The 222,535-nt window shown below is 67.5% G+C and carries 232 protein-coding genes, 1 tRNA gene and 5 pseudogenes (1 of these 238 cut by a window edge); 127 read left to right on the top strand and 111 right to left on the bottom strand.

All coding sequences use genetic code 11. The features are described 5' to 3' along the window. Together MKL11_RS30865 and MKL11_RS30860 are read left to right on the top strand one after the other, a co-directional pair. Window positions 1-974, top strand: partial view of a radical SAM protein gene (locus MKL11_RS30865; protein WP_243950799.1) — the 3' portion only. 94 nt of this gene lie to the left of the window's left edge; 974 of the gene's 1,068 nt are visible here — the last part of the coding sequence; its start codon lies beyond the left edge, outside the window; the stop codon is at window positions 972-974. Then, complete coding sequence (locus MKL11_RS30860; protein ID WP_243950797.1) at window positions 971-1,693, top strand: glycosyltransferase family 2 protein; 723 nt, start codon at window positions 971-973, stop codon at window positions 1,691-1,693. Before MKL11_RS30865 ends, MKL11_RS30860 begins: the two co-directional genes overlap by 4 nt. Before the next feature lie 30 nt (window positions 1,694-1,723). On the opposite strand, the gene MKL11_RS30855 is transcribed toward MKL11_RS30860, so the two are convergent. Genes MKL11_RS30855 through MKL11_RS30840 form a run of 4 tightly spaced genes read right to left on the bottom strand, consistent with a single transcriptional unit; the run spans window position 1,724 to window position 5,559 of the window. Next, window positions 1,724-2,386, bottom strand: coding sequence for a DoxX family protein (locus MKL11_RS30855; protein WP_243950794.1), 663 nt, complete (start codon window positions 2,384-2,386; stop codon window positions 1,724-1,726). A gap of 33 nt (window positions 2,387-2,419) precedes the next feature. Then, entirely contained in the window at window positions 2,420-3,979 is a 1,560-nt protein-coding gene (locus MKL11_RS30850) for a PhnE/PtxC family ABC transporter permease (protein ID WP_243950791.1), read from the bottom strand. Further along, complete coding sequence (locus tag MKL11_RS30845) at window positions 3,976-4,671, bottom strand: ATP-binding cassette domain-containing protein (protein WP_243950789.1); 696 nt, start codon at window positions 4,669-4,671, stop codon at window positions 3,976-3,978. The genes MKL11_RS30850 and MKL11_RS30845 overlap by 4 nt, the downstream gene beginning before the upstream one ends. Then, complete coding sequence (locus MKL11_RS30840; RefSeq protein ID WP_243950787.1) at window positions 4,672-5,559, bottom strand: putative selenate ABC transporter substrate-binding protein; 888 nt, start codon at window positions 5,557-5,559, stop codon at window positions 4,672-4,674. 273 nt (window positions 5,560-5,832) lie between these two features. On the opposite strand from MKL11_RS30840, the gene MKL11_RS30835 reads away from it, so the two are divergent. From MKL11_RS30835 to MKL11_RS30820, 4 genes are read left to right on the top strand one after another with little or no spacing between them, the layout of a single operon-like run. Continuing rightward, window positions 5,833-6,909, top strand: coding sequence for a radical SAM/SPASM domain-containing protein (locus tag MKL11_RS30835; RefSeq protein ID WP_243950785.1), 1,077 nt, complete (start codon window positions 5,833-5,835; stop codon window positions 6,907-6,909). Continuing rightward, a complete protein-coding gene (locus MKL11_RS30830; protein WP_243950783.1) occupies window positions 6,902-7,705 on the top strand; it encodes a TIGR01459 family HAD-type hydrolase in 804 nt (267 codons plus the stop codon). Before MKL11_RS30835 ends, MKL11_RS30830 begins: the two co-directional genes overlap by 8 nt. A gap of 49 nt (window positions 7,706-7,754) precedes the next feature. Then, window positions 7,755-8,804 carry a selenide, water dikinase SelD gene (gene selD, locus MKL11_RS30825; protein WP_243950781.1) on the top strand — a complete coding sequence of 350 codons (1,050 nt, stop codon included), beginning with the start codon at window positions 7,755-7,757 and terminating at the stop codon, window positions 8,802-8,804. Between the two features lie 11 nt (window positions 8,805-8,815). Beyond that, window positions 8,816-9,619, top strand: a complete 804-nt coding sequence (locus tag MKL11_RS30820; RefSeq protein WP_243950779.1) for a nucleoside phosphorylase — start codon at window positions 8,816-8,818, stop codon at window positions 9,617-9,619. On the opposite strand, the gene senA is transcribed toward MKL11_RS30820, so the two are convergent. Then, complete coding sequence (senA, locus tag MKL11_RS30815) at window positions 9,616-10,920, bottom strand: selenoneine synthase SenA (protein WP_243950777.1); 1,305 nt, start codon at window positions 10,918-10,920, stop codon at window positions 9,616-9,618. The two genes, MKL11_RS30820 and senA, sit on opposite strands and share 4 nt — an antisense overlap. Before the next feature lie 27 nt (window positions 10,921-10,947). Here senA and senB point away from each other — a divergent pair, with 27 nt between their 5' ends. The 5 genes from senB to MKL11_RS30795 all read left to right on the top strand — a co-directional run bounded on the left by senB (window position 10,948) and on the right by MKL11_RS30795 (window position 18,336). Further along, on the top strand, window positions 10,948-11,994 hold the full coding sequence (gene senB / locus MKL11_RS30810) for a selenoneine biosynthesis selenosugar synthase SenB (RefSeq protein WP_243950775.1): 1,047 nt from the start codon (window positions 10,948-10,950) through the stop codon (window positions 11,992-11,994). A gap of 976 nt (window positions 11,995-12,970) precedes the next feature. Further along, window positions 12,971-14,047 carry a catalase family protein gene (locus MKL11_RS30805; protein WP_243950773.1) on the top strand — a complete coding sequence of 359 codons (1,077 nt, stop codon included), beginning with the start codon at window positions 12,971-12,973 and terminating at the stop codon, window positions 14,045-14,047. A 12-nt stretch (window positions 14,048-14,059) separates the two neighbouring features. Beyond that, on the top strand, window positions 14,060-14,182 hold the full coding sequence (locus MKL11_RS33300) for a hypothetical protein (protein WP_279600813.1): 123 nt from the start codon (window positions 14,060-14,062) through the stop codon (window positions 14,180-14,182). 123 nt (window positions 14,183-14,305) lie between these two features. Then, complete coding sequence (msrA, locus tag MKL11_RS30800) at window positions 14,306-14,824, top strand: peptide-methionine (S)-S-oxide reductase MsrA (RefSeq protein ID WP_243950770.1); 519 nt, start codon at window positions 14,306-14,308, stop codon at window positions 14,822-14,824. A 506-nt stretch (window positions 14,825-15,330) separates the two neighbouring features. Next, entirely contained in the window at window positions 15,331-18,336 is a 3,006-nt protein-coding gene (locus MKL11_RS30795; RefSeq protein WP_243950768.1) for a PAS domain S-box protein, read from the top strand. A 317-nt stretch (window positions 18,337-18,653) separates the two neighbouring features. On the opposite strand, the gene MKL11_RS30790 is transcribed toward MKL11_RS30795, so the two are convergent. Together MKL11_RS30790 and MKL11_RS30785 are read right to left on the bottom strand one after the other, a co-directional pair. Continuing rightward, window positions 18,654-20,030 carry an NAD(P)H-dependent oxidoreductase gene (locus tag MKL11_RS30790; protein WP_243950766.1) on the bottom strand — a complete coding sequence of 459 codons (1,377 nt, stop codon included), beginning with the start codon at window positions 20,028-20,030 and terminating at the stop codon, window positions 18,654-18,656. 146 nt (window positions 20,031-20,176) lie between these two features. Continuing rightward, a complete protein-coding gene (locus tag MKL11_RS30785) occupies window positions 20,177-21,082 on the bottom strand; it encodes a LysR substrate-binding domain-containing protein (RefSeq protein WP_243950764.1) in 906 nt (301 codons plus the stop codon). Window positions 21,083-21,214: 132 nt separating this feature from the next. Between MKL11_RS30785 and MKL11_RS30780 the strand changes: the two genes are divergently transcribed. The 5 genes from MKL11_RS30780 to MKL11_RS30760 all read left to right on the top strand — a co-directional run bounded on the left by MKL11_RS30780 (window position 21,215) and on the right by MKL11_RS30760 (window position 24,253). Next, window positions 21,215-22,519, top strand: coding sequence for an MFS transporter (locus MKL11_RS30780; RefSeq protein ID WP_243950762.1), 1,305 nt, complete (start codon window positions 21,215-21,217; stop codon window positions 22,517-22,519). A 41-nt stretch (window positions 22,520-22,560) separates the two neighbouring features. Further along, window positions 22,561-23,424 (top strand): class II aldolase/adducin family protein, encoded by an 864-nt coding sequence (locus tag MKL11_RS30775; RefSeq protein ID WP_243950760.1) that lies wholly within the window; start codon window positions 22,561-22,563, stop codon window positions 23,422-23,424. 130 nt (window positions 23,425-23,554) lie between these two features. Continuing rightward, window positions 23,555-23,758, top strand: coding sequence for a hypothetical protein (locus MKL11_RS30770; RefSeq protein ID WP_243950756.1), 204 nt, complete (start codon window positions 23,555-23,557; stop codon window positions 23,756-23,758). Between the two features lie 121 nt (window positions 23,759-23,879). Next, entirely contained in the window at window positions 23,880-24,113 is a 234-nt protein-coding gene (locus MKL11_RS30765; protein ID WP_243950754.1) for a hypothetical protein, read from the top strand. Continuing rightward, window positions 24,113-24,253, top strand: a complete 141-nt coding sequence (locus MKL11_RS30760) for a hypothetical protein (RefSeq protein ID WP_201025736.1) — start codon at window positions 24,113-24,115, stop codon at window positions 24,251-24,253. The genes MKL11_RS30765 and MKL11_RS30760 overlap by 1 nt, the downstream gene beginning before the upstream one ends. Before the next feature lie 136 nt (window positions 24,254-24,389). Here MKL11_RS30760 and MKL11_RS30755 read toward each other — a convergent pair whose 3' ends face one another. From MKL11_RS30755 to MKL11_RS30730, 6 genes are all read right to left on the bottom strand, one after another. After that, a complete protein-coding gene (locus MKL11_RS30755; RefSeq protein ID WP_243950752.1) occupies window positions 24,390-24,626 on the bottom strand; it encodes a hypothetical protein in 237 nt (78 codons plus the stop codon). 46 nt (window positions 24,627-24,672) lie between these two features. Continuing rightward, window positions 24,673-24,921, bottom strand: coding sequence for a hypothetical protein (locus MKL11_RS30750; protein WP_243950750.1), 249 nt, complete (start codon window positions 24,919-24,921; stop codon window positions 24,673-24,675). Between the two features lie 131 nt (window positions 24,922-25,052). After that, window positions 25,053-26,015 carry a transaldolase gene (gene tal, locus MKL11_RS30745; RefSeq protein WP_243950748.1) on the bottom strand — a complete coding sequence of 321 codons (963 nt, stop codon included), beginning with the start codon at window positions 26,013-26,015 and terminating at the stop codon, window positions 25,053-25,055. A 161-nt stretch (window positions 26,016-26,176) separates the two neighbouring features. Then, entirely contained in the window at window positions 26,177-26,407 is a 231-nt protein-coding gene (locus tag MKL11_RS30740; RefSeq protein ID WP_243950746.1) for a hypothetical protein, read from the bottom strand. Beyond that, entirely contained in the window at window positions 26,404-26,688 is a 285-nt protein-coding gene (locus tag MKL11_RS30735) for a hypothetical protein (RefSeq protein ID WP_243950744.1), read from the bottom strand. Before MKL11_RS30735 ends, MKL11_RS30740 begins: the two co-directional genes overlap by 4 nt. Window positions 26,689-26,820: 132 nt before the next feature. After that, entirely contained in the window at window positions 26,821-27,003 is a 183-nt protein-coding gene (locus MKL11_RS30730) for a hypothetical protein (RefSeq protein WP_243950742.1), read from the bottom strand. A 627-nt stretch (window positions 27,004-27,630) separates the two neighbouring features. Here MKL11_RS30730 and MKL11_RS30725 point away from each other — a divergent pair. From MKL11_RS30725 to MKL11_RS30705, 5 genes are all read left to right on the top strand, one after another. Next, window positions 27,631-27,789 carry a CsbD family protein gene (locus MKL11_RS30725; RefSeq protein ID WP_243950740.1) on the top strand — a complete coding sequence of 53 codons (159 nt, stop codon included), beginning with the start codon at window positions 27,631-27,633 and terminating at the stop codon, window positions 27,787-27,789. Window positions 27,790-27,860: 71 nt separating this feature from the next. Then, complete coding sequence (locus MKL11_RS30720) at window positions 27,861-28,208, top strand: CsbD family protein (protein WP_092038124.1); 348 nt, start codon at window positions 27,861-27,863, stop codon at window positions 28,206-28,208. A 45-nt stretch (window positions 28,209-28,253) separates the two neighbouring features. Then, a complete protein-coding gene (locus MKL11_RS30715; protein WP_243950738.1) occupies window positions 28,254-29,177 on the top strand; it encodes a PhnA-like protein in 924 nt (307 codons plus the stop codon). An 84-nt stretch (window positions 29,178-29,261) separates the two neighbouring features. Beyond that, complete coding sequence (locus MKL11_RS30710; protein WP_243950736.1) at window positions 29,262-29,465, top strand: CsbD family protein; 204 nt, start codon at window positions 29,262-29,264, stop codon at window positions 29,463-29,465. 64 nt (window positions 29,466-29,529) lie between these two features. Continuing rightward, the gene (locus tag MKL11_RS30705) at window positions 29,530-29,913 is read left to right on the top strand and encodes a CsbD family protein (protein WP_243950734.1); all 384 of its coding nucleotides are present in this window, start codon (window positions 29,530-29,532) and stop codon (window positions 29,911-29,913) included. A 143-nt stretch (window positions 29,914-30,056) separates the two neighbouring features. Here the strand turns inward: MKL11_RS30705 and MKL11_RS30700 are convergent, their stop codons facing one another. The 21 genes from MKL11_RS30700 to MKL11_RS30600 all read right to left on the bottom strand — a co-directional run bounded on the left by MKL11_RS30700 (window position 30,057) and on the right by MKL11_RS30600 (window position 46,150). Then, the gene (locus MKL11_RS30700; RefSeq protein ID WP_243950732.1) at window positions 30,057-30,500 is read right to left on the bottom strand and encodes a hypothetical protein; all 444 of its coding nucleotides are present in this window, start codon (window positions 30,498-30,500) and stop codon (window positions 30,057-30,059) included. A gap of 75 nt (window positions 30,501-30,575) precedes the next feature. Further along, on the bottom strand, window positions 30,576-30,797 hold the full coding sequence (locus MKL11_RS30695; protein ID WP_092038138.1) for a hypothetical protein: 222 nt from the start codon (window positions 30,795-30,797) through the stop codon (window positions 30,576-30,578). 100 nt (window positions 30,798-30,897) lie between these two features. Then, the gene (locus MKL11_RS30690; RefSeq protein ID WP_409565937.1) at window positions 30,898-31,092 is read right to left on the bottom strand and encodes a hypothetical protein; all 195 of its coding nucleotides are present in this window, start codon (window positions 31,090-31,092) and stop codon (window positions 30,898-30,900) included. A 199-nt stretch (window positions 31,093-31,291) separates the two neighbouring features. After that, window positions 31,292-32,296, bottom strand: coding sequence for a sensor histidine kinase (locus MKL11_RS30685; protein WP_243950729.1), 1,005 nt, complete (start codon window positions 32,294-32,296; stop codon window positions 31,292-31,294). Between the two features lie 6 nt (window positions 32,297-32,302). Next, window positions 32,303-32,902: a SpoIIE family protein phosphatase gene (locus MKL11_RS30680; RefSeq protein ID WP_243950727.1), complete on the bottom strand. Its 600-nt coding sequence runs from the start codon at window positions 32,900-32,902 to the stop codon at window positions 32,303-32,305. Continuing rightward, window positions 32,899-33,327 carry an anti-sigma regulatory factor gene (locus tag MKL11_RS30675; RefSeq protein ID WP_243950725.1) on the bottom strand — a complete coding sequence of 143 codons (429 nt, stop codon included), beginning with the start codon at window positions 33,325-33,327 and terminating at the stop codon, window positions 32,899-32,901. The genes MKL11_RS30680 and MKL11_RS30675 overlap by 4 nt, the downstream gene beginning before the upstream one ends. Beyond that, window positions 33,324-33,776, bottom strand: coding sequence for an ATP-binding protein (locus MKL11_RS30670; protein WP_243950723.1), 453 nt, complete (start codon window positions 33,774-33,776; stop codon window positions 33,324-33,326). Before MKL11_RS30670 ends, MKL11_RS30675 begins: the two co-directional genes overlap by 4 nt. Further along, window positions 33,754-34,143, bottom strand: coding sequence for an STAS domain-containing protein (locus MKL11_RS30665; protein WP_243950721.1), 390 nt, complete (start codon window positions 34,141-34,143; stop codon window positions 33,754-33,756). The genes MKL11_RS30670 and MKL11_RS30665 overlap by 23 nt, the downstream gene beginning before the upstream one ends. Continuing rightward, a complete protein-coding gene (locus MKL11_RS30660; protein ID WP_279600812.1) occupies window positions 34,143-34,994 on the bottom strand; it encodes an STAS domain-containing protein in 852 nt (283 codons plus the stop codon). The genes MKL11_RS30665 and MKL11_RS30660 overlap by 1 nt, the downstream gene beginning before the upstream one ends. A gap of 8 nt (window positions 34,995-35,002) precedes the next feature. Continuing rightward, window positions 35,003-35,386, bottom strand: a complete 384-nt coding sequence (locus MKL11_RS30655) for a response regulator (RefSeq protein ID WP_243950717.1) — start codon at window positions 35,384-35,386, stop codon at window positions 35,003-35,005. An 83-nt stretch (window positions 35,387-35,469) separates the two neighbouring features. After that, window positions 35,470-36,705 carry a methyl-accepting chemotaxis protein gene (locus MKL11_RS33465; protein ID WP_243950715.1) on the bottom strand — a complete coding sequence of 412 codons (1,236 nt, stop codon included), beginning with the start codon at window positions 36,703-36,705 and terminating at the stop codon, window positions 35,470-35,472. A gap of 2 nt (window positions 36,706-36,707) precedes the next feature. Continuing rightward, the gene (locus tag MKL11_RS30645; protein ID WP_243950713.1) at window positions 36,708-37,082 is read right to left on the bottom strand and encodes a response regulator; all 375 of its coding nucleotides are present in this window, start codon (window positions 37,080-37,082) and stop codon (window positions 36,708-36,710) included. 9 nt (window positions 37,083-37,091) lie between these two features. Continuing rightward, window positions 37,092-37,886, bottom strand: coding sequence for a ParA family protein (locus MKL11_RS30640; protein WP_243950711.1), 795 nt, complete (start codon window positions 37,884-37,886; stop codon window positions 37,092-37,094). Next, entirely contained in the window at window positions 37,883-38,158 is a 276-nt protein-coding gene (locus tag MKL11_RS30635) for a hypothetical protein (RefSeq protein WP_243950708.1), read from the bottom strand. Before MKL11_RS30635 ends, MKL11_RS30640 begins: the two co-directional genes overlap by 4 nt. Beyond that, on the bottom strand, window positions 38,158-40,791 hold the full coding sequence (locus tag MKL11_RS30630; protein WP_243950706.1) for a chemotaxis protein CheA: 2,634 nt from the start codon (window positions 40,789-40,791) through the stop codon (window positions 38,158-38,160). Before MKL11_RS30630 ends, MKL11_RS30635 begins: the two co-directional genes overlap by 1 nt. Next, window positions 40,788-41,165: a response regulator gene (locus MKL11_RS30625; protein WP_243950704.1), complete on the bottom strand. Its 378-nt coding sequence runs from the start codon at window positions 41,163-41,165 to the stop codon at window positions 40,788-40,790. The genes MKL11_RS30630 and MKL11_RS30625 overlap by 4 nt, the downstream gene beginning before the upstream one ends. Window positions 41,166-41,172: 7 nt before the next feature. Next, window positions 41,173-42,048: a CheR family methyltransferase gene (locus MKL11_RS30620; RefSeq protein WP_243950701.1), complete on the bottom strand. Its 876-nt coding sequence runs from the start codon at window positions 42,046-42,048 to the stop codon at window positions 41,173-41,175. Further along, on the bottom strand, window positions 42,048-42,665 hold the full coding sequence (locus MKL11_RS33460) for a HEAT repeat domain-containing protein (protein WP_243950699.1): 618 nt from the start codon (window positions 42,663-42,665) through the stop codon (window positions 42,048-42,050). The genes MKL11_RS30620 and MKL11_RS33460 overlap by 1 nt, the downstream gene beginning before the upstream one ends. After that, window positions 42,655-43,761, bottom strand: a complete 1,107-nt coding sequence (cheB, locus tag MKL11_RS30610) for a chemotaxis-specific protein-glutamate methyltransferase CheB (protein WP_243950697.1) — start codon at window positions 43,759-43,761, stop codon at window positions 42,655-42,657. The genes MKL11_RS33460 and cheB overlap by 11 nt, the downstream gene beginning before the upstream one ends. Before the next feature lie 51 nt (window positions 43,762-43,812). Further along, complete coding sequence (locus tag MKL11_RS30605) at window positions 43,813-45,408, bottom strand: chemotaxis protein CheW (protein WP_243950695.1); 1,596 nt, start codon at window positions 45,406-45,408, stop codon at window positions 43,813-43,815. A gap of 31 nt (window positions 45,409-45,439) precedes the next feature. After that, window positions 45,440-46,150, bottom strand: coding sequence for a methyl-accepting chemotaxis protein (locus tag MKL11_RS30600; RefSeq protein ID WP_243950692.1), 711 nt, complete (start codon window positions 46,148-46,150; stop codon window positions 45,440-45,442). 315 nt (window positions 46,151-46,465) lie between these two features. Between MKL11_RS30600 and MKL11_RS30595 the strand changes: the two genes are divergently transcribed. The 8 genes from MKL11_RS30595 (at window position 46,466) to MKL11_RS30560 (ending at window position 52,343) form a co-directional block, all read left to right on the top strand. Beyond that, a complete protein-coding gene (locus MKL11_RS30595; RefSeq protein WP_243950824.1) occupies window positions 46,466-47,659 on the top strand; it encodes a tyrosine-type recombinase/integrase in 1,194 nt (397 codons plus the stop codon). Further along, window positions 47,656-48,333 (top strand): hypothetical protein, encoded by a 678-nt coding sequence (locus tag MKL11_RS30590; protein ID WP_243950690.1) that lies wholly within the window; start codon window positions 47,656-47,658, stop codon window positions 48,331-48,333. Before MKL11_RS30595 ends, MKL11_RS30590 begins: the two co-directional genes overlap by 4 nt. A gap of 69 nt (window positions 48,334-48,402) precedes the next feature. Continuing rightward, window positions 48,403-48,627 carry a helix-turn-helix domain-containing protein gene (locus MKL11_RS30585; protein ID WP_243950688.1) on the top strand — a complete coding sequence of 75 codons (225 nt, stop codon included), beginning with the start codon at window positions 48,403-48,405 and terminating at the stop codon, window positions 48,625-48,627. A 210-nt stretch (window positions 48,628-48,837) separates the two neighbouring features. Further along, window positions 48,838-49,536 carry a hypothetical protein gene (locus MKL11_RS30580; RefSeq protein WP_243950685.1) on the top strand — a complete coding sequence of 233 codons (699 nt, stop codon included), beginning with the start codon at window positions 48,838-48,840 and terminating at the stop codon, window positions 49,534-49,536. Next, the gene (locus MKL11_RS30575; RefSeq protein ID WP_243950683.1) at window positions 49,533-50,450 is read left to right on the top strand and encodes a hypothetical protein; all 918 of its coding nucleotides are present in this window, start codon (window positions 49,533-49,535) and stop codon (window positions 50,448-50,450) included. Before MKL11_RS30580 ends, MKL11_RS30575 begins: the two co-directional genes overlap by 4 nt. After that, window positions 50,447-50,941: a hypothetical protein gene (locus tag MKL11_RS30570; protein WP_243950681.1), complete on the top strand. Its 495-nt coding sequence runs from the start codon at window positions 50,447-50,449 to the stop codon at window positions 50,939-50,941. The genes MKL11_RS30575 and MKL11_RS30570 overlap by 4 nt, the downstream gene beginning before the upstream one ends. Continuing rightward, window positions 50,938-51,171 (top strand): hypothetical protein, encoded by a 234-nt coding sequence (locus MKL11_RS30565; protein ID WP_243950679.1) that lies wholly within the window; start codon window positions 50,938-50,940, stop codon window positions 51,169-51,171. The genes MKL11_RS30570 and MKL11_RS30565 overlap by 4 nt, the downstream gene beginning before the upstream one ends. Then, window positions 51,171-52,343 (top strand): AAA family ATPase, encoded by a 1,173-nt coding sequence (locus MKL11_RS30560; RefSeq protein ID WP_243950677.1) that lies wholly within the window; start codon window positions 51,171-51,173, stop codon window positions 52,341-52,343. Before MKL11_RS30565 ends, MKL11_RS30560 begins: the two co-directional genes overlap by 1 nt. A 424-nt stretch (window positions 52,344-52,767) precedes the next feature. On the opposite strand, the gene MKL11_RS30555 is transcribed toward MKL11_RS30560, so the two are convergent. Further along, window positions 52,768-52,989 (bottom strand): hypothetical protein, encoded by a 222-nt coding sequence (locus MKL11_RS30555; protein ID WP_243950675.1) that lies wholly within the window; start codon window positions 52,987-52,989, stop codon window positions 52,768-52,770. A 211-nt stretch (window positions 52,990-53,200) separates the two neighbouring features. On the opposite strand from MKL11_RS30555, the gene MKL11_RS30550 reads away from it, so the two are divergent. The 8 genes from MKL11_RS30550 (at window position 53,201) to MKL11_RS30515 (ending at window position 60,789) form a co-directional block, all read left to right on the top strand. Further along, window positions 53,201-53,584: a hypothetical protein gene (locus MKL11_RS30550; RefSeq protein WP_243950673.1), complete on the top strand. Its 384-nt coding sequence runs from the start codon at window positions 53,201-53,203 to the stop codon at window positions 53,582-53,584. After that, a complete protein-coding gene (locus MKL11_RS30545) occupies window positions 53,581-55,023 on the top strand; it encodes a hypothetical protein (RefSeq protein ID WP_243950671.1) in 1,443 nt (480 codons plus the stop codon). Before MKL11_RS30550 ends, MKL11_RS30545 begins: the two co-directional genes overlap by 4 nt. Before the next feature lie 175 nt (window positions 55,024-55,198). After that, on the top strand, window positions 55,199-55,528 hold the full coding sequence (locus tag MKL11_RS30540; RefSeq protein ID WP_243950669.1) for a hypothetical protein: 330 nt from the start codon (window positions 55,199-55,201) through the stop codon (window positions 55,526-55,528). Beyond that, complete coding sequence (locus MKL11_RS30535) at window positions 55,525-56,565, top strand: hypothetical protein (protein WP_243950667.1); 1,041 nt, start codon at window positions 55,525-55,527, stop codon at window positions 56,563-56,565. The genes MKL11_RS30540 and MKL11_RS30535 overlap by 4 nt, the downstream gene beginning before the upstream one ends. A 219-nt stretch (window positions 56,566-56,784) precedes the next feature. Continuing rightward, the gene (locus MKL11_RS30530) at window positions 56,785-57,213 is read left to right on the top strand and encodes a hypothetical protein (protein WP_243950665.1); all 429 of its coding nucleotides are present in this window, start codon (window positions 56,785-56,787) and stop codon (window positions 57,211-57,213) included. After that, a complete protein-coding gene (locus MKL11_RS30525; protein WP_243950663.1) occupies window positions 57,210-58,148 on the top strand; it encodes a phage protein in 939 nt (312 codons plus the stop codon). The genes MKL11_RS30530 and MKL11_RS30525 overlap by 4 nt, the downstream gene beginning before the upstream one ends. 10 nt (window positions 58,149-58,158) lie before the next feature. Continuing rightward, window positions 58,159-60,450: a phage tail tip lysozyme gene (locus tag MKL11_RS30520; protein WP_243950662.1), complete on the top strand. Its 2,292-nt coding sequence runs from the start codon at window positions 58,159-58,161 to the stop codon at window positions 60,448-60,450. Between the two features lie 6 nt (window positions 60,451-60,456). Further along, a complete protein-coding gene (locus MKL11_RS30515) occupies window positions 60,457-60,789 on the top strand; it encodes a hypothetical protein (RefSeq protein WP_243950660.1) in 333 nt (110 codons plus the stop codon). Between the two features lie 33 nt (window positions 60,790-60,822). On the opposite strand, the gene MKL11_RS30510 is transcribed toward MKL11_RS30515, so the two are convergent. The 3 genes and pseudogenes from MKL11_RS30510 to MKL11_RS30500 all read right to left on the bottom strand — a co-directional run. Beyond that, window positions 60,823-62,364 (bottom strand): protein kinase domain-containing protein, encoded by a 1,542-nt coding sequence (locus MKL11_RS30510; protein WP_243950658.1) that lies wholly within the window; start codon window positions 62,362-62,364, stop codon window positions 60,823-60,825. A gap of 14 nt (window positions 62,365-62,378) precedes the next feature. Then, window positions 62,379-62,756: a DUF2513 domain-containing protein gene (locus MKL11_RS30505; protein ID WP_243950656.1), complete on the bottom strand. Its 378-nt coding sequence runs from the start codon at window positions 62,754-62,756 to the stop codon at window positions 62,379-62,381. A gap of 12 nt (window positions 62,757-62,768) precedes the next feature. After that, window positions 62,769-62,843 (bottom strand): annotated as a pseudogene (locus tag MKL11_RS30500) (transcriptional regulator); the annotation flags it as partial. 469 nt (window positions 62,844-63,312) lie between these two features. Between MKL11_RS30500 and MKL11_RS30495 the strand changes: the two are divergent. Beyond that, a complete protein-coding gene (locus MKL11_RS30495; RefSeq protein ID WP_243950653.1) occupies window positions 63,313-63,498 on the top strand; it encodes a hypothetical protein in 186 nt (61 codons plus the stop codon). Window positions 63,499-64,208: 710 nt separating this feature from the next. After that, entirely contained in the window at window positions 64,209-65,309 is a 1,101-nt protein-coding gene (locus tag MKL11_RS30490) for an SMP-30/gluconolactonase/LRE family protein (protein ID WP_409565939.1), read from the top strand. A 21-nt stretch (window positions 65,310-65,330) separates the two neighbouring features. Here the strand turns inward: MKL11_RS30490 and MKL11_RS30485 are convergent, their stop codons facing one another. The 3 genes from MKL11_RS30485 to MKL11_RS30475 all read right to left on the bottom strand — a co-directional run bounded on the left by MKL11_RS30485 (window position 65,331) and on the right by MKL11_RS30475 (window position 67,456). Then, entirely contained in the window at window positions 65,331-66,659 is a 1,329-nt protein-coding gene (locus MKL11_RS30485; RefSeq protein WP_243950647.1) for a Y-family DNA polymerase, read from the bottom strand. Continuing rightward, window positions 66,656-67,108: a LexA family protein gene (locus tag MKL11_RS30480; RefSeq protein ID WP_243950645.1), complete on the bottom strand. Its 453-nt coding sequence runs from the start codon at window positions 67,106-67,108 to the stop codon at window positions 66,656-66,658. Before MKL11_RS30480 ends, MKL11_RS30485 begins: the two co-directional genes overlap by 4 nt. A gap of 180 nt (window positions 67,109-67,288) precedes the next feature. Beyond that, entirely contained in the window at window positions 67,289-67,456 is a 168-nt protein-coding gene (locus MKL11_RS30475) for a hypothetical protein (protein ID WP_243950643.1), read from the bottom strand. A 768-nt stretch (window positions 67,457-68,224) separates the two neighbouring features. Here MKL11_RS30475 and MKL11_RS30470 point away from each other — a divergent pair. From MKL11_RS30470 to MKL11_RS30460, 3 genes are all read left to right on the top strand, one after another. Further along, on the top strand, window positions 68,225-68,401 hold the full coding sequence (locus MKL11_RS30470; protein ID WP_243950641.1) for a hypothetical protein: 177 nt from the start codon (window positions 68,225-68,227) through the stop codon (window positions 68,399-68,401). A gap of 20 nt (window positions 68,402-68,421) precedes the next feature. Then, the gene (locus tag MKL11_RS30465; RefSeq protein WP_243950638.1) at window positions 68,422-68,673 is read left to right on the top strand and encodes a hypothetical protein; all 252 of its coding nucleotides are present in this window, start codon (window positions 68,422-68,424) and stop codon (window positions 68,671-68,673) included. 92 nt (window positions 68,674-68,765) lie between these two features. After that, entirely contained in the window at window positions 68,766-69,161 is a 396-nt protein-coding gene (locus MKL11_RS30460) for a response regulator (protein WP_243950636.1), read from the top strand. A gap of 647 nt (window positions 69,162-69,808) precedes the next feature. Here MKL11_RS30460 and MKL11_RS30455 read toward each other — a convergent pair. Both MKL11_RS30455 and MKL11_RS30450 read right to left on the bottom strand, forming a co-directional pair. Then, complete coding sequence (locus MKL11_RS30455; protein ID WP_243950634.1) at window positions 69,809-70,246, bottom strand: hypothetical protein; 438 nt, start codon at window positions 70,244-70,246, stop codon at window positions 69,809-69,811. Between the two features lie 1,001 nt (window positions 70,247-71,247). Further along, window positions 71,248-71,628, bottom strand: a complete 381-nt coding sequence (locus MKL11_RS30450) for a hypothetical protein (RefSeq protein WP_243950822.1) — start codon at window positions 71,626-71,628, stop codon at window positions 71,248-71,250. Window positions 71,629-72,356: 728 nt separating this feature from the next. Here MKL11_RS30450 and MKL11_RS30445 point away from each other — a divergent pair. The 3 genes from MKL11_RS30445 (at window position 72,357) to MKL11_RS30435 (ending at window position 74,516) form a co-directional block, all read left to right on the top strand. Continuing rightward, the gene (locus MKL11_RS30445) at window positions 72,357-72,635 is read left to right on the top strand and encodes a hypothetical protein (RefSeq protein ID WP_243950632.1); all 279 of its coding nucleotides are present in this window, start codon (window positions 72,357-72,359) and stop codon (window positions 72,633-72,635) included. 428 nt (window positions 72,636-73,063) lie between these two features. Beyond that, complete coding sequence (locus MKL11_RS30440; RefSeq protein ID WP_243950630.1) at window positions 73,064-73,294, top strand: hypothetical protein; 231 nt, start codon at window positions 73,064-73,066, stop codon at window positions 73,292-73,294. A gap of 961 nt (window positions 73,295-74,255) precedes the next feature. Continuing rightward, a complete protein-coding gene (locus MKL11_RS30435) occupies window positions 74,256-74,516 on the top strand; it encodes a hypothetical protein (protein ID WP_243950628.1) in 261 nt (86 codons plus the stop codon). Between the two features lie 558 nt (window positions 74,517-75,074). On the opposite strand, the gene MKL11_RS30430 is transcribed toward MKL11_RS30435, so the two are convergent. Then, complete coding sequence (locus MKL11_RS30430; protein ID WP_243950625.1) at window positions 75,075-75,314, bottom strand: hypothetical protein; 240 nt, start codon at window positions 75,312-75,314, stop codon at window positions 75,075-75,077. Between the two features lie 165 nt (window positions 75,315-75,479). Further along, the gene (locus tag MKL11_RS30425) at window positions 75,480-77,045 is read right to left on the bottom strand and encodes a hypothetical protein (RefSeq protein ID WP_243950623.1); all 1,566 of its coding nucleotides are present in this window, start codon (window positions 77,043-77,045) and stop codon (window positions 75,480-75,482) included. Between the two features lie 430 nt (window positions 77,046-77,475). Between MKL11_RS30425 and MKL11_RS30420 the strand changes: the two genes are divergently transcribed. Genes MKL11_RS30420 through MKL11_RS30400 form a run of 5 tightly spaced genes read left to right on the top strand, consistent with a single transcriptional unit; the run spans window position 77,476 to window position 78,890 of the window. Next, complete coding sequence (locus tag MKL11_RS30420; protein WP_243950621.1) at window positions 77,476-77,850, top strand: hypothetical protein; 375 nt, start codon at window positions 77,476-77,478, stop codon at window positions 77,848-77,850. Continuing rightward, the gene (locus tag MKL11_RS30415) at window positions 77,847-78,086 is read left to right on the top strand and encodes a hypothetical protein (RefSeq protein ID WP_243950619.1); all 240 of its coding nucleotides are present in this window, start codon (window positions 77,847-77,849) and stop codon (window positions 78,084-78,086) included. The genes MKL11_RS30420 and MKL11_RS30415 overlap by 4 nt, the downstream gene beginning before the upstream one ends. Then, window positions 78,083-78,286, top strand: coding sequence for a hypothetical protein (locus MKL11_RS30410; RefSeq protein ID WP_243950617.1), 204 nt, complete (start codon window positions 78,083-78,085; stop codon window positions 78,284-78,286). The genes MKL11_RS30415 and MKL11_RS30410 overlap by 4 nt, the downstream gene beginning before the upstream one ends. After that, complete coding sequence (locus tag MKL11_RS30405; protein WP_243950615.1) at window positions 78,283-78,699, top strand: hypothetical protein; 417 nt, start codon at window positions 78,283-78,285, stop codon at window positions 78,697-78,699. Before MKL11_RS30410 ends, MKL11_RS30405 begins: the two co-directional genes overlap by 4 nt. Beyond that, window positions 78,690-78,890, top strand: a complete 201-nt coding sequence (locus MKL11_RS30400; RefSeq protein ID WP_243950613.1) for a hypothetical protein — start codon at window positions 78,690-78,692, stop codon at window positions 78,888-78,890. The genes MKL11_RS30405 and MKL11_RS30400 overlap by 10 nt, the downstream gene beginning before the upstream one ends. 553 nt (window positions 78,891-79,443) lie before the next feature. Here the strand turns inward: MKL11_RS30400 and MKL11_RS30395 are convergent. Continuing rightward, window positions 79,444-80,523, bottom strand: a complete 1,080-nt coding sequence (locus tag MKL11_RS30395) for a methyl-accepting chemotaxis protein (RefSeq protein WP_243950611.1) — start codon at window positions 80,521-80,523, stop codon at window positions 79,444-79,446. Between the two features lie 741 nt (window positions 80,524-81,264). Between MKL11_RS30395 and MKL11_RS30390 the strand changes: the two genes are divergently transcribed. From MKL11_RS30390 to MKL11_RS30355, 8 genes and pseudogenes are all read left to right on the top strand, one after another. Further along, window positions 81,265-82,245, top strand: a complete 981-nt coding sequence (locus MKL11_RS30390; protein WP_243950609.1) for a PAS domain-containing protein — start codon at window positions 81,265-81,267, stop codon at window positions 82,243-82,245. Between the two features lie 180 nt (window positions 82,246-82,425). Further along, complete coding sequence (locus tag MKL11_RS30385; RefSeq protein WP_167367670.1) at window positions 82,426-82,584, top strand: hypothetical protein; 159 nt, start codon at window positions 82,426-82,428, stop codon at window positions 82,582-82,584. A 303-nt stretch (window positions 82,585-82,887) separates the two neighbouring features. Then, entirely contained in the window at window positions 82,888-83,100 is a 213-nt protein-coding gene (gene hemP / locus MKL11_RS30380) for a hemin uptake protein HemP (RefSeq protein WP_243950607.1), read from the top strand. Beyond that, on the top strand, window positions 83,097-83,978 hold the full coding sequence (locus MKL11_RS30375) for a hemin ABC transporter substrate-binding protein (protein WP_243950605.1): 882 nt from the start codon (window positions 83,097-83,099) through the stop codon (window positions 83,976-83,978). The genes hemP and MKL11_RS30375 overlap by 4 nt, the downstream gene beginning before the upstream one ends. Before the next feature lie 264 nt (window positions 83,979-84,242). After that, the gene (locus MKL11_RS30370) at window positions 84,243-85,298 is read left to right on the top strand and encodes a FecCD family ABC transporter permease (RefSeq protein WP_243950603.1); all 1,056 of its coding nucleotides are present in this window, start codon (window positions 84,243-84,245) and stop codon (window positions 85,296-85,298) included. Beyond that, window positions 85,291-86,115, top strand: a complete 825-nt coding sequence (locus tag MKL11_RS30365) for a heme ABC transporter ATP-binding protein (protein ID WP_243950601.1) — start codon at window positions 85,291-85,293, stop codon at window positions 86,113-86,115. Before MKL11_RS30370 ends, MKL11_RS30365 begins: the two co-directional genes overlap by 8 nt. 124 nt (window positions 86,116-86,239) lie before the next feature. Further along, window positions 86,240-86,665: pseudogene (locus MKL11_RS30360) on the top strand (TonB-dependent receptor domain-containing protein); the annotation flags it as partial. Window positions 86,666-86,821: 156 nt separating this feature from the next. Further along, the gene (locus MKL11_RS30355) at window positions 86,822-87,298 is read left to right on the top strand and encodes a BLUF domain-containing protein (protein WP_243950599.1); all 477 of its coding nucleotides are present in this window, start codon (window positions 86,822-86,824) and stop codon (window positions 87,296-87,298) included. Between the two features lie 163 nt (window positions 87,299-87,461). Here the strand turns inward: MKL11_RS30355 and MKL11_RS30350 are convergent, their stop codons facing one another. Beyond that, complete coding sequence (locus MKL11_RS30350; protein ID WP_243950596.1) at window positions 87,462-88,394, bottom strand: glycosyltransferase family 2 protein; 933 nt, start codon at window positions 88,392-88,394, stop codon at window positions 87,462-87,464. Between the two features lie 5 nt (window positions 88,395-88,399). Then, the gene (locus tag MKL11_RS30345; protein ID WP_243950594.1) at window positions 88,400-89,431 is read right to left on the bottom strand and encodes a glycosyltransferase family 2 protein; all 1,032 of its coding nucleotides are present in this window, start codon (window positions 89,429-89,431) and stop codon (window positions 88,400-88,402) included. Window positions 89,432-89,884: 453 nt separating this feature from the next. On the opposite strand from MKL11_RS30345, the gene MKL11_RS30340 reads away from it, so the two are divergent. After that, window positions 89,885-90,106, top strand: a complete 222-nt coding sequence (locus MKL11_RS30340) for a DUF6894 family protein (RefSeq protein WP_243950591.1) — start codon at window positions 89,885-89,887, stop codon at window positions 90,104-90,106. On the opposite strand, the gene MKL11_RS30335 is transcribed toward MKL11_RS30340, so the two are convergent. Further along, the gene (locus MKL11_RS30335; protein ID WP_243950590.1) at window positions 90,096-90,842 is read right to left on the bottom strand and encodes a hypothetical protein; all 747 of its coding nucleotides are present in this window, start codon (window positions 90,840-90,842) and stop codon (window positions 90,096-90,098) included. The genes MKL11_RS30340 and MKL11_RS30335 overlap by 11 nt on opposite strands. 831 nt (window positions 90,843-91,673) lie before the next feature. On the opposite strand from MKL11_RS30335, the gene MKL11_RS30330 reads away from it, so the two are divergent. Next, entirely contained in the window at window positions 91,674-92,921 is a 1,248-nt protein-coding gene (locus tag MKL11_RS30330; RefSeq protein ID WP_243950588.1) for an acyltransferase family protein, read from the top strand. 3 nt (window positions 92,922-92,924) lie between these two features. On the opposite strand, the gene MKL11_RS30325 is transcribed toward MKL11_RS30330, so the two are convergent. Then, a complete protein-coding gene (locus tag MKL11_RS30325; protein WP_243950586.1) occupies window positions 92,925-94,112 on the bottom strand; it encodes an acyltransferase family protein in 1,188 nt (395 codons plus the stop codon). 386 nt (window positions 94,113-94,498) lie between these two features. Further along, complete coding sequence (locus tag MKL11_RS30320; protein ID WP_243950584.1) at window positions 94,499-94,651, bottom strand: hypothetical protein; 153 nt, start codon at window positions 94,649-94,651, stop codon at window positions 94,499-94,501. 202 nt (window positions 94,652-94,853) lie between these two features. Here MKL11_RS30320 and MKL11_RS30315 point away from each other — a divergent pair, with 202 nt between their 5' ends. Next, on the top strand, window positions 94,854-95,591 hold the full coding sequence (locus MKL11_RS30315; RefSeq protein ID WP_243950582.1) for a sugar transferase: 738 nt from the start codon (window positions 94,854-94,856) through the stop codon (window positions 95,589-95,591). Between the two features lie 228 nt (window positions 95,592-95,819). Here the strand turns inward: MKL11_RS30315 and MKL11_RS30310 are convergent, their stop codons facing one another. Then, window positions 95,820-96,656, bottom strand: coding sequence for a family 16 glycosylhydrolase (locus tag MKL11_RS30310; protein WP_243950580.1), 837 nt, complete (start codon window positions 96,654-96,656; stop codon window positions 95,820-95,822). 203 nt (window positions 96,657-96,859) lie between these two features. On the opposite strand from MKL11_RS30310, the gene MKL11_RS30305 reads away from it, so the two are divergent. Beyond that, on the top strand, window positions 96,860-97,885 hold the full coding sequence (locus MKL11_RS30305; RefSeq protein ID WP_243950578.1) for a glycosyltransferase family 2 protein: 1,026 nt from the start codon (window positions 96,860-96,862) through the stop codon (window positions 97,883-97,885). A gap of 23 nt (window positions 97,886-97,908) precedes the next feature. Here MKL11_RS30305 and MKL11_RS30300 read toward each other — a convergent pair whose 3' ends face one another. Next, window positions 97,909-98,154: a hypothetical protein gene (locus MKL11_RS30300; RefSeq protein ID WP_243950576.1), complete on the bottom strand. Its 246-nt coding sequence runs from the start codon at window positions 98,152-98,154 to the stop codon at window positions 97,909-97,911. A 237-nt stretch (window positions 98,155-98,391) separates the two neighbouring features. After that, window positions 98,392-98,697: a hypothetical protein gene (locus MKL11_RS30295; protein ID WP_243950574.1), complete on the bottom strand. Its 306-nt coding sequence runs from the start codon at window positions 98,695-98,697 to the stop codon at window positions 98,392-98,394. 1,123 nt (window positions 98,698-99,820) lie between these two features. Here MKL11_RS30295 and MKL11_RS30290 point away from each other — a divergent pair. Beyond that, complete coding sequence (locus MKL11_RS30290) at window positions 99,821-100,171, top strand: hypothetical protein (RefSeq protein ID WP_243950572.1); 351 nt, start codon at window positions 99,821-99,823, stop codon at window positions 100,169-100,171. A 575-nt stretch (window positions 100,172-100,746) separates the two neighbouring features. Here the strand turns inward: MKL11_RS30290 and MKL11_RS30285 are convergent. Both MKL11_RS30285 and MKL11_RS30280 read right to left on the bottom strand, forming a co-directional pair. Continuing rightward, window positions 100,747-100,974, bottom strand: coding sequence for a hypothetical protein (locus tag MKL11_RS30285; protein WP_243950570.1), 228 nt, complete (start codon window positions 100,972-100,974; stop codon window positions 100,747-100,749). A gap of 70 nt (window positions 100,975-101,044) precedes the next feature. Beyond that, window positions 101,045-101,266: a DUF6894 family protein gene (locus MKL11_RS30280; RefSeq protein WP_243950568.1), complete on the bottom strand. Its 222-nt coding sequence runs from the start codon at window positions 101,264-101,266 to the stop codon at window positions 101,045-101,047. Between the two features lie 345 nt (window positions 101,267-101,611). On the opposite strand from MKL11_RS30280, the gene MKL11_RS30275 reads away from it, so the two are divergent. After that, window positions 101,612-102,979 carry a UDP-glucose dehydrogenase family protein gene (locus MKL11_RS30275; protein WP_243950566.1) on the top strand — a complete coding sequence of 456 codons (1,368 nt, stop codon included), beginning with the start codon at window positions 101,612-101,614 and terminating at the stop codon, window positions 102,977-102,979. Between the two features lie 110 nt (window positions 102,980-103,089). Here the strand turns inward: MKL11_RS30275 and MKL11_RS30270 are convergent, their stop codons facing one another. The 5 genes from MKL11_RS30270 to MKL11_RS30250 form a co-directional block, all read right to left on the bottom strand. Beyond that, a complete protein-coding gene (locus MKL11_RS30270; protein WP_243950564.1) occupies window positions 103,090-103,917 on the bottom strand; it encodes a LuxR C-terminal-related transcriptional regulator in 828 nt (275 codons plus the stop codon). A gap of 900 nt (window positions 103,918-104,817) precedes the next feature. Then, window positions 104,818-105,981: a glucosyl transferase gene (locus tag MKL11_RS30265; RefSeq protein WP_243950562.1), complete on the bottom strand. Its 1,164-nt coding sequence runs from the start codon at window positions 105,979-105,981 to the stop codon at window positions 104,818-104,820. Continuing rightward, complete coding sequence (locus MKL11_RS30260) at window positions 105,978-106,226, bottom strand: hypothetical protein (RefSeq protein WP_243950560.1); 249 nt, start codon at window positions 106,224-106,226, stop codon at window positions 105,978-105,980. Before MKL11_RS30260 ends, MKL11_RS30265 begins: the two co-directional genes overlap by 4 nt. After that, window positions 106,223-108,613 carry a GumC family protein gene (locus tag MKL11_RS30255; protein WP_243950558.1) on the bottom strand — a complete coding sequence of 797 codons (2,391 nt, stop codon included), beginning with the start codon at window positions 108,611-108,613 and terminating at the stop codon, window positions 106,223-106,225. Before MKL11_RS30255 ends, MKL11_RS30260 begins: the two co-directional genes overlap by 4 nt. A 40-nt stretch (window positions 108,614-108,653) precedes the next feature. After that, window positions 108,654-109,889, bottom strand: coding sequence for a polysaccharide biosynthesis/export family protein (locus MKL11_RS30250; protein WP_243950555.1), 1,236 nt, complete (start codon window positions 109,887-109,889; stop codon window positions 108,654-108,656). 363 nt (window positions 109,890-110,252) lie between these two features. Here MKL11_RS30250 and MKL11_RS30245 point away from each other — a divergent pair, with 363 nt between their 5' ends. From MKL11_RS30245 to MKL11_RS30215, 7 genes are read left to right on the top strand one after another with little or no spacing between them, the layout of a single operon-like run. Then, window positions 110,253-110,774: an acyltransferase gene (locus tag MKL11_RS30245; RefSeq protein WP_243950818.1), complete on the top strand. Its 522-nt coding sequence runs from the start codon at window positions 110,253-110,255 to the stop codon at window positions 110,772-110,774. A gap of 14 nt (window positions 110,775-110,788) precedes the next feature. Continuing rightward, window positions 110,789-111,817, top strand: coding sequence for a Gfo/Idh/MocA family protein (locus MKL11_RS30240; RefSeq protein WP_243950553.1), 1,029 nt, complete (start codon window positions 110,789-110,791; stop codon window positions 111,815-111,817). Then, the gene (locus MKL11_RS30235) at window positions 111,814-112,929 is read left to right on the top strand and encodes a DegT/DnrJ/EryC1/StrS family aminotransferase (protein WP_243950551.1); all 1,116 of its coding nucleotides are present in this window, start codon (window positions 111,814-111,816) and stop codon (window positions 112,927-112,929) included. Before MKL11_RS30240 ends, MKL11_RS30235 begins: the two co-directional genes overlap by 4 nt. Then, complete coding sequence (locus MKL11_RS30230; RefSeq protein ID WP_243950549.1) at window positions 112,913-113,944, top strand: SDR family NAD(P)-dependent oxidoreductase; 1,032 nt, start codon at window positions 112,913-112,915, stop codon at window positions 113,942-113,944. Before MKL11_RS30235 ends, MKL11_RS30230 begins: the two co-directional genes overlap by 17 nt. Next, window positions 113,941-115,077, top strand: coding sequence for a DegT/DnrJ/EryC1/StrS family aminotransferase (locus MKL11_RS30225; protein WP_243950547.1), 1,137 nt, complete (start codon window positions 113,941-113,943; stop codon window positions 115,075-115,077). Before MKL11_RS30230 ends, MKL11_RS30225 begins: the two co-directional genes overlap by 4 nt. An 11-nt stretch (window positions 115,078-115,088) precedes the next feature. Then, window positions 115,089-115,925, top strand: a complete 837-nt coding sequence (locus MKL11_RS30220; RefSeq protein WP_243950545.1) for a polysaccharide deacetylase family protein — start codon at window positions 115,089-115,091, stop codon at window positions 115,923-115,925. A 55-nt stretch (window positions 115,926-115,980) separates the two neighbouring features. Continuing rightward, window positions 115,981-117,063 carry a glycosyltransferase family 2 protein gene (locus MKL11_RS30215; protein WP_243950543.1) on the top strand — a complete coding sequence of 361 codons (1,083 nt, stop codon included), beginning with the start codon at window positions 115,981-115,983 and terminating at the stop codon, window positions 117,061-117,063. Window positions 117,064-117,088: 25 nt separating this feature from the next. On the opposite strand, the gene MKL11_RS30210 is transcribed toward MKL11_RS30215, so the two are convergent. From MKL11_RS30210 to MKL11_RS30200, 3 genes are read right to left on the bottom strand one after another with little or no spacing between them, the layout of a single operon-like run. Further along, entirely contained in the window at window positions 117,089-118,057 is a 969-nt protein-coding gene (locus MKL11_RS30210; protein ID WP_243950541.1) for a glycosyltransferase family 2 protein, read from the bottom strand. A 25-nt stretch (window positions 118,058-118,082) separates the two neighbouring features. After that, window positions 118,083-119,321 (bottom strand): ABC transporter ATP-binding protein, encoded by a 1,239-nt coding sequence (locus MKL11_RS30205; RefSeq protein ID WP_243950539.1) that lies wholly within the window; start codon window positions 119,319-119,321, stop codon window positions 118,083-118,085. Further along, on the bottom strand, window positions 119,321-120,139 hold the full coding sequence (locus tag MKL11_RS30200) for an ABC transporter permease (protein WP_243950536.1): 819 nt from the start codon (window positions 120,137-120,139) through the stop codon (window positions 119,321-119,323). The genes MKL11_RS30205 and MKL11_RS30200 overlap by 1 nt, the downstream gene beginning before the upstream one ends. 434 nt (window positions 120,140-120,573) lie before the next feature. On the opposite strand from MKL11_RS30200, the gene MKL11_RS30195 reads away from it, so the two are divergent. The 4 genes from MKL11_RS30195 to MKL11_RS30180 all read left to right on the top strand — a co-directional run bounded on the left by MKL11_RS30195 (window position 120,574) and on the right by MKL11_RS30180 (window position 126,114). After that, entirely contained in the window at window positions 120,574-121,653 is a 1,080-nt protein-coding gene (locus MKL11_RS30195) for a glycosyltransferase family 2 protein (RefSeq protein ID WP_243950534.1), read from the top strand. Window positions 121,654-121,882: 229 nt separating this feature from the next. Then, window positions 121,883-123,382: a 2,3-bisphosphoglycerate-independent phosphoglycerate mutase gene (gene gpmI / locus MKL11_RS30190; RefSeq protein WP_243950816.1), complete on the top strand. Its 1,500-nt coding sequence runs from the start codon at window positions 121,883-121,885 to the stop codon at window positions 123,380-123,382. Between the two features lie 142 nt (window positions 123,383-123,524). Then, window positions 123,525-124,940, top strand: coding sequence for a lipopolysaccharide biosynthesis protein (locus MKL11_RS30185; RefSeq protein ID WP_243950532.1), 1,416 nt, complete (start codon window positions 123,525-123,527; stop codon window positions 124,938-124,940). 10 nt (window positions 124,941-124,950) lie between these two features. Next, the gene (locus tag MKL11_RS30180) at window positions 124,951-126,114 is read left to right on the top strand and encodes a GNAT family N-acetyltransferase (protein ID WP_243950529.1); all 1,164 of its coding nucleotides are present in this window, start codon (window positions 124,951-124,953) and stop codon (window positions 126,112-126,114) included. On the opposite strand, the gene MKL11_RS30175 is transcribed toward MKL11_RS30180, so the two are convergent. Both MKL11_RS30175 and MKL11_RS30170 read right to left on the bottom strand, forming a co-directional pair. Continuing rightward, window positions 126,086-126,442, bottom strand: a complete 357-nt coding sequence (locus MKL11_RS30175) for a hypothetical protein (protein ID WP_243950527.1) — start codon at window positions 126,440-126,442, stop codon at window positions 126,086-126,088. The two genes, MKL11_RS30180 and MKL11_RS30175, sit on opposite strands and share 29 nt — an antisense overlap. Window positions 126,443-126,449: 7 nt before the next feature. After that, complete coding sequence (locus tag MKL11_RS30170; protein WP_058191603.1) at window positions 126,450-126,677, bottom strand: hypothetical protein; 228 nt, start codon at window positions 126,675-126,677, stop codon at window positions 126,450-126,452. A 166-nt stretch (window positions 126,678-126,843) separates the two neighbouring features. Here MKL11_RS30170 and MKL11_RS30165 point away from each other — a divergent pair, with 166 nt between their 5' ends. Beyond that, window positions 126,844-127,113 carry a hypothetical protein gene (locus MKL11_RS30165; protein ID WP_243950525.1) on the top strand — a complete coding sequence of 90 codons (270 nt, stop codon included), beginning with the start codon at window positions 126,844-126,846 and terminating at the stop codon, window positions 127,111-127,113. A 44-nt stretch (window positions 127,114-127,157) separates the two neighbouring features. Here the strand turns inward: MKL11_RS30165 and MKL11_RS30160 are convergent, their stop codons facing one another. Further along, window positions 127,158-127,637 carry a tRNA (cytidine(34)-2'-O)-methyltransferase gene (locus MKL11_RS30160; RefSeq protein WP_243950524.1) on the bottom strand — a complete coding sequence of 160 codons (480 nt, stop codon included), beginning with the start codon at window positions 127,635-127,637 and terminating at the stop codon, window positions 127,158-127,160. Between the two features lie 60 nt (window positions 127,638-127,697). Next, on the bottom strand, window positions 127,698-128,324 hold the full coding sequence (locus MKL11_RS30155; RefSeq protein WP_243950522.1) for a LysE family translocator: 627 nt from the start codon (window positions 128,322-128,324) through the stop codon (window positions 127,698-127,700). Between the two features lie 183 nt (window positions 128,325-128,507). On the opposite strand from MKL11_RS30155, the gene MKL11_RS30150 reads away from it, so the two are divergent. From MKL11_RS30150 to MKL11_RS30140, 3 genes are all read left to right on the top strand, one after another. Next, window positions 128,508-129,485, top strand: coding sequence for a LysR family transcriptional regulator (locus MKL11_RS30150; protein ID WP_243950520.1), 978 nt, complete (start codon window positions 128,508-128,510; stop codon window positions 129,483-129,485). 83 nt (window positions 129,486-129,568) lie between these two features. Then, the gene (locus MKL11_RS30145; protein WP_243950519.1) at window positions 129,569-130,072 is read left to right on the top strand and encodes a PRC-barrel domain-containing protein; all 504 of its coding nucleotides are present in this window, start codon (window positions 129,569-129,571) and stop codon (window positions 130,070-130,072) included. An 84-nt stretch (window positions 130,073-130,156) separates the two neighbouring features. After that, on the top strand, window positions 130,157-130,738 hold the full coding sequence (locus MKL11_RS30140) for an SCO family protein (protein WP_243950516.1): 582 nt from the start codon (window positions 130,157-130,159) through the stop codon (window positions 130,736-130,738). An 18-nt stretch (window positions 130,739-130,756) separates the two neighbouring features. On the opposite strand, the gene MKL11_RS30135 is transcribed toward MKL11_RS30140, so the two are convergent. Together MKL11_RS30135 and MKL11_RS30130 are read right to left on the bottom strand one after the other, a co-directional pair. After that, on the bottom strand, window positions 130,757-131,395 hold the full coding sequence (locus tag MKL11_RS30135) for a PilZ domain-containing protein (RefSeq protein WP_243950514.1): 639 nt from the start codon (window positions 131,393-131,395) through the stop codon (window positions 130,757-130,759). 231 nt (window positions 131,396-131,626) lie between these two features. Beyond that, entirely contained in the window at window positions 131,627-132,226 is a 600-nt protein-coding gene (locus tag MKL11_RS30130; RefSeq protein WP_243950512.1) for a PAS domain-containing protein, read from the bottom strand. A 303-nt stretch (window positions 132,227-132,529) separates the two neighbouring features. On the opposite strand from MKL11_RS30130, the gene MKL11_RS30125 reads away from it, so the two are divergent. Together MKL11_RS30125 and MKL11_RS30120 are read left to right on the top strand one after the other, a co-directional pair. Beyond that, a complete protein-coding gene (locus MKL11_RS30125; protein ID WP_243950510.1) occupies window positions 132,530-133,351 on the top strand; it encodes a rhomboid family intramembrane serine protease in 822 nt (273 codons plus the stop codon). Window positions 133,352-133,584: 233 nt separating this feature from the next. Then, on the top strand, window positions 133,585-134,016 hold the full coding sequence (locus MKL11_RS30120; protein WP_243950508.1) for a CBS domain-containing protein: 432 nt from the start codon (window positions 133,585-133,587) through the stop codon (window positions 134,014-134,016). 46 nt (window positions 134,017-134,062) lie between these two features. Here the strand turns inward: MKL11_RS30120 and MKL11_RS30115 are convergent, their stop codons facing one another. The 6 genes from MKL11_RS30115 to folE form a co-directional block, all read right to left on the bottom strand. Beyond that, window positions 134,063-135,634, bottom strand: a complete 1,572-nt coding sequence (locus tag MKL11_RS30115; protein WP_243950506.1) for an alkaline phosphatase D family protein — start codon at window positions 135,632-135,634, stop codon at window positions 134,063-134,065. Window positions 135,635-135,644: 10 nt separating this feature from the next. Next, complete coding sequence (locus tag MKL11_RS30110; RefSeq protein ID WP_243950503.1) at window positions 135,645-135,971, bottom strand: hypothetical protein; 327 nt, start codon at window positions 135,969-135,971, stop codon at window positions 135,645-135,647. After that, a complete protein-coding gene (locus tag MKL11_RS30105; RefSeq protein ID WP_243950501.1) occupies window positions 135,968-137,065 on the bottom strand; it encodes an IS5 family transposase in 1,098 nt (365 codons plus the stop codon). Before MKL11_RS30105 ends, MKL11_RS30110 begins: the two co-directional genes overlap by 4 nt. Window positions 137,066-137,220: 155 nt before the next feature. Continuing rightward, window positions 137,221-138,207 (bottom strand): patatin-like phospholipase family protein, encoded by a 987-nt coding sequence (locus MKL11_RS30100; protein ID WP_243950499.1) that lies wholly within the window; start codon window positions 138,205-138,207, stop codon window positions 137,221-137,223. After that, complete coding sequence (gene hisI, locus MKL11_RS30095) at window positions 138,204-138,626, bottom strand: phosphoribosyl-AMP cyclohydrolase (protein WP_243950497.1); 423 nt, start codon at window positions 138,624-138,626, stop codon at window positions 138,204-138,206. The genes MKL11_RS30100 and hisI overlap by 4 nt, the downstream gene beginning before the upstream one ends. A 25-nt stretch (window positions 138,627-138,651) precedes the next feature. Next, the gene (folE, locus tag MKL11_RS30090; protein WP_409565935.1) at window positions 138,652-139,488 is read right to left on the bottom strand and encodes a GTP cyclohydrolase I FolE; all 837 of its coding nucleotides are present in this window, start codon (window positions 139,486-139,488) and stop codon (window positions 138,652-138,654) included. Between the two features lie 249 nt (window positions 139,489-139,737). Between folE and MKL11_RS30085 the strand changes: the two genes are divergently transcribed. From MKL11_RS30085 to MKL11_RS33280, 4 genes are all read left to right on the top strand, one after another. Beyond that, a complete protein-coding gene (locus MKL11_RS30085) occupies window positions 139,738-140,199 on the top strand; it encodes an iron-sulfur cluster assembly scaffold protein (protein ID WP_243950495.1) in 462 nt (153 codons plus the stop codon). 6 nt (window positions 140,200-140,205) lie between these two features. Then, on the top strand, window positions 140,206-140,604 hold the full coding sequence (gene yidD / locus MKL11_RS30080) for a membrane protein insertion efficiency factor YidD (RefSeq protein WP_243950493.1): 399 nt from the start codon (window positions 140,206-140,208) through the stop codon (window positions 140,602-140,604). A 132-nt stretch (window positions 140,605-140,736) separates the two neighbouring features. Further along, window positions 140,737-140,907 (top strand): DUF3606 domain-containing protein, encoded by a 171-nt coding sequence (locus tag MKL11_RS30075; RefSeq protein ID WP_007567347.1) that lies wholly within the window; start codon window positions 140,737-140,739, stop codon window positions 140,905-140,907. Continuing rightward, entirely contained in the window at window positions 140,907-141,203 is a 297-nt protein-coding gene (locus tag MKL11_RS33280; protein ID WP_279600809.1) for a DUF2934 domain-containing protein, read from the top strand. The genes MKL11_RS30075 and MKL11_RS33280 overlap by 1 nt, the downstream gene beginning before the upstream one ends. 171 nt (window positions 141,204-141,374) lie before the next feature. Here the strand turns inward: MKL11_RS33280 and MKL11_RS30065 are convergent, their stop codons facing one another. The 7 genes from MKL11_RS30065 to MKL11_RS30035 all read right to left on the bottom strand — a co-directional run bounded on the left by MKL11_RS30065 (window position 141,375) and on the right by MKL11_RS30035 (window position 152,235). Next, window positions 141,375-142,616, bottom strand: a complete 1,242-nt coding sequence (locus tag MKL11_RS30065) for a methyl-accepting chemotaxis protein (protein ID WP_243950491.1) — start codon at window positions 142,614-142,616, stop codon at window positions 141,375-141,377. 154 nt (window positions 142,617-142,770) lie between these two features. Next, entirely contained in the window at window positions 142,771-145,848 is a 3,078-nt protein-coding gene (locus tag MKL11_RS30060) for a ribonuclease E/G (protein ID WP_243950489.1), read from the bottom strand. 1,004 nt (window positions 145,849-146,852) lie between these two features. After that, window positions 146,853-148,181, bottom strand: coding sequence for a glycolate oxidase subunit GlcF (gene glcF / locus MKL11_RS30055; protein ID WP_243950487.1), 1,329 nt, complete (start codon window positions 148,179-148,181; stop codon window positions 146,853-146,855). A gap of 2 nt (window positions 148,182-148,183) precedes the next feature. Further along, window positions 148,184-148,858: a hypothetical protein gene (locus MKL11_RS30050; RefSeq protein ID WP_243950485.1), complete on the bottom strand. Its 675-nt coding sequence runs from the start codon at window positions 148,856-148,858 to the stop codon at window positions 148,184-148,186. Window positions 148,859-148,868: 10 nt separating this feature from the next. After that, on the bottom strand, window positions 148,869-150,056 hold the full coding sequence (locus tag MKL11_RS30045; RefSeq protein WP_243950483.1) for an FAD-binding protein: 1,188 nt from the start codon (window positions 150,054-150,056) through the stop codon (window positions 148,869-148,871). A gap of 121 nt (window positions 150,057-150,177) precedes the next feature. Beyond that, complete coding sequence (locus MKL11_RS30040; protein ID WP_243950481.1) at window positions 150,178-151,620, bottom strand: lipopolysaccharide biosynthesis protein; 1,443 nt, start codon at window positions 151,618-151,620, stop codon at window positions 150,178-150,180. A 108-nt stretch (window positions 151,621-151,728) separates the two neighbouring features. Then, window positions 151,729-152,235: a GNAT family N-acetyltransferase gene (locus MKL11_RS30035; protein WP_243950479.1), complete on the bottom strand. Its 507-nt coding sequence runs from the start codon at window positions 152,233-152,235 to the stop codon at window positions 151,729-151,731. Between the two features lie 805 nt (window positions 152,236-153,040). On the opposite strand from MKL11_RS30035, the gene MKL11_RS30030 reads away from it, so the two are divergent. Together MKL11_RS30030 and MKL11_RS30025 are read left to right on the top strand one after the other, a co-directional pair. Beyond that, window positions 153,041-154,207, top strand: a complete 1,167-nt coding sequence (locus tag MKL11_RS30030) for a type III PLP-dependent enzyme (protein WP_243950477.1) — start codon at window positions 153,041-153,043, stop codon at window positions 154,205-154,207. 130 nt (window positions 154,208-154,337) lie between these two features. Further along, on the top strand, window positions 154,338-154,889 hold the full coding sequence (locus tag MKL11_RS30025; protein WP_243950475.1) for a GNAT family N-acetyltransferase: 552 nt from the start codon (window positions 154,338-154,340) through the stop codon (window positions 154,887-154,889). Window positions 154,890-154,931: 42 nt separating this feature from the next. Here the strand turns inward: MKL11_RS30025 and MKL11_RS30020 are convergent, their stop codons facing one another. Beyond that, a complete protein-coding gene (locus MKL11_RS30020) occupies window positions 154,932-155,501 on the bottom strand; it encodes a PAS domain-containing protein (RefSeq protein ID WP_243950473.1) in 570 nt (189 codons plus the stop codon). Window positions 155,502-155,779: 278 nt separating this feature from the next. On the opposite strand from MKL11_RS30020, the gene dgcN reads away from it, so the two are divergent. Both dgcN and dgcA read left to right on the top strand, forming a co-directional pair. Continuing rightward, window positions 155,780-156,793, top strand: coding sequence for an N-acetyltransferase DgcN (gene dgcN / locus MKL11_RS30015; protein WP_243950471.1), 1,014 nt, complete (start codon window positions 155,780-155,782; stop codon window positions 156,791-156,793). Window position 156,794: 1 nt separating this feature from the next. Next, a complete protein-coding gene (gene dgcA, locus MKL11_RS30010) occupies window positions 156,795-157,778 on the top strand; it encodes an N-acetyl-D-Glu racemase DgcA (protein ID WP_243950469.1) in 984 nt (327 codons plus the stop codon). A gap of 129 nt (window positions 157,779-157,907) precedes the next feature. Here the strand turns inward: dgcA and MKL11_RS30005 are convergent, their stop codons facing one another. The 3 genes from MKL11_RS30005 to MKL11_RS29995 form a co-directional block, all read right to left on the bottom strand. Then, complete coding sequence (locus MKL11_RS30005; RefSeq protein WP_243950467.1) at window positions 157,908-158,246, bottom strand: DUF1491 family protein; 339 nt, start codon at window positions 158,244-158,246, stop codon at window positions 157,908-157,910. A 142-nt stretch (window positions 158,247-158,388) separates the two neighbouring features. Continuing rightward, a complete protein-coding gene (locus MKL11_RS30000; protein ID WP_243950465.1) occupies window positions 158,389-159,093 on the bottom strand; it encodes a peptidoglycan-binding domain-containing protein in 705 nt (234 codons plus the stop codon). A gap of 27 nt (window positions 159,094-159,120) precedes the next feature. Continuing rightward, entirely contained in the window at window positions 159,121-160,995 is a 1,875-nt protein-coding gene (locus MKL11_RS29995; RefSeq protein ID WP_243950463.1) for a PAS domain-containing sensor histidine kinase, read from the bottom strand. A gap of 263 nt (window positions 160,996-161,258) precedes the next feature. Here MKL11_RS29995 and MKL11_RS29990 point away from each other — a divergent pair, with 263 nt between their 5' ends. Continuing rightward, on the top strand, window positions 161,259-161,579 hold the full coding sequence (locus MKL11_RS29990; RefSeq protein ID WP_243950461.1) for a hypothetical protein: 321 nt from the start codon (window positions 161,259-161,261) through the stop codon (window positions 161,577-161,579). Between the two features lie 132 nt (window positions 161,580-161,711). Here MKL11_RS29990 and MKL11_RS29985 read toward each other — a convergent pair whose 3' ends face one another. The 4 genes from MKL11_RS29985 to MKL11_RS29970 all read right to left on the bottom strand — a co-directional run bounded on the left by MKL11_RS29985 (window position 161,712) and on the right by MKL11_RS29970 (window position 164,451). Further along, on the bottom strand, window positions 161,712-162,842 hold the full coding sequence (locus MKL11_RS29985; RefSeq protein WP_243950460.1) for a DUF2336 domain-containing protein: 1,131 nt from the start codon (window positions 162,840-162,842) through the stop codon (window positions 161,712-161,714). 120 nt (window positions 162,843-162,962) lie between these two features. Beyond that, window positions 162,963-163,316, bottom strand: a complete 354-nt coding sequence (locus MKL11_RS29980; RefSeq protein ID WP_243950458.1) for a hypothetical protein — start codon at window positions 163,314-163,316, stop codon at window positions 162,963-162,965. A gap of 71 nt (window positions 163,317-163,387) precedes the next feature. Further along, window positions 163,388-163,849 carry a GNAT family N-acetyltransferase gene (locus tag MKL11_RS29975; RefSeq protein WP_243950456.1) on the bottom strand — a complete coding sequence of 154 codons (462 nt, stop codon included), beginning with the start codon at window positions 163,847-163,849 and terminating at the stop codon, window positions 163,388-163,390. 74 nt (window positions 163,850-163,923) lie between these two features. Next, window positions 163,924-164,451: a hypothetical protein gene (locus MKL11_RS29970; RefSeq protein WP_243950454.1), complete on the bottom strand. Its 528-nt coding sequence runs from the start codon at window positions 164,449-164,451 to the stop codon at window positions 163,924-163,926. Window positions 164,452-164,648: 197 nt separating this feature from the next. Between MKL11_RS29970 and MKL11_RS29965 the strand changes: the two genes are divergently transcribed. Then, window positions 164,649-164,834: a hypothetical protein gene (locus tag MKL11_RS29965; protein ID WP_243950452.1), complete on the top strand. Its 186-nt coding sequence runs from the start codon at window positions 164,649-164,651 to the stop codon at window positions 164,832-164,834. 153 nt (window positions 164,835-164,987) lie between these two features. Here MKL11_RS29965 and MKL11_RS29960 read toward each other — a convergent pair whose 3' ends face one another. Continuing rightward, window positions 164,988-165,494 (bottom strand): MucR family transcriptional regulator, encoded by a 507-nt coding sequence (locus tag MKL11_RS29960; RefSeq protein WP_243950450.1) that lies wholly within the window; start codon window positions 165,492-165,494, stop codon window positions 164,988-164,990. A 369-nt stretch (window positions 165,495-165,863) separates the two neighbouring features. Here MKL11_RS29960 and MKL11_RS29955 point away from each other — a divergent pair, with 369 nt between their 5' ends. After that, window positions 165,864-166,274, top strand: a complete 411-nt coding sequence (locus MKL11_RS29955) for a PaaI family thioesterase (RefSeq protein WP_243950448.1) — start codon at window positions 165,864-165,866, stop codon at window positions 166,272-166,274. A gap of 56 nt (window positions 166,275-166,330) precedes the next feature. Here MKL11_RS29955 and MKL11_RS29950 read toward each other — a convergent pair whose 3' ends face one another. Next, window positions 166,331-167,035, bottom strand: coding sequence for a glutathione S-transferase family protein (locus MKL11_RS29950; RefSeq protein WP_243950446.1), 705 nt, complete (start codon window positions 167,033-167,035; stop codon window positions 166,331-166,333). A 170-nt stretch (window positions 167,036-167,205) separates the two neighbouring features. Between MKL11_RS29950 and hemF the strand changes: the two genes are divergently transcribed. The 9 genes from hemF (at window position 167,206) to MKL11_RS29905 (ending at window position 173,654) form a co-directional block, all read left to right on the top strand. Further along, window positions 167,206-168,138 (top strand): oxygen-dependent coproporphyrinogen oxidase, encoded by a 933-nt coding sequence (gene hemF / locus MKL11_RS29945; protein ID WP_243950444.1) that lies wholly within the window; start codon window positions 167,206-167,208, stop codon window positions 168,136-168,138. Continuing rightward, a complete protein-coding gene (locus MKL11_RS29940) occupies window positions 168,135-169,253 on the top strand; it encodes an ATP-dependent RecD-like DNA helicase (RefSeq protein ID WP_243950442.1) in 1,119 nt (372 codons plus the stop codon). Before hemF ends, MKL11_RS29940 begins: the two co-directional genes overlap by 4 nt. Before the next feature lie 72 nt (window positions 169,254-169,325). Next, window positions 169,326-169,415 (top strand) — tRNA-Ser (locus tag MKL11_RS29935). Window positions 169,416-169,542: 127 nt separating this feature from the next. After that, complete coding sequence (locus tag MKL11_RS29930; protein WP_243950439.1) at window positions 169,543-170,736, top strand: tyrosine-type recombinase/integrase; 1,194 nt, start codon at window positions 169,543-169,545, stop codon at window positions 170,734-170,736. Window positions 170,737-170,749: 13 nt separating this feature from the next. After that, window positions 170,750-171,403: a hypothetical protein gene (locus MKL11_RS29925; protein WP_243950437.1), complete on the top strand. Its 654-nt coding sequence runs from the start codon at window positions 170,750-170,752 to the stop codon at window positions 171,401-171,403. Between the two features lie 63 nt (window positions 171,404-171,466). Next, complete coding sequence (locus tag MKL11_RS29920; RefSeq protein ID WP_243950435.1) at window positions 171,467-171,691, top strand: helix-turn-helix transcriptional regulator; 225 nt, start codon at window positions 171,467-171,469, stop codon at window positions 171,689-171,691. Window positions 171,692-171,901: 210 nt separating this feature from the next. Beyond that, complete coding sequence (locus tag MKL11_RS29915; RefSeq protein WP_243950433.1) at window positions 171,902-172,258, top strand: hypothetical protein; 357 nt, start codon at window positions 171,902-171,904, stop codon at window positions 172,256-172,258. After that, complete coding sequence (locus MKL11_RS29910; RefSeq protein WP_243950431.1) at window positions 172,255-172,488, top strand: hypothetical protein; 234 nt, start codon at window positions 172,255-172,257, stop codon at window positions 172,486-172,488. Before MKL11_RS29915 ends, MKL11_RS29910 begins: the two co-directional genes overlap by 4 nt. Beyond that, entirely contained in the window at window positions 172,488-173,654 is a 1,167-nt protein-coding gene (locus tag MKL11_RS29905) for an AAA family ATPase (RefSeq protein WP_243950429.1), read from the top strand. The genes MKL11_RS29910 and MKL11_RS29905 overlap by 1 nt, the downstream gene beginning before the upstream one ends. 54 nt (window positions 173,655-173,708) lie before the next feature. Here MKL11_RS29905 and MKL11_RS29900 read toward each other — a convergent pair whose 3' ends face one another. Then, on the bottom strand, window positions 173,709-173,912 hold the full coding sequence (locus MKL11_RS29900; protein ID WP_243950427.1) for a hypothetical protein: 204 nt from the start codon (window positions 173,910-173,912) through the stop codon (window positions 173,709-173,711). A gap of 720 nt (window positions 173,913-174,632) precedes the next feature. Here MKL11_RS29900 and MKL11_RS29895 point away from each other — a divergent pair. The 8 genes from MKL11_RS29895 to MKL11_RS29860 all read left to right on the top strand — a co-directional run bounded on the left by MKL11_RS29895 (window position 174,633) and on the right by MKL11_RS29860 (window position 181,210). Next, window positions 174,633-175,016, top strand: a complete 384-nt coding sequence (locus MKL11_RS29895; RefSeq protein WP_243950425.1) for an NAD(P)/FAD-dependent oxidoreductase — start codon at window positions 174,633-174,635, stop codon at window positions 175,014-175,016. Further along, window positions 175,013-176,521 carry a hypothetical protein gene (locus tag MKL11_RS29890; protein WP_243950423.1) on the top strand — a complete coding sequence of 503 codons (1,509 nt, stop codon included), beginning with the start codon at window positions 175,013-175,015 and terminating at the stop codon, window positions 176,519-176,521. The genes MKL11_RS29895 and MKL11_RS29890 overlap by 4 nt, the downstream gene beginning before the upstream one ends. Before the next feature lie 2 nt (window positions 176,522-176,523). Continuing rightward, window positions 176,524-176,772 carry a hypothetical protein gene (locus MKL11_RS29885; protein ID WP_243950421.1) on the top strand — a complete coding sequence of 83 codons (249 nt, stop codon included), beginning with the start codon at window positions 176,524-176,526 and terminating at the stop codon, window positions 176,770-176,772. Window positions 176,773-176,805: 33 nt separating this feature from the next. Next, window positions 176,806-177,324 (top strand): hypothetical protein, encoded by a 519-nt coding sequence (locus MKL11_RS29880; RefSeq protein WP_243950419.1) that lies wholly within the window; start codon window positions 176,806-176,808, stop codon window positions 177,322-177,324. Further along, the gene (locus MKL11_RS29875) at window positions 177,324-178,094 is read left to right on the top strand and encodes a hypothetical protein (protein ID WP_243950417.1); all 771 of its coding nucleotides are present in this window, start codon (window positions 177,324-177,326) and stop codon (window positions 178,092-178,094) included. The genes MKL11_RS29880 and MKL11_RS29875 overlap by 1 nt, the downstream gene beginning before the upstream one ends. 219 nt (window positions 178,095-178,313) lie before the next feature. Next, window positions 178,314-178,541 carry a hypothetical protein gene (locus MKL11_RS29870; RefSeq protein WP_243950415.1) on the top strand — a complete coding sequence of 76 codons (228 nt, stop codon included), beginning with the start codon at window positions 178,314-178,316 and terminating at the stop codon, window positions 178,539-178,541. A 3-nt stretch (window positions 178,542-178,544) separates the two neighbouring features. Beyond that, on the top strand, window positions 178,545-178,991 hold the full coding sequence (locus MKL11_RS29865) for a hypothetical protein (RefSeq protein ID WP_243950413.1): 447 nt from the start codon (window positions 178,545-178,547) through the stop codon (window positions 178,989-178,991). 5 nt (window positions 178,992-178,996) lie between these two features. Then, a complete protein-coding gene (locus MKL11_RS29860) occupies window positions 178,997-181,210 on the top strand; it encodes a hypothetical protein (RefSeq protein ID WP_243950411.1) in 2,214 nt (737 codons plus the stop codon). Window positions 181,211-181,223: 13 nt separating this feature from the next. Here MKL11_RS29860 and MKL11_RS29855 read toward each other — a convergent pair whose 3' ends face one another. Continuing rightward, window positions 181,224-181,442, bottom strand: coding sequence for a hypothetical protein (locus tag MKL11_RS29855; protein WP_243950409.1), 219 nt, complete (start codon window positions 181,440-181,442; stop codon window positions 181,224-181,226). 348 nt (window positions 181,443-181,790) lie between these two features. On the opposite strand from MKL11_RS29855, the gene MKL11_RS29850 reads away from it, so the two are divergent. After that, window positions 181,791-182,993, top strand: a complete 1,203-nt coding sequence (locus MKL11_RS29850; RefSeq protein WP_243950407.1) for a flagellin — start codon at window positions 181,791-181,793, stop codon at window positions 182,991-182,993. A 245-nt stretch (window positions 182,994-183,238) separates the two neighbouring features. Here MKL11_RS29850 and MKL11_RS29845 read toward each other — a convergent pair whose 3' ends face one another. From MKL11_RS29845 to MKL11_RS29835, 3 genes are all read right to left on the bottom strand, one after another. Further along, on the bottom strand, window positions 183,239-183,928 hold the full coding sequence (locus MKL11_RS29845; RefSeq protein ID WP_243950405.1) for a Fic family protein: 690 nt from the start codon (window positions 183,926-183,928) through the stop codon (window positions 183,239-183,241). A 410-nt stretch (window positions 183,929-184,338) separates the two neighbouring features. Continuing rightward, entirely contained in the window at window positions 184,339-184,602 is a 264-nt protein-coding gene (locus tag MKL11_RS29840) for a hypothetical protein (protein WP_243950403.1), read from the bottom strand. A gap of 11 nt (window positions 184,603-184,613) precedes the next feature. Continuing rightward, entirely contained in the window at window positions 184,614-184,781 is a 168-nt protein-coding gene (locus tag MKL11_RS29835; RefSeq protein WP_243950401.1) for a hypothetical protein, read from the bottom strand. Between the two features lie 295 nt (window positions 184,782-185,076). On the opposite strand from MKL11_RS29835, the gene MKL11_RS29830 reads away from it, so the two are divergent. Genes MKL11_RS29830 through MKL11_RS29815 form a run of 4 tightly spaced genes read left to right on the top strand, consistent with a single transcriptional unit; the run spans window position 185,077 to window position 186,573 of the window. Continuing rightward, window positions 185,077-185,478 carry a hypothetical protein gene (locus MKL11_RS29830; RefSeq protein ID WP_243950399.1) on the top strand — a complete coding sequence of 134 codons (402 nt, stop codon included), beginning with the start codon at window positions 185,077-185,079 and terminating at the stop codon, window positions 185,476-185,478. Next, window positions 185,475-185,861, top strand: coding sequence for a hypothetical protein (locus MKL11_RS29825; RefSeq protein WP_243950397.1), 387 nt, complete (start codon window positions 185,475-185,477; stop codon window positions 185,859-185,861). The genes MKL11_RS29830 and MKL11_RS29825 overlap by 4 nt, the downstream gene beginning before the upstream one ends. Beyond that, window positions 185,858-186,352, top strand: a complete 495-nt coding sequence (locus tag MKL11_RS29820) for a hypothetical protein (protein WP_243950394.1) — start codon at window positions 185,858-185,860, stop codon at window positions 186,350-186,352. The genes MKL11_RS29825 and MKL11_RS29820 overlap by 4 nt, the downstream gene beginning before the upstream one ends. Continuing rightward, a complete protein-coding gene (locus tag MKL11_RS29815; protein WP_243950392.1) occupies window positions 186,343-186,573 on the top strand; it encodes a hypothetical protein in 231 nt (76 codons plus the stop codon). Before MKL11_RS29820 ends, MKL11_RS29815 begins: the two co-directional genes overlap by 10 nt. On the opposite strand, the gene MKL11_RS29810 is transcribed toward MKL11_RS29815, so the two are convergent. Continuing rightward, a complete protein-coding gene (locus MKL11_RS29810; RefSeq protein ID WP_243950390.1) occupies window positions 186,554-186,712 on the bottom strand; it encodes a hypothetical protein in 159 nt (52 codons plus the stop codon). The two genes, MKL11_RS29815 and MKL11_RS29810, sit on opposite strands and share 20 nt — an antisense overlap. Before the next feature lie 775 nt (window positions 186,713-187,487). On the opposite strand from MKL11_RS29810, the gene MKL11_RS29805 reads away from it, so the two are divergent. Further along, window positions 187,488-189,176, top strand: coding sequence for a site-specific integrase (locus tag MKL11_RS29805; RefSeq protein ID WP_243950389.1), 1,689 nt, complete (start codon window positions 187,488-187,490; stop codon window positions 189,174-189,176). 178 nt (window positions 189,177-189,354) lie between these two features. Then, window positions 189,355-190,321: pseudogene (locus tag MKL11_RS29800) on the top strand (IS630 family transposase). A gap of 337 nt (window positions 190,322-190,658) precedes the next feature. On the opposite strand, the gene MKL11_RS29795 reads toward MKL11_RS29800, so the two are convergent. Next, window positions 190,659-192,044, bottom strand: coding sequence for a hypothetical protein (locus MKL11_RS29795; protein ID WP_243950387.1), 1,386 nt, complete (start codon window positions 192,042-192,044; stop codon window positions 190,659-190,661). Then, window positions 192,037-193,047 carry a nucleoid-associated protein gene (locus tag MKL11_RS29790; protein WP_243950385.1) on the bottom strand — a complete coding sequence of 337 codons (1,011 nt, stop codon included), beginning with the start codon at window positions 193,045-193,047 and terminating at the stop codon, window positions 192,037-192,039. Before MKL11_RS29790 ends, MKL11_RS29795 begins: the two co-directional genes overlap by 8 nt. An 872-nt stretch (window positions 193,048-193,919) precedes the next feature. Between MKL11_RS29790 and MKL11_RS29785 the strand changes: the two genes are divergently transcribed. After that, a complete protein-coding gene (locus tag MKL11_RS29785) occupies window positions 193,920-194,606 on the top strand; it encodes a zinc metallopeptidase (RefSeq protein ID WP_243950383.1) in 687 nt (228 codons plus the stop codon). 244 nt (window positions 194,607-194,850) lie between these two features. Here the strand turns inward: MKL11_RS29785 and MKL11_RS29780 are convergent, their stop codons facing one another. From MKL11_RS29780 to MKL11_RS29770, 3 genes are all read right to left on the bottom strand, one after another. Continuing rightward, on the bottom strand, window positions 194,851-196,257 hold the full coding sequence (locus tag MKL11_RS29780; protein WP_243950381.1) for an argonaute/piwi family protein: 1,407 nt from the start codon (window positions 196,255-196,257) through the stop codon (window positions 194,851-194,853). Continuing rightward, the gene (locus tag MKL11_RS29775; RefSeq protein WP_243950378.1) at window positions 196,254-197,672 is read right to left on the bottom strand and encodes an SMEK domain-containing protein; all 1,419 of its coding nucleotides are present in this window, start codon (window positions 197,670-197,672) and stop codon (window positions 196,254-196,256) included. Before MKL11_RS29775 ends, MKL11_RS29780 begins: the two co-directional genes overlap by 4 nt. Window positions 197,673-198,441: 769 nt before the next feature. Further along, window positions 198,442-199,353, bottom strand: a complete 912-nt coding sequence (locus tag MKL11_RS29770) for a LysR family transcriptional regulator (protein WP_243950376.1) — start codon at window positions 199,351-199,353, stop codon at window positions 198,442-198,444. Between the two features lie 149 nt (window positions 199,354-199,502). On the opposite strand from MKL11_RS29770, the gene MKL11_RS29765 reads away from it, so the two are divergent. From MKL11_RS29765 to MKL11_RS29740, 6 genes are read left to right on the top strand one after another with little or no spacing between them, the layout of a single operon-like run. Then, window positions 199,503-200,714, top strand: coding sequence for an ABC transporter substrate-binding protein (locus MKL11_RS29765; RefSeq protein ID WP_243950374.1), 1,212 nt, complete (start codon window positions 199,503-199,505; stop codon window positions 200,712-200,714). A 19-nt stretch (window positions 200,715-200,733) separates the two neighbouring features. Then, the gene (gene mmsB / locus MKL11_RS29760) at window positions 200,734-201,639 is read left to right on the top strand and encodes a 3-hydroxyisobutyrate dehydrogenase (protein ID WP_243950372.1); all 906 of its coding nucleotides are present in this window, start codon (window positions 200,734-200,736) and stop codon (window positions 201,637-201,639) included. 26 nt (window positions 201,640-201,665) lie between these two features. Beyond that, window positions 201,666-203,177 (top strand): aldehyde dehydrogenase family protein, encoded by a 1,512-nt coding sequence (locus MKL11_RS29755; RefSeq protein ID WP_243950370.1) that lies wholly within the window; start codon window positions 201,666-201,668, stop codon window positions 203,175-203,177. 22 nt (window positions 203,178-203,199) lie between these two features. After that, window positions 203,200-204,555: an NAD(P)H-dependent oxidoreductase gene (locus MKL11_RS29750; RefSeq protein WP_243950368.1), complete on the top strand. Its 1,356-nt coding sequence runs from the start codon at window positions 203,200-203,202 to the stop codon at window positions 204,553-204,555. Window positions 204,556-204,608: 53 nt separating this feature from the next. After that, a complete protein-coding gene (gene dctP / locus MKL11_RS29745) occupies window positions 204,609-205,628 on the top strand; it encodes a TRAP transporter substrate-binding protein DctP (RefSeq protein WP_243950366.1) in 1,020 nt (339 codons plus the stop codon). Window positions 205,629-205,649: 21 nt separating this feature from the next. Continuing rightward, entirely contained in the window at window positions 205,650-206,432 is a 783-nt protein-coding gene (locus MKL11_RS29740; RefSeq protein WP_243950364.1) for an enoyl-CoA hydratase/isomerase family protein, read from the top strand. Window positions 206,433-206,743: 311 nt separating this feature from the next. Here the strand turns inward: MKL11_RS29740 and MKL11_RS29735 are convergent, their stop codons facing one another. The 7 genes from MKL11_RS29735 to MKL11_RS29705 all read right to left on the bottom strand — a co-directional run bounded on the left by MKL11_RS29735 (window position 206,744) and on the right by MKL11_RS29705 (window position 216,639). After that, window positions 206,744-207,937, bottom strand: coding sequence for an iron-containing alcohol dehydrogenase (locus tag MKL11_RS29735; RefSeq protein ID WP_243950361.1), 1,194 nt, complete (start codon window positions 207,935-207,937; stop codon window positions 206,744-206,746). Window positions 207,938-207,944: 7 nt separating this feature from the next. Next, window positions 207,945-209,564: a flavin-containing monooxygenase gene (locus tag MKL11_RS29730; RefSeq protein ID WP_243950359.1), complete on the bottom strand. Its 1,620-nt coding sequence runs from the start codon at window positions 209,562-209,564 to the stop codon at window positions 207,945-207,947. Further along, window positions 209,561-210,520 carry an alpha/beta hydrolase gene (locus MKL11_RS29725; protein WP_243950357.1) on the bottom strand — a complete coding sequence of 320 codons (960 nt, stop codon included), beginning with the start codon at window positions 210,518-210,520 and terminating at the stop codon, window positions 209,561-209,563. Before MKL11_RS29725 ends, MKL11_RS29730 begins: the two co-directional genes overlap by 4 nt. Before the next feature lie 44 nt (window positions 210,521-210,564). Beyond that, window positions 210,565-211,776: an ABC transporter substrate-binding protein gene (locus MKL11_RS29720; protein ID WP_243950354.1), complete on the bottom strand. Its 1,212-nt coding sequence runs from the start codon at window positions 211,774-211,776 to the stop codon at window positions 210,565-210,567. An 88-nt stretch (window positions 211,777-211,864) separates the two neighbouring features. Then, window positions 211,865-212,611, bottom strand: coding sequence for a GntR family transcriptional regulator (locus MKL11_RS29715; protein ID WP_243950353.1), 747 nt, complete (start codon window positions 212,609-212,611; stop codon window positions 211,865-211,867). Window positions 212,612-213,903: 1,292 nt separating this feature from the next. Continuing rightward, on the bottom strand, window positions 213,904-216,147 hold the full coding sequence (locus tag MKL11_RS29710; protein ID WP_279600816.1) for a PAS domain-containing protein: 2,244 nt from the start codon (window positions 216,145-216,147) through the stop codon (window positions 213,904-213,906). Window positions 216,148-216,165: 18 nt separating this feature from the next. Further along, window positions 216,166-216,639, bottom strand: coding sequence for a GAF domain-containing protein (locus MKL11_RS29705; RefSeq protein WP_243950351.1), 474 nt, complete (start codon window positions 216,637-216,639; stop codon window positions 216,166-216,168). A gap of 471 nt (window positions 216,640-217,110) precedes the next feature. On the opposite strand from MKL11_RS29705, the gene MKL11_RS29700 reads away from it, so the two are divergent. From MKL11_RS29700 to MKL11_RS29685, 4 genes and pseudogenes are all read left to right on the top strand, one after another. Next, window positions 217,111-219,534 (top strand): PAS domain S-box protein, encoded by a 2,424-nt coding sequence (locus MKL11_RS29700; RefSeq protein WP_243950349.1) that lies wholly within the window; start codon window positions 217,111-217,113, stop codon window positions 219,532-219,534. A gap of 141 nt (window positions 219,535-219,675) precedes the next feature. Further along, complete coding sequence (locus tag MKL11_RS29695; protein WP_243950347.1) at window positions 219,676-221,466, top strand: sensor histidine kinase; 1,791 nt, start codon at window positions 219,676-219,678, stop codon at window positions 221,464-221,466. Between the two features lie 235 nt (window positions 221,467-221,701). Continuing rightward, window positions 221,702-222,226 (top strand): annotated as a pseudogene (locus MKL11_RS29690) (thioredoxin domain-containing protein). 150 nt (window positions 222,227-222,376) lie between these two features. Then, window positions 222,377-222,535: pseudogene (locus tag MKL11_RS29685) on the top strand (IS630 family transposase); the annotation flags it as partial.

Here is a 222,535-nt window from a genome sequence, read left to right as displayed (position 1 = left end):
TCTGCCTCTACCTGGAGGTGACGAACCGCTGCAACCTGCTCTGCACAACCTGCCCGCGCACTTACGTCGAGCTCGAGCCGCCAGCCGACATGAGCTGGGAGCTGTTCACGACGATCGTCGATCAGGTGCCCCATCTCAGCCGGGCCGTGCTCCACGGGGTCGGCGAGCCGATGCTGGTGAAGGACCTGCCGCGCATGGTCCGCTACCTCAAGGATCGCGGCACCTACGTCCTGTTCAACACCAACGGCACGGTGCTGTCGGAGAAGAACGGCCGCGCCCTGATCGAGGCGGGGCTCGACGAGCTGCGCGTTTCTCTCGACGCTTCGACGCGGGCCTCCTACATCGCCGTGCGCGGCAAGGACTACTTCGAGCGCATCCTGAAGAACGTCCGCGCCTTCCGGGCCCTGCAGGAGCGCGAGGGGCACGCGAGGCCCCGGGTCTCCGCCTGGCTCACTGGCCTCAAGGAGACCCTGCCCGAACTCGCCGCCTTCGTGCGGGTGGCCGCCGAGGCCGGGGTGAAGGAGGTCTACCTGCAACGCCTGGTCTATTTCGAGGACGGCGCCATCGGCATGGCCCGACCCGATCAGGCCCTCTACGAGCGCATGGAGGCGGACGAGGCCCATTACCTCGCCGAGGCCGAGGCGGTCGCGGCCGAGCTCGGCCTCACCTTCTCGGCCTCGGGCGCAGCGAGCGAGCCCGGCATGAGCCTCAGGCGCGACGACGACGGCTCGCCCTGGTCGCTGTGCCGCCGGCCGTGGAACGTCATGTACGTCACCGCCAACGGCCGGGCGCTTCCCTGCTGCATCGCCCCGTTCTCGCAGCGCGGCTACGAGAACTACACCCTCGGTGACGCCACGCAGGACAGCCTGCGGGCCATCTGGAACGGCGCCGCCTACACCGATTTCCGCGCGGCGCTGCTCTCCGACACGCCGCCGCAGGCCTGCGGCAATTGCGGGCTGCGCTGGAGCCTGTGACCGCTTTCCCCTCCGTCACGGCCATCGTCCCCTGCCTGGACGAGGAGACCGCGATCGCCGACGTCGTCGCCGGGTTGCTGGCGAACGGCGCCGATGCGGTCGTCGTGGTCGATGGCGGCTCGCGGGACGCGACCGCCGCGCGGGCGACGAGCGCCGGCGCCCACGTCATCGTCGAGCCGCGCCGCGGCTACGGCCGGGCGATCCAGACGGGCATCACCGCGCTGCCGCCCGAGACCCACATCGTCCTGTTCGTGGACGGCGACGGCAGCGACCGGCTCGACCGTCTCCCGGGCCTGCTCGATCCGATCCGAACGGGCCGCGCCGACTTCGTGCACGGCTCCCGGATCCGGGGGAGCCGGGAGCCGGGTGCCATGAGCCCGCAGCAGATCGTCGCCGGGCACCTGGCGGGCGGGCTCCTGCGCCTCGTCTACGGGGCCCGTTTCACCGACATGTCGCCGTTCCGCGCCATCCGCCGCGACGCGTTGGCACGCCTCGGCATGGCGGACGAAACCTATGGCTGGAACCTCGAGATGCTGATGCGCGCCTCCGCGGCGGGCCTGCGCTGCGAGGAGATCGCCGTGGGCCAGCGGCCGCGCCGGGGCGGGGCCTCCAAAGTCTCCGGCGACTGGCGCGCGGGAATCCACGCCGCCTGGATCATCGCCACCACCTTCCTGCGCCTCGCCCGCACCCTCTCCCGAGAGGGGCGCCCCGCCGGCTGACGGGGGGGGCCAGCGCCGCAGCCCACGCCCTCAGGTGGCGATGCGGACGAGGCTGGCGGCCCACCCGTAGGTCAGGCCCGGGGGGAAGCGCCGGCGCAGCTCCGCGTCGAGGCCGAGGCTGCGCCCGGCGCCGAAGACGCTGAACAGGGCCATGAGGCCACCGAGGAAGACGTAGGTAAAGGGCCATTCCTGCGGATGCTGGTACAGGCCGAGCCAGAGCTGGGCGACGAAGGCCACGCCGATGGCCGCGGTGATCCGCACGCCGAGACCCAGGAGCAGCGAGACCGCGAAGGCCAGCTCGGTGAAGAAGACCAGCAGATCGAGGACGTAGAAGTTCGGCACCGGCAGCAGCACGGTTTTCACCAGATCGCGGTGGATCTGGAAGGCGGCGTTCGACACCTCTTCACCCGTCCAGAAATACAGGCCGTTCTCGGTTGAGAAGAACGGCAGCTTCCAGAGCATCCCCTGGAACCACATGGCCCCGACCAGGACGCGCAGAGCCCACAGGGTCAAATCCCGTCCGGTGCGCTGCACCGGATCTTCGACCCATTCGCGGAGCGCGATGGCGATGCTCCCCAGGAGCAGCAGAAGGAAGCCGCCGACCACGAGCCAGCGCCCGTAGCCCAGGGCGAGTTGATCACTCTGCTGCCCGATCAGGAACAGCCAGGTGTCGGTGAAGGGATCCGTTCGCATGGCATCGATCCTCGGTGGTGGGGCGCAGGCCGGTCAGGAGCAGGCCGTCTGGAGGGTCGGGGTCGCCGCGGATCCGGGCCGCGGCTCGGAGAGGCGGATCGGCAAGTCTGCGAGGCGCAGGGACCGCCGAAGGGTCCTGGACAGCGCATCCACCAGCATGGTCAGGATGGCGGTCGCCGCGATCAGCGTCACGGCGACGTCGAGGCGCAGTTCCGAGATCGCCGCGTCCACGTAGAAGCCGAGCGTCGCCACCCCGAGGATGCCGAAGATCGCGCTCTCGCGCAGGATCAGCTCCCAGCGGTACAGCAGATAGGCCAGAAACTGCCCGTAGAGCCGCGGCACCGTCTCGTAGCTGTAGAGATTCAGGCCCGTCGGGGCGTCGGCACGGTAGGGGAGATCGTCGGCGTGGCGGCCCATCAGGTAGCCGACGATGCCGGCGTTGTGGATGGTCAGCGCCAGGATCGCCGGCAGCATCGACGGGCCGAGCAGTTGCAGCAGCACGTAGGCGAGCATGTATTCCGGCGTCGAGCGCACGACCACGAGGAGAACGCGGCCGAAGTGCCGGCCGACCGGCCCCGCGAACCGGCGCGAGGCCAGGGGGAACAGGAGCAGCGCGCCCAGCGCGGTGGCGACGAGCGCGACCTGCGCCAGCACCAGGGTCTGGAACGCGCCCGGCAGGATCTGCTGGGTGAGGATCGGCCGGAACCAGTGCCCCAGCCGAGTCCAGGTCCCGGGATCGAGGAGCGCGCCGGTGCGGAGCGGGCTCGGGACGATGTCGTGCGTCACGAAGCGTCCGAGGTTCGCGAGCCAGTCCGTCGTCCCGATCGTCCCCGGGAGGACGAGGACGCTCACCCCCAGAAGGATGGGCAGGGTCGAGAGCCGCATCCAGAGGCGGCGCGAGCCGATCAGGGCGTAGAACACCAGGAGCAATGCCCCGGCCTCGGCGTAGCGGCCCTGCCGGAAGGCGGATTCGAGGTAGAATCCCATGGTCGGCAGGCCGATGAAGCCGAGCACCAGGGTTGAGCGCATGGCGCATTCGAACCGGTAGAGCGTGTAGTGCCGGAAGGCGGCGGCGACGTCTGGCAGCCGGCCGTAGGCGAAGGCCGAGAGGGCACCGGTTCCCTCGGGCAGCACCCGCAGGGCCGCGAGGTCCGCCTCCTCGATGATCTCGGAATAGACCTTGGCGCAGATGCCCGCGTAGGGCAGCGCGATGGCGAGGATGCCGGTGGTGGCCGACAGGCCGAACACCTGCATCAGCAGCAGTGCCCAGAACAGCTCGTGCACGGAGCGGAGGGCGGCGCAGACGAGGCGCACGCTCCGGACCCTGGCGAAGGGAATGGCGAGGACGAACCCGGCCCCGGCCCCCAGCGTCACGCCGAGGATCGCGAACGCGACCGTGTAGACGACGCTCCAGATTTCCACCGACGGGAAGTCGGGGTGGATCAGGCCGCCGAGCAGGCGCTTGAGGTCGGCCCAGGGATGGAGGCTCGTGATCGCGAGGTCGGCCGCCAGGAGCGCGGCCAGCGCCCCGCCGACGAACCAGCGCGTCACCGCCGCGTAGCCCCAGCCGGGGATCCGGCGGAGGGCGCTCACGCGGCCTGCCCGTAGAACGGGACGAGGGCCGCTTCGTCGAGGTCGCGGGCGGGCGCGTCGAGCACGATGCGCCCGGCGTCGAGGACCACGATCCGGTCGGTATGCGCGAGTGCCAGAGCGATGTCGTGGAGCGCCAGCACCAGGGTCCGGTGGCGCGCTGCCAGCCGCTCCAGGACGAGGCCGCCCTGGGTGCGGTCCAGGGCCGAGACCGGCTCGTCCCCGATCAGGATCGGGCGTCCGTTGTAGAGGGCGCGCGCCACGGACACGCGCTGCTGCTGGCCGCCGGACAGGGCGCCAGCCTTGGCGCGGAGCTCGCCGGACAGGCCGACCTCCCCGAGGATGTCCCGGATCTCGGACAGGTCGGCGCGGGCCGGAAACGCCAGGGTGCGCAGGTTGTGCAGGGTCGAGCGCCGGTCGAGCCGGCCCATGTAGACGTTGTGGAAGACCGACAGGGTCCGCACCAGGGCCGCCGCCTGCGGGATCAGCGCGACGCGGGCGCGCGCCTGGGCGTGGATGAGCCCGAGCAGGGTGGACTTCCCCGCCCCCGAGCGTCCCATCAGGGCGATGCGCTCCCCGGCTCGGATGGTCAGGTCGACCCCGAACAGGACGGGCTTGCCGTCATAGGCCGCCCGGGCGCCCGACAGCACGATCTCCGCTTCGGGCGGGGTGAGGAGCACGGCGCCGCGGGCCACCTAGTCCAGCAAGCCCGTGGCTTTCGCCACGCGCTCCACCGGCTCATAGGCGGCGTTGGTCACCGGGATGAATTTCGAGCGGGCGAAGGGCGCCAGGATAGCCGGATCGGTTATGCCGATCAGGGCCGACTTCAGCTTCTCCGTGAAGCCGGCGCCGTAGATCGCGTCGACGTCGCCCCGCACGGTCCACTGGTAGTCGGGGAAGGGCGGGCTCTCCCAGATGACCCCGACGTCCTTCTGATCGACCTTGCCGGCCTTGCTGTCGAGATCCCAGACCGAGTAGTCGACCGCCCCGACCTCGAAGGCCCCGGACTGGACCAGCTGGATCGTGCGGCTGTGGTCCCCGGAGAACCCGACCCGGGCGAACACCTCGTCGGGCGTCTTACCCGGGAACGCCTCGCGGATGAAGTATTCCGGCATCAGGCGGCCCGAGGTCGAGGCGCGGGAGCCGAACGTGAATGTCTTGCCGGCGATCGCTTTCGGGAAGTCGGCCGATTTCGCCAGGCCGGTCTTCGTGTTGGCGATGAGGTAGGTCTTGAAGGCGGCGTCCTCCGCGCCTTGCGCGATCGCTTGCGCGCCGGGCGCGGCCTTGCGCGCCTGCACCCCGGTGAAGCCGCCGAACCAGGCGAGCTGGACCTGGCCGTTGGTGAAGGCCGTCACCGCCGCCGGATAGTTCTTCACGGGGATGTATTTCACGGGCACGCCGAGCTTGCCCTCGAGATAGGTCGCCACCTTGCCGAAGCGCTCCACGAGGCGGCTCTCGTCCTGGTCGGGAATGCCGGTGAAGACGAAGGTCGGCTTGGCGCTCTCCTGCGCGCCCGCGGGTCCGGACGCGACGAGGCATCCCAGTCCCACCAGCAGCGCCCCGCTCAACGTCCGTCTCAGCATCGTCGCCCCCAGCACACTGTTCCGACACTCTACACCCCCAAGCGGAGGCGGATGTCCAATCAATTGACGGCTGTCGTCGGCGCGGGGTCACCGGGCCGGGCGAACCCCTTGCTAACGGTGGGAGTTCGCGGGCCGGTGCCGGGCGGTTACGAGCCGGGCCGCCGAAGATGTGATGTTACCGCGACGCGTCTCCGTGCGAAGGGGAGGGGAACGCCGCGCGGCACGATGCCGATCATCGTGAGACGTCACGCCGGATCGCGTCAGAGGATCTCCATGGCTTCGACGTCGCTGACGCCCGCGCTTCCGATGCCGGCCCCCGCCGACCCGGCCCGGTCTTTCTCGCTCGGGATCGGGCTGACCAACGAGTGCAACCTCGCCTGCAGCTTCTGCTACCGCGATCCGGACCGGCTGGACCGGCTCGGGCCCGATCAGGTTCGGGCCGTCCTCGACAGCTTGCCGGTGCGCTCGGTCAACCTGGGCACCGGCGAAAACGGGATGCATCCGCAATTCCCGCGGCTCCTCGACATGCTGCGGGCCGAGCCGATCAAGCTCACGATCACGTCGAACGGGCATTCGATCGCGGTGATCGACGACGCGGCGGTGCAGGCCTTCGCCGACGTGGAATTCTCCATCGACTATCCGACCCGGGACGAGCAGGACGCGCAGCGCGGCGCCGGCAACTGGGACTTGGTGATGGCGCAGGCCGCCCGCTGCAGGGCCCTCGGCGTCGGCGTCACATTCATCGCGGTGATGATGCGGACCAACTTCGACCGGCTGCACGAGATCGCCGCCATCGCCCACAGCTTTGCGGCGCCCCTGCGCATCAACGTCTACCAGGCGGTGCGTACCGACGCCTTCGCGCTCACCTACGAGGAATACTGGGGCGGGTTCGCGCGGCTGTTCGCCGAGACCGACGTGGTCGCCATCGGCGAGCCGCTGGTCCGGGCCATGGCCGGCCTGCCGGCGCGCAAGGGCGGATGCGGGGTCGGCACGGTGCGGGTGACGCCTCGTGCCACGGTACAACCCTGTGTCTACTGGAGCGGCGCCGGCCAGAGTCTCGACACCCTGCGCGAGGCCGGAAGCGGGATCGTCGAGACGGCCCCCTTCGCGGCGGTCCGCGCCCTGCCGGAGCCCTGCCGGGGCTGCGCGCACGAGGCGTCCTGCCATGGCGGCTGCGCCGGGCGTCGGCGGCTGATGGATCGGCTCGACCAGGTGGATCCGTACTGTCCGATAGTGCGTGGGGAGTCCCGCCCCCTGGCGATCACCATGGCGCCGGCCCGCGACCTGCCGAAGCTCGAGAGCGCGTGCACGACCATCGTCCAGGCGCGCGTCCGGGACGTCCGTGGCTGACGGACCCGAGGCCATCGCCGGGCTGGGCCGGGTCGCGGACGCCTTCGCGGTCGTCCTGTGCGACGTATTCGGCGTCCTCCACGACGCGACGCGTGTGCTTCCGGCCGCCACCGGCGCGCTGGGCGCCTTCCGGGCGGCCGGCGGCACGGTGGTGCTCGTCTCGAACACCGCCGAACCCGGACGCCGCCTCGCGGACGCGCTCCGGGACCGCGGCATCCCTGCCGCGTGGGACGACCTCGTCACCGCGGCCGACGTCGCCCGAATCCTCTTGTGTGAGGGGGCGTCGGCGCGAGCGCACCATATCGGGCCGGCGCGCGACCGCGTCCTGTTCGCGGGCTTGCCGATCGCGCTGACCGGGGTCGAGGACGCCGATCTCACCGTCTGCACGGGCTATCCGGACGGCGATGACGACCTCGATGCGATCCTGGCCGTCGCGCACCGGCGCGGCCACAGCCTGCTCTGCACCAATCCGGACACATGCCTCACGGTGGGCACGACGCGCCTGCGCTTCGCCGGCCTCGTGGCCGAGCGCTACCGGACGCTCGGCGGCCGCGTGGTCGAGACCGGGAAGCCCGGTGCGCTGATCTATCGTCACGCCCTGGAACGCGCCGGTCGGGCACGCGGCCGGCTGGTCCCCCCCGAGCGGGTCCTCGGGATTGGCGACACCGCCGCGCTCGACGTCCTGGGCGCACTCAGGGCCGGCTTCAGCGCCCTTCAGGTCGGCGACGCGCCACCGCTCCCGCGGCCGGCATGCTCCCCCGGCCGATTGTACCGGATGCCCGCCCTTGTCTGGTAGGACCAGGCCGAGACCTCTTTCGTCGCCCTCGATGCCCCAGGATTCGGCCATGGATACCCCCCCGGTTCGCCTCACCAGCCTCGCCCATGGCGGAGGCTGCGGCTGCAAGCTCGACCCCGAGGTACTGCGCACGCTGCTGGCCGACCAACCGGTGGCCGGCCCGTTCGAGCGCCTGCTCGTAGGCAACGAGACCGCCGACGATGCCGCGGTCTGGGCGCTGGATGACGGGACCTGCCTCATCGCCACCACGGACTTCTTCACGCCGATGGTGGACGACCCCCACGATTTCGGCCGGATCGCCGCGACCAACGCGATCTCCGACGTCTACGCCATGGGCGGCAAGCCGATCCTAGCGCTCGCCATCCTGGGCATGCCGGTGGGCAAGATCCCGCCCGAGATCGTCGCCCGGATCCTGAAGGGCGGGGCCGCCACCTGCGCCGAGGCGGGCATCCCCATCGCGGGCGGCCACTCGATCGATACGCCGGAGCCGATCTACGGCCTCGCCGTGATCGGCCTGTGCGACCGCGCCCGGATCCGGCGCAACGCCGACGCGCAGGCCGGCGACGTCGCCATCCTGACAAAGCCCCTCGGCGTCGGCATCTACTCCGCTGCGATCAAGCGCGAGGCCCTCGACGCCGAGGGCTATGCCGACTTCGTCGCCACCACGACGCGCCTCAACAAGGTCGGGGCGGATCTGGCGGGCGATGCGGAGGTCCATGCCATCACCGACATCACCGGCTTCGGCCTGCTCGGCCACGGCCTCGAACTCGCGCGCGGCGCCGGCCTGACCTTCGTCATCGCGGGCGGCGCGATCCCGCTCCTGCCCCGGGCCGAAGCGCTCGCGCGGGAGGGCTTCGTCACTGGAGCCTCTCACCGCAACTGGGCGAGCTTCGGCAGCCAGGTGACCCTGCCCGAGGGCCTGCCCGACTGGCGGCGCCACCTCCTCACCGATCCCCAGACCTCCGGCGGCTTGCTCGTGACCTGCACGCCGGGGCATGCCGAGGCGATCCTGGCCCAGGTCCGGACCGCGGGCTTCGCGCAGGCCGCCGTCGTCGGGCGGTTCGAGGCCGGCGATCCCGGAATCCGGGTCGAGGCCTGACGGGAGGCCCCGTGCCGCCGCGCGACCCGCCAGTCGCCCCGATCCTGTGCGACAAGGCGTACGGGGCGGCTTCGGAATTCACACCCGATAGCCTGCTTCGCGAGGCGCGCCGGCAGCGTGGCCTCGGCGCCGGCCGGGTGCCCGCGCTGTGTGTGCTGGACCCAGACGGCGACATCGTCCGCCACCTGCGCGCGACCGGCGTGGCGCGGCCCGATCCGGACTGGGCCTGCTATCACACCGACCTCTTCCGCTTCGAACGCGACGGGCGGGAGGTCGGGATCGTCGGCTGCGCGGTCGGCGCCCCCTTCGCGGTGCTGGTGGCCGAGCAGATGTTCGCCGCGGGCTGCGAACTGCTGATCAGCGTCACCTCCTCGGGCCAGATCACGCCCTCGCGGGCGCCGCCCTACTTCATCCTGATCGAGGCGGCGCTCCGCGACGAGGGCACGAGCTACCATTACCTGGCGCCGGCCGACTTCGCACAGGCTCCGGCCGACCTCGTCGCGGCCATCGCCCCCGCACTGTCGGGAATCGGGGAACCGGTGGAGCGAGGCATGACCTGGACGACCGATGCGCCTTACCGCGAGACCCGACAGGCCATCGAGGCGGCGTCCGCGCGGGGCATCCTCGCGGTCGAGATGGAGGCGGCGGCGCTCTACGCCTTCGCGCAGGCTCGCGGCAAGGCGGTGCTGTGTTTCGCTCACGTCACCAACCAGATGGGCCAGGCTGGAGATTTCGAGAAGGGCGAAGCCAACGGTGCGACGGCCGCGCTCCGCCTCGTCGCGGCCGCCGCGGCGGCCCAATTCGCGCGGCGCTAAAGAGCCACCGTGCGGAACCCGGCGAACACGTCGCGGCGATCCGGGCCGAAGAAGTTGCGATAAGCGGCGTCGACCATGCGCGAGCGGGTCGCCCAGGCGCCGCCGCGCAGGACCTTGCGGGTCCCGAAGGCGGGCTCCGAATACTCCCTGTAGGCGTCGGGCGCGAAGCCGGGGAAGGGTAGGAACGGACTCGCCGTCCATTCCCAGACATTGCCGAGCATCTGCCGGCAGCCCCAGGCGCTGTCGCCCTCCGGGTAAGCGCCAACCTCGACGCAGCCGAGGTGGCCGCCGTCGAGGTTGGCGCGCTCCGGCGTGGGCGCGGTCTGCCCCCAGGGATAGGGACGCTTGGCCGCGCCGAGCGTGCCGTCCGGTTCCGGGCCGCCGGCGGCGGCAGCCTCCCACTCCGCTTCCGTGGGCAGGCGCCGGCCCGCCCAGCGGCAATAGGCGTTCGCCTCGTGCCAGCTGACGTGGATGACCGGCTGATCGGGCGCCAGCGGTTCGTCCCGGTCGAACCTTCGGACGGTCCAGTCGTGCGTCCCATCACGCGTCCAGTAGATTGGATGCTCGGCACCGCAGCCGTCGCGCCAGCGCACGCCCTCCGCGTCCCAATAGGCTGACACCCGGTAGCCGCTATCCGCGACGAAGACAGCGAACTCGGCGTTGGTCACCGGCGCGCGGGCGATGCGGAACGGCGCGATGGGCACGGGGTGTGCCCATTTCTCATTGTCGAAGACGAAGCCGCCGCCGGGCTCGGATCCGAGCCGCCAGGTTCCGCCGCCGACGGCGACGTCGCCGGGCCAGGGGCCGGCTCCCGTGTCTCGCGCGCAGGCCGACGCGGCGAAGGTCGGCACCGGGTAACCGAGGGTCTGGCGGGTGTAGGTGAAGGCCTCGTCATGCATGTCCTCGTGGAAGGTGACGAGTTGGTAGAGTTCGGCCTCGCGCGGCGTGGGCTCGCGACCGGCGAGGCGCCGGACCAGCGCCTCGTGGACGCTGGCCATGTAGCCGAGCGTTTCGGGTAGCGGCGGCAGCGGGATCGACCAGCGCGTCGCGTGGGCCACCCGCGCGGAATCGTAGAGTGCGTCGGCCCCTTCCATCAGGGGCGGACGACCGTCGAGTCCGCACAGGATGAAATGCTCGTGAAACCAGGCGAGATGCCCGATTTCCCACAGCAGGGGGTTCACGATATCGCTCCGTGGCCCCATGAGCCGGTCGCGATCAAGGCCTGCCACGAGTTCAAGCGTTCGCGCCCGGGAATCCTGCAGCATCGCCACGAGATCGGCAGCGGAGACCTGTGCGCTCATCAATCGTCCTGGAAGCTCGTCGCAATCATGAAGATCAGCCTCATCACGCCGGCGGCGAAGAGGTCGCGCGCCGGGAACCGGACGACGGCGATGCGCTGGGCGCGCATTCTCGGCGATCTCGGGCACCGAGTCGACGTGGCGACGATCTATGACGCGGCGGCCGATGCCGACCTGGTGCTGGCGCTGCACGCCTGGCGCAGCGCCGCATCCATTGCGCGCTTTAAGGCGCGCCACCCGGAGCGGCCGCTCATCGTCGCCCTGACCGGCACGGACGTCTATCACTATCTCGCGGCCGACCCAGAGCCGACGCTGTGCTCGCTCGACCTGGCCGACCGCCTGATCGGCCTCCACGACCTGATCCCCGCCGCTCTTCCGGAGCGTCACCGCACCAAGGTCGATGTCGTGTTCCAGTCCGCCCTGCCGCGTCGCCAGCGCTGGCCGGCCTCCGAGGAGGCCTTCGAGGTCCTCGTCGTCGGGCACCTGCGCGCCGAGAAAGACCCGTTCTGCGCCGCCCGCGCCGCCCGGCGGCTTCCGGCCCGGTCCCGTATCCGCATCGTCCATCTCGGAGGTGCCCACGAGGCGGTCTGGGCGGCCCGGGCCCGCGCCGAGATGGCCGACAATCCGCGCTACCTGTGGCTGGGGGACCGGCCCGGATCCCTGGTACGGCGCTGGCTGACACGGGGGCGCGTCATGGTCCTCAGTTCGCTCCAGGAGGGCGGCGCCAACGTGGTGTCCGAGGCCGTCGTGTCCGGACTTCCGGTGATCGCCTCCGACATTCCCGGCACCCGCGGCCTGCTGGGGTCAGGCTATCCGGGCTACTTCCCGGTCGGCGACGATGCGGCCCTAGCCGCCCTGCTCCTGCGCGCCGAGGAGGAGCCCGAGTTTCTGAGTACCTTGGCCGCGGGCGCCGCGGGGCGCGCCGAGCTCTTCGCACCGGCACAGGAGTGCGAATCCCTTCGGCGGGTCGTCGCGCGTTGTACTGACGATCGTTCTGGTCCAACAGCTCCGCTATCCCCGGCGAGGCTCACGGGAAATCCCGACAGACGCCGAAGCGGAGGCGGCGACGCGTCATGACCGACGCCCTGGATTGATGCCGCCTGCAGCCTGAGCCTGGCACTCGTCGGTGCGCTCGCGGCCGGCGGTAAAAATCGCTTGGCACTGTCCTCGCCCGCTCAGAATTTACTGCAAATCGGCGCCCGCATCCTGCAGGATTCGGAGTAAAAACGATGATCCTCGCTCGACGTTGGCACCCGAGATCCGGGATTGATCCGCTCTTAGTTGTCTGTCGCGCCGACCAGACCTTGCTTAACCAGCGGCCGGGCAATGATCGGACGGAAGCCCATGTCTGCTTGCGGGAGCCGCTCAAGGCGGCCGGAACGACCGGTATGGTCGCGAAGCAGAAGGCCTGGTTTCAAGGGGCGGGTTGCGGCTCAGTGAGGGCGCACAGCGGTTGCGAGTTACCGGGTGATAGCACAGCCTCCAAAATTACCTCGTCCATTCAATGACATAGGTGTGCGCATTTCTGTTCGGGCTGGCCCGCCGACACTGACCTATCACGTCACACTTCGCAGCATCGGCGCGGATAACGCTGTGGGCAGCAGCGCAACCGGCCGGTGACAGTTGCCGCCAGCGCGCTGGGTCGGTGGGCCGCGTGATGTCGACGACGTTCGGATTATTCCAGGGCTTGGCGAAGGCGCCGAAGGTCGTCGCGTCGTACCAGCCGGGCGGCCTTCAATTTTCACATGCTGCGGCCGAACCTCTTGGGATTATCGGCCCGCACGGATGCCTGGCCACGCCTGGTCGCCTGGAACCAGTGGCGCCACTGGCGCTGGCACTGCCGGAACGGCGGCGTTCGAGCCCCCATGGTGGCCGGCGACCATGACGGTCCCGAGGCCCCGCGCCCATCAGGTCGATGACGTCGTGGGCAATCACCGGCGGGTCCCTGAATTCCCGTCAAGTTGTTCACGGACACGTGAATGGGGCGCAATTCGGAACGGCGGACGACCAGCGTTGTTCATCTCGAAACCGAACTGCGCCGGAGCCCCTGACCTTGCAAGCACCTGTCCGCTACAGCCCCGATGTCGAGCACGCGCAGCCCGATGAGGGTAAGACCATCGAGGGACTGAACGAGACCTTCGACACCATTCTCAAGACGGTCGCCGACGATTCCGGCCATGCCGTCCGCTCAGTCCACGCCAAGGCGCACGGCATCCTGGAAGGCGTCCTCAGGATCGATCCGAACCTGCCGCCGGAACTCGCCCAGGGGCTGTTCGCCAAGACCGGCGAGCACAAGGTCTACATGCGGCTGTCGACCAACGCCGGCGACATCCTGCCCGATGCCGTCTCCCTGCCGCGCGGCCTCGCCCTCAAGGTGCTCGATGTCGCGGGCGAGCGCCTGCCTGATGCCGAGGGCACCACCCAGAACTTCATCATGGTCAACGGCAAGGTCTTCCAGGCGCCGAACGCCCAGAAGTTCCTGGGCAGCCTCAAGCTGCTCGCCGGCACCACCGATCGGGTGGAGGGCCTGAAGGTCGCGGCCTCCACGGTGCTGCGCGGCGTCAACAAGGCCCTGACGGCCGTGGGCATCGAGAGCCCGACCATCGGCTCGCTCGGCGGCGCGCCCAATGTCGATCCGCTCGGCGAGACCTATTACAGCGTCACCCCGTTCCGGTACGGCGATTATATCGCCAAGTTCTCGATCGCCCCCGTCGCCCCGGGCCTGACCGCGCTCACCGGCACAGAGATCGATGCCTCCGGCCGGCCGAACGCGATCCGCGAGACGGTCCGCTCCGAGATGGAGGGGATCGAGGGCGTGTGGGAATTCCGGGTCCAGCTCTGCCGCGACCTCGCGCGCCAGCCCGTCGAGGACCCGACCGTGGAATGGAACGAGGACGAGGCGCCGTTCCAGCGGGTCGGCCTGATCACCGTCCGCCCGCAGGACAGCTGGGACGACGCCCGCGTCCAGGCGGTCGACGAGGCGATGCGCTTCAGCGTCTGGACGGGGCTCGCCGCCCACCGGCCGCTCGGCAACATCAACCGCGCCCGCAACGCCCCCTACCGGCATTCGGCGGAGTTCCGCCAGCGCTTCAACGGCTGCCCGATCCACGAGCCCGGCGCCGGGCGCTGAAGGAAATCCGGCATGCGCCATCCGATCGTGGCGGCGGCCGTCGCCGTCCTCTTGCTCGGCGCGCGCAGGTTCAGGCGGACGGCGGCAAGACGCCCGCCCAACGCCTTCATCGGCGTGACGGGCGGCGCCCGCTGAAGGGCGCCGATCGGGGGGACGTGAAATCCGGCGGGCTATGTCGCTCCCGGGCGGGGCGAAGTGCGATCGGCGTTCCCATCTATGGGACAGGATGGGACGCTTCGGTCCTGCGGAGGAACCACGATGAGCGAAGAGAGAGCGGTGCTGGCGGGCGGCTGTTTCTGGGGCATGCAGGATCTGATCCGGCGCCAGGACGGCGTGATCGCCACCCGCGTCGGCTACACCGGCGGCGATGTGCCGAACGCGACCTATCGCAACCACGGCACCCATGCCGAGGCCATCGAGATCATCTATGACCCGGCCAAGACGAGCTTCCGGCGCATCCTGGAGTTTTTCTTCCAGATCCACGACCCCACGACGCCGAACCGTCAGGGCAACGACCGGGGCCTGAGCTATCGCTCGGCCATCTACTATCGCGACGACGCGCAGCGGCAGGTCGCGAAGGATACCATCGCCGACGTCGATGCGTCGGGGCTCTGGCCGGGCAAGGTGGTCACCGAGGTGGCGCCAGCGGGTCCGTTCTGGGAGGCCGAGCCGGAGCATCAGGACTACCTGGAGCGTCGGCCGGATGGCTACACCTGCCACTTCGTCCGGCCGAACTGGACGCTCCCGGTCCGATCCCCGGCTTCTCAGGACGCCTGAGGGTCCGATCCGGCAGACTGGCCGCGGAGCACGGCGCGTCGCGGGCAGACCCGACCTCGCCGCCCGGCCAGGAAACCTTTCGAAGGTTCCTCCGAGGCGCCGCTCTGCCCGGCCCTCGTCGCGGCGGCACGGCTTGGCGACCGCCCGGACGTGCTCGCACGCTCGGCACGTCCCGAACGGCGATGTGGCCGGATGCGTCGGGCCGCATCGTCGGCACGCGCGACGTGGTGCGAGCGGCGGCTCGCATGAACGGCGTCGACATGGCCCGGGAGATCAGGCCGCGCCACGGCGACCTACCCGTGGTGCCGCCTTGCGGCTACAGCGATGTCCTGGCCTGGGATGTCCCGGCCTGGGCGGCACGCACACGAGCAGCTCTCCGGTATCCTTCGACGGGTGACGACCCGGCGTCGCGAGGAATAGAGCGGGGCGACGTCTCCGAGGCCTTCGGGCCTTCCGACGTAACCGTGCGCGATGGACTGATCCGCCAGCCCCGAGTGTGACTCACAATGAGTTCGACCCCAACGCGCGAGACCGCTCGCCTCCGGGCACTGGAGAGCTACCGTCTGCTCGATACCCCGCGCGAGAGCGATTTCGACGAGATCGCGGAGGCCGCGGCCGAGCTCTGCGACGCCCCGATCGGCGTGGTCAACCTCATCGGAGACGGCCGCCAGTTCTTCAAGGCGGAGGTGGGCCTGGGCGTGCGTGAGACGCCCCTCGAATCGTCCTTCTGCCGCCAGGCCTTGCTGCAGGAAGATTTCCTCTACGTTCAGGATGCCGCGCGCGACCCGCGCTTCATCGGGAACCCGCTCGTCGTCGGAGACCCCGGCCTGCGCTTCTACGCCGGGGCGCTGTTGAAGACGCCGGACGGCCACCCCCTCGGCACGGTCTGCGTCCTCGACACCAAGCCCCACGAACTGACCGAGCGGCAACGCAAGGGGCTGCTGCGCCTCGCGCGTCAGACCATGGCGCAGATGGAGCTGCGCCGCTCGCTGCGGGAGCAGGCCGAGCAACGCCTGCTCCACGAGCGCATCCTGGACAGCGCGACCGACTACGCGATCATCGCGACCGACGCCCGGGGCCACGTCACCCGCTGGAATGCGGGCGCCGAGAACGTGCTCGGCTGGAGCGAGGCCGAGATGCTGGGCCACGCGGCGGCCGTGTTCTTCACGCCCGAGGACCGAGCCGAGGGCCGGCCGGAAACCGAGATGGCGCTCGCGCTGCAGAACGGCAGCGCCCCCGACGAGCGCTGGCATCTGCGCAAGGACGGCAGCCGCTTCTGGGCCTCGGGAGAGCTGATGCCCCTGAAGTCGGATGGGGGGGCCATCATCGGCTTCCTCAAGATCCTGCGCGACCGCACCGAGCAGCGCGCGACCGACGCGGCCCTGCAGGCGAGCGAGATGCGCTACCGCTCGCTGGTGGAGGTCAGCCCCCAGGTCGTGTGGTTCGGCGATCCCGAGGGCAACGTCACCTACTGCAACGCCTACTGGTACGACTACACGGGCTTGCCGTCCGGCGTGACCGGAGAGGCCAGCTGGATGTCCGCGATCCATCCCGATTACCGCGAGACCACCCGGCAGGCCTGGCTGGCGGCGGCGACCTCGGGACAATCCTACGAGATCGAGTTCCCGCTTCGGCGCGCGGACGGCGAATACCGCTGGTTCCTGTCCCGAGCGAAGCCGATCCACGATCCGGACGGGACCCTCCGGAGCTGGATCGGGACCTCGCTCGACATCCACGAGCGCAAGGTCGCCGAGCGCCGCTTCAAGGCCCTGACCGAACTCGCCCCGGCCATCATCTGGTTCGGGACTCCCGACGGCGGCGTCAGCTACCTGAACGACCGCTGGTTCGCCTATACCGGGCAGACGCCGGAGCAGGCGCTGCCGACCGGCTGGGCCGAGGTCATCCACCCGGACGACCTGGACGGCCTGCTGAGCGTCTGGGACGAGGCCCGCGCCCGGGAGATCGTCTACGACACCGAGGCCCGCCTGCGCCGCTATGACGGGCATTATCGGTGGTACCTGATCCGCGCCGAGCCGATGCGCGATGCCGGCGGGGCCATCACCGGCTGGCTCGGCAGCAACACCGATATCCATGACCGGAGGCAGGTGGAAGAGGACCTGCGCAAGGCACGCGAGCAGCTGCGCCTCGCCGTCGAGGCGACTGGGACCGGCATCTTCGACTACGACCTCGTCGCGGACGTGCTGGAATGGGACCTGCGCACCCGCGCCTTCTTCGGCCTCGGACCGGACGCGCCCGTCAACCTCGAGATCTACCTGGCCCGCCTGCACCCGGACGACCGCGCCAGGGCGGACGAGGCGGTGCAGGCCGCCCTCGATCCGGCCGGCAACGGCATCTACGACATCACGTACCGAACCCTCACCCCCGAGGACGGAGTCGAGCGCTGGGTATCGGCCAAGGGCCAGACCCTGTTAGAGGGCGGCCGACCCGTGCGCCTCATCGGCACGGCGCGCGACGTCACCGAAAGCCGGAAGGCGGAGCAGATCCTGCGCGAGACCGAGGAGCGCTACCGGCTGGCCTCGCGCGCGACCAACGACGCGATCTGGGACTGGAGCCTCGCCACGAACCACCTCCTGTGGAACGAGGCTCTCCAGACCGCCCACGGCTACGTCCCGGACGCGGTCGAACCCACCGGCGACTGGTGGATCGCCCACATCCACCCCGACGACCGGGCGCGCGTCGACGCCTCGATCCATGCGGTCATCGACGGCACCGGCCTCGTCTGGAGCAACGAGTACCGTTTCCAGCGGGCGGACGGCTCCTACGCCAGCATCCTCGATCGCGGCTACGTCATCCGTGACGGGAACGGCCGGGCCATCCGCATGATCGGAGCCATGCTCGACATCACGGCGCGCAAGCGGGCCGAGGAGCACCAGCGCCTGCTCACCGGCGAGCTCCAGCATCGGGTCAAGAACACCCTCGCCCTCGTCCAGGCCATCGCCAGCCAGACCCTGCGCGGCGCCACCGACGTCGATTCCATGCGCGAGGCGTTCTCGTCCCGGCTGATCTCGCTGGGACGCGCCCACGACATCCTCACCGCCTCGAGCTGGACCGAGGCGCCGATTCAGGAAGTGGTGGACGGGGCGCTGGCGGTGCATCGCGGCGTCGCCCCGCACCGCATCCGGGCGCGCGGCCCGAACGTCCCCCTGGCCGCCAAACCCGCGCTGTCGCTGGCGCTCGCCCTGCACGAGCTCGCCACCAACGCGACCAAGTACGGGGCGCTCGCCAACGAATCCGGCGCCGTAGACCTGTGCTGGCACGTCGTGCACGCGGACGGGATCGCACGCTTCTGCCTGACCTGGTCGGAGCAGGGCGGCCCGCCGATCCTCTCGCCGCCGACGCGCCGGGGCTTCGGCTCGCGCCTGATCGAGCGCAGCTTCGCCGCTGAGGTGGGCGGCCAAGTCCTGCTCACCTACGCGCCGACCGGCCTTGTCTGCCACTTGGAGGCCCCGCTTGCCGCCATGCAGGACCACCGCGATGGGGCCGCGGCCTGAACCCCCGGTGTTCCGCGTTCCGTCGCCGCTATCCGGAGCGCCTCGGCCTGATCCGACCCGAGCGCGCCCTCGAACCCGGCACGCGGGCCGAGCGGAGCTGCGCATAGCCCTCGTATCCCACCGCCCGGGCGAGGCGGTTGGCCGTGGCAACCAAGACGCCGGCAGGATCCGCCGACGCGTCCACCGTCGGGGTGGCGGCCCTGAGCGGATGGTCGCGTACGGACCGCGCGACTTCGCGATGCGCTTGGCCGAGCACCGGGAAGGTCCGCGCATTGCGCGCTCACAACACGGGTGAGCGGCTAATGCGGACCCGTCGGTCAGGCGCCCCTCGATGCGGGTGAATCGAGGCCCAGCTCGGCACGGAACAGCGTCTCCATCTCGCGCCGGATGCGGATCGCCTGGTGATTTGCGTCGTACGCCACATCGCTCCAGCGGACCGCGCGGCCGGCGGGGACATCGTTGGTCAGGACCAGGTTGTGCGCCAGCCCGATCGGCAGGGCGTCCTGCTGCAGGGAATCGACCGTCGGCATCAGCTTGCCGTAGACCGTGAAGCCGCCTTCGCCGTCGAGGCGCTCGCCGGCTTTCAGGACGCGCTTGGCGGTGGCTGCCACGTCGCCGCGCCATGCGCCGGTGGCGCCCGTCGCCTCGCCTCGGACCGCGATGGAGGCGACCGAGATCCCGAGCTCGAGACCGATCAGGTGGTAGGGCTTGTAGGTTGCGGCATAGCGGCCGGTGTCGTCGGTCTTCAGCCCGTATTGCGCGAAGCATTCCTGCACGTAGCGGCTCGGCGCCTCGAACACCGCGAAGACGCCCCAGCGCAGGTCCCGGAAGACCGGGCGCCCGTCCCGCTCCAGGGAAGACACCACCTCGACGGTGCCGCGCTCGGTCAGGATGCCGCCGTCCGCCACCGGCCGCAGGACCGTCGGCAGGTCGTCGACGCCGCAGGCCGGGAAGGCGAGGCCGTCGCGCGGGGGCGTCAGCCCGCAGGCATTGGCCACGGCGGCCATCTCCAGGGCCGACTTGGTGCCGTCCAGGAAGGAGTTGAACATCTGCGGGTTGAAATCGCCGCCCGCTACCTGCTCGGCGCTGAAGCCGTAATGGCCCCAGACCGTGTCGGGCGTGGAGGCGTGATAGGCCGGCAGGTACTTCGTGCCCTTTCCGGCGCAGATCACCTCCAGCCCGATCGTGCGCGCCCAGTCGACCAGTTCCGCGATGAGCGCCGGCTGGTCCCCCGAGGCCATGGAATAGATCACCCCGGCCTCGGCGGCGCGGCGGGCGAGCAGGGGGCCGGCCAGCACGTCGGCCTCGACGTTGACCATCACGATGTGCTTGCCCTGCTCGCAGGCCTTGAGCGCGTGGTGGATGCCGGCGGCCGGGCTGCCGGTCGCGTCGATCACGATGTCCACGAACGGGCTGGCGATCATGGCGTCGGCATCGTCGGTGACGCAGGTCGCCCCGGTCCGCGCGGCCTCTTCCAGGTCGGGCGCCGTGAAGCGGGCCTCGTCCCAGCCCACCCGCCGCAGCGCCTGACGCGCCCGGTCGGGCGAGAGGTCGGCCACGGCGGTGAGGTGGATGCCCGGCGTCCGGGGCGCCTGCGACAGGTACATCGAGCCGAACTTGCCGGCGCCGATCAGGCCCACGCGGACCGGGCGCCCCTCGTCGGCGCGACGCTGCAGCTTGGCGAACATGGACATGGCGCTCTCCCGGCGTGGTGCGCGATCGGTCGGGCCTCGGCGCCCGTCCCCGCCGCGTTTGCATGGCCTTGCCGGCTGGGAATTATCATGCGTTTCGGCGTCTGCCCATGCAACGACGGACGCGCCCTGCTTCGGCCCGGTAACGCTTAGCCGGCAAATCGGCTTTCCTGCTCGCGATTCAGAAGCCAGCGGCGGAAGGCTCGGATCTTCTCCAGGTCCCGGTCCCGTTCGCGGTAGCAGATGAAGTGGAGGTCCCGGTACAGGCTCGCGAGGCGGCCGTCGCCGAGCCGCACGAGCTGCCCGGCGCCGAGTTCGTCCTGCGCGAACCGCAGGCTCTCCAGGGCGACCCCAAGCCCCTGAACGGCCGCCGCGATCACCAGGGAGCCGCGGTCGAAGGCCGGCCCGGACACGGCGGCCGGGGCGGACAAACCGTTCTGCGCGAACCAGTCCGGCCAGCGCACGGGGCTGAACGACGAATCCAGCCGGGTGAAGCCCTGGATGGTGGCGGGCTCGATCGGCCCGATGGAGCGGGCGAGGTTCGGCGTGCACAGGGCCGCGATCTCCTCGGGCCCCAGGGACTCGACCGCCAGGCCGGGGCCGCGCGGCGGACGGCCGTAGGCGATCAGGATGTCGATCTCCTCGTGCCGGCCGAGGTCGATCGGATCGGCATTGCTGGAGAGGCGAATGCCGATCTCGGGATGCGCCTCCACGAAGGCATGCAGCCGCGGACCGAGCCACTTGGCGGCGAAGCTCGGGGTGCAATGCACGGCGAGCGCCGAGGACGGCGGTGGGCTGAGCTCGGCGCAGAGAGCTTCGATCGCGTCGAAGGCCTGCCCGAGGCCTGCGCACAGGCGCTCGCCGTCCGCGGTGAGGGTCGCCTGACGGTTGGCACGCCGGAACAGGAGCCGCCCAAGGGTGCGTTCGAGCGCGCGGATCTGGTGGCTCACCGCTGAGGGCGTGAGATGCAACTCCTCGCTCGCCCGCGCGAAGCTGCCGAGGCGCGCGGCGGCCTCGAAGGCCCGCAGGGCGGGGAAGCTCGGGATCCGGCGCATGCAACAATCCGTGAATTGAATTCACGAAAACGGTGAAAAATCGTCGTTTGTCAACGCCGTGACAGAGCACGATAGTGCCGCCCGCACCGCATAGACGGTTGCGGTACCAATAAAGTCTAGGGAGTCAACGCCATGGCACAGGGGGTCATGACCCTCGTCGAGCCCAGTATCGACGAGACGACGCGGGTCTACCGCAAGGTCACATGGCGCCTCGTGCCGGTCCTGTTCGCCTGTTACGTGGCGGCCTATCTCGACCGTGTCAATGTCGGCTTCGCCAAGCTGCAGATGCTCAGCGATCTACAGTTCAGCGAGACGGTGTACGGCCTCGGCGCCGGGATCTTTTTCGTCGGCTACTTCCTGTTCGAGGTGCCGAGCAACATGATCCTGCACAAGGTCGGCGCCCGGATCTGGATCGCGCGGGTGATGCTGAGCTGGGCGGTCATCTCGGCGGCGATGATGTTCGTGACGTCGCCGATGCTGTTCTACGTGCTGCGGTTTCTTCTCGGCCTCGCCGAGGCTGGCCTATTTCCGGGCGTGATCCTGTACCTGACCTATTGGTACCCGTCCGAGCGGCGCGGCGGCATCATCGCGATGTTCATGACGGGCATTCCGATCGCCGGCCTGATCGGCGGACCCGTCTCCGGCTGGATCATGAACGCCTTCGCCGGAACCGCGGGCCTCGCGGGATGGCAGTGGCTGTTCCTGATCGAGGCGCTGCCCTCGGTGGTGATGGGCATCTGCGTGCTCGCCTATCTCGACGACGGCATCCAGAAGGCGAAGTGGCTGAGCCCGGACGAGAAGGCCTTGCTCGCCCGCAACGTCGCCGCCGACGGCGCCTCCGTGGCCGCGCACCGCTTCCGCGACGGCTTCACCAGCGGCTGGGTCTGGCTGCTCAGCGGGATCTACTTCTTCTTCATCATGGGCCTCTACGGCGTCGGATTCTGGCTGCCGACCCTGATCAAGGGCGCGGGCGTCGCCGACCCCCTGCGGATCGGTCTCCTGACAATGCTGCCCTACGGCGCCGCCGCAGTGGCGATGATCACGGTCGGGCGCCTGTCCGATGCGTCCCGGGAGCGGCGCTGGCACATCGTGGTGCCGGGCCTCGTCGGGGCGGTGGGCTGGCTGGTCAGCATCCGCTTCAGCACGGATCTGGTCGTCGCCGAAGCCGCGCTCACCGTGGCGACCATCGGCGTGCTCGTGACGCTCGCGCAGTTCTGGTGCCTGCCGACCGCCATCCTGGCGGGAGCGGCCGCCGCCACCGGCATCGCGGTGATCAACTCGGTCGGCAACCTCGCCGGCTTCGTGAGCCCCTACCTGATCGGCTGGATCATCGACACGACCAAGTCCACGAGCCTCGGCGTCTACACGCTGGCCGGCTGTCTCGCGATCGGCAGCCTCCTCGCGCTCACCATGCCCAGGTGCCTGGTCAACCGCTGAACCCTCTCACCCCCTCCCTCACCCTGACGAAAGGACACGCCATGCTCGACGACCATTCCCACGACGGCGACATCGCCATCGACCTGCCCAACGACAGCGCCGGCCGCAAGCGGACCTCGATCTACCAGCCCGAGCAGGCGGGCCTGATCTTCCCGGAGATCCCCCAGTTCGCCAGCCACGCCGAGGAGCGGGAATACCGCAAGCAGCACCTCGTGGCCGCCTGCCGCGCCTTCGCGATGCACGGCTTCGATTACGGCTTCGCCGGACACCTGACGATCCGCGATCCCGAGCGTCCAGAGCTGTACTGGACCAACCCGATGTGCGTGCACTTCTCGCAGGTGCGGATGTCGAACCTGATCCTCGCCGACCACAAGGGCGACGTGGTCGAGGGGCGCTACGCGATCAACCGCGCCGGCTTCGTGCTCCACGCCGCCGTGCACGACGAACATCCCGACGTCATGGCGATGTGCCACGCGCACACGACCTACGGCACCGCCTGGTGCGCCACCGGCCGGCCCCTCGACATGATCAGCCAGGATGCCGCCGCCTTCTACAACAGCCACGCGGTGATCGGCGCCTCGGCCGGGGCGGTCGCGGTCGAGAAGGCCAGCGGCCTCTCCGTGGCCCAGCAGATCGGCCGCAACCGCGGCGTGCTGCACCAGAACCACGGCCTGCTCACCTGCAGCCGCCACAGCATCGACGACGCGGCGTTCTGGTTCATCGCCCTGGAGCGGGCCTGCCAGCAGCAGCTCCTGGTTGAGGCGACCGGCATCAAGCCGCAGCTCCTGTCGGTGAAGACCGCCCGCTACAGCCGCGAGCATGTCGGGAGCGACTACATCGGCTGGCTGCACTTCCAGACGCTCTACAGCCACATCGCCGCGACCCAGCCCGACATGTTCGCCTGAGGTCGGCGCCGGCCCGTGCCGGTCGCGAACGCATCGCCTCTGTCCGAAGGGCCGGCCGCAAGGTCGGCCCTTCTGCTGTCGACGGCCGATTTTCCTGTCGACAACCCGCGAGGTCGGCAACCTTTCGGGCTTGAAACGTGTCGTTCTCGTGGCGCGGGGCGACGCGGAGGCCGTCATGATGGGGTTGGGCGTGTTCTGTGTGGTGGCCGGTATCAGCCTGGCGTCCGCATCCCTGTGGGCGCCCCGGTACCGCGCCCTGCTCGAAGGGATGGGTGGGTGCCTGTTCCTGGTCGGGCTGGGCTGCGCCGGCGCGGATCTCGCGCTGGCATCCTGATCCGCAGCGATGGGCCGGAACGATCCAGCGGGTTTTCGAGGCGTGGGGTTGCCAAGCTTGACCATATAGGCCAGCCTGTACGTAAGTAATGCGTCCCGATTGGAGCTGCCTAGGAGTGCCAATGCTGGTCAATCACGCGCGCCGCTTGCTCAATAAAGCCGCCGAATCAGGCGATTATCGGATTTCCATCCAGCGGAAGCCGAATGCATCCTGGCCCGCCGATCACAGCCGGCTCACGGCCCTCGAGAGCGTCGGCCATCTGGAGCGGATCGACCACTGCGACGAACGCGCGATCTGGCAGATCACCTCCGCCGGCCTGACGCAGCTTCAAACCTTCGCGGGTGGAGACGCGTGATGGCGTCGATCAAGATCCGCGCGACCGACGATGGCACCTTCGTGGTCTATCGCAACGGTGCGGCCGTCGCCTCCGGGCTGACCCGCCACCAAGCCGAGCGTTGCGCGACGGTCCTGGGCTGGATCGCTCCGCATTCCTGAACGGGCGCCGGTAAGCGATCGTTAACCCTGTCGACGTACCCAGGATGCACCAGCCGATCGCTGGCCTTCCACGCCCATCCGATTTCGCCCCTCAACACGGATGGGCGTGGAAGCCTGATCCGCGACGCGATCCGGCTCAGAGAGCTCGGGCGTAGCCGGGACGAAGGTCGATGGCCTGAGCCGTGGCCTGCGACAGGCGCACCTCGGTCAGCGTGACCTCGGCTCCGTCCTTGACGGCTTCCTTGACGATCTGCACGCCGCTGTCGGGATTGTCCGCGATCACCGCGTAGAACACCGTCAGCAGGCAATCCGGGGCGTCCTCGTCCTGGCGCGCGACCTTCACGATGAAGGCGGTTTGGTTCGGTTCGATCATGGCAGGCGTCGCATTCCGTTCCCGGCATCGGAGCGATGACCGGGCGTCAGGCCGCGGTCAGGCGCTTCGTATTGAACGCCACATGCTCACGATAGCGGGCGATGACCGTCTCGGGCGAGCCGCCGGTCATCAGCGTCGTCATGGCCTCGCCGGCGGCCTGCATCTTCTCGGTAACCATGGAGTGCGCTTCGGCCAGCCCCTCGCTGCCGCCCCAGGCGAGGCGGACCAGACGCAGCTCGACGACGCGCTGGGCCTCGATCGCCAGCATCATCCAGGAGAAGAAGGGATTGTACACGGCACACTCCGAACCGCGGCAGATGCGGCGGGGACTCAACTCGGCGGTCGTCTGGAACGATCCACCAGCGACACGCGGGTCCGACCCGCGCTCCGGGCTGGCCCGCCCCTCGGTGTAGGGGCTCTCTCAGGTCACCCGCGCGCGAGCCGGTCGCGAATGAGCGTGTGGAGCGCACGCAGGTCGCTGCCGAACTGCCGGATGCCCTCGGCGAGCTTCTCCGTGGCCATGGCGCTCTCGTTCATCTCCCAGCGGAACGAGAACTCGTCCGTCGCCGGCACTTCGGGGGGCTCGCCGTAGGAGTCCGGTGACAGGGCGCGGGGGAGGGGGCCCTCCGTCGCCGCCAGTTCCTCCAGCAGCTTCGGCGAGATGGTCAGCCGGTCGCAGCCGGCGAGCGCCTGGATCTGGCCGATGTTGCGGAACGAGGCGCCCATCACGACGGTCTTGATCCCGCGCGCCTTGTAGGCGGCATAGATCGCCCGGACCGACTGAACACCCGGATCCTCAGCGCCCGAAAACGTCTTGCCCTCGGCCTTGGCGTACCAGTCGGTGATCCGCCCGACGAAGGGCGAGATCAGGAACACGCCGGCATCGGCGCAGGCCATGGCCTGGACCAGGGAGAACAGCAGGGTCAGGTTGCAGTCGACGCCCTCGCGCTGGAGCACGCGGGCCGCCTGGATGCCCTCCCAGGTCGAGGCGATCTTGATCAGCACCCGGTCGCGCGACACGCCGCGCTCGTCGTAGGCGCGGACGATCGCCCGGGCCTTCTCCAGCGTCCGATCGGTGTTGAACGACAGGTTGGCGTCGACCTCGGTGGAGACGCGGCCCGGCACCAGCTTGGTCAGCTCGTAGCCCACCGACACGGCGAGCCGGTCGGCCACCGCCTGGACGACATCCTCGGTCTCGCCGCCCTGCGCCTTGCCCCAGGCCACCGCCTCGTCGACGATCGGGGCGAGCCCCGCCATGCCGGCGGCCTTCAGGAGCAGCGACGGGTTGGTGGTGCAATCGACCGGCTTGAGCTTCTCGATGGCGCCGATGTCGCCGGTATCGGCGACCACCACGGTCATGGTGCGGAGTTGATCGAGCAGCGACGTCATAGCCTACCTCGTGGATTCGCGCCCGGCCGACGAGGCCGTCGGACCGCCGCCCCGGTGCTCCCGGACATATAAGACGCGCCCCGGTGACTTCGACGCCGCGCGGTACGGCCGAATCGTCCTGCGAATGCGCCCGGGCGGCTCCGTACCACGATGGTGCGAGATCAGCCGACCGATCGCCAGTCGCGCAGCGACAGGGACCACGCCTGGGCCTCGTTGTAGGCCACGGCCACGCGGCCGTGGCTGAGAATCTTGGCGAGCATGACCCGGTCGCCCAAAGCGGTGATCTGGATCACGGTCGGGCCGTAGCCGGCATCACCGACGAGGCAGGTCCCGATACGCCAGCCCTGCTCGCGGCAGATTTCCGCCGCGCACCGGTGATCGTGCCGGGTCACGGATTGGCGCTGCGGGCGGCCGGCTGCGGATTGGACGGATTGCCCCCCGGGACCGCGCCGCCGTTTGCCGGTGCCGTCGTGCCGCTCTCGCTGCCGGTGATCTGCTTGCGCGAGGCCGCCTGGCTCTGGCTGGCGTAATCCGGCGGCGAACTCGCGCCCTGCCAGGTCATCAACACGGCCAGGGCGGCGACCATGAGGCCGACGCTGGCGATCAGGACGATGAGTGCGGGCCGGCCGCGCTTGCCCTGCCGGCCGTCCTGACCGGAGAGTTGTTCTGCCATGATGGGAACCTCGTTGATCCGCCGATGCGGGTGCTGAGGAGGAACAGGCCACCCAACGGATAGGTCCGCCCCTGTGGCCTTATGCACCGACCGGACTGCGCGATCCGGTCGGGCGTCTCAGGCTTCGAGCGATCAGGTGGTGAAGACCAGCAGCAGCGCGCCGAGGCCGCCGAGGGCGGTGACGCTGATGCCGCTGACGAAGGCGACGTCCCAGCCCGCGAACTTGTTCGTGATCGGCGCGAACCGATAGGCGGAATTCGTGACCAGCGCGCCGAGCACCGCGAGTGCCAGCGCGACCGACATCAAGATTGTCATGGGGTGGATCCTTGTCCGCCAGTGGCGGGACTGACCGACCCTCCGCGGATACAGGCAACGGACCAGCGGGCTCAGATATCCGCCGGTTGGGAAACCATACGTGCCGCCGGTGACGCAGGCACCGGCCGGCTGTGAGCCCGGTTGGCGCGCGCGTTCCGCCGTTCGCTCGGAACCGCTCGTCCAGGCTCGCCCGGGCGGCGCGCGGATCCGGTGGGAAGGCCCGAGCTTGGCCGCCGATACACTCGATCTCCCGGATAGCGATCACTTCTGATCGATAACAACTGCGTCAGTGATGCAGGCATACCAGTGAAAAGAACGTAGGTGAGGGAACCTGCTTGTGCGCAACCCGTTTGAGCCCCGCTGTCGATAGGGCAGGGGCCAGCACGCGGGAGCCGGGCGGATCGTGACGGCAGGTTTCGAGCAGACGCGTTTCGGCCCTCCGGCAGGGACTGACGCGCCCGGCTACCGCAAGAGGGCAAGAGATTTCGTTGGCGGATGCGAGCGGTTTTCTACAGCGGATCCAATCTTTGTCGCATGAAAGAATAGTACTTTCGTACCATTGATGGCGCGAATGCGGTACACATCTGATGTCCGGTCCAGGGTCTTCTCAAGCACACCGAGGTGCCCATGACCGAACGCACGAAAGTACCTTCCGCCGAGCACCTCAAGGCGTCGGTGAAAGAGGCCATCGGCAAGCTCACCGGCGACGCCCGGATCGAGGCCGAGGGCCGGCGTCAGAAACGCGGGGCGCAGCCGTCCAGGCCGACCGATCCCCGCACCGACTGATCTGCAAGTTTCCGAGCGGCGCCCCGACCCGGGCGCCATCCCCACCGAACCCATCACAACCGGAGAATGACATGGTCGACATCGACAGGATCACGGGCGCCGCCAAGGAACTCGGCGGCAAGGTTCAGGGCGCCGTCGGCGACCTCACCGGCTCGCGGAGCGACACGGTCGAGGGCCGCTTCCGCGAGGCGAGCGGGCAGGCCGAGAACCTCTACGGCCAGGCCAAGGACACGGTCCGGCACGCGGCCGACGAGGCCGCCGACTACGCCGAGGACGCCTACGAGCGCGGCGGCCACTACCTGCGCCGGGGCACCCGCGAGGTGAGCCATCAGGTCGCCGAATACCCGCTGGCTTCCCTGCTCGTCGCGGGCCTTGCCGGCTTCGGCCTCGGCCTTTTGGTCAGCGCCAGCCGCGACTGAGCCCAGATCCCTCTTCCACGACGACCGACGACCCGGAGTTACAGCGTGACCACCATCCAGACCACTGCGTCCCCCCTGGCGACAGGCGCATCCGCCGATACGCGCGCCGTCCTGCTCAACCAGGTCTCCTGGGGCGCGATCTTCGCCGGTGCCGCCACGGCCCTGGTCACCCAGGTAATCCTGAACCTGATCGGGGCCGGCGTGGGCTTGGCGTCCTTCGGCCCCGTGGCCACCGACAATCCGGCCGCCTCGACCGCTTCCATGGGCGCCGGGATCTGGTTCGTGGCCTCGGGCATCGTGGCGGCGCTGATCGGTGGCGCCATCGCCGGGCGCCTGTCCGGCAAGCCGGTGGGCGGCTCGGCCGGTCTTCACGGCCTGGTGTCCTGGGCGGTGACGACCCTGGTGGTGCTCTACCTGTTGACCTCCGCGGTCGGTGGCCTGATCGGCGGCGCCTTCAGCGGCGTGACCAGCACCCTCGGCGGCGCCGGCTCGCTGGTCGGCGGCACCGTGCAGACGGCGGCCCAGGCCGCCGCTCCCTCGCTCGCCAAGATCACCAACCCCCTCGACGGCATCGAGAGCACGGTCCGCCAGCAGGCCGCCGGCCAGGACCCGCAGGCCGCCCGCGATGCCGCCGTGGCGGCCGTGAAGGCCCTGTTCACCGGTGATCCGGCCCAGAAGCAGCAGGCCGAGACCCGCGCCGCGGACGCGCTGGCCAAGGCGCAGAACATCCCGGTCGAGCAGGCCCGCCAGCAGGTCCAGGATTACGAGAAGCAGTACGACCAGGCGGTCGCCACCGCCAAGCAGAAGGCCGAGGCCGCGGCCGTCGCCACGAAGTCCGCGGCCACGCAGGGCGCCTTCTACGCCGCCCTGGCGCTGGTGCTCGGTGCGCTCGCCGGCTTCCTGGGCGGCCGCTTCGGCGCCCCCAAGCCCGTCACCCTGCTCGGCGCCTACGAGACCCGGCGCGCCTGAACCCCATCGGTCGCCGCCCTCCGGCGGGGACCTCTTCCGACCGGCACAAGCCGGCCATCCCGAGACGCCACAGGAGATGTTTCGATGAGCAGCACCACCGACAAGATCAAGGGCCTGGCCAACGAGGCCGTGGGCAACGTCAAGCAGGCCGCCGGCAACGTGACCGGCAACGACAAGCTCGTGGCCGAGGGCAAGGCGCAGGAGCTCAAGGGCGAGACGCAGAAGACCGTGGGCGACGCCAAGGACGGCGTCAAGAACCTGGCCGACAAGGTCACCGGCCGGAGCTGAGCCGGTCTGGCGGGGCCGGCAGGGCCGGTCCCGTCCCGAGCAACTGCACAACCAGGAGAGCAGCATGAACCGCGACCAGATCCAGGGCGCGTCCCGCCACGTCAAGGGCCGGGCCCAGACCACCCTCGGCGGCCTCACCGGCGATCCGGGCCGGCAGGTCCGCGGCGCCGTGAACCAGGTGGCCGGCGGCGCGCAATACGTCTACGGCCGCGCCCGCGACCGGGCCGAGGATCTCGCCGAGGATGGCCGCCACCTGGCGCACGCCGCCTCCGAGCGGGCCGACGACCTGATCGACGACGGCCGCCGCTACGCCCGCGAAGCGCGCCGCCGGGGTGAGACCTACGGCCGTCAGGCGATCCGCTACGCCGACACCAACCGTACAAGCACCCTCCTCGGCATCGCGGCGCTCGCCTTCGCGGCCGGCTGGCTCACCCGCCGCGGCCGCTGACATCGACATCCGCCCGACGCCCGGCCCTCTCGCGAGGGGCCGGGCGGGTTCCGGCGCAAGCGCGGCCCGCGCCACGCCCCAAGCGCACTCTCGCGGCCGGCCCAGACGGCCCTCTCCTGACCCGATACCTCCGCACCCGGACCTCAGGGGTCCTTGCGGCGCGCCTGGGCGGCGGCCCATTCCCGGTCGCGCTCGGCCTGAGCGGCGCGCTGCTCGGCGGCATAGGCCTCCTGCTCGGCCCGTTCCCGCTTCCGCCTGCGCTCGGCCGAGGCGGCGGCCCGCTTCTTCCACGCCTCCGTCTCGGCCTTCTGGCGCCGCAGCTCTTCGACGGTGATCGGCGTCACCGGCTCCTTCGGCTGCGCCCACACGAAGGGCCGCCGCGGGGAAGGCGGCGGCCGGCGCGGCGGTTCCGGATCCGCCGCAGGCCGGGAACCGCGCAGCCCGGCGATGGCCGCGTCGAGCGTCAGCCCGAGGCCGGCCGCGATGCGCTCGGCGGCGGCTCGGGCCGCGTCGCGCTCGCCCAAGGTCGCACCCCGCGCCGCCAGGGCGAGGCACTTCTCGAGGCGGTCACGCTCGGCCGGCGTCATGGCGGATCCCGAATGGGTAGGGTCGTCGGGGTCTTATACGGTTTCGGCTTCGGGGACCCTGCCGGTGGCGTCGCGTCACCGGTTGTTCAGGAGCGCCCGAGCCAGGAGGTGCAGGGTCGCGCCGAGGCCGAGCGCGCAGGTCGAGACGACCAGGACCTGAAGCCCGCTGATGCCCGGCCGCGGGCCGAAGCTGTAGGCCAGCAGCGAGCCGCACGAGCCGGCGGAGACCACGCCGGACGCGATGGTGTTGAGCCACGTCGCCGAGAGGCGGCGGCGTTCATCGTTGATATCGCCCATGGCCGGCTCCCGTCGCGGGCGAATGCAAGTTTATTTTCACGAATAAGGAATTATTGCCAGATTTCGCCGCCACCTGCAAGACGCCGGTGCCGAGCCGGCCTCAATTCGTCCCTGTACGGCAGCGGGCATAGCCCCGGGAGATCAGACGGCCCTGCTGCGCGGCGCGCCGCTCCACCTCGCCGAGGTCGATGAGCGCATCGGTGATCGCCGCGACCAGGGCGCTCCAGGCGTCGCCCCGGGCTGCCCGATGGTAGGCCAGCGCGATCGCCTCGGCCTCGGTGAGCCGAATCTCCAAGGGTGGTTCGTGCGGGTGAGCTTGCATCGCCAGTCCGTCCTTTTGAGAACATATAGCGAACAAAGCGCAGGCGCCGTCCCGGTTCAACCCATCTTGCGCCGCGAGACCGGATTCCGGTGGAGGGCTGTTGATCGCGTCGGGAAAATTAAGTGGTGGCAAGGCTTTGTCGCGCCCGCCGACGTGGCTGGTCCGGTTCGCATCAGCCGGCGGCGACGGGCAGCAGCAGGCTGATGGTGGTTCCGCGCCCGGGCTCCGACTGGAGCTGCAGGTCGCCCGACCAGCCGAGCACGATGCTTCGGACGATGGCGAGCCCCAGGCCGGTGCCCTGGCCGCTCTCCTTGGTGGTGAAATACGGGTCGAGGGCCCGTGCCGCGACGGCCGCGGACATGCCCTGGCCGTCGTCGGTCACCCGCAGCCGCATCCGCGCCGGCGCTCCGCCGACCGCCCAGTCGCCGCCGATCCGATCGACCTCGACCCGCATGCGCGTCGCCCCGGCCTGCACGGCGTTCTGGAGCAGGTTCAGCAGGATCTGGGTCAGCTCGCCCTGGAGGGCCAGGATCCTGGTGTCGTGATCCCGGATCGCGACCTCGAACGGCTCGCGCAGCATCGGGCGGATGAAGGTGCAGGCGGTCGCCACGGCGGCGCCGAAGGCGAGGCTCTGGGGCGCGATCGTCTCGCGCCGGACATAGGCCAGGATGCCCTGGATGACGGAGACCGCCTGGATCGCGCAGGCTTCCACGGTTTCGAGGTCGGCGCGCTCGGGGGGCTTCCCGGGCAAGTCGGCCAGCATGAGCTCGGTCATCCCGCGCACGGGCTGGAGCAGGTTGTTGAGCTCGTGCGCCACCGAGCCCACGAACTGGCCGAGCGTCTCCAGGCGCTGCCGGTCCCGCTCGGTCCGGTCGCGCTCCTGTTGCCGATGCTGCTCGAGCAGGTCGATCTTGGTGCGGTAGGCCACCGCCGCCGAGACCATCAGGGCGCTCAGGCAGGCCGACATGCGCCGGATGATCTCCGGCTGGTTGATCGGCACGCCCCGGTCTGACAGGGCCAGCGCCGCACCCTCATGCAGCCCGGCGATCTCGTCGAGGGAGATGTCGTCGGTGATCGCCAGGCGGCCGAGCTCCTCGATGTCGAGGAGCGGCGCCTCGGCCGCCGTGGCGACGTAGGTCGCCATCCCGGCGGTGTAGCGCTGCAGGAGACTCCGCATGCGGCCTCACGCCCGGAAGGCGACGCACAGGACGGCGCAATCGTCGCTCTGGCGTCCATGGCTGGCCATCAGGTCCGCGGCGAGGCGCTCCGGATCGCCGCGCGCCGCCAGCGGGTCCGCCTCCAGATCCACCGGTCGCAGACCGTCGGTCCACAGGACCAGGATATCGGCGGCGGTGAACGGGAGGATCAGCGGCTTGAGCGGGCGCAGGCCCGCGCCCACGATCCCCGGCATGCCGTCGAAGCGCAGGGTTCGCGTGGAGAACAGCGCGCCCTGGATGTTGCCGACCGCCGCGGTCGTGATGAGGCTCGCGGCGGGATCGATCCGCACGAGCGCCGCCGCGGCGCCGCGGGTGCGGCGCATGGCCTTGTCGGCGGTGGCGAGCCGCTGCGTCGGCTCGATCCCCGGCTGTCCCTCGACCAGGGCGAGCAGGCTCCGGGCGGCCTGGTGGGCGTCCGGCCCGTGCCCGAGGCCGTCGACGATGCAGGCGAGGGTGGCATCCCCCTCCCGCCACCAGGCGACCATGTCGCCGCACGCGGTCTCGCCGGGATAGGTCCGGGTCGCCGCCGCGATCCGGGGAATCGGCATCACCGGGCCCGAGCTCATGGCCGCCGCACCAGGCAGACGATGCGGGTCCCTTCCCCGACCCGGGAGGTGATCGCGAAGGTGTCGACCAGGCGGCGCGTCCCCGCAAGGCCGCAGCCCAGGCCGCCGCGGGTCGAGAACCCGTCCTCCATGGCGCGGGCGAGATCGGGGATCCCCGGGCCGTCATCCTCGGCGACGAGCTCGATCACCGCCGCCTCGGCCGCATCCTGCGCGGTCAGGCGGATCTGGCCGCCGCGCGCGGTGTGGAGGACGAGGTTCATGGCGAGTTCGGAGACCGCCGTCGCCAGGCCGTGCGCCCGCACGGTGCCGAAGCCGTGGCGCAGGGCGAGCCGGCGCGCCTCCTGGCGCGCCTCGGCGACGTCGATCTCGGTCGTCACCGTGACGGTCACTGCGTCCGGCTGCACCACGTCCGGTTCCCGGCTCATCGGCGCCTCGTCATGCCGGTTCGGACCAGGGTGCGGCCCGGACGGGTCTCGATGGTCATGTCGTCCATCAGCTTGTGCACGGCGGCAAGCCCGAGGCCGACGCCGCCCCCGGTGGAGTATCCGCGCGCCAGCGCGCCCGTGACGTCGGCGATCCCGGGGCCCTGATCCTCGACCTCGATCACGATGCACCGCTCCTGCGCCGTCAGCCGGGTCAGCACGCGGCACGCGCCGCCGCCGGCATAGGTCAGGGCGTTGCGGGTCAGTTCGGAGACGATCGTGGCCAGGCGGGTCTGGTCGACGGTCCCGAACCCGAGCGCCGCGGCGGCTTTGCGGCTCGCCTGACGGGCCAGGAGGATGTCGTTCTGGACCCGGATCTCGACGACGGCGTGGGTCTCGGTGCCGACGGCCGGTTCCGATGCGGAGCGATCAGGCGATCGGGACTTCGTCATGGCGACCTCCGCGGGACGCCACCAGCCGAGCGACCTTGGCCACGCCGCCTTCGAGATCGAAGGCGGTCTCCATGTCGATCATGCCCCGGCCCATCTCCACGAGGGTCAGGGCCACGGCGGGCTGCATGCCGGCCAGGACCGCGACCCCGCCCATGATCGTCACCATCTTGGCCGTCTCCGAGAGGATCCGGGCCATATACGAGTCGACGACGTCGGCGGCCGTGATGTCGATCACGAGCCCGTCGGCCTTTCCGGCCTGGATCAGCGCGAGGGCGTCAATCTGGAGGTCCATCACCTGCTGGTCGGTCAGGTCGGCGGGCAGGGAGGTCAGGAGGACGCGGCCGAGCCGGAGGATGGGGACGCGCATCAGAGGCTCGTCTCGATCGGATCCTTGGGATGCCGGCCGAGGAGCCGGAAGGCCTCGGCCAAGCCGGCGCGCAGGGTTCCCCGGGTGATCATGCTCGACAGGTCCACGTCGAGCTTCACCAGGGTCTGGGCCGCGTCCGGACTGATACCGGTCACGATCACCCGGGAGCCGAGCAGGCGTGCGGCCTCGACGGTCTTGGTCAGGTGCAGGGCGACGCGGCTGTCGATCAGCGGCACGCCGGTCACGTCGAGGATCGCGATATGCGCCTCCTCGCGGGCGAGCGCCTCCAGCAGCCATTCCATCACCTGCCGGGCCCGCTGCGTGTCGATGACCCCGACGAGCGGCATCAGGATGATGTGGCGCCAGATCGGCAGGGCCGGGGTCGCCAGGTCGAGGAGCGCCCGGCCCTGGCGCTTGATGATCTCCTCGCGGGTCTCCACGAAGGCCGCGAAGGTGATCAGCGCCAGCCTGTCCACCCCCGCGTCGAGGGCGGTGCGCATCCTGTAGAGTTCGGTCGCCTTGGCGCTGGTCTCGCGATCGAGCAGCTCGCCCGCGATCGTCTTCAGGGACAGGATCAGCGTGGCGGTCTCCATCGGCGTCAGGCCGTCGCGGGCGCAGGCCGCGCTGATCGTGGCGGCCTGCTCCTCGACGGATTTGAAGGCCGGCCCGGCGCCGTCGCCATCGCCGGCGAGGAAGTAGGCCGTCAGCTTCTCGACCAGCGTGCCCAGTTCGAGCTTGAGCAGCTGCAGCGAGGCCGGTTGCGCCCCCGGCGCGGTGTCGCGCAGGCGTGCGAGCCAGGCGTCCAGCACGCCCGACCGATTCTGCAGAAGGATTTGTCCGAGGCCGTGCATCAGTTCGGTCACTCCGTGGCGGCCGATGGGGCGAGGGCCGAGACGGCGGACAGGAGTTCCTGCATGCCGACCGGTTTCATGAGCACGCGGTCGGCCCCGACGCGGGCGGCCTCCTCCATCGAGAAGAGCTGCGGCGCCCGCGGGGCGCCCCCGGTGATCGCGATGATCGGCAGGCCGGGCCTGTGTGCCTTCACCCAGCCGATCAGCGTCAGGCCGTCCCGTCCGGGCATCCACAGGTCGGTGACCAGGATGTCGAACGGCCGGCCGCTCAGCAGCGCCTCTGCCTCGGCGGCGGAGCCGCATTCCTGGACCGTGTGCTGACCGCGTTCGAGAAACCGCCGGACCGTCATCCGCACGACCGGCACGTCATCCGTCAGGAGAACCGATGCCATGGATCAATCCTCCTGTCGCACGTACCGGAACGGTACATGCACGGCCCGGTTTCGGGAATTATATGGAAGAATATCTATAATATCTAAAACAATTCTATATCGTTATTGTGATTCATGCCGCTTCTCGGAGGGGATGGACCTTCCGATAGTGCGAATTCTGCAAATTGTTTAGGGTCCGGAAAAGATTTCGTCAAGGGATTTGATAAGTCCAGTGCGTGAAGATGCGTACGCGCCACGGCAAAAATACCTTCGAGATGCTGAAGACGTTGGCGCGTGACATCCTGAAACTGGATCGAGCCGATGAGCCGGACGATCGGCTGCGCGATCCGGGCGCTCTCTTCCTGGACCTTTACCAGCGTGTCCCGCTGGTGAGCGACCAAGCGCTCCATGTTCTCGGTCAGGCTGGCGATCGCCGCGGCGATCTTCATGAGTTCGCCGCGCTCGCTCTCGACCCGGTCGGTCACCAGGGTAGAAAAATTCTCCCGGATGGATTCGCGCAGGCTGGCGAGATCCGCAGCGATCCGGGTCGCGGTGCCGGCCGAGGCACCCGAGAGGTCCTTGACCTCCTTGGCCACCACGGCGAATCCCGCACCGGCCTTCTCGGCCCGGGCCGCCTCGATGGTGGCGTTGAGGGCGAGCAGGTTGGTCTGGCGGGCGATGGTCTGCACGCCCTCGGTGGCCCGCGTCAGCTGCGCGGTCGCGACGTCGAGCTCGTCGAGGCGCTGCCGGCATTCCACCACGTCCTGGTCGCGCCGGACCAGGAAGTCGCCGATCAGCTGGCGGTTCTCGCTGAGCTGCTGGTCGGTCTGGTCGACGATCTCGATCACCCGCGCGTTGGAGCCGGACAGGTCGAGGAAGGCCAGGAGTTCGGTCATGGCGGCATCGACCTCCCGGAGGCTGGTCATGATGTCGTAGGCGGCGGCCTCGGTCTCCGCGGTGACCGAGGCCGTGTCGGTGGCGGCGCGCGCGAACAGCTGGTCGTAGACCGCGAGATGGTCGGCCAGGGCGGCGTGGATCTCGGCCCGTCCCGCCGCGTCCCCTGCACGGACCTCCTCCGGCCGATCCCCCGGGGGCGCCGCCGCCTCCGCCGGTGCGATCTCCTGGGGAGGCGGCGCCTTCAGCGCCGGCGACCGGCGGATCAGCATAGCCGAGGCCCAGCTCGCCCCCCAGGCGGCCGCGAATCCCACCGCCGCCATGGCGGCGACGCCCGGTACGGGGCCGAACGCGACCGCGCCGACGGCGGCGAGCGCCAGGGCGGTGAGGACCGCGCAGAACGGGCCGAACCATCGGATCGCGTATGGCGGAGGCACCCAGGCCACGATCAGGCTCCGGGGACCAGCTGGCGGATCACCTTGAGCAGGGCTTCCGGGTCTACCGGCTTGACGATCCAGCCCGTGGCGCCGGCCGACTTCGCCTCGTTGCGCTTGTCCTGCTGGGACTCGGTGGTCAGCATCAGGATCGGGATGAACTGCAGCCCCGGGAGCTTGCGCACGCGGCGGATGAGGTCGATGCCGCTCATCGCGCCCATGTTGAGGTCGGTGATCAGCAGGTTGGGCTTGGTGCCCGCCTGCAGCGTCGTGACCGCCGCCTCGCCGCTCGCCGCCTTGACGACCCCGAGGCCGGCCTTGGTCAGGATACCCTCGATGCTCATCAGCATGGTCGGTGAATCGTCGACAATCATGATCGTCGTGGCCAATTGCGTCTCCTAGGATGCTGCGTGGGGGGCGGGTGCCGCATCGGCCTGCCAGAATGCGGTCAGTTCATCGGTCAGCAGGCCGTAATCGGTGGTGCCGCGGCTCGACGGGGCGTAGTCCCGGATCGGCTTGCGGACGGCGAACGCCTCCGCCAGGCGGATATCGGTGCGGATCCCGGTGAGCACGCGCTCGATCCCGAATTCCCGGGCGATGTCCTGCATCGTCTCGCGGTGATGGTTGGTGTGCACGTTCAGCATCACCGGCAGCAATCCGACCACTCGCAGGTCGCTGTTCACCGTGGTGGCGATGCGGAAGAACAGGCGTGCCAGCTGCCGCACCCCCTCGGCCGACAGGGCGTGGGGGATCATCGGCACGAGGACGCCGTCGGCCGCCGCCAGCGCGTTGACCAGGATCATGTCGAGGGAGGGCGGCGTGTCGAGGATCACGAGGTCGAACCGCGCCGCGATCTCCGGGCTGCGCAGGCAGCGCTGCAGGGCCGAGACGCTGCGGTCCAAAGCCGTGCTGCCGTCGAACAGCTGGTCGGCGGGGGCGACCGACACGCCCGCGAAGGCGGTCGGCCGGATCGCCGCCTGCAGGTCGAAATCCGGGCTCGTAAAGACGTGATGGGCGGTCGGCGCGTCGCGCTTCGGCACGATGCCGAAGCCGAGCCCGGCATGCCCCTGGGTGTCCAGGTCGACCAGCAGCGTGCGCCGGCCGCGGGCGCCGCATTCCGCGGCCAGGTTGACCGAGGTCGTCGACTTGCCGCTGCCGCCCTTCCGGTTCGAGATGGCCAGGATCGTGGTCAAGCGGCCGCTCCGGGCGCCTCTGGGGCGGCCTGCCGAGAGGCCTCGAGGAACGGCATGACCAAGCCGGCCAGAGCCGGATCGGCCGGCGGCGTGAGGGTAGCCGGCCGCGCGGCGGCCAGGACCTGCAGGATCGCGGTGTGCAGCCCCTGGCACTGGGTCAGCACGACCTTGTGGGCGCCCGGCCTGCGCAGGGCCTCCAGCAGCGGCAGCGCCTCCTCGACGGTGCAGTGGCCTTCGAGATGGACGGTCTTGCGGACGATCCGGATGGCCATCACAGCAACTCCCTGAGGTCGAGGACCAGGAGGACGCGGCCATCCCCCAGGAGGGTCGTGCCGGCATAGCCGCCGATGCCGGTCAGGACGCCCTCCAGGGGCTTCAGGATCACGTCCATCCCCTCCCGGAAATTGTCGATGATCAGCCCGGCCCGCCGGCCGTTGACGTGGCAGACCAGCACGGCGGCGTCGGCCTCGCCCCGCGGCGACTCGGGCAGGTGCAGCAGGCGCGACAGCCGCAGCAGCGGGATGATCGTCTCGCGCAGCACGAAGGTCTCGGACGTCTTGATCATCCGGATGCGCTCCCGCGGCACCCGCACGGTCTCGACGATCATGTCCATCGGCACGCCGTAGAGGCTGCCGGCCGCCTCCACGATCATGATCCGGGTGACCGCCATGCTGAGCGGCAGGGCGAGGCGCGTCGTCGTTCCCTCGCCGAGGCGGGAGCTCACCGAGACCTGGCCGCCGAGCTTCTCCACGGTGGTCAGCACCACGTCCATCCCGACCCCGCGGCCGGACAGGTCGGAGATCTCCGCCGCCGTCGAGAAGCCCGGGCGGTAGATCAGGTTGATCGCCTCCTGGTCGGAGAGGCGGTCCGCTTCTTCCTGGGCGACCACGCCCTTGGCGATGGCGGCGGCGCGGATCCGGGCCGGGTCGATCCCGCGGCCGTTGTCCTGGACCTCGATGACGACGCTGTCGGCCTCCTGGCGGGCCTTGAGCAGGATGCGCGCCGTCGCCGCCTTGCCGGCCGCCCGGCGCTCGTCCGGCGACTCGATGCCGTGATCCAGCGAATTGCGGACGATGTGCAGCAGCGGATCGCCCAGCGCCTCGATGATGGTCTTGTCGGCGGCCGTGTCCTCGCCTTCGAGGGCGAGGTCGATCCGCTTGCCGAGCTTGCGCGCGAGGTCGCGCACCAACCGGGGGAACCGGTCGAAGATCTCGGAGACCGGCAGCATGCGGACCTGCATGATCGCGCCCTGCATCTCCTGGGCGAGCCGGTCGATGACCGCGTATTGCTCCTTGATCTCGCGGGACATCTCGCGCGAGCCGTAGGTCTCCTCCGCGCGCTTGGCGAGGAACGGCAGGGCGTTCTTGGAGACGACCAGCTCGCCGATCAGGTTCATCAGCAGGTCGATCTTCGCCTGATCGACCTTCAGGGATTTCGGGGCGATGCGCCCCTCGGGCTCCTTCGCGCCCGCCGCCGGCGCGGCCTCCTCGAAGGCCTGGGGCAGCGCGTCCGGGAGCGCGGGCGCGGTCTCCGGGCGCTGGAGCGGGGCACCGTCCATCACGGCGGACAGGGCGCTCAGAACCGGCGCGACCGATTGCGCCTCCCGGGCCGCCTCGAACGCCGCCTGGATCGCGGCGCGGTCGGCGGCGCGGCCGAGGCTGAGGAGCACGTTCCCCACCACGGTGCCGACCGAGGCGAGACGGTCCGCATCGTAGCCGGTGCGCTCCAGAGCCCGGTGCTGGCTCGCCAGGACGGTGCGGGCGAGGTCCTGCCGGGGATCGGTGGCCTGTGGTGCCGGCTGAGGCGCCGGAGCCGGGGCGGCGGTGAGCGCGGACGCGGCCGGGACCGGATCGAGCCGGCCCGAGCCGGCGGCCGCTACGAGGGCCGCCACGAGCGCCGGATCGGGCTCCCCGGCCGACAGGGCCGCGTCCAGCCAGTCCAGCGCCTGCCGGCGCCAGAGCGTCGCCCCGGCGACGCTGCGCAGGGCTGAGACGGCTTGGCGCAACTCGTCGTGGCGCCCGGCGGCGAGGAACCCCGAGGCCGCCTCGCGAAAATCGTCCCAGATCGGCCCGTCGCTGGCCTCGCCCGCGATCCGCACGAGGTCCCGGGGCCGCACGGGGGCGATGGTGACCTGGTCCAGCTCGTAGCGCATCGCCTGCTCGATCTCGGGCCGGGGCGCCGCGCTCAGCAAGGCGAAGTGCAGGTTGCACTGGTAGGGGTCGAACGCCTCCAGCGGTCCCCAGGGCTCGGCCGCCGCGATGTCGAGGGCGAGCGCGCCGGGCACCTGCCGGATCGCCTGGAGGGGATCGGTGCCGCTGAAGAAGCAGCCCGGCTCCGGGGCATAGCGGACCAGGTGAACGACCTCGCCGCCGCAGGCGCGGCGGAACGCGTCCAGACAGGCGGGGGCCGACAGGCGGGCGAGGAGCGCCGGCGGTAGCGTCGCGACGTCCGCGAGAGGTGCCGGATCGGCCCCTTGCTGCGGGCCGTCCGCCGGGGCGCGGTCGGGCCCATCGTCCTGCGCGCCCAGCCGCTCGCGCAGGAGCGTGGCCATCCGGTGCGCGACCCCGTCGGCATCCGCAGGCAGCGCGCCGCGCCGCTCCAACGCGTCGATCCACTGGCCGACCTGATCGAGACTGTCGAGCAGCATGTCGACCAGGGCGGAATCGATCTGGAGCGCGTCGGACCGGACCTCCCCGAGGAGATCCTCGGCGGCGTGGACCAGCCGGGTCAGGGCGAGCGCGTCGAACAGGCCGGACGAGCCCTTGATGGTGTGGACCGCCCGGAACACCGCATTGATCGCGGTCTCGTCCGTCGGATTCCGCTCCAGCTTCAGCAACCCGCTGGCCGAGACCTGCAGCAGCTCGCGCGCCTCCGGGATGAACCGGGCCAGCAGGGGGTTGGTCATGCCTGTGCACCCGTCAGCAGGCGCGCCGTCTCGACCAGGAGCACGGGATCGGCCGGTTTGACGATGTAGAAATTGGCGCCCGCCTCGTAGGCCCGGGTCGCGTCCGCGTCCTGCGCCTCGGTGCTGATCGTGACCACGGGGGTCGCCTGGAGCGACGGCTCGCGGCGGATGCGGGACACCAGCTCGTAGCCGTCCATCTTGGGCATGTTGATGTCGACGATCATCAGGTCGAAGCCGCCGAGCAGGGCCTTCTCCAGGCCCTCGACCCCGTTGGCGGCTTCCTCGACGACGAACCCGGCCCGGCCGAGCACGTCCTGATAGAACATCCGCATCGTGATGCCGTCCTCGACGACAAGGATTCGCTTTCCGGACATGCCCGTCTCAATCCTGTTCGACCGGTCTTTGATAGACGATCGTGTCGCCGAACTTGCGCGGCAGGAACATCGACGACATGCGGCTCATGCTCTCGGAATGGCCCAGGCAGATGAACCCACCGGGGGTCAGGCATTCGTAGAGCGCTTCGACCGCGGAGCGTCGGGACGTATCGTCGAAATAGATCAACAGATTGCGGCAGAAGATCACGTCCATCGCGCGGTAGCGATGCATGTGGATCGGATCGGACAGGTTGGCGATCGAGAACTCGATGGAGCCGCGCAGCTCCTCGTGGATCTCGAACTGATCGTCGCCGAGCCGGCGGAAATACTTCTTGCGCAGTTCCGGCGACAGCCGCTGCAAAGAACGGTTGCCGTAGATCCCCTTGCGGGCATCGGCCAGCACCCGGGAATCGATGTCCGACCCGGTGATCTCGATCGCGAACTCGTCCGCCCGCGACCAGTATTCGAGGATCTGGATCGCGATCGAGTACGGCTCCTCCCCGGTCGAGCACGGCATCGACCAGATCCGCAAGGTGCCGCCGGGCCGGCGCGTCCGGGTGATCTCGGGCAGGATGCCGCGCACCAGGGCGTCGAACTGGTAATCCTCGCGGAAGAAGTAGGTCTCGTTGACCGTCATCAGGTTGACGAGATGCTGCAGCTCCTCGCCCGAGGGCTGGAAGCGCAGCAGGGTGAAATACGCCTTGAAGCTGTCGCTGCCGGTCTTGGCGATCCGCTCCAGGAGGCGCTTCTCGACGAAATATTCCTTGCGGCCGCTGAACGAGATGCCGGTGCGACGGTAGAAATACTCGTAGAACTTCTCGTACTCGTCCTCGGTGATCTGGATCGCCGGGGCGGTCTGCGCGAAGGCATGGTTGGGCTGCATCACGACCCTCCGATCCGGCGGATCGCCGCGGCGGCCGCGAAGCGGATGAACGGCACCTCGGGGAAGCGCGCGGCCAGGGCCTGGAGCGGCGCGATGGCGCTCTCGTTGCCGATCTCGGCGAGGCCGTCGACCGCCGCCGCGCAGACATTCACGTGGGGATCGCGCGCCACGACCTCGGCCAGCCAGTCCGGCGCCTTCGGGTGCGGCAGCAGGCTCAGCATGTTGACCGTCAGGATCCGGACGTCGCTGTCGGGATCGGCCAGCAGGTCGGCGACATGCGGCTCGACCTCGGCGGGCATCTCCTGCAGCACCTCGATCGCGGCGTTGCGCAGGGCGCTGTCCTCGCTGCGCAGCAGGGGCAGCAGGCCCTCCACCACCGCGGGGGATTTGATGCGGATCAGCGTCGTCAGGATCACGGCCCGGACGCTGGCCGCCGGCTCGCTTCCGAGATGCGCGCACAGGCGCGGCCCGGCCTCCGGGAAAGCGCCGAGTTCCCGCGCGGCCCGGCGCCGCTCGCCCGCCTCCGGGGAGGCGAGGGCGAGGGTGAGCGCGGCGAGATCCGCGTGCGGCACGTCCTCGGCGCCCTTCGGCGCGTGGTTCGGCTTCTTAAGAGCCACGGCGGCGTTCCCCGGCTCGAGCCCCGGCTTCGGGGGCACGGAGCCACCCGATCAGCTGCTCTGCGATCGTGTCGCTCGGCAGGACCACGCTGGCCCCGCCGCGCTTGATGAGTTCCTGCGGCATCCCGAAGACGATGCTGGTCTCCTCGTCCTGCGCGATGGTCAGGCCGCCGCCGGCGTGCAGCCGGGCCATGGCCTCGGCGCCGTCGTCGCCCATCCCGGTGAGCTGCACGGCGATCAGCCGGTTGGCCGAGAGCAGGGCGAGCGCGCTCTCGACCATGCGGGCGACGCTGGGATGCCAGATATGCGCGTCGCTCTGCGGCAGCGGCGTCGCGGAATAGCCGGTGCCGCGGCGGGTGACGACGAGGTCGGCATCCCCCTTGGCGATGTAGACCGTGCCCGGCTCGATCGGCATCTGCCGGGCGACCTCCACCACCGAGACGGCGCAGAGGTCGTTCAGGCGCCGGGCGAAGACCCCGGTGAAGCTGCTCGGCATGTGCTGGGCGACCAGGACCGGCCAGGGGAAGTCCGCCGGCAGGCGCGGCAGGATCTCCTCCAGCACCCCGGGGCCGCCCGTGGACACGCCGACCAGCACCAGCCCGGGGCGCCCCCCGCTCGCGAAGGCGACCCGGGGCGGCGGCTCCGGCGCCGGGCGCCGGCGCTGGGCGGCCAAGCGCCCGCGCAGCCCGGTGCTGCGGCGGACCCGGGTGACCGCGGCGCTGCGGACCTTCGTCAGCAGCTCGCGGTGGATCCGGTCGATCGACAGGGAGATCGTGCCGCCGGGCTTCTGGACGAAGTCGACCGCCCCGAGGCTCAGGGCCTGCAGCGTCGTCTCGGCGCCTTCCTCGGTCAGCGACGAGACCATCACCACCGGCCGCGGATCCTCGGCCATGATCCGCGACAGGCAGGTGATCCCGTCCATCTCCGGCATGTTGACGTCGAGGGTGATCACGTGCGGATCGAAGCTCTGGAGCGCCTCCAGAACCTCGACGCCGTTGCGGGCCGTCTGAACCGTGAAGCCGCCCGCCGCCTCGAGGAGCTGCGTGAGGTGCCTGCGCATCAACGCGGAATCATCGGCCACGAGGGCGCGGATCATGCTGGGTCTTTCCGGGGTGACATGTCGGGACGAGGGGTGGTGGACCCTCGCTCAGTGGGCCGTGAGCTGGACGGCGGCGGCTTCCTGCGTGTCCAGCAGCTGCATCGTGTCGAGCAGAAGGACCATGCGCTTCTGGCTCTCCAGGTTGGCGACCCGGCGGATCAGGCGCTGCTGTGCGTCCGAAAGGTTGGGCGCCGCACCGATCGCCTTGGCCGAGATCCGCATCACCTCCGACACCGAATCGACGATGAAGCCGGTCCGGACGCCGCGGACGGTGAAGACCATGATCCGCTGGCGGTCGTTGCGCTCCGCCTCGGCGAGGTTGAAGCGGCGGCGCTGGTCGACCACCGGCAGGACGACCCCGCGCAGGTTGATCACCCCCTCCACGAAGGACGGCGCCTTCGGGATCCGGGTCAGCTCGTCCGGCACCCGGACGATCTCCTGCACCGCCTCGATCGGCACGCCGTATTCCTCGCCCATCAGGCGGAACACCACGAACTGCTCCTCGTCGGCGGCGTCCTGGCGCTCGTCCCCGTCCTGTCGTCCGTCGGTACGCATGCCCTCGTTCCCCGCTGTGGCCAGCTTGCGCAGCTCGGTGGTGTCGAACATCTTCTCGACCGACAGGACGGAGACCAGCCGACGCCCCTCCTGCAGCCGGCAGATCGCCTGGATCTCGTCCATGCCGCCGTCCTGCGACAGCAGGGCGGGCATCGCCTCGACCAGGCTGCGGCTGACCCGCAGCACCTCCTTGACGCTGTCCATCACGACGCCGACCGAGACGGTCCCGCCCGCGCCGAGCGACACCACCACGACCTTGTTGGTCTCGGTGAATTCCTTGGCCTGGAGGCCGAACATCTCGCGCAGGGACACGAGCGGCAGCAGGCGGTTGCGCAGGGTGATCACCCCGAGCACGTGGGCCGGCGCGTTCGGGACGTGGGTGAGGTGCTCGGGCAGCTGGACGATCTCCTGCACCCGCTCGATCGGGAAGGCGTATTCCTGCCCCGCCACCTCGAAGCTCACGAGCTGGTCCTCGTCGGCCTCGACCTCGGCCCGGGCGGACGAGGCCGCGTCGGCGGCCTGCACCTGGCCGGCGGCCCGGCGGGCCTTCGTGGAGAACTGGCTGAACTCGCGGCTGACGAGCTGGGCCGCGTCGAGGATCATCACCATCGACCGGCCGTCATCGCCCTTGATCATCCCGGTCAGGAGGGCGGTGTCGACGCTGCCCTCGATCGCCGAGGTCGGCTCGATCCGGTCGGGATCGACGGTCACGACGTTGGCCATCCGGTCGACCACGAGGCCGATCGGATTGCCCTGGTCGAGCACCACCACCCGGGTGGAATCGTCGTTCAGCACCGGCGGGAAGGCGAACACGTCCCGCAGGTTCAGGACCGGCAGGACCGTGCCCCGGAGGTTGGCCAGCCCCAGCAGCGAGGCGGGGCTGAACGGCACCCGCACCACCTCGGGGATCCGGATGATCTCCTGCACGTCGGCCAGCGCGACGGCGAACATCTCCGTTTCGACGTGGAAGATCACGAACTGACGGGCCTCGCTGCGTCCGTCCTCCGGGTCGGGCCGTGCGGCGGCGGCCAGATCGGGCGCGAACCCGGAATCCAGCGCCTGCACCGCCTGAGCTGCTGCGTTTGCCATGGTCGGTCTTTCGCTCTCCGGACGGTTCGGCTCAGGCGGCCTGGAGCTCGTCGGCGAGCGAGGCGATCTCCTCGATCGCGGCGGCGAGCTGCTCGGCGCCCTTGCCCTGCTCGGCAGCGGCGATGCCGGCCTCGGCGGAGGTCCGCGCCGCCTGCTGGGCCGCGGCGGCGACCTGCTCGATCGCGGTCTGGACCTCCCGGACCATGCGGGTGATGCCGTCGGCGCCGGTCAGGACCTCCTGGTTGCCCGTCAGCACCTCGGCCATGTCCTTGACCACCGCGTCGAGGTTGCGCGAGATCGCGCCGCTCTTCTCGACCTCGGTGGCGGCGCTCTCGGCGATCTCCTGAAGATCGCCGCGCACGAACACGATCGTGTCCTGGATGGTCTTGACCGTGTCCTTGATCCGCTCGGCGTTCTCGGCGGAATCCCGGGCGAGGTTGCGGATATCCGTCGAGACCACGGCGAAGCCCTTGCCGAACTCGCCGGCGCGCGCCGCCTCCACCGAGCCGTTGACCGCGAGCATGTTGGTCTGGATCGAGACCGTGGTGATGGCGTCCACGATCTTGTCGATGCGCCGGCTGACCTGCTCCAGGGACGCGATCTGGTCGCGGCTGACGCGGCCGGCCTCGACGGATTGCTCGAGGCCCTCGATCATCCCATCGACCAGGCCCTTGTTCTCGATCAGCAGCCCCGAGATCGCCTGCGCCTTCTCCACGGCGGTGCCGGCCAGCGTCTGGGTCACCTGGGCGCGCCGCTCGATCTGCGCGATCGCGGCCGAGGATTGCTGGGTCGCGGCCGATTGCTGCTGCGCCCCCTTGGTGATCTGGTCGAGGGCGATCGTGACCTGCGCGGCGGCCCGGTTGATCTCCTCGACGGCGCTGGAGAGCTCCTCCGCCGCGGAGGCGACCTCCTCGGTAACGCCGTCCCTCGACGTCCCAGGCAGTCTCGCAAGCAGCTGCTAGAAAAGAATATTTTTGTGCCCGAAGTGCCCAGCGGCTCGCTGGCGTTCCCGCAAATCCGTGTTTACGGTGTGGGTAACAGAGCGGGTGTAGATCCTATGCAGGGTAAGCTCACAGCCCTCGGTGTGGCTCGATTGAAGACACCGGGGATGTACGGCGACGGGCACGGTCTTTGGCTCCAAGTCGCTGGCAAGGGCGGCAAGAGCTGGATCTTCCGTTTTAAGATTGCCGGCAGGGCTCGGGAGATGGGGCTCGGTTCCGCACACACGTTCAGCCTGGCCGAGGCGCGAGAGCGCGCCCGCGAGTGCCGCAAGCTGACGGCCGACGGTATCGACCCAGTTGAGGTCCGAAAGGAGAAGCGTCAGGAGGCAGCAATCGCGGCTGCCAAATCCGTCACCTTCCGCACCTGCGCCGAGAAGTACGTTGCTGCCCACAAAGCCGGGTGGCGCAATGCCATCCATGCAGCGCAGTGGCCGTCATCTCTGGAAAACCACGCCTATCCTGTGCTGGGTGACCTACCTGTGCAGGCGATCGACACCGTGCTTATCATGAAGGTGCTGGAGCCGATCTGGACCACGAAGGCCGAGACGGCGACCCGGGTGAGGGGGCGCATCGAATCCGTCCTCGATTGGGCGACGACCAATAGCTACCGGCGCGGCGAGAACCCTGCGCGTTGGAAGGGCCACCTCGCCAACCTGCTGCCGAAGCGGTCCAAGGTGAAGCGGGTCGTCCATCATGCGGCGGTCCCATTCAAGCAGATGCCCGACTTCATGGCCGATCTCAGGAAGCGGCACTCGATCCCGGCGAGCGCGCTCGAATTCACGATCCTGACGGCCGCCCGTTCCGGTGAAGTACTCGGCGCCCGATGGTCCGAGATCGACATGGAGTCCGGCATCTGGACCGTGCCGGCCGAGCGGATGAAGGCTGGCATCGAACACCGTGTGCCATTGTCGGCGGCGGCGCTAGCGGTCCTAGACCGAATGCAGGGCGTCGATGATACCTTCGTCTTCTCTGGCGCCCGGAGCCGTCGCCCTCTCACCGACAAGGCTCTGCGGAACGCCCTCGCCGATATCAGGGACACTGGCGTGACCGTTCACGGCTTCAGGTCGTCGTTCCGAGACTGGGCCGGTGAGTGCACCTCATACCAGCGCGAACTCGCCGAGATGGCGCTGGCGCACATGGTCGGCGATGCAACCGAACGGGCCTACCGGCGCGGCGACTTGTTCGAGAAGCGGCGCGAGTTGATGGACGCTTGGGCTTCGTGGTGCGATCAGAACGGAGTGGCCCTATGACTTGGGAGCCAGGCCACGATCCTGATCGTAAAGCACGACTTGAGGACTTAGCTGAGCAAATCTTTACTGTGATGACTGGCCTTCCTGCTGATCCCAGCAATCCAAGAAGCGAGTCAGACATCCGCCGCTGGTCTGCGAAGGTAGCTCAGTCCTCGCCATGGCCTATGCCATTTCACAACGGCATGACTAAAGCCAAGCGATCCGTCGTCAAAAGCGAGATTGAAAGCTTTAAGCGCGCGATGGAAAAAGCCGAGCAGTCACTTCTAGCCTTTCACAGCCCAACGTTCGGTAAAGCAATCGAAATTGGAACAAGCGTTTGGGACGTTCGAGCTTCTATGCAGAATGCGATAGATTTTGCGAAAAATATGTCAAATGTTTCCCTCGCAGATATACCGGAGAAAAATCAAAAATCCGGCAAGGGTAGCGAACGACATAGAGCAGAGGCAATCGCAAGCCATTGTGCAAATTATTATTACTGGATCACTGGGGAGAATCCATCCAGAAATTTTAGGGAAGACATCGCCACTATAAGCAAGTTTGAGTTATTTCTTGAAAATATATTCCATATCTTGAAGGTCGACGCATCCGTTGACGGCGTCGCGAAGGTGGTGATCCGCTCGTTCAAAGCTACGCGGACGAATTGGTCCCGAAAGCAGACCAAACCGTCCATATGACTTTGTAGATCCGCGTCCTTAGCTTTCGATCGTACCCGGAAGTTCCGAGGGCTACCAAGGATAACCGCCATGAACGCAGTAGTTCAGGGCGCCGCAGTCGACCTGCGCGCGCCAACGGGAAAGCTTTTGCATCGCCGCCTCGACGCTCAGCACACCCTCAGCGTCAGCAACACCACGTTCCACCGGCTGGTCGAGCAGGGGAAGCTGAAGGTCGTCCACATCGGCCGATCGAGCTTCGTCACGGACGAGAGCCTGCGCGCCTACGTGGCGTCTCTGGTGCAGGAGGCCGCGTAGCCGCATGGCCCAGAAACAAGTTGAGGGACGGAGCGCCGGCCAGCGCTCACGTCCCTCGGAATGTCTATCTCGCCAGATTGACCGTTCCGAAATAGCACCCGCCCCCTTCCGCGTCCATAGGCTCACCAGCCGCTTCGGCCTCCCTCCCGCCACCGCGGCGGCGCTCGCCGAACTCGCGTACCCGTCCCTCGACACATGGAGGGCGACGCGATGAACGCATCCAAGCCCTACGGCACCTTCCCCACGCCCTACGGCGTCACCGTGCCGGTCTACCTGCCCAACCAGATCAATCCGGCCGACCCGGAGCAGGTCCTGTTCAGCATGGATGGCACTGCGATCTTCGCCGGCATCCACGACGTGGCGGAGCGCAAGCGTTTCGCGGCAGATGCGCAGCGCCTCGGGCGCATGCCCGACTTCGAGGACTACGGTGGTGGCCTCATCCCCAAGGTGCCGCTCTCGAAACCGCGCGAGCCCGCCTATCCGCGGGTCAGCGGCATGGAAGCCGACGTGCCGATCGAGGCGTGGACCACTGGCATGCTCGACCGCTTCCGGTGGTGCGACCGGGCCGACTTCCTCATCGATCTTATCGGCGAAAACCAGGAGCAGGCGACCTGGAGCCGCGATGCGATCGTCGAGGAGATCTACCCGCTCGGCCTCTCGATCGTGCTCACGGCCGCCCTCGAACATCTCTGCGAAACCGAAATCGACTGCATCGAGGCAGCCGCGCTCTACGCCCTGACCGAGCATGAGGAGTGGCGCGAGGCTGGGATCGCATGGCTTCGGCCATTCCGCGAGACGTGGTTCCGCGACTGGCGGGACGGCCACCCCCGCTACAGGGCGTTCGCCAACCGGATGGTGAAGGTCTTCGCCCTCCCGCGGTGGCTTGGTGAAGCGGGAGGCGCCGCATGAGCGCCTCGCCCCTCAACTCAGTTTATCCAGCTAGCTCGATAAAGCGTCAGCGCCGCTCCAAAATGGAGTTGGCGGTCATGCGTCGCGCCATGGTGAACACCGTGGCGTTGCAGAAGCCGATGACTCTCCGTCAGCTGTTCTACGCCCTGACGGTCCAGGGCATCGTCGACAAGACCGAACAGTCCTACGCCATGGTCGGCCACCAGCTGCTGAAGCTGCGCCGCGAGGGCGTGATCCCATGGGCCGACATCTCCGACAACACCCGGTGGGTGCGCCGCCCGCGTACTTATCATGGAGTCGAGCACGCGCTGCACCTGACCGCCGAGACCTACCGGCGATCCGTCTTCTCTCAGGTCGAGGAGCGGGTGGAGGTCTGGTGCGAGAAGGACGCGCTGGCCGGCATCATCATGGACGTGACGCAGGTGTACGACGTGCCGTTGTACGTCTCCCGGGGCTTCGCATCCGACTCCTACCTCCACGAGGCTGCCGAGGGCATCTGTGCCGACGGACGCCCGTGCGTGATCTATGAGTTCGGTGATCATGACCCGAGCGGAGTAGCCGCTAGTGCCGCTACGCAGCGGAAGCTGTTCACCTACATCGACGAGATCGCGGCGGACTCAGGCTACGACGAGAACGTGACCTTCACCCGTATGGCGGTCACGCCGGATCAGATCCGCATCCTTGGCTTGCCGAGCCGGCCGACCAAGCGCGAGGGCAACTCGCACGCGATCGGGTTCGAGGGCGACAGCGTCGAGTTGGATGCCCTGCCGCCGGATGACCTTCGCTATCTCGTCGAGGCGTCGATCAAGCGGCACATCCCGGACTCTATGCTGATGGCGCTTCAAGTCGCCGAGGCATCGGAGCGCGACGCGTTGCGTGCTTTTGCCCGAACCTTCGATGGAGGCCGGGCATGAGCACCGCTCCCGAGATCTGCATCGTGGCGATCGACCCCGGGCTGACCGGCGCCGTCGCCTTCTACTTCCCGGCCTACCCGGAGCGGGTATCCGTCGACGACATGCCGGTGGTGAACGGCGAGGTCGATGCGCACGCTCTGGAGCGGCGGATCCGACAGCTCGGCCCGGCGCTCGCCGCGGTCGAGCGGCAGGGACCGCAGCCGCGCGACGGGTGCAAGCAGGCGTTCGGCATCGGCGCGGCCTACGCCACCGCCAAGACCGTCGCCACGCTGTGCCACCTCCCGGTGCACTTGGTGACGCCGTCGGTCTGGAAGCGGCATCACGGCATTCTTGGTGCCGCCGATCCGAAGGAGGCCGGTCGGGCGCTAGCCCAGCGGCTGTTCCCGGCCTCAGCCGAGAGCTTCAGCCGGAAGAAAGACCACGGGCGCAGCGACGCTGCTCTCTTGGCTCGCTTCGCTGCAGATACGATCAGCCGGGGAGGCGCAGAATGAACGCGCCCTTCCATAGCCCCGAACGGGCGGCGATGGCCGTTCACACCTACGACGCCGTCGCCGAGGCCGCGTCGATCGCCGAAGCCTATTCACGGATGGCGTCGGAGATGGCGGCGATAGGGGACGCACGCGCTCTTCGGTACGCGCTGCGCCAGGCCGCCGTCGCGCTTAGCAGCGCGGCGGACGCCGCGGCGTTGCTCAGTCCCTCCGGCTCGCGCGGAGGCGCCTAGTGTCAGAACGCGCCTACAATAGCCCCGCTTCGGATTGGTCGCACGCCGCCGACGACTTGGATGCTCGATTCGGCGACGAGCCTCATCAGCAAAAGGAGCGCCCCGCCGTGGGGCGCTTCCCCCTCATCGCCTTCGACCAGATCCGACTGAGCACCAGCCCGCGGTTCCGTGTCCGTGGCTTGCTACCGATCCGTGGCCTCACTGTGGTGTGGGGCCCACCCAAGTGCGGCAAGAGCTTCTTGGCCTTCGACATGCTGATGCACGTCGCGCTCGGGTGGCCGTACCAGGGCCACCGGGTCGAGCCCGGCACCATCGTCTACTGCGCGCTGGAGGGGCAGCAGGGCTTTGAGGCCCGAAAGGTCGCCTTCGAGCAGGCGCACCTGGATTCATTCGAGGGCGAGGTGCCGTTCTACCTGATGCCGGCGACGCTCGCGCTCGTCGCGGACGCCGCCGAGCTGATCGCCGCGATCCGCGCGCAGTTGCCCAACGGCAAGCCGCCCGCCGTTGTCTGCCTCGACACACTCAACCGCAGCTTCACCGGCTCGGAGAGCGACGACCGGGACATGACCGCCTACGTGCGCGCCGCAGACTCTATCCGCGACGCCTTCGGCTGCCTGGTGGTCATCGTCCACCACTGCGGGCTCGAAGGCACCCGCCCCCGGGGCCACTCTGCCTTGGCCGGCGCGGTCGACGCCCAGCTTGCGGTGAAGAAGCTCGGCGACGGCTTCCTGAGCTGCACCGTCGAGCTGATGAAGGACGGGCCTGACGGCGAGACGGTCACCTGCCGGTTGGAGCGCGTCGAGGTCGGCGTCGACGATGCGGGCGAGCCGATTACGTCGTGCATCGTTAGGCCGGAAGAGGCTACCGGCGGTTCGCCTGTCGTCGAGCGGCCGCGTAAACCATTGCGGCCAGAGCAACGCGTTGCTTTGGAAGCTTTATCCGAAGCGCTGATCAGCCACGGGAAGCCAGCGCCACATTCCTGTGGGGCTCCGACCAAAACCAATGCGGTTCACAGGGACGCTTGGCGCGAGGAGCTCTACCGCCGCGGTGTGCTGGACCGGGCTCACTCCAACCCGAGTGTAGCGTTCAGCCGCATCCGCACTGGATTGGCCGCCGTAGGGGCCATTGCAGAGCGCGATGAGCTGATCTGGAGACCTAACCTCGTGCCCTAACACCTAACACCCTCTTAGAGGGGGTGTTAGGTTAGGTTAGGTCCGGCACACGCCTAACATGTTAGCCAGATGTTAGGTTGGCGTTAGATGTTAGGGCACGGCAGGGTGCGGTGGTGGGTATGTCGCCCGTCAGAACCGAGCAAGCACCGACACTGAACGGGACTCGAGCCGAGTAGAATCAGCGACGCGATCGAGCCGACTTAGGCGGCGTGCGCTGTACGGGATCGGTCGAATCGGGGTTGTGAGACGGCGCTCACACGCGAGCCGCACCCCTCTAAAAATCTAGCGCGGGCAACTCGCCCCCTCGGAAACCCTAGCGGCGGATGGGCCTTCCGCCGCCGAGACCGAAAAATATAGCAACGTCAGTGATTTAGATTTTCGCTCTGAGCGCTACCCACATCGCGCCCCACGATCACGGGCATTTCTAACCGGATTGCTCACCGTTCACGGCGCTGCCGATCTCAGCCTGCGCCGCGGCCTCAAGCTGGTCAGCGGTCAGTTGGTCCCGAGCCGGATTGAAGATGTGCACCTTCCAGCCCTGCCGGACCAGGCGATTGTGCTGCTCGAAGGCTATCCACGCTGAGGCGCACCGGAAGTCTTTCTTCGCTCGGCCCAGGGCCGCTCGGATCATGTAGTCGTCCGCCACGTCCACCTCCCGTTGGCGTTCAGCTCATGCACGGCACAGACCACCGTCCAATGCCTGGCTATTGGCCCTCCGAATTCTGATACCGCGCGGTCTGACAAGAGAACAGGCGAACGCCAGGGAACGACTGCGAACGTCCAGGAACGGGAAATATCAATATTGGACAAATCATTGGACCGAGACTATATTTAACGAAACATAATCGGTCGGTCGAATGTCGCTCCAAGCTCAACCTGCCACTACCCGCTCGCCCAAGCAGCGCTCGGCGCTCGCCAACGGCAGCCGGCCGTTCCTCGTGACCGTGCCGGGTAGCACCGAGGCGGCGAGGCACTACAAGTCCGTGCTGGACGAGGTGGAGGCCGAGCGCGGCGGTAAGGCCAGCATGTCGGTCACCCAGCGCGAGGCTGCCCGGGCCTATGCCGGCCTAGCCGTGGAGCTAGCCAAGCTGCACGCGGCCATGGCGAGTGGCCAGAACGTCGATCTGGAGGCCCTGGGCCAGATCGGCGACCGCATGGACCGACAGGCCCGCAGGATGGGGCCTCCGAAGGCTCCTGAGCGTCCTGGGCTGCGTGAGCGCTATGCGAGGCGCCCGGCATGAACCCAGCCTGCCGCCCCCTCTGTACCATGCGCGAGGCCCTGGCCGATCCCGCCATCTTCGGAGAGATCCTGCCCGGCGAGACCTGGACGCCGTGGCGTGCCATCCTGATCGCCTCCCGGGGCGAGCCGCTGACCGACGATGAGCGGGTGATCTTCACGGCCCTGACCGGCCGCGAGCGTGAGCCCGAGCGTCCCGTCGACGAGCTATGGGGCATCGTGGGCCGTCGCGGCGGCAAATCCCGCGCCTTCAGCGTGCTCGGCTCCTACCTCGCTGGGCTGGTGGACTACGGCGCCCTGGCAGCCCCCGGCGAGCGGGTAAAGCTGCCGATTATGGCCTCGACCACGGTCCAGGCCGCGAAGGTGTTCAGCTACGTGCTGGGCGTGTTCACGCACTCGGATGAGATGCGGGACATGGTCGAGGGCGAGCCCACAGTCGACACCATCCGGCTGCGGGCCGGCGTCGACATCGAGGTCCGCCCCGCGAACTACAAGACGATCCGCGGCGAGACCCTGGCGGCGGCGCTCTGCGATGAGGTGGCGTTCTGGCACTTGGAGAACAGCGCCAATCCGGACACCGAGATCCTCGACGCCATCCGCCCTGGGTTAGCGACGACCGGGGGCCCGCTGTGTGTCCTGTCCAGCCCTTATGCTCGGAAGGGCGAGCTGTACCGCACCTACCAGCGCGACTACGGGGCAACGGGTGATGCGACGGTGCTGGTGCTGCGGGCCCCCTCGCAGACCATGAACCCGGGACTGGATCCTGCGGTGGTGAAGCGGGCCTACACCCGCGACCCGGCTGCCGCCTCGGCCGAGTATGGCGCCGAGTTCCGCCGGGATGTCGAGGCCTTCGTCAGCCTTGAGGCGGTGCAGGCCTGCGTGCCGGGCGATCTGCGCGAGATCGGCCCGATCGGGGGCACCACCTACAGCGCCTTCGTGGATCTGGCTGGTGGAGGCGCCGATGCGATGACGCTGGCCATCGGGCACAGCGAGGGCGAACTGGCGATCCTCGATGCGGTTCGCGAGATCCGCTCGGTCTCGCCCGACAGCATCGTGGAGGAGTTCGCGGGCCTCTGCAAAGCCTACGGCATCGATCGGGTCGTCGGCGACCGCTATGCCGGCGAGTGGCCGCGGGAGCGGTTCCAGACCCGTGGGATCACCTACGAGGTCTCGGAGCGGTCGAAGTCCGACATCTACCGCGAATTCCTGCCCCTGCTGAACAGTCAGCGGTGTCGGCTGCTCAACGTGCCGAACCTCCAGCAGCAGCTCGTCTCGCTGGAGCGCCGCACCACCCGTGGCAGCGGCAAGGACATCATCGACCACCCGCAGATGAAGGGCGCGCACGACGACGTGGCGAACGCCGCTGCCGGTGTGCTGGTAAGCCTGCAGAAGCAGCCCGGAGACTACGACCCCGGCATGTGGGCGAGGCTGCTCGATGACTAGCGCGACCACCAGCCCTGTTGCGGTCAACCTCATTCGCCGGATCGAACGACGGTCTCCCTGTCCTGTCGTTCGGTGCGAAGCCCGGCAGTCGAGCATGGGGTTCTCCGACCCGTTGCTCCTGCCGGGCGAGCCCATCCCGCCCATCACTCCACCTACCGCTTGAGGAGCATCTGAGATGCGGAGCAGCACCATCGACATCGCGATCCCGACACGAGACGCAGCGCCCAGACGTAGGCAGCCATCGGGTACTCAGAAGCTCCAGCGCGTGCTCGACAGAATCCATAGCAGCCTCGACACGCTGAAGGCTGCCACGGATCGGGTCGCTGAACGCAAGGCGCTCGCCGACGCCCGCGCGTACCTCACCAATCCGCCGCCCGAAGTGCAGGCCGTCCGTGATCGCGCCGCCTTCGACCAGGCGTGGCGCGACCGTGCTCAGCGCCAGCGCCAGCAGAACAAAGACCGGCAGGAAGCGGCCGACAAGTTTTTCGGAAGGACCACCCGATGAGCAGCCCCGTCCACGATTTCGCCCCGCAGGTTCCGCGCTTCAACAGCGCCGCCCCGGCTGCCGACGTTGACCGTCGTGACCATTCTCGGGCTGCAGTCCCCGTGCCGGCCGCTGCCCCTGCGCCTGCCGTGGATCGGACGCTCTACCAGCCGTCCGACGCTCGGGTGACGGTGTTGCCGACGCGGAGCAGCGCCGCCCCAGCCTTGCGCGAGGCTCCGCGCAACCATGCCGAACTCAACGCCTTCCTGGCCGAGCGGGCCCTGTTGGATGTGTCCCGCCCGCCCGCCGAGCTTTCGCTTGCGGCTCAGACTGGATCGGCGCTGGCGGTGCTCGACGCCCATCAGCAGTCCGCCCGCCCGGTGCCCGAAATGCCGGCACTAGAGGCCGAGGCGCGCGCCAAGCTCCGAGATGCCCTCGACCGCCGCGCAGGCGCCCGTGAGGCTGTTGTGGCGAAGGAAGGGGCATTGGCGAACGCCAAGGCGGTCGAGCACGAGGCCATCCTCGCGGAGAGCCGTGGTCGCCTTGCCGAACTGGACGGCGGTGACGAACTGGCCCGCAAGATTACAGAGTGGTCGGAGAAGGGCGGCGAGCAGCCCGACCTCGCCCCCGATCCGGCGAGCCTCGATGCTCGTCACGAGCGTGATCGTGCCCGGGTGAAGGCTGCCGCCGCCCGGCAGGCCGTGGCTGCGATCGGCGAGGTGCTGGACGCCAAGCGCCACGCCCTTGCCGAGGCCGAGGCTCAGGTTCAGGCCGCAGCCCGGGGCGTGATCGAGGCGGTGGCCGAGGACATTGCCGCCGAGGGTCGGAAGGCCGGCGCAATCCATCGCCGTGCCGAGCTGGCAGCCCATGCGCTTCAGCGGATGCACGGTGGCGCCGGGGTCTCGGTCTACCGGCTGAAGCCTGAGACGGCCGAACTCGCCAAGACCTTCACTGGCTTCCGTACCAACGAGCCGACCGACCTCCTGTCGCGTGCCACGACGACGTGGCTCGGCTTCCAGCGGGCGCTGGAGACGGATGCAGACGCTGCGCTCGGGTGAGTCCTCCCCGGTGCGGTTCCCGGCTTCCATGGGTCGGGCACGACAAGGCAGCGAGTGTCGTGAACCAACAACCCTGCCAGCCGGCGCGGTCCCGTCTCGGAGCCGGCGCCGGCAACCACCATCACGGCGCTCTAGGCGCATGCAGGCCAGATCAAGCCGGTAACTGTCATCAAGAAGTTTGAGATACCGGCCGCGTTCAACGACCTGCTGACGCGCGAGGTGTTGGTCGGCATCCCCGGCGGCAGTCAGCGCTCCGCAGAGCCGGGGCAGCCAAACCCACCGGACAATGCCACGCTGGGTTATCTCAACGAGTTTGGCGTGCCGGAAAAGAACATCCCGGCTCGCCCCTTTTTGCTGCCCGGCGTCGAGAGCGTGAAAGAGGCGGTGGCCGCCCGTCTCAAGAAGGCGATCCCACTCGCCATGGCTGGGGATCGGGGCGCTGTAGATGCCACCCTCAATGCCGTTGGGCTGATCGCAGTCGATGCGGTTCAACAAAAGCTCTTGGACGGGCCCTTCCCGCCACTGAGCCCGCGCACGCTGAAAGCTCGCAAGGCCCGCGGCCGCACGGGCGAGAAGCCCCTCATCGACAAGGGGCTCCTCCGCCGCAGCATCACCTATTCGATCCGCGAGAAGGGGCCCGGCCGGTGACGCTGCAGTACCTCCGCAAGATCAACTTGACCGTTCAGGGTAGCTCAGGATCCCGAGATTTCTCGACCCTGCGCGTCGCTTTTCGTGTCGACCAGCAGACCCGCCAAACTCCGAACACGGCCGAGATTTCAATCTACAATGTCTCACGGTCCACAGCACAGCAGTTCATCAACAAAGAATATACCCGTGTTAGCCTGTCGGCAGGGTATGAACAGAATGCCGGCATCATCTTCCAAGGCAACATCAAATTCAGCCGGTTCGGCCAGGAAACGCCCGTCGACAAGCGATTAGATATCTTCTGCGGCGACGGCGACGAAGCGTACAACTATGCGGTGACCAGCAAGGCGTTGCCGCCCGGCTGGACGCACGCCGACGTGGTCAATGCCGCACTCGATCCGATGAAGGCCTACGACGTGGCTCGCGGCTACATCGCCGGCCTGCCGCCGACCAAATTCAACGGCCCTCGCATTCTGTTTGGTCCCTCGAAAGACATCCTGCGGGACACAGCCAAGGCCACCGGCACAGAATGGTCGATCCAGAACGGCCAGCTTCAAATCCTGCCGAAGGACGGCACGTTGCCCGGCGGCGATGTGGTGCTGAATTCTGATACCGGCCTCATCGGGCTACCAACGCAGACGCCCGGTGGGATTGTCGTAAGGTCGCTGATCAACCCTCGCGTGACGCCAGGGTGTGTACTTCGCATTAACAACAGCTCAATCCAGCAGGCGTCGCCAGACCTTAGCTACACAGGCGAACTGAATAACGCCAAGATACCGTCGCTCGATGCAGATGGCCGATACAAGATTTATGTCATCAATCGCATCGGCGACACTCACGGCGGCCCGGGCGGCCCTTGGTTCAACGAGATGACGTGTTTGGCGGCGGACAAGAGCGGCTACACCCCGCAGAACCTCCGCCAGTATCTGACAGATTGAGAATTGGCCCATGGCAGGCGATGTTCTTTCCTCATTCATGCTTGCGATCGGCTGGAAGGCTGATGAAGCCTCGCTAGCGGCCACGAAGAAGTCGGTCGCAGATTATGAGCAGGCCGTCATCAAGGCCGAAAAGGCGATTGAGGACGCCCGCTGGGCCGGAGCCAAGACCGAGGAGGAGGTCGCCCGCCTATCCCGCGAGACAAACCTGAAGCTCGCCAAGGAGGCGCTTCAGCACGCCAAAGACGAGGATGCGCGCCGCGGTGAGGCGGACAAGAAGCAGGCCGAGGCAATTAAGGCCGCGAAAGCGCGCCTCGCCGACTTCGCTAAGGTGGCTGTTGGAATTGGCGCTGCGATTGAAGGGGCCGCCTTGGCGGTTCACGCGGGCGTAGTCAAAGTGGCTGAGTCCTTCGACACGCTGAACTTCACCAGTCAGCGCACCGGCTCGACCGTGCGAAGCATCCAGGCCATCGGTTATGCGGCCTCACAGATGGGGTCCAGCGTCGGCGCAGGGGTGTCGTCCTTGGAGAACTTCGCGCGGACCCTGCGGCAGTCGCCCGGCACCTACTCAATGCTAGAACGCCTTGGGATCAAGACCACCGACGCCAACGGTGTGAAGCGTACCGCAGACGCTCTGTTTCAGGACTTCGGCAAAGCTCTGAAGAATAAGCCCGGCTATCTTCAGGATGCCTACCTTCAGGATCTAGGCATCGATGAAAAGACCGGCCGCGCTCTCATTCAGGGCTTGGACAAATATACTGAGGAGTACAACGAAAAGCTGCGGCGCACGGGTCTAGATCCGGACAAGGCCGCTAAGGATGCGGCCGCGCTTCAGCGCACGTTCGGCTCGCTCGGCGCTAGCCTCGATATCATCGGGCAGAAGGTGGCGTCCAAGCTATTTGAGGGCGAGAACAACGGCTTCCAGAAGTTCGTGGATTGGCTCGACGCGCACGGTGATCAGATCGCGGAAGTGATCGCGCACATCGCGCAGGTGGTGCTGGAACTGGCGAAGGCCTTGCTGGAACTAGTCACCAGCCCAGAGGCGAAAAAGTGGTTTGACCAGCTGATGCTGGCGTTCGGAGACTTCAACAAGGAAACGGGGAAATTTGAGGCCAACGTCGACAAGATGAAGCTGGCGTTGGGCTTATTCGGCACGTTCGTGGCGACAACCTGGCTTGCGAAGATCCTCGGGGCGTTCGGCGGCCTCGGCGCCGGTTGGGCGACATTGCTCCGCATCCTCGGCATCGGGGCTGGCACGGCGGGAGCTGTCGCTGTCGGCACGGCGGTCGGCGCCGATCTCGCCACGCCGAATGCCCTCAAGCCGGGCTTGTCGGACCAGTGGGATGAAGATCACGCCGGCGCCTCGCCGGGTGGGGCAGTGGGTGCCGCCAAGCGTCTTGCTCGGCGAGCCTACGGTGCCGTTAAACGCGCACTCGGTGGTGGCAGCGCGGAAGCGCATGCCAACGGAGGCGAGGCCGCGGCGCTCGACGGAAGCTACACAGGCAACGACGGTCGACGGGCGGCTCGCGGCCGTATGTCGGCGGTCGGCGCCCAGCGCGTGGCCTCATGGATGGACTTCTTGCAACGGCCGGTCGCCGAGGGTGGCGAAGGCATGCCGAAGGGCAAAGCGCAGGCGATGATCGCCACGATGCAGGGCGAAAGCGGCTTGAACCTCGATCCAGGCGGCCCCGATGGCGACAGTGGGCACGCCCACGGCACGGCTCAGTGGAGCGATGCCAACGGCAACCCACGGTTCCCTCTTCTGAAGAAATTCGCCGTGTCGCAGGGCAAGGATTGGAGGGATATGCAGATACAGCAACAGTATCACCGGATGGAGATGCTGGGGCTTCCTGGCGCGGTGAGCCACAACCACGCGTATCGGGCAATCATGAATGCGCAGACTGACGGCCAAGCACTTTACGAAGCCATCGCCAAATTCGAGAACCCGCAGAAGCACGCGCTGGCCTACCAGATCCGTAAGCCGTTCCTTGATCGGCTGCAGCGGGCGGATAGCGCGCCGCCGGCACCAGCAGCGCCGAAGCCGCCGGCCATGACCGTGAAGGACGTGTTCCCGAAGGGCGTCCCGCCGGTATTCCAGAGCGGCAGCCTTCCGTCGTTCGCTCGACCGGTGGCGCCGAACGTATCAAGCTCCGACTACAGCAAGACGAACCACATCACGGTCAAGCAGGGCGACGTGAACGTCAGTGGTGTGGACGACCCGAAACGCGCGGCCGAGCATGTCGGAACCGCGCAGGGCTACCACACCTCGGATCTGATCCGGAACCTGCGCCCCGTTCTCGCCTGAGGCCCCATGTCCAACGTCATCGAGTTCCGGAAGAAGGTCGAGCCCGATCGCTTTCCGACCTACGAGCTGAACCCCGCCGTCGTGTACGACGAAGTTCGGTGCATCTATGAGGCTCCCGGCATTCGTCTCGGACTGTTGGTGGAGAAGGGCGACGGCCCGACGCCGTTCTACCTTGCCCTCCACGACGGCGCGGGCGGGAAAGCCATGTGCCTACGGATCTGGGAGCCCCTGGAGGCGCACGACATTGGGAATGATGCACTCGTAAATCACTGCATCATCGTGGGCCGCGCCCTGGTGCACGCGCACGAGGTGCTGGGCCTGCGCATCCCAGCAGGGTAGCCGCCGAGATGGAGGTGATGAAGTGCAGCTCGCTCAAGTCAAGTCAGAAAAGGTCTGCTCAATAAAAACACCAATGACAGAGTCGATGTGACTGATGACGTCACCTTGTTTTTCGGGCCAATCGGATAATTTAAATTCTAGCATAGCTACTTCAATCCTTTGATTTTGGGATGGCGGCTGTCGTTGCCACCCGAACAAGCTCCTAGTGTCGACGGACAGGCTATGATTTTGTATTTCCATCGGAATTCTGGGATGATCGATCCCGAAGGCAGCATAGGACTTTTGAGGCGCGCCTTTGTAGGTCGTTAGCGTCAGCGGAATAAGCAAAAACTCTTCGTCAGTGGGCTCGGCGTTGGTTGATGGGCGAGCTGTATTCATTTGTACGGTTACTCTAACGACCCTTTTAGAACACAGCCAAAATTGAAGTTCACTGATCTTGTGTTGACGCTGCGCGCGGGAGACGGTCAGGCAGACTGACAAAAATGGATTGGCGCGCAGTGTGCCGAAGGCGATATTAAAACCGGCCGGACTGGTTTCTGTGACTCTCACCGCAAGTTCCCCGCCCTCCGCAATCAGGTCAGCGGCAGCCTTCATAGGCCCATTTATTGTGTCTTTGATACTTTCGACCACCCGCTTGCGCATTGCGTCATAAAGTTCGCGCCTGCGCTGCAAATCATGATGGGCTTTATCGAAGTCCTGCACTTTGCGCTTCGCCGCCAGTATGGCGCCTCGAACATCCCCCGAGATCCCGTGAGTTTTCGCCTCGCCAGTCCACGACAGAACCCGCTCTAGGCGCACGATTACGTCGCCCATATCGGTGATACGACGTTCTTGTAGCGCGACCATGTTCGAGAACAGCGCTCGTAAAAGCTCGCTCTGCTCTCCCGGTGGAAACGACTGGTCGTAGGTCGTCGCGTTGACTTCCTCACGATGGAAAGTTCGCCCGCCACTAAGCAGATAAAACAAGGTCTGACCTAGTGAGTAAATGTCTACCTCGGGAGGCACTTCCTCGGCACGCCCAGCTTCGATCTCCGGCGCAGCGAAACGCCTAGGCCCCATCACATCTCCAAACGGAGTGTCATTTTCGGCCTTTTCGAGGTGGCAGATCCCGAAATCGCTGAGCCAGACGTTGAACGACTGATCCGGAAACAAAATATTTGCCGGCTTGACGTCGCGATGCGTGACCTTTTGTTGATGCGCTGCTTGTAAGGCTTTGGCCACTTGCAGGCCGACTCTCACGGTGTTCTCGATACTGCCGGTGAAGATAGGGAGGCGCCGCTCCGCATCACGCTCAGCGGCGATCGGCATCACGAGGTAATGCCTCTCGTTGTCGCCTTCGGCCATCAGGTCTGAATTGTCGATCAGCTGAATAATGTTCGGGTGCTGAAGCCTCTTCAGGGCCTCGACTTCGTTCCTGAACCTATCGAGACGCCGCAGATCTCGGAGACGCTTAAGCGCGTACTCCCCCGAAAGCGCGCCGGTGGTGTCGACGACGCGGTAAACATCGCCCTGACCTCCGCCGCCCAAATTGCCCACAGCCTTCCAGCGATCGCCGTATAGACCTGATTTTGCCATGCCAAACTCACGGATCAGCTTAATGGTAGCCCGAGTTTCTGCAGCTCAGCCTTAGCGTAGCCTTTCGCCAGTTCGACAATGAAGCCGAAACCTGCGCCGGCTGCCTTCGAGGCGCCAGATTTAGTTTTTCGCCAAACATCATCATCGCGGATCGTGTCTACGAAATCGCAGCCCAACCATGTTAAATCGATCGGCACTTGGCCCAGCGACAAATCCTTGATGCAAGTTACAAATCCGGCATCAGCAATAAGCTTGTAATGATAGCGGAGCTTGTCGAGTTCTAGTCCGTTTTCCTCATCCGTCTTGCCTATCAGCTCCTCATATCGCGTCTGCATTTTCCCTGCTTCGACGTCGAGTAGGATGTTTCGGATGAAATCCATATCGCGCTTCATGAGGGTTTGACCTTACGCCTTCCGCAGCCGCACCCCCGGCCCCTCGCCGTTCTCCTCGACGAAGATGACGCCAGCGGCTTCGAGGGCGCCTTAAGCACCTTGCCTCGCCTACGGCCATCCTATTCTGCGGCTAGGCGCGCATCGGCCTCACGCTGGACGAACCCGCGAGCGGCGAGCAAGAGGCCCTGCCGATTTTCAGGGTCTCGGATGGCTTGCCAGAGGCGCAGCAGTTCGGTCGCATCAGCAGCATCAGACTTGAAAGCTGCTACCCCAAAGAAGGCCTCAACCGGCACTTCGAGTGCCTGGGCCACTCGTTGCAGCTGCGGCCCGCCCTTTCCCGCATAGACCGTTGGCCGAGGGTCGTTTGGCATTCCCATGCTCTCCATCAGCCACGCAACCGGACAGGACTATTGCACGCTTGAATTGCAGGCCAGATAATGGCCTGCAACCGTGCTATGCAATAATTCAACCGCATGGCACCCCCGTAAAACTACCGGTTGCACCAACGTCGCACGCCGACAATAGGCAGGTAATAGATTTACTGACGACGGAACCGATGACCGAGGATACGGGCCCCGAGGCGATGCTGGACGCCTGTATCGCTGCCTATGACGCAGTGAAGAAGCATGGCACGAGTGAGATGCAGTTGGCTGCTCGCATTCTCCTGCAGTTGGTCGGCGAGCAGATAGCCCAAGAGATCTCGCCTCTAGCTACTGACGCGAGCAACGAGAACGTCGGCTAGCGCTCGCAACGATCGGGGTCGCTTCGCCCTCGGCGCCTATTCCACTAGACGGTGGAATAGGATCAGAGCGAAGGATCTAGTCCTCATCGTCCGGGCGCCGATCGCGACGGCGACGGACACGTCGCTCATCCTCATAGCCCTCTGCTGCTCTCGGCGGAACGCCAACAGCCTCACCGTCTTCAATCCCTTCAATCACATTGCGCCTTCCGTCCCGTCCTTCGGTGCCCCCAGGTTCTGTGACCGCTGGCTCGCCGCCGGGCGCTATGAAGGACTGTGCTGGCGCCAAGGTCGTGCCGCCCAGGAGAACGGCGAAGGAAGCGACGAGGGTAAGTTTCGCCATGGGGCGATCCTCCGTTCGATCACGGCCGATGGGGCATCGCTGATCAGAACAGGATGTAGGGCCGTGATTCGAAGGGTCGAGCAATCGCCAGTTCAGCTAGCCTTTCGCCTTCAGGTGCTCGGTGTGGGGCTTCACGGAACGCTTTCAGTCATATCGCGCCGTCGGATCTCGATGCCGAGCGCTTAATCTGCTCGCTTTGGCTGTACGGATCAACGCTGATCGGGTGCGCAAGGCCGGGCGAGCCGTGATGGAATGGCGCGCCAGCGTGGGTTAGAGCCAACGCACTTGTCAAAAATCGCCCGGGAACACCGGTGGTCTTTCGTGCCTTCAGCAGGGTACCCCGCAACGACGACACTCATGGTCGCGCATGATCCGCTCTTCGATCCTCGCCTTCCTGCTCGTTGGGTTTTCAGCGTTACCCAGTCACGCTGCTGATGCTCAGGTCGGTCCCGACGCGCTCAAGCCGATGCTGCAATCGGACAGCTTGGTGTTCAACGGCTTCACGAAGGCGAAAGATGGCCGGCTGTTCTCGCCATTCCAGCGCCAGACGAAGGGTAAGGGCATCGAACTCGGCGAATGGCGCAACGGCAAGCCTGTCGCATTCCCGGACGAGGCGTGGAACGCCTGGAAACAGGGTGACGACCCGGCCAAGGCCTTCGTGGCGGTCAATGCTATCCGCATCGGCCCGGACGGCGATCTTTGGGTGGTCGACAAAGGCGCACCCGGTATGGGTGAAGCACCGCTTCCAGGTGGCCCCAAACTCGTGCAGATCGACCTCGCGACCAACGCCGTTCGCCGGGTCTACCCGCTGCAGGCGGGGACGACCGATCGGAGCTTCATCGACGATTTCCGGTTCAACGGCCGCAACGTCTACCTGACGGATGCCGGTCAGCCCGGGCTGATCGTGCTCGATCTCGACACGGGAACCCTGAGGCGCGCGCTCGACGGGCACTGGTCGACCATTGCGCAGCGTCCGCTCACCGGCCAGGGCCGCACCTTGCGGGACGACAAGGGCAAGCTCCTGTTCATCCACGCCGATCAGCTCGAAGTCTCCCCCGACGGTAAGACGTTCTACTACCAAGCCTGCACCGGCCCGCTCTACAGCATCGAGACACGCTATCTCGACGATGCCGGCATGAGCGACGCCGAGCGAGCCAAGCACGTGAAACTGTTCGCAGCCACCGTGGCGACGGGTGGGACCGCGATCGACGCAGACGGGACGATCTACGCGAGCGACACGGACGGGCTGCGCATCCTCAAGATCGCCCCGGACGGGAGCATGAGCACGCTATTGGAGGATCCGCGCTTGGTCTGGGTCGACGCCATGTGGATCGACGAGCAGGGCGGCCTGTGGATCCCTGCGGCGCAGATGAATCGGACGCCGACGATGAACGGCGGCGAGGCGTCGGCGGTGAAATTCCCAACGACGATCTATCGGCTGGACATCGGCGCGAAGCCGTTGCGCAACTGATCACAGCTCGGACCAACGCGCTCAGGCGTGGGCGACCGGCAACTCGGTGACCTGTGTCGTGTAGCGCGGCGTGCGCATCTCGAACTTGGTGTTCCATTCACGCCGGGTCACGAGCCCGGATCGGGCCGGTACTACCGCGCCGCGCCCCCACCGGGCGTTGCAGGCGTCCATGGCCGCCATGAGCGGTCCTGATCGTTCGCGGTCCATCTGCCCGATCAGCGCCCGGGGGCTGTGCGACAGCGGCACTAGGTCGTTGGTGATGATGCCCGCCTTCGAGTACCGCCAAGGCCGCTCCCCGGGCTCGCGCCACGTCTTGGCTACCCCGTGCCGGGCGGCTTTGATCAGCACCAGCGTGTCGTTCGTGTGCTCAGGCAGACTGACCGTTGTTGAGACCGATCGCATCGGGGCGTCCCGGTCATGCTCGCTGGTATGGTAGAAGATGGACACGTGGTTGGTGGCCAGCCCCTCGCGCCGCAGCTTTTCGCCCAGCCTGGTGGCGTGCGCGGCCACGGCCTCTTCGAGGACCGCCCGTTCGGTGATGCGGCTGCTGAACGACCGCGTGACCGCGCAGCCCTTCCGCCGCGCCGGGACCATCTCCAGCGGCAGGCAGGCGAGCCCGCGCAGCTCATGGATGATGCGCTCGCCCACCACCGTCAGGCCCTTGCGCACCGGCCGAGGATCGAGGTCACGCAAATCCGCCACGCTCTCGACGCCCATGGCCTCCAACTTCGCCAGCGAGGCTCGGCCGATGCCCCAGACCTCGGCCACGTCGATCCGGCAGAGCCAGTGCGCGTAGGCAGTCGGGTCAGTTAGATCGCACACGCCCTGCAGCTCAGGCACGGTCTTGGCGATGTGGTTGGCCAGCTTCGCCAGCGTCTTGGTGGGGCCGATCCCGACGCACGTAGGGATCCCCGTCCAGGCCCGCACGGTGGCGCGCAGATCCCGCGCGAGTTCCACCCGTAGGCCTGGCGCCACGTCCGAGAGGTTCAGGAAGCTCTCGTCGATGGAGTAGATCTCCACCCGCGGGCTGAACTGCCGGTAGACCGCGTTGGTGCGGCCGCTCATGTCGCCGTAGAGCGTGTAGTTCGAGGAGAACACCCGCACGCCCTGTCGCCGGCACATCTCGCGGATCTTGAAGTAGGGATCGCCCATCTTGATGCCGAGTGCCTTGGCCTCACTGCTCCGGGCGATGGCACAGCCGTCGTTGTTCGACAGCACGATCACCGGTACCGCGGCGAGCTTCGGATCGAACACCCGCTCGCACGAGCAGTAGAAACTGTTGCCGTCGATCAGCGCCACCGCCCCGCCGCCGCCGATCCGATCGCGCAGACGCGGCGCCTGCACGCTCACGACAGTCGGCCCCGGGCGACGTGCCAGCGGATCGAGAACCGCACCACCCCCCAGATCAGGCCCTCTCCCAGCTCGTCGACTGCGAAGGCGGGCAGCTCCGGGCTACAGAACGCCAACCGGGCGACGTTGCCGTCGATCACCAGGCGCTTGCAGCTCATCTGGCCATCGATCGCTGCTACCACGACGCTGCCGTGGCTGGGCTTGAGGCTGCGGTCCACGCAGGCGAGGTCGCGGTCATAGATGCCGGCTCCCTCCATCGAGGAGCCGGAGATCCGCCACAGGAAAGTGGCGGGTGGGTTTGGCACGAGCCAGCGCGGCAACTCCAGCGCGCCTTCCAGGAAGTCGTCGGCCGGCGATGGGAAGCCAGCACACAGGGCGTGTCCGATTAGCGGAACCCGCACGGCATCCGAACCCTGGATCAACAACTCGTCGACCCGATTGAGATGCACCTGCCCCTCCGTCGCATGAGAACAAATGCGAACAGACCCGATGCGAGGCCTTGGTTCAACGGATGATCACAGAGGGCGCGATTTGGCGGTGAAGTGCTGTGGATCGTGTCGAAGAACCAGAGCGCCGTCAGTTACTTACGGCGACCGACCGCTGCGAACGCGCCCATCTCAGGGCCTGCCTCAGGGCGTCGGTGGCCGTATCACCACGACCGCGGGAGGGCTGACGATCCACTTCGGCGCGGTCGTCTGGCGCGATGTATCTAGATCCGGGAGCGTGTGGTGCATCGCATAGGCGACATCAGGGCCGAACCGAACCAGCACGATCAGGGCGATGAGGGCTGTGCGCATGCAGGGGCAACGATCGGCACCGGCGAGCGCTCCCATCAGTCACTCCTCTTGCCGAACCCCTACGCCGGCGCCCTGCGTGAGCCACCGCAATCTGATGGCTTGAGCCAGATTGTCCAATTACGCTCACTGGATGAATAACGTCGTCACCTTTCCGAGGGGTCGCGCTCCAGGCCGCGGCACTGAGCAAACCGTTGTCGTCACGATAACCGACCGGGATGGCTCGACGCTCGTCTCGATCCCGGTTGTCCCGCCGGAGGGGGGGGCGTTCTGATTATGCCCACCGATCCAGTCGAGATCGCATTCGCCCGGGCGGCGCTTCAGCACGCACTTCGGCAGATCGATGCTTCCGGTACCGATCCCGACATGGGGGCGGGCTACACGGCCGCCTAACCGCGGGCCCTGAAAGCTGCCCTGCTGCGCGTGATCTTGTAGCTGGATTCGAACAAATTACCGGGTGTCCCGCAGCACATCGATCCGCGGAGCTTGGGCATAAACCTCTCTCTACGACGGCAGCCGCCGCCCTTCCAGTGGAGATTGTCATGTCCCTCTCATCCCGCGTCGTCCTGCTCAGCGGTGTCGTTGTCCCGGCTGGCGCCTTCCTCGTCGGCGCGTATGTCGCCCTCGTCGGCCTCGCACTGCCGATGCACTTCGCCTGAGCCATCCTCAAAGGAGCGCCACCCATGCGGCATGCTGACCGATTGAGGTAGCGCTGGAACGTCGCGGACGCCGCTACGCTTGATCGCTCAACATATGTGGGAGGGTGTAGTGATGAAGGTGTTCCAAATCCGCCAGGCGACGACAGGCACGATCCTCTGGACTGGCTCAGCCGCAGACCCGATCGCTGCCCTCGACGCCATGGCCCACGAAGCCGGGTACTACGACCATGCAGACATCCCGGATCACCTGCGGGCCGGTGGCCTACACGCAGAAGAGATCCGGGTCTGAAGTCATCGAGCGTAGTGCCGGTGGCCGATCAGCAGACGTGCGAGGTGGAGGTTGACGGTGCATGGAGCGCCGTCAGTCTTCTGGACGCGCGTTCCATCTACAGGATGGTTCCGAAGCGCTGCCCAGCCTGCCATGGGCAGGTGATCATCGCGGGCAACTTCACCTCTGGTGGAAGCTACAAGCTGCAGCACCGGCGCAGCCATCCCGGCTGCCCGCTGACGCCTGCCGCGTTCACCGGCACACCATCGCGGCACCCGCAAGCCATAGGCTGACTGTCTGCTCCAATCGAAGACCATCCCCTCAACCACGGGACGCAATCGGGTTCAGCTGCGTTAGTGCGGCACCAATCGTGTGGAGACCCCGAATGGCGGACGCCCTTGCGCCGCGGCTAGCCGTGCTGGTTGTCGAAGACAGCCCCGTGCAGCTCATGGAAGCGGCTGCAGCCTTGCGGGATGCTGGCTACGAGGTCGCCGAGGCTGCTACCATAGAGGCCGCACAGGCCCATCTGGCGGCTCGGCCCGAACTCGTGGCCATGATCGCAGACGTGGACCTCGCTGGTGAGCCCCTTAGCGGCTTTACCCTGGCCAAGGCTGTCGCGGCACGTTGGCCCGAGCTCGCTATCCTGATCGTATCGGGGGTGGAGTGGCCGGGGGCTGAGCAGATGCCCATGGGCGCTCGCTTCCTGCGTAAGCCCTTCGCGGCTGAGGGGCTCGCCGAAGCACTTCGAACCGTTCTGGCGGCGCGGGGGATCGGCTCGTAAGCCGACCACCCACGCCCGGCGCAAGCTCAATCCGTCAAGACGGCAATGAGCGAGAACGATGTGGCGAGCACGAACGTGCCTGCCACGAGGGATGAGATAAGCAACATGTGGGGGCCTTGGGGTGCCGATACGACTGTGTTCTTCCAATGTCCAATGATCGTGCCTAGTTGCGATCCAGCTGTGCATATCCGCTGAGCGTTCGTGGCCCCTTATCGAACGTGACCGCAGTGCAGGCTGTTTAAGCGGCGCCATTGCCCTCGGCATCGTCGTCGCCAACCTCCAGGAGCCAGTCTGGCAGGATTGGAACGACCTCTCCAGCCACCTCGCCGGCGCTCTGTAGCGCCCTTTCCGCTTGGGCCTCGGACGTTTCCCCCCGGACCTCGGCGAAGAGCTCGCGCGCTAGCTGGTCGAGCTCCTCGTCTGACAACTTTTGGTCTGGCTCGACCGACATGAGCATGCCCCCCTTATAGAACCGGGCGCTCGGCCCCGCCCCGATCTGATCACGGGACAGGGCAGCATCCGATCTCACCAACGGTGGGCCGCTGCGCAACGTGGCCCAACAGCATCATGCCAAACCCCAGTTACGAGCGAGTGTATGGCGCCATTTGTAAGCCAGCTGCATATAGCTCAGGCGTAAGACGCCAACCTCAGTAACCGTAGTAGCCATACGGCCGACGGTAATAGCCGTAGGGGCCGCCGTAATAGCCCACCGGAGCATACCCACCGTAGGGGCCGCCGTAGCCATATCCGTAACCGCCGTAGGGATACCCGTAGCCGCCGGCGAGGCCGTATCCAACGGCTGCACCAGTCAGGAGGCCCAGACCCAAGCCGTAGCCGCCGTAGCCATAACCGCGGCCATAGCCGTAACCGAAGCGGCCATAACCGCCACGGAACCCACCGTAGCCACCACGGAAGCCTGCGCCGCGGAAACCGCCACCGAAGCCACCACCCCGGAAGCCGCCGCCAAAGCCACCACCGTGGAAGCCACCACCGCCGAAGCCACGGGCATCAGCACCAGTGGGAACAAACGCAATCGCAGCCAGCAGCGCTGTCGATGCAAGAGTAAGACGTTTCATCAGGATCATCTCCTATCCAGAAGCGTGATCCGAAAACTCGGCCTGGTGCACACGGGATCCCATCATGTGCAGTGCAAGTGGTCGCAGATTTGTATCAATATGTTGCTGATAGACAAAAAAGCCCGACCAAGGGGAGATGATCCTTGGTCGGGCGCTTCCATACCGAGCAATACGGGGCGGTGTTGCTTGGTACAGTTGCTAAGCCAACCGATCGAGTGCGCGAGAGTTCCAACACCAGCGTGCTGAGCTTTCACAGGCATACTGGCACCCCTTGATAGAGCACCAGCCGGCTCGGCCCCGCCGCCCAATCTGATCACGGGCTAGCGGGGGAGGTCGTCTAGCTCGCCGGCGAGGCGAGTTTCCGCCTCCGCTCCAGTCCCTTGGTGATGGGCCAAGGGCTACCGCTTCTTTCAATACCTACCTATCCGAGGTCGATAGTGGGGGTACTCGACCCCATTCCGGCTTGCACCTTGGCGCCAGCCATAGGCGTTACCGCTTCGGACGGCGTCAGCAACATTCTTCGGTCCCGCCAGGCCTTCCGTCCCACCGGGCGCTGTTGCCGCCAGTTGGCCGCCAGGAGGGATGGCGCCGCCGCCACGCGCCATGCCAGTTCCGCCTGTGCCGATGACGGCGACAACTGATACAGCAAGCAGGACACGCATTCTACAAGGCATGCGCTATCGCTCCCGCGAAAAGAAAAACCAAGCTGAGATGAGGATGGGGATCGGCAACCCGGTTAGCCATAGCTGGCCAACCTTCAGCATATCGACCTCTATCTCATGAGTAAGCACACGGAGTAGCAATCTGTTCCTGGGCACCCCGCCTCTGCTATGTGGCCACCAAGCCGAGAGTGCGATCAGCCAGCCTACTCCGCGACGTGGTGCAGAACCACGGGCGGAAGATGGCGAAGGCGGAATGAGCCTCCGCCTCCGGCAAAACCTGTTTAAGGACGTGGTGCTGCAGCGGGGCCGGACGATGGCGTCGGCTGGAGGGAGCTGACCTACAGTCTCTTAGCGACCGAACCTAGCCGGGAGCACCGACGGAGCGGTGCTCGACGCGGCTGACGCGGCGAACGAGGCCACGAAGCCTGCCAAGGAGCGGACATCGTCCGATTGCCGAGGATCCCGAGCAATCGCGGCTGCCTCATGTTCCAGCCGGAGATTACATGCTTTAGATGGTAGGCCGACATCGGGCGTGCAGGCGTCGTGGCGGGCGCACGCTGCGTCCAGAGCGTCGATAGGCGGCAGCGGGGCGTTGTTGCCCGGCCCGCAGTAGTTGCCGTGAATGAGGAGCTTCGGCCCGCCATTCGCGGCAGGCTGTGCGAGAGATGGAGCGGCCCACGAGGCGATGAGGATGACCGGGGCGGCGACTCGGACGGCGGTGAGAGACATCATGTTGGAGACCCTCCAGCACCTGCTCGCCCCTTAGTCACATCGGCGAGGACGGTGCACGAAATGGTTAATCACCACGCGTTTATCCGTGGTGTGCTCCGGAACACTCGTTCTACGCAGATCACGCTCTACTCACGGCAGCGGGATCAAACCCGTCCGGCAGTCTGTTTAATGTCGCGGCGCTGAGCGTCTCGCCCGCGAAGATGCGTGTGTGGCACCTATTGCACCACGTGACGCTTTCCCCTGAACTCTGAGACAAGCAGCCACGAATGCCTCAGCCATTTCACGGCTCAGATCATCCACGATGAGGCCCGGCGCGATGACCATGCAGCGCCCATCGCAGTTTTCTGAGATTGCGAACTCAGGCACCAGTTTCTCCGGGGAGTATTACTCTCGAAAGTTTTTGCCATTTTCTCCGAGCGTCAATACTCCTTTTGACTACTAGCGCTGGCCATGTCGATCCAGCTCCGTTGCAACATCGCGCCGGACTACGGGCGGCAGATGGCGAAGGCTGGTGACACATGATGTCGTGTAGCGGAGTGACGCGCAGTTGCGGAAGGCGGAATGAGCCCGCGCCTTCGATGACGCATCTGTTGCCGTTTGTGTCCAGCGTGCGCCGGCACACACTGGTGTGCCAGCGTCTACCGGTTCCCGGATCGATTGCGCGCAATCCTAGTTGCCAGACGCCTCAGGAGTTTTCTGCCGCACCAATCCGTCAGGAGATCAGCATGAACAAGCTCGCTCTAGCCGCTGTGGTCGCTTCAGCGTTCGCGACCCCCGTGTTCGCCCAGACGGTCTTTGAGACGCCGACCAGCACCCAGGTGATCGTGCCCCCGGGCGCTCCAGGTGTGGTGATCAGGCATAATGGCTCGACCGGGGATGAGAATGCCGTAACTTACTCGCCGACCGGTCGCGCTGCCGATGCCATCGATACCGACTCGGCTGCTGCCGGCAACGAAGGACAGCCTTCGCGTGTGGGTTCCACCAGCAGCGGTGGCGGGAAGTGACACTCTAGCCACAACTGTGGAACGAGCTTTGCAGAAGCCAGCCTAGTTCGTTCCCGAGACACGAGCCTCCTCAGCCCCGCCGGCAGCCGCCGCGCGGGGCTTCTTCGTTCGCGACCGAGGCTGACACTGCCGCATGTTAAATCGACAGATTTTCGATGGCGTAGGTTCAGCTCTCCTCCGAAGCTCCAATGGCAACTTAGCCCGTCCGGTCCGCCGGCGCGGGCTTTTTTCCTCGCGGCGGAGGCGCATCTCGACACGGCTGCCCTTCTCTAAAATCACAGTTCAGATCGCACTCTGTGCGTCCGCGCACCATCCAGCGAGCTAAGCATCGTCAAGCCGAGCCGATTTTAGGCAAATGACCAGGGGCTGCATACACGCAGCGCTTGTGCATCCTATCATGCATCAGGTTGCAACAGTGGAGGTCGAGGATGTTGGAGTACAAGGCGTCACTTGCTCTGCGCGTTGAGATTGTCGAAACCGCGTTGACCGCCATTTTCGAGACCCTTCCCAAGGGGCACGCGGCGCGAGATAAGCTCGTCGAACTCGTGAAGGCGAAGATTGCTGATGTCGGGTTCGCATACGAGCGCCGGCATGAACTAGAGAACGTCCTCGCCGTGCTAGTCGAGCGGCTAGATGCGCAAGAGGCCGATCAGCGATAGCTGTAGGTGCATACCCCGCCCCGGCCTGCTCACGGGGTGGGGCCAGGAGTGTAGAGCCACGGGCGACGGATGGCGAAGGCGGAGTAGATCAACCTCCACCGCCGCCACCTCCCCCCACCCCAGGACCGCCGAGATTGCCGTCCTTATTTGGCGTGTTCCAGTGAATGATGCCGTCGTCCTGAGTTCGCAGCCTTGTGCTAGGCGGTTGCAGAAAGCCGGACTGCGGGACTTGAATCGTCGCACGAGGAGCCGCCCTATGGATCCGCCTCCGCTGCGCGACAGCCGCGGTGCTCACACTGATATTAAGCGCCACCATGAGCCATCTGATCAGCGCGGCTTTCATGATCACTCCGCGTCAGGCAGAGAGCGCTTCCCTTAGTTAGGGGTGCGCGCATCCCAGCAAAATAGCCGCCGGGATGGCGGTGTCGATATCCTGGAGTCTGCCCCGCCTACGCGATGGCGGCTAACAGCGGGCAGCCGTGAGAGCACGATTACGCATTGATCTTAGCGGTGATCGCCACACCTTAATCTTTGACCCAACGTGCTCCCTCGGAGCCGGGTTAAAGGAGGATCTCAATGCGGATCGCATTTCTCGCCGCGCTTGCAGGCGTTGGTCTCGCCAGCCTTACTCTTCCGGCAGTAGCTATACCTGCCGGTCCGATAGCCGGCATCGCTTCTTCATCCGACATGCTTACAAACGTAAGGATGAGGCGCCACCATATGCGTCGCCGCATGATGTCCCGCACGCAACGCCGGTATCCCGGCGCTAGCTTCGCTCGGAATAAAACACCGGGTGCACCGGCAGGTAGCGGCGGCGGTAATGGATCGACGGGCAGCTACGCCGCACCAAGCGGAAGATAGCCTTCGTCGAGGTTCTTAAACTAGCCCGCCCGGTCCGCCGGCGCGGGCTTCTTTATGGACATTGGTATGCCACGGCTATTCGGAGCGATTGGCAAGCCCATTGCTTTTCTTCCAGATGGCTGTGTTCCACCTCGAATGCTCCATTCACCGCCGGCGCGCGAGCGGCCTATCGGTGGCCAGAGAACAGCTCGACGCGACGACGAGCGCGGAAGCGATCGCTGTAGCGGAAGCCCGGTTTGTTACCCTCCTCGCCGAGCGTGCTGGGTCCGCGACGCTTTGGAACGACGCAGGGCAGATCGTCTGGTCGACGCGCCGCTTCATCCCTGGGGCCGACAACTCGGTCACGCATGCAGATCGGTAGCTTGGCCCACGCCTTGCCAAAAGCTTTAAGCTCGTCAGTGAGACCGCGAGCCAACTTGCGGCGCGCTCTTGACGGGGTGCGTCGCACTCTCCGCGACATCATGCAGAACCACGGGCGGCAGATGGCGAAGGCGGATTGAGACCCTCCCATCATCCAAAAGGGTGAAGCGAATCAGCGTCGGCCGAGCCATGCATAGCGCTCGAAGCCCAATGACAACTTCAGCCCGCCCGGCTCACAGCCGAGGCGGGTTTCTTTGCTGCGCTGCAGCACTACAACTGTGTGCGGTGCCCGTCTCAACAGCTGGCGCCATCAGAGCCTCGGACTCCGCGGTGACACCAGCGTCCGAGGCTGAAAGCCCGCCCGATCCAGCATCGTGGCGGGCTTTCCTCTAGTGGTATTTGCGGTATGGTTCACGCGATTTTCGACTCCCCCTATCTGGAAATCACAACCTCTGCCCCCCGGTTCGCCGGCGCGGGCTTTTTCGTGAGCCCGCCCACCCACCGGCGCCCTCTTCAGCCACATCGTGCAGAGCCATAGGCGGCACATGGCGAAGGCGAATTAGTCCTCATCTCCGGCAGGCTCTGACCATGACGCCCCATAGCGGTCGATCAGTTCCTGACGCCCTGTTGCTGTGATCTCATACTCGACGCTGTCTTCCGCCGGGATCGCTCGACCGGTGGCCGCGACCAGTCCGAGCGTCTCAAGGCGCCGCATGTAGACGCTGATCTGATAGAAGCGGGGACCGGTCGTCGCGAGGTTGCGGAGACGAGACAGGCTGTTGGGCGCGAGCTTGTGCATCGCCGGTCAGTGTACCGATAGGCGGCTGCCGCGTCAGGCCTGGGCATCACCACTCGGACAGCGGCTGTCTGACTCTACCCCACCGGCAGCGACGACGAAAGCGAGGGCGGCGAGGGCGTAGCGCATGGTAAGGAGGTAGCCTCTTACTACCGTAATTTGAAGCGGTCAGACGTTAGGGGGGCCCCTCCCCATGATCGCCTGCATGTCTCCCCACCACGGGGCAACCTCGGGAAGCTGCTCAAGGAAAGGATATGTTCGGCCATGCCGAATTTCTGGGAATAATTGTTGATGAACATTATACATCATCCAGCCGTAAAATTCGTCGTGCGCTGATTTTCTGGCGGTTTCTAACAAACTTTCCGACGTGCAGTTTGCAAGAACCAACTCTAGATCATCGATTGGGCAAAATATGACAGGTATCTGATCTTCGCTTGTTATTTCTGATTCTTGAGACTTGGCGAGCTTGACGGCGCGATTTGTAACCTCTCTTTGCATGGGAGTGGACATCATCAGCCATGCATCGAGCGTCAAAACCATCCCGACAGCATCCTTTGAAATTGCCGCCGCAGGTGCTAGTCCCCTACGGACATGGGAAATGTAGCGCCAAATCTGAAAAACACCCTTTACGATCTCTGAATATTTATCTTCAGCCTCGACGAGCGGGAACTCGGAAAATTTTGCATCGTAAGTTAGCTTGGTGGCCTTGCACTCGACTATGACCGCAATTTCCCCTGCATCCAAGATGCCGGCGTCGAATGTCTCAAAGCTTCGGCCGCGGATGCTGTACAAGCTGCCATCTACAACGGCCGCGTCTGACAGAACGGTTCTAATAATCCTCCGGCAATAGTTTTCAAATCGACCACTGATTTCATTTCGCACATCGCCACGACCGCCGATCAAATCATAATACAGCCCCGAGGTGGCTCTGCTTGATATCAACTGCGGCAAAGGGGCGATAAGGTACTCACTATCGTTATTAAATCTAATCACAGGATACTGTCGGAGAATGCTCTGCTTATACGCCGTCTGGTTTTCCGTTGCTCTCTGTTTTGCGGCTAAGATCCGATCCTCGGCATGCTCGATAGAGATCGCCTCAAGTGTTGCATCCAACTGCTGTTTGCTGATGCCAGCAACCGAAAAGTCAGAGTCTCTCGCCATTATGGGCCTACTGAACCAAGAGGCCATTAGCACAAAACAACATCTGCAGAAATCATCTAACTCAATGCCCCTTCGATCTGCAAATCTTCCTCTTGCAAGAGGGCCACCATATATGAATGACGCCCTATAAAGGGCCCCAAGATTTATGAAGCCGCGCTGCCATTCAAATTGGCGCTGTGCAATTCTATGCAACTCGCTAATCACATCTAAATATTTTAAGCTTAGTCCCGACTCTTGATCCTCAACTTTGCCAATTGCATTCATCAGCATAGCCATAGCGCCGAAGGAGGTGCAGACAAGCTTTCTATATGGCGGCTGATTTACTTCTATCTTAGGCGCAACCAATGCCTCATTAAATATGGTCTCCATTCGCCATGGGTGTGCATAGTATCTGGATCCGACATCCTGTGTGACAGCTTCTTCAGGGTAACTGATAAGCAGCTTTGCTCTTTCCGGACGCGAAGATTGTAGTGTAGAAACTGCCCAGATAAGCCACGCCAATTCATCGTCGGCGGTAATACCAATTAGCTTAGCAAATTTACGCCTGTATAGATCTAGCGCAGGCCGGCCCATATCTTATCTTCTAGATCCGTTGTTCCAGCAAATTTCGGAGCGGGTTCGTCAGCGCTTCTTCAGCGCTTCCTCGACCAGGCGTCGGATAGCTTCGGGCCGCGATGGCTGCGGCTCCGGTTGAGTCTCAATCCAAGCGTCGAGTGGGCCGAGCTGATCGGCATGCATGCGGACGACGATCTGCGTCCCCTTGCCCGTTGGGGCTGGGCCGCGCCGTTTCTTTGCTAGCAAGGTTTCTTGCATCCACATACCAACCGTGATAGCACAATAACGAGCCGACCGGAAGGTACGAACTTCCCGCCGGCTCTAACCACAAACCGCACCAGGAATGTTGTTCATGGCTATCCACCACCCTACACCGCCCGTTGGCGGCGGTGAACGCCCGCGCTTGCCTTCAGCACAGGTAGGACCGGTTACACAGGCCATCCGCGCCATGCGGGGCGCCGACCCGGCCGATCAAGCCATCGTCGCCGTCGAGAGCGGGCTGGCCAGCTTCTTCGCCGAGACCAATGCCGTGAAATCCGGCATTGCCGCACTGGGCAAACCCGGAGATTTCCGGTTTCAGGATCATGGCACCCGCGCGATGCGGGCGGCTGAACCTGCCCCACAGGCAGGTTTCTCGGCTCAGTTCACCCATGGCATCCGCGCCCTATCCCGCACCGAGGTCGAGAACCTGGTCGAGGGGCTGATTGATCTCCTCGACGCCTGGGACGGTGATGTCGACCGCGAGCCCGAGGAGCCGGAAGCCTCGGCCACCGAGTGGGCCGGTCGCGGCGCTCACCGCTTCAATGTCGGGAGGGCGGCATGAGCCAGCGCGAGCACCGCCGCGATAATCTTGCCGAACTCATCTCCGACATGGAGAGCGACGTTCGCGACCTCACACGCTGGGCCAGCACGGTCTTCGAGTTGGGCACGAGCGACAACGATCCGAGCGACTGCTTGCTCGTAATCGGCCCGGTCATGCGAGAGATCGCCGAGCGGGTTGAAGCGAGTTGGGAGCACGCCTTCAAGCTGTCCCGTCCGCTGCGGGAGGGCGCACGATGACCACGACTGCCGCTCGCAAGCTCGACATGATCGAAGTGGAGATCGCCCTCGACGATCTCGTAGGCATCGCCTCGTTGCTCATTGATGCGTCGAACTCTCGCGATGTGTCCCAACGCGGCGTCATGGCAGCCGGACGCTTCCTTGAAGAAATCCACACGCGGCTCACTCGCGCCGTGGGTCTAGAGGAGGCCGGTCAATGACGGTTTCCACCCGGAGCGCCGCCCTCGGCGCTATCCTTACCGCCCCGCTCACAGGTGGGGCCGTCATGGCCCTGCCTCCCGGATCGGCCGCCGTCACTGTGCCGACCGATCTCGCCCGTGCGTGCGAGTGGGCTACCGCTCACTGGGCCGGCATATCCCCTCGGTGCCGAGCCGAGGAATGGGACGACGATAAGCTTGATGCTGAGATGGATCTGTACGATGCCGTCTGGGACCGCGCCTTAGCGGAGCCGTCTCTAAGTCCCGCAGACCTGAAGGCCAAGGCTCGCCTCTGCCTTCAGGACTACCTGGCTCACACATTCCCGTTCACGGACCCGGCGAAGAACAAGGCGCCGGATGACCTTGAGAGAATGGTGATCACGGTCCTGCGGGAGGTGATCGAGCTATGCGCCTGATCAGCCCATTCATCGTCGCGGTGGCGTGGTGGCACACGAGGCGGGTTCGCCGTGCCACCCACGACATGCGCAGGGCGAACTACTACGCCACCCGAAGCCTGCGGACTCTGATCGCAGTCGGTCGAGGCCCGATCCCGCGAACGGCCAGCGGCGTGCCGGCGATCCCGCCGATGCCGGTGCTGTGTCGGTAGGGATGGGCGCAGTATGCCTATCCTTGACATCCACGCCCGCCCGATCAGCCAGCCAGGACGCAAGCTTTTGGGCGGGCGTGGAGATCAGCGAGGCGTCTCCTCCTCGCCGACCCTGGTAGCCTACGCCGAGACAGACAAATGCGAAACGGTTTCGCTTTTGGGAAACGGACATCGTGTCCATTTTGCGCTCCCCAGATCCGGGGAGGCCAAACACGACACCGTGTCGCTTTTCAAAAACGGAAACGGTTTCCGTTTTGCCGAGCCTGCTGAATCATCGGGACAACCACGCCCGCCCCTCTGCGGGGTTGGGGGGATCACTTCGGAACGGGCGTGGAAGGTCGGCTCACCCCAAGGCCTGCCGACGGCCGAGCAATGCCGGATCGACTTTGCCGGTTGATGTCTGCCCATCACGAACGTCGCTCGCGCATCCCGTGCGGGCAGTCACGTCCCTAGTCGTTCCTCGCCGTCCCCGAAAAGCCACCTTGAAGACGAGGGCTTAAGTGTGGGTAGGTAAGGATGTCATTTGGATAAGCTACTGATGAATAACAGCATTCTATCGGAAAGACGCGGAGGCGACCTCCTCGGCGCTCTTGCCGATATTGGTGCTGTTCTTCAGCTCCTCGGCGAGGCCGGACAGCTCCTGGGCGGCGTCCTCGCTCTGCGACAGGGCGGTGGTCTGCTGCTCGACCATCTTGCCGGTCTCCTGACAGGCCGCGCTCTGCTCCTCGGCCGCGGCCGCGATGATCTCCGCGCCCTTCTGCGCCTCCGTGGCGGCGGTGGCCGATTCGTCGGCGGCCCGGACGAGCTCGCCGCAGCCCGCGATGATCTCGGCCATGTCGGCGCGCACCCGGTCGAGCTGGGTGGTCACCGAACGGCCCTTCTCGACCTCGGCGCGGGCCGAGACCGCGGACTGGCTGATCCCGTCGGCCGCGACCTTCACGTCGGCCTGGATCTGCGCCACGAGCGCCTGGATGTCCCGGGCGGATTTTTCGCTGGTCTCGGCCAGGGTGCGGACCTCGTCGGCGACCACCGCGAAGCCCTTGCCGTGCTGGCCGGCCCGGGCCGCCTCGATGGCGGCGTTGAGGGCGAGCAGGTTGGTCTGGTCGGCGATCCGGGCGACCGCCTTGACGATCTCGCCGATCGCGCTCGCCTGCCGATCGAGCTCCTCGACCAGCTTCACCGAGGCCTCCTGGCGCTCGGAGGCCTTGGCGATGGCCGCGACCGTTGCGCCGATCTGCGCGGCGGTCTCGCCGATCAGCCCGGACAGGGCCTCGGTCTTGCGCAGGGAGAGGCCGGCATTCTCCTTGGCGGACTGGATCAGGGCCGCGCCCTGGTTCACCGCCTTCATGGTCTCCTGCGCGGCGCCCGCGGCCTCCTCGGCGCCAACGCCGATCTGCTCGGAGGCCTTGCGCAGCTCCTCGGCCGCGGCCGCCGCCTCGGCGATCCCGCTCGACAGCTGCGCGGTGGCCGAGGCGATCCGCTCGGCGGCCTTCTGCTGCCGCGCGAACGTCCGGGCCTTGCGCTTCTCCGCCTCGGCTACGAGGTGCGATCGACCCGTGGAGGCCGCGACGCTCTCTCTCGGGGCGACCGGAGCCGGCATGGAGCGGATGGCGGATTTTTTCGCGAGAGCCATGGGTCGACGCCTTATGTCGGGGTCAGAGTGCCGGGTTCAGAGAATTTCCTGCCCCTGAAGAGGGGCCGGAATATTGATATTCGATCGGTATCTTTTAGTCGTGTATTTTCTAGACCTATATTCAGTAATGCTATACAAATATATTTAAAATATGTCAGTCCGTTTCGTCTTCACAATATAAGATGACAGGCATAACCTAACGCCGATATAATCTTTATCGAAAAGTTGCAGATGCACAAGATTTTTATCTGATTGAAATCTGATCAGGCAATCGGAAAATCTTCTCTGAACGATTGCTTCTGATCAAAATCAGCTCATTTTCCATCATTGCTTAGATAAGAGCGACGATGACCTGAGATTGCCCCAGAATGTCAAGCCAACTTCACGTCGAATCTGGGGGGGCGGCGTGGACACGTTCCGGACGTCCCGGCATGATGCCGACTGGATCACGCGCTATCGCCGTCGCCGAGCAGGTCGAACCAGGCGGCGCTGCCCGGTGCCATGCCGGCGCGACAGTGATGGCCTGCTTCGCTTGAGCTAGTGGTGGGGGCCGCGGCTGCGCTACAGATCAGGGGATGCAATACTATACGGAGTGGCTCATAACAGATTGGATTTCGATTTCTGCGGATCTTGATCCGATCGATGTATGGTGAGCCTGAGCTTATACAGATGAATCACGATCCTATTGCTGCGTTCCATAATGATAATGCCGCAGAAAGAATTCCCTTATCGTCCGGCCAGATGTTGAAGCTCGTGGAGGAGCGGGGCGGGCTCGGCTTCTGGTCGCTGGAGATCGCGACCTGCAGGCTCTGGGGCTCCCCGGGCTTCTACCGGATGACCGGACTTCCGCCCGCGGACGAGCTGCGCGGCCTGTTCCGCCGGCTGATCCACCCCGACGACGAGGCCGCCCAGTCCGACCTGTGGGACCTGCTCCGGAGCGGCCACGCGGTCGATCGGGAATTCCGGATCATCCGGCCCGACCAGACGGTCCGGTGGGTCGCCCTGAAGACCGAGGTGGTGCTCGGATCCGACGCCCGGCTGGCCCGGATCGACGGCATCCTGCTCGACACCACGGCGACGCACGAGGCCCGGCAGATCGCGGCGTGGATGCAGGCCCGCCAGACCGGCGTCCTGCGCGCGGTCGCCGCCGCGACCTGGTCGGCGCTTCCGGCCGGGGAGATCGAGATGGCGGCCGGCTGGGGGTACCTGACCGGGCAGAGTGCCGCGGAGATGGCCGGGACGGGCTGGCTCGACGCGGTTCATCCCGACGATCGCCAGGCCGTGACGGCCGCTTGGCGGTCCGCCCGGACCACCGGCGCGCCCTACCGCGCGGAGTATCGGGTCCGCGGCGCTGACGGCCGGTACCGACGGTTCAGCGGCCGGGGAGCGCCGCAGATCAATCCCGAAGGGGCCGTGCGCGAATGGTTCGGCCTCGTGCTCGCCGTCCCGGACGACGCGCGCGACACGGTGCCCGATGCGGTGATCGGGCCGCTGATCCGTGGCGCCCGGGCGGTGATCGGCTGGTCGATTCACGACCTCGCGGCGGCCTCGGGCGTCTCGGGCTCCAGCGTCCGGCGGATGGAGGAGTTCGGCGAGAGCCCGCGTCCGCGGATCCGGCAGGCGGTGCGGCGGACGTTCGAGGGGACCGGGATCCGGTTCTCCGCGATCAGCGCCGACCGGGTCGCCATCGAGATCGACCTCCAGCGATTCCCGCGGCCTTAGCGCATCATCCCGCGGGAGGGTTGCCGTGTTTCGGGATGACGCAAAACCGCGGCCCGGGACGGCTCGCCGCGGCTGGCGGGGCCGGAGCGGCGAGGGGCGTTCGTTAACGTCGACGCTGCATCCTTATCCGCACTGAAACCGTTGCGCGTGTCCGTAAATCCGGCCGCCGAGGCGCCTGCCATGACCATTCTCAGCGTCCTCTGCCTCGTCACCGGCGCGACCCTGGCGGGCATCGCCCCGCGGCGATCGGTGCAGCAGGCGGCCCTGGAGAGCGCGGGCGGCAGCCTGATCGTGCTCGGACTCGTCATCATCGGTGCGGGCCTGCCCCTGTTCGGCTGAGGCCGCCGCGGATCCGGGAGGCCTGACGCCGGCTCGATCCCGGAAAACCGCGTCTATTTTCGTGGCCCGCAGCGGCGGATCGACCGATTGCCGGCCAAGCGTCGCGCGCCGTGTTGCAGTTTTTCACCGCGCCCGCGACGATGTATCGCCGCGAAGATCAATCAGACTAGACCGGATCTGCGCAAGATTATCCGGGCCGCAAGGGCTCTGGTATTTGCCGCTGGGCGCCCCTATGGTTCGATCTCTGCCATGTGTCTTTGTAGTTTGAAGATTTACAAAGAACGAACGTGAGGCGTTCCGAGCATGTCCGGTCTGGACGGGGATGAGAATCCGGGAGCGCGCGGCGAGGGCCGCGGGGATCCCAGCCTGCCGCTCCGGGCGTTGGCCTTGGAGCGGGACGAGGAGATCGTGTCGGCAAACCTCCTGCGGGGGCACCGCGAGGTCGTCATCCGGCATGCCGGCCAGCGCTACCGGCTCCGCATCACCGCCAGCGACAAGCTGATCCTGACCAAATGACGATGCCGCATGCCTGGTCGCGCCGCGCCCTCCTCGCCGCCGCCGCGACGGCGGCTCTCGCCCCCCTGGGCGCTGCCGCGTCGGCGACCGCCGCCCGGATCGCCTCGCTCGGGGGCGCCGTCACCGAGATCCTGTACCGAATCGGCGCCGGCCCCCGGATCGTCGCGGTCGATACCACCAGCCTCTACCCGCCCGAGGCCCTGCGCGAGAAGCCGAATGTCGGCTACCTGCGGGCGCTCTCGGCCGAGGGTCTGCTCGCCTGCGGGCCCGACCTGGTGATCGCCGCCGACGGCGCCGGCCCGCCCCCGGTCCTGGCCCAGCTGCGCGAGGCCGGCCTGCGCGTCGAGACCGTGACCGAGCCGCCGAGCCCGGAGGGCGTCCTCGACAAGATCGCCGTCATCGGCCGCCTCGTCGGCCTGGAGCATGAGGCCGAGGCCCTCGCCGCCGAGGTGCGGGCCCGCTTCGCCGAGTTGGCGGCCAGACGCGCCCGGATCGAGAAGCCGGCCCGGGCGATCGTGGTCCTGTCCCTCCAGGGCGGCCGCACGGTCGTGGGCGGCACCGGGTCGACGGCGGACGGCATCCTGACGCTCGCCGGCATCACCAACGCGGCCGCCGGCGTCGCCGGGTTCAAGCCGATGACCGACGAAGCCATCGTGGACGCCGCGCCCGACGCGGTGGTGATGATGCAGAACGGCCCGGAGCCGCCCAAGCCCGAGACCGTCTTCGCCCCCGACACCGCCCTGGGCCGCACCCCCGCCGCGTCCCAGGGCCGGCTCATCGCCATGGACGGCCTCTACCTCTTGGGCTTCGGGCCGCGCACGCCCGAGGCCGCCACCGCGCTGATGCGCGCGGTCTACCCGGGCCTGCCGGGTGAGTGAGGGCACCGCATCTCTCCCTCACCTCTTTGCAGTCTGTCGGATCTACAGGATGCCGGATGTGGCACGGGTCCCCTCTCCCGTGCGGGAGAGGGACAGGGTGAGGAGGGCGACCTCTCCGGATAGACCTGATCTCTCACCCCAACCCTCTCCCGAACGGGAGAGGGAGCCCGTGGCGTCCTTCGCAAGCCGATCCGTGAGCCGTGTCGCCGTTACTGAAGGAGGGAGGGGGTCGCGTGAGGCGTCCCACACCGTGAGCCGGCCGCTATGCCGCTGAACCACCGCGCCGCCCTGCCGTGGGTGCTGGCGGCGCTCACCCTGCTGATGTTGGCCGTCGCGCTGCTCTCGGTGAGCCTCGGGGCGATCCGCATCCCGCCGGAGCGGGTCTTGGCGGTGCTCACCGGAAGCTCGGGCGATCCGGCGCTCGCCCGGGACGCCCTGGTGGTCCTCAACATCCGGCTGCCCCGGACCCTGCTGGGCCTGATGATCGGCGCCGGGCTGGCGGTCTCGGGGGCGCTGATGCAGGGGCTGTTCCGCAATCCTCTGGCCGATCCGGCGCTCGTCGGGGTCTCGTCGGGGGCGGGATTCGCCGCCGCGTGCATCATCGTGCTGGGCGACCGGCTGCTCGCCTATGCCGGCCTGCCGGGGCCGCTGCCCTACCTAGTCCTGCCGGCCGGCGCCTTCCTGGGGGGACTGGGCGCAACTCTGATCCTCTACGGATTGGCGACGCGCTCCGGCCGGACCGCGGTGGCCACGATGCTGCTCGCCGGCATCGCCCTGGGGGCGCTGAGCGGCGCGCTCACCGGCCTGCTGACCTATGCCAGCGACGACCGGCAATTGCGCGACCTCACCTTCTGGTCGCTGGGCAGCCTCGGCGGCGCCACCTGGGGCAAGGTCGCGGCCTCGGCGCCGCTGATCCTGCCGGTGCTGGTCGCGGTGCCGTTCCTCGGCCGCGGCCTCAACGCCCTGGTGCTGGGGGAGGCCGAGGCGTTCCATCTCGGCATCCCGGTGGAGCGCCTGAAGCGCGCCTGCATCCTCCTGGTCGCCGTCGCGGTCGGTGCGAGCGTGGCCGGCGCCGGGGTGATCGGCTTCGTCGGCCTGGTGGTGCCGCACGTCTTGCGGCTGGCGATCGGCCCGGAGCATCGCCTGCTGCTGCCGGCCTCGGCGCTGCTCGGCGGCGCGTTCCTGGTGCTGGCCGACGTCGTCGCCCGGCTGGTCGCGGCGCCGGCCGAGCTCCCGATCGGGATCGTCACCGCGCTCGTCGGCGCGCCGGTGTTCCTGTGGCTGCTGCTCGGTCGGGTGCGGGTCGCCACCGATGCCTGAGCCGGCCCTGCTCTCCGCCCGCGACCTCACCGTCACGGTGGCCGGGCGCGACCTCGTGCGCGCCGTGTCCCTCGATGTGGCGGCCGGCTCCCTGCAGGTGATCGTCGGCCCGAACGGCGCCGGCAAGTCGACCCTGCTGCGCCTGCTCTGCGGCGAACTGCGCCCGACGCGCGGGCGGGTCGCCTACGGGGGCGAGGCGGTGGGCACGATCCCGGCCTGGCGGCTCGCCGGGATGCGGGCGGTGCTGCCGCAGGCCGCACGCCTCGCCTTCCCGTTCGCCGCCGCCGACGTGGCCCGGATCGGCCTCGACGGCATCGGCCGGGGCCTCAAGGCCCGGGACCGCGACGCGATCCTGGCCCGCGCCCTCGACCGGGCCGACGTGGCCCATCTCGCGGCCCGGGCCTACCCGACGCTGTCCGGCGGCGAGCAGGCGCGGGTGCAGTTCGCCCGGGTGCTCTGCCAGATGGAGGCCGGGCGCACGGTGTCCGCCCGGCAGGTGCTGTTCCTCGACGAGCCGACCGCGAGCCTCGACCTGAATCACCAGGGGGCGCTCCTCGACGCCGCCGCGGCTCTCGCGGCCTCCGGCGTCGCCGTGGTGGCGATCCTGCACGATCTCAACCTCGCGGCCGCCTATGCCGACACCCTGCTGGTCCTCGACGCCGGCCGGCTGGTCGCCGCCGGCCGCCCCGCGGAGGTGCTGCGGGACGCGCTGATCGCCCGGGTGTTCGGGGTGCGCTGGCCGGTCGGAAAAATCCCCGGCCCCGATCAGCCGTTCATCCTGCCGCACCGGAATGTTGCCAATTCGCAACAAAGTTGATCCCCGATCGCGCCATTTGGAAGTGGTGTGAGGTGCGGCAGGGGTACATTCGAAGCATTGCAGCCTGACGGTTAACCAGGACAGTTGCGTTGAACTGTCGCGACCGGACTAGTACCGCAATCTCGCCCGGGCCGACCTCTCCGGCGTCGAGCTGGAGGGCGCCTACGATTGGGGCCGGGGCTTCGTGACGCTCGCCGCCACCCACACCGAGGGCCGCGACCGGGCCACCCGCGAGAGCCTGCTCTCGGTGCCGCCGGACCGGATCAGCACGACGCTGGGCTTCCGGTTCTTCGGCGACCGCCTGGAACTCGGCATACGGCTGAACCTCGTGGATGCGCGGACCGGCCTGCCCAGCGCCGCGAAGAACCGCGAGACGAAGGCCTACGGGCTGGTGGATCTCTTCGCGTCCTACGATCTCAACGACCGCGTGAAGGCCGACTTCATCGTCCAGAACGCCTTCGACAAGCGCGACCGGCAATATCTCGACGCCCTCGCGAGCCCGGGCCTGGTTGCCAAGGCGGCGCTCGGCATCAAGTTCGCGACGCGGTAGCGGGTGGCCGACATCGCAGGCTCGGTGCCGCACCTTCGGTGTCCGCGCGACAGCCCGGGAGACCAGGTCCGATTCCAAATCAGGTCCGTTGCGCTATCCTGCCGCTCACGCACCGGGCGGAACGGCCTGCCCGGCATGAACAGAGCGAGTCCACCCATGTTCGACGAATATGGCATTCCACGTGGCGCTGAGTTGGACGAAGCCGCGCTGCCCGCGCTCTATCATTATGTCTACTGCAGCCGTGCCGCCGACGGCGTCGACGACGCCGAGGTCGGCCGCATCGTCGGGTCGGCCCAGCGCCACAATCTCGCGCGCGGCATCACCGGGATTCTGGTTTTCGGCAGCGGCGTCTTCTTTCAGTGGATCGAGGGGCCGGCCTCGCAGATACAGGAGCTGATCGCGAGCCTGCATGGCGATTCGCGCCATTACGATATCGTTTCGCTGAGCCAGAGCGAGGAAGAGCGCGAGCGTCTCTATCCGAACTGGGACATGGAAAAAGTCGAAGCCGAGGACATCCGCCTGGTACTCCAGGATGCGCTCGAAAGCGCCGAGGACAAGAACAACGTTGCGGCACTGACGCGGATTCTCAAGCAACTCGATTCGGGACCTCTGGATTCGCTTGGCCGAAGCTGATCGAGCCAGTGACTGGCAGCCTCGATCCGAGTTCACGACGAGGTCGGGCCGCAAGCAGCCTCGCGCGATCGCGCCCAGGCGTCTGATGTCGACCACTCGACCCGGCACTCTCGGGGCTCCGCCCCGAACCCCGGCAAAAGGCTGATCCCTTTGGAAACCCAGCCTACCGGTGCCGGGACGGGTGGTATTCCCGGTAGCTCAGGCCGAGCACCGCGGCGAGCAGGCCGGCGCCGCGGCAGAGGGTGTAGAAGCCGCCGATCAGGGTCGCGGGCCGGAGCGACAGCCCGGCGATCCCGAGACGCGCCAGGCCGCCGCCGAGGCGCGCCAGACCCCGGGCGGCGTTTGAGAGCCGTCCGCTCACCGTCTCCGGCCGGAGGCGGCCGAGATAGGCCTCGACGCTGCCGCTGCGGTACCAGCGGGCCAGCAGCCAGCGCACCCGCATCCGGTGCGCCGGGATGCTGTCGTACACGATCGCGTCGGGCGCCCAGGCGATCCTGTGCCCGGCGCGCAGGAGGGCGTGGAAGAAGAACGTGTCCTCGCCGCCCATGGTGTTGAAGCGCATGTCGAAGGACAGGCCGAGCGCCGTGACCACCCGCAGGTCCACGAGGGCGTTGGCCGTGTAGGCGTCCGTCACCAGGCCGTCGCGGACCGGCAGGGTTTTCGCGAAGAACCCGCCGGCCGTGGCCCAGGCCGGGGGGACCCGGTCGAACAGCGGCACCACCGGGCCGACGCAGGCCGCGGCCCCGGTCCGCTGCGCGGTGTCGAGGAGGCTGCGCAGCCAGTCCCGGTCCGGGACCTCGTCGTCGTCGATCAGGGCGAGCCAGTCGGCCCCGAGCGCGGCGGCCGCAGTGAGGCTGCGGTTGCGCACCGCCGCCAGGCCCCGGACCGGCTCCCGGGCGTAGGTGATCGGGAAGCGGCCCTCATTCCGGTAGGCCTCGACCACCGGGATGGCCGCATCGCTGCGGCCGTTGTCGACGACCAGGATCCGCAGGGCGGAATCAGCGAGGCCGCCGAGGCTCTGTTGGTCGATGGCCCTGAGCAGCAGCGCCAGCCCCGCCGGGCGCTCGCAGGTGCAGATGCAGAGGCACAGGCGCATGCGGTTCACCCCTGTCCGACGGGAAGCGCGGCCGGCATCGCGGGACGGAGGCGTCTGCCGAGGCGCTTGCCCGCCGCCTCCATCAGCGAACCAGTCAGGAACCGCCAAGCCCTGGGCCGGGCGAGCGCCAGCCCGGCACTTCGAAGCCAGCGGCCTGCTTGTGCGGTGTCGATCACCCGGGCGATGATCTGCGCGGTGGCGAGGCTGTCGCGATAGGCGTGGGCAGCCTGCCGGATCTCGGCGGATCGCTCGCGCTGCGCGACCCAGGCCGCGAAGGCCGTGTCGAGCCGCCGGATATCGGCCAGATGCAGCCGGTGGGACAGCGAGGCCGGGCCCCGCCGGTAACCGTAGCCGGCATAGGAACTGACGATGAAGCGGGCGCCTTCGGCGAGGGCGCCCAGGCAGAACAGAAAGTCCTCGCCGATCCGGACTTCCGCATCGTAGCGGAGACCGTGTCGCCGGACGAACTCGGCCCGCAGCATCGGCTTGAGATAGCCGAGCTTCACCCCCGGGGTGAGCATCCGGTTGCAGGCGAGGTACTGCGCGAGATCGACCGTGAACAGGTAGGGCTCCCGGCCGCGATCCAGCATGCCGGCGCCGTGCGGATCGAAGCTGCCGGTGAAGGGAATCGGATTGTCGGCGATGAGGTCGGCATCGGTGGCGGCGGCGAGATCCAGGAGCGTCCGGCTCCGGTCCGGGACGATCAGGTCGTCCGCGTCGAGGATCGCCAGCCAGCGGCCCCGCGCCGCTGCCAGGGCGGCATTCCGGGCGGCCGACGGCCCGCGTGGCGTGCCGGTCTGCCCCCCGTCGAGGGGGATCCGGTGGATGCGCGGGTCCTCGGCCGCCAGCCGCGCCAGCACGGCTCCGGTCCCGTCCGTCGACCCGTCGTCGACCACCAGGATCTCGACCGCGACGCCGGCCTGATCGAGGGCCGAGCGGATCGCCGTCTCGATCCACGGGGCGGCATTGTGGGCGGCCATGAGGAACGAGACGTCCACGGACACATTCCGCGCATCGGCCACGATCTGATTCGCCATCACCCGTCCTGCCTGTTGCCCCCGGCGCATTCCCGCGGGCGGTCTCCCCGGCCTCGGCCCAGCATGCCGCGAAGCGAATCCGGCGCACGACGCTCAAAGGGCGTAGGGCGGGGCGTAGGGCGGGGCGTAGGGCCACCGTCGCAGTGCGGGAGATGGTCTTGGAGGGCCGAGGCCCGGAGCCGGGACGGATTGTTTTCATCGGACCGAACCGGCGAAGGTTTACGGACCGGCCCTGCCGGATCGGCGGCGGTACCGAATTTCGCCCTGCGCCATCATCGAAAGGGCAATGATCGATACCAATATTGGAATATTCCATGAAATTTCAGGCATTATTGCCACGCGCTGGGAAAAATCAGCTTTGATATTTGTTAAACTTTATGTCTCCAGATGATTGCTGCCGGGCATAGCCAGGAACGGACGGCCCTCCGAGGGCATCAATCACGGGAGAGCTCGGTGCCCATCCGGTTCTATTTCGATGTCGAGAACAGCAGGGAGACGATCCGCGACCACGAGGGCGTGGAGGCTACGGATCTGGCCGAGGCGCTGGCCGAGGCGCGCAGCGTGATCCAGGAGATGGCCGACGAGGTCTGCGCCGGCGATCCCGGCACAGCGTGGACGCTGGTGGTGCGGGACGCGTCCGGCACCGTCCTGGTGCGGTTGCCGATCAGGCGATAGGCAGCTTCAGTCGCTTGAGCGCTTCGGGCCCGGTCCTCCGGGCGAACGCGTCCGCCCAGATGACGAGAACGGCATCGTTGCCGAAATAGACGGGCGCAATGCGCAGGCCGGGGTTATCGGTTTTGAACGCTTCGAGATAGCCGGGGTCGCAGTCGGTTCGCCGGACTGTTCCGATATAGTCGTTCTTATCGTTGTACATGTCGTAATATCCGGACACGATCTTGGCCGCCGGAGCGTCAATCGCACGCACGATCCTGGCGCTCTTGTTTATGAACAGTGCATTCGCCATCGAATTGGGGTCGTCGTAGTCGCGCGGAATGGCCCTGGACAAGGCTTCGAAGAAAGCCAGCTCCGTGAGGTGGATTTCGGGGCGCCAGACCCAGCGGGTCGCCCCCATCCCCTTGATGACCTCCGTCTCGTGTGCCGGCGTGTCCGCCGTCGTCTTGGCGAAGGCCTCGTCCGTGAGCAACGCGCTCTCGTCGATGCCCCCGAGCAGGTAGATGTTGCTCCTGTGCTGGGGGATCTTGTGGGCCAGCGACAGGATCGCATCGCTCGCCTGCGTCGACAGGGTCAGGGAGGAGCGTGGATCCAGCACCTGAATCGCCGTCGCGGCCGGCGACGACACCGGATCGGTCTCCCTGTCCTCCTGCGCGGAGCGGGGCTTCAGGGACGCGTCGACCTGCAGCAGCATCAGCGTGGTGGCTTGATGGGACGTTACAGACCCTATGGGGTTCATCGCTCCGCCTCCGAACCGTTGCGCTCCGGCGCCTAGAGCCGCTCCCGGACACGCTGCGACGGGGAACGGCTCTAAGTCCTTGATGTAACGCGCTCGCTTGCGCCGAACCGGTATCCACCTCGGCGGCGAGCGCTCTAAACCGCGCCCTTGGCGTCGTGAAAGACCTGCCGGCGGCCATCGAAAAATTTCATCGGCCCACCGCCGGCCCGCAGCACGGTCGAGGACGCCCGAGCGAGGACGCCCAAGTCTCGGAGCCCGCGCGACGGTTCGATCCCGCTCGCAATCCGATGCCCTCGTCGCTGGCCGAAGATAGAGTCGCGAGCATCGCTGCCGCGACCCAGTGCGGCCTGTCGAGATGCGATCGGGGAAGGAGGCGCGTCAAAGTCGCGTTCAGGATCGTCATGATCCAGGCCGAACCGGCGCGCGGCTCCATACCTCGCTGGCACCTAGACAAACCGAGAAGGTTTTTCGAGTCAAGGAAAAGATGTGTCTGGCGGAAAAACTTGAGTTTGTCCTCGCCATTGTCCGCGGAATCTTTGATTTTTCTGAGCCGTGCGGCGCATCATGTGTCCCCTCCGGACGTGTATTTTCTATTCAGGCGCGCAGGCCGGGTCACCCGGCTATCGGTGGCCGCCCCGATGGGAGCCCGGGCGCCTGCGGGTCGCCGTGAGTCGCGGCGTCGCGGATCTGGGTGAAACTCCGACCCGCTACGCCGTTCGGCGGAGGCTGGCTCCCACCTTTTGCGTGCCCACGGCCGCCTCTCACCTTGGGCGAACCGGTGGCATGGGTCGGGGGCGCGCGTCATGCCGCGCGTCCGTGCGAGGCCCGCTCATGCATCATCCGATGGCCCGTCGCGGGAGTCCGGCCGGGACGATCGGCGGCGCGCTCGCGGCCGGCGGCGGCTACGGCGCCGGCTTCGACACCCTGCGCCTCTTGCTCGCGCTGCTGGTCATGGTGTTCCACGCCGGCGCCACGGTCGGCAGCACGCTCTGGACCGGCACGCTCGCACCGCTGACCGGCAGCCTCGTGCCGCTGTTCTTCGGCGTCAGCGGTTTTCTGGTCGCCGGCAGCGCGTCGCGGCTCCCGGCCGGGCCGTTCCTGGTCAACCGGGCCCTGCGGATCCTCCCCGGCCTCACCGCCGTGAGCCTGGTCACGGCCCTCGTCATCGGCCCGATCTTCTCCGCCTTCGACCCGGCGGCCTATTTCGCGCAGCCGGCGGTCTGGCAGTATGGCGCGAACAGCATCGGCCTGTTCCGCGCGCAGCTGCCCGGCGTCTTCACCCAGAACGGGCAGCCCGGCATCGTCAACGCCGCCCTCTGGACCCTCGCCTACGAGCTCGCCTGCTACGGCCTGACGGCGATCTTGATCACCCTCGGGCTCCTCCGGCGCCCGAGGGCGCTGCTGGCGCTGGCCGTCGCGCTGGCCGTCACCCCCGCCCTGCTGGAGGCCCTTGGGCTGCTGCCCCTGTTCGAGCGGAACGGGCTGTTCCGCCTGGTCTTCCTCGGCCGCGGCACGATCCTGTTCGCCACCTTCCTGTGCGGCTGCCTGCTCTATGTCTGGCGGCACGCCGTGCCCCTGGATGGCCGGCTGTTCGCGGCGGCGCTGGCGGGGAGCGGCCTCGTCCATTGGCTGGGCCCGGACCGGTGGCATCTCGTCGATCCGGCCCTGTCGGGGCTGTGCCTGGCCTACATCGCCGTCGCGATCGGCGTCACGGATTTCGGCGGCAGGCTCGGGCCGTACAAGGTCGATTACTCATACGGCCTGTATCTCTATCACTGCCCCATGCTCAATGCCGTGTATTTCTTGTTCCCGCAGATCGAATCGACGGCACCGCTGGTCCTGCTGGCCATCGGCCCGACGATCCTCGCCGCTGCCGCGTCATGGCACGGCATCGAGCGCCCGAGCCTGCGCGCCCGCAGGCGACTCGGCCGGATCGCTGCGGCCCTGGTCTCGGCCGTCTCGCGGAGAGGAACGGGATCCCAAAGGGTTCGCCCTTTGGCAGGGTTCGGGACAGCGTCCCGAGGCTCGCAGGGATCCGCCCTGCACCCGCAAAAGGTCGAAGACCTTTTGAATCTATGACGGTTACAGCGGATGGATCAGCGCGGGGCGCCGAGCCGCCCGCGCCGGCGCCCGCAGGATCCGCCGGGCGGGGGATTCGAGCAGCCGCCACGAGGCTTCCGCCAGCAGCAGGGTCAGCGACAGGTCCAGCGCCAGGGTGACGGAGCGCGGCGCGGCGAGGTGGAGCCCGAGAGCCGCCAGCACCTGCTCCGCGTGGAGCGGCACGTGGAACAGGTAGGCGCCGTAGCTGATCACGCCGATCCGGCGCAGCCAGGCGCTGTCCAGGAGCGCCACCGCGCGGCTTCCCGGGGATTGGCCGATCTGCAGCAGCAGCAGCGCCGCCAGGATCCCGCTGAGCCGCCCGAAGAGCACCCACCGGCCGGTCTCCCCGGCCAGGAGCGGCAGGGCCACGAACAGGGCGAGCGCGCCGGCCATCGCGGCGTCGCACCTGAGCCGGCCCGGCAGGGGCGTCGTGCGCAATCCGGCCAGCCCGCCGAGGGCGATCAGACCGAGATTGGTCAGGGTGTCGACGTCGAAGCTCACGAGCCAGGCGCCGGCCCACCACAGGGCGGCGTGCATCAGCACGCTGGCGCCGATGAGCACGCCGTACAGCGTCCCGAGATGGCGCCGCGGCAGGACCAGGGCCGCCGGTGCGAACAGCAGGTAGAATTGCTGCTCGACCGCGAGGCTCCAGAGGTGCCCGAGTTCCGTTCCCCAGCCGTTTCGCTCGACGTAAAAATTCGTGCCGTACAGCCAGGTCGAAAGCTTGAACGCGTCGTCGCCGAGGTTCAGCGGGCGGCCCAGCGGCGTCGCGTAGAGCACGAGCAGGAACACGTAATAGACCGGCACGATACGGGCGAATCGGTTCCGGTAGAACACCCGCAGGCTGTCCATCGGGCTCGCCATGCCGGCCTCGATGCGGGTGCGGGCCGCCGCGAGGATGCGCACGATCAGGAATCCGCTCAGCACGAAGAACAGCCAGACCCCGGCGCTGCCCAGCGCCTCGGTGCGCGGGTTCGGCACCTTGTGGCTGACGAAGACCATCAGGAACGCCACGGCCCGCAGGCCGTCGAACCCGAGGATGCGGCGCTCCTCAGCCTCGGCCCGGACATCGGATCCGGGCCGAGGCTGTCGGTCTTCGACCCCGCATCGGCTTTTCCCAAGAGCCGGCAGCCCGCTTTCGGGACGACGCGCCAGCTCTTTGATTCGCATCGTCGTTTTTCCGAAAGCCAGAGGCCGCCTGTCGGGACGATGCTCTGCCGGGCTCATGCACGCCTCGTCCGATTCGGTCCCGCTGTCTAGGCCGGCCCGGCGCGGGACCGGCCTACCTCGATCGGCGTAGGCGAGGCTCCCCGGACATCTGCCGCATTGCTGTATTCGAAATTGATTCCTTCGTGTTTAGGGTTGTTTAATAATATCAAACTGGGGTAGGATCGCGATGGCCCGTCCGATTCCGGGTGGAACACTGATGTGAACGGTCTTCGCTCACATATGCCGGTTTACGGAAGATGCGATATCTTGCGTCAATCCCTGCCGCAGGCAGCCTGGAGGCGTCTCTGCACGCTACGCGCCCGCCCGGTCCGGCCGATTCGAGACGTTCACCGGCGCATCCCGAGCAGGACGACCAATCCCACGGCGCATGCGGCCCCGGCCTGGGCCGCCAGCAAGGCGGCCAGCCAGCCCTGCAGCAGGCCCAATGCGAAGCCGATCGCGCCCCCGATCAGAGCGGCGAAGACCAGTAGGACCAGCAATTACTTACCTCCACTGGTGATTCGGCCGTCGCGTCGTTTCTGTATCCCGCATGTTTGCAACTGTGCCAACATCTCCAGACATTCGCGTGATAAATATTCGCTCGATCCGGACGGTTGCCTGTCCGGCCACACGGAGTCCCGGGTTTTCATCACGTCTCGCATTGTCGCATCCGCCTTTCGCACCGAGTGAGGAGCCGCCGCCATGCTGCGTCCGGTTGGGACCCCCACCTCCATCACCCCGTCGTCGCCGCACCATATGGTCGAGACGATCAACGAAGCGTTGGTCAAGACATTGCCGACCGCGTCCCCCGCGCGAATCGGGCTCCGGCTCGGCTGGACGACGAAGCGGGCGATCGATACCGCGGTGGCGTTGACGGCCCTGTGTCTGTTGCTGCCGCTGCTGCTGCTCATCGCCGTGCTGATCTGGGCCAGCGACGGGCGGGCGCCGATCTTCCGGCACGTGCGGCTCGGCCGGCACGGGCGCCCCTTCGGGTGCCTGAAGTTCCGGTCCATGATCGTGAATGGCGATGCGGTCCTGGCCGCGCATCTCGCGGCGCATCCGGACGCCCGGGCCGAATGGGCGGCGACGCACAAGCTGACCCGGGATCCCCGGGTGACGACGCTCGGCCAGGTGCTGCGCAAGACTTCGCTCGACGAGCTGCCGCAGCTGTGGAACGTGCTGCGCGGCGAGATGAGCCTGGTCGGGCCGCGCCCGATCGTGCAGGGCGAGGTCGCCCGCTACGGGACGGCGTTCGCGGCCTGCTTCTCGGTCCCGCCGGGGCTGACCGGCCTGTGGCAGGTCTCGGGGCGCTCCGACACCACCTATGCCGAGCGGGTGGCGCTGGACCTGGACTATGCCAGCTGCTGGAGCCTGCGCCGGGACATCGCGATCATGCTGCGGACGGTGCCGGCGGTCCTGCGCCAGCGCGGCAGCCGCTGACGGCGCGGCCGTCGTCAGGCCGGATCGTCGTTCTCCAGGGGCGCCACGAGGCACAGGCGCCAGAATTCCACAAAGCCGACTGCATACAGCGCGACGAGAAGGCTGAAACCGGACATCGTAGGGCCCCGCGGTGACCGCGGGACCCACCCTGCCGGGGCAATGGTTAACGAGTCGTTACCATCGCCGCCCGTCGCGGCGACGCAGGACGAGGCGTCCGGCCGATCCGCCCTACCGGCAGACGATCGAGCCCTTGAAGCCGCAGGGATCGCCCAGCTTTGTGAAGGCGACGCGCTCGAAGGTGGCGGTGATCGGCCGGCCCGGGTAGCTGGCCGGGCCGAGCCAGGAGACGAAGTCCGCGCCCTGGCCCATCCAGATGCTGAGCATGATCTTGCCGGGATGCGACGGGATCGGCTTGTCGGGCAGGGCTCGCACCTCGCGCAGCACCCGTCCGTTGACCGACCAGCGGAGGCGGTCGGGCAGCCATTCCAGCGCGTAATCGGCCATGGTGGTCGAGGCGTCGAAGCCGAGGCTCTCGATGGTCTCGTGCTGGCCGGTGCCGCCGGTGAAGTAGTTGAGCTGGACGCCCTTCGTGTCCTTGCCCAGGAATTCGAAGTCGATCTCGTCGTTCGTCCGGCGGTCGCCGTCCTCCGGGCCGTTATAGGTGAAGAACGCCGAGACCAGGCCGGAAGCCGCGCCCGCCCGCATCCGGACCTCGTAGGTGCCGTAGCCGTAGCGCTCCTTGGTCTGGATCTCGGCGCAGGTGAAGGCGCGGTCCTTGTAGGGGCTGTCGGACAGGGTGAGGGTCAGCTCCCCGGAGGCCGGGATCTGAACGCGCTGGCGCGACCACGTGCAGCGCTGGTGGTCGCCGTTGACCCAGCCGTCGGACACGTACCAGCGCCGGTCGCCGAGGCTGGTGAAGGTCTCCACGAAGGAGGCGCCGCCCCGGAAGGCCGGCGCGCTGCCGGCGGTCGGGGCGGAATCGTCCCCGGCCGCGGCCGGCAGGGCCGGCAGCAGCAGGGCCGTCGCCAGGCAGGCGCGGCGGATCGGGCGGCGCGGTCTCGTCATGGTCACATCCTCGCCTGAAGCCAATTCGGGGGCTCCGGCGGGAGTATCGGCGCGATCGGCCGGCGGCGCCGTGATCTTTCGGACGAGCGGATCCGGCGCCCGAACCCTCCTTTTGGACGATCTCGCGTCCCGCGCGCGGGATGCCTAGCGTGCGGGATGGCCGTCCCGTCCCGGGCCGGCCGGAGGCGTTTCGGAGTCGTCCGGTGGCGAGCGTGCAGGCCCAGAGCGACGGAGCGGATGTCTGCGTCATCATCGCGGCGCGCAACGCCGAGGCCACCATCGCGACCGCGGTCGCCTCGGCGCTGCGCCAGCCGGAGGTCGCGGAGGTGATCGTCGTCGACGACGCGTCCACGGACCGGACCAGCGCGGCCGCCGAGGCCGCCGGCGACGGTTCGGGCCGGCTGAAGCTGCTGCGGCTGACGCGCAATGCCGGGCCGGCGGCCGCGCGCAACGCCGCCCTGGCGGTCGCGACCGCGCGGCTGGTCTGCGTCCTCGACGCCGACGATTACTTTCTGGACGGGCGCCTGGGCCGGCTCCTGGCCGCGCCCCGGAGCTGGGACCTGATCGCCGACGACATCGTCCTGGTCCGTGGCGACGCCGCGTCCGCCGCCGCCGGCCTGGTGACCGGGCCCGGCCGGCCGCAGCGGCTCTCGCTGGAGGCCTTCGTCTCCGGCAACATCGGGCGCGCGGGCGAGCATCGGCGGGAGCTCGGGTTTCTGAAACCGATCATGCGGCGCTCGTTCCTGCAGCGCCACGGCCTGCGCTACGACGAGCGGCTGCGGCTGGGGGAGGATTACGCCCTCTACGTCGAGGCCCTGGCGGCGGGCGGCGTGTTCGCCGTGACGGCGCCCTGCGGCTACGTGGCGATCGAGCGCGCGGACTCGCTGAGCGCGCAGCATCGGACCGAGGACCTCGCGGCGATCCTGGCGTTCGACGTCGCGATGCTCGCCCGTTCGGACCTGGCGCCGGGCGCCCGCAAGGCCCTGCGGGCCCATCGCGACGCGACGATGCGGAAATGGCAGCATCGGCGCGTCCTCGACCGCCGGCGCTCGCACGGCTACGCGGCGGCCCTGCGCGAGCTTCTCCACGCCCCCCGAGCCTGGCGGCACATCGCCTCCGAGACCCTGGACGCCAAGCTGGCGCGGATCGTCCCGAACCGCGTGCCGGAGGGGGATACGGCGGCGCGTCTCCTGCTCGGGCCGGGGCCGCTTCTGGGACCGGCGCGCTGAGATCGCGCCGTCGGCCGGATGCGTCAGTGATCGCGCACGCCGTCCCGCATCCGGACCGCGGAGACGTCGCTCTGGACGTCGTCGAGCGCGCAGCGCACCCGTTCCAGCGCGGCGCTGAACAGTTCGGCGGTGTGCGGATCGCCGGCCTGCGGGGCTTGCGCATCCCGGAAGCTGTCCAGCAGATACGGCATCATCTTCCCATGGAGCGCCAAGTAGGCGCCGGGGCTCGACAGTTCATAGACGACGGCAAGGGCATGATAGGCGCGCACCAAAACCTCGAGTGCAACATCCGCACTGCGTGAGATCCGGTCGCAATCATCGCTGCTATCCATCGTGCCGATAAACTAGTTTCCGCCCGTTGTCGGGGCCTAACATGCCTTATCAACACTGTCGACGCTTCGAGTCCTGGCAATTGTCGCCGTCGAAGCGGGGCGCGAGATTTATCGTGGGCTCATGGCTCAACGGCAACAGTCGGGTCTTCGGCGGCGTTAGTCCACGTCACGATCTCAGCCCTGCATGTATCGGCTCGGTCGGATCATGGTGGCGATCTTGTTTTCGACCTCGGCGAGGACGCTGTTCACAAGGTGGGCCGCACCTTCGACCGTCCCGGGGACAAGAGTTCCCCGGCCGCTGGTCTCCTGGATGATGCGGAAATTGTCCTCGACGAACGCCCGGATCTTCTGCTGGATGCCCTCGAACTCGCCCGGATGCGCGGTCTCGTAGAGGAGTGCGAGAGCGAGATAGGCGCGGCCGACCATATCGAGCGCCAGACTTGCGCTTAGTTCGCTGGTCTCACTGTCTGTGGGGGACACGGCGGACGAATTCCCTGTCAAGCTCTATGTTGAAAATCTATCAGTCTGTTCGATCGTGAACAATCAATAAAAATACTTTTCCTAGTGATTTTTATTGAATTTCCACGTGTTTGGCGCTCGACGCCAGGGTGGATATTGATTCGGCAGCCGCGGCGACGCGTGACCAGCCTTCCCTGAGCACGGTGCCCCCCTCGATCGACCCGGCGGTGAAGCACGCATCTTTGTCCCAAGGTTTCTTCATGTGCTGCGATGAATCATCGATAAATTCTGGCCCATGTCGAACAACTCATCCGGAGGTGGCATATTGACGGTGATTAAATTTGCAAAAGGCGAATCGAAGTTCAGCTGCTGGGGCAGATTGGTTCCGAACTAAACTTCGTGTCAAGTCTAAGGATAGGATTTATCGAAGTCTTTAAAAACGATTTTGCTCAAAACGGAGTGATTGAATGTCAAATTTTGCTATCGTATACATAATAATTTGCCGATAATATGCCTGTCTAACGTCTTATCATCGCGCTCGTGAGTATCGAAACAATTCGTTATACTTCCCGCGCCCTGAGCAAGATCGCCGAGCGAAATCTCGATCTGGTGGATTGTCGCGGTGCGGGATCGAAAGCGTTCGCGGAAGTTCGCCAGGATTCTCAGACCGCTTCGATCGCTTCCTCGCCACCGTGCGGGCGGTCTGACGGAGCGGGGTGGTGTCGGTGCCCCAACGAGCAGGTGGATGGCCCAGCGCAGCGCTTCCAGTAGTGGACGGCGAGGCGGAAGTTCAGGCTCGAAACGCATCGCCCGAAGGGGCGTGATTAACTGGCCGGAACTGTTTTCGTAGGACGAAAACGATGTAGTAGGGGTCCAGGCAGCTTCGATTATCGGAGCGCCGTCCGTGGTTCGGGTTACGGCCTTGGAGAAGCGCCACCTTCCCCTCGGCCTGCATTTCGTCGATACGGGAATCATGCTTCCCGTGCCAATTGCCGTAGAAAAGAAAAAGCTTGGTCGGCCTCGAGGGGAGCGCTACTCGATCCCCCTCCCGATGCGCTTGAACCAAGGCCAGTCGGCGGCCCTGGACGCATGGCGTCTTGCGCAACCGGACCGGCCCTCTCGTTCGCAAGCGGTGCGCGAGTGATTGTCTACGCGCTTACAGGATTCGGGCACCGACCCCGCGATCCAGGGGGGCGAACTGACGACGCTCAATCGGCCAGCCGAAACTGCCCCTCTTACTGTCGAGCAAGAGCATCGTATCAATATTTTGATGTTGAACGGTGCGCTTAGAAATTTGGTTGCGCAGATTGCGTTTGCGGACAAAAATGCCAAGGAAGCGACCGAATACGGGAAGCCTTTTAAACGATCGTGGGAGGATTTCATCCGAGATGGTCAGGCCAATGACGATCGTTTCGGTGAGCGCCTAGTTAGTGAAACGCACTGCTTCAACAGCTTGTTGTTTGATGGCATCTCTTTCAAGGGCGGCCGACTGTGAACGAAGAAGAAAAGGAAATTCGGAAATGAGCGGCGCATTGGGGTAACGGCATGGTCATTGGGGCATTCACAACCGGTGTGGTTACGCCGCTGGTCGGCTACAAATTCGGCCTCATCCAGTCATCGCCGGATGGCGACATCTGGAGCAACAGCGCCATCTGGTTCGTCGCCAGCGTGTGTGCCCATCGAGCGGTGTATGTCACGCTCCTGGGGTAGGGTGAATCATGACCCTCGGACCCTACGTCGATTACGTGCTCCCCGTTCTGGTGGTTGTCACCGCCTTTGCGGCTGCCGGGGCGAGCCAGCTTGCTCGCAAGGCCCGGGCGGCGCGACGTCGGTCCCGTGCTCATCCGACCTTTGACAATAGGGGGCTTCTGCCACGCCGCCACGTTTGACTGCGTCCGCGGCGCTATAGCCGGTACTCGCTCCCTGCGTAGGGCGTGATCCAATCCGGATCGATAGTTTCTGCATTGCGGATGACGAGCCGCAGGCAGTCCGAAGCTTGATATGTGCAGGAGAAGGCGCGCTCGCGCCGGGAGCCCGCGCCTCGGCCCGGACGAGCCCGGCTGTCCCCGATCAGAAGATACGCGCCAGGCCGACCCGGTCCGGCGCGAAGCCCTGCACCGCTCGGAGCTTGAGCGCCGCGATCCGGTTGTGCCGCGCCATCGTGCGGAGCGCCTCGGCGGTCTCGGGATCGCCGCCGCAGGCCAGGGATTGGGCCGCGCGCGCCATCTCGGTGGCCGTGGCATCCGCCAGCGCCGCGGCGCGCAGATCCCGGGTGGACGAGGAGGTCGGTCTGGCCATGGCTGCCCCTGGTTGAAGACCGCTCCGATCCTCCGAGCGAATGGTTAACGACTGGTAAAGACCGCCCCGATCACTTCCGGATCGGCAGGCGTCCGACGAGCCATCCGGCTTCGTCGCGCACCAGCAGCGTCCAGGGCGGTCCCGCAGGCTCCTCGGCGATCTCGTCGGCCATCTCGGCGATGACGCTGCGCGCCTCGAACAGCGCCTCCGCGAGGTCGGCGGCCTCGACGCCTGTCGTGTCGTGAAGCGTGATCTCCGCGTTCGCCAACTCGAAGTAGAAACGCGCGGCCAAATCGACTCTCCCCAGCCAAAGTCCCCCAGAGCGTTTGGCCCGACGATCCTGCCCGCCTAAACCCCACGACATCCAGCCCTAAAAGGAGCGACAAGGACTTAGCTTTTAGGCTGGTTGCTCTCGCGCGGGATCCCGGAACATCGCAGGATCCGCGGGGGCTAAGCCAAGCGAGGTAGCGCGGACGGTCTTCCGGGCGTCCGGGCGGGCCGGCCGGACCGCGACCGCGCCCTACCCCGTCTCGCCGACCGCCCCTACGCCTTAGTCATGAGGTGCCCCGCCGACGGCCTCGCCGTAGAGCAGGACATCCAGGCGTTCGCGGTGCGACGAGGCAAGGACAGGGCAGGCATGAACATCACGATGGTCGGGTCGGGCTATGTCGGGCTGGTCTCCGGGGCGTGCCTCGCCGATTTCGGCCACCAGGTCGTGTGCGTCGACAGCAATCGCGACCGGATCGACGCGCTGAATGCCGGGCAGATCCCGATCTTCGAGCCCGAACTCGGCGTGCTGGTGGCCGAGAACGTCCGCCAGGGCCGGCTGTCCTTCGTCGCCGACCTGGGGCGGGCGGTCGCGGAGGCCGACGCGGTGTTCATCGCGGTGGGCACCCCGTCCCGCCGGGGCGACGGCTTCGCCGACCTGTCCTACGTCTATCAGGCGGCCCGCGGCATCGCCCGGGCGCTGACCCGCTTCACCGTGGTGGTGACCAAGTCGACCGTGCCGGTGGGCACCGGCGACGAGGTCGAGCGCATCATCCGCGAGCTCCGGCCGGATGCCGATTTCGCCGTGGTGTCGAACCCGGAATTCTTGCGCGAGGGCGCGGCGATCTCGGACTTCAAGCGCCCGGACCGGATCGTGGTCGGCACCGAGGATCCCCGCGCGGAGGCGGTGATGCGCGAGGTCTACCGGCCGCTCTACCTCAACCAGGCGCCGATCCTGGTCACGTCGCGGCGCACCGCGGAGCTGACCAAGTACGCCGCCAACGCGTTCCTGGCCGCCAAGATCACCTTCATCAACGAGATCGCGGATCTCTGCGAGCAGGTCGGCGCCGACGTCCAGCAGGTCGCCCGCGGCATGGGGCTCGACAACCGGATCGGCGGCAAGTTCCTGCACGCTGGGCCGGGCTACGGCGGCTCGTGCTTCCCCAAGGACACCCTGGCCCTGGTCAAGACCGCTCAGGATGCCGGCACGCCGCTGCGGCTGGTCGAGACCGTGGTGGCGGTCAACGACCAGCGCAAACGCGGCATGGCCCGCAAGGTGATCCGGGCCTGCGGCGGGGTGCGCGGCAAGACGATCGCGGTGCTCGGCCTGACCTTCAAGCCGAACACCGACGACATGCGCGACGCGCCATCGCTCGCGATCGTCACCGGCCTGCAGGATGCCGGCGCGCAGGTCCGCGCCTACGACCCGGAGGGGATGGAGCAGGCCGGGCCGCTCCTGCCCGGGGTCGCGCTCGCGCAGGATCCCTATGCCTGTGCGGAGGGCGCGGACGCCCTGGTGATCGTCACCGAGTGGAACGCGTTCCGGGCCCTCGACCTGGCGCGGCTGCGCGCGACGATGCGGATTCCGATCCTGGTGGATCTGCGCAACGTCTACCGGCCCGAGGAGGCCCGGCTGCACGGCTTCGCCTACAGCAGCGTCGGCCGCCCCGCGGAGCCGGCCGAGCCCCAGGCCGCGCCCGCGCCGTCGCAGGACCGGTTGCTCCTGTCCGTCGGGTGAGCCGGCCGCCCCGGTCTCCGGATCGGCGCGGTCCGCGCAAACAAAGAGCCGTGCCGGATCGCGGCGCGATCGGGCACGGCTCTGTGTCGTCCGGATGTGTCAGGCGGCGATCAGGCCGCCGGGGCCTTCACGCTGGCGAGGCTCGAATCCTCGCGCAGAAAGTACTTGTTGGTCAGGTACGCGACCTCGGTGCGGTTCTTCGCCTTCAACTTCTTCATGATGTTGCGGACGTGAACCTTCACCGTGCTCTCGCACATGTTCAGTTCGTAGGCGATGATCTTGTTGGGCGTGCCCTTGCGCAGCGCCCGTGCGACGCAGAGCTGGCGGGGGGAGAAGATCTCGTCCTCGCTGGCCTCGACCGGCTCCTCGACCTTGATGCTGGCGAGAAGCGGGAACAGGCATTCCGCCGGGATATAGACGCCGCCCGCCTGGACGAGCTGGAGCGCCTGCAGCGCGATGTCCACGGAGGTCGTGGTCGGGATGTAGCCTTTGACCCCGAGCTTGATGGTCCGCACGATCTGGTCGAGGTTCTCCCCGTCGGAGATGACCGCAACCGGCGGGGCATCGACCTCACCCTGCAGCAGCGCCAGCTCCCGGGTGATCTCGGCCCACTCGGTCTCCGAGAGGTTGCCGTCCGGCCGGCACAGCACGACCACGTTGGCGGCCGCGAACGGGGTCTGGCGCTTCCAGGACTCGATGTCCGGGAAGACCTCGAACACCGTATCCTTGTCGGCTTCCCGGAGGGACGCCGCCAGGCAGCGACCGACGAGCTGTCGCCGATCGATGATCACGATGCGGTTCGTGCGGGCCAGGGTCGGGTCCCGCCGCTCGATGACGGCCGGACCGTCACCGCCCTGCACCCCCGAGACGCCGTGACGGCTCTGAAGAGTGTCCCGCTCAACGATGACGCGCTCGTCTCGAGTACCAAGACTGGCCATAAGAAGTTACCTCCTTTCGCAGGAAGCCCATTGTCGGACGGAGACTTGGGGGCCCAATGAACGCGCCATCGGCGTGACACTGGCGGATTACGGTCGACCCGGCGCCTTATTGGTTGGCTCTCGATGACCGTGGATATAATGCTAACTTTCGTAAAATCGGCTGTAAATACCCAATTCGTCCCTATTTGATTAAATTTCTACGCAGGTTAATTCAGTCACGAACTACGTACGTAGCGGGGCGCGCGGTGGCACGAAGCGTCGCTGCTAGATCTTGCCGGGCATTCGCGAGGTCTTCTTGCGTGTGTGATTGTTCATCGGGGCATTGCGCCGGTATCTCGGCCGTCGGATCGAGGTTTTGGCGAGCGGTAATATCAAACCCGTCGCCCCGGTGTTTTCAGCGGCGCGAGCGACCGTTTCGAGAGCCGAATTCAGTCATGAAAATCCATATCGGCCGCTCTATTTTGCCAGTTCAAGTCCGCGTCTGAGGCACGCGCCGGGCTTATACGATTTGCCGTCCGAAAATCAATTTTCGCCGATCGTGTGGCCTATAGGGACCGATTTTGTACGCGAGTCGACACTGTCGCGCGTTGCAGCGGCCCCGGTGGGGCGAATCGCCGGCGAATCAGGAGACTGGGACGCTCGCGCCGGGCGTGTCGAGGGAAGGTGATTCGCCGCCCGGCGGATCCACGGGGCTTCAGGCTCGCGGCCGCTCGGCCGCCCCCGCGCCATCGTCATCGCGAGCGACCCGAGGGTGCTTCGCTTGCGCTCGCGATGACGGGTAAGGCCGCTGGAGCGCTCGCCGCCGAAGCGGATACCGGTTCGGCGGCAGCGAGCGCATCGATCAAGGACCTGGAACCATGCCCGATCCCAACGCGATCGGGCATGGTTCCAGCCGGCCGATCACGCCACCCGCGCCAGCAGGTCCCGCATGCCGTGGTCGTCGACGAATTTCGAGATCGCGCAGGCGAGGAGGCCGCTCTGCATCTCGGCATAGGTCGCGCCGTCGAGCGTGCGCAGGAACGCGATGACCGCCTCCTCCAGCGGCTCCGGGAACGCCCAGCCGACTCCCTCGGCCTCGGCGTAGCGGCCGGTGGCGGTTCCGGCCCGCGCCAGGGTCAGCGCCCCGCACAGGCCGCCCTCGTAGAGCCGGTTCGGCAGCAGCCAATCCGAATTCAGGCCGTCATCCAGGTAATCGACCGCCCAGCTGAAGTGGACGCCGCCATAGATGTCGGGCAGCTCACCGGGATTGGCGTAGGGGCCGCGGAACGTCATGTTCGGATGCCGGCCCAGGGTCGCGGCGAAATCCTGCGGGTCGATATCCTCCTCCGAGAGCCGTCCGGCGATCACGATCCGCACCGAATTGCCGAGCGCCCGCGCCACCGCCGCGAGGATGGTCAGGCTCCGGCGGCAGCGCAGCGTGCCGAACCAGCCGATCACCCAGGGCGGTCCCGCGACGCGGCCGCGGTCCAGCCGGTGCGCCACCTCGGCGAGGCGGTGGGCCATGACCTTGTTCTCGAGGAGATGCCACGGGCCCGAAAAACCCTGGACCGGCGCGAAATAGCGGGTCACGAAGTCCGGCGCGCTGACGACCAGGAGCGCGCTGCGGCCCAGGATCCAGCGCTCGACCGCGCGGGCGATCCGCCCGACCTTGTCCGGGCGCACCATCAGCCGCTGGATGTCGAGCACCTCGTAGACCAGCGGCGCGCGGCTGCCCGCCAGCCGGGCCGAAGCCCAGGCCACCAGCGCCATGTCGAGGTTGCGGACATAGACCACGTCCGCGGTGCGCAGGTCGCGCCACCGCCTGAGCGCCCGGACGATCCCGAGCGCGAGCAGCGGCAGCCGCCGTCCGTAATGCCGGTCCACGGTCTGCCCGAGGGGGACAAGGTCGCCGGCGATGGCGGGTTCGGCGAGGCCGACCCGCGCCCGCACGAACATGTATTCGACCACCGACCAGCCGGAGTCCCGGATGGCGCCGACCCGCTTCCGGATCGTCGGCTCGATCCGGTCATGGCCGAAGAAGGCGACCCGGCCGAGCACGGCGGTTTCGGGCTGGGTCTGGGTCATGGGGTGTGGCACCCGGCAGCAGCCATCCCACCAAACCCCCTGATCGTGAGAGATGCGAGGCTGTCGGTCGGTTGCCCCTCGAACGGCGCCGAGATGAACGTCGTAGCCCGCACGAGCGACGGGGCCTGCGGCGGCTTCTGGAACCCTCCTTCGAGGCTGCTGCGCAGCACCTCAGGATGAGGGGGATGGGTGGGATCCGGGATCGATTGAACCGGCGCGCGCTCCGCCTGGCGAAACACCGTCACGCGGAGGCTCCCGAATCCGTGACGTCGGCGGCGGGCCGGCGCCGCCAGGCGCGGCCGGCCGGGGCGGCTGCGGCGGTGGCCCTCTGGACCAGGGCGTTCACGATCGTGCCGCGCCGGACCGCCGGTGCGGTGTTGGTCTTGTTGAGCACGACGCCCAGCACGGTGCAGCCGGCGGCTTCGAGATCCTGGACGGAAGCGACCACGTCGTCGATGTTGGTCTTGCCCGCCTCGGCCACGAGGATCACCCCGTCCAGCATGTCGAGGAGCGGCCGGAGCGTCGGGAGCTCGTCCGCCGGGGGCAGGTCCACCACGATGCGGTCGAGATGGGTGCGCTCGTCCCGGACCAGGCCGGCGATGCCCTCCGGGGTCATCAGGTCGCTGAAATGCGGGTCGCCCGGGAGGAGGCTGCCGCAGGTGAGCAGGCGGACATCCCCGAGCGGGTGCCGGACCGCCTCCGCGGTGCCGCAGCGGCCGGCGAGCACGTCGAGCAGCCCGGGCTGGTCGGCGGCCTGGCTGAGCTGCGACAGGGTCGCCTGCCGCACGTCGGCGTCGATCAGCAGGATCCGGCTGGCCGAGGCCGAGCGCGACCGCCCCAGGAGCTGAGCGAAGTTGCTCGCGAAGGTGGTCTTGCCGGTGCCGGCCCCGACCGAGGTCACCCCGATGGCGAAGACCGGGCCGCGGCGGTCGTTGCCGAGCAGATGCGTCTTCAGGCTGTGCAGGCGCTCGACGAACATCGATCGCGGCATGAACCGCACGACGCTCGCCTTGAACGCCTCGACGCTCGCCGGCCGCAGGGTCTCGTCGGCATGGCCCTGCGCCAGCGCCAGGGCGGCCCGGTAGCCCGGCTCGCGGCGCAGCTCGGGCAGCGCGGCCAGGCAGGACAGGCCCTGGCCGGTGAGCTGCCCGGGCGCCCGCAGGGTCCGGTCGAACCAGTGCCGCGCGAAGGCGCCGCTGACCCCGAGCCCGGTCCCGACCAGCATCCCGAGCATCACGATCAGGCCGCTGCGCGGCGCGCTCGGGCGCTCCGGAACGCTCGCCGGGGTGATCACGTGCGCGGAGGGCTGCGGGTAGGATTGCTGGTTGACCGCGTCGATGTAGCGGCTGAGCAGGTTCGTGTAGATCTGGTCGTAGGTCTCGGCCGCCCGGTCGAGTTCCTTGGCCTTCACGCGGGCATTGCTGGTCACCAGCGTCTTCGAGATCAATTCGTCGAAGGCCGCCGACATGCTGGTCTCGCGCGCCTTGGCGACCTCGTAATCGCGGTCCAGCGAGGCGGCGAGGCGCTCCAGCTCGGCGCGCAGGGACTGGTGGGCCGCCTGCACGTCCTTCCGGATCGCCACCACCGCGTCGTGGTCCGGGCCGAGGCGGCGCTTCAGGTCGTCGGCGCGCTGTACCAGATCGACATACTGCTTGCGCAGCTGGATGATCACCGTGTCCTTGAAGGCCTCGGTGATGCCGGGATCGGCGATGTCGGAGGCGAGCAGCATGCGGATCTGGTCGCGGGTGGCGCGGGCGTCCACGGTCTTGGACCGGGCGGAGGCGACCGCGGTGTTGAGCTCCTCGAGCTGCTGCTCGCCCACCAGGCCGCGCTTGCCGAGATCGATGATCGCGTGCTCGGCCTTGTAGGTCTGGGCCTCCCGGGAGGCTTCGCTGGCGCGCTGCTGGAGTTCCTTCAGGCGCGGCAGGATCCAGTCGCCGGCGACCTTCCAGATCTGCGACCGGTTCTCCAGCTGCGTGGCGACGTAGGCGTCCGCCACCGCGTTCGCGACGGCGGCGGCGGCCGTGGGATTGTCGAGGCTGTAGCCGACCTCGATGACGTAGGCCGCGCCGATGCGGGAGGCTTCCAGGTTCTCCCGGACGGTGCCGGCCTGGCGCTCCTCCGGGCTCTCCGGGCTGGCCGTCTTCGGGGCCGGGGAGAGGCCGATGAGTTTGCCGACGAACAGCTTGACCGCGCCGATGGTCTCGCGGACCTTCGCGACCAGCGGATGCGGCGGCACCGACAGCTCCTGCGCCGGCGGCAGGTCGAGCCGGCGCACGGCAGCCAGGGCGATCTTCTCGGAGCGGATATACTCGACCTGGCTCTCGACCTCGGCGATCTCCAGGGGGGACGCGCCCCCCGGGGTGTCGCGGGCCGTCACCGGGCTCGGGCGGCTCTCGATGTAGACCCGCGCCTTGGCGGTGTAGATCGACGGGGCGGTGGCGACGTAGATGATCGCCGTGATCAGCCCGACTCCGCCGAGCGCCAGGATCGACCGCCAGTTCCGCCGCATGATCGTCAGGATCGCGACCTGATCGTCGGGATCGGGCGACCGCGGCCCGTCCCGCCACGATCGTGCCGGGCCGACGGGATCGGCCCGCAGGAAGGACGCGCTGGTCGAGTGTCTGTTCATGGCTCTTCCCTCACGCGGCGGAAGCACGATTCTGGCGACGTCAGTTCTGGCCGGTGCCGTCGCCGATCCCCCGCAGGGCGGGGTCCGGCTTGAGCACGACCTCCACGACGTCGCCCGGCTGAAGCTCGGCATCCTCGGCCGCGTCGATCGTGCTCGGGGCGGACTTGTTGGATCGGAAGACGGCGATCGACGCCCGCACGCGGTTGCCGGACAGGAGCTGGGTCCGCAGGGCGCCGGTATAGACCAGCTTGTCGTTGATGCTGTTCAGGCGCGAGCGGAGCGCGGTCAGGTTGTCTTCCGAGACCTGCAGCTTCTCCATGGCGTCGAGCGCCTGCTGGTCGTCGACCCGTTCGAGCTTTCGGGTCAGCTCGCCCTTGTCCCGCTCCAGCTGCGCCACCTGGACGGTGGTCTGGAGCGCCCGGGTCGAGGACAGCAGCACCGCCCGGCGGGCGTCGGTCAGGCGCGTCGTGACCACGGCGCCGCGCTGGAACAAGGCGCGCACCGCGTCGTACTCGTCGGCATCGGCGGTGACGCCTTCCTTCTCCTTGGCCTGCTGCTCGGTCAGGCTGACCAGCTGGCCCTGGGCGCGGACGAGGGCGCGCTGCAGATGATCCTTCTCCTTGCCGATGTCGGCCATCTGCACGCGCAGCTGCTGCTCGGCGAGCTTCTGCGCGACCGTGGCCCGGGATGGCGGCACGTTCGGGGGCGCCTCCGTGCCGGCCGGCGCCCCCTTGTCGGCGCGGGCCGCCGCGACGACCGCCTTGAGCCGCCAGACATTGGCGCTCTCCCGGGCGATGCTCGCCCAGACCGCATCGTACTCGGCGCGCAGGTTGGCGCTCTCGACCACCGGGTTCTCCATCCGGAAGCGCAGGAGGTTGTAGCCGCCGGCCAAAGCCACCGCCTGCCGGACGGTCATGCCCGGGTGGAACGGGTGCTCGCCCTGCTTGGTCACGTCGCCGCTCAGGTAGACCGGCTGATATTTCGCGATCCGCACCCCGATCTCGTCGGGCTCGATCACGGCGATCGATTCCTTGCCCTCGGCGCTGCGCTGCCGCACCGCCTTGGCCGGCAGCGCCTTCTGCAGGGTCTTGCGCAGCTCCGACACGGTCTGCCCGGCGGCCGGCACGTCGCCGAGCAGCGGCACCATGACGGTGCCGTCGACCCCGACCATCGCCTCTTGCTTGAATCCGGGAATGCTGAGCGCCGTCACCTCGAGGGTGTCGCCCGGCGAGATCCGGTATTCGGCGAAAGCCGGATTTGCGAAGGCAAACAGCATCGCCGCGCTCCCCGCGAAGGCTCTTCGCAGCGAAGCGCCGTTCCGGTCGGTTTTACCCGCGAAGAAATCGGAACGTGCCGGACGGGACCAGGTCTTCAACGCGTCGTCCCTTCATGCTCGGGCGCAGGTCATCCCGCATGATGCGCGGCGGCCCAGCTCGCCGGGACTCGTCCAAAAGGAGGCCGGCGGCGCGCTCCGGCGCCCCTTGATGCGCCTTTCGAGGTAGCCCCCCGGGGGTCGGAGCGTCCCGGGCGAGGGCGGTTCGCCTTTCGGGGGAGTCCTGGTATCGAAAGCCTGGGTACCGTTCGTCTACGGCTCCGCGCAGTTTTGCCGCACAGAAGTTCGGCGGAAGGAACTGCGGGGATGCCGATTACAGATGCGGATATTGAGCAAGATGTGGGTATATTTTACCCGGATCTCGTCAATATTTACGGGTGTGAAATAAAGACCGGATCGCGCATCGGCCCGTTCGTCGAGATCCAGCGCAACAGCACCATCGGCCCCCGCTGCAAGATTTCCTCGCACACCTTCATCTGCGAAGGCGTGTCGATCGGCGCGGAAGTCTTCGTCGGGCACGGCGTGGTCTTCACCAACGAGCGCTACCCCGAGGCGACGAACGAAGACGGCAGCCTGAAGCGCGACGGCGACTGGGAGCTCGTCGAGACCTTCGTCGGCGACCGCGCCTCGATCGGCTCCAACGCCACCATCGTGGCCGGCCTCACCATCGGGGAAGGCGCCCTGGTCGGCGCCGGCGCGGTCGTGACCCGCGACGTCCCGCCCTACGCCATCGTGGCCGGATGCCCCGCCCGGGTCATCGGCGATACGCGCCAGAAGCGCGCGCGATCCCGCCGGCCGTCCGCGGCCAAGCCTCTGCAGATCGCTTGAGGGGAACCACGCACATGATCGCCATCGGAATCGTCGGCTACGGCTATTGGGGGCCCAATCTGGCCCGCTGCACGTCGGAGACCGAGCAGTGCTGGCTCGCGGCCATCGCCGACCAGTCGCCCGCGGCGCTGGCCCGGGCGGGCAAGCGCTACCCCGCCGCGGAGCTTCACCAGGATTGGCGCGACCTCATCGCCGATCCGAAGATCGACGCCGTCATGGTCGCGACCCCGGTGAGCTCGCATTTCGAGATCGCCATCAACGCGCTTCGGGCCGGCAAGCACGTCTTCATCGAGAAGCCGATCACGTCCTCGGCCACCGAGGCCCGGCTGCTGATCGCGGAGGCGGCCAAGCGCAACCTGACCCTGATGGTCGATCATACCTTCGTCTACACGGGCGCGGTCGAGAAGATCAACGAACTGATCCAGGGCGGCGCGCTCGGCGAGGTCTTTTACTACGACTCGACCCGGGTGAATCTCGGCCTGTTCCAGCGCGACGTGAACGTGATCTGGGATCTCGCGGTCCATGATCTCGCGATCCTCGATCACGTGCTGGACCTCGCCCCGGTGGCGATCTCGGCGAGCGGCACCGGCCATTTCAGCGGCCGCCCCGAGAACATGGCTCACATGACGATCTTCTACCCGCGCGGCGTCGTCGCGCAGATCAACGTCAACTGGCTGGCGCCCGTGAAGGTCCGGCAGACGCTGATCGGCGGTAGCAAGAAGATGATCGTGTACAACGACTTGGACCCGATCGAGAAGGTCAAGGTCTATGATCGCGGCGTCACCGTCGGCGACGGCTCCGGGGACATCACCGAGCTGATGGTGTCGTACCGGACCGGGGACATGTGGTCGCCGCACCTCTCCTTCCGCGAGGCGCTGGTCGTCGAGATCGAGCACTTCGTCGACTGCATCGCCACCGGCAAGGCGCCGAAGACCGACGGCCACAGCGGCTTGCGCGTGGTCGAGATGCTCGAGGCCGCGATGCGCTCCCTGCGCCAGAACGGCCACCCGATCGACCTCATGCCACTTGCGAGGGCCTCGTGATCCCGTTTCTCGACCTCAAGGCGCAGTACGCAGCCATCGGCGGCGACGTCGAGACCGCGGTCCTCAATGTCCTGCGCAGCGGCGACTTCGTCCTCGGACCGGCGGTCACGGCCTTCGAGGCGGCTTTCGCCGAGGCCTGCGGCGCCAAGCACGCGGTGGCCGTCAGCAGCGGCACCGCGGCGCTCCATCTGGCGCTGCTGGCGCTCGATATCGGCCTGGGCGACGAGGTGATCACGGTCTCGGCGACCTTCGTGGCCACCGTCGCGGCGGTGCTCTACGCCGGCGCGACGCCCGTGCTCGTCGACATCGACCCGGTGAACTGGACCATGGATCCGGCCCTGGTCGAGGCGGCGATCACGCCCCGCACCAAGGCGATCCTGCCGGTGCACCTGCACGGGCGGATGGCGGATCTCGACGCGCTCGGCGCCATCGCCCGGCGCCATGGCCTCGCCCTGGTGGAGGACGCCGCCCAGGCGCATCTGGCCGAGCGCGGCGGCCGGAAGGCCGGCACGATCGGGGATATCGGCTGCTTCAGCTTCTACCCCGGCAAGAATCTCGGCGCCTACGGCGAGGGCGGTGCCATCGTCACCGACCGGGACGACGTCGCCGAGGCGGCGCGGTGCCTGCGGGACTGGGGCCAGCAGGGCAAGTACAACCACGTCCGGCACGGCTTCAACCTGCGCATGGATGGGGTCCAGGGCGCGGTCCTCGGCACCAAGCTCCCCTACCTGGAAGGCTGGACCCGGGCCCGGCAGGCGGTGGCGGCCGAGTACGGCGCGCGGCTCGCGGGCCTCGGCCTCGACCTGCCCGGCCCGGCCGGACGCGACCACGCCTTCCACGTCTACGCGGTCAGCACCCCCGACCGCGAGGGCCTGCGCCAGCACCTGACCGAGGCCGGTGTCGCGACCGGCATCCACTACCCCGTCCCGGTCCATCGGCAACCCGCCTACCGCCATCTCGACGACGGAACCGGCCGCCTGCCGGTCACCGAGCGCCTGGCCGCCCGGACCCTGTCCCTGCCGATGTTCCCGGAACTGACGACCAGCCAGATCGACAGCGTCTGCCGGGCCGTCTCCAGCTACTGCGAGGTTGCCGATGCAAAAGCTGCGTGATGTCAGCAAGGGAAGCCGCTTCGGCGGCGACCTGCGCGGGACCCGGATCCTCGTCACCGGCGGCTCCGGATTCATCGGCTCCCACATCATCGACCTCTTGGTCGAGGCCGGCTGCGACGAGATCGTGGCGGTCGACAACATGGTCCGCGGGCGCCCCGAGAACCTGAAGCACGCCCTCGGCTCGGGCCGTGTCCGGCTGGTGCAAGGCGACATCCGCGACCGGGCCCTGATGGACAGCCTAGTCAAGGGCACCGACGTGGTATTCCACCAGGCGGCCCTGCGGATCACGCAATGCGCCGCCGAGCCGCGCCAGGCCTTCGAGGTGATGGCGACCGCGACCTTCGACCTGCTGGAGCGCTGCGTCGAGGCCGGCGTCGCCAAGGTGGTGATGGCCTCCTCGGCCTCGGTCTACGGCATGGCCGAGAGCTTCCCGACCACGGAGAAGAATCACCCCTACGACAACCGCACCCTCTACGGGGCGGCGAAATCCTTCGGCGAGGGCCTGCTGCGCTCGTTCAACGACATGTACGGCTTGGACTACGTCGCTCTGCGCTACTTCAACGCCTACGGGCCGCGCATGGATCTGACCGGCCGCTATACCGAGGTGATGGTGCGTTGGATGCAGCGCCTAGCCGAGGGCCAGTCCCCGATCGTGTTCGGCGACGGCCTGCAGACCATGGACCTCGTCCATGTCCGCGACATCGCCCGGGCCAACGTCCTGTCGGCCACGGCGCCTGCAACCGACGTGGTGCTCAATGTCGGCACCGGCGTGGAGACCTCCCTGGTCGATCTCGCCGGCCATCTCACACGGATCATGGGCCGGGATGGCACCCCGCTCCTCCACGAGGCCGAGCGCGCCGTGAACCCGGTGCCCCGGCGCCTGTGTGACACCAGCCTCGCCCGGGAGCTGATCGGCTTCGAGGCCGAGATCGGGGCGGCCGAGGGCCTCGCCGACCTGGTGGCCTGGTGGAGCGACGAGGCCGGCTCGGATCACCTCAGGCGGGCGCTCGCATGATCCCGATTGCCAAACCCGATGTCGGCGAGCCGGAGGCGGAGGCCGCCGCCGCCGTGGTCCGCTCCGGCTGGCTGACCCAGGGGCCGCAGGTCGCGGCCTTCGAGGCGGAATTCGCCGCGCTCGTCGGCGCCCCCCATGCCTGCGCGGTCTCGAACTGCACCACGGCACTGCATCTCGCGCTGCTGGCCGCCGGGGTCGGACCCGGCGACGAGGTGGTGACGGTGAGCCACAGCTTCATCGCCACTGCCAACGCCATCGCCCAGTGCGGGGCGACGCCGGTCTTCGTCGACATCGACCCGGCGACCTTCAACATGGCCCCGGAGGCCGCCGCCGCGGCGGTCACCGAGCGGACGAAGGCGATCGTCTGCGTCCACCAAATGGGCATGCCCTGCGATCTCGAAGCCATCGTGGCGATCGGGCGCCGCTCCGGCATCCCGGTGATCGAGGATGCGGCCTGCGCGATCGGCTCCGAGTGGCTCCGGGGCGATGTCTGGCGGCCGATCGGCGGCCCCGCCGGCGACATCGCCTGCTTCTCGTTCCACCCGCGCAAGGTCCTGACCACCGGCGACGGCGGCATGATCACCACGGCCAATCCCGATTGGGACCGCAAATTCAGGCTGTGGCGCCAGCACGGGATGAGCGTGTCCGACGTGGCGCGCCACGGCAGCGCCCGGGTGGTCGCCGAGGAATACACCGTTGCCGGCTACAATTACCGGATGACCGACGTGCAGGCCGCCATCGGCCGCGCGCAGCTGACCCGGCTGCCCGGCCTGATCGCCCGGCGGCGCGCCCTGGCCGACGGCTACCGGGCGCGGCTCGCCGATTTGCCCGAGGTGACGCCGCCCCCGGAGCCGATCGGCTCGCGCAGCAACTGGCAGAGCTTCTGCGTCCGCCTGCCAGAGGCGACCGATCAGGGCGCCGTGATGCAGGCGATGCTCGACATGGGGCTCGCCACCCGCCGGGGCATCATGTGCGCCCATCTGGAGCCGCCCTACGCCGAGGCGCCCCGGCGCTTCGGCCTGCCGGAATCGGAGCGAGCGCGCGACCACGCAATCCTGCTGCCGCTCTACGCGGCCATGGACGACGCCATGCAGGACCAAGTCGTCGCCGGCCTGCGCGCCGCCCTGCGATGATGCCGAACGCGATGGATTCGTCCCTCTCCCTCGGTCGCGGACACGGCTTTGCCGGCGTCACAGTCCTGCGGCGCCTCGCCCGCGCCTGCGGGGTGAATCGCCAGCGCGTGAACGCCGTGCGGATCGCCTGCGAGCGCAAGGCGCTCGCGGTCGGCGGCCGGCGTCACGCGCGGACCGGCGGACGGATCCTCTGCTACCACTCGTTCGGGCAGCCCGAATGCGGGATCAACGATGTCGATCCGAACCGCTTCGCGCGGCAGATCGATCAGGCCCTGCGTCTCGGCTACCGGTTCGTCCCCGCCGCCGAGATCGCCCGGGGCGGCGGGGCTCGCACCGACCTCGCCATCACCTTCGACGACGGGTTCAAGTCCGTCCTGACCCGGGCCTTCCCGGTCCTGTTGGAGCGGGGCATTCCGTGGTCGTTCTTCGTGGTTCCGCTCTGGTGCGACGAGGCCACGCGGGACGGCACCGACCAGATCCTGAACTGGCGCGATATCGAGCGGCTCGTCGCCTCCGGTGCCGATCTCGGCAGCCATTCGATGACGCATCCGGATTTCGGCCGTCTCGACGAGACCGCCGCGATGGCCGAGCTGGGGGAATCCCGTCGGCTGATCCAGGCACGGCTCGGGGTCGCACCCGACAGCTTCGCGATCCCGTTCGGACAGGCGCGGAACTGGACGGCGTTTTCGGGCCGCGCTGCCTCGGCGGCCGGCTACGGCACGGTCTACGCCCAGGCCGAGAAGACCCGGCCCCGGGGCACCGTCGCGCGGACCTTCGTCACGCAGTTCGACGACGCGCTGGTGTTCCGCGCCTTGCTGGACGGTGCCTTCGACGCCTGGGAGGAGTGAGGCGCCGCGGCGTCCGCTTCGGGAAGCATGCTCGCTGGATCGGGAGAACCACGCCATGCCCGGCGTCGACGTCGTCATTCCCTGCTACAACTACGGACATTATCTCGACCATTGCGTCGCGACGGTCACCGGCCAGCGGGATGTCGCGATCCGCATCCTCATCGTCGATGACCATTCGCCGGACGACACGCCGACAGTGGCGAAGCGCCTCGCGGCCGCCGATCCGCGCATCCAGTACACGCGCAACCCGCGCAATCTCGGGCTGGTCGGCAGCATCAACCGCGGCGTGATGGACTGGGCGAGCGCGGATTACACCCTCGTCCTCTCCGCCGACGACGCGCTGACGCCGGGCGCGCTCGCCCGGGCGGTCGCGGTCATGGAGCGCCATCCCGAGGTGGGGATGACCTACGGCCTCGCGGTCGTGTTCGGCGAGCGCAACGACGAGTTCGCGGTCGGCGACACCACGATCTTCGACTACGCGACCTTCTCCGGCGCTCAATACATCGAGGATTTCTGCCGGAGGAAGAACGGTGTCGCCTCGCCGACCGCGCTCGTGCGGACCCGCGTGCAGAAGGATGTCGGCGGCTACGACGCGCAATTCCCCCATACCTGCGACGTCGAGATGTGGATGCGCATCGCCACCCGGTACGACATCGCGGCGATCGAGGCGCCGCAGGCCTATTACCGCTGGCACGGCGGCAACATGTCGTCGGCCTATATCGACCGGCCGCTGAGCGATTTGCGCGAGCAGCTGGAGACCTGCGAGCACCTCCAGCGGACGGCCGGCGCGCATCTGCCGAGCTTTGCTGGCTGGGTCGCGGACATGCGGACGCGCTTCGCCCGGGAGGCCTGCTGGCTCGCCGGGCTCGCCTGCGAGAACGGGAACGCGGCGGCGATGCGGCACTGCCTCGCCTTCGCGACCGCGATCGAGCCCGCGATCCGGACGAGCAAGCCCTGGTGGGGCTGCCAGGCGCGGCGCGCCCTGGCGGCTCTGAATCGCCTGCGTGGTCGGGCCGGCACACGCCTGGGCCGGCGGCCGTTCACGCCGTTCGTGCACGGCAGCCTGTTCGGGCGCTGGCCTGGACGCGAGGCCGGGGCGGACCGGTCGCGGCCGTTCGAGCCGGCAGCCTCACGCTGACGCGTGACCGGCCGCCGGCGCGGCGTCAGAGGGAAGGCGGCGCCGAGAGCGTCGCCCGGCCGGACCGGCGCAGGAGCTGCAGGACGGTCCTTCTCAGGGGCCGGTCCGCGACGACATGGACCAGAGAGCGCACCGGGAACACGCCGAACATCGCGCGGATCGCCCCCCACGCGCCGGACCGGTCGCCATTGAGCGCCCGCGTCGCGGCGGCGGTCTCGAAATAGCTGAAGAAGTGCCAGAGCATCATCGACTGGGCGCGGTAGAAGTCGCCCGGTGACCGCCACACCCGCCATTCCGGGATCGCGTGCCGGTAGAAGACCTTCCGGTCGTAGCGCACGCGCATGCGCTGGAGCGCGTCGAAGCTGCCCTGGGGCCGCGTCCGCACGAAGGTGCCCAGGACGTGGACGTGACCGAGGCGGCGCCGGCGCGCGAAGCGAAGCAGCCAGTCGAGGTCCTGGCCGGCGATCAGCGCCTCGTCGAAGGTGCCGTACCCGGCCAGCGCGTTCCGGCGCACCAGCACCGTCCCGATCTGCGGGAACAGGCCGCTCAGCATCGCGCGCAGCAACGGGACGGCCCCCGCCGGCGGCTCGGCCGGCCACGGATCGCCGATCACCCGCCGATCGGTATCTGTGTAGATCGCCTGGCTGATCAGGGCGTCCCATTCGGGATGGCTGTCGAGCGCGGCGATCAGGGGCGCGATGTGCCCCGGCCGCCAGATGTCGTCGTCGTCGAGGAAGGCCACGAACTCACCGGTGGCGGCCGCGAGCCCGACATTGCGCGCTGCCCCGGCCCCCAGCCGGTCGGCCGGCAGGTAGCGCGCCCCGAACCGCGACGCGACCGCCCGGGTTTCCGGGTCCGTGCCGTTGTCGCCGACCAGGATCTCGAACGTCATCTCCGGGCCCTCCAGGGCCCGGATGCTCGCGAGCGCGTCCTCGAGGAGGCGCGGCCGGTCCGCGGTCGGGACGACGACGGAGACGCGGCGCGGCTGAGGCATCGACGGCTTGCTCATGGGTCCAACCCTATTGCGTGCCGCCGCTGGCCACGTCCGCCGACCAGGTGCCGGGCATGTGGAAGACGCCGAACACGTCGGGGGCGAAGACCGGGTGCTCGATGTGGAAGCGGGCGCCGACCTTTGCGGCGAGCAGACGCTCGAAGCCCCGCTGCCGGACCACCACCGAGACCGTGTAGGTGTCGGCGCTCAGGGTCAGCGGCGGCGTCAGCAGCTCGATCGTGCCATCGCCCGACAGGGTCTGCAGCTTGGCGCGGTCCGTCATCGTGCTGAAGTTGCAGCAGAGCAGCTCGTCCGACCGCGTGATCGAGAACAGGACATGCGGGTCGGTGATCGGCTCCCCGGCGGTGTAGCGCGCGGTAATCCGCATCCGCTCGCCGTGCCGGAACAGCGTCTTCGGCGCCCCGGATTCGTCGGCGACCATGACCTCCCGGATCTCCACCGGATGGTGTCCGCCCTCCGGCCGGAACCAGGGGGCGTCGGCCAGGTAGCTGTCCCGCTCGTAATGGTGCAGGCCCTCGTCGGTGGGACCGTCGAAGGCGACGCGGCCGTTCTTGATGTAGATGACCCGCTCGCACATGGTCTTCACGCTGAACATGTTGTGCGAGACGAGCAGGATCGTCGAACCCTTGGTCTGGAGGCGCCGGGCGAAGTCGATGCACTTCTTCTGGAAGGTGTAGTCGCCGACCGCCAGGACCTCGTCGAGGAGCAGGATGTCGGGCTCGAGATGGGCGGCGACCGAGAAGGCCAGCCGGACATACATGCCGCTGGAATAGCGCTTCACCGGCATGTCGATGAAGTCGCCGATCTCCGAGAACTCGACGATCGCGTCGAACTTCTCCGCGATCTCGTGGCGGTGCATGCCGAGGATCGAACCGTAGAGGAAGATGTTCTCGCGGCCCGTGAGCTCCCGGTGGAAGCCGGTGCCGACTTCGAGCAGGGCGCCGACCCGGCCGACCAGCTTGATGCTGCCGGTGGTCGGGGCGGCGATCCGCGAGATCAGCTTGAGCAGGGTGCTCTTGCCCGCCCCGTTCATCCCGATGATGCCGACATTCTCGCCGTGCTTGATGCCGAAGCTGACATCCTTGAGCGCCCAGAACCCCTCCTTGGACGGGCGGCCCTCGGACTTTCGGGTCAGCAGACCCCGCGCGCCCGCGATGAGCGCCTCGCGCAGGGAGTTCTCGTGCGTGGCCCGCGGGGCGCGCCAGTATTGCTTGCCGATATCTTGTACGCTGATCGCCATCGACATCAGATTATATCCGCGAAAGAGCGCTCCATGCGCTGGAAAAAGATCAGTCCGGTGATCAACAGCAGGGACGCGACCGTGACCGAGACCGCGAGTGCGAACAGGTCGGGGCCGGTTCCGCCGAGGATCGCGAACCGGAATGCCTCGATCAGCCCGACCATCGGGTTGAGCGCGTAGAGCCAGCGCACCGAGTCGGGGACGATGCTCGCCGCGTAGACGATGGGCGAGGCGTACATCCAGATCTGGATGAGGAACGGCAGGGTGTGCTTGACGTCCCGGAAGCGGACGTTGACCGGCCCGAGCCAGAGGCTCACCCCGAGGGCCAGCATCGCCGTGACGGCGAGCGTCGGGATCGCGAAGACAATGTGCCAGCTCGGCACCACCCCGTACCAGAGCATCAGCACCAGCAGCACCCCGAGGGCGATGGCGAAGTCGACCATCGGCGACACCACGGTCGCGAGCGGGATCACGAGGCGCGGGAAGTAGATCTTGCGGATGAGCTCCGCCTCGGTGACGAGGCCGGTGGCGCTCCGGCGCACCGACTCGGCGAAGTAGGTCCACAGGATGATGGCGCTGCCGGCAAACAATGCGTAGGGCGCCCCGTCGGTGGGGATCTTGGCGAAATGGCCGAAGATGACGGTGAAGATCGCCACCGTGAACAGCGGCTGGGCGATGGCCCAGCAGGCGCCCAGGGCGGTCTGGCGATAGAGCACCTTCAGGTCGCGCAGGATCAGGACCCACAACAACCCCCGATACTGCCAGACGCTCGCGGCATCGAAGGCGACGAGCTTATGATCCGGAACAATCTCGGTGACCGGCATCGCGGTCGGTTCTGATCTCGGCCCGGCAAGGCCGTGTTTCGGCGCATCGAGCGCAAGCGCGTCCAAAGAGTCCATCATTCGAGGCGATCCCGCACGACGATCGGTGCTTGCGGGATCCGCTTGCGGCATCAGGCTGCCGGATCAGAGATCCCGTTGAACTGGGCTATCACCGCGGTCGGCCGGCACGAATTACACCTTTCGTCGTACCGAGCCTCCCGACTGAAGAGGTGGTTGTCGTTAACCACCGTATTGATTGCTTATGAGGACAGAAGAGACCCCGGGCGCGGGACATCGTCTCTGTCGAGACCGGCTCGGCCGGCCCGGACAATCGTGTCGGGCGTACGAGCCGTCCTTACCGAGGCGCTGGGATTCCTCCGGAACGGGGCCACCGCGGGTCCGGCGAAAGATCGGGCTCGGGTCTCAGGAGAACCGCCATGAAGGACGCTTCGGTCGATGGCTCGGACGGTGCGGGGATCCCGCTCGTGACGATCGCCATGCCGGCCTTGAACGAGGCCCACCACATCGCCGAGGCGATCCGCTCGGTGATGCCGGCCTCAGAGTCGTTCGCCTGCGAATTGCTGGTGATGGACGGCGGCAGCAGCGACGCCACCTGCGCCATCGTCCGAGCGCTGAGCGCCGAGGACCCGCGGATCCAGTTGATCCACAACGCCCGGCGCATCCAGGCTTCGGGCCTCAACCTCGCGGCACGCCTCGCACATCCGGGCTCTCCTTATCTCGTGCGCGCCGATTGCCACGCCGCCTATCCCGAGCACTGGGTGCGGGACCTGGTTCAGGCGATGCGCCTGCGGGAGGCGGTCTCGGTCGTCGTGCCCCTGCGGACCATCGGGGTGACGCCGCTGCAGCGGGCCATCGCGGCCGCCCAGAACAGCCGGCTCGGCAATGGCGGGTCGGCGCACCGCCTGGGCGGGATCTCGGGCTACGTTTCCCACGGCCACCACGCCATCTTCGACCGGCGCGAGTTTCTGCGGGTCGGCGGCTACGACGAGAGCTTCTCGCACAACGAGGATGCCGAGCTCGACCGCCGGTTCTGCGCGGCCGGCGGCCGGATCTATCTCGCGGCCGATCTGGCGGTGACCTACTTCCCCCGCGCGACCCTGTTCAGCCTGACGCGGCAATACTTCCTGTACGGCCGCGGCTGCGCCCGGACCCTGGAGAAGCATGCCAGCCTGCCGCGGATGCGCCAGATGCTGCCGCCCCTGGTCCTGCTCTACGGCCTCATTGCGCTGGCGCTCGTCACGGTGGCGCCGATGCTGCTGCTCCTGCTGGCGGTCTACGCAGGCGGCTGCGGGCTGAGCGGCCTCGCCCTGGCGCTGAAGGCGCGGGAGCCGGTGCTGGTCATGAGCGGCCCGGCGGCGATCGCCATGCACCTGTCCTGGGCGGTCGGCTTCCTGTCGCATCGGGGCTATCGCCGGACGCTGCTGCGGACCGCCCTGCGCCGGAAACCGCCCCTGCTGGGCGTCCCGTCCGGATCGGACCCGGCGAGCGTCAATTGACAGGACTTCTGACGGAGCTTGCGTGATCGGACCCGCCGATCCGGTGTCAGAACCCGGACGCCGTTCCGCATCCGTCGCCGATTCCGATCCAGGGCTGTAGTCTCGCGCGGCCAAGCCGATTATCGACACGCGCATGTTTCCGGGCGTCAGGGACCCCGGAGTGCCGCATGCGCCGCGTGCGAAGGCTTGGAGTGTTGTGACCGTGCCCGACAGGACCCCGCGCCCCGTGATGCTCGTGATCCTCGACGGCTGGGGACTCCGGGACGCGGTCGCCGACAACGCCGTCCTCCAGGCGCGGACCGCGGTCTTCGACGCGCTGATGGTAGAGCGTCCCCGGGCGCGCCTGCAGACCTACGGGCCTGATGTCGGCCTGCCCGAGGGGCAGATGGGTAATTCCGAGGTCGGACACCTGAATATCGGTGCCGGCCGGGTGGTCATGCAGGACCTGCCGCGGATCGATACCGCGGTCGCGGACGGCTCGCTCGCCACGAACCCGGCCCTCGTCCGGTTCATCGACGCGCTGCGGGCGAGCGGCGGGACCTGCCACCTCGTCGGCCTGCTGTCGTCCGGTGGCGTCCACGCCCACCAGGACCACGCGGTGGCGCTGGCCCAGGTGCTGGTCGAGGCAGGCGTGCCGGTTCGCCTCCACGCCTTCACGGACGGACGGGACATGCCGCCGCGCTCCGCCGCCGGCTGCATCGAGACCGTGGAGGCCGCGCTCCCCGAGGGCGCGCGCATCGCCACCTTGTGCGGCCGCTACTACGCGATGGACCGCGACCGGCGCTGGGAGCGGGTCTCGATCGCCTACGACGCGATGATTGCGGCGCACGGCGCCCGATTCGCGAGCGCCATGGAGGCGATCGCCGCCTCCTATGTGGTCGACCTGTCGGACGAGTTCCTGCGGCCGGCGATCATCGGCGACTATGCCGGCATGAAGGACGGCGACGGCGTGCTGAGCTTCAATTTCCGCGCGGACCGGACCCGGCAGATCCTGGAGGCCCTGCTCGATCCGGACTTCGCGGGCTTCGCGCGGGCCCGGACGGTCCGGTTCGCCGCCGCCCTCGGGATCGTCCAGTACAGCGTCGAGATCGACGCCTTCGCCGACACCCTGTTCGGCCCCCTCGACCTGCCGAACGGCCTCGGCGAGACCGTGGCCCGGGCCGGGCGCAGCCAGCTGCGCATGGCCGAGACCGAGAAATATCCCCACGTCACCTATTTCATGAACGGCGGCCGCGAGGCGCCGTTCGAGGGCCAGGACGCGATCCTGGTGCCGTCGCCCAAGGTGGCGACCTATGATCTGCAGCCGGAGATGTCGGCCGCGGAACTGACCGACCGCGCCGTGGCGGCGATCGGCTCCGGCCGCTACGACATGATCCTGCTCAACTTCGCCAACCCCGACATGGTCGGCCATACCGGCAGCCTCGCCGCCGCCGTGAAGGCGGTGGAGACGGTCGATGCTTGCCTCGGCCGGGTGGTCGACGCGATCACGGCGAGCGGGGGCGCGCTGCTCGTGACTGCCGACCACGGCAATTGCGAGATGATGCGCGACCCGGAGACCGGCGAGCCGCACACCGCCCACACGCTCAACCCGGTTCCGGTGACGCTGGTAGGCGTCGACGGCGTGACGCTCGCCGACGGCCGCTTGGCCGACGTCGCGCCGACCCTCCTCGACCTGATGGGCCTCGACCAGCCGGCCGAGATGACCGGCAAATCGCTGATCCGGCGCTGAGCGGGCGCGCCATCGCCCGCAGAATGCGGGATCTGTGCAACGTCGTTTCGAGGCATCCGGAAAAAGACGATGCTCTAACGTTTGCGCCGGCATAAGGGTCGTCGCCGAAGCGGCGACCGTTATGGCGCATGATGCGTAGGACATGATTGCCCGGCACAGCCTGATCTATGTCGGCTCGCGCGGCTTCGCCGCCGCCCTGAACATGGCCTCCGTGGCGGTGTTCACCCGGCTCGCCCCGGTGGCGAGCTACGGCACCTATCTCTACGTCCTGTCCTGGGCGCTGGTGCTCTACGGGGCCACCTGCCAGTGGCCGAAATTCGCGTTCTTCGCCCTCTACGACGAGGCCCGCGAGCCGGCTCAGGTCGGCACCGTGGTGCGGATCCTGGCCGGCACGCTGCTGCTCGCCGGCCTCGGCAGCGCGCTCGCGGCCGGGCTCGGGCTGGTCTCGTCCCCCATGGCGGCGGCGATCCTGGCGCTCGCCTTCGGCACGACGCTGTTCGAGGGCTCCACCGAGATCGCCCGCACGCGCCTGAAGGCCGGGGCGGTGGCGGCCTCGGTGATGAGCCGGGCCGTGCTGATCCTCGGGCTGGGCAGCCTGGCGCTGCACCTGTCGGCCGATCCGCTGCACCTCGCGTTTGCCGTGGCCGCCGCCAACGCCCTGGCGGCGCTGCCGGCGGCGATCACCATCGCCCCGATGATGCCCGGCCGCGGCAGCCGGGCCGAGGCTTTGCGGCTGTTCGCCTATGGCTGGCCGCTGGTGCTGTCCTTCGGGACGGCGGCGTTGGCCCAGAGCCTCGACCGCCTGATCATCGCCAAGACCGTGGGGCCCGCGGGGCTCGGCGCCTACGGGGCGCTCGCCGACTTCCTGAAGCAGAGCTTCATCGTGTTCGGCGAGGCGATCGCCCTGTCGCTGATCTCCATCGCCAAGCGTGAGGCGCGGCTCGGCGGCATCGCGGCCGCCTCCGGGGTGCTGAGCGACGCCGCCCGGGCCATGACCCTGATCGCCGCCTTCGGGGCGGTGTTCTTCCTGTGCTTCGACGACCTCGTGGTCGCGGTGCTGCTCGGGCCGGATTACCGCGCGGAGGCGCGCGAACTCGCCCCGGTTCTGATCCTGGCCAGCATCCTGATGATGTTCCGGGCCTATTATTTCGGGCAGGTGATCTACTTCACCCGCACCAGCCGGCTGGAGGCCTGGGCGGCCTTCGCCACCCTGGCGGCCGTGGCCGTGCTCTCCCTGCTGCTGATCCCGCGGTTCGGCGCCGCCGGGGCGGCCCTCGCCTTCGCGGGCGGGCAGGCTTCGGCCTGCCTGGTGCTGGTGCTGGGCGCCTACCGGGCCGGCACCACGATGCCGCTGCCCCTCACCGACATGGTCGGGATCGCCGCCGCCGCCCTGGTCTGCGGCGCGGTGACCGCCGGGATCGGCTTGGTGCCGGGGGGCCTGATGCCCCCCGGACAGGTCCTGCGGTTGGTCCTGCTGGTGGCCGGGGCGGGGGCGACCGCGTGGCACTACGACGTGCTCGGTTTCGCCGGGGCGATCCGCCACCGGCTGGCGGCCTGACGGGCCCGCCATGCCGGACGCCGTGACCCTCCCCAATGGCCTGACGGCGGCGGTTCGGCCCCTCGACCCGGATGCCGCCTGGATCCCGGCCTGGCGGGTGCTCGGCGCGCAGTCCCTGATCCGCAACCCGTTCTACGAGGCCGGCTACGCGCTGGCGGCCCAAAAGGCCTTCGGCGTGGGCGTGCGCCTCTTGCTCGTCGCCGACCGGCCCCCCGAGGTGCGGGGCGCGCGGCTCCTCGCGGCCTGGCCGTTCCGGCTGTCCTGGCGCCGCTGGGGCCTGCCGCTGCCTTTGCTGATGGGCTGGACCCACGGCTACGGCCCGTTCGGGGCGCCGCTCCTCGACGGCGCCGACCCGGAGGCGGCGCTGGCCGCCCTGCTCGCCGCGCCTCGGGCGCTCGGCCTGCCGCCGCGGCTGTTCCTGCCGAACGCGCCCGCGGACGGGTCCTTTGCCGACCTGCTGGCCGCGCACGGGGTGCGGCAGGCGGCCTGCTGGCCGCACGAGCGCGGTCTGCTCGACGTGACCGGCCGATCTGTGCAGGCGCGGAAGACCTATCTCGACCATCTCTCCGGCAAGCGACGGCGCAAGCTGCGCCTCGCTCGCCAGCGCCTGGAGGCCGTGGGACCGGTCGCCCTCGAGATCCTGGACGCGCCGGCGGCCCTCGACGGCGCCCTGGACGACCACGTCGCCCTGGAGGCGGCGGGCTGGAAGGGCCGGGCCGGCACCGGCCTGGGGCAGCGGCCCGGCGAGGTGGCGTTCCTGCGCGCCGTCCTGGCCGATCTCGGAGCCGAGGGGCGCGTGCGCGTCGCCCGGTTGCGCCGGGACGACCGGATCCTGGCCTCCGCGATCCTGCCGCTCACCGGTCCCGAGGCCTGGGTGCTCAAGATCGCCCACGACGAGGCCGACCCGGAGGCCGCCCCCGGGGTGCAGCTCGTCCACCGCCTGACCGAGGCGGTGCTGGCCGGGCGAGATCTGGACCGGATCGATCGGATCGATTCCTGCGCCCCCCCGGATTTCGCCCTCGGCTCCACCTTCTGGACGGAACGGCGCCCCATCGCCCACCTGCTGATCGAGGCCGGGCGCGACCCGCTGTTTCCGCTGGCCAGCACCCTGGAGCGCGCCCGCGAGCGCGTGGCACGGGCACGTCTCACCAGCCGAAGCGGGCGATCTGCGTGAGCCGCGCCTGCGTCGCCGCCTCGTCCCGGCCGAAGCGGGCGATCCGCTCGGACAGGGCGTAGCAGGTCGCGCAGAACGGCAGCTGGATCACCGGAATGCCCTCGCTCCGCGCCCGGCCGACCGAGGCGATCAGGCAGGGGACGACGGGTTCGTCCGCGGGCGTGCCGAGGCAGTCGGCCCGCGGGCTTCCGAACACCGGACGATTGGGCCAGGTCAATTGGAGCGTCGTGCCGCCGCGCCGGTCCGGGGCGGGCGCCAGGGTGTAGCTGCGCAGGAACAGGCCGCAACTCAGCAGGACGAGCCCGGGCAGGATCAGGGCGGCGCGCATCGACCCCTCAATCCGCCGCGTCGAAGCGGCTGCGAAAGAACACCTCGCGGCCGGCGCCGTCGATCACCCGCACGGCCTGGGCCGGTTCGCCAGAGCGCTGTGGAACCCGGGCACGGGCGAACAGGCGCAGGGCCCGCTCCTGGGCGGTCTCCAGGCTGCCGACGCGCACCGAGATCCGCGTCTGGACCTCGTCCGCCTCGGGGCCGAGGACTTCGATATGGAAGGTCTCGCGCAACGGCACCTGCCTGATCTCACATATGCCCGCCTCGGGAACCGCCCGGTTCGGCGCGGGCTGAACCCGTCTCGAGAGACGACCTTGGAGCCAAGTCCAATTGCAACGCGATCGCGGGCGGCTCTAAGAGGGGCGCCCCCGACATAGGGGAGATTGTTCGAGGAGTCCCGTGGACCCGCTGAAGGCCTCCGCCGCGACTGCCGTCTGCCTCGTCCTGTTCTGGCTGGCCTTCCGGCTGACCCGGCGCCTCGTCGATATGGCGATTGCCGGCGGCTATGCCGAGGAGCGCCGGAGGCTGGCGGAGGAGGAGGCTCAGGCCGCCTCGGACGCCGTGCCGCAGGTCTCGGCCCTCCGCGCCACTGCGGCGAGCCTGGGGGCGAACGACGACCCGCCGGCGGCCTCCGCAATCGGCATCGTGCAGGGCGCGCCCGCGAAATAGCGGTGATCAAGCCCCGTAGCCGGCGACCGTGCAGACCCGTCCCATCAAGCTGGCTCGGCGCGATCCGCGACAAAGCGACCGGTCTGCCGCAGGGCCTCACCGGCGATCATCGCGGCCGCGACCGCGACGTTGAGCGAGCGCAGGCCGGGCCGGATCGGCACCACCACCCGGGCATCGGCCGCCGCGTGGACGGCATCGGGAACGCCGGCCGATTCGCGCCCGACCATCACGCAATCGTCCGGGCGGAACGCGAACTCCGAGTGGGGCAGGGCGCCCGCCGTGGTGGCCAGCACCAGCCGCAGGCCGGCCTCGGCCCGCCACGCCTCGAAGGCCAAAAACGAGCGGTGCCGGGTGATCGCCACATGGTCGAGATAATCGAGCCCCGAGCGGCGCAGGTGCCGGTCCGAGACGTCGAAGCCCGCCGGCTCCACGATCTCGACCGCGAGCCCGAGGCAGGCGGCCATCCGCAGCATCGTGCCGGTGTTCTGGGGGATGTCGGGTTGGTAGAGGACGAGGCGGAGCATGGGGCCAGGCTTTTGATCGGCCGGCGCCCCGCCGTCAAAGCGTCGCGCTCCCGATCCCGGCTACGGCTTACCGCCCGGCGGGTTGATGGATAGGAGCATCGTCCCGAACAGCGTGAGGATGAGGCCGATCACGCGGTTGAACGGGATCTGACGGCGCAGGACATAGTCGCGCACGCCCGGCTTCGAGAGGTACGACGAGACCAGAGCGAACCACGCCAGGTGGGACAGCGATATGAACAGGCCCCAGGCGATCTGCCGTTGCAGCGGGGCGTCCGGGCCCAAAGCCTGGCTGTAGATGCTGATCACGAAGATCGAGGTCTTGGGGTTGAGTCCGTTCGTGAGCAGGCCGGTGACGACGCCCCGTGCGCTGAAGGCGGTGGGCGGTCCGGCCGCGTCCGGTTCGGCCGCCGGGCGGCGCAGGACCATCGAGACGCCCATGAAGATCAGGTACGCGGCACCCAGGATCCTGATGAGGCCGAAGGCGTGGGGGATCGTGCGCTCGATGAGCGCGAGCCCGACGATCGCGTAGGCGACGTGAAACCAGCATGCGATCGCGATCCCCGTGCTGACGGCAAAACCCGCCTGCCGGCCGTAGAGGCAGCTGTTGCGCGACACCATGGCGAAATCGGCGCCGGGACTCAGTACGGCCAGCCAGACGACGGGGACGATCAGAGCGGCCTGCTCCATCGCTGGTTCCTAAGGCTCGCGGACCCGGCCGCGCGTCGTCGCCGACGCGCCGGGCCGCGGTGTCGCTCGTGTCGGACTAGGCCCGCGGGTTTCGGGGCGCCGCGGCCCAGCGCATGGAAGCACAGGCCTCGGCCCAAAAAAATCGAGTTGCTCTCACCGGGATGCGTGAGGAAAACTCACCGGATGAACGCCCGGGACCCCATTCGCGAACGCCTGCCGCAGCTCGGCGCGCTGCGGGTCTTCGAATCGGCCGCCCGACACGGGAGCCTGACCCGGGCCGCGGAGGAGCTTCACGTCACCCACGGCGCCGTCAGCAAGCAGATCAGGAGCCTCGAAGCGGATCTCGGCGAGGCGCTGTTCGTCCGCCGCAACCGGGGGGTATTCCTGACGGAGCGCGGGCGCGCGCTCGCCGCCCGGCTCCAGAGCATCTTCGGCGATCTGCACGATGCGCTTGCCGATTTCCGCAGCAGAGGATTGGCGCAGCCCCTCGTCGTATCCTGCGAGCCGACCCTGTGCCTGAAGTTCCTGATTCCGAGCCTCGGCGAGTTCGTGCAGGCCACCGGGATCGAAGTGCGAGTGCTGGCGGCCGGCGGCCGCATCGATGTCCGGCGGGACCATGTCGATCTGGCCATTCGCCGGAACGACTTTGCGATCGACGGCGCGCACCATGCCCGGGTGCTCTGCGACGAGGCGATGGGGCCGGTCTGCGCCCCCGATGCGCTTGCCCGGTTCGAGGCCGAGACGGGGCGGTTCCGGCTTCCAGCGCTCCATACGCGCAGCCGGCCCGACAGCTGGGCGACCTGGAAACGCCTGAACCGCCCGGTGATCGCCTGCACCGCGGACAGGACCTACGAGCATTTCTACCTGGCGATCGAGGCGGCTCTCGCCGGGCAGGGGGTTGTGCTCGCATCGATCCATATGGTTGGGCGGGATGTGGCCGCCGGTCGCCTGTGCAGTCCTCGCGGCTTCTGGCCGGACGGGACCCAGTACGTCGCCCTCTCGGCACATCCGATCGAGCAGGATGAGCGGGCGAGCCGCTTCGTGGACTGGCTCTCCGCGCGGATGAACGCGACCCTGGCGGCTGCGATGCCGTCGCTCGCCGAGACCCAGGCCGCGGTCGCTCAGCCGGCAAAGGGGCGAGCAATCCACGGCGCGCGGTGAAAATCGGCGGAACTTACGCTGCGCCAAAGGTTTAAGGCGGCGCCACCTAAGTTCGCGGCCCTCCGTCCGAAAGTCCTGACCCGATGCGCATCCCGCTCCTCGCCTCGGCCCTCCTGCTGGCCGGCCTCGCAACCGCCGGGGCGCAGACTGCCAGCCCGGCTCCGAATGCCGGCGCGCCCGCCGCACCGATCGCCGGTCAGCCGGCCACCATGGCCGACAACCTGCGCCCGACCTTCGTAGCCCAGACCCCGGACGACATGGTCGCCAGCAAGCTGATCGGCGCCAACGTCACCAACGCGGCCAACGACACGATCGGCCAGATCGCCGACTTCGTCCTGGACCAGAAGGGCAGCGTGAAGGCCTGGGTCATCGGCGTCGGCGGCTTCCTGGGAATCGGCTCCAAATACGTGGCGGTCGACCCGTCGGTGATGAAGCTCGACCGGACCGACGACAAGACGCTCCAGGCCCGCATCGACACCACCAAGGATCAGCTGAAGGCTGCGCCGGAATATATCTACCTCGGCAAGGAGCCGCCGAAGGGCGCCGCGGCCGCTCCGCCTGCCGGGGAACCCGCCGCCAAGCCCTGACGCCGCAGCCGCGGCGGCTCGGCTTGCCTTCGCGCGCCGATCCGTGCTGTGCCAGCCGCTGCACGGAGGTCGGAGTCCGAAAAGATGCGCCGCGCCCTGATCCCGCTTCTCGCCTTCTGCCTCGGCCTCGTCGGCCTCACCGGCGCGGCGGTGTTCGCGTTCATGCCGGACCGGGCGCCGGTGGGCGTGCCGGGCGTCGGTGGCCCGTTCACGCTGGTCGACCAGGACGGGCGCACAGTCACCGAGCGGGATTTCTCCGGCACGCCGCACCTCGTGTTCTTCGGCTTCACCCATTGCCCGGACGTGTGCCCGACGACGCTGCAGCAGGTCTCGGACGTCCTCGCCGCCCTGGGCCCGAAGGCCGAGCGGATGCGCGTCGCCTTCGTCACCGTCGATCCCGAGCGCGACGACCCGGCGAGCCTGAAGACCTACCTGTCGAGCTTCGATCCGCGCATCACCGGCCTCACCGGCAGCCCCGAGCAGATCGTCGCCACCGAGAAGGCGTATCGCGCCTATGCCCGCAAGGTACCCGGCAAGGACGGGGACTACACGATGGAGCACAACGCGATCGTCTACGTGATGGACGCGCAGAACCGCTTCCTCGGCGCCCTGGATCTCTCCCGCCCGGCCGAGGAGACCGCGGCCCAATTGGCGAAGAAGATCTGAGACGGTGCTCGACGAGGCCTACAGCGTCATCCCGGCATGGAAGCGGTCGGGGGAGAGCGGCAGCAGGAACTGCACGCCGAAGCCGCCCTCGAAGTAGCGGACCAGCCGGCCCGGCGTGCTGCCGACCGTGACGGGAGCCCCGAGGGACAGCTTGGCAGAGCAGGCGATCGCCACGCCCGACATCGAGATGTCGATGAGTCGGGCCTGGATCTCCCGCCCGCTCTCGACCCGCAGGGTCACCGCCGTATGGGTCGGCACGAGACGCTCGTGGGAGCGGCCCTCGGGCAGGCCCAAAATCTCCCGGTTGGCGAGCCAGGTCAGCTGAGACGCGATCTTGTCCCGCTTGCGTGGCGTTGCGTTCAGCTGGACCGCGAAGCCGCCGGTGCTGTGGCGGACGATGACGCCCTCGATCCGGCCGATATGCTCCAGGTAGAGCACCACGCGCTCGCCGACTTCGCCCACCACCGCGCAGGTCAGCCGGACGCCGCCCGGCGACATGTCCACGGTCTGGCAGGGATATTCCCGGCGGTCGGCCAGCATGTAGCGGCCGAGCACCGAGACCCGCACGCGCTGGTGGCGACGCTGGTCGGCCGCATCGCGCCCGCGGCTGACTTGGCGGCCCGCATCCGTTCCAGCGGTGGCGTCGACCGCGATCATATCCGAGATGGGCTCCCCGCCGCGACAATCGTTATCGCAGGCTAGACGCGGACTGTTACGAAAGTCTTTTCTTCGCTTCAGCAATATCCGCCGCGGAACGGATTTTTCTGTCCTGCGCGGTTGTGGGGGGGCGGTTTGGCCTGTACAGACTCCTATTTATGCCATTCTCATACGATATCGGGCTGAGAAATCGATGTTGAATATTTCGAATTCAGATTTTGGCTCCCGGTTTCAGGCGCGCCCGCCGGCATGGACGAGAAGATGTCCCCGACGCACCGGGCCGGGGAATCCGGTCGGCCCCCGGAGGGCCGGTCGTGCCGGCGGAGCGGCCTCCATCCTGCGGCCGGGCAGGATGCGCAGGGAGGTGGTCTCGGCCTGAACCAGCGGGCGCAGGCCGATCCAAGGCGGCGTGCTCTCGAGGCTCAGGGTCCCGAGCGCCCGCACCTGCATGCGTCCGCGATGGCGCAGCGGCAGGAGCAGCAACTCGAGGTCCACCGCCTCGCCGGCGGTGTTCAGGCCGCGCAGGCCCGCCACCACGCCCAGGGTGTCGCTGGCGACGATGTCGACGATGCGCCAGGGGTCGGGCGCCTCCGAACCCCACAGGCTGGCGAAGGTCGTCCCTTTCAGCTCGCGGCCGTAGAGGGCGCAGACCCGTGTGCCGGCGAGCCGGACCGTGGCCGAGCGCTCGGCCATATCGAGTTCCAGGATCAGGCTGTCGGCCAGCAGATGCCGGATCTCGCCCGGCTCGATCTCGGCCCGCTCGGGCGCGGCGCGCTCGCCGCGCAGGCGCTCCCAATAGGCATGGAGCATGCGGCTCGTGGGATGTTTCATCGGAGTCCCGGATCGATACGCCTGTTGTCCGTCCCCGGATCAACTTGGCACATCCGCGTGGGGCGGGCCGCAGATCCGGGACGATCTCGGACTCAGCGCGCATGCGCCGTGCCGCCCGGCCCGGGACGGGTTGAGATCGCGATCGGGACGCGTCCGGGTGCCGGAAGGGGGGCTGCCGGTGCTGGGATCCGCACGACGTTCGGCTGCCCTCGACAGCGCGCTGCCCGCCAAACACCGCGTGGAAAAGCTTCAATACGTCGCCGGGACTTGCCCGACCCCCTGTCGCCCCGACATGGTGCCGAGATGGATGCCTCCCCCGAATTCCCGCGCCAGAGCCGCGTGCCCGTGTTCAACATGCCGGGGGTGGTGACGCTCTCGATCGGCCTGCTGATGGCGATCCAAGCTCTGCGCGAGTTCGTGCTGCCGGACACCCTCGACATCCAGGTCGTCCTCGATCTGGCGCTGGTACCCGCCCGCTGGACATTGTGGTTCGATCCCGGGAAGGCCGCTGAGGTGATCCAGGCGGCAGCCGGAATCGGTGACCCGGACATGGAGGCCGCTCGCGAGGCCTTCGCCCGCTACATCGCCTCCGAGCACGCGCTGCAGCCCTGGACGCTGGCCACCTACGCGCTGCTGCACGGCTCCTGGATGCACGTGATCTTCAACAGTGTCTGGCTCGCCGCCTTCGGGTCGCCGGTGGCCCGGCGCTGCGGCGCCTGGCGCTACGGCCTGATCGCCCTGGCCGGGACGGTCGCCGGCGGCGTGCTGCACGTGCTGATCGATCCCTTGAGCGCGGGGCCGCTGGTCGGCGCCTCGGCGGGGATCTCGGCCCTGATGGCCGCTGCCGCCCGCTTCGTGTTCCAGCCGCCCACCTCCGGGTATTCCGGAGCGCCCTGGCAAGTGCTGCCGCACCGACCGATCGAGACGATCCCCGAACTTCTGCGCAACCGCACGGCGGTCGCCTTCCTGGCGATCTGGCTCGCCACCAACCTGCTGTTCGGCCTCGTCAGCGTGCCGCTCGTGGCCGAGAACGCCGCGATCGCGTGGGACGCGCATCTCGGCGGTTTCATCGCGGGCTTCCTGCTGTTCCCGCTGCTTGATCGGCGCGAGACAGCCCGATCCTAGAGCGCTCGCCGCCGAAGTGGATACCGGGTCGGCGTAAGCGAGCGCGTTACATCAAAGACTTAGAGCCGTTCCCCATCGCAACGCGATTGGGAACGGCTCTAACCACCTTGCCAACGCGGCGGTTCGGTCACACACTCGCCATAATGTGAACGAGCCGGGGCCTACCCGGACGACAGCGTAACGAAGGCGCCGCGGCTGACGGCGCACGCACCGCGTCACAGGGAGAGAGAGCCATGACCGTCGCACGCATTCTCGCCGAGAAGGGCAGCTCCGTCGTCACCGTGAGCCCCGACAAGACCCTCGAGGAGGTGATCCAGATCCTGGCCGAGAAGCGGATCGGCGCCCTCGTGGTCGCCCATTCCGACGGGTCGGTGGCCGGCATCATCTCCGAGCGCGACATCATGCGGGCGCTGGCCCGCCACGGGGGGGCGACCTTCGACGCGCCGGTCTCGGACCACATGACCACGCAGGTCACGACCTGCGGCCGGAGCACCACCATCGAGGAGGTGATGGGCCTGATGACGCAAGGCCGCTTCCGCCACATCCCGGTCTGCGAGGACGGCCGCCTCATCGGCCTGATCTCGATCGGCGACGTGGTGGCGCGCCGCATCGCTACCGTCGAGGCCGAGCACCAGGCCCTGCGCGACTACATCACCATGGCGTAGGTTCTTGCCCCGGCCGGACGCGGGTCCGGCCGGGGCGCGGCATCCCTCACGCCTTCGCGGGGTCGAGGGTGACGTGCCAGAGGTCGGTATCGGCCGCGTCCTTGAGGGTCACGGTCATCTGCTCGGTGGCGCCGTCCACTGCGACATGGCCGAAGAACTGGTAGCCGGAGGCCGGCGACAGGTTCACTTGGCCCTTGTCGGGGGCCTTCACGTAGCGCAGCTGCGGCCCGAACGTGTTGTCGAGCGCGTTGGGGCCGAAGGTGCCGGCGTGCAGCGGCCCGGAGACGAATTCCCAGAACGGGTCGAAATCCTGGAACTGCGCCTTGTTGGGGTCGTAGTAGTGGGCGGCCGTGTAGTGCACGTCGGCCGTCAGCCAGACCGTGTTGCGGATCTTGGCCTGCTTGATGAAGCGCAGCAGATCGGCGATCTCCAGCTCGCGCCCCAAGGGCGGCCCGTCGCCCTGGGCCACCGCCTCCGAACCGAAGTTGCGGTCGACATCGTAGGTCACCACCAGGCCGAGCGGCATGTCGGCGGCGATCACCTTCCAGGTCGCGCGCGATTCGGTAAGCGCCCGTTTCAGCCAGGCGATCTGCTGCGGCCCGAGGAAATAGGCGTCGGGGCCGTACGCCGTCTGCCTGTTCTCGCCGTTCGGCCCCCGGTAGGAGCGCATGTCGAGCATGAACACGTCGACCAGGGGGCCGTAGGCAATCTTGCGGTAGACCCGGCCGGGCTCGGCCGGCTCGAAGCGCATCGGCATGTATTCGTGGAAGGCGCGGGCCGCGCGCAACTGCAGGGCCAGCACGTTCGGGTCGGCGTATTTCTTCTTCAGGTGCTCGGCCCGGTTGAGCGGCTCGCCCGGCCACCAGTTGTTGGTGACCTCGTGGTCGTCCCACTGCGCCAGGATCGGCACCGAGGCGTTCATCGCCAGCACGTTCCGGTCGGTGAGGTTGTACTTGTGACGGCCGCGGAACTCGGCGAGCGATTCGGCGGGCTTCGAGACCTCCTCGGTGACGCGGTTGCGCCAGAGGCTGCCGTCGGGGAGCTTCACCTCGGCCTGGATCGGCCCGTCGGCGTAGATCGTGTCGCCGGAATGGATGAAGAAGTCCGGCCGGTTCTTGAGGATCGCGGCGTAGATCGTCATGCCGCCGCGGGCCTCGTCGATGCCCCAGCCCTGGCCGACCGTGTCCCCTGACCAGCAGAACGAGACCGAGCGCTTGTCCGCCGGCGCGGTGCGGAACCGCCCGACCTGCGCGGGTCCGACGATGGTCGGCGCGGCGACGTCCTGGAGCCGGACCCGGTAGAACACGTCCTGTCCCGGCGGCAGCCCGGTCAGCGCCACCTTCACGGTGCCGTCGCTCTCGGGCAGGGCATCGGCGAAGACGCCGCCGCGGATCTCGGAGAAGCTCTCGGTGGTCGCCCACTCGATGATCGCCCGGGCCGGCCGGTCGGAGCGCCCCCAGACCACCGCCGAATCGGTGCCGACATCGCCGGACTGGAGCCCGTGGCTGAGGAGCGGCCGGTCGGCGGCCCGGCTCAGGCCGGGACGGGCCAGGCCGGTGGCCATCCCGACGAGGCTGGCGCCTCCGGAGAGAAGGATCTGGCGGCGGCTCGCGTACATTGGAAGCTTTCTAGCAGGCTGTTGAAGAACTCGGCCAGCGGCGAGCGATGAAGGGGATCTTATCGCTGGCGTGGAAGCCGATCTCGCCCCGAAGCGAGCCATCGGCTTGGATCTCGGCCCATCCTAAGCCGCAGGCCTTGTCCATCTCGTCGTTCCCACACCAGTCGAACTCAACGGCAGCGTAATCACCACCACCGGCAAACATCCCGGTGACGCATCCGAAGGCGAACTCACCGCCGGTGGCCTCGAAGAGGATGTAGGCCGGCTCGACCATGTCGGCATAGTCGTCCGCGTAGCTGGGCAGCTCGACGATCCGCCACTTGCCCAGGACGCTCACGCCAGAGCTCCGAGCAGCTTGGGCAGGCGGACGAGGTTGTAGGCCGCCGCGGTGAAGGCGAAGGCCCATCCGACCCTATCGCGGCCTCTGAAGCGGGTTTTCCGCTGGCCACCCACCGTCTTGATCCAGCCAAAGCCCTCCTCGATGCGCTTGCGGATCTTCTGGCTCATGCCATAGCCGGCATGGCGGGTGGTTCGCCTATCGATGGACGAGCGGCGGCCGTTGGTGTTCTGGGCCACGTGCGCGCGCACATTCATCGACCTCAGCTCATTGACGAAGTCCTCCGCGTCATAGGCCTTGTCGGCGCCCAGTGAGATCGCCTTGGGTCGGTCCGCCCTCGGCTCGATCATCGCCAGCGCGGCGATGCGCTCGGCGTGGCCGTCCGCGGACGTGAGGCAGGTGTCCACGATCAGGGCCGAACGGTTCTCCATCAAAGCGTGGCCGATGAAGCAGAGCTTGGCCTCCATGCCTGGCCCCTTGCGATAGAGCCTAGCTTCGGGATCGGTGGTGCTCGCGTGCGTCTCGTTTGAACGCTTCTGACCCTTGAAGTCGACCTCGGTGTTGCGCCCTCCGGCCGGCGGTGGTGCTGGATCCCCGCTTTGATCCTTGGGCTTGAAGCTCTTCATCGAGGCCCAGGCTTCGATCAGCGTGCCGTCGACGCTGAAATGGTCGCTGGACAGGAGCCGCTTTACCCGAGGCTGGACCAGCACGGCTGCCAGGAACTTGGTGGCGATCTCGCCGGCCAGCAGCCGGTCCCGGTTCTTGCTGAAGCTCGAATGATCCCAAGCCGGATCGTCGACGCCCAGCCCCACGAACCAGCGAAACAGGAGGTCGAACTCCAGCCGCTCCATCAACTGCCGTTCCGAGCGGATCGAGTAGAACGCCTGCAGGAGCATCGCTCGCAGCAGCATCTCAGGCGGGATCGACGGACGACCCATCCGGGCCGCGTAGAGCGCAGAGAAGTCCTGGTTCAGCGCTGCAAGCGCCACATCCGTAAGCTGCCGGATCGTCCGCAGTGGGTGGTCGGGCCGGACCCGAGCCTCCAGATCCACATAGGAGAACAACGTCCCCGACCGCTGATCTGAACCCCGCATCCGCCTTCCCCCAAGCGCTCTGGGAAGGAGTGAATCACGTCCGGCTCGGCCACGCCACGGACTTCTTCAACAGCCTGCTAGGTCGATGAGGGCCCATCGCAACCGGTCGCGACAACCGCGTGACGGTGCCGGTGCGAGACCGATTGCCGGACACGTCAGGCCCGCGCGGCCGCACCCTTCACGACGGCGCGGATCCGGGGCAGGGCCGCCCGGGCCGCCCTGTAGCCGATGTCGATCCCTTCGGCGGCCTTGTGGAAGTCGAACAGGCCGAAGCCGGCGACATCCGGGCCGATCGCCACGTCCGGCGGGTCGCGCTCCAGCCGCGCCCGGGAGATCCGGTCCTGGGTGATGTTGAAGGCACCGAGCACCACCTGGGCGATGCCCGGGACGGCGATCTCGGGTTCCGTGGGCTCGAAGCCCGGCAGGCGCTCGCGCATCACCTGGAACAGGCTGCGGCGCGGGACGATCGGCGCGGGCGCCTCGTGCACCACCGCGCCGCCGGTATCGCCGTTGAGGTTCACGCAGATCACCAGATCGGCCCCCAGCGTCCGGGCCAGCGCCACCGGGACCGGGTTGACCAGCGTCCCGTCCATCAGCACGCGCCCCTCATGGGTCACGGGCGGGAACAGGCCGGGGATCGCGTAGGAGGCGCGCACCGCCTCGACCGCCGGCCCTTCGGTCAGGCTCACCTCCAGGCCGCTGCCGAATTCGGTGGCGACGCAGCCGAAGCGGATCGGCAGGTGCTCGATCCGCCGCGTGCCGAGATCGGCGAACAGTCGCTGGCGCAGGCGGTTGCCGGCGATCAGACCGGAACCCGGCAGCCGCGGGTCGATCAGCCCGACCACCCGGCGCTTGGTCAGCGCCCGGGCGAAGCTTTCCAGGCGGTCGAGCCGGCCCGCGGCGTAGCAGGCGCCGACCACGGCGCCGATCGAGCAGCCCGCCACCACGGTGGGATGGATGCCGGCCTCTTCGAGCGCCCGGATCACCCCGATATGCGCCCAGCCCCGGGCCGATCCACCCCCGAGCGCGAGGCCGATCCGCGGACCGGCGCTGGGCCGGGGCCGAACCGGCTCGACGGTGCCGGGCAAAAAATCGGGACCGGCCGGACACTCTTGCCACTGCGCGGCAAGGGATGCGCTCATGTCCGGGCGGTCTCCAGGGTGACGCCGCCATCCGCCCGGCGGACGACGCTGCGGTAGAAGCAATCCCGCCGCCCGGTATGACAGCAGCCGCCGTCGCCGCCGACCTCGACGCGGATCAGCAGGGCATCCTGGTCGCAATCGACCCGCATCTCGACGACTCGCTGGATCTGGCCACTGGTCGCACCCTTGTGCCAGAGTTCCTGTCGGGAGCGTGACCAGTACCAGGCCTCGCCTGTCGCGATGGTCCGCGCCAGCGATTCGGCGTTCATGTGGGCGAGCATCAGCACCCGCCCGTCATGGGCGTCGACCGCGATGCAGGCGACCAGCCCGTCCCGGTCGAAGCGCGGGGTGAAGGCCGTGCCTTCTTCGACCTCGGCGCGGGGCCCGGGGGGGGCGAAGGCGGATGCGGTCGAAGACATGGCGCCGACGAAACGTCCCAAACGATTACTTGGTGCCGCCGCGCACCAGGGTGAGGAAGCGGACCTGCTCGCTGGCGTCGTCCTTGAACACGCCGCGGAACTGGCTGGTGATGGTCGAGACGCCGGCCTTCTGCACGCCGCGCATCGCCATGCAGAGATGTTCGGCCTCCACCATCACGGCGACGCCGCGGGGCTTGAGGATGCTCTCGATCACGTCGGCGATCTGGGCGGTCATGGTCTCCTGCGTCTGCAGGCGGCGCGCGAAGGTATCGACCACGCGGGCGAGCTTCGAGAGACCGACGACGCCGCGGGTCGGGTAATAGGCGATGTGGGCCAGCCCCATGAACGGCACCATGTGGTGCTCGCAATGGGAGTAGAACGGGATGTCGCGCACCAGCACGATGTCGGAATAGCCCTCGACCTCCTCGAAGACGCGCGCCAGCAGGGCCTCGGCATCCATCTCGTAGCCGCCGAACAGCTGCCCGAACGCCTTGGTGACCCGGGCCGGGGTGTCGCGCAGGCCCTCGCGGTTCGGGTCGTCGCCGGCCCAGCGCAGCAGCGTGCGCACGGCGGCCTCGGCCTCGGCGCGGCTCGGGCGGCCGGTCTCGATGCCGTCGGGCACGCGGGTGGCGGAGGCGGGCTCCGGCGCGACCTCGACCGAAACAGGGCGGCCGTCATCGACCGGTCGGTTGTCGTTGCGCATGCCCGTCAGACTCTGTCCCAGATCTCGCCCATCGACGCCGCCCCGGTCCAAACCGTTTCCCTCGCCCCGGTAAGACAGTGATTTAAGCGCGGCATCCATGGCATCTCCGGCCCGCGCCACACGGGACTTCATCGTGGTGCTGTCAGGCTTGGCGTACATCGTCGGATCGCGTCGGGCTGAGAGGGAGATCCCGGGCTCGAAACAGGTTCGAGCCGGCGCCCCGGTTGGACTTGAGCCGTGGGAACTACCTTGGCCGTGGGCGCGACCCTGGTCGACGAGCCGCCTCCTCGCGAAGCGACCGCACGCGGCCTATATCATTGTTCGCGCGGCAACACGCAATGCACGCGTCGCGCGGCAGAATCCCGATGGGCAAAAGCCGATCGGATGACGCACCCGGCCGAGGCCCCGATGCTTGACGACATCTACAACCGCCGAATTCTCGAACTGGCCGCGGACATCCCGCGGCTGGGACGCCTGGAACGGCCCGATGCCAGCGCCACCGCGCATTCCCGCCTGTGCGGCTCCACCGTGACCGTCGACCTCGTGCTCGGCGCGGACGGCCGGGTGGCCGATTTCGCCCAGGAGGTCCGGGCCTGCGCCCTCGGGCAGGCCTCGTCGTCGCTGATGGGCCGGCACGTGGTCGGCGCCACCGACGCGGAGCTGCGCGGCGTCCGCGAGACCATGCGGGCGATGCTGAAAGAGAGCGGCCCGGCCCCCGAGGGGGCCTGGGCTGACCTCGCGGTCCTGGAGCCGGTGCGGGAGTTCAAGGCACGCCACGCCTCGACGCTGCTGACCTTCGACGCGGTGGTCGACGCCCTCGACCAGATCGCCGCCAAGCGCCAAGTCCCGGCGAAGATTGCGGCTGCGTAGGGTCCGATGATCCGGCGCGCGGCGCATTGGGCGATCCGCACCTATCAGCTCACCCTGTCGGGTCTGATCGGCCGCCAGTGCCGCCACTGGCCGAGCTGCTCCGAATACGCCGACCAAGCCATCGCCCGGCATGGGCTCTGGCCGGGAGCCTGGATGGGTTTTTCGCGGATCTGCCGCTGCGGCCCGTTCGGCACCCATGGCATCGATCTCGTGCCCGAACGGCTGCCGAACAGCGCCGCCTGGTACCGCCCCTGGGCCTATGCCCGCTGGCGCGGCGTCGAGGCCCCGCCGTCGCCCTTCGCCTGCGAGGTGGTGGGTGCCGCGAGCGACGCGCCCGCAACCGAGCCCCGCCGGTTTCCGGATGCGCGAGCCGATAGCCGAATCGAGAACGCCTCGCGTCCCTGACGACCGCCCATCCCATCTTCCACAGGCACCCCCGATCGGACGTGCCATGGCAACCGATCACGGGGATTCCGGTTGTCCCTCCAGACAGCCCGGCACGACCGCGGCTGAGCGGCAATCCAGAGCGTGCGAACCATGTCCACTGAGTTCAGAGGCAAGACGCATATCGACATCTACGACCGGGTCATGCGCGAAGAGTGGGCGCAGCGCTTCGGCGTCAGCGAGGAGCGGCTGCGCAAGGCCGTGACCATGGTGGGAAGCCGGATCACCAGCGTCGCCGCCTATCTCGACAGGCCAGCGTCCTAATGAAAGCCGAGGCGTCGGAATCCGGTCCCGACGTACGGTCCGCCCCGGAGCCTGGCGCTCCGGGGCGCGGGCCGCACCCACCCCCGTCCCGGTCCGAGGACAGGACAGCGCCGGACGCGATCCCGTTCGAGGAGATCCGGGAGCGCGCCTACGAATTGTGGGAGCGCAATCACCGGCCCGAAGGGTTCGAGATCGAGTTCTGGCTGCTGGCCGAGCGCGAGCTGCGCAAGGAACGCAACCGCAAGACGGCCGATGACGCGCAGACGTCTCCGGGGAGCGATCCCGGGACGCACTGAGATCCGCGACGGCTGGCTCAGCCGTTGCGAAACCCTGCGACCCGCGATCCTGTCAGCCGTCGAGGCGCGGCTCGCCCGGGACCCGGCCGTCGAAGAGGCGACCGCCTGGAGGAGGACGCCCCGATCACCCGCATGCGCCCGGTTGGGCTGGTCGCCGGCTGAGCCTGCAGCTCAGGCTCCGGCCGCCGCCTTGGCCTCGACCAGGGCCGCCTCGAAGCTGGTGAAGGCCGTGGTCGCCTCGTCCCAGGCCTGGGCCCGCACGTGTCGCGCCAGGGAGGCCGCGAGGTCCCGGGCCCGTGTCAGGGCCGATTCCACGGCGGCCGGACGGCTCGGATCGGCCGGGATGCCGACCGGCGGCGTGTCCGCCGGGCGCATCCCCACCAGGGTCGCCGCCATGGCGCGGCGCCAGGCGGCGCAATCGGCCGGGATGCGGGCGAGCCGCATCGCCGCGTCGGCTCCGGCCTGCCGGTCGAGCAGGGTGCGGCCAAGATCCTCGATCCGGTCGAGCTGCTCCAGCGCGTCGCCGATCTCTCGGCGGCTCTTGTCGGTGCCCTCCGCGATCCGGCCGACGCTCCGGGCGATCTCGCCGGTGGCCTGGATCTGCTGGCTCATGATCTCGGAGGCTTCGCGCATCTGCGTCGCCACGGTGGCGACGGCGCCGCTCTCTGTCTCGACCCGGACGTTGGCCCGCACCATGGCGGCGGCGCCGGTCTCGACGGCGCTGCGGCTGCGCGTCACCGCGGCCTGCATCGCCGCCATTTCTTCGCGCAGTCCGCCGAGCCGGGCGCGGATCTCGTCGGTTGCCTTCGCGGTCTGTGCGGAGAGCATCTTCACTTCCGCCGCGACGACGGCGAAGCCGCGGCCGGCCTCGCCGGCGCGGGCCGCCTCGATGGTGGCGTTGAGCGCGAGCAGGTTGGTCTGCGCCGAGATCGCCGCGATGGTCCCGGCCATCTCCTCGATCCTCAGGGCGGCGGCGGAGAAACTGTCGAGCCGGCTGCCGATCTCCTCGGTGCCCTGCTCGATCCCGCGCATGCCGTCGCTGGCGCGCTGGAGATCGTCGACGCAGGTGGCGATGCCGGTGCGGGCGGTCTCGGCAGTCTCGGCCGCCGAGGAGGAACGGGCCGCGATCTCGCTGGTGCTGGCGGCGAGTTCCTCGCTGGCGGCGGCGATCAGCCGGGCCTGCTCGGCGGTGCCGGAGGCGTCGTGCGTCATCCAGCCGATGGATGTCCCGGCGTCCGACGCCGCAGCTGACAGGCGCGCCAGGAGAGCCAGCAATTCGCGGTCGGGCGCGGCGGCAGCCGCAAGGACCGCGTCCCCGGTCGACCTCGCGACGGGCGCCGACGTCTGGGCGTCAGCCGTCACCGCGGTCTCGGCCAGGTCCGGGGCCGGGCGCTTGCGGCGCAAACTCAACATGCGAAGGCTCCTGCGAAGGTCGATTCGCGGTCCACATTCGCACGGAACCTTCAACCGAAGATGAAGGATAATCATCCCTTATTGGAATTGGACCTAGCCACCCGGCCCCCTGCCGGCGCCCCCGGACCATCCCGTCCGGGGGCGCCGTCGTCGCTCACTCGCCGGTCAGGGCGGCCTTGGTGCGGGACCACCAGCCGGCGCGCTTGGGCCGGTCCGGATCGCTGGGCTGGGTCAGCACCACCGCGACCGGCTCGCGGGGCGGCGCGGGCTCCGCAGGCGCCGTCTCGGGCTGAGGCTCTGTCGGCGTCTCGGCCCGCTCCACGACCTGCGGCGCGGTCGCAACCGGCAGGTCGACAGCGACCTCGTCGTGGACGGGGGACGGCGCGGCCTCGACCGCCTCAGCCACCGCCTCGGCGCTCACCGGCTCCTCGGCCGACAGGGCGACCGCATCGGAGTCCGTCTCGGCGGAGACCTCCGCGTCGCCGCCATCGCGGGTGCGGCCCTCGGCGCGGCCGCGACCGCCCCGGCGGCCGCGACGACGGCGGCGCGTACCGTCCTCCTCGATCCGGGCGGACTCATCCGCACCGGCGACGGTCTCGTCGGCCTCAGCCCCCTCGGCGGCCACGGCCGCGACCGGGGCCTCGGCGGGCTCGTCAGATTCCGGGGCGTCCTCGGTGCCGCGCTCGTCGTCCTGGTCGTCCTCGTCCTGACGCTCGCCCTCGGCCTGGCCCTCCTCGGACCGGCCGTCCTGGCGGCCACCGCGCCGGCGGCGGCGACGACGGCGGCGGCGGCCGTCGCCCTCGTCGCGCGTCCCGTCTTCACGAGCGCCCTCGTCACGCGACCCCTCGGCGCGTTCCTCGGTCCGGCCCTCCTCGGCCTCGCCCTCGGCGTCCGCCTCGGCCTCGGCCTCGTCGGTCTCCTCGATCTCGTCCTCGTCCTCGAATTCCATGGCGGGCGAGATCGCCTGGGCGCGCACGCCGGTGACCGGGCCTTCCGCGCGCTGGGCCGGCTCGCCGCGGTCGAGCTGGAACGCCGTCGTCACCGCCAGCCGCTCGTCGGCCGCGATCGTGATGGTGACGCCGAAGCGGACCTCCAGCTCGCGCAGGTGCCCGCGCTTCTGGTTGAGGATGTACAGAGCCACCTCGGTCCGGGTGCGCAGGATCAGGTTGTGAGAGGCCGACTTGAGCAGCGCCTCCTCGATGGAGCGCAGGATGTGCAGTGCCACCGAGGCGGTGGCCCGCACGTAGCCCGAGCCGCCGCAATGCACGCACGGGATCGAGGACGATTCGAGCACGCCGGTGCGGATGCGCTGGCGGCTCATTTCCATCAGGCCGAAGGGCGAGATCCGGCCGACCTGGATGCGGGCGCGGTCGTTCTTCAGGCAATCGTTGAGCTTCTTCTCGACCGCGCGGTTGTTGCGCTTCTCCTCCATGTCGATGAAGTCGATGACGATCAGGCCCGCGAGGTCGCGCAGGCGCAGCTGGCGGGCGACCTCCTCGGCCGCCTCCAGGTTCGTGCGCAGGGCGGTATCCTCAATGTCGTGCTCACGGGTCGAACGGCCCGAGTTCACGTCGATCGAGACCAGCGCCTCGGTCGGGTTGATGACCAGATAGCCGCCGGATTTCAGCGAGACGTGGGTCGAGAACATCGCGTCGAGCTGCTGCTCGACGCCGAAGCGGGCGAAGATCGGGGTCGAGTCGCGATAGGGCTTCACGACCTTGGACTGGCCGGGCATCAGCATCCGCATGAAGTCCCTGGCCTCGGCATAGGCTTCCTCGCCGGAGACCAGCACCTCGTCCAGGTCCTTGTTGTACAGGTCGCGGATCGCCCGCTTGATCAGCGAGCCCTCCTCGTAGACCAGGGCCGGCGCCATCGAGGTCAGGGTCAGCTCGCGGACCGACTCCCAGAGCCGCATCAGGTACTCGAAGTCCCGGGCGATCTCGGGCTTGGAGCGCGAGGCGCCGGCGGTGCGCAGGATCACGCCCATGCCGTCCGGCACCTCCAGGTCGGCCACGACCTCCTTGAGGCGCTTGCGGTCGGCCGCCGAGGTGATCTTCCGGGAGATGCCGCCGCCGCGGCCGGTATTGGGCATCAGCACCGAGTAGCGGCCGGCGAGCGACAAATAGGTGGTGAGCGCCGCGCCCTTGGTGCCGCGCTCCTCCTTGACCACCTGCACCAGGATGATCTGGCGGCGCTTGATCACCTCCTGGATCTTGTAGTGGCGGCGATAATGGCGCGGCCGCTCCGGAATCTCCGCCAGCGCGTCGCCGTTGCCGCCGACCTGGGCGATCCGGGGCTCGGCGTCGGGGTCGTCGGAATCCTCATCCGACTCCTCGTCGGACTCGTCCTCGTCATCCTCGTCCGAATCGTCTTCGTCCTCGTCGTCCTCGGACTCCTCGTCTTCCAGATCGGCCTCGTCGTCGGCCTCTCCGATCGCGGTCGCGCCGCGGACGGACGACGCCTCGGCGGCATCCTCGGCGATCGTCTCGGCCGGCGCGTCGGCGACGGTCAGGGCCTCGGCCACGGCGACAACGGCCTCGGGCTCGACCGTGCCGTCATGGTCCGTCGCCTGCTGTCCGGCGACCGGCGCGGCCTCGGCGGGCGCGGGGATATCCCCGGCGGCGGTCTCGGAGGCGATGGCCTCCTGCACGGCTTCCGGGTTTTCGGCGAGGGTGTCGGGCAGGCCGGCGGCGGCCTCGGCCTCATGCCCCTCCGCGCGATCCCCGGCCTGCACGGTCTCGATGTCCGAAGACTCGGCAGCCTGCGGAAGCTCCGAGTCCTGCACGAGCTCCGAATCCTGCCGGGCCTCCAGATCCTGCGGGGCCTCGGACGCATCCTCGGCGCTCACCGTCTCGTCGGTGCGCGAGCGGGCCTCGGCGCGGCGGCCGCGGGAGCGGCGGGGCGAGCGGCGGCGGCGCTCCTCGCGCTCGCGATGCTCCTCGGCGTCTCGGGCCTCGTCCTCGAGCAGCGCCTGCCGGTCGGCCAGCGGGATCTGGTAATAGTCGGGGTGGATCTCGTTGAAGGCGAGGAAGCCGTGGCGGTTGCCGCCATACTCGACGAAGGCCGCCTGGAGCGACGGCTCCACCCGGGTGACCTTGGCGAGATAGATGTTGCCGCGCAGCTGGCGCCGGTTGGCGGCCTCGAAGTCGAACTCCTCGACCCTAGACCCGTGGACCGTGACGACCCGGGTCTCCTCCGGGTGCATCGCGTCGATCAGCATTTTGTTGGCCATGTCGGACTCTCGGCATGGCGGCCGACGTCGTTCTCCGTGCCCGTGGTCCCGGCGGCGCCTCGCCCGACCTCACTGTGGTCGCGCATGGAGCCGGCCTCGTCGCCGAGGCGGCTGGGTTCGAGGGGAAATTGCCGTCAACCGCCGTTCGGCGCCCTGGGCGCCTGGGGTTGAACTTGGCCGGTAGGGGGAACGGGCCGGTGCGACGCAGGTTCTGCGCCTCCGGGGCACGCGCAGCGCCATGCTGGGCCGTGCATCCGTCCATCCTGGTTCCGACCTCGCGAAACAATCTCGGCCGGGTGAGACCGGCCGTGAATTCCTGGATGCGGCGAAGGATCTCCACCGCGTCGTGCGACACCTGCCCGATCGGGAAAGACACCCGTCGCCGCAAGGCAGGCTCAAAAAAATCCCGCCGCGACGCCGCGTCCGTTTTCTCGAAGGAATTCGGCCGCGTCCGCAAGCCGTTACGACGGCCGGCGGGACCGGAGAAGGGTCAGTATCATTACAGACGGCCGCGGGGATTTGGCAAGGGTCAAGCGCGGGACGATGTCACGGGATCGTCATGGCGCGAGGGCGGGGCGCTCCGGTGCTGCCGGGGGGATTTTTCATTGGGTCCGGCAGCGGACGCTTTAGGCACGCGCTCTCTACTATCCCGCAGAGCGACGATGTTCGCGCATCGCTGACGGGACGAGGGCAACGGTCTGACCCACGCGCGATTCCCTCCCCCCTCTGCGGGGGAGGGTGGCCCCCAAAGGGGGTCGGGAGAGGGGACTGACGGTGCAGAACTAGGCTTTGCCCGTCATGCCGGTCGCGCCTTGTTCTGAACCCGGGTTCCCCTCTCCCGACCCGGCCTGACGGCCGGCCCACCCTCCCCCGCAGAGGGGGGAGGGAAGGCGCGTATCGGCGTCGGAGCGACTTCTTTTGCAGCCGAGACCCATCCGGACCGCGTTCTGTGAATCCGCCAGCCCGCACAAGGAGAGGGCCGGCGCCGGTATCCGGCCGCAGCCCTACTCCGCCGCCTCCAGCCGCGGCGCGACCCCGTCCAGCGCGGCCGGCTTCGGGCCGCCGGTGGCCCAGTCCAGCAGCTCCACCGTGTGCACGATCGGGATGCCGGTGCCCTTCCCGATCTGGGTGGCGCAGCCGATATTGCCGGTGGCGATCACGTCGGGGCGGAGGCGCTCGATATTGGCGACCTTGCGGGCCCGCAGCTTCGCGGCGAGCTCGGGTTGCAGGATGTTGTAGGTCCCGGCCGAGCCGCAGCAGATATGGCCCTCCGGCACGTCCTTGACGGTGAAGCCGGCGCGCTTGAGCAGGGTCTTCGGCTCTGTCCGGATGCCCTGGCCGTGCTGCATCGAGCAGGCCGAGTGGTAGGCCACCACAAGGTCGCTCTCCACGGTCGCCGCCAGGTCGAGCTGCGCCACGTACTCGGTCACGTCCTTGGCGAGGCTCGAGACCCGCTGCGCCTTCGCGGCGTAGGCCGGGTCGTCGCGGAACATGAAGCCGTAATCCTTGATGGTCGTGCCGCAGCCCGAGGCCGTGACCAGGATCGCGTCGAGGCCCTTGGCGATCTCCGCGTCCCAGACATCGATCGTGTGCTTGGCGTGGGCGTGGGACGAGGCCTCCTTGCCCATGTGGTGGGTGAGCGCCCCGCAGCAGCCGTCCGCGGCGTGGACGACCTCGATCCCGTGCCGGTTGAGCAGCCGGATCGCCGCCGCGTTGAAGTCCGGCCGCAGGACGCTCTGCGCGCAGCCGCGCAGCAGGGCGACGCGCTTGGTCGCTTGGCCGCCTTCCGGGGGAAAACGTCCGACCCGGTTGGTCGGCTCGCTGCCGGGCAGGCGCGCCGGGGCGAGGTCGAGCATCGCGGCCAGCCGGTTCCCCACCCGCGGCAGCCGCGCCACGAGCCCGCGGAAGGGCGTGCCGAGCTTGGCAGCGACCAGGGCCAGCCGGAACCGGTTCGGATAGGGCAGCACCTGCGCCAGCAGGGCGCGCAGGAACCGGTCGCCCGCCGGACGCGCGAAGGTCGTCTCGATATGCGCCCGGGCGTGGTCGACGAGGTGCATGTAATGCACGCCCGACGGGCAGGTGGTCATGCAGGACAGGCAGGACAGGCAGCGGTCGATGTGCTTGACCACCTCCTGGGAGGCCGGCTTGCCGCCCTCCAGCATGTCCTTGATCAGGTAGATCCGCCCGCGCGGGGAATCGAGCTCGTCGCCGAGCAGGAGGTAGGTCGGGCAGGTCGCCGTGCAGAAACCGCAATGCACGCAGGTCCGCAGGATCTTCTCCGACGCCGCCATGGCGGGATCGGCGAGCTGGGCGAGGTTGAAATTGGTCTGCATGATTATTGGGGCTCGGCGGTAATATAAAAACAGGCTACGGAGAAGCCCTTTACCAACGTATTGTCATCTTCCGAGTCATTTTCGGAAGTTACATAAGTGATATCCTCGGCTTCGTTTAGAATTTTTTCTTTCACATGGACAGTAATATTTTGATCGTACTTCGCCTCAAATTCCGATTTTATATCAGCGGAGATTTCAAAACTTGATTTCCGCTGGCCGCTTTTTATCGGTCTAATGGCGACAACGCAGCCAAATCTTAAACATCCGTGAGGGCGGCCATATTTCTCCATAAGAGCACAAACACGTTCGAAATTTCGCGAAAGATTGCTGTAACTTAGATGCCTTTTGACTTCAACGACGCCTTTAATATTTCCGATTCCCTCAAAGTATGCTATATCGACTCGCGGGCTGCCTTGTAAAATTGCACGCGGCCTGCCTTTTTTTCTCACGGCAATATTGGAATATAATTCAATTTTTTCGAAGGGCATTTCAAGGTAGATCCACGCATTTCTGCCGCCTGTCCTACCATTTTCGATTATAGATCGCGATATATTCGCGCATGCCATAAATTCTATGCCAGCATCATGTATTGTTTGATCTGACGACCAATCAAGATATTCCTCACTGGCGCGATGGAAGCCATTTATTATTGCATCTATCATTTCCTGTTTATTCATAGTCGGCTCATTAAACCCCCGCGTACATCCGGCCCGGGTTCAGCACCCCGGCGGGATCGTGCGCCGTCTTGATCCCGGCGGTGATCCGCATCAGCGGCTCCGCCAGGGGCTGGAACACCGGCACAGCGGCCCGGACCGCATCGGGCGCGCGCACCAGCGTGGCGTGGCCGCCCTGGTCCCGCAAAGCGGCGCGCACGACCGAGGCGCCGGCATCACCGGCCGACCCGGTGGCCAGCCAGATCAGGCCGCCGCCCCAATCGTAGAACCAGCGGGCCTCGCGCTGAGCCGCGATCGCCGCCACCAGGGCCGGCCCGTGCGTCGGGGCCGTCGAGATCCGCCACAGGGCGGCGTCCTTGGGCTCGGCGAGCGGGGCCGCGTCGCGCACCGCCCGCCACAGGGCGGCGCCGGCCGCGCCCTCCAGCAGATGAGGCGCTCCGAAGCGCTTGAGCAGGCGGCGCAACTCGCCGGTCCGGTAATCGATCGACTCCGAAAACCCTTCGAGGCGCATCAGCGTCCTTGCCTCGGGGGCGCCGAGCCCGGCCGGCAGGTGCGCCGCGCCGGTGAGCTCGAAGGGTGAGCCGAGGGCCGCCGCCAGGGCCGCGACCGCGCGGGCGTCGTCGAGGCCCGAGAACACCAGGGTGGCGACCCGCTCGCAGGCCGGCAGAACCTTGAAGGTCACCTCGGTCAGCAGCCCGAGGGTGCCGTGGGCGCCGGCCATCAGCTTCACCAGGTCGAGCCCGGTGACGTTCTTCATCACCCGGCCGCCCGACTTGATCGCCTCGCCGCGCCCGTTGACGAAGCGCACGCCAATCAGGCTGTCGCGGGCCGCCCCGGCATTGATCCGGCGGGGGCCGGCATTGTTGGTCGCCGCCACGGCGCCGAGGGTCGGCGCGCCTTCGGTGCCGTAGATCGTGCGAAAGTCCATCGGCTCGAACGGCAGCATCTGGCCCCGGGAGGCCAAGAGTGCCTCGACCTCGGCCAGCGGCGTGCCGGCGCGGGCCGCCACCACCATCTCGGCGGGTTCGTAGAGCGTCACGCCGGTGAGCTTTTGGGCCGAGAGCGTGGCGGTATCCTGGGCTGGCCGGCCGAGCCCCGCGGCGGTGCCGCCGCCGGCCAGCCGCAGGCGCTCGCCGCGCCCGGACGTCGCCCGCACGATCTCTTCCGCCTCCGCCTCGGTGCCGGGCTCGTAGCCGCCCATCGTCTCCGCCCCGGTTCTTTTTGGACTTGTTCCAGAACCGGTTTCGCCGGAACCGGCGGCGGATTCAAGCGGAGGCGGCGTCGCGGGCTTGGCGAAGCGCGAAAGTTGAAAATCCGGTGGGCTACTCCGCCGCGATGGTCCGGCCCGGGCGCAGGCGCCCGGCGACCTGCCGGCGCAGGCCGGCGATGTCGAAGATCCAGACCAGCGCCCCGTAGAGCGCCGCCCCGGCCGGGACCAGCACCGCCAGGGCGGCGGCGGGCGGCAGGTGCCGGAACGGCGCGAGCGCCAGCCCCATCGCCCCGCAGGCGAGCGCCGCCGCGCCGATCTGGCCCCAGGGCAGCAGGATCCGCTCCGGGCCGGTCAGCGCCCGCCAGCCGAGCCAGAGCGCGGCGGCGGCGAGACCCATGGTCTGGGCCAGGGCGACGCCCATCCCGCCCATCAGCTCGGGCAGCAGCAGCAGGCCGGCGCCGTTGACCGCGAGCCCGACCAGGGCGGCGGCGATCACGGGCAAGGTCCGGCGGCGGATCTGGAAGACCGGGTTGAGGGCGTAGAACATCATCGACAGGCAGAACAGGCCGGGCATCAGCGCGACGCTGTAGCTTTCGAACGGGCCGCGATAGGCGTCCGGTACCACCAGTCCTTGGAGAGCCGGCAGCACCGCCCAGAACCCGACCGCGCAGGGCGCCAGCAGGGCGAACACCGTGCCGGCATTCTCGGCGACCTGCGCCTCGGCCGCCGCGCGGCCGTGCTGCTCCTCGGCCTGGACGGCGAATTGGAACAGCAGCAGGTCCAGCGCGGTGCCGAGCGTCATCAGCGACCGCGAGGTGACATCGGCGGCGAGCGCGAAATAGCCGGCCTCGGCGAAGCCGGCATGGCCGGCGATCGCACCCCGGTTCACGAAAGCGAGGCACTGGTAGGCGGTGTTGGCCGCGATCAGCGGCAGGCCGTAGCGGGCGAAGACGCCCCAGGTCGCGGTCAGGCGCGGCCGCTCGAACGGATGTTCGGGGTCGCGCAGCGGGTGGCGCAGCAGCACCACGGCGGCGAGCTGGCTGAGCCCCGCCGCCGCCAGCACCCAGGCCGGCTGCGGCAGCCACCAGGCGGCCGCGGCCATCAGCACGAAGGCCAGGACGTTCTTCACGGCCACGAGGCCGAGATAGAGCTTTCCGTCGAACCGGGCCCGGGCGAGCGCCGCATGGTAGTCGAACACCCCGATCCCGAGGGCGGCGAGCCCGGTGCCGCACAGGACCGCCTCGCGTCCGGCCGCGCCGCCGCCGAAGCCGAACGCCCCGCACAGGGCGGCGGCGCAGAGCAGCAGCAGGCCGATGCGCAGATAGGCCCGGTCGAGCCCGTGGCGGATCCAGGGCTCGTCCACCCGCACGCGGCCCGAATAGAACCGCGTCGCCGAGAGCCGCAGCCACTCGAACAGCACCGTGTTGAGCACGATCGCCCCGGTGGTCGCCAGGGCGAACCGGCCGAAATCCGCCGGCCCGAGCAATTGGGCGATCAGCAGACCGAGGACGAAGTTGAGCCCCGCATTGATCACGAAGGCGGCGATCACGGCCATGGACGGCGCCTCATGCGCGGCGAGGTTCTTCGGGCTGCCCCGGGATGTAGGGTGGGACCCGTAAGACTCTCCTAACGGGGCGGGATCAGGGCGAGGGCCGAGGGGCCTCTAAAGCCCGCGCTCGTAGCGCCAGGCTTCCATCCCGTCTTCATAATAGGCGGGGATCACGGCGAAGCGGCTGTAGCCCCGGCGCTGGTAGAGGCGGATCCCGGCGCCGTTGTCGGCGCGGACTTCGAGGCGCAGGCGGTCGCAGCCGTGGGCGCGGGCCTCGGCCTCCGCGGCGTCGAGGAGCTTGCCGCCGAGCCCGAGGCCGCCGCGGTTGGGCGCCACCGCGATCGAGGCGAGGCGGGCGATCCGGCTGCCGCGCCGGCGCTCCAGCACCGCCGCGCCGACCAGGACCGGCTCCCGATCCCCGTCCGACCCCGGGATCAGGGCCGCCAGCACATCCATGCTGGGGGACAGGATCGCGTGGCGGATCGCCCGGCGCTCGGCCCGGTCGGTGGCGAAGGCGGCGTGCTCCAGGGCGACCAGGGCGTCGAGATCGGCGAGGCCGGCCGTCCGGATCGCCGGCTCCGGCAACGCGTCTCCGTTCGGGTCGCGCGCGAGGGTGTTCACGGGGGGGCTCACGCCCGGGCCGAAGCGCCGGAGCGCGCGGCGACCGGGAAGCCGGTTCGGAGCGCGCTGTGGGGTTCGCGGGCGACGCGATCGGGCTCGGCTCTCGATCTGTTCGGCCCGGCCATCGCACGCTCGTCTGAAGGACATCGCTCCGGCGGTCAGATGCCCGCTTCCGGACCGCTTGGGAAGCCCGCGCGGCCCGGGCGGGGCACCCGGAATGCGCCGTTTTTGCAACGGCGGGGACGGAGGCGGAATTTGGCGGGGAAATAAGGGGTGATCGGCGCCCAATCCCCTTGTTGTCGGGGGGCGTTCTCCGTATATGCGCCGTGCCCAATTTCGCACGTGCCTGTGGCCGCGTGCCGGTTGGTGGGCATCCGGTCAACTGCCGGACAGCCGCCAGGGGTCTTAAAGGATCGATGGTCGCAAGGGTGGATCCCTACGGCCGGCATCCAGGTGGCGACACCGGACCCCGACAACAACCGGCAGCCGGAGGCGAAACCGGCGAACCCCGCTCTCCACGGGGGACGCAGCTTAAAGCAACGACGAACGGGCTTTTTTGGTCTCGTCGGCCCTCCAAAGGTCGGCACCGAAGAGGCTTGTTTCTCTTTGCCCGGCGTGCGGTGGGGGTCCTCCCTTCCAATCCACGGCAGCTTCCGGGTGCTCTGCGCCCGCCTGGATCGACGCGTCTCCAAAGCGCGTGGGTCCGCGCGACGCATCGCCCCCTGACGCCGGCGGCCCGTTGGGCCGTCACATCGACAGCGCGCCCGCAGGACGGGCGCCCGCGAACCCGTGCCGGGAGACGACCATGACCGATCGCATCCGTGATTTCCTGCGCGTGCGCCGTGACCTCGGTCAGGACGAGGGGCCCGTGATGGTCCTCGACCTCGATGTCGTGCGCGACAACTACACCGCCTTCGCGCGCTCCCTGCCGGACACCCGCGTGTTCTACGCGGTCAAGGCCAACCCGGCCCCCGAGGTGCTGCGCCTGCTCGCCGAGATGGGCTCCTGCTTCGACACCGCCTCGGTCGCCGAGATGGAGATGGCGCTGGCCGCCGGCGCCACCCCGGACCGGATCTCCTTCGGCAACACCATCAAGAAGGAGCGCTGCATCGGCCGCGCGCTCAAGCTCGGCATCCGCCTGTTCGCGGTAGATTGCCAGGCCGAGGTCGACAAGATCGCCCGGGCCGCCGAGGCCGTGGACATCGCGGCCTCCGACGTGCGCGTGTTCTGCCGCATCCTGTGCGACGGCGCCGGTGCCGACTGGCCGCTGTCGCGCAAGTTCGGCTGCGTGCCCGAGATGGCGACCGACGTGCTCGAGCACGCCCACCGGCATGGGCTGGAGGCTTACGGCATCTCGTTCCATGTCGGCTCGCAGCAGGGCAACACCGAGGCCTGGGACGGGGCGCTGGGTTCCGCAGCGGCGATCTTCCGCGAATGCGCCGAGCGGGGCATCGGCCTGTCGATGGTCAATCTCGGCGGCGGCTTCCCGACCAAGTACCTCAAGGCGGTGCCGGGCGTGGAGAGCTACGGCGAGGCGATCTTCCGCGGCCTGACCAAGCATTTCGGCAACCGGATCCCGGAGACGATCATCGAGCCGGGCCGCGGCATGGTCGGCAATGCCGGCCTGATCGAAGCCGAGGTCGTGCTGGTCTCGAAGAAGTCCGCCGACGCCGACGAGGTGCGCTGGGTCTATCTCGACATCGGCAAGTTCGGCGGGCTGGCCGAGACCATGGACGAGTCGATCCGCTACCCGATCCGCACCACCCGGGACGGGGACCGGACCGAGCCCTGCGTCATCGCCGGGCCGACCTGCGACTCGGTCGACGTGCTCTACGAGCGGCAGCTCTACCCGCTGCCTGTCTCGCTCTCGATCGGCGACAAGGTCCTGATCGAGGGCACGGGTGCCTACACCACCACCTACGCGGCGGTGGCGTTCAACGGCTTCCCGCCCCTCCAGCAGATCGTGATCTGATTTTTTTCGGCCTGTTCCGGCGGCCCCCCGGCCGCCGGGCATCGATCTCCAAACGTGCAGGGATGGGGCGCGCTCGGCCCTCCATCCAAAAAAAGCTTCTCCCGCTTGCCGGCCCGGGGAGGGCGCAGTCATGATCGAGATCCGCGCGGAGCGCATCCAGGATGTCCCGGCGCGCGAGCGCCTGCTCGACGCGTGCTTTGCCGGCAATCGACGCGCCAAGACCTCGGAGCGCCTGCGCGAGGGGCGTCTGCCCGCCCGCGGCCTCGCCTTCGCGGCGACCCGGCGCGGACGCCTCGTCGGCACCCTGCGGCTGTGGCACGTCGAGGCCGGCCTCGCCCGTCCGGCGCTGCTGCTCGGGCCGCTGGCGGTCGATCCGGAGATCCAGGGCCAGGGGCTCGGCTCGGTGATGATGCAGGCCGCGCTGGGCCGGGCGGAGTCGCTCGGCCACGGCGCCGTGCTGCTGGTGGGTGATGCGCCGTACTACGTCCGGTTCGGCTTCGATCCCGCGCTGGCGGAGGGCCTCACCCTGCCGGGCCCGTTCGAGCGCGCCCGTTTCCTCGGCCTGGAGCTGCGCCCGGGGGCACTCTCGGGCGCCGAGGGGATGGTCCGGGCCACGGGTGTCCTCGCTCCGGTCGAGACGGTGTCGGACGAGGCCGCGGTCGCGCGACGACGCGCCGCCTGATTTCTCACCTCAGGGCCGGTCCCGGTGAGCGTGGGGCCTGTCTCAGTGGATTGTCTCGCCAGTCTCGATCATTGCCGGGGCGGGCAGAGCCGTCATCTTCTGCGCGATCTCCTGACCGACCCGGAACAGGGCTTCCCGCAGGGGCGCGAGCGCCGACTTGCCGCCATCCACCTCGATGAGACCGTGTGCGATCAGCAGATGGTCGGCCACGAGGTCGAGGGTCGAGACCGGCGCCGTCGAAGGGCGCGGCGGCGGCGGGACGAAGCGGCCGAGGCCACCCTGCGCCTCGGTCTCGCTGCCGCCGGGCGCGAGCTCGGTGATCGAGCCGAGGAAGCCCAGAAAGGTGTTGTTCGGCGGCCCGTAGGAGGGTACCGCCCCGGCCGCCGCCCAAATCGACCCGCCCCCGTCGCGGGACAGGCGAAACCGGACGACGAATTCCGCCTGGGCCTGCGCCGCCTCCTTGATGACCGCCCGCAGCACCGCGCCGTCCTCGGCGTTGAGCCGCTCGAACCAGCCCTGCCCGACGGCATTGCGGCTGTCCTGCCCGGTGAGGCCGTGCCATTCGGGGCTGACATAGGTCAGGGCCCCCGCGGCGTCGGTCATGAAGATCATCGGAGGGCCTCCGGTTGCGGATGGCGGCTCGATCGGCACAATTCGCGAATCGGAAGCACGAGGTGCATCGGCAATCGCGCTCGGAGGCGGCCCGTTCCGGACGACGCGGGCCGAAAGCGCGATTCGTGCGCCGGAATCCGCCGCTGCGCGGTGCCGCATGCCGACGATGCGCCCGACGGCGGTGGCGTCCACCGTCCTGGCCGCCATCGTGCATTGCGCCTGGCGGTCGCGATCCCGCATAGACGGGCCGCCGGCTTCCCCAGAAGGCTTATCGACCGATGCATATCGCCACGCCTTATCTGATGTTCCTGGGCGACGTGCCCGACACGCTGGCGGCCAAGACCGCCTACGGCATCAAGGACTGGCGCCCGGACTGGTGCGTCGGCCAGATGCGGCTGCCCGGCTGCGCCGCCGATCTCGGCATTCCTGACATGACCCTGCCCGAGGCCTTGGCCAAGGGCTGCCGCACGTTGGTGATCGGCGTCGTTAACGCGGGCGGCGTGCTGCCGGACCATTGGATCCAGGAGATCGTGGCGGCGCTCGAGGCCGGGCTCGATGTGGCGAGCGGCCTGCACGTCAAGCTCGGCGCGGTCCCGGCCATTGCGGAGGCCGCCGCACGGCGCGGCCGGCAGCTCCACGACGTGCGCCACACCGACGAGCGCTTCCCCACCGGCAAGGGCACCAAGCGCGCGGGCCGGCGCCTGCTCACCGTCGGCACCGACTGCTCGGTGGGCAAGAAGTACACCGTGCTGGCCCTGGAGCGCGGCATGCGCGAGCGCGGTCTCGACGCGGATTTCTGCGCCACCGGCCAGACCGGCGTGTTCATCTCCGGCCGGGGTGTCGCCATCGACGCCGTGGTGGCCGATTTCATCTCCGGCGCCGTGGAATCGATCTCGCCCGAGGCCGCCCCGAATCACTGGGACCTGATCGAGGGCCAGGGCTCGCTGTTCCACCCGTCGTTTGCGGGCGTCAGCCTCGGGCTGCTGCACGGCGCACAGGCCGACGCTTTCGTGGTCTGCCACGAGCCCACCCGCACGACGATGCGCGGCGTGCAGCATCCGCTGCCGACCCTCCAGCAGGTGATCGACCTCACCGTGCAGCTCGGCAGCCTGACCAACCCGGCGATCCGCCCGGTGGGGATCTCTGTGAACACGCAGGCGCTGGGCGATAGCGAAGCGAAGGTGCTCTTGGAAAAACTCGCCGCGGAGCACGGCCTGCCCGCCACCGACCCGGTGCGCTTCGGCGTCGCCGGGCTGGTCGACCGGATCGTCGCCGACTTCCCGGAGGTCTGACATGGCCCGCCGCCTGACCCTGTCCGTCGAGCGCTTCCCGATCGCCGGCGCGTTCACGATCTCCCGGGGCAGCCGAACCGAGATTGCCGTGGTGGTGGCGACGATCACGGACGCGAACGGGGTCGGGCGCGGCGAATGCGTGCCGTATCCGCGCTACGGTGAGAGCGTCGAGAGCGTCGTCGCGCTGATCGAGGGGCAGGCGGATGCGATCGGCGCCGGGATCGGGCGGGACGAGCTCACGGCACGGATGCAGGCGGGCGCGGCCCGCAACGCCCTCGACTGCGCGCTGTTCGACCTCGAAGCCAAGCTCCAGGGCCGTCGGGCCTGGGAGATCGCGGGGCTGTCCGCTCCCGCTCCGGCGGTGACCGCCTACACGCTCAGCCTCGGCACGCCGGAGAGCATGGGCGAGGCCGCCCGGGCGGCGTCCCACCGGCCGCTGCTCAAGGTCAAGCTCGGCGGGGAAGGCGATCCCGCGCGCATCGCCGCCGTGCGGGCGGGCGCGCCGCAAGCGCGGCTGATCGTCGACGCCAACGAGGCGTGGCGGCCGGAGACCGTGGAAGCCAACCTCGCGGCCTGCCTGGAGGCCGGCGTCGCGCTGATCGAGCAGCCGCTGCCGGCCGATGCGGACGGGCTGCTCGCGGAGATCCCGCATCCGGTCCCGGTCTGCGCCGACGAGAGCCTGCACGACCGCGCCGGCCTCGACGCGCTGGCCGGCCGCTACGACGCGATCAACATCAAGCTCGACAAGACCGGCGGCCTCACCGAGGCGATCCTGCTCGCCCGCGAGGCCCGGGCCCGGGGCCTCTCCGTGATGGTCGGCTGCATGCTCGGCACCTCGCTCGGCATGGCGCCAGCGACGCTGCTGGCGGCGCAAGCCGACTTCGTCGACCTGGACGGCCCGCTGCTGCTCGCCCGCGACCGCGACCCGCCGCTGCATTACGACGGCAGCATCGTGCATCCGCCGGAGCCCGATTTGTGGGGGTAGGGGGGACGACTTGATCGGTTGAGGGGATAGCTGCCGACCCCACGCCGAAGCGAGCCGCAAATATGGCCTGATCTCGATGTCGGCAGTCCAAGTATTTTCTGACAACTTCCTGATTGGCGAGAGGCAAATCTACTCCGCCAATTCCAAAAAATGCCGCCCCGCCCGATCATCGATCTCGATGATCCATAGATCGGAATCGAACCGGATTTCCTTGGTCAGCCGCTCCTCGACATCGAGTGGCGTGCCGCCCGTGACCAGCGCGGTGAAGCGGCGGTCGCCGCTGTCCTCGGCCTCGAACAGGGCCTGAGGGGCGGGGCCGTAGAGGTCGGCGGTGCCGTCGAGGCGGTCGACCTTCACGAAGATCGCGCCGGCCTCAGGTGAGCCGCGCCGCCGTAGCACCGCCGGGATGCCCTCGACCCCGAGGCGGCGCAGGTGGGCGGAAACCCAGAAATCGGAGCGCAGGCGCATGGGTGTCGGGCCTCCCGGGAGCGGGACGCCGCCGGTCTCGTTCACCTACAGCCTCGTGCCGGATATCGGAACCGGCTCGAGGCTGTCGGTCCCTGAGTCCGCATCGTCCCGAAAGCCGGTGGCCACCTTTCGGGACGATGCGCTAGCCCTGGCCGGCGCGGGAGATCAGCGCGCGCAGGGTCCGGCCCGTGGCCTCGCCGGTCACCGGCAGCTTGGCGCCGCGCTCGAATTTTTCGATCGCCGCCCGCGTGCCCGGCCCCATGGCGCCGTCGGGCTTGATCGGATAGCCGAGCTTCGACAGCGCCTTTTGCGCCTTGAGCACCGGATCCGCGTCCGTCTCGGGCTTCCCCGTTTTCGCGGACGCCTTGGGAGCCTCTTTCGGCGCCGGCTTGGCGGGGGTCCGGGCCGGAATGGCCCGGGGCGTCACCGAGGCGGTGGTCTCGTCGGAGCGGATCAGATCGGCGATCGGGTCCCGGGCGGCCTGCTTGGCGGGGGCGGCCCGATCGGGCTGCGTCGGCTCCTTGGCGACGTCCCGCATCGCCTCCTTCGGGGCGGGTATCGCCTCGCGGGGGGCGGGGGCCTTCTGGGCCGCGACCTTGGGCAGGATCGGCGCCGGATGGCGGCCGGATTGATGGCCCAGCGCGTTGAAGCAGATGAAGCCCGCCGCACCCACGGCCACGACGCTGCTCAGCACCGTGCCCGGGCTGTTCCGGCACGAGGCGCCGGTGGCCTTCATCGCTCCCACGAGGACGCCGCGCCAATCGCTCGGGACGGCGGCGCGGCGCGGCGCCGGGCGGCGGGGGGCGCGCGCCTCGCCCGGGACGGTGATCTCGCGGTAGCCTGACATCGTGTCTCCTTCTCGCGGATCGATGGCTCAGCCGGCCCGGCGCAGGGTCGGCTCCGTGGTGGCGGGTTCCGCGTCGAACAGGCCGAGCGGCAGGCGCACCACCGCCCGGCGCGGGGGGCTGTCGCCCCGCACGGCGGTGCGGATCGGGGCGGGGCCGGCGGCGGCCGCCGGATCCCGGCAGACCAGGGGCAGCGTCACGGTCACGACGGTGCCTGCCTGGGGGGCGCTCTCGATCATCATGGTGCCGCCATGCAGGCCGACCAGGCCCTGCACCACCGAGAGGCCGAGGCCGGTCCCCTCGTGCTGGCGCTTGTAGCCGCCGCTGCCGGCCTGGAAGAACGGCGTGCCGAGCTTGGGCAGGTCGCCCTCGCCGACGCCGACGCCGGTATCGGCCACGACGATATCCAGCCCGTAAGGGCCGGGGCGCAGGGACAGGTCGACCCGTCCGCCCCGCGGGGTGAACTTCACCGCGTTCGAGATCAGGTTGATCAGCACCTGACGGCACGCGCTCGGATCGGCGGTGATCTCGATCGGGCCCGGCACGGCGGCAGCCAGGGTCACACCCGCGGCCTCGGCCTTGAGGCGCATCAGGTCGCAGCAGGAGCGGACCAGGGCGGCGGCGTCGAAGGTCTCCGGTGCGTAATCGAAATTGCCGCTCTGGATCCGGCTCATGTCGAGGAGCGTGTTGACGACGCCGAGCAGGTGGTGGCCGGAGGCGCCGATGATCCCGGCATAGTCCCGGGCCTGATCGGGGCTGAGCGTGATCGCGCCTTCGCCGGCCAGAACCTCGGAGAACCCGATGATCGCGTTGAGCGGCGTGCGCAGCTCGTGGGTGACGTTGGCCAGGAACCGCCCCTTGATCGCGTCGGCGCGCTCGGCCTCGGCGCGGGCGTGCTCCAGCTCTTCCGCGTGGCGGTGATGCTCGGTCATGTCGCGGGTCACCGCCACGACGGTCATGGCCGCGTCGTGGGGGCCGTGCGCGATCCGGTGGGCGCGCATCTCGGCATGGATCAGGCTGGCGCCGTCGGGCCGGCCGGCGGCTGGCTCGACATGGAGGCGCAGGGGCAGGGTGGCGGGCCGCCCGGTCGCGGCGACGTCGCTCACCGCCTTGAGGAAGGCCGGCCGGTCGGCGACGTGGACCCGCTCCAGCAGGCCGTGGCCGCGCAGCCGCGCCGCGTCGCAGCCGACTAGGCGGCTCGCCGACATCGAAGCCTCCAGCACCCGGCCATTGCGGTCGTGCCAGGTTACGAGATCGTCGATCGCCGACAGCAGCAGCCGGTCGCGAGCCTCGTTGTCGCGCAGCCGCTCGCGCCACGCGCCCTCGTTGCGCATGTGCTCCAGGGCCTGAGCGGCGAGGTGGCCGATCGCCGTGATCGCGAAGACCGGAAGGGCGATGCTCGCCGAGATGTCCATCACCGGGACGGTGCCGGCCCAGGAACCGAGGGAAACGACGCCCAGCACGCCGAGCACGGCCAGGAGGGACGCGGCAGCCGTGGCGCGCATCGAACCGGAGACCAGGGCCTCCAGGGGGATCGCCACCAGCCAGACCGCCGCCGGGGAGGCGGCTCCGCCGGTGAGGCCCGCGAGGCAGACCACCAGCCCGGTCAAGCCGGCCGACGAGATCGCGTGTGCCACCCAGAGGGATCCGGTGCGGGCGAGCAGCACGGCGGCCAGCACCGGCAGCAGCAGGCTGGCGATCGCCAAAACCTCGATGCCTGACGGGACTCCGCGCCAGAGCAGGTAGGGCGGCAGCGCCGCCATCATGACCACGCCGGTGGCCAGCCGCAACACCAGGAAGCGCTCGTGCCGGAACCGCACGCTCGCGTCGTCCGCCACGGATTCGTGGACGAGACCCGCGAGGCGGTCGTCGAGCAGAGACGTCAGGGCTTTTTTAACAGGCAAGGCTCACACGCGCCGCGGTGAATGCCAATCGACATTTCCCGCGCCTCCGGCTCGACTTCAAAACGACTACCGGACAGTCGCAGGGGCGGCTTAAACGAGTGTTGCGGGACTTTGCCGAATGCGCGGGATGCTTTCCGTAAGGTAACCAGCCGCCCGGGAACGTCCTTCGTTCACCATGGCGCGCAAAAACCAGACGCGGTTGAGGTGGAGTTCACGAAACCGGGCGGATTTTCGCGGTCGAGACCCGCGAAGGAGCCCGTCCGATGACCTTCCTGCTGCGTGCCGCGCTGGTGATCGGTGCGCTGTCGTACCTGGCGCTGCTGCGCCACGGTGCGGATCCGGCCGCGGAGACCCGCAAGCTCACAGGATCGGTGGCCGCGGGCGCCAAGGCGACGCTGCCGGCCGCCCTCGATGCGGTGCCTGCCGAGACCCGCGATCGGGCCGTGCGCGCGGTGCTCGCCCGGGGCCTGATGGCGGAGCTGAGCCGCCGCGCCGGCGTGGACGAGCCGGAGCCCGCCTCGAACGACACGCTGGAAGCCTCCGACCGGCAGCCCGCCTGGCGGGGGCACGCGGAGCCGCGCTGATCCCACGGACAACATGGGGTTCCCAAAGGGCGAGCCCCTTGGCGGGTTGTCAGGGCGGAGCCCTGATGCAGAAGGGCTCCGCCCTTCACCCGCAAAAGGGCTGAGCCCTTTTGGATCCCTGACTTTCGTGCCTCAGCCGGCCTCGCCGCTCGTCGCCCGCAAGGGACGCATCGGCAGGGGCGGGCGCTGGGCGCCGGCACGCTCGGAGCCTTGGCGCAGCTTGGCCTCCGGACCGTGCAGCGGCTGGTGGGCCTCGCTCCGGCTCCGCTCGGGCAGGAGGGTATCGAGGATCGCCGCGATCAGGTCGCGGGAGGCCGGTCGGCTGACGGTGCGGAACAGGCGGACCAGGCCGGCCACCCGCTCGGCGGAGCGGGCCACGCCCTGGTTGAGGGTGAGGAAGATGTAGACCGCCTCCTCCTCGTGCAGGCCGGCGGCGCGCAGGCCGAGCGTCAGCAGGTCGTAGCGCGCGCCCGGATCGGCGACCACGGTGAGGAAGTCGTGGGCGACGCCGAGGCCGTCGGCCAGGGCCGCGATGAAGGTTGGGACGTCCTGGGAGGCCGAGAGGCCGGTCAGGGTTTCGCCGAGGCCGCGCGGCGGGGGTGGGCAGGGGCGCAGGGCGGCGGTGGCCTCGACGGTCCGGCCGATCACCTCGCGGCGGATCGGGTCGGCATGCAGGTAGAGGGGCACGAGGTCGGCGGACGAGACATCCGGGCGGGTGAGCAGCAGCCGCGCCAGTTCGGCGACGCCGCGGCCGCGGCTCACGAGGCGAGCTAGCGCCGCCCCGCGCAGGGTGATGCCGACATTGGCGGCCAGGGCCAGGTCGATCTCCGGGCGGCCCTCGCGGGAGAGCTCGTCCACCGCCTCGCGGCTCAGCCCGACCCGGGCGGCGATGCGGGCGGCGATGTCGGAGCCGTCGGCCAGCGCAGCCTCGATCAGCCGGTGGCTCAGCACGGGGGCGAGCTTCACCACCGTTTCGCGGACGGCGCCGCCCCGCATGGCCAGCGCTTCCAGAACCGCGGGCGGCGTCTCCGGAAAGGCGGCGAGCTTGTTGGCCACGACCTGGGCGGTCTCGTCGTCCACCCGGGGGATCAGGCCGCAGGCCAGGGACTCGAAGATCTCGATCTCGGCCCGGTCCCGGCCGGGTGCCCGAACGAACAGGTCGGTCTGCACCCGGAGGATCACCGGCTTGAGATCGAGATTCTCGATCCGTGCCAATTCGAGGAGCCCGGACAAGTCCGGCGGAGCGTCGACGGATGGGGGCATGAGGATCGGTTTACGCAAGACTGCAGTAAGCTCACGCTAACCGCATCGACGTGAATCGACCTTTAAGCCGCCCCCACCGGGGCCGTGCCGTCCTGCATCATCCCGGGACCCCTGCCGGGTTCAGTGCGTCAGCCAGAGGGCGAGGGTCAGCACCACCGCGATCGCCGCGATGGCGCCCGCGAAGGCCGGCGTGATCCAGGGCGTGCGCCGCTGCATGATGCCGGCCGCGGCCTTCTCCGACGGTGCCCGCTCGTTCTGCCGTGCGAGGCGGACTTCCTGCGAGGTCGGCGGCGCCCCTCCGGCCTCCTCACAGGTGCCGAGCGGGGCGGCTCCGACATCCACATGCGAGACCTTGTCGCCGGTCCGGCCGCTGTCGATGTCGCCCTTGAGCTGCGCCGAGGTCGGGTTTTCGGAGTCCGGCGGTGGACCGGCCTGCAGGTTCCCGGGGGAGGGTGGGGTCTCGGATCTCAGCATCGGTGGAACTCCAGTATTCCCGGGTCAACGCCCAATCCTGGCCGCCGGCTGGGCTCATGATGTCGCGGATCTCAAGTCTCCGTCGATCCTCGCTTCAGCAACGGGCGCGTGAGGCTTTGCCCCTCCTCCGTGAAGCCGGCGGCGGTGGCGAAGGCGTGCAGCGCCTCCTGCCCGGAGCCGACGTTCAGGACCAGACGCTCGCAGCCGGCCTGCCGGGCCGCCCGCGCCGCCGCCTTCAGCAGCACGCGGCCGATGCCCCGGCGCCGGGATTCCGCCGCGACGACGAGGGTGGTGATCAGGCCCAGGGCCTTGACGGCCTCGAGGGTGCGCATGGGAGCGAGCGCGATCAGACCGCTCGGCGGACCCCATTCCACCGCGACCAAGGCCGTGCCGCCGCTGCCTTGAAGGGCGTCGAGCCGGGCGGCGAGATCCGCCGCAGCGACCGCGACGCCGGCCTCAGCCAGCAGCTCCGCGAGTCCCGCAGCATCGGGTCCCGCGGCGGCACGGATCTCCAGCCCGTAGCGATTGCCCAATCCCTGCTCCCGTACCCTGCTGCCGGGCGTTCAACGCAGGTCCGCGCACATCGGTCGCGTCCGGTCGGTCCGGGTCAGACCCGCCGCCAGCCCGGCTGCGACGGGTCGATCAGCGCATAGTTCACCGGCGCCACCCCGCAGATCGCGATCACGGCCGGCTCGCTGCCGTCGCGGACCACGCCGTCATAATGCGGCGTGCCCGCCACCCGGCGCACGAAGCTGCCGGCCTTCACGGGCACGCAGGCCGCGGGGTCGAAATCCGGGCCGCTGTTGCACCACCACGTGCCGGACAGGATCATGCAGAACCGGTCCGTCGTGTAGGTGTGCGGCGCGCTCATGTAGCCCGGCCACCAGCGGATCAGGGTATAGTAGAGGCCGGTACCGTTGATGTCCCCGGTGAGCGCGCACCGGTCGGCGCTGCGTTCGGGATAGCCTTTCGTCGGCATCCACGGGAGCGCGTCCGGCGACAGGATGATGGTCTGCGCGGGGTTGAGCGGACTGGCCTGCGCGGCCTCGGCCAGCAGGAGCGGAAGGGCTCCGAACAGCGAAGCCGCCAATAGGTCGCGGCGGTTCGCCTCCGCGCCGGGTCGCATGTCCATCATCGCTGGTTCCATCCCTCGGATCGGCGGCTCGTGATGGCCGCTCGCGCGGCGTCACCGTTCCACCTTTCTGCCCGGGCCTGAAGGCCTGCGGCTTTCCGGTCGCGCCGTGCTGTCACGGAGCCGGCAGTATCGGGCGCGGAACGGGTGCGGCGCTGAAGGCTTTGCTCGGCAACCGAACGATCGAGGAGCGTTGCAGCATGACGAGCCGGATGCCGGACCGAGCCGAGGGCGGGCAGGGCGGTGAGGCGCAAGACGATGGCGGGCGGCCGACAGTGCCCGGTCGTCAGCCCGAGGCCGACAAGCCTGAGAAGAGCGAGTCCGAAAAAGCCGAGACGGAGCGGGCCGCGGGTGACGTGGCCGACGATCTCGCCGATTTCGCCTGACCGGTACCGAAGGCACCGCGCGGGGCCTGCCGCCCGAGCGAGGCCCGGATGCGGACAGGGTTCGGGCGGCACGCTTGAACCTGTGCCGCCCGGAACCATCGGCCGGATCGAGGCCCCGCTATAGGGGCGCTCAAGATCGGGCCGTTTGCGTGATCAGGCCGTTTCCTTGGCCTTGCGCGGACGGGTCGCCTTCTTCGGCTTCTCGGCCGGCTCCTCCTCGGGCTCCGGCGCCGGGGCGGCGGCCGACTTCCGGCGCTGCTGGCCGAGGCCGAGGCTGCGGGCGAGCTCGGAGCGCTGGGCCGAGTAGCTGGCGGCCGTCGAGGGATAGTCCCGCGGCAGTCCGAAGCGCTCGCGATACTGCTCGATGGTCAGGCCGTTGCGCGACAGGTGGCGCTTCAGCGTCTTGTACGGCTTTCCGTCGATGAACGAGACCAGCGCGTCCGGGGTCACCGACTTGCGGATCTGGGCCGGCGTCGGCTTGTCGGCCGTCTCGGTGACGGCAGCCGCGGGCGCGGAGAGCTTCGCCAGAGCCGCGTGCACGCCGGCCAGGAGCGCGGGCAATTCGCTGATCGGGACGGAGTTGTTCGAGACATACGCGGACACGATGTCCGACGCCTGCTCGATAAAGGTCTGCTGCTGATCTGTGGCGATGTCGTCCATCGATGACTCCCTTTATCCGACGGTGGGGCACGGTTCTATCGTCTGTGCAGCAAAATCAAGTCGTCGTCGAGATTTTCTTTGCACAATGCGTCGGCCATGAACACGCATATTACTCAAGCCGTCGACGCAGCTGCAATCGTCGCCCGAGCAAACCGACAGCGGCGCGCCGCACTTGGACGGGATCGGGTCCTTGTGGACCGCTTGTGTTACGCGTCCGGCCACCGCCAATCCGGCTGTTTCGTCTGCGAAAAGCCCTGGCCGGTCTCGCAACAACCGGAAACACGTCGCTTCGGGCGGGATCCGCTGCACGGGATTGTATACTGTTCGCACGACGACGCTGTCGGCAGGACGAGATCTGGAGATCGTGGCGTGGACCAACCATCGGAGCGGGGCACGGTTTTCGGAGCCCACATCCCGTTCGTGAACCATTGCGGGATCGAGGCCCTGGACGTGCGGGAGGGCCGCACCCGGCTGCGCCTCGCCCTGCGGCCGGAACACGCCAACAATCTCGGCATCGCGCATGGCGGCGTGATCTGCACCCTGCTCGATGTCGCCCTCGGCACCGCCGCCCGCCTCAAGGCCGGGCGGCCGGTCGTGACCCTCGACATGCAGACCCGGTTCCTCGCCCCGGGCCGCGGGATCCTGATCGCCGAGGGCCGCGTCACCCGGGCCGGGCGCTCGGTGATCTTCTGCGAGGCCGAGATCCGCGACGCGGACGGCGAACTGGTGGCGAGCGCCACCGGCCTGCTCAAGCCGGTGCGCGAGGGCGGCCTGCGCTGACGAGGCGGGCTGCGGTCCGGCGAAGGCGTGCGCCGAACCGGGGCCCGAAAACCGTCCTACACGGTCTTGAGGTGATCGAGCTCCGTCAGCCCGCTGCCGCCATCGGCGTAGGCCGCCTTGAAGCTCGCCCGCGCCTGCCAGCGCCGCCACAGGGCGTCGAACTGCTCGAACCGCTCGTCCAGCGGGGTGGCGCAGACCGGGAATTTCGAGAACGCGATCGCGGTGCACAGCGTGATGTCGGCAAACGTCGGCTCATCGCCCCCGAGCATCCATGAGCGGCCGTCCGCGAGGTGGCGGTCGACCAGGGCGGCGTGCCCCAGCGCCTCCTTGCGGCAATGCTCGCCCCATTGCGGATTGTGCGTCAGCTCGAGCTTCGGCCCGAGACCCTGGTTCAGCACGTGGAACATCGTGGTGATGCGGTAGAGGATGTGCACCCAGATCCGGTTGTCCCACATCGTGTCGAGCCCCTGCTCCAGGGGCGTGTCGCCGGTGAGGCGGCGGCCCGGATGGGCCACGTCGAGGTAGCGCACGATCGCGGCCGTCTCGGACAGCACGGTCCCGTCGGCGAGCAGGAGAGTCGGCGTCTCGCCCCAGGGGTTCATCTTGAGATGGCGCCATTGCCGCTGCTCGCCCCCCGGCGCCATGTCGTAGATCACCTCGTCGAACAGGTGGGCGATTCCCTTCTCGTGCGCGAACAGGCGCAGGCGCTGCGGGTTCGGGAAGGCGGAAGGCGAGGTGAAGAGGCGGAGCGTGTCGGCCATGGTCTCGGGCTGTCCTGACGGTTCGAGGGCGCGCCCCGCACGGGCGCGCGGCCGGTTGATCTAGGGCGACGATGCCGCGTCGGCCCAGGACGACGGCGCATGGCGATGCGGCAACCCGAATTGATGCCTGCCGATTGACGCCCCCTCGACGCAGTGGGAAAGCCTAGGGCATGACGATGCCGGACGACGCCCGCGCGGCGCTGACTGCCCCCCTGTCCGAGGCCGACGTGACGGCCATGAAATCCGAGGCCGCGGCCTGGTTTGCGACCCTGCGCGACCGTATCCTCGCGGCCTTCGAGACCCTGGAGGCCGAGGCCGAGGGGCCGTTCCACCCGGATGCCCCCGCAGGGGCCGGGACTTTCGTGAAGACCCCCTGGGACCGCACCGACCATACCGGCCAACCCGGCGGCGGCGGGGTTATGGCCATGCTGAAGGGCCGGGTGTTCGAGAAGGCCGGGGTCCACATCTCCACGGTCCACGGCGAGTTCGCCCCGGAATTCCGCGCCCAGATGCCGGGGGCCGCCGAGGACCCGCGGTTCTTCGCCACCGGCATCTCGCTGATCGCCCACCCGTGGAACCCGCATGTGCCGACGGTGCACATGAACACCCGCTTCGTCGTGACCACGAAGGCGTGGTTCGGCGGTGGCGCCGACCTCACGCCCGTGCTGGTGCGGCGGCGCAACCAGGAGGATCCGGACAGCCGGCACTTCCACGCCTGCCTGGAGCGCGCCTGCGCGGCCCACGGCGTCGACCATGCCCGCTACAAGGCGTGGTGCGACGAATACTTCCACCTCAAGCACCGCAACGAGCCCCGCGGCATCGGCGGTATTTTCTATGACTATCGCTGGACCGGAGATCCGCAGGCGGACCTGGCCTTCACGCGCGATGTCGGCGGCGCCTTCCTGGAGGCCTATCCCAAGATCGTCCGCGACAATGTCGGGACCGCCTGGACCGAGGCCGACCGCGAGGAGCAGCAGGTCCGGCGCGGGCGCTACGTCGAGTTCAACCTGCTCTACGACCGCGGCACGATCTTCGGGCTGAAGACCGGCGGCAACGTCGCGTCGATCCTGTCGTCGCTGCCGCCGACCGTGCGCTGGCCGTGAGCGCTGGTCTGCCGTCGGCTTACGCGCCGCAGCAGGACGCGGCGCTGAAGGCCATCGCCGCGTGGCGGAAGGACGGCGGGAGCCAGGTGTTCCGGCTGTTCGGCTATGCCGGCACCGGCAAGACCACGCTCGCCCGCCGGATCGCCGAGGATGTCGACGGCACGGTGGTGTACGGCGCCTTCACCGGCAAGGCGGCCTCGGTGATGCGCCAGAAGGGCTGCCACGACGCCGCGACGATCCACTCGCTGATCTACCGCACCAAGGAGGCGGAGGAGGGCGGCCCGACCTTCACGCTGAACCGCTCCGGCGCGGCCGCCAAGGCCGACCTGATCATCATCGACGAATGCTCGATGGTCGATTCCGACCTCGGCAACGACCTCCTGTCCTTCGAGCGGCCGGTGCTGGTGCTGGGCGACCCGGCGCAGCTGCCGCCGGTGCGGGGCGGCGGCTTCTTCACCGAGGCCGAGCCCGACGTGATGCTCACCGACGTCCACCGCCAGGCCAAGGACGACCCGATCGTCCGCATGGCCATGACCGTGCGCGAGGGCGGCCGGCTGGAGCTCGGCACCTACGGCCAGAGCCGGATCGTCTCCCGGCGCAGCCTCGACCCGGCCGAGGTGCTCGAATGCGACCAGGTCCTGGTCGGCCTCAACAAGACCCGCCGCCTCTACAACAACCGGCTCCGGGAACTCGCAGGCCATACCGATCCGATGCCGGCGGTGGGCGAGAAGCTGGTCTGCCTGCGCAACGACCGGGTGAAGGGCCTGCTCAACGGCTCGACCTGGACGGTCCAGGCTCTGCGCGCGCCGCCGCGCCCGGACCTGATCCGCCTCGACGTCGTCCCCGAGGACGACCCGGCGCTCCGCCGCCGGGCCACCGACATCAAGGTGCTGCGCGCGATGATCTCGGGCACGGATGAGGAGATCCCGCTGTTCCTGCGCCGGGAGACCGACGAGTTCACCTACGGCTACGCGCTGACGGTGCATAAGGCGCAGGGCTCGCAATGGGACCGGGTGACCCTGTTCGACGAATCCTACGCCTTCCGCGAGCACCGCGCCCGCTGGCTCTACACCGGCCTCACCCGGGCCGCGCAGGCGATCACGATCGTGGTCTGACCGGCGGACCGCGCAGCTTGTGAAGCCCGACCGCGCGTGCTAGGCACCGCCCGTCTCATTGAGGCACCTCGCGGAGAGGTGGCAGAGCGGTTGAATGCACCGCACTCGAAATGCGGCATGCCTGCAAGGGCATCGGGGGTTCGAATCCCCCCCTCTCCGCCACTTACCTTTCCGCAGCCTTCCGCTACAGGCTGCTAAAACCCTCAAATCGCTAGGTAATCAGCAACCTGCCGTCCGCGGCGGGCCGCTGGCGTCTGCCCAAATCCGCGTTTATGATGTGGATAGCGTCATGGGTGCGAATGCCATGCAGGGTAAGCTGACCGCGCTGGGTGTGACCCGTCTGAAGACCCCGGGCATGTACGGGGACGGCGGCGGCCTCTGGCTGCAGGTGTCCGGCAAGGGCGGGAAGAGTTGGGTCTTCCGCTACACCCTGAAGGGAAAGTCCCGGGAGATGGGGCTCGGCCCGGTGAGCACCTTCTCGCTGGCCGAGGCGCGCGACAAAGCCCTGACCTGCCGGAAGCTCACCTACGAGGGCATCGATCCGATCGAGGTGCGGCGCGGGCAGCGCCAGAACGCTGCTGTAGAGGCCGCGAAGGCGATCACCTTCCGCACCTGCGCCGCCGGCTACATCGAGTCCCACAAGGCCGGCTGGCGCAACGAGAAGCATGCCGCACAGTGGACCGCGACCCTGGAAACCTACGCCTACCCGGTGTTTGGCGACCTGCCGGTGCAATCAGTCGATACCGGCTTGGTGATGCAGGCGCTGGGGCCAATCTGGGCGACGAAGCCCGAGACGGCGGCCCGGGTGAGGGGGCGCATCGAATCAGTCCTCGATTGGGCGACGACCAATAGCTACAGGCGCGGTGAGAACCCGGCGCGCTGGAAGGGGCATCTCGCTAACCTGCTGCCGAAGCGGTCCAAGGTCCGCAAGGTCGAGCATCATGCCGCCCTGCCGTTCAAACAGGTGCCGGCGTTCATGGCGCTGGTGGCCGCGCAGCCCGGCACGGCCGCGAAGCTGATGAGCTTCACGATCTTGACGGCGGCGCGCACCGGCGAGGCCCTGGGCGCCCGCTGGTGCGAGATCGACATAGAGTCCGGTATCTGGACCGTGCCGGCCGAGCGGATGAAGGGCGGCGCCGAACACAGGGTGCCGTTGTCGGAGCCGGCCTTGGCTATCTTGGCAGAGATGCAGGGCATCGACGCCGAGTTCGTGTTCCCCGGCGGCCGGCGCGGCAAGCCGCTGTCCAACATGGCCATGCTGGTGCTGCTCCGGCGGATGGAGCGCACCGACCTGACGGTTCACGGCTTCCGCAGCTCGTTCCGGGATTGGGCCAGCGAGACCACGCACTTCCCGTCCGAGGTGGTGGAGATGGCGCTGGCGCACGCGATTGAGAGCAAGGTCGAGGCGGCGTACCGGCGCGGCGACCTGTTCGAGAAGCGGCGCGAGCTGATGATGGCTTGGGCCGCCTTCTGCGCTTTGTAGGCGAGAGGCGTCGATGACCGATGACGAATTCAGAGAGGAGTTTCTGAAGCGGCATCGCGACGAAACTCGGATGATGGTCACAGACGCACTAGTGCAAGGCTTGGATCAGCGGATCGCGAAGCTATCACAAATCATCAGAGAAGCCGCCGACAAGCCTAACATCCATCCATCTGAACAGCATGTATTGAGCAATGCTCCATGGAAAATCATCAGCGGGTGGAGCAACCTCCGCGATCATATGCAGTTAGTGCGGGCCCGAGACTTAGATGAGTATGAGTTTCTTGCCGAAAATATTCGAGATCTGATGCTCGGGCTTATCGACGGTGTCGGCAAGGGGACGACATCTCGAAGCGCTCTCAAGTATCATCAAAGGCGGCCGCGGGCGCTTGGCAGAGCAAGGAGAGCCGAGAAAGACAAACCGCGCGTCGAGTTGATTGCTGACGCAGTGCTGAAAGCTGCTCAGGAGGTAAAGCCGAATGCGAAAGCTTCCTCCATGAAGAACCTTGCCGAGTCGCTCTACCCGTCCGTGAAGAAGCTGCTCAAGGACACCGGGATCGAAGCTGGTCCAAAGGCGATCCGCACGCGCCTCGAACAACTCATTGAAAAGCAAACGCTTTCGCGTTCCGCTCTTATAGAACGCACCCCAAATTCATCGACAGCGGACTAAAGGTCCGCAATCATCCGCATGTCGCCGCACAGATCGGTGCGGACACAAACATCAGGTGCAGTCATGAACTACAGTGTTCAGGCGGCGCAGGGAGACCTGCGTCCGTCAACGGGGAAGCTTTTGCATCGTCGCAAGGACGTGCAGGACGCCCTCTCCATCGGTCACGACACGTTCTACAAGCTAGTAGCCAAGGGCAAGCTGCGAACCGTCAAGATTGGTGCAGCAACCTTGGTGCCCGATGACAGCCTCCGCAGCTTCCTCAACTCACTTGAGCAGGAGGCCGCGTAGCCGCATGGCCCATAAACAAGTTGAGGGACGGAGCGCCGGCCAGCGCTCACGTCCCTCGGAATGTCTATCTCGGCAGATTGACCATTCCGAAATAGCACCCGCCCCCTTCCGCGTCCATAGGCTCACCAGCCGCTTCGGCCTCCCGCCCGCCACCGCAGCGGCGCTCGCCGAACTCGCCTTCCCGGCCGTCGATAGCTGGAGGGTGACGCGATGAGCATGGCCACCACCAGCCGCATCATGGACGAGACCGATGCCCGCCTCCGGGCCGCGAGGAACGACGATGAGGTCCGCCGCATCGGCATAGATCACGTCACCGCCCTCGGCGCGGATCTGGCGAACACGGCTTACCTGAAGCTCGTGTCCCGGCCGGAACTGACTGTGGATCAGCAGGCTGGCTTCCTGCAGGACACGATCGCCGACCTGATGGCGAACATCGAGGACTTGTTCGCCCGCCAGGGCATGACGGATGTCACGCTATTGGCCGAACACCTTGAGGGTGCCGAGACCGGCTTCGTCGGTCGCCTCGACGAGCTGTTCTTCGTCGTGCGGATCGGAGGGCAGGCATGAACGCGCCCGTCCTCAGCCCCGAACGGGCGGCGATGGCCGTTCACACCTACGACGCCGTCGCCGAGGCCGCGTCGATCGCCGAGGCCTATGCCCGGATGGCCTCGGAGATGGCGGCGATCGGCGACAGTCGCGGCCTGCGCTACGCGCTGCGCCAAGCAGCCGTAGCGCTCAGCAGCGCAGCCGACGCCGCAGCGTTGCTCGGCCCCTCCGGCTCGCGCGGAGGCGCCTGATGTCAGAACGCGCCTACAATAGCCCCGATTCGGATTGGTCGCAGGCCGCCGACGACATGGGCGGCAGGTTCGACGATGAGCCTCGTCAGCAAAAGGAGCGCCCCGCCGTGGGGCGCTTCCCCCTCATCGCCTTCGACCAGATCCGACTGAGCACCAGCCCGCGGTTTCGGGTCAGGGGCTTGCTGCCAATCCGTGGCCTCGCTGTGGTGTGGGGTCCACCCAAGTGCGGCAAGAGCTTCTTGGCCTTCGACATGCTGATGCACGTCGCGCTCGGGTGGCCGTACCAGGGCCACCGGGTCGAGCCTGGCACCATCGTCTACTGTGCGCTGGAGGGTCAGCAGGGGTTCGAGGCCCGAAAGGTCGCCTTCGAGCAGGCGCACCTGGATTCGTTCGAGGGCGAGGTGCCGTTCTACCTGATGCCGGCGTCGCTCGCGCTCGTGGCGGACGCCGCCGAGCTGATCACCGCGATCCGCGCGCAGTTGCCCGACGGCAAGCCGCCCGCCGTGGTCTGCCTCGACACGCTCAATCGCAGCTTCACCGGCTCCGAGAGTGACGACCGGGACATGACAGCCTACGTGCGCGCCGCGGACTCTATCCGCGACGCCTTCGGCTGCCTCGTGGTCATCGTCCACCACTGCGGGTTGGAGGGCACCCGCCCCCGGGGCCACTCTGCTCTGGCGGGCGCGGTAGACGCTCAGCTTGCGGTGAAGAAGCTCGGCGACGGGTTCCTGAGCTGCACCGTTGAGCTGATGAAGGACGGTCCAGACGGCGAGACCGTCACTTGCCGACTGGAACTCGTCGAGGTCGGTATCGACGACGCGGGGGAGCCAATCACGTCGTGCGTAGTCGAGGCGGTGACCGATAGCTTGCCTGACTTGAGACCAGGCAAGCAGGCTAGCAAGCGCCTGTCAGAGCGAAATAGGCTGGCGCTTGAAGCGCTCCGTGAGGCGGTCATGACTAAGGGCGCCCAGGCGCCGCACGGGCTGGCACTTCCGGCGAACATCCGCGTCGTGCCTCCTGACGCTTGGAAAGACGAGCTGTTCCGCCGTGGCATCCTTGATCGCGATGCCAGCGGCTACCGTGAGCAATTCCGGCGCATGAAGCTCGACCTCATGGCTCGGGAGGCCGTGGCCGAGCGGGATGGGAACCTTTGGATCGTTCCGTAGCCGGGAGTATCCCACCTTTTGCTGTGGTCAGCTGTACCGCCCCCTTAGGCTGCTTCAGCCATCCACTCCACCATCCTCATTAGCAACACCAATGCCGAGGCCAGAGCGACCTATGGTGCTGTAAACCCGGTCTACGATCTGATCGAGATCTTCTGGGGTGAGATGAGGACGGAAGGTGCCATCAGGCCGACGCTTTCCGGGCTGGAAATCCTCCTCTACGGCCTCCCTGATTTTATCCCAGAGTTCTTTCCGCGTCATTGCGCTTATCCCTGCTGCTGCGCGTCCGCATATGCCGGCCTTAGGTCCCACGCGAGCATACGCGATCGCAACTCCGACAAAGCCATTTGAATTCTCTATCGGGTAACCGTCACGGGCGTCACGTCACGTCACACCCCTTAGGGTGGTGTGACGTGACGTGACGGTAAGACCCGTCACAAATGTGACGTTACGTGACGGTCTGTGACGGTGTGACGGTAGCTGAAGGCGAGCACAGTTAGCAGGCGGGTAGGCACGGGAATGCAGGGCGGTAGCCGTGAGAAGGATGGGGAACGGCTACGCGTGTAGGAGGGCGATCAGATCGCTCAACACGCTGTGGGGATCGGTTCGGGAATGGGTTTGGACGAGGCGCCCACGCGCAGTCCGCACCCCTCTAAAAATCTAGCGCAGGCAACTCCACCCCTCGAAAACCCCTCGTGGCGGATACGTCGTCCGCCTCTCAGTCTAAAAAGCGGCGTACTATCAAAGAGTTGAGATTTAGACTCAGCCGCTACCCACACGGCCTCCCACGTTCGCCGCCATTTCTAAAACCGGACCCGCATCCACGAGGCATCGGACGCCACTGTTCGGCATCACGCGGCGCACTGATGCGCAACAAACATTCTGAAATATAGTCGCTGCGGAAATTGGCGGATTGCTGCGGAATATTGTGCAGTTCGGCACAATAGCACTATATTCGGCAGACCACAGCCGGTTGGTCGAATGTCAATCCAAGCACAGTCCGTCAGTCCTCGTTCCCCCAAGCAGCGCTCTGCGCTGGCCAACGGCAGCCGGCCGTTCCTCGTGACGGTGCCGGGCAGCACCGAGGCGGCCAGGCACTACAAGTCGGTGCTGGACGAGGTTGAGGCCGAGCGCGGCGGCAAGGCCGCCATGTCGGTCACGCAGCGCGAGGCGGCCCGCGCCTATGCCGGCCTGGCCGTGGAACTGGCCAAGCTGCACGCGGCCATGGCGAGCGGTCAGAACGTCGACCTGGAGGCTTTGGGTCAGATCGGCGACCGCATGGACCGGCAGGCGCGCCGCATGGGGCCCCCGAAGGCTCCTGAGCGGCCTGGACTGCGCGAGCGCTATGCGAGGCGCCCGGCATGAACCCAGCCTGCCGCCCCCTGTGCACCATGCGCGAGGCCCTGGCCGATCCCGCCATCTTCGGGGAGATCCTGCCCGGCGAGACCTGGGCGCCGTGGCGCGCCATCCTGATCGCCTCCCGGGGCGAGGCGCTGACCGATGACGAGCGGGTGATCTTCACCACGCTCACCGGGCGCGAGCGTGAGCCCGAGCGTCCTGTCGACGAGCTATGGGGCATTGTGGGCCGTCGCGGCGGCAAGTCCCGCGCCTTCAGCGTGCTTGGCTCCTACCTCGCTGGGCTGGTGGACTACGCCGCCCTGGCAGCCCCGGGCGAGCGGGTGAAGCTGCCGATCATGGCCTCGACCACGGTCCAGGCCGCGAAGGTGTTCAGCTACGTGCTGGGCGTGTTCACGCACTCGGATGAGATGCGGGACATGGTCGAGGGCGAGCCCACAGTCGACACCATCCGGCTGAAGGCCGGCGTCGACATCGAGGTCCGCCCCGCGAACTACAAGACGATCCGCGGCGAGACCCTGGCGGCGGCGCTCTGTGACGAGGTGGCCTTCTGGCATCTGGAGAACAGCGCCAACCCCGACACGCTGATCCTCGACGCGATCCGTCCCGGCCTGGCCACCACCGGCGGCCCGCTCTGCGTGCTGTCGAGCCCCTATGCCCGCAAAGGCGAGCTCTATCGCACCCACCAGCGGGACTACGGCCCGAACGGCGATGCGGCTGTGCTGGTGCTGCGGGCGCCTTCCCAGGCCATGAACCCGAGCCTCGACCCCGCGGTGGTGAAGCGAGCCTACACCCGCGATCCGGCTGCAGCCGCAGCCGAGTATGGCGCCGAGTTCCGGAAGGACGTGGAAGCCTTTATCCCCCTGGAGGCGGTGCAGGCGTGCATGGACCCAGGCGTCCGGGAACGTGCCCCGGTCCAGGGCGTCCGCTACGTCGCCTTCGTGGATCCGGCCGGCGGCGGCGCCGACAGCATGACCCTGGGCATCGCGCATCTGGAAGGCGACGTCGTTTTCCTGGACGCTATCCGCGAGGAGACGGTCGGCACCTCACCCGCATTGGTGGTGGAGCGGTTCGCCAATACGTTGAAGGCGTACGGGGTCCACACAGTCACGGGCGACAAGTACGCCGGCGAGTGGCCCCGCGAACAGTTCGCCAAGCACGGCGTGACCTACGAGGTCTCGGATAAGAGCAAGACCGAGATCTACGCAGCTTTCCTGCCAATCTTGAACTCACAGTCCGCGCGGCTGATCGAGGTGCCCAAGCTTGAGATGCAGATTGTCTCGCTGGAGCGGCGCACGACCCGTGGCACGGGCCGGGACATCATCGACCACCCACAGGTGAAGGGTGCGCACGACGACGTGGCCAATGCTGCGGCCGGGGCGGTGGTTCTGGTGAAGACCGGTCCGAAGCCGCTCGTCATCAGCAAAGAGCTGATGGAATGGGCGAAGCGCCCGACTGCGTACAGCCGGCGCCACGGTGATCCGATGGGCATCCGATTTATGAGAGGCTTTTGATTATGACCCCACTGCACATGCCGCCGATCGGCTCTGTCGCTGGCTACACCCTCACCGCTACCCGTCGCCCCGCACTCCCCCGTGATCGGGTGAACGGCGCCAGTGTCGTCGTGGTCGAGATGTCGAACGGCTCCGAGACCCACGAGGTCGCGGCTGTCGAGGACCACGCCGGAGCGCCCCGGGAGGCCCGACACATCGGCCTGGCCATCATCGCCGCCTTCGCGGCCGTCGGCACCAAGGCCGCGGCCTGAACCAACCCAGGAGAATTTCCTATGCCCGAACCCATGAAGTTCTGCGCCTCGATGTCGAAGTGCAGCAAGGCCTACACCGTCGGTAAGCCCGGCCGCGTGAAGATCGCCCTCGACCGCGCCCCGCTGGACGAGGACAAGCTGAACAAGCTCATGTCTTTCCTGGCAGACAAGCTCTCGCCGGGCGACTTCGAGCAGTTTCAGGACCTCGTTGACGACGTGGTCGACGACGCGGAGGAGACCAACCCGAGCGCGCAGATGGCCGAGGACGGCTACTCGACCTCGACCCGCCGCACGATCCGCCGGGCTCACCGAAACATCGCGCTGGGCTTCGACAGCAGGCCTGCGGGGCGTGCTGGTGCCTCGCCGCGCGTCACCCACGATGCTGCTGGCTTCGCCTCCCGGTTCCCAGAGGTCGCGCGGGTGCGATCCGACCCAAGCCCGGGCGCCCATAATGGCTATAATCAGCAACCGCCTCGCGTCGCGATGGACTCAGCGCAGACGCAGTCTTTCGAGGATCGGTTCGGCACTGGTCGCATCGGGCACGCCTCCTGATGGCGCCCCGCGATCACCGGCAGGGTACGGCGCTCGCGCTCGTATCCGAGCCGTCCGCCCGCTCGCCCGAGCGCCAGGCCCTCGCGGATGCGCTCGACCTGCTCGCCGAGCGGCAGCGCGGTCTGGAAAACTGCCGCGCCGCTATCCGGGCGGCGGAATCCATGGAGGCCGAGGCCGCGGGTGCGCTGCACGTCGCCCAGGCCGACCTGAACCAGGCCAAGGAGGACCGTGCCGCTGAGATCACCGCTGCGGCTGCGGCCAGTGCCGCCGTGCCGTCCAGCGATCGGCAGCGCCTCGCCCGGCAGCGGGTGGGCGAAGCGGAGGACGAGCTTGAGGCCGTCCGGCAGTCCGTCGCCTCGGTGCGGGTGCCGCTCGAGGACTGGGAGTACTGGACCGAGCAGGCCGGCGATGTCGTGCGCACGGCCACGGCCGACGTGGCGGCGGCCGAGCTGCCCGCAGCCATCGCGGTGGCGATGACGGCGATCAAGAACGCTGAAACGTGCGTTCGCACCGCGCAGCTCATCTACCAGGCCAGCGCGGATCGGCGGTCCCATTTCGAAGCCGACAAGCAGCGCCAGGCGACCATGAACGGCCTGAACGGGCTCGCCAACGGGAACTGGACGACGCGGGACTTCAGCCGCGGCACGGCCCCTGACTGGCTCCAGGCCGTGGCACGGCTGCGCACCGATCCGGACGCCGCTTTCCCCGAGCTTCAGACCGTCGCGGATCTGCTGCCCGGCGAGCCCGGCCCCGGCGCATCCGCGCGGTGATGAGATGCCGCGTATTCATCCGCCTTTCCCGGGTCGGCTTGGGCGGGTGAGCGCGGCGAGTGCGGCTGGTCTGGCCGCGCGGCGCCAAGCTGTCGAGTGGCGTTCTTGAAGTAACTGACGGCAGGCGGACCAGGCTTGTTCATGGCTTGGCGACCCGCTCCGACATGGCTCCCGGCGCGTCATGCTCCGTGCCGGGAGCGCTGAGCAGAAGGCACCAGCATGATCGACCTCGGAAGCCTGAAGACCGTGCCTGGCCTGGAAACGGCCGTGGAGGCACATGCCGCCGCCGAGTGCGCGCTGGCCGCCAACCCGAGCCTGGCCGACGGCAATCCGACTACCTTCCTCGTGACCTTCACCTTGCTCGCCTGGGCCAAGGCCGGCGGGGACAACGCGAAGCTGCTGTTCGAGCTCGAGCGATCCGCGCTGCGGGCTGCACTGAAGGATTAGGCCATGGCGAGCGTGAAGGGCGGCGAGAAGCTGGAAGCGATCCTGAAGGGCATGGCGGCGAAGCTGAGCACTGGCTCGGCCGTGCGCGTCGGCTTCCTCGAAGGGTCGACTTACCCTGACGGGACCTCCACGCCCATGGTGGCCGCAATCCAGGAGTTCGGATCGCCGGCTCAGAAGATCCCGCCTCGGCCATTCATGCGGAACACAATTGCCGACAACGGCCCCGGTTGGCCCAAGGCTCTAGCAAAGATACTGGAAGCAACAAACTACGACGCAAAAAGGTCTCTGGATCTTTTCGGTCATGCCGTTGCCGATCAATTGCAGGCCTCAATCATCACATTTTCAACGCCAGCCAACGCGCCTTCGACGATCGCTCGTAAGGGCTTTGACGCACCGCTCCGCGACTCCGGCCATCTGCTGAACAGCGTCGAAGTAGAAGTGAAGGACTAAGAGCTATGGCAACTTTCGCCGACGCGCTTGCCATTACCATCGGCCTCGATCCGAGCGCCTTCAACAAGGGCTCGGCGCAGGTCAACGCGTCGATGCGCAAAACGCGGGAGGCGGCGCAGAAGGAAGGTGCCGGCGTCGAGAAGGCGATGGATAAGGCGTCCGAGTCGCTTGAGCGGTTGGCTCGCAATACCTTGAAGCTCCTCGCCATCTTCACGGCCGGGCGTGCCATCAAGGACTTCGTTGCCGACATCACGCAGGCGGACAGCGCCCTAGGCAGGCTCGCGCAGCGTCTCGGGCAAGCCCCATCCGATATTGCTGCCGTTGCCTCCGCGGTGCAGCGGGCCGGCGGTTCCTATGATGGGGCTGCCGGCTCGTTCCAGCGCTTTTCCGACAGCATCCAAGAACTGAAGACCACCGGCAATACCGGGATCCTGCCGTTCCTCTACCGTGTGCAGGCAGCAGGCGGGAAGCAGATCAACCTCAACCGGAAGATGTCGGACACCTTCCACGATCTAGCCGACAATCTGAAGGTCATCCACGACACGCAGGGCGCAGCGACCGCAAACTACATGGGCCAGCAGCTCGGGCTCGATCCCGACCTCGTCGCCCAGCTCGTCCAGGGCGGCGACGCCTACGACGCTATGGTTGCGAAGTCCAAGCGGCTCGGCATCGCCAGCAAGGCGGACACCGACGCCGCCCGCCAACGCACGGAGGCGTGGCGCGACCTCAACCAGGTGTTCGAGGATTTCGGGCGCAAGGTGTCGACCGCCGTCACGCCGGCGATCGTCGACCTGCTGAGGTATTTTCAGGACTTGGTCGTCGCCAACAAGGATTGGCTGCAAACCAACATCGTGGGCGGCATCAAGGAATTCGTCACTTGGCTGAAGTCGCTGGACTGGGAGCCGATCAAGCAAGGCATCAAAGCATTCATTGACGGCTGCGCCGCCGCGGTGGCGGCCGTCGGTGGCTGGACCCACGTCGTGGAGGGCCTGTTCGGTCTGTGGGCCCTGGAGAAGGTCGGCAAGGTGCTGGCGGCCATCGCCCTGATCCGGAAGGCTCTGGTGCTGGGCGATTCCTCCCTCTTGGCAGCCATGCTCCGGGTCGGCTTGCCTGTCGCCATCGGGGCGGCAGCGATGGGGCATGGGTTCCAGACGGCGGAGGAGTACGCCGAGGCCAAGAAGACCGATCCGGAGACCAAGAAATTCGATGACGAGCGGATCGGTCAGCGTGATCGCGTCCGTGGCGCCATCAGCCGGGGCTGGAACCGGGTGAAGCGTATCTTCGGTGGCGGTGAGGCCGAGGCGGCTGACGGCGCAGCTGGTATCCGCACACGAGCGCATCGTGCCGCCCGGGGCGACCAGTCCGGTGGCGTTGCGGCCAACCCAGGAGCCTATAAGGACGTGTTGGATCATATCGCCCGGTCAGAGGGCACTGCGAGCCAACCCGGCGGTGGGTACAACACGTCGCTCGGCTACGGGCGCTACCTGCCCGGAGGCAAGGAACAGAGCCTCACCGGCAAGACGCTCGACGAGATCCTGGCGCTCGGCAACTCCATGCGCCGGCAGCCGGGGAACCCGAATTCATCGGCGCTCGGTCGCTACCAGATCGTCGGCGACACCCTTCGGGATCAGATGCGCAAGCTCGGGCTCAAGGGCACCGACCTGTTCGACGAGAAGACGCAGGACCGGATCGGGGCCAACCTCGCCCGCCAGCGCGGCGCTAATGCCGCCGGTCTCCGACAGGAATGGGCTTCCCTCGTCGGCGCCAAAAACGCCACGGCGGTTGCCCTGATGCAGAAGGTCGACCCGAAGGCGTCCACGATGCCGCTGCCGACCCAGCGGGATAAGGACATCGTTACCATCCAGGCGGCTGCCAAGGACTTGCGGCCCGGCGCTTCAACTGCGCGCCGACCGGACATCCTCGCCGACCCGAAGGATGAGCGGCGCCAGGTGCCCGCAGCAGCAACGGCCCCGTCAGCCTGGAACGGCATTCCCGCCGCTGCGGCGGCCGTGGTGCAGGTTCACGCCGCCCAGGCTGCTCAGGCCTCCCGCGTCTCTAACGACAACCGTTCGGCAGTCGACAACTCGTCGGCGACCACCTTCAACGGCGGCATCACGGTCAACACCCATGCCACGGACGGGCACGGCATCGCCTCGGACCTGCAGGAGTCGTTCAAGAAGCGGTCGTTCGCGATGGGTGCGAACTACGGGCAGGCGTGAGCTGTCGCCCTGTTTAAGAGCGGGATGGCGGTTTGAGAGGGGGCGATTTTTGGGGCGGCTGAGCGATGGAACCGGTGAATTCAACGTCGAGCTTCTCGATGGCCGAAACCATATGCTCCAGCCGTCCTGGCAAGCTGTGTACGTAGCCATAGCCGCCCACACCTGCGACGACACCGGCCGCAATGCCGAGCAGCGCGACGCCATCCAGAACGAAGCTGCGGATCTTGAACATGGCCACGTCCCCCTGTCAGGGGCTTGCACCCTTACCCTTAACGATCCCGGCTCACTCGGTTTGCATCCCTGTACCAGGGCCGGGCCTACGCGATGGCGGCCAACAGCGGGCAGGCGTGAGGGCGTCCCGTTCCGCGGCATCGTGCAGAACCACGGGCGGCAGATGGCGAAAGCGTAGTAGGCCCGCAGCCCCGTCACTCTGGTAGCGATCAAATGACGGGTGCGTAGAGCCGAGATCGATATTGCTGTCTCAAGGAGCGAATGATTTCTCTGCTCACGAGCGCAATAATATTTTGTTCATCTTGTCGTGCAAAAAAGCGGTGCACGCTCAATGATGGATGCGTAACCAATGTCTTCCAGTGTCACGCTTACCGCGGCTACCCGTCAGAACCTGCTGTCGTTGCAGGATACGGCTGCGCTGACCGCGACCACTCAGAACCGGCTTTCCACCGGCCTGAAAGTTTCCTCGGCCCTCGACAACCCGGTGAACTTCTTTACGGCCCAATCGCTCAGTCAGCGCTCCGGTGATCTCGGCAATCTACTCGATGGTATCTCCAACGGGATCCAGTCGATCCAGGCCGCCAACCAGGGTATCACCTCGATCCAGAAGCTGGTCGATCAGGCCAAGTCGGTCGCCAACCAAGCGCTGTCTACCCAGATCACCACCACGGGTACTGCCTCAAGCACCTATGTTGCCCCAACTGGAGCCGCCACCCTGAACCTTTATATCAATGGCTCCGCCACCACCGTTTCACTAGCGACTGGCGACACAATCGATCAGACCCTCACCAAGCTCAACACGGCTGTTGGCGCTGGTAGCTTCACGAAAAGCACCGACGGCACTAAGATCGTGATGAACGCGTCCTCGGATCTGGAGTTCAAGGACACAGCCAGCCAGACGGCGCTCGGTTTTACGGCCGGCACGGCAAATTCCGGTCCCAGCTACGGAACGAGCGCGCTGACCACAATGGCGAGTCAGAGCTCGGATCTGAGCGTGTCGGGCGTGTCGGCCCGGGCCACGCTGGCTTCGCAATACAACAGCTTGCTGACCCAGATCGATCAGCTGGCAGGCGACTCAAGCTACAACGGCACGAACCTGATCAACGGCAAGAGCACCAACAACAACCTGACGATCAACTTCAACCCGAAGGGCAACTCGAACCTTCAAGTTACTGCGACTGACGAAACATCAAGCGGTCTCGGCCTGACGTCGATAACCAGTACATCTAATAATACATCGACGATTGGCCAGGGCAACTTCCTGCTCAACGCCGACGTCAACACGACTCTGAATAAGCTCACGACTGCATCGAGCCAGTTGCGTACCGATGCCTCTACGTTTGGCTCTAACCTGTCAGTAGTTCAGAACCGCCAGGATTTCACGAAGAACATAGTCAACGTCCTCGACACCGGCTCTTCGAACCTTACAGCCGCCGACCTTAACGCGGAAGCCGCAAATTCGCAGGCCCTGTCCACTCGTCAGTCGCTGGGCATCTCAGCCCTGTCGCTAGCCAACACCGCCCAGCAGGGCATACTGCAGTTACTGCGGTAAGCTTCACTACCATAGTCGACGCAGCGGCCGAGGCATCACCTCGGCCGTTTCGCGTTGTGAGTTTGAGCTTAGCGCGTCCCGGCAGGATAGCCGCCGGGATGGCGATGAAGAGGTGCGGTCGGGCGCTGCCCAGCATGGAGTCGGTGACAGCTTAGAAGTTGGTTGCGAGGATCACGGCGGCGAGGGCGTAGCTCATGGCGGGAGGATACCTGCCAGACCGTGGGTATCGAGCGGGAAGAGATGGTCTAGTGCGATGGCGAGATAGCCGTTACCGCGCTTGAAGATGCTGCCGGATTGACCGCTACCTCTGAGGTGACTGTGCTGGATGCGGCCGACCCCAATTGCTCGGTCACAAGCTTCGCCACAATAGAATGGAGAGGTGCAAGGTCGGCATTCCCTGTCAGCGCATGCGTATCGTGCGCAATCTGAAGCGCGGCACAGTATTCATCCCGCTCACGGCGGATCAATTCAGGGAGAATTGGGTCTCCGGGAAGCCAGCCACCAGCCCTAAGGCACAACACGAAGTAGCAAGCCGCACGAGCTGTTCGTCCGTTGCCGTTGATAAATGGATGTATATTATTTAAGCGCCACAAAACATGCGTAGCGAGCACAACTGGATCACTTTTGTCCCACGCTCGATTTACTTCATTAACGAAGTCGTCCATCAAAGCCGGAACGCGAAAATGCTCGGGAGGCTTGTGCTGACCCACCTCCACAAGCCACGGCCGATATACGCCGGCGTCATAGTGCAAGCAGGCTATCGCGTGAAAATTTAGCGCCTTGATGATATGCTGCGAGAAAAACGGACGCTCAATATTTAATGATGCCGCAACAATTGAACGAAGAAAGTCATACTGACGACTCCCGTTCTCTGCTTCTAGCGTCCGGTAGACGGGGTGGTCTTCCCTTCTACCGGCAAGTTCATGAATAATCACGGCGGCGAAACGTTGTTACCGCTGGGGCTCGCCTCTCTGCCTTTTTAGGACCTCGCGGATGTCCTCGCGAGTCATTTCGCTGTCCATAGGCATGGCCCCCATCACGAAAGATAGGCGCTGCCGCTCAATCTGATCGGGGGGCAGAGACAGGGTCGCCGACTGCTGGATTGCGGCCAGCAACTTCTCATCAGTGCGAAGCTCGGTCATTGCGGGGTCCCTGGCGCAAAAGCGTGATGGTGGTTCACGGTATTGGCTTGCGGATTATGCGTCGGCGGCCGTCAGGTGTCACGTGACAAGAGTGACAGGGAAGCTGGAAGCGTTCGCAGCCGTTCCAGCGATCCGCTTTTATCCCCGGAATAAGTCAGGACCGCTTCGCCTTCAGCGCTTCCTCCACGAGGCCGCGGATGGGGTCAGTGCCGCGTGCTGATGGGCACGGCACCGAAAGATGCGATGCCGTCCCGCTCCACGGCCTCGGCGAACGCACGGTAGGCGTCCTGCTCGGTTGCAAAGCGCTCCTGCCATTCGGTGCTGCCGCTCGACATGTGAATGACAGCCAGCTCCCAGGGATCCTGCGTCCCCGCGGTCCGATAGATCTCCACGTCGACGGTCTCACCCTCGCGGGTGAACGAACCAGACAACGGAGAGTGCTCGAACTCGCGGTCCTCGTCCTCCACCGTCGGCCCCTTCAGTTCGCCCTTGCCCTACCCAACACCGTGATGAGGCCGCCGACAAGCAGCCCGGTCAGCAGGATCATGACTCCGGCGTAGTGGTAGCCCGCGCCGTGGAGGAGCCTGACCGCAGCCACCGCGAAGACCATGACGCCCAGTCCCACGGCCAGTGGTTCCGGCCTCATGTCAGGTAGCCCTTCGCCTTCAGGTGCTCGGTGAGGATCTGGCGGATGGCCTCAGATCGATGTTGTCCGTCCGATCCATCCTCGGATCGAAGCGCATCGAGAGCAGCGGCCTGCTCAGCCGTGAGGCGAAGCTGAACCTGCACCGGGACTGTCTGCCCCGGAGGTCGGCCACGCCGTTTCGCGTTTACGGGAATTGACATCCACATATTTTCCCGTTTACAACAAACACGGGCCGAACGGAAGGGCTCAATCTTCCATCCGGCCCTGACCACCAACCGCACCAGGAGTGCTGTTCATGGCTATCCACCACTCTACACCGCCCTTCCGTGGCGGTGAACGCCCGCGCTTGCCTTCAGCACAGGTAGGACCGGTCACACAGGCCATCCGCGCGATGCGAGCGGCTGAACCTGTGTCCCACTCAGGTTTTGCGGGGCAGTTCACCCACGGCATCCGCGCCCTGTCCCGCACCGAGGTCGAGAACCTGGTCGAGGGGCTGATCGATCTCCTCGACGGCTGGGATGGCGACGCCGACTGCGAAGCCACTGCACTGGAGAGGTCTGGCCGAGGTTTCAGATCTTCCGGCTACGATGACGCTGAAGACGGCCACGACGCCGAGGCCAACACCGACGACAACGGCATCGCCGATTTCCACGCGCTCGGCGAGCAGGGCTTCCCGGGCTATGGAGGCTGCTTATGAGCGGCCCCGGCAACCGCCGCGGCTTCCTCCGCGGCCTCACCATGCTTCCGCTCATCGGCGGCGGCGTGACCCTGATCGGGGCTCCGTCCGCGGTAGCCCTTCCAGTGACGCCCGCTTTGCTAAAGGCCTACACTGATTGGCTCGCCGTCGAGTATGGCGAAGCGCTGATTGAGCTGGACGCCATTGGAGCCGCAGACAAGCCGGTAAGGATCGCCCTTGCCGTCGAACGGTTCCGTCGTGAGTGGTGTCAGGACAACGGTACCCTCAATCCTTCAAGTGGTGGGGGTAGGCGGTTTGAGCGTCCCCCCGTCGCTGCACCGTCCACCCGCGCGGCCATCGTCTTGGCGGCTGTCGGCGCCGATTGGCAGGAGAGTGGCCGATGACCGCCTCCACCCGCCGCGCCGCGCTCGGTGCCATCCTCGCCGCTCCGATCACAGGTGGGGCCGTCATGGCCCTTCCTTCTGCCCTCGTAAAATTGCGGGATCACGAGGCCCAGTTCCTCGCCCTCGTGCCGACGCTACTGCCTAAGCTTGTCGAGTTTGACCGGCTCTGGGCCGAGGCGACCCGGCTCTACAGCGTCGCCGAGCAAGCGCATCCCCACCCTGATCCGCGGGTCTTCAATCTCGAAGCTCTGAAGGAGGCAGATCGGAAGTTGGTGGCAACGCCTGAATGGGTCGCCTACCTCGTCGCGCGGCGGCCGGCGGATGACTTGGACGCCGACATCGATGAGACCGTCGCGCCCTTCATGGATCTGCCAATGGTGAGCCTGCCGGGGATCCTGCTGAAGCACCGGATCGGGATGACGCTCGGCCAGTACGAGGACGACGCAAGGGACGACATCGATCGGCTGGCAAAGGAGGCCCTATGCGCCTGATCAGCCCGTTCATCGTCGCGGTGGCGTGGTGGCACACGAGGCGGGTCCGCCGTGCCACCCACGACATGCGCAGGGCGAACTACTACGCCACCCGGAGCCTGCGGACGCTGATCGCAGTCGGTCGAGGCCCGATCCCGCGCACGCTCAGCGGCGTGCCGGCGATCCCGCCGATGCCAGTGCCCGTCGGAGTCGAGGTGTCGCTTATCCGACGAATATCCTGATGAAGTCCGCGCATGCGATGGCCAACAGCAGCACCACCCCCCAGCTCAAGGCACGGATCTGGCGCTGCGCCTCGGAGGCCTTCGTTTCCAGCGCGACGACGCGCAGCCGCATCCACTGGACCTCGTCTTCGAGGTTCATTTTTAGGCTCCATCGCTGGGGTCGTAGCCTCCGATGGTAGGCGGCGTGGGCCCGCTGTCCATCCATCTCGGCGGTGCCAGTCTGTCCGGTCCATCATCGGACGCAGGCGCCAAGTTGGCGGTCGCGTCAGTTCAAGTTGCCAACCTGGCGACTTGGTCGACAGAGGGTTCGCCAAGCTGGCGAGGGCTAAGTTGAGCTTAGGGCGTCAGGCCAGGCTCGACAGGGTGGGGGACGCGTCCCTCACCTTGGGTGGACGGCCTAAGCGTTTCTTAGGTCGACGTGTGTCGCCAACCTGGCGACTCACGAGAGCGGTCAAATGCGAAACGGTTTCGCTTTTGGATAACGGACATCGTGTCCGTTTTGCGCTCCCCAGATCCGAGGAGGCCAAACACGACACCGTGTCGCTTTTTGAAAACGGAAACGGTTTCCGTTTTGCCGACCCTCACAGCATCCACGCCCACCCGGCGATCGACCAAGAACATAGGCAGGCGTGGAGGTCGACCGAAGTCGACTTTTAGACAGTGCGCTTGATCGCGTCGAAAGTCTCGAACGTCGCTCGCGTATCCCGTGCGGGTAGGGTGCAGCAATCACATGGATATGATCGTGGGTAGCAATCTAGGCTAAGGAGCTAAGTGCATGACAAATAACAGCAATGAGCGCCACTCGGGCGGACCCCCTCTCCGCCATTCGGTCCCTAAGCACCTGCAATAGCGGTATCTTTTTGGTATCGTAGGCTTTTGAGCGCGCTCCTGCTACGAAGGAGTGCTACGAAGCCATGAGGTCGATGGTGGGTCTGGTCCAGCGCCGGGGCATCTTCTATTACCGTCGCACCATCCCGGAAGCCCTGCGGCCGGACATGCCATTCGTGCTCGCGTCGGCCGCGCCGGGCGTGTTCAGCGAGGCCGCGCCTGTCACGTTGAAAGGGAGCCGAGCCGGCCGGGAGTTCTGGGTCAGCCTCGGTACGCGTGACGCCGACTTGGCTCGCGAGAGCGCGCGCCACCTGGACAGAGAGGCGGACGCGCTGATCAGCCTCACCAGGCGTCGTTTGGCCGTTCACACAAAGCCAAAAATCTCACACCTCGACGAACTGACGATCAAAAGTTTGGTCGCGACGTTTCGGCATCGCAAGCTAGCCAACGATGAGAGCCGACGCCGTGGGACTCAGCCGTTGAGCCAAGCCGAGTTCACTGCGTTGGGCAGAGAGATCGAAGCCCGAGAGGCGGAACTGCGCGAAGCGAACGCGCGCGGCGATTGTGGGGCGACCCATTTCGATCTCGCTGCAATGACGACGGTCTTCGAAGCGGGCCTCCATCTCGAGTTTGGGTCCCAGGCGGACCGAGGTGTCCACTTAGCGTTCGTCGAAGCCGAGCTTGATCTCATGACGATCATCAAGGATCGGCAGAACGGTGCGACCCGTCCGACACCGTCGTTTATCCCGACGGAAACCATCCCAACGACACAGGATTTCGCGACTACGCCGCCAACTCAGAAGCCCGACGCGCCAACCGTTGAAACGATTCTGGAGGGCTGGAGCCGCGACCACCAACCAGTGGAAAAGACCGTCTATACATTTTCGAGCAAGGTAGAGCGGTGGGCTTCTTTCCTCGCAGAGCGAGGCGGCTCGTTTCAGACTGCGACGTTGTCGGACGCGTCGGACTGGAAGCTTGCATCCCTCGCCACTCGGTCGGCAAAGAGCGTGTCCAACGACATTTACGCCGTCAAAGCGATCTATAGCTGGGCAGTGGCAAACGGAAAATGTCCGACCAACCCCTTCATCGGCCTCAAGCAACCGCGGGCCGTGGTCAAGGGACAGCGTCGATCAACGAAGCGGGAGTTCACAGAGGAGGAAACCGCATGCGTTCTCCTCGCCGCGCGCGGGCGAGAAGGTTATCGTCGATGGGCCCCGTGGATTGCCTGTTTTACTGGTGCGCGTATTTCCGAAATCTGTCAGCTGGAACGTTCAGACATAAAGAAATATGAAAACATTCATTATTTTAATATGACTACAGAGGTTGATTCCGACGATTATATCAGTTCTGCAGATCGTAATGTCAAAAATGTCAAGAAAAACCTGAAAACGTCCGGTTCGAAACGTAAAATCCCGATTCATCCTAAACTCATTGAGGAGGGATTTCTGGAATTCGTATCGGCTTGCCGGGGCAGGTATCTCTTTGAGGACGCAACACCAGATCGCTTCGGAAGCCGCGGGGGAAACGCGACTAAGGTGCTGAGCAGATGGGTCAGGAAAAATCTCAAAATCATAGATCAGAGAATAAGTCCGAATCACTCATTCCGGCATCGGTTTTCGACCCTTTGCAAAAATCACAATGTCTCACCAGAGATGAGAGATCGATTGATGGGACACAGTAGCGGTGATACAAGCGAGATTTATGGTGAAGGTTATTCTGTATCGACGTTGTTCCAAGAGATTTGTAAAATTCCAACGCCCCCTGGGATTGAGTAGGGCTTTACAATACCGTTCGTAAAAAACTTATTTGATCTTCAAAATGCATGAATTTAGTATGCGTCGACTCAACGTCGGACGGAATTAATATAATGGGGCGCGACGTTAGTTAGAGCCGGTCCCGGGCTGCTTGCGACGGGTTAGCGGGTGGCGCGTTGACGGGTGAAGGAGCATTCCAATGCCTTCACCTCTGTCCATCGACTTGCGCGAGCGTGTCGTAGCTGCCGTGGCGGCGGGTGCCTCGTGCCACCGAGCCGCGGCTCGCTTTGGGATCAGCGTGTCGAGCGCCAGCCGCTGGTTGCAGCGCTTCCGCCACGAGGGCCAACTCGCCTCCAAGCCGATGGGCGGCGATCACACCTCGAAGCGAGTAGAGGCGCATGCCGGGCTGATCCTGGCGACCTCCGAGCAGGAGCCACGCCTCTTCCTACGCGAACTGCGCGACCGGCTGGCTGAGCAGGGCATCCAGACCAGCACGAGCGGCCTGTCGCGCTTCTTTGCCCGTCACGGGATCAGCTGGAAAAAGGGGCGACGTACGCAGCTGAGCAGGAGCGTGCGGACGTGAGAGCTGCCCGCGAGGCGTGGTTCGAGGCACAGCCCGAGCTCGACCCGGAGCGGCTGGTGTTCCTGGATGAGACGGCGGCCGCCACCAACATGGCGCGCCGCTACGGTTGGGCACCGCGCGGCGAGCGCTGCCGGCTCACGGCCCCGTTGGGCCACTACAAAACCACCACCGTCACCGCCGCCCTTCGCACCAGCGGACTGTGTGCCACCGCGCTATTGGACGGTCCCACAAACGGTAGGCGCTTCCGCAGCTACGTCACCGAGACCCTGATCCCGGTGCTCCGCTCCACCCTGGCGACATCGTCGTCATGGACAACCTGCCAGCCCACAAGGTCGCCGGCGTGCGTGAGGCGATCGAGGCCGCAGGAGCGCGGCTGCTCTACCTTCCGTCCTGCAGCCCTGATTTCAACCCGATTGAACAGGCCTTCGCAAAGCTGAAGGCGCTGTTGCGCAGCGCGGCAGCCCGCACGATCCTGGATCTCTGGGCGGCGATCCGCCAGGCCTTCACGCGCTTCACCCCGCAGGAGTGCCGCAACTACCTCGCCGCAGCCGGCTACGAGAACGATTTGGCCGTCGCTACCTGACCGGAAACGGCTCTAGGAGATGGTCGGGGGGCTGTCCTGTAATGTTTGATCGTCCTTTCTGCAAGAAATTGCGCCGCGCGCGTCCACTGGTTCGGTCGTTAACTACAACGCGAGACCCTGAACGAATATGTCCTTCAGCTGGAGAAAATTCTGCTTTGCGCCATGAACGGACATCAGCTGACCGCCCGGTAACGGACATTCAGTTTCGGATGACCGTCGCCGTGTCGGCCCCTGGAGCGGGCCGCTCCTATGCGATCAGTTCTACCGAGCTATCAGCCGAACTGCGGGGACACGGAGTGTCCTCTCCTCCCCTGGCGCTTCTGACAGCGCAAACCACTTACGGCTGCGGGTGGGCCTGTGGCGGGGGAGCCATTTTCGGCTTGGCGGGCGTTGGCGGAGCCGGATCGGGTAGCGGGCTTGGCTTAGACGGCGACGCGTTCGTCGGTGTGTTGGCTGGCGAGACAGGCGACGGAGGCGTCGGAGCCGGTGCGACAGGCGTCACAGCCGGCGGGATCGGTGTTGGTGCCGACGCCGAGACCTCACCCGACCAACAGCTCATGTACGGGACGTTGGTCACTCGATACGCGACGAACGTGGCCACCGCTGCCCCGACGACTGCGAGCATGCCAACAAACCCCAGAAACCTTCGCTGCCATTTGATCCGACCGGCGAGGGTGACGAAAATCGTATCGAACTGATCGCTGAGCGCCGCAAAGTCCCGCTGAAACTTGGTTTTTTGGCGCGCGATATCGTCGGATATGGACGCCAGCGTCGCCCATTGGTTTCCGATGGCGATCGCCAAGAGCGCGACGAAGATCCACGCTCCCACGACGACGGCGAAGTTGGTCCAGAACTCGACGCTGCAGACGGATGTGACTTTCAGCTGCGAGGCGACGATGACCGTCGCGACAGGGATACCGAGCAACTGCGTCTGGATATCGATAATCGTTTTATGGATCTTGTTGAGATAATCGATGCGTGCGGCTTCGATCTCGTTGCGGATCTTTGAGTAAGAGAAGCTGGACGCGAACAGCTGATAGCCGTTGCGAACTTCCTCGTTCACCGAACCGAGGTTTGCGATGAGGTGGCGAAACCGGACTGCGACGGGCTGAGCCGCGCAGATCCCGATGACGGCTTCGGCGAGGATCGCGAGCTTCTGGTCTCGGTGAATCTCATCGGCGCACGCGCTGAGAATGGCGTCGGCATCGGAGACGCTCACACGGCCCAAGTCGAGGGCCTTATACGCCAGCGGAACGCTGAACTTGCCATCCTTGATGAAGATCAATTCCCTTTTGGATTGATCGACATAGGCCGCTGCTTCGCCGATGAGCTTTGTGAACTCGAGGACCTTGCGATAGGTCGCTAAGCGTTCGGGACAGGGATCGATGTCCGGTGTGATACCGCCGTCGATGACGAAGTAGGCGCGCGGTTCTTTGATCCGCGCTTCCGGGGTATCGAGTAACCCGTCGAAGTCGCGAACGAGGGAGCCGAGCGCAATCCGGGGTGGGCCGACGCGGACTGATACGATCTGACCGACTTGAAGCGCGTCGTCGTCGAGCACCACGATGTCTGCGTCAACAGCGACACCCTGGTCATCTTCGATGAGTTGGATGACCTCCAGGACTTCTGGAGTCGCAATCGACAGCCTTCCCTGATCGCCGTTCTGATCGAAGGCGATATGACGATACAGCAGGGTCAGCTGGTCGAATGTGATCCTAGCCATCTTGGCTGTACTCAGCGCGCAGTTGCGCTGTGAGATCCTCGGGCAGGCCGGTCAACGTGAGGGTGTTGTCCTCAGCGTTGAACCGCACATTTCCGCGGGTGATCGCATCGCGGTTGAACTCGATGCTCCAGGTCGGGGTCTTGCCCTTGAATTTGATCAGCGGTCCGAGGGCGCGGCGATCAGGCACGAAGCCGTCGTTGAGGCGCAGATCGGGATCGGCCAGAACGGTCATCAGCCTCTCGGGATCCTGCGGGCTCAGTTCGTTGGCCAGCACTTCGAAGCTGAGTTCCTCCTGAGCCTTGGCCGAACGCTCGCAGATAGTTTTCGCGCGGGCGAGGAAATCGTCCTTGCTCGGGGTGTCCATGTCTTCATCGGTGGCGAATGCCATCAGTGCCTGGACGAGCTCGGCCGTGTCGCGGCGGTTCTGGACCGTGGTGTCACAGCCTAGGAATTCCTTGAAGTACTCGGAGACCTCCCGCTTGCCCTTCAAGAAGCCGATGTAGCGCTCCTCGCCGTTGGCCCAGCCGGTCATGTTGATGCGGCCCGCGAACCGAAAACCGTCCATGTCGAGATGGCGAACATCCTGGACATCGAGGTCGCTCGTCATCGACGCGCCGAGCTTCTCGTTGACGATCGCGATTAGGAGGTACTGCCGTTCTTCGCGCTCGAAGTGAGCGAAGAAGACGTGGCCGCCCGTGGCAGCGCCCTTGTAGCCCGCCTGGGCTTTCAGCGTTTCCATCATCTTGTGCGTCAGCGTCGTGAAGTCACTGGGCTGGACGTTGAGGTAGACGCGAAGGTGCTTCTCGGTCGGAAATCGATCTTCATCGACCGCGAATTTCCCGTAAGATTTCGAGGTCCGCTTGGCGTAGAGAGCGGTGAGGTCGTCGATCACGCGTTGCATCGTCTGAGTAACTTTCAGATCGCTTTTTCCGTGCTTAACGACGAAGGCGCCCTGGGTTTTGGTTAGGTCGTGGATCGCGACGCGGATAATGGTGTTTGTCACCTGCCCTCCCAGCGGCGAATGCAACGACCTCAAGTGTCGTTCACTGCGGCCGAGACTGGCTGGGCGCAAGGACGCTGACAACCCAGACGATACGATCGCCGCCCCCTGTCCCGCGCTCCTTTCGGGGTGAGTTGGACCGTGCAGAGCGCTGACCCCGCATCCCGCGTGACCCCGCTGGGTTACATTGTGAACGAATCAAGAACAAGCGTGGGTTGGCTGCGGCGTGCTCGCTACGCCAAAGCGCAGAGAACCTGCGCCGCTGTATGCAAACTAGGGTTTTGTATACAGCACGTTTCGAAGTGTCGGACTGCGTGGGACTGACGGTCACCGTCGAGGATGCGACCGGCGAGAAGGCCCGCCATCTTGAAGAGCTTCGGGTTCTGCCGCTATCGCATTGGTGCGGCGGCCGGAGCGCGCCGGAGCTTCTCGCGGCGTTTGTCCGTCCCAATGGTCGCGACGCGGCGCGGGCGGGTACGACAGAACCCCGATCCCAGGCGGCGTTACGCGCAAAAGCTGTTCGCCCAATGCGAGCGGATCGCTAGAGTCGCTAACGAGCAGAAACGGCAACAGTCTAAAAAGGACACTCGAGCTAACGCCTCGTGAGGTGCCTAAAGGGCAACAAACCGCGGTGGAGCACAACACCCCCAGTCAACCCCGCCTAAGGTTCATAGCCGCGGGCTCGCCGCCCACAAGCGGACATTCCCAATGCCCGGAATGGGTCGGATGCCGAACGTCCGCTTCGAGGCTAGTGGCTGACTTCCGCTACCCACCCAGTCCGGTCTTTGACGCCTGTGGCGCGATTGTCGGACTGTGAACTTCTCGGGTAAGACGCCGCGCTTCCACATATACGGCCGCGTGCCTACATATCCCTCGTGCCCATCCTCCTAGCGCTTGGCGCCGCCCTCCTGTTCGGCCTGGTGTTCGGCCCTCAGTGGTGGGTGCGCCGGGCGATGCAGCAATACGCCACCGAGCGGCCGGACTTGCCCGGGACCGGCGGCGAGCTTGCCCGCCATCTGCTCGACCTGGCACGGCTGGAGCACGTCATCGTCGAGATCGCGCCTGCCGACCACTACGATCCGGTCGCGAACGTCGTGCGGCTGTCGCCGGGGAACCATGACGGCCGCTCGATCACGGCGGTCGCGGTCGCGGCACACGAGGTCTCCCATGCGCTCCAGCACGCGGCGGGAGACCAGCTTTTCGCGGCGCGGGTGAGTTTTGCCCCGGTCGTGCAGGGCTTCGAGTTTGCTGCGGCAGTGGTGATGATGACTGCGCCCGTGGTGCTCGCTCTCGTCCATTCGCCGGTGCTGCTCGCCCTACAGGTCGGTATCGGCATCGCACTCCTCGGCGTTCGCCTCGTGTTCCACGTCCTGACACTGCCCGTCGAACTCGACGCGAGCTTCCGCCGGGCCCTGCCCATCCTGGAGACGGGTCACTTCCTGGACGCAGGCGACATGCCCGGCGCCCGCACCGTACTGCGCGCCGCAGCCCTCACCTACGTGGCCTCGTCCCTCATGGCGCTCGTGAACATTGCCCGCTTTCGGCGGCTCCTTCCGTTTTAAAACCTCCGAGGCGAGGGACCGATGCGCCTGCCCGCCAAACTGCGAGCGGACCGCCACCTTCGGAACCAGACCTGGCCATTCCTCCCAGTTGCTGTGCGCCAACAGCCGACATTGGCTGCCTGCCCAAAAGCCGACACTCGGGAGGACGGTCAGCTCAGAATCAACGTGCGCCCATTCAGGACAGCTGCTTCCCCCGGGGTTCTCTTCAGGGCTTAGGACCGAGTGGCAATTCTTTTAAACCGGGCTACATGTAGAAACTGTAACCGACCTGCGGCTTCTCTGTTGGACTGACATATTTCATGATGTCTCCGATCTTCCGAGCGCACTCCAGCGTGATTGGCAGCCGGCCATCCATCTGGGTATTGTTCCAATTCATTTTCGTCAGCCCAAGGATCTCGTCGCACAAGCTTTCGAGGGATGAATCCTGCTCATAGACGGTAATCTTCAGCGGATTCGGCACATACATACCCGGATAGGTCTTGTAGAAATCGACTGTCCCACGAGTGTAGAGCACGCCCTCAGTCTCTGAGATCGTCAGCATGGTGCCACGCTTCGGAGGATAGTCACTGTCGCCGAAGAGCCTAATCTCGGTATCGGTGATCGCGACGAAATCCTTCGACCGGATGCCCTTTTCGTCGAGTGCCCGCAGGAAACCGGCTCGCTCACTGTCACGGAAATAGCTGGACTTGTGGATCACAATTCGCGCCGGCATGTGCTCGAGGGCCCGGTCATACTCGTCCAGGGCATCGCGCAACAGCTCGTAGGCCTGCTCCTCGTTTAGGTACGGGTGCCGGTTCTTCTTGTCGATCGAGACTGGGGTGCCGCGGAGGATGATGCCGTGCCCGAACTCATCGAAAACCTGAGCGAGGCTGGACGAGAGCGTCGCGCCATCCCGACTCTTGTAGAACCCGATCCCAATGTAGCAGGACCGCAGCTTCGCCGTATCTTCGACTAGGCGCCACGGGATCGTGCGGTTGCCCTTGTAGTACAGAGCCGTGCAAAAGTTCCACGCCTTGGTGGCTGGATCCTGCTGATCGCCAGCGAACTTCGTGATGAGAATAGTCTTCTCGCGTACGAGCTGAAGCGGTGTGCCGAGGTGCATCGACTTTGCTTTGAGGATACGCCTGAAATTGTGCTCTAGATCATGCTCGTCCGAGTCGTCGTTATCGGCCGTCGTTACGGAATCGAACATCTCGTTCGGCATGACGCAGACGATCACATCGACGGCCCTGTTCTCGGCCAGGAAGCGGATCTGCTCGTAGTACAACTCGACGGCGCGCTCGATGCGATCGACGCGAGAGGCCATCTTCACGACTTCCGTGATGTCTGACTTCTTCAGGGTGCGGGTGTACTGCGGCGAGTTGATCAGTTTTGTCAGAAAGCCATAGTTTTGGTTGATCCCGCCGAAGCCACGGAACAGGTTCAGCAGCTTCGACTCTTTCTTGCGCTCAATGCCGATCCGGCATTTTTCCAGCCACTCGTCCAGGAGATCGACCCCCTCGCCGCGGCCGACAACTCCTATCCGCAGCTCTGTCCGGCGCAGCTCGTCGCGCTTGTCGTAGACCCCCATGTGCTCGATCCCGGTGCGGGGGCAGATGTGGGTGCCGGTACCGAACTCCAGCAGCGGTTCCGCCAGCGTGGTCAGCTTCATGCGGCAGTTCCTTCAGCCAGATCGTCGCCTTCGTCGCCCTCGACCTGATCGGCCTCATCAGCCTCAGAGACGTCGAATTCCAACAACGGCAGGAATTGCAGGCCTACATACTTGGCATCGTCTAGCTTAGACAGGAAGTGGGCGACGAAGCGGACCATGTTCCGGACGCTGGCGTTATGTTCGAGCCGCTTCTGCGTCGACAGTAGGTCCTCGTGCCAATGCGATTTGACATAGCCGTTGTACGAGTAATACCAGCTCGGCACGATCTGCGCGTACCAGTCGCCGTCCAGCTTCGAGAACGTTAAATCGAAGGAAAAATGTGTGTGGTGAGCGACCTTCGTCGGGTCCTTGCGCTGGTACTTCAGCTCATACACCCGCCGGGTCGCCGTCTTCTTGCCGACCCACGTCTCCTTCCGTTCGATCTGGCCTTCCTCGATGGGACCGAAGAAAAAGAACCCGTCCTTGGCATGCTTGCGGACGTGATGCTTCTTTAACTGTTCCCAGACTTCGGCAGAGAGTAGCTGCTTCAAGATGTTGACATTATCCAGCTCGGGAGAGTTGGCAAGGTCGGAGATCTCCAGCCGCTCCACTGAGCCTTCGTCGACGACACTTCGCAGCCCGCACTGCTCGATATCGAGGAATGAGAACAGCTTATTGTCATGACAGACCCAGGCGTCGGTCTCGACGCCGTTCAAGAGCAGCGCCATCTTGACGACGGACTTCCGGCTCTTGGCCTTGCCCTTGTAGTTGAGCTCCGCTTTGGCCCGGTCGATTACGGCTTGATCATCGATCGTAAGCTCGGCGACGTAAGCGGCCTCGGGCAGCCGGATCCGTTGCAGGTTGGACGTGATCGCGGTCGGTGCAGCCACCCCATCCGAGCTGAAGCTGATGAAGGCGTCGACTTCACCCAGGATGTGCTTGAACTCGGTTAGCACTCTCTCCTGCGCGGCGAGCCGCAGGCCAGACACCAGGCCGAGGAGATCGCCAAGGTCGATGATGTGCTTCTTGCAGTTGAAGGCGAACCGGTCGGTCAGCATCTCGTTGATCGACGCTTGGCTGTACGAGGCCTGCTTCCTAGCCAGCATGAGGATGAACAGCTCGTCGAAGGTATTATAATAGGCCCGATCCATGAACTGGCGGATGGTGGCCTTCACCTTGTCGAGCGTCGTGGTCGACGTGATCTGGAACGCAACGCGGTCGTGGTCGTCGCCGAGATCGATACCCGGATAGTTCTTCTGCTTCCGATTCAGATTGACGAGGTGGGGCAGATTATAGACCGATTTCAGGATCGGGATGAAGGCATCCTCGAGCGCGAGGTTGATGTCGGTCCGTACCTGAGAGGTTGCTAGCTCGACCTGAACCACAATGCGGCTAACCACATCCCGAAGCTGGTTCTCGATCTCGAGCTGCCTCATCAGGCGCCCCCGTTCGCACGCGGCCAAGACACCATCATGAGAACGCAGAGGGAACATTTCAAGGGGGGCTCACGCTGCCCGGGAGCGGACATTTCAAGAGGCTGCTTTGGGTCAACCGCGGAAACCGATGGTCTCCAAAACAGCAGACGTTCTGCAATGCGCCCATATCAGTCACTCACCGAATGCCGACTATCTCTCCGAAGCGGACATCGGGGCACGAAGCGCCGGCCAATTGTGTGCGGACAGTTACGCTCAAGGATCGTTTCTTTCGGAGCGGTGCGCACGATCAAGTCTGAAATGGGTTCAATCGCATCGGCAAAGCCGCTGTCGACCGGACCAGGGTCGGGGACAGCTACCCGCTAACCCGCGCCGCCCCTTGGTTAGAGCGAGGAGACGTTTGACGATGCGAGACGCTTCCAAATGCCGTCGGCTGTTGCGATCGATCTGTCTACTACTGTCATCACATCGCGAAGAATGACCATGCTGCGCGTCGTGCGCACAATCTCGGCCCAAACGATCGCCAACTCGTACATCTTGAGAGCGTCGACATACTTCATGAGCAACGACACCGGGACGATAGAATTGCTGCCGGCCGCGGTCCATCAGCTGGCACGAGCACGAGGCAATCTCCTATCGATCGCGCATCAGACCAAATTAGGCGAGGCTGCATGGCAGCCGCAAGAGATATCAACGATCATACTGAGTACGTTATGGCGACATTGAAATACTTATTCCAAAAATAAAGCTCGATTGAGCTCACTTTAATCAATTATGTGATCCTTTGCGGTAAAAATGATTGCCGAGCTGCGCGGGCGACTGAAACAATGAATTCCGCAGCGACCTTTGTCCGGTGGAGATGTACAAGATCGGCATGCATAAGAAGCCAGTACGTCCGGGTGATGCGAACGGTGTGCGGCAGAAGACGGATGAGGTCCGGATACCGGTCGGCCATGAAGCAGGGCAGGATGCAGAGACCGGCATCGCCTTGTGCGGCCGTCATCTGCGTGATGACGTTCGAGATGCGGATCGTCGGCTGCACGCCCGGCAGTGCCGCCGAGAAATAATCAAGTTCCGGTGAGAAAACGAGTTCGTCGATATAGCCGATGAATCGGTGCCGGTGCAGGTCGACCTTGTCTTTCGGCTCACCCCAGCGGGCGATGTATGCCGGTGTACCGTAGAGCCCCAGGTCGTAATCAGTCAGCTTGCGGGCGTGGAGGCGCCCGGTGGCGGGCCGGGTGAGGCCGATCGCCAGATCGGCCTCACGCTTTGAGAGGCTGAAGGCGCGCGGGGTCGCCACGAGCTCGATCGACAGGCCCGGATGGCGGGTCGAGAAATCGCCGATCCGCTCGGCGAGGCAGAAGGTCCCGAACGCCTCCGGCGCGCCGATCCGCACGGACCCCGTCAGGCCCGTGGCCGGGTCGACCTTGTCAAGCCAGATGCCCAGCGCCGCCCGCTCGATCTCCTCGGCGCGGGGCAGCAGCCGCTCGCCCTCGACCGACAAGCCGTAGCCGGTCGGCCGACGGTCGAACAGCTTGGTCCCGAGCGCGGCCTCCAGCCGCGAGAGGCGCCTGCTCAGGGTCGTGTGCTCAATGCCCATGTGCCGGGCGGCCTCCGTCAGCCGGCCGGCCCGCGCCACGGCGAGGAAAGCCTGGAGATCGTCCCACCGGTGCGTCGGTCTCATCTGTCAATCCGTGAGCGCGCGTTGTGCGGAAATTGACATAGACGCCCCGTGGCGTGTGCGCTTTTTTCACGGAGACCCGGCGCTGGTTCGCATGAACCGGCGCACGAGGATCAGAGCGGCATCAGACCGCGACCAGGGAGGATGGTGCGATGGCGCGGGCGCTTTGCCGTGCGGCCGCCGTGTTCCTGCTCGGCATCGCCTCCGCCTCGGCGGCGGAGAAGAGCATCAGGATCGGCGTCCTTAACGATCAGTCTTCGATCTATGCGGATATGGGCGGGCCGGGATCGGTCGTGGCGGCGAATCTCGCCGCCGAGGATTCTGGGCTTCGCGCGAAGGGCTGGACGGTCGACATCCTTGTAGCTGACCACGGCAACAAGGCCGATGTCGCCTCCACCATCGCCCGGCAATGGTTCGACCGGGAAGGCGTCGATGCCGTGGCCGACGTCACCAACTCAGCCGCCGCCCTGGCGGTGAGCCAGGTCGTTCGCGACAAGAACAAGGTGATGCTCGCCTCAGGCCCCGCCGTCTCCGACCTTACGGGCAAGGCCTGCACGCCGAACACCGTCCATTGGACTCACGACACCTGGGCGTTCGCCAACGGCATCGGCAAGGCGGTGGTCGAGACCGGCGGCAAGACGTGGTTCTTCCTCACCGCCGATTTCGCCTTCGGCCACGCTCTGGAGCGCGACACCGAGCGGATGGTGCTAGCGAGCGGCGGCACGGTGCTCGGTCGCGTCCGGGCGCCCAACAACACCTCGGATTTCTCCTCCTACCTCATCCAGGCGCAGTCCTCGGGCGCGGAGGTGATCGGGCTCGCCAATTCCGGCGGCGATACCGTCAACAGCATCAAGCAGGCGGCCGAGTTCGGCATCGTCGGCTCGAAGCAGCGGCTCGCAGGCCTGCTAATCTACATCACCGACGTCCACGCCATCGGGCTGCAACTGGCGCAGGGCCTTTCGCTGGTTTCGCCGTTCTACTGGGACAAGGACGACGGCACCCGGGCGTTCTCGGCCCGGTTCGCCGCCCAGCGCTCCGGGGCGAAGCCTTCGATGGTGCAGGCCGGTGTCTACGCCTCCATCCTCCACTACCTGAAGGCCGTCGCGGCTCTGGGCGATGTGCACGACGGAGCCCAGGTTGTCGCGACGATGAAGGCGATGCCGACGGACGATCCCCTGTTCGGCAAGGGCACTATCCGCGCCGATGGGCGCAAGATGCACCCGATGTACCTATACACGGTCAAGTCGCCGGCCGATTCCAAGTATCCGTGGGACTACTACGCCTACAAGGCGACGATCCCGGCCGAGGTCGCGTTTCGGCCCCTGGCCGAGGGCGGCTGCCCGCTCGTCGCCACGTCTCAGTAACGCACCGAGAGGAGAGGGCATGGCCCGGATCGGTTTCATCGGCCTCGGACGCATGGGCGTGCCCATGCTCCGCAACCTCCTGAAGGCGGGCCACACGGTCCGCGCCTTCGACCTCTCCGAGGCGGCCCTCGGTGTGGCGCGGGAGGCGGGCGCGGCCATTGCCGCAAGTGGACCCGAGGCCGCCGATGGGGTCGAGGTCCTGATCTCGATGGTCCCGACCGGGCGGCACGTCCTCGACATCCATACCGGGTCGGGAGGGACCCTCGCCCGGCTGCCGGCGGAAGCCCTGGTAATCGACTGCTCGACCATCGCCGTGGCGGAGGCCCGAGCCCTGCACGCGGCGGGGGCCGAACGGGGAATCCCGGTGCTCGATGCCCCCGTCTCCGGCGGGGTGATGGGCGCGCAGGCCGGCACACTGACCTTTATGGTCGGCGGGGAAGCCGCCGTCCTCGACCGAGCGCGGCCGGTCCTGGAGGCCATGGGTCGCAACGTGTTTCATGCGGGCCCGGCCGGCAACGGGCAAGCCGCCAAGGTCTGCAACAACCTCTTGGCAGGCATCTCGATGATCGCCGTCTCGGAGGCCTACACCCTCGGCCAGCGCCTCGGCCTCGACCCGGCGACCATGCGGGAGATCGTCTCGACCTCGACGGGAAGCTGCCACGCCCTGGTGAGCTACCCGCCGGTACCAGGCCTGCTGCCCAACGTCCCATCGAGCCGCGAGTACAGGAACGGGTTCGCGGCGGACCTGATGCTCAAGGATCTGCGGCTCGCCGAGCAGGCGGCCATGGAGACCCAGTCGAGCCTGCCGCTCGGCACCCTGGCGACAGCCCTGTACGGCCTGTTCTGCGGCGCCGGCTCGGGGGACCTCGATTATTCTGCCGTGATCCGCATGATCGAGGGCACGCCGCCCGCCGCACGGGCCTAGGCGTAGATCGGTCCGAAGGAGACATCATGTCCAACCCGCAGACCCCGGACATCCAAGCGCCTGGCGCCTATTCGAAGCCGATGCTGATCGGCGGGCGGTGGCGTCCCGCCCTGTCCGGCCGGACAATCGTCGTCGAGAATCCTGGGCGGCGGGAGCCCCTCGGGGAGGTGCCGCGGGGGGAGCAGGCGGATGTCGACCTCGCCGTCGACGCGGCGGCGGCCGCCTTCCCCGGCTGGTCGCGGGTCGCGGCCCGGGATCGGGGCCGGTTGCTCCTGACCATCGGCGAGGCACTCGAAGCCCGCCAGGAGGAGTTGGCGCGCCTCATCGCCAGCGAGACCGGGAACGCCTTGCGGACCCAGGCCCGGGGCGAAGCGCGCATGGTCGCCGACGCCTTCCGCTACTTCGGCGGTCTCGCGGGTGAGCTGAAGGGCCTCACCATCCCCCTCGGCGAGGGGATGCTGAGCTATTCGCGGCGGGAGTCCCTGGGCGTGGTCGGCGCCATCGTGCCATGGAATGCGCCTGCCCAACTCGCGGCCCTCAAGATCGCCCCGGCGGTCTGCGCCGGAAACACCATCGTCCTGAAGGCCGCCGAGGATGCGCCGCTGGCGGTGCTGATGATCGCCGAGATCTGCCAGGACCATCTGCCGCCGGGCGTCGTCAACGTGGTCACCGGCTACGGCAAGGAATGCGGCGAGCCGCTGGCCGCCCACCCCCTGGTCCGGAAGGTGAGCTTCACCGGATCGACCGCGGTGGGCAAGGCGATCATGCGCGCCGCCGCCGAGCGGGTCGCCCCGGTCTCTCTCGAACTCGGGGGCAAGAGCCCGTCCATCGTCTATCCCGATGCCGACGAGGATTGGGTGCTCGACGGGATCGTCGCCTCGATGCGCTTCACCCGGCAAAGCCAGTCCTGCACGGCAGGCTCGCGGATGTTCCTGCACGCGGACATCTACGACTCGTTCCTCGACCGGCTGGTCTCCCGCACCTCCGCGCTAAAGATCGGCGACCCGCTGGACGAGGCGACGGATGTCGGCGCCATCATCAACGAGCGCCAGTTCACCAAGGTCTGCGGCTACGTCGCGGACGGGCTGAACCGGCCGGAGGCGCGGCTCGTGACCGGGGGCCTGCCGCCGAAGGAAGGTCCGCTGACGAAGGGCTACTTCGCGGTGCCGACGATCTTCGCGGACACCTCGAACGACTGGCGCCTCGCCCGGGAGGAGATCTTCGGGCCGGTCCTCGTCGCCATCCCCTGGCGGGACGAGGAGGAGGCGATCCGCATGGCCAACGACAGTCACTACGGGCTCGCCGCCTACATCTGGTCCCGCGACATCGGCCGGGCGCTGCGGGCGGCCCACGCCGTCGAGGCGGGCTGGGTGCAGGTCAACCAGGGCGGCGGGCAGGCGCTCGGCCAGTCCTACGGGGGCATCAAGGAGAGCGGAATCGGCCGCGAGATGTCCCTCGAAGGCATGCTCGACAGCTTCACCGAGACGAAGAGCGTGAACGTCAATCTGGCGATTCCCCCGCTTCAGCCGCTGCGATGACCACGCGAGGGAGACGCGCACGATGAACCTGTCCCGATTGCTCCGGGAACGGCAGGAGGCCGGCAAGCCGGTGACGGTCGCCCTGATCGGCGCCGGCAAGTACGGTACGATGTTCTTGGCCCAGGCCCGCACCACGCCGGGCTTGCAGGTCGTCGCGGTGGTCGATCTGGACGTGGGGCGGGCCGCTCGGCAGCTCGCCTCCTGCCACTGGCCGGCGGAGCAGACCGACGCCCGGTCCTGCGAAGACGCGATCCTCACCGGCCGGACCTACCTCACGGCCGACGCCGAGGAGGTGATCCGCGCGGGCGGCATAGAGGTGATCATCGAGGCGACCGGCGACCCCCGCACCGGCATCCGCCTCGCGCTCGCCAGCATCGCGGCGGGCAAGCACGTCGTGATGGTCAACGTCGAGGCCGATGTGGTGGCGGGGCCGCTGCTGGCGCGCAGGGCCGCCCAGGCGGGCGTCGTGTACTCCCTCGCCTACGGCGACCAGCCCGCCATCGTCTGCGAGCATGTCGACTGGGCGCGGGCCTGCGGCTTCCGGGTCGTGGCGGCGGGAAAGGGCACCCGCTACCTGCCGCGCTTTCACCAATCGACCCCCGAGACGGTGTTTGACAACCTGCCGGGGCTGATCGAGATCGCGGACAAGTCCTCGATCAACCCGAAGATGTTCAACAGCTTCGTAGACGGGACCAAGTCGGCGATCGAGATGACCGCCATCGCCAACGCGACCGGCCTCCAGGCCCAGACGAACGGCCTCGTTTTCCCCCCGGCGAGCCGGTTCGAGCTCGCCGACGTGCTGCGCCCGAAGGACCAGGGCGGCAGCCTCGAATTCTCCGGCGTGACAGAATGCGTCTCGTCCCTCGCCCGCGACGGGACGAGCATTCCACACCATCTCGCCCATGGCACCTTCGTCGTGGTCGAGGCGGCCGAGGACAGCGCCTACACCCGTGAATGTTTCCGTGAATATCACATGCTGCCGGATGCGAGCGGGCGTTACGCCGCGCTCTACCGGCCGATCCATTTCAGCGGTCTGGAACTCGGCATTTCCGCAGCCTGGGCCACCCTGCTCAAGCAACCGACCGGAGCGCCCGTGTGCTTCACTGCGGACGTCGCCGCCATTGCCAAGCGCGACCTGAAAGCCGGCGAGACCCTCGACGGGGAGGGGGGCTTTTGCGTCTGGGGCCGGCAGATCCCGGCGGCGCTCTCCCTTGCGGAGGGCTACCTGCCCCTCGGGCTGGCACATCAGGTTGCGCTCATCCGCGACGTGCCGATGGGCGAGGGCGTCCGCTGGACGGATGTTGCCTTCTGCAAGGACGACCCTGTGATCGCCCTGCGTCGCGAGATGGAGGCGGCGTTCGACCCGCGTCTCACCTGAGGGGCTAGCCCCCGAACCGCCCGAGATCGTCCCCGCGCCCAGAGGATCCCGCCATGCAGACGCGCCGCGCCCTGCTCACCGCCGCCGTCGCGGCGCCCGCTCTCCTCCGGCTTGGGGGACAGGCGATGGCCGGACAGGACTTGAAGATCTCGCACCAGTTCCCCGGCGGCACGGAGGAGGATGGCGACTTCCGCGACAGGCTGTGCCGGAAGTTCGCGGCAATGCTCAAGCAGCGCTCCGACGGGGCGCTTACGGCGACGGTCTATCCGAACGCGTCGCTGATGAAGACCAACTCGCAGTTCATGGCCGTGCGCAAGGGCGCGCTCGATCTCAGCCTGTTTCCCCTAGCCTATGCCGGCGGGCAGATTTCGGAGCTCAATATTGGGCTGATGCCCTGCGTCGTTGGCTCCTATGCCCAGGGCGCCGCGTGGAAGACGGCGCCGGTCGGGCGCAGGCTCAGCGCGTTCCTGGCCGAGAAGGGCATCGTCATCGTATCCTGGGTCTGGCAGGCGAACGGCGTCGTGTCCCGTGCGAACCCGATCGTCGTGCCCGAGGACGTGAAGGGTCTGAAGACCCGCGGCGGCTCACGCGAGATGGACCTCCTTCTTCTCGCGGCCGGGGCGGCGACGCTATCGCTGCCCTCGAACGAGATCTACGCTGCGATGCAGACGGGGGCCGTGGACGCTGTCGTGACCTCCTCGACCAGCATGATTTCGTTCCGTCTCGAGGAGACCGGCAAGCACCTGACCTCAGCGCGTGACCGGACGTTCCTGTTCACCTTCGAACCGCTGCTGATGTCGAAGGCGATCTTCGACGCCCTGCCACCCGCGCACCGCGACCTGATCATGGCAGTGGGCGAGGAGTTGGAGCCGTTCGGAACGGCGGGCTCGAAGGCCGACGACGACAAGGTGGTCGGGGTGTTCCGGAAGGCCGGGATTCAGGCGCAGGACATCGACGCCGCCGCCTTCGAGAAGTGGCAGGCGCTCGCCCGCACTTCGACCTGGAAGGATTATGCCGGGCGGAGCGCAGAATGCGCGGAACTGCTCAAGCTGTCTCAGGATGTTCGGGTGTGAGGGCGGCCGGGAGGTATCGGAATGGGTGGTGAGATCCGCACGGAGCGGTCGGGTCCCTCGGTGACACTGACGATCAGCCAGCCGGCCCGGCGCAATGCCCTGACGGTGGCGATGTGGCAGGACCTCGCGGCGCATGTCCTCGACCTCGCCGGGGACGACGAACTCCGCTGCATCGTCATCCGCGGCGGCACCGCGGAAGCCTTCTCGGCCGGCGCCGACATTTCCGAATTCCACACCTCACGCTCCACCCACGAGCAGGTAGTGCGATTCCACGAGGAGTATGTCGGCGGGTGCCTTTCCGCGATCGCGGAGTGTCCCGTGCCAATCGTCGCCGCAATCCAGGGGGCCTGTTTCGGCGGCGGCCTGGAGATCGCTGTAGCCTGCGACCTTCGGATCGCATCACGGGATGCGCGGTTCGGAGCGCCGGTCGGACGGATAGGCTTCCCCCTGGCCCTCGGCGAGACCGAGGGCCTGTTCCGCCTAGTCGGGCCTTCCGTGACCGCTGAGCTACTGATCGAAGGACGTCTTTTCGATGCCCCGACGGCCTGCGCGAAGGGGCTGGTGAGCCGCGTCGTGGAGGTTGCGGATTTCGAGGGCGCCATCGCGGAGACGGTCGGGAACATCTGTGCCAGCGGCATCCAGGCGGCCCGGTCGCACAAGCGCCAAATCCAGCGGTTGATGCGGGATGCCGCGCCCGTCACCTACGCGGAGAGAATGGAAGTCTATAGCTTCGCCGAGAGCCAGGAATATAAGCACGGCGTCCAAGCGTTTCTCACCAAAGCACTCACGCGAAACGGCAAGTAACTTATTACTCTGCCAAAATTGACGCTTCAATTTTAAGAAATTTTGTGAACTTATTCAAAATTAAATTGAGCTTATACTGTTTCGAGCTGACTGCCATGACTAGCGGGAAGGCCAGACGGGGCCGGGCCTAAGAGCGCATCGCGACGGAACTGAGCTGGATGGGCCGAAGGCCATCGAGGTAGACTTCCGCGCCGCGGTCAACACAGATGGAAGCGGGAGTGCGGCCGCGGCGCTGTTCCTGGCTGGCGTCCGCCCCGGTCGCTGAGCATCGTCGTACCCAGCGCTTGGCCCCTCCCTCAACCTCGGTCGCTTCACCATGCCATCTCGAGGATCGCCATGAGATCATCCACCCCCGGGATCGGCCGAAGGTTGGCGCGCACGAACGCATTGCCGAGCGACGTCTCGGCGATGCGCGTGAGATCCGCCTTGACGACTCCAAGCTCAGAGATGCGCGAGGGTAGGCCAAGGGCGATCACGAGGTCGCGTACCGCCTCCGCCGCCGAGGCGTTCGGCCTACCCAGCGCAGCCGCGATCTGCGAATCCCGATTCGGTGCCGCTGGTGCGTTGAACGTCAGTACCGCCGGCAGCAAGACGCAGGAGGTGATGCCGTGCGGGACGCCCGCTACGGCCCCGAGTTGATGGCCGATCCCGTGGCTGGCTCCGTAGCGGACCCGGCCGATCCCTGCGGCCGCGAGCCAAACACCGAGCTGCCCCTGGTGACGCGCCGCCGGGTCACGGGGATCGCGAGCGACGGCTTCAAGACCCGCCCGCAGTAATCTCAGGGCACGCAGCGCGAGGGCGTCCGTGAACGGGTTGGCGTCGCGCGACAGCACGGTCTCGGCGGCGTGGTCGACCGCACGGATCCCAGTGGAGAGCCAAAGGCCCAGGGGCGTGTGGAGTGCTAACGCGGGGTCATAGACCACCACGTCGGGAGCGAGGGTGTCGGCGCGAAAGAGGTGCTTGATCCCGCCCTGGGTCGCACCGCCGATTAGGCCGAACTCCGCACCTGAGAGCGTAGTCGGCACCGCCACGATCGCCGGTTCCGTGCGTGCGCCCGGGGAGGGCTGCTGCACCCCGTCGGCACCAGCCCCCGCGCGCAGCGCCAACAGACTTTCGGCATCCGTGACGCGGGTTGCGGCGGCGAGCGCAGCGATTTTCACGGCATCGATGGCGCTGCCACCGCCGACGACCGCCACCGCGTCCGCGCGCGCCTCTTGGATCCGCTCGACAAGCGTGAGTACGACGTCGAACGGCGTGTGCGGCACCAGATCGATAAAGGGATCGAGCGCATTCACCCCGAGTCTCGCCAGCGCCTCGACCACGATGGGGACGCCCATGAGCGAGCGCGTGACCACCGGCAGAACCCGGCCCCACCTTCGTTCTTGTGCGAGGTCCGGCAGGGCCTCGCGCAGGTCAGCGCCGTACAGGACGCGGGGATGGCATTTGAGGTCGAGCGCTCCCGCCTCTACATCCTCTCCCACGATGTCGCCTCCAGTGCCGGCCATCCCGGCCTCAAATCCCCGCTAGCTTGAATCCTCGGTAGCGCTCCGCCGCGACCGCGTCGCAGATTGCACGGTACTTATCGAGGCCCGCCACGTAGGGCATGAACACCCGCGGCTTGCCCGGAATATTGGCGCCCACGTACCAGGAATTGGCCAGCGGGTAGAGCGTCGTGTCCGCCACTTGGTTGACGTGCTCGACCCAGTCGTCCTCGGCGGCGGCCTCGGCGTCGATGCGCGCGATCCCCTCCCTGCGCAGATGTGCAAGGCAGTCGGCGATCCAATCCACATGCTGCTCGATCGAGGCGATCATGTTCGTCTTGACCGAAGGACTGCCGGGTCCGGTGATCATAAAGAAATTCGGCAATCCCGCTGTCATCAGACCAAGGTACGTGCGCGGCCCGTGTGCCCACTTTTCGGAAAGCTGCAAGCCACCCGCCCCGCGGATGTCGATGTCAAGGAGAGCCCCGGTCATCGCGTCGAAGCCGGTCGCGAAAGCAATGGCGTCGAGTGCGTACTCTTTCGTTCCGGTGCGCACGCCCCGCTCGGTGATCTCGACGATCGGGTCGGACCGCACGTCTACCAGGGTGACGTTCTCGCGGTTGAACGTTTCGTAGTAGCCGTTGTCGAGGCACAGCCGCTTCGTGCCGATTGGGTGATCATTGGGCATCAGGAGGCGGGCGACCGCAGGATCCCGCACGATGCTCCGGATCTTCTCGCGAACGAAGTCGCAGGCGGTATCGTTGGCTTCCTTGTTGGTCAGCAGATCTTTGTAGGCGTAGAGGAAGCTGATGTTGCCCCCCGTGCCCCACTTGCGTTCGTACACGTCGGTACGGCCCTCTGCCGTGTCCTCCAGGGCAGTCAAGGGCGGGGGTGGGTGGCCGGCGATGCCAAAGGGGGTACGCTTAGCCTCGTCGCGCCAGTGGGCATAGCGCGCCTTGTGCGTGTCCTCGACCTCCGGCGTCATCACGCGATTGACGCCGGGCACGCTGAAATTAGCCGTGCGCTGGAAGACGAACAGATGGTCGGCCTGCTCGGCAATCACGGGGATCATTTGGATTCCTGACGAGCCGGTACCGATGACGCCCACGCGGCGCCCCGTGAAGTCCACACCCTCCTCCGGCCACAGGCCGCTATGGTACCAGTCGCCCCGGAAGGTCTTCAGCCCCGGGAAGTCCGGCACCCGCGGCAGCGACAGGTTGCCGGTGGCCATGATGCAGAACGGCGCCTCGAACACCTCGCCGCCCGCCGTCGTCACCGTCCAGCGGTCGGTCGCTTCGTCGAAGATCGCTGAGATCACTCGCCGCTCGGTGAGGATGTCACGGCGCAGGTCTAGTCGGTCGGCCACGTGGTTGGCATAGCGCAGGATGTCGGGCTGGGCTGAGAAGCGTTCCGGCCAGTTCCACTCCTGCTGCAGATCTTCGGAGAACGAGTAGGAGTACTCCAGGCTTTCCACGTCGCAGCGCGCGCCGGGATAACGGTTCCAGAACCAAGTGCCGCCCACGCCCTTACCCGCCTCCAGGGCTTTGACGCGGAAGCCGAGCCCACGCAGCTTGTGCAAGGTGTACAGGCCGGCGAAACCGGCTCCAACGACGACGGCGTCCAGCTCAGTTCTCATTGTATGCTCGCTCATGCCGTTTCTCCCGTTCCATCCACCCCGCACGCCGCGATAGCGCGCGCGACATCGTCGAATGCGGCATCCGCCTCCTCGACGTGGTTCATCATCCTCACAAAGCCGTGGCCCATGCGATCGTAGTGGCGCAGGCGGACCTCGACACCCGCCTCGGTGAGGCGTCGAGCGTAGGCCTCGGCCTCATCGCGCAGCACGTCGTACTCGGCCGTGCCGATCCAGGCCGGAGGCAGCCCGGAGAGGTCGGATGCGCGCAGCGGCGAGATGCGTGGGTCCGCCCACGAGGCTTCCGGGGCGTAGTGACGAAAGAACCAAACCATGTCCGCGCGTGTCAGGAACAACGCGTCATCCGGCAGGCCATAGCTCGGGGTGTCCATGTCGCAATCGGCGACCGGGTAGAATAGCACCTGCAGCGCGACGTCCCCCGCCCACCCAGCGGCCCGCCCCGCCGCCAGGGCGGCGGTGGCGAGATTTCCACCCGCGCTGTCGCCGGCCACGACGAGGGGGCGCCCGGGCGCGATGAAGTCGCCTCGGTGCGCGGCGACCCAGCTGATCGCATCCTCGACATCCTCGAGCCCCGCAGGGAACGGATGCTCCGGGGCGAGCCGGTAATCAACCATCAGCAGGGCGCAACCGGTACGCGCCGCCAGCGCCCGGGCGATCGCGCCGTAGTCGTCCAAGGTCCCGACTACCCAACCGCCGCCGTGCACGTAGACGATCAGCCCGGCTGCTGGCGTGCTCGGCTCCAATGCCGGCCGGATCAAGCGCCCCCGCACCGCACCGCCGCGCGTCGGGATTTCGAGGTCGCGCACCGCGCCGACCTCGGGGCCAGCGCCGAGCGCGGCGCAACTTGCGGCAAAGCTTTCGCGCGCCTGTCCCGGCGTGCACGCCGCGAAGGGCTGGCGTCCGGCCTCGCGCGCTGCCCGGAGCAGGCCAACCAGCGTGGGATGTAGGCTCACGTTCGGCCCCTCACGGCGATTCGGAGTTTCTTGTGCGCCATCGCTCAGTTCTGGTTCACCAGGGGGCAGCCTCCCTCGGACACGGGCCGGAAGGCCTCGTCGCCCGGGATCGTGGCGAGGATCTTGTAATAGTCCCAGGGGGCCGTGCTCTCGGCGGGCGTCTTCACCTGGAACAGGTACATGTCGCGCACCAGGCGCCCGTCTTGCCGGATCTTGAAGCCAGCGCTCCAGAAGTCCTCGACCGGCAGCTCCCGCACCTTACGCGCGATCGTCGCTGTCTCATCAGTCCCGGCCGCGGCGACCGCCTTGAGGTAGTGACGAACGGCCCCGTAGACGCCGGCCTGGACGGAGGTAGGGGCCCGCCCGCCAAATCGCTCCATGAACCGCTTCGACCAGGCGCGGGTCTTGTCGTCCTTGTCCCAGTAGAACGCATTCGTGAACACGAGGCCTTGGGCGTCTGCCAGCCCGATGGCGTGGATGTCGGTGATGAACATCAGAAGGCTCGCGAGCTTCTGCCCGCCCTGCGTGATCCCGAACTCCCGCGCCTGTTTGATCGAAGTGATCGTGTCGCTCCCCGCGTTAGCGAGCCCGATCACTTTGGCCCCGGACCCCTGTGCACGTAGCAAGAAGGACGAGAAATCCTGCGTTGCGAACGGGTGGCGTACCGCTCCGGCCACCGTCCCGCCCGCCCGCTTGACGAAGCTCGACGCATCCTGCTCCTGCGCATGGCTGCCGGCGTTGTCGGCTGTGAGGAAGAACCACGTGTCGCCGCCCTGCTTGACTAAGGCTCGCACGGTGCTGTTCGCAGTAGCGTAGCTGTCGTAGGTCCAGTGGACGGTAGTGGGTGAACAGCGCTTGCCGGTGAAGTCGGACGAGCCGGGCCCGGAGAGGAACAGCATCCGGTTCTTTTCGCGGGTGACGTCTTGGACGGCGATCGCAGTCGCCGAGGCCGGGACGTCGAAGATGGCGTCGACGCCCTGCGTATCGATCCAACCGCGCGCGATGGCCGAACCAATGTCGGGCTTGTTCTGATGGTCGCCGACGAGGATCTCGATAGGCTTACCCAGTACGGTTCCGCCAACTTCTTCGATTGCCATGCGTGCGGCAATTACCGAGCCTTGGCCGCCAAGATCGGCAAAGATGCCTGACTGGTCGTTCAGGACCCCGATCTTGATGACGCCACCCGAGACCTGCGAAGCCGCGGGCGACATTAGCGCTAAACTAATTAGCAGCCACGTGGCGAGCTTTCCAGTCATGGCGTCCTCTGGCTTATATTTTGTGTCGCGAGCAGTTTTTTACTCGTCTTTTGTAGTGACTTTCGCCTTGGGGTCGGACGGCGTTTCGTCATCCACCACAGTCTGCGAACGGTCCGGAATGAGGCGGCTTTGCGGGATCTCGTGTCCGCCCAAGGGGGTCCATCACGAGGTCCCGAGCGTGGCTCAGATGATCGCGAAGGTGTCCAACCGCTACCGCCGCGTCACCGGCCGCGATCGCGTCGAGGATCGCCACGTGCTGCCCGAAGTTCGCCGACAGGCGATCTGGGTGGCCGGCGTGCAGCACGGACGACAGGCGCTGCATGCGATCACGCAACCCCGATAGAACGCGCACGATCTCAGCATTGCCGTGGAGTTCGGCAAGCGCGCGGTGGAACGCCATGTCTTTGTGGTGGTAGGTCTTCGCATCTCCCGCACGGACACAAGCCTCCTGCTCGTCGAGCAGTTCGCGGATCGGTCCGAGGCGGGCAGCGACACCACGGGTGGCTAGGGCCGATACGACGTGAGTCTCTAGCGCTGTCCTGAGCTCGTAGAAGTCCAGTATTGCCCGCGGCGGCAAATCGGGAAGACGAATCCCAGCATTAGGGACAACAACTATCAGTTCCTCCGCCCGCAGCCGCGACAGCGCGGCGCGGATGGGGGCGAGCCCCAGTCCGAGCTGGGCGGACAGTTGACGCTCCGAGAAGGCCGCACCAGAGCCTTGGCTGTCCAGCAGCATAGTCTTGATACCGTCGTAGGCCGTTTGGGTCAGCGAGGCGCGCGGCCCAAATCTCACACGGTCGGGCTCGAGCCCGTACTCACATCGCGTGAGATTCATTCCACCGTTCCCACCGATCTGCCGACACCGTTTCACGAACCATAGTTACGAAATGTCAGTGACATGTCAACGCTGGCTGGAACTATATCGCTGATTGTCGATCGCTGTGAACCTGCGGTTGCGATTGTGGGGATCGCCCGGCGGTGGTGCTGCAGCTCCTTCTTTTGCTCAACGAAGCCCTAGGTTGCCTAACGACGCGCGCGGGGCTCGGCCTCGATCAGCTAAGTCAGGCTCCTGCTGCCTTTCGCACGGCGGCGGCGGTGGACGGTGAGGCGCCGACCTTCCGGCAACCTCCCAGTCGGTTAAGCCTTTGCCGAACAAGTTGCGTACCGCCTCGCGTGCCTTTTCCCGCGTGCAGGCTCACGTTCCGAACAAGGCTCGATTCGACGCGGCTCGGGTAGCCACAGTCATAAAGTGTGAGCAGCAGGGCGGGATGATAGGACGGCCGCCCGACGCGGCTGGCGTCACGCCTGCAAAACTCAGCGTGGCGCGGCCGATGGCATTCACGAAGGCGTCAACAAACACACTGGGTTGTCCGCTTCAATCTAGTCTTCTAGGCAGGCTGGAAACAGGCTCAATCGGCTACAGTCGCTAACCCACCCGGAAGCGTTTCATTCCGCCCCTACCGTAGCAACTCATGTTAATCCCCTCGACTTATCCACACAGCCAGGGTCGATCGGATGCCGTCCGCATTTCGAGGCGACCTTCTCCGAAACGGAACGACGGCTTTCGGGATGTGTTCGTCGCTGTCCGCGCGACCGCTTCGGGTGGTTTTCGGCCCGTCCGCTTCCGGACGGCCGGTGCATCGAAGCGGACAGAGCTAAGGGACCGTTCACGACCTTTCACGAACGGAAAATTAGTTCCAGCTCACGATCTGCATTCTAGCAGGAGAAGACGCTGTGGTCGGCGTCTGTCATGTTGGTGTGGCGCCAATGGCACTGTGCCGATTGCTCAGAGCCTCAACGGGAACTCAATCCAGATTGGCTGTTTGCCCCTCATTGGGTGGTCTGGGGCCAGGGAGGCCGTTCGGTGGGGAAAAGTGCCTCTGATGAGGGAAGTGATCCTGTTCGCGACGAGAACGGACAACCTCTCCCGGAAGGGTCGGTCATATGGGTGCAGCCGGGATCACCCCACGCGATCCAGCACCACCTCGGGCGCAAGTTGCAGGGCATGTTACGCCCAGATCCCGGCAACGCCCTTGCCGGACCGCCTGAACCAACTCCTTGCCCAGCTGGATACGGCCGGCGGGACGGTTTGATCGCCCGGCATGCTCCCGTCGCGGGATCCGAGGTCTAGCTCGCCATGAGACCGCGCCGCGGCGCGACGATGGTGCAGACCACACCAGAGGGCGGGTAGCTCAAGTCAACCTTGCCGTCGAAGCTTCCAGCAAGCCCGCGTCCGATCAGCCGGGTGCCGAACCCCGCGCGCTTCGGCGCCACCACCGCCGGACCGCCTGCCTCATTCCAACGCAAGGTGACCGGAGCGTCGTCGCCGTCGCCGTCGATATCCCAACTGATGGTAACCCGACCGTCCGCGTTCGAGAGCGCGCCGTACTTGGCGGCGTTGGTCGCCAGCTCGTGCAGCATCAACGACAGCGAAAGCGCCGCCCTGGAACCCACCATTACAGCCGGGCCATCGAGCATGAACCGATCCGGACGGTCACGGTGGATGTCGAGCGCGCTCTCAATCACGCTCGTTAGCGGGGCTTTCGACAGGGAGCCACCGAGTAGGAGGTCGTGCGACTTGCCCAGGGCGATCAGTCGGTTGGCCAGCACATCCCGGGCGGTGTCGAGATCGGCCGCTCCACGCATCGTCTGCGTGGCGATGGACTGCACCATCGCCAGCATGTTCTTCATGCGGTGGCTCAGCTCGTGGTTGAGCAGTTGTTGCTGCGCCTCCGCTTCGATGCGGGCGATGGCCGACCGGGTGCGGTCGGCCACGTTGCGCACGAAGGCGATGTCCTCCTGCGCCCACTCCCCCGGTTCCGCCCTCACGGCGTAGAACAGGGCCACGAAGCGGCCGTGCTCCATCACCGGCAAGTTGAGAAGCGAGCGCGTGCTGATGGCAGTCAATGCCTTGGCATCGGCGGCGGTCCGAGGATCACTACCGGTGTCGTCGATGACGACTTTGCGCCCGGCTCTGAGGTCTTCGATGTACGAGCCATAGGCGCGGAAATGGTGTAGCCCGGCGATGTCGGTGAGGCCCGACGCGGTCCACCCCTGTTCCACGAGGATCGTCTCTGCGTCGGGATCGACCTGCCCGTAGCCCGCGTGGCTAAGTCCGAGCGTGCGCCCCATGACCTCAGCGGCGATCCGGCTGATCTCGCCCTTGTCGCCCACGTCGCGCAGCCGGTCGCCCAGCTCCGTCATGGCCGCGCGGCGAACCTCGGTCCGTTTGCGGCCCGAGATCTCCAGGAACAACGCAGCGAACTGCTGGGCAGACTGCTTGTGTGCCCGGACCTCGAACGTACGGTTCAGCTCTGGGACGTGGATCTCGAACTTCTCAGGCTGTCCGGTCTCGACGGTGCGGGCGTAGGTGTCGATCACCCACTGCGGGATAGCCGGCACAAGCTCGCGCATGGTGCGCCCGGCGCTGCTGGCCGGAAGCCCGGTCAGCCCGGCGAACGCTGGATTGACCTCCAGGAACCGGATGTCCACCGCCTTGCCAGCCTCATCGCGGATCAGCTCGGCGCTGAGGAACCCCTCCTGCATCCCGCTGAACAGCCCGCGCCAGCGTTCCTCACTGACCGCGAGTTGACGCTCGACGGACTTTTGGTCGGTGATGTCGCGGGAGACCGACAGGATCTTCTCCGGCTGCCCATCCGCGCCGAGGATCGGCGTCACCTGCACGTCCCACCACTTCGGGGTGCCGAGATAGGTATCGGCCGATCCCTGGAAGTGGCCGACGCCGCCGGCCTTGGCGGCTGCGAGGGCCGCGACAGCATCGTGATGACCCTGGCCCTGCCAGAAGTCCGGCCACGGACAGCCGCGGATGAGGTTGAAGTCGCTGACCTCCATCACCCGCATGCCGCCCTCGCTCATAAAGGTCAGGCCGCCGTCGAGGTCGAGCACCTTGATGCAGTCGGCCGAGGAGGCGAGCACGCTGCGCATGAACTCGGCATCGGCTTGCTGCCGGGCAGCGGCGTTGCGCTGGTCGGTGCGGTCGCGCAAGATCTTGATGAAGCCCTCGGGCTGCCCGCCCTTGTCCTTGAGCGGCATCATCTCGCCGTTCGCCCAGAACTTGGTGCCGTCCTTGCGCACGTGCCACCGCTCGTCGGTGCCGCGCCCGTGCAGCAGAGCCGCGCCCATCTCCTTCTCGGCGATCTGGTCGCGTTCGTCCTCCTGGGTGAAGAAGACGTTGGCATGCCGCCCGAGCATCTCAGCCTCGGTCCACCCGAGGATCTGCTCGGCCCCCGCGTTCCAGCTCGTGACGCGGCCGTTCAGATCCATCGCGATGATGCCGTAGTCGATCGCGCTCTGGAGGATCGCCTTGTTGCGCCGGTCGCTCTCGCGGCGCTCCTTAAGGGCGCGTCGCAGCTCTAGGTTGGTGATGACCTACTGGGCGAGCGTGCGCAGGGTGAACGCCTGTGCCGGGGTCAGCCGATTGGGCTTAGTGTCGAGGACGCACAGGGCGCCGAGATTGACGCCGTCCGCCGTCCTCAACGGCACGCCAGCATAGAAACGCACTGCCGGTCCGCCGGTCACGAGCAGGTTGTCGGCGGTGCGCGGATCGAGGGTGAGATCGGGGATCTCGAACACGTCGTGCTGCTGCGCGGCGTAGGCACAGATGGACTGCGAGATGGGGGTCTCGCTCTGGCCGAAGCCGGTCTCGGCCTTGAACCACTGGCGCTCGCCGTCGAGCAAGGAGATCAGCGACACCGGCATGCCGCAGGTCTCGGACGCTACCCTCACGATGCCGTCGAACTCGGCCTCGGTCAGCGTGTCGAGAATGTCATAAGCGGCGAGTGCAGCTTGGCGTCGCGCTGTGCTGTCGATCTGTTCCACGACCACCCGTTCGAGCGTCGTCAACCCCAGGGCCGAGATCTGGGTTTCGCAGCCCGTCGATCTGATGTGAATGACTGGAACGCCTTATGCCATAGGTGACTGATACAGACACGGGAAGGTGACCGGGCAGATCGCCGCTTGCTCGGAAGCGGCTGTCGACGTTCAACCGGCGGGAACAGGGGTGCAACAACGTATTCGCGACCGGTTCCTGGGGTCTCCGACCGCCCTGCGGTCCGGTCCAGGCCGGCCAGGAACGCCGGCGTTCCGGGAGCACGGGGGTGCGCGTCCCGTTCGTCCGGGGCTGTGCAACACCACGGTCGGGCCGGGAACGGGGCGGGACGGCTCGCCATGCAATCCCGGGCCACACTTCCCGGACGACCCGGCCTCCGTCATACGGCTCCGGGATGCGTAGGCCAACGGCACGCAGCGGCAACCGACGGCTCCGTCGGGACACCGGCGGACGGACCCACCCAGTATCCGGTCGGGACAAGCAGGATGGAAACGGACTTCGAGGACCTGCGCCGGCAACTGGCGGACGCGAAGGCTGAGATCGAGCGGCTGCGGCGGCGGAACGAGGGGCACGTCCATGCCCCGACCGGCGACGAGCGCACCTCGGCGGCCGGGACCGACCTGCTGTTCACGGCGGCGGAGAAGACCCGCATGCCGCAGATCGTCACCGATCCGAACCTGCCCGACAACCCGATCGTCTTCGCCAACCGCGCATTCCAGGAGCTCTGCGGCTACGGAGCCGACGAGCTGATCGGCCGCAACTGCCGATTCCTCCAAGGCCCGGGCACCGATCCTGCCAACGTCGCCAAGGTCCGCGACGCCGTCGCGGCGCGGCGCGACGTGGTCGTGGAGATCCTGAACTACCACCGCGACGGCACGCCGTTCCGGAACGAACTCTACGTCAGCCCGGTGTTCGATCCGGACGGACATCTGCGCTACTTCTTCGCGAGCCAACTCGACGTCACCCGGTTTCGCACCGAGGAAGGCCGGCTCGCCGAGAGCGAGGCGCGCTATCGCACCCTGTTTGAGGCCGTGGACGCCGGCTTCTGCATCGTCGAGATGCGCTACGATGCGGCTGGGCGCGCCGTCGACTACCGCTTCGTGGAGGTCAACCCGGCGTTCGAACGCCATACCGGGCTCCGCGACGTGGCCGGACGCTGGGTCAGCGAGGTCGTCCCGGGCCTGGAGCGGTCCTGGCTGGACGCCTACGGCGGGGTGGCGCTGACGGGCGAGGCGGCCCGCTTCGAGAGCGGCGCGGTGGCACTCGGCCGGTGGTTCGACGTCCACGCCCTGCGCATCGGCGAGCCGGCCCGGCGCCGGGTCGCCATCCTGTTCAACGACATCACCGAACGGCGCGAGGCCGAGCGGGTCCTGGAGGAGACCGCCCGCGACAGGACGGACGAGCGCGACATGGTCTGGCGCACGAGCCGCGACCTGTTCCTCGTCTGCGGCTTCGACGGCCGCTACCGCTCGGTGAACCCGGCCTGGACCGAGACGCTCGGCTGGTCCGAGGACGACCTCGTCGGCGCGCACTTCGACACATTCATCGACCCGGCCGACAGGTCCGCCGTGGAGGGGGTGTTCGACGACCTCGTGAACGGCATCGTCCTCGACGGCCTGGACGTGCGGATGCGAACGCGCGACGGAGGCTTCCGATGGCTGTCGTGGTACGCCATCCCCCGCGACGACCACTTATATGCGGCGGGCCGGGACGTGACGGAGCGCAAGGCCCTGGAGGAGCAACTCCGGCAGAGCCAGAAGCTGGAGGCGGTGGGCCAGCTCACCGGCGGCGTCGCGCATGACTTCAACAACCTGCTGACGGTCATCAAGTCGTCCACCGACCTGCTGAAGCGGCCGAACCTGGCCGAGGAGCGCCGGATCCGCTACGTCGACGCCATATCGGACACCGTCGACCGCGCGGCCAAGCTGACCGGCCAACTCCTCGCCTTCGCGCGGAGGCAGGCCCTCCAGCCGGAGGTGTTCGATGTCGGGCGCGGCGTCGCCTCGGTCTCGGACATGGTTCGCACCCTCACGGGCTCGCGCATCCACGTCGAGACCCAGGTCGAGCCGTTCCGGGACGCCAGGGGGCGGGAGGGTCTCTGCCTCGTCGACGCCGACCCGAGCCAGTTCGACACCGCGCTGGTCAACATGGTGGTCAACGCCCGCGACGCGATGTCGGGCGAAGGGCGCATCACCATCCGGGTGCGGCCGGTCGGCGTTGTCCCCGCGGTCCGGGCCCATCCGGCCATGCGCGGCGACTTCGTCGCGGTCTCGGTCGCCGACACGGGCAGCGGCATCGCCCCGGATGCGCTGGGCCGGATCTTCGAGCCGTTCTTCACCACGAAGGGCGTCGGCCAGGGCACCGGGCTCGGGTTGTCCCAGGTCTTCGGCTTCGCCAAGCAGTCCGGCGGCGAGGTCATCGCCGAGAGCCGCCTCGGCGAGGGCGCCACCTTCACCCTGTACCTCCCGCGCGCCAAGGCCGCCGCCGTCCCCGAGGCCGAGGCGCACGAGCTGGCGGACCTCGCCGAGGGCCACGGCACCTGCGTCCTGCTGGTGGAGGACAACCATGAGGTCGGGGCCTTCGCGGCGCAGGCGCTGGAAGAGCTCGGCTATAGCACCGTGTGGGCCGTGGACGCGGAAAAGGCCCTGAACGAGTTCGAGCGCATACCCTACCGGTTCGAGGTGGTGTTCTCCGACGTGGTCATGCCGGGGATGAACGGGGTCGATCTCGCCCGCGAGCTCCGCCGCCGCCGGCCCGGCCTGCCGGTGGTCCTGACGTCGGGCTACAGCGAGGTGCTTGCCGAGCAGGGGACGCACGGGTTCGAGCTCCTGCGCAAACCCTACTCCGTGGCCGACCTCTCGCGCATCCTCAGGCGCGCGGTGGGGCGCGTCGGCACCGGCGCGCACTGACCGCCGTCGCGGGGAATCCCCGCGGCGACCGTCCCGGGGCGGGGTGCGTCCATCGGGCCCGCCGCGCCTCGATCGATAGATAGCCCTGGCTAGCGGGCCGGGGCGCTGCCCATGGCTTTGCAGCCGAACCGACCTAGTTCGGTGGCCGGGTCCCGGGAGACGACGGGCTTCACCAAGCTCGGGAACTCGATGTCACTAACCAAGCGGATCGTGGGCCTTGTCGTCTTGGCGCTGATCCCGGCGTTAGCCGTCCAGGGCTACAACGAGTACGCGCTCCGCGCCGCCCGGGCCGAGGCCGTCCGGAAGGAGGCCATGCGCGGGGCGAAGGCCGTCGCGGCCGACTTGGGGCAGTTCGGTCGCGGGGCGCGGCAGATCCTCGCCATCCTGGCCGGAGTGGCCGAGGTCCGCGGCAAGGACGCCCGGGCCTGCACGGCGTACCTCGCGACGGTCGGCGGGAAAGTCCCCGGCTCGTTCTTTTTCGGGGTCGCCGACCCGGACGGGCGCATCCGGTGCAACACGCTGGGATCCCCGGTCGGGGCCTATTCGGTCGCCGACCGGTCCTACTTCCAGGAGGCGATGCGCACCGGCGGCTTCGCCATCGGGGAGGTCGTGTCCGGCCGGGTCACCGGACGGCCCACCATCCAGTTCGCCCAGGCCATCGCCGACGAAGACGGCGACGGTCGCCCCGAAGGCATCGTGATCACGAGCATCGACCTGTCCTACCTCGCGGCACGGCAGTCCGATGCCGGGTTGCCGCCCGACGCCGCCCTCACGGTCGCGGACCGGAACGGCACGATCCTGGTCCGGCTTCCCGACCACGAAGCCTGGGCCGGCAAGCCGCTGCCGACAGCCTTCTGGAAGGCCCTAGCCGACCACCGCGGCGGCGTCGCGGACTTGACCGGATTGCGGGGCAACCCGCGGATCACGGCGGTGGCCGGAGGCGCGCCGGGGGACCTCCACGACATGACGGTGGCGGTGGGCCTCTCGCCAGCCACGGCCTTCGCGGACATCGATGCCGCGACCCATCGCGGGGTCGTGCTGATCGGCGTCGGCGCGATCCTGGCCGTCGCGGCCGCGCTCCTGGCCAGTCGCTCCTTCATCCGCAGGCCGGTGCGGCGCCTGCTCGGGGCGGCCGGCGCGTGGCGGGCGGGTGAGTTGGGGACCCGGACCGGGTTGTCCGGGAGCGACGAGTTCGGCCGGCTCGGCGAGGCGTTCGACGCCATGGCGGCGTCGCTGCAGAGGCACCAGGGCGAGTTGCGCGAGGAGGTCGCACGCAGCCGGGTCCTGCAGGAGCGGCAGACGATGATGTTGCACGAGTTGAATCATCGCGTCCGCAACACCCTGACCACCGTGCAGTCCCTGGCGCGGCAGGCCCGCCGGGACGAGGATCGCGGCGAGCGGCTTGAGGGACGAATCCTCTCCCTTTCCAAGACCCACGACCTGCTCTCGCGCGACGACTGGGAGGGCGCCTCGCTGCGCACGGTGCTGGAGAACGAGCTCGCCCCCTTCCGGGACGAGCAGTTGCACCGCTTCGGCCTGGAAGGGGCCGACATCGACCTCCCACCGCGCTACGTCTTGGCGCTCGGGATGACGGTGCACGAGTTGACGACCAACGCAGCCAAGTACGGCGCCCTCTCGACCGACGCGGGCCGGATCGACGTCGCCTGGAGGGTCTTTGTCGGCGAGAGCGGCACGAGGCGGCTCGCCCTGGAATGGCGGGAGAGCGGCGGCCCGCCGGTGCGGGAGACGGGCAAACGAGGCTTCGGCACGCGCCTGATCACGGGCGGGGTCAGCCGTGAACTGGGGGGCGAGGTCCGTCTGGAGTTCGCCCCCGAGGGTCTGCGCTGCAGCCTCGACGTGCCCCTCGACGAGCCGGAACGGTTCACCTCGTTCGCCGCCGCCTCGGACGTGCGACCGATCGGCAGGGCCTGAAGACCGAGCGACGACTACAAAACGATACGTGCGGGCCACCGTTTGTCATGAAAGGGACGCCTGGGTCCCCGAACCTCAGCTTCATTGGCTTGCGGACGAACGAGGCGGCCGCGTGAAGACAGAGACCAGCACTCTAAGCCAGCGCTTCGCCCGTCGTACCCTGCTTCTCGGCGCGATCCTGGGCCCTGCGTTCGCATTCGCCCCGGCGCGGGCGGCCCCCGTCGATGACCCAGCGATGGCGGGCTCGTTGGGCGACATCTGGGTCGGCTCGGCCGATGCAAAGGTGACCTTCATCGAGTACGCCGCCGTCACCTGCACCCATTGCGCGGCCTTCCACGACAAGGTCTGGCCAAGCATCAAGGCCCGCTGGATCGACACGGGGCAGATGCGCTTCGCATTGCGCGGATAGCCGCTGAACCCCCTCGACACCGCCGCCTTTATGCTGGCCAGGGCCGACAGCGGGCGGAACTACTATCCGGTCACGGACCTGCTGTTCGAGAGACAGAGGTCCTGGGCCTTCGTCGACAAGCCGCTCGACGCGATGCGCGACCTCCTCCGGCAGGCTGGCTTCGACAAGGCCAAGTTCGATGCCGTGCTCGCCGACCAAGCCCTCTACGACCAGGTCAACCGCGTGCAAGCGCAGGCCATGAAGGTCCTGGACGTCCATTCGACGCAGACCCTGTTCCTCAACGGCGAGCGACACGAAGGTGCGCTGCCGGTCGAAGCCTTCGATGACATCGTCCGGAAACTTCAGGGCTAGGGTTGGACCCGCGCGATCAGCCGACCCATCATCTTCCCCCGGCGCGAAGGACGCTGCGCCGTAGGCCCATCTGGCCCGGGGCGCACCACGAGGAGACTGATACCAACCCTCGTTAAGTGGGACTCACGGGGTAGCGTCGGCGGCTGAGGGGTGATTCTGTCTTCGGGTTTGGAGCCCGAGGAGGATGTCATGGCTGCTCCGGTACCGCTGCGGTCAGACTTTGACGCTGACGGTCTGCGCACCTTGGCCAGGTGCGCGCGTGATCCCGCCCAAACACGGCGCCTTCTGGCTTTGTCGGCGATCTATGCG

The organism is Methylobacterium sp. J-077 (genome assembly GCF_022829365.1).
In the GTDB taxonomy this organism is placed as follows: Bacteria; Pseudomonadota; Alphaproteobacteria; order Rhizobiales; family Beijerinckiaceae; genus Methylobacterium.
This window is presented reverse-complemented; position numbering and strand designations above follow the sequence as displayed.

Bases quoted from the DNA above. Each gene is read 5' to 3' on its own strand.
- MKL11_RS30855 (WP_243950794.1), bottom strand. From the start codon at position 2,386: ATGCGAACGGATCCCTTCACCGACACCTGGCTGTTCCTGATCGGGCAG.
- MKL11_RS30840 (WP_243950787.1), bottom strand. From the start codon at position 5,559: ATGCTGAGACGGACGTTGAGCGGGGCGCTGCTGGTGGGACTGGGATGC.
- MKL11_RS30835 (WP_243950785.1), top strand. From the start codon at position 5,833: ATGGCTTCGACGTCGCTGACGCCCGCGCTTCCGATGCCGGCCCCCGCC.
- selD (WP_243950781.1), top strand. From the start codon at position 7,755: ATGGATACCCCCCCGGTTCGCCTCACCAGCCTCGCCCATGGCGGAGGC.
- senA (WP_243950777.1), bottom strand. From the start codon at position 10,920: ATGAGCGCACAGGTCTCCGCTGCCGATCTCGTGGCGATGCTGCAGGAT.
- senB (WP_243950775.1), top strand. From the start codon at position 10,948: ATGAAGATCAGCCTCATCACGCCGGCGGCGAAGAGGTCGCGCGCCGGG.
- MKL11_RS33300 (WP_279600813.1), top strand. From the start codon at position 14,060: ATGCGCCATCCGATCGTGGCGGCGGCCGTCGCCGTCCTCTTGCTCGGC.
- msrA (WP_243950770.1), top strand. From the start codon at position 14,306: ATGAGCGAAGAGAGAGCGGTGCTGGCGGGCGGCTGTTTCTGGGGCATG.
- MKL11_RS30795 (WP_243950768.1), top strand. From the start codon at position 15,331: ATGAGTTCGACCCCAACGCGCGAGACCGCTCGCCTCCGGGCACTGGAG.
- MKL11_RS30790 (WP_243950766.1), bottom strand. From the start codon at position 20,030: ATGTCCATGTTCGCCAAGCTGCAGCGTCGCGCCGACGAGGGGCGCCCG.
- MKL11_RS30785 (WP_243950764.1), bottom strand. From the start codon at position 21,082: ATGCGCCGGATCCCGAGCTTCCCCGCCCTGCGGGCCTTCGAGGCCGCC.
- MKL11_RS30780 (WP_243950762.1), top strand. From the start codon at position 21,215: ATGGCACAGGGGGTCATGACCCTCGTCGAGCCCAGTATCGACGAGACG.
- MKL11_RS30775 (WP_243950760.1), top strand. From the start codon at position 22,561: ATGCTCGACGACCATTCCCACGACGGCGACATCGCCATCGACCTGCCC.
- MKL11_RS30765 (WP_243950754.1), top strand. From the start codon at position 23,880: ATGCTGGTCAATCACGCGCGCCGCTTGCTCAATAAAGCCGCCGAATCA.
- MKL11_RS30760 (WP_201025736.1), top strand. From the start codon at position 24,113: ATGGCGTCGATCAAGATCCGCGCGACCGACGATGGCACCTTCGTGGTC.
- MKL11_RS30755 (WP_243950752.1), bottom strand. From the start codon at position 24,626: ATGATCGAACCGAACCAAACCGCCTTCATCGTGAAGGTCGCGCGCCAG.
- tal (WP_243950748.1), bottom strand. From the start codon at position 26,015: ATGACGTCGCTGCTCGATCAACTCCGCACCATGACCGTGGTGGTCGCC.
- MKL11_RS30735 (WP_243950744.1), bottom strand. From the start codon at position 26,688: ATGGCAGAACAACTCTCCGGTCAGGACGGCCGGCAGGGCAAGCGCGGC.
- MKL11_RS30730 (WP_243950742.1), bottom strand. From the start codon at position 27,003: ATGACAATCTTGATGTCGGTCGCGCTGGCACTCGCGGTGCTCGGCGCG.
- MKL11_RS30725 (WP_243950740.1), top strand. From the start codon at position 27,631: ATGACCGAACGCACGAAAGTACCTTCCGCCGAGCACCTCAAGGCGTCG.
- MKL11_RS30720 (WP_092038124.1), top strand. From the start codon at position 27,861: ATGGTCGACATCGACAGGATCACGGGCGCCGCCAAGGAACTCGGCGGC.
- MKL11_RS30710 (WP_243950736.1), top strand. From the start codon at position 29,262: ATGAGCAGCACCACCGACAAGATCAAGGGCCTGGCCAACGAGGCCGTG.
- MKL11_RS30705 (WP_243950734.1), top strand. From the start codon at position 29,530: ATGAACCGCGACCAGATCCAGGGCGCGTCCCGCCACGTCAAGGGCCGG.
- MKL11_RS30700 (WP_243950732.1), bottom strand. From the start codon at position 30,500: ATGACGCCGGCCGAGCGTGACCGCCTCGAGAAGTGCCTCGCCCTGGCG.
- MKL11_RS30695 (WP_092038138.1), bottom strand. From the start codon at position 30,797: ATGGGCGATATCAACGATGAACGCCGCCGCCTCTCGGCGACGTGGCTC.
- MKL11_RS30685 (WP_243950729.1), bottom strand. From the start codon at position 32,296: ATGCGGAGTCTCCTGCAGCGCTACACCGCCGGGATGGCGACCTACGTC.
- MKL11_RS30680 (WP_243950727.1), bottom strand. From the start codon at position 32,902: ATGAGCTCGGGCCCGGTGATGCCGATTCCCCGGATCGCGGCGGCGACC.
- MKL11_RS30675 (WP_243950725.1), bottom strand. From the start codon at position 33,327: ATGAGCCGGGAACCGGACGTGGTGCAGCCGGACGCAGTGACCGTCACG.
- MKL11_RS30670 (WP_243950723.1), bottom strand. From the start codon at position 33,776: ATGACGAAGTCCCGATCGCCTGATCGCTCCGCATCGGAACCGGCCGTC.
- MKL11_RS30665 (WP_243950721.1), bottom strand. From the start codon at position 34,143: ATGCGCGTCCCCATCCTCCGGCTCGGCCGCGTCCTCCTGACCTCCCTG.
- MKL11_RS30660 (WP_279600812.1), bottom strand. From the start codon at position 34,994: ATGCACGGCCTCGGACAAATCCTTCTGCAGAATCGGTCGGGCGTGCTG.
- MKL11_RS30655 (WP_243950717.1), bottom strand. From the start codon at position 35,386: ATGGCATCGGTTCTCCTGACGGATGACGTGCCGGTCGTGCGGATGACG.
- MKL11_RS30635 (WP_243950708.1), bottom strand. From the start codon at position 38,158: ATGGCCATCCGGATCGTCCGCAAGACCGTCCATCTCGAAGGCCACTGC.
- MKL11_RS30630 (WP_243950706.1), bottom strand. From the start codon at position 40,791: ATGACCAACCCCCTGCTGGCCCGGTTCATCCCGGAGGCGCGCGAGCTG.
- MKL11_RS30625 (WP_243950704.1), bottom strand. From the start codon at position 41,165: ATGTCCGGAAAGCGAATCCTTGTCGTCGAGGACGGCATCACGATGCGG.
- MKL11_RS30620 (WP_243950701.1), bottom strand. From the start codon at position 42,048: ATGCAGCCCAACCATGCCTTCGCGCAGACCGCCCCGGCGATCCAGATC.
- cheB (WP_243950697.1), bottom strand. From the start codon at position 43,761: ATGATCCGCGCCCTCGTGGCCGATGATTCCGCGTTGATGCGCAGGCAC.
- MKL11_RS30605 (WP_243950695.1), bottom strand. From the start codon at position 45,408: ATGGCAAACGCAGCAGCTCAGGCGGTGCAGGCGCTGGATTCCGGGTTC.
- MKL11_RS30595 (WP_243950824.1), top strand. From the start codon at position 46,466: ATGCAGGGTAAGCTCACAGCCCTCGGTGTGGCTCGATTGAAGACACCG.
- MKL11_RS30590 (WP_243950690.1), top strand. From the start codon at position 47,656: ATGACTTGGGAGCCAGGCCACGATCCTGATCGTAAAGCACGACTTGAG.
- MKL11_RS30585 (WP_243950688.1), top strand. From the start codon at position 48,403: ATGAACGCAGTAGTTCAGGGCGCCGCAGTCGACCTGCGCGCGCCAACG.
- MKL11_RS30580 (WP_243950685.1), top strand. From the start codon at position 48,838: ATGAACGCATCCAAGCCCTACGGCACCTTCCCCACGCCCTACGGCGTC.
- MKL11_RS30575 (WP_243950683.1), top strand. From the start codon at position 49,533: ATGAGCGCCTCGCCCCTCAACTCAGTTTATCCAGCTAGCTCGATAAAG.
- MKL11_RS30570 (WP_243950681.1), top strand. From the start codon at position 50,447: ATGAGCACCGCTCCCGAGATCTGCATCGTGGCGATCGACCCCGGGCTG.
- MKL11_RS30565 (WP_243950679.1), top strand. From the start codon at position 50,938: ATGAACGCGCCCTTCCATAGCCCCGAACGGGCGGCGATGGCCGTTCAC.
- MKL11_RS30550 (WP_243950673.1), top strand. From the start codon at position 53,201: ATGTCGCTCCAAGCTCAACCTGCCACTACCCGCTCGCCCAAGCAGCGC.
- MKL11_RS30545 (WP_243950671.1), top strand. From the start codon at position 53,581: ATGAACCCAGCCTGCCGCCCCCTCTGTACCATGCGCGAGGCCCTGGCC.
- MKL11_RS30540 (WP_243950669.1), top strand. From the start codon at position 55,199: ATGCGGAGCAGCACCATCGACATCGCGATCCCGACACGAGACGCAGCG.
- MKL11_RS30535 (WP_243950667.1), top strand. From the start codon at position 55,525: ATGAGCAGCCCCGTCCACGATTTCGCCCCGCAGGTTCCGCGCTTCAAC.
- MKL11_RS30520 (WP_243950662.1), top strand. From the start codon at position 58,159: ATGGCAGGCGATGTTCTTTCCTCATTCATGCTTGCGATCGGCTGGAAG.
- MKL11_RS30515 (WP_243950660.1), top strand. From the start codon at position 60,457: ATGTCCAACGTCATCGAGTTCCGGAAGAAGGTCGAGCCCGATCGCTTT.
- MKL11_RS30510 (WP_243950658.1), bottom strand. From the start codon at position 62,364: ATGGCAAAATCAGGTCTATACGGCGATCGCTGGAAGGCTGTGGGCAAT.
- MKL11_RS30505 (WP_243950656.1), bottom strand. From the start codon at position 62,756: ATGAAGCGCGATATGGATTTCATCCGAAACATCCTACTCGACGTCGAA.
- MKL11_RS30495 (WP_243950653.1), top strand. From the start codon at position 63,313: ATGACCGAGGATACGGGCCCCGAGGCGATGCTGGACGCCTGTATCGCT.
- MKL11_RS30475 (WP_243950643.1), bottom strand. From the start codon at position 67,456: ATGCGCACAGCCCTCATCGCCCTGATCGTGCTGGTTCGGTTCGGCCCT.
- MKL11_RS30470 (WP_243950641.1), top strand. From the start codon at position 68,225: ATGAAGGTGTTCCAAATCCGCCAGGCGACGACAGGCACGATCCTCTGG.
- MKL11_RS30460 (WP_243950636.1), top strand. From the start codon at position 68,766: ATGGCGGACGCCCTTGCGCCGCGGCTAGCCGTGCTGGTTGTCGAAGAC.
- MKL11_RS30455 (WP_243950634.1), bottom strand. From the start codon at position 70,246: ATGATCCTGATGAAACGTCTTACTCTTGCATCGACAGCGCTGCTGGCT.
- MKL11_RS30450 (WP_243950822.1), bottom strand. From the start codon at position 71,628: ATGTCTCTCACCGCCGTCCGAGTCGCCGCCCCGGTCATCCTCATCGCC.
- MKL11_RS30445 (WP_243950632.1), top strand. From the start codon at position 72,357: ATGAACAAGCTCGCTCTAGCCGCTGTGGTCGCTTCAGCGTTCGCGACC.
- MKL11_RS30440 (WP_243950630.1), top strand. From the start codon at position 73,064: ATGTTGGAGTACAAGGCGTCACTTGCTCTGCGCGTTGAGATTGTCGAA.
- MKL11_RS30430 (WP_243950625.1), bottom strand. From the start codon at position 75,314: ATGCACAAGCTCGCGCCCAACAGCCTGTCTCGTCTCCGCAACCTCGCG.
- MKL11_RS30425 (WP_243950623.1), bottom strand. From the start codon at position 77,045: ATGGGCCGGCCTGCGCTAGATCTATACAGGCGTAAATTTGCTAAGCTA.
- MKL11_RS30420 (WP_243950621.1), top strand. From the start codon at position 77,476: ATGCGGGGCGCCGACCCGGCCGATCAAGCCATCGTCGCCGTCGAGAGC.
- MKL11_RS30415 (WP_243950619.1), top strand. From the start codon at position 77,847: ATGAGCCAGCGCGAGCACCGCCGCGATAATCTTGCCGAACTCATCTCC.
- MKL11_RS30410 (WP_243950617.1), top strand. From the start codon at position 78,083: ATGACCACGACTGCCGCTCGCAAGCTCGACATGATCGAAGTGGAGATC.
- MKL11_RS30405 (WP_243950615.1), top strand. From the start codon at position 78,283: ATGACGGTTTCCACCCGGAGCGCCGCCCTCGGCGCTATCCTTACCGCC.
- MKL11_RS30400 (WP_243950613.1), top strand. From the start codon at position 78,690: ATGCGCCTGATCAGCCCATTCATCGTCGCGGTGGCGTGGTGGCACACG.
- MKL11_RS30395 (WP_243950611.1), bottom strand. From the start codon at position 80,523: ATGGCTCTCGCGAAAAAATCCGCCATCCGCTCCATGCCGGCTCCGGTC.
- MKL11_RS30390 (WP_243950609.1), top strand. From the start codon at position 81,265: ATGTTGAAGCTCGTGGAGGAGCGGGGCGGGCTCGGCTTCTGGTCGCTG.
- MKL11_RS30385 (WP_167367670.1), top strand. From the start codon at position 82,426: ATGACCATTCTCAGCGTCCTCTGCCTCGTCACCGGCGCGACCCTGGCG.
- hemP (WP_243950607.1), top strand. From the start codon at position 82,888: ATGTCCGGTCTGGACGGGGATGAGAATCCGGGAGCGCGCGGCGAGGGC.
- MKL11_RS30375 (WP_243950605.1), top strand. From the start codon at position 83,097: ATGACGATGCCGCATGCCTGGTCGCGCCGCGCCCTCCTCGCCGCCGCC.
- MKL11_RS30370 (WP_243950603.1), top strand. From the start codon at position 84,243: ATGCCGCTGAACCACCGCGCCGCCCTGCCGTGGGTGCTGGCGGCGCTC.
- MKL11_RS30365 (WP_243950601.1), top strand. From the start codon at position 85,291: ATGCCTGAGCCGGCCCTGCTCTCCGCCCGCGACCTCACCGTCACGGTG.
- MKL11_RS30355 (WP_243950599.1), top strand. From the start codon at position 86,822: ATGTTCGACGAATATGGCATTCCACGTGGCGCTGAGTTGGACGAAGCC.
- MKL11_RS30350 (WP_243950596.1), bottom strand. From the start codon at position 88,394: ATGCGCCTGTGCCTCTGCATCTGCACCTGCGAGCGCCCGGCGGGGCTG.
- MKL11_RS30345 (WP_243950594.1), bottom strand. From the start codon at position 89,431: ATGGCGAATCAGATCGTGGCCGATGCGCGGAATGTGTCCGTGGACGTC.
- MKL11_RS30335 (WP_243950590.1), bottom strand. From the start codon at position 90,842: ATGAACCCCATAGGGTCTGTAACGTCCCATCAAGCCACCACGCTGATG.
- MKL11_RS30330 (WP_243950588.1), top strand. From the start codon at position 91,674: ATGCATCATCCGATGGCCCGTCGCGGGAGTCCGGCCGGGACGATCGGC.
- MKL11_RS30325 (WP_243950586.1), bottom strand. From the start codon at position 94,112: ATGCGAATCAAAGAGCTGGCGCGTCGTCCCGAAAGCGGGCTGCCGGCT.
- MKL11_RS30315 (WP_243950582.1), top strand. From the start codon at position 94,854: ATGCTGCGTCCGGTTGGGACCCCCACCTCCATCACCCCGTCGTCGCCG.
- MKL11_RS30310 (WP_243950580.1), bottom strand. From the start codon at position 96,656: ATGACGAGACCGCGCCGCCCGATCCGCCGCGCCTGCCTGGCGACGGCC.
- MKL11_RS30285 (WP_243950570.1), bottom strand. From the start codon at position 100,974: ATGGCCAGACCGACCTCCTCGTCCACCCGGGATCTGCGCGCCGCGGCG.
- MKL11_RS30275 (WP_243950566.1), top strand. From the start codon at position 101,612: ATGAACATCACGATGGTCGGGTCGGGCTATGTCGGGCTGGTCTCCGGG.
- MKL11_RS30270 (WP_243950564.1), bottom strand. From the start codon at position 103,917: ATGGCCAGTCTTGGTACTCGAGACGAGCGCGTCATCGTTGAGCGGGAC.
- MKL11_RS30265 (WP_243950562.1), bottom strand. From the start codon at position 105,981: ATGACCCAGACCCAGCCCGAAACCGCCGTGCTCGGCCGGGTCGCCTTC.
- MKL11_RS30255 (WP_243950558.1), bottom strand. From the start codon at position 108,613: ATGAACAGACACTCGACCAGCGCGTCCTTCCTGCGGGCCGATCCCGTC.
- MKL11_RS30250 (WP_243950555.1), bottom strand. From the start codon at position 109,889: ATGCTGTTTGCCTTCGCAAATCCGGCTTTCGCCGAATACCGGATCTCG.
- MKL11_RS30245 (WP_243950818.1), top strand. From the start codon at position 110,253: ATGCCGATTACAGATGCGGATATTGAGCAAGATGTGGGTATATTTTAC.
- MKL11_RS30240 (WP_243950553.1), top strand. From the start codon at position 110,789: ATGATCGCCATCGGAATCGTCGGCTACGGCTATTGGGGGCCCAATCTG.
- MKL11_RS30230 (WP_243950549.1), top strand. From the start codon at position 112,913: ATGCAAAAGCTGCGTGATGTCAGCAAGGGAAGCCGCTTCGGCGGCGAC.
- MKL11_RS30225 (WP_243950547.1), top strand. From the start codon at position 113,941: ATGATCCCGATTGCCAAACCCGATGTCGGCGAGCCGGAGGCGGAGGCC.
- MKL11_RS30220 (WP_243950545.1), top strand. From the start codon at position 115,089: ATGGATTCGTCCCTCTCCCTCGGTCGCGGACACGGCTTTGCCGGCGTC.
- MKL11_RS30215 (WP_243950543.1), top strand. From the start codon at position 115,981: ATGCCCGGCGTCGACGTCGTCATTCCCTGCTACAACTACGGACATTAT.
- MKL11_RS30210 (WP_243950541.1), bottom strand. From the start codon at position 118,057: ATGCCTCAGCCGCGCCGCGTCTCCGTCGTCGTCCCGACCGCGGACCGG.
- MKL11_RS30205 (WP_243950539.1), bottom strand. From the start codon at position 119,321: ATGTCGATGGCGATCAGCGTACAAGATATCGGCAAGCAATACTGGCGC.
- MKL11_RS30200 (WP_243950536.1), bottom strand. From the start codon at position 120,139: ATGCCGGTCACCGAGATTGTTCCGGATCATAAGCTCGTCGCCTTCGAT.
- MKL11_RS30195 (WP_243950534.1), top strand. From the start codon at position 120,574: ATGAAGGACGCTTCGGTCGATGGCTCGGACGGTGCGGGGATCCCGCTC.
- gpmI (WP_243950816.1), top strand. From the start codon at position 121,883: ATGCTCGTGATCCTCGACGGCTGGGGACTCCGGGACGCGGTCGCCGAC.
- MKL11_RS30185 (WP_243950532.1), top strand. From the start codon at position 123,525: ATGATTGCCCGGCACAGCCTGATCTATGTCGGCTCGCGCGGCTTCGCC.
- MKL11_RS30180 (WP_243950529.1), top strand. From the start codon at position 124,951: ATGCCGGACGCCGTGACCCTCCCCAATGGCCTGACGGCGGCGGTTCGG.
- MKL11_RS30175 (WP_243950527.1), bottom strand. From the start codon at position 126,442: ATGCGCGCCGCCCTGATCCTGCCCGGGCTCGTCCTGCTGAGTTGCGGC.
- MKL11_RS30160 (WP_243950524.1), bottom strand. From the start codon at position 127,637: ATGCTCCGCCTCGTCCTCTACCAACCCGACATCCCCCAGAACACCGGC.
- MKL11_RS30155 (WP_243950522.1), bottom strand. From the start codon at position 128,324: ATGGAGCAGGCCGCTCTGATCGTCCCCGTCGTCTGGCTGGCCGTACTG.
- MKL11_RS30150 (WP_243950520.1), top strand. From the start codon at position 128,508: ATGAACGCCCGGGACCCCATTCGCGAACGCCTGCCGCAGCTCGGCGCG.
- MKL11_RS30145 (WP_243950519.1), top strand. From the start codon at position 129,569: ATGCGCATCCCGCTCCTCGCCTCGGCCCTCCTGCTGGCCGGCCTCGCA.
- MKL11_RS30140 (WP_243950516.1), top strand. From the start codon at position 130,157: ATGCGCCGCGCCCTGATCCCGCTTCTCGCCTTCTGCCTCGGCCTCGTC.
- MKL11_RS30135 (WP_243950514.1), bottom strand. From the start codon at position 131,395: ATGATCGCGGTCGACGCCACCGCTGGAACGGATGCGGGCCGCCAAGTC.
- MKL11_RS30130 (WP_243950512.1), bottom strand. From the start codon at position 132,226: ATGAAACATCCCACGAGCCGCATGCTCCATGCCTATTGGGAGCGCCTG.
- MKL11_RS30125 (WP_243950510.1), top strand. From the start codon at position 132,530: ATGGATGCCTCCCCCGAATTCCCGCGCCAGAGCCGCGTGCCCGTGTTC.
- MKL11_RS30120 (WP_243950508.1), top strand. From the start codon at position 133,585: ATGACCGTCGCACGCATTCTCGCCGAGAAGGGCAGCTCCGTCGTCACC.
- MKL11_RS30115 (WP_243950506.1), bottom strand. From the start codon at position 135,634: ATGTACGCGAGCCGCCGCCAGATCCTTCTCTCCGGAGGCGCCAGCCTC.
- MKL11_RS30105 (WP_243950501.1), bottom strand. From the start codon at position 137,065: ATGCGGGGTTCAGATCAGCGGTCGGGGACGTTGTTCTCCTATGTGGAT.
- MKL11_RS30100 (WP_243950499.1), bottom strand. From the start codon at position 138,207: ATGAGCGCATCCCTTGCCGCGCAGTGGCAAGAGTGTCCGGCCGGTCCC.
- hisI (WP_243950497.1), bottom strand. From the start codon at position 138,626: ATGTCTTCGACCGCATCCGCCTTCGCCCCCCCCGGGCCCCGCGCCGAG.
- folE (WP_409565935.1), bottom strand. From the start codon at position 139,488: ATGTACGCCAAGCCTGACAGCACCACGATGAAGTCCCGTGTGGCGCGG.
- MKL11_RS30085 (WP_243950495.1), top strand. From the start codon at position 139,738: ATGCTTGACGACATCTACAACCGCCGAATTCTCGAACTGGCCGCGGAC.
- yidD (WP_243950493.1), top strand. From the start codon at position 140,206: ATGATCCGGCGCGCGGCGCATTGGGCGATCCGCACCTATCAGCTCACC.
- MKL11_RS30075 (WP_007567347.1), top strand. From the start codon at position 140,737: ATGTCCACTGAGTTCAGAGGCAAGACGCATATCGACATCTACGACCGG.
- MKL11_RS33280 (WP_279600809.1), top strand. From the start codon at position 140,907: ATGAAAGCCGAGGCGTCGGAATCCGGTCCCGACGTACGGTCCGCCCCG.
- MKL11_RS30065 (WP_243950491.1), bottom strand. From the start codon at position 142,616: ATGTTGAGTTTGCGCCGCAAGCGCCCGGCCCCGGACCTGGCCGAGACC.
- MKL11_RS30060 (WP_243950489.1), bottom strand. From the start codon at position 145,848: ATGGCCAACAAAATGCTGATCGACGCGATGCACCCGGAGGAGACCCGG.
- glcF (WP_243950487.1), bottom strand. From the start codon at position 148,181: ATGCAGACCAATTTCAACCTCGCCCAGCTCGCCGATCCCGCCATGGCG.
- MKL11_RS30050 (WP_243950485.1), bottom strand. From the start codon at position 148,858: ATGAATAAACAGGAAATGATAGATGCAATAATAAATGGCTTCCATCGC.
- MKL11_RS30045 (WP_243950483.1), bottom strand. From the start codon at position 150,056: ATGGGCGGCTACGAGCCCGGCACCGAGGCGGAGGCGGAAGAGATCGTG.
- MKL11_RS30040 (WP_243950481.1), bottom strand. From the start codon at position 151,620: ATGGCCGTGATCGCCGCCTTCGTGATCAATGCGGGGCTCAACTTCGTC.
- MKL11_RS30030 (WP_243950477.1), top strand. From the start codon at position 153,041: ATGACCGATCGCATCCGTGATTTCCTGCGCGTGCGCCGTGACCTCGGT.
- MKL11_RS30025 (WP_243950475.1), top strand. From the start codon at position 154,338: ATGATCGAGATCCGCGCGGAGCGCATCCAGGATGTCCCGGCGCGCGAG.
- MKL11_RS30020 (WP_243950473.1), bottom strand. From the start codon at position 155,501: ATGATCTTCATGACCGACGCCGCGGGGGCCCTGACCTATGTCAGCCCC.
- dgcN (WP_243950471.1), top strand. From the start codon at position 155,780: ATGCATATCGCCACGCCTTATCTGATGTTCCTGGGCGACGTGCCCGAC.
- dgcA (WP_243950469.1), top strand. From the start codon at position 156,795: ATGGCCCGCCGCCTGACCCTGTCCGTCGAGCGCTTCCCGATCGCCGGC.
- MKL11_RS30005 (WP_243950467.1), bottom strand. From the start codon at position 158,246: ATGCGCCTGCGCTCCGATTTCTGGGTTTCCGCCCACCTGCGCCGCCTC.
- MKL11_RS30000 (WP_243950465.1), bottom strand. From the start codon at position 159,093: ATGTCAGGCTACCGCGAGATCACCGTCCCGGGCGAGGCGCGCGCCCCC.
- MKL11_RS29990 (WP_243950461.1), top strand. From the start codon at position 161,259: ATGACCTTCCTGCTGCGTGCCGCGCTGGTGATCGGTGCGCTGTCGTAC.
- MKL11_RS29985 (WP_243950460.1), bottom strand. From the start codon at position 162,842: ATGCCCCCATCCGTCGACGCTCCGCCGGACTTGTCCGGGCTCCTCGAA.
- MKL11_RS29980 (WP_243950458.1), bottom strand. From the start codon at position 163,316: ATGCTGAGATCCGAGACCCCACCCTCCCCCGGGAACCTGCAGGCCGGT.
- MKL11_RS29970 (WP_243950454.1), bottom strand. From the start codon at position 164,451: ATGATGGACATGCGACCCGGCGCGGAGGCGAACCGCCGCGACCTATTG.
- MKL11_RS29965 (WP_243950452.1), top strand. From the start codon at position 164,649: ATGACGAGCCGGATGCCGGACCGAGCCGAGGGCGGGCAGGGCGGTGAG.
- MKL11_RS29960 (WP_243950450.1), bottom strand. From the start codon at position 165,494: ATGGACGACATCGCCACAGATCAGCAGCAGACCTTTATCGAGCAGGCG.
- MKL11_RS29950 (WP_243950446.1), bottom strand. From the start codon at position 167,035: ATGGCCGACACGCTCCGCCTCTTCACCTCGCCTTCCGCCTTCCCGAAC.
- hemF (WP_243950444.1), top strand. From the start codon at position 167,206: ATGACGATGCCGGACGACGCCCGCGCGGCGCTGACTGCCCCCCTGTCC.
- MKL11_RS29930 (WP_243950439.1), top strand. From the start codon at position 169,543: ATGGGTGCGAATGCCATGCAGGGTAAGCTGACCGCGCTGGGTGTGACC.
- MKL11_RS29925 (WP_243950437.1), top strand. From the start codon at position 170,750: ATGACCGATGACGAATTCAGAGAGGAGTTTCTGAAGCGGCATCGCGAC.
- MKL11_RS29920 (WP_243950435.1), top strand. From the start codon at position 171,467: ATGAACTACAGTGTTCAGGCGGCGCAGGGAGACCTGCGTCCGTCAACG.
- MKL11_RS29915 (WP_243950433.1), top strand. From the start codon at position 171,902: ATGAGCATGGCCACCACCAGCCGCATCATGGACGAGACCGATGCCCGC.
- MKL11_RS29910 (WP_243950431.1), top strand. From the start codon at position 172,255: ATGAACGCGCCCGTCCTCAGCCCCGAACGGGCGGCGATGGCCGTTCAC.
- MKL11_RS29905 (WP_243950429.1), top strand. From the start codon at position 172,488: ATGTCAGAACGCGCCTACAATAGCCCCGATTCGGATTGGTCGCAGGCC.
- MKL11_RS29900 (WP_243950427.1), bottom strand. From the start codon at position 173,912: ATGACGCGGAAAGAACTCTGGGATAAAATCAGGGAGGCCGTAGAGGAG.
- MKL11_RS29895 (WP_243950425.1), top strand. From the start codon at position 174,633: ATGTCAATCCAAGCACAGTCCGTCAGTCCTCGTTCCCCCAAGCAGCGC.
- MKL11_RS29890 (WP_243950423.1), top strand. From the start codon at position 175,013: ATGAACCCAGCCTGCCGCCCCCTGTGCACCATGCGCGAGGCCCTGGCC.
- MKL11_RS29885 (WP_243950421.1), top strand. From the start codon at position 176,524: ATGACCCCACTGCACATGCCGCCGATCGGCTCTGTCGCTGGCTACACC.
- MKL11_RS29880 (WP_243950419.1), top strand. From the start codon at position 176,806: ATGAAGTTCTGCGCCTCGATGTCGAAGTGCAGCAAGGCCTACACCGTC.
- MKL11_RS29875 (WP_243950417.1), top strand. From the start codon at position 177,324: ATGGCGCCCCGCGATCACCGGCAGGGTACGGCGCTCGCGCTCGTATCC.
- MKL11_RS29870 (WP_243950415.1), top strand. From the start codon at position 178,314: ATGATCGACCTCGGAAGCCTGAAGACCGTGCCTGGCCTGGAAACGGCC.
- MKL11_RS29865 (WP_243950413.1), top strand. From the start codon at position 178,545: ATGGCGAGCGTGAAGGGCGGCGAGAAGCTGGAAGCGATCCTGAAGGGC.
- MKL11_RS29860 (WP_243950411.1), top strand. From the start codon at position 178,997: ATGGCAACTTTCGCCGACGCGCTTGCCATTACCATCGGCCTCGATCCG.
- MKL11_RS29855 (WP_243950409.1), bottom strand. From the start codon at position 181,442: ATGTTCAAGATCCGCAGCTTCGTTCTGGATGGCGTCGCGCTGCTCGGC.
- MKL11_RS29850 (WP_243950407.1), top strand. From the start codon at position 181,791: ATGTCTTCCAGTGTCACGCTTACCGCGGCTACCCGTCAGAACCTGCTG.
- MKL11_RS29835 (WP_243950401.1), bottom strand. From the start codon at position 184,781: ATGAGGCCGGAACCACTGGCCGTGGGACTGGGCGTCATGGTCTTCGCG.
- MKL11_RS29830 (WP_243950399.1), top strand. From the start codon at position 185,077: ATGGCTATCCACCACTCTACACCGCCCTTCCGTGGCGGTGAACGCCCG.
- MKL11_RS29825 (WP_243950397.1), top strand. From the start codon at position 185,475: ATGAGCGGCCCCGGCAACCGCCGCGGCTTCCTCCGCGGCCTCACCATG.
- MKL11_RS29820 (WP_243950394.1), top strand. From the start codon at position 185,858: ATGACCGCCTCCACCCGCCGCGCCGCGCTCGGTGCCATCCTCGCCGCT.
- MKL11_RS29815 (WP_243950392.1), top strand. From the start codon at position 186,343: ATGCGCCTGATCAGCCCGTTCATCGTCGCGGTGGCGTGGTGGCACACG.
- MKL11_RS29810 (WP_243950390.1), bottom strand. From the start codon at position 186,712: ATGAACCTCGAAGACGAGGTCCAGTGGATGCGGCTGCGCGTCGTCGCG.
- MKL11_RS29805 (WP_243950389.1), top strand. From the start codon at position 187,488: ATGAGGTCGATGGTGGGTCTGGTCCAGCGCCGGGGCATCTTCTATTAC.
- MKL11_RS29795 (WP_243950387.1), bottom strand. From the start codon at position 192,044: ATGGCTAGGATCACATTCGACCAGCTGACCCTGCTGTATCGTCATATC.
- MKL11_RS29780 (WP_243950381.1), bottom strand. From the start codon at position 196,257: ATGAAGCTGACCACGCTGGCGGAACCGCTGCTGGAGTTCGGTACCGGC.
- MKL11_RS29775 (WP_243950378.1), bottom strand. From the start codon at position 197,672: ATGAGGCAGCTCGAGATCGAGAACCAGCTTCGGGATGTGGTTAGCCGC.
- MKL11_RS29770 (WP_243950376.1), bottom strand. From the start codon at position 199,353: ATGAGACCGACGCACCGGTGGGACGATCTCCAGGCTTTCCTCGCCGTG.
- MKL11_RS29765 (WP_243950374.1), top strand. From the start codon at position 199,503: ATGGCGCGGGCGCTTTGCCGTGCGGCCGCCGTGTTCCTGCTCGGCATC.
- mmsB (WP_243950372.1), top strand. From the start codon at position 200,734: ATGGCCCGGATCGGTTTCATCGGCCTCGGACGCATGGGCGTGCCCATG.
- MKL11_RS29755 (WP_243950370.1), top strand. From the start codon at position 201,666: ATGTCCAACCCGCAGACCCCGGACATCCAAGCGCCTGGCGCCTATTCG.
- MKL11_RS29750 (WP_243950368.1), top strand. From the start codon at position 203,200: ATGAACCTGTCCCGATTGCTCCGGGAACGGCAGGAGGCCGGCAAGCCG.
- dctP (WP_243950366.1), top strand. From the start codon at position 204,609: ATGCAGACGCGCCGCGCCCTGCTCACCGCCGCCGTCGCGGCGCCCGCT.
- MKL11_RS29740 (WP_243950364.1), top strand. From the start codon at position 205,650: ATGGGTGGTGAGATCCGCACGGAGCGGTCGGGTCCCTCGGTGACACTG.
- MKL11_RS29735 (WP_243950361.1), bottom strand. From the start codon at position 207,937: ATGGCCGGCACTGGAGGCGACATCGTGGGAGAGGATGTAGAGGCGGGA.
- MKL11_RS29730 (WP_243950359.1), bottom strand. From the start codon at position 209,564: ATGAGCGAGCATACAATGAGAACTGAGCTGGACGCCGTCGTCGTTGGA.
- MKL11_RS29720 (WP_243950354.1), bottom strand. From the start codon at position 211,776: ATGACTGGAAAGCTCGCCACGTGGCTGCTAATTAGTTTAGCGCTAATG.
- MKL11_RS29715 (WP_243950353.1), bottom strand. From the start codon at position 212,611: ATGAATCTCACGCGATGTGAGTACGGGCTCGAGCCCGACCGTGTGAGA.
- MKL11_RS29700 (WP_243950349.1), top strand. From the start codon at position 217,111: ATGGAAACGGACTTCGAGGACCTGCGCCGGCAACTGGCGGACGCGAAG.